Genomic DNA, 230,686 nt, shown 5'->3' with positions numbered 1-230,686 from the left:
ACGGCGCCGCAGCCGCAAACGGTCGCATCGCTCTTCGGTTCGCATTTCGACGACAGTGCCGATCAGCAGCAAAGCACGAACAATCCGAGCGGCTCGGTGGCCGATACGTTCGCGGGCATCGCCATTACCGGCAACGCGGCCGATCCGAGCCAGGGGAACTGGCAATATTCCACGGACAACGGCGCGACGTGGCATACGATCGCCGGCGCGGGTCTCTCCGATTCGAACGCACTCGTGCTGTCGTCCTCGGCCGAGCTGCGTTTCGTGCCGACGCCCGACTTCAACGGCATACCGGGTCAGCTCACGACGCGGCTCATCGAAACCTCCGCTACGGCCGTTGCGGGAACGGTGACCGGCACGCAACTCGCTACGGGCGACCTGGCCATCACGGGTGTCGACGTGTCGGGGGCGCACCATGGGGGCTCGACACCGGTGAGCGCGGAGACGGTCACGCTCGGTATCGACGTCACGCCCGTCAACGATGCACCCATCGCGAGCGGCTCCGCCACGATCGGCACCGTCAATCAAAGCGACCGGAATCCGGCCGGTGACAGCGTCTCGACGCTTTTCGGCAGCCATTTCGACGACAGCGCCGATCAGCAGCAAAGCGCGACGAATCCGACGGGCTCGACCGCGAATACGTTCGCGGGCATTGCGATCGTCGGCGATGCGGCGAGCGCGTCGCAAGGCACGTGGCAATATTCGAGCGACGGCGGCAAGACGTGGATCAACGTACCCGCGAACGGCTTGGGCGACGGCAACGCCCTCGTGATCGCCGCCTCCGACAGCCTGCGATTCCTGCCGTCCGGCACCTTCAACGGCACGCCGGGTGCGCTGACGGTGCGGCTCATCGACAGCTCAGGCTCGACGCCCGTCACCGACGCGGCGGGAGTCGATCTCGGCGCGGTCGGCGGATCGACGCCGTACAGCGCGGCAACGATTCAGCTGACGGCGCAGGTGACGGCGACGAACCGCCCTGTCTTCTCGAACTCGAATCCGTTGATTCCCGACTTCAACGCGCCCAACGACTACAACAAGCTCGGCGGGCAAGTCGATCCCAACGCGCCGTTCGCTTCGTCGCGACAAGATCATTTCCCGGACGACGGGGCCATTCCACCTGCCGAAGGGCGCGGCTATCGGCCCGATCTGTACAGCCAGCCGATCATCCCGCAGGTGTGGCTAACGGGGTCGGTCGGAAGCCGCTTCATCATCGAGCAGCAGCAGTCGATCATCGCGGTGCCGTCCGACCTTTTCAACGATACCTATCCGAACGCGGAGCTTCAGTACGAAGCACGCGCGCCCGGCGGCGGCCCGCTGCCGCCGTGGCTCGAGTTCGACGCGCGCAGCCTGACGTTCACGGGCACCCCTCCGGTCGGCTCGCGCGGCACGGTGGAGGTCGAAATCGTCGCGCGCGATCAGTTCGGCAATCAGGCGACGGCCACGTTCCAGATCACGGTGGGCCGCGAGTCGCACGATCTCGAGCATAGGCTCGCGCAACTCAACGTCGCGCCGCCTGTATCGGAATCGCATAGGACGCAGGCCGGCCACGAAAGCGATCATAAAACCGATGACCACCAAACCGATGACAGATCCGGTCATCGGACCGATCAGTCGTCGCGCGGTGCGGGACGCAGCGCCTTTTCGGCGCAGCTTCGCAACGCGGGTCCGGTCGGAAAGATTCTGCAGGCGCGGCAAATGGTGCATTCCGTTGTCGGAGCGGCGGCGCACGGGGCGAAGGTCAGCAACTAGCAGACGAGCATTCAACCAAATACATCAAGAAAGCGAAGACCGACATGAAGAACGACATCGTCAGCCGCCACGACGCGGCTGGACAGGGGCGGATGCGGGCCGAGCCGCATGCGGAAAACGGGGCAAGCCGCGGCAGTTCGCGGGCGCGCGCGGCCTCTTTGGCGCGGGTCACCGGCCTGACGCTGCTGTCGGCCGCGGTGTTGTCCGCGTGCGCCATCAAGCCCGAGCCGATTTCTCAGGCCGAGCACTTCAAGCGCGCGCAAGACGACTACAAGACGCTGTACGCGACCTATGTGCCGCTCACGCGGCCGCTGACGCTGCCCGACGCGATCGCCCGCGCGCTCAAGTACAACTACAACGCGCAGCTCGCGAAGACCGAAGCGACGCTGCAGGACAAGCAGCTCGACCTCGCGATCGCGCAGATGTTGCCGCGCGTCGCGGCCAATGCGGGCTACACCTGGCGCAGCAACGACAACGCGGCCGAAAGCGTGTCCGAGCTCACGAAGCAGCGGTCGCTCGAGTACTCATTCTCGGAGCCGCCTTCGCATGCGACGGCCTCGCTCGAGCTCTCGTGGAACCTGCTCGATCTCGGCGTCAGCTACTTCCAGGCGAAGCAGCAAGGCTATCGCACCTACGCTGCCGTCGAGCGTCGCCGCAAGGTGATCGACGACCTCGTGAAGGGCACGCAGGAGGCGTATTGGAAAGCCGTCGCGGCCGACCGGCTGCTGCCGCGCCTGCGGCCGTTGCTCGCCGAAGCCGACAAGCAGCTGCAAAACGCGCGCGAAGCGAGCCGCGAGAAACTCGTGCCGCAACTGCAGGGACTCGACTATCAGCAGAACATGCTGTCGGTGGTGGGCCAACTGCGTCGCATGGAAACCGATCTGAACACGGCGCGTGTCCAACTGGCGTCGCTCATCAACGTGCCGACCGACGTACCGATCCAGTTCGCCCCGATGGAGCTCGATGTCGAGACGTCGGCCACGCAGATCGATCCACGCAAGCTCGAGGCACTCGGGCTCGCCATGCGGCCCGAGCTGCGTGAAGAGGCGTATCAGGAAAAGATCGACCAGCAAGACGTCTACAAGGAAATCGTCAAGATGATGCCGGGCGTCGGCGTGCTCGGCAGCCTCAACTACGACAGCAACCAATATCTCTTCAATCCGCGCTGGGCACAGCTCGGCGTGAATGCGACGTTCAACCTCGTCAACCTGATCGAGGGGCCCAAGGCGATTTCGGCGGCAAAGGCATCGGTTGAAGTATCGCGTGAGCGCCGGCTCGCGTTGAGCGTCGCCGTCCTGACGCAAGTCAATCTGAGCTATCAGGAGTATCTCGCCGCCATGCAGGATCTCGACATCGCCAAGCAGATCAACGATGTCGAGCAGCAAATCCGCGTCGCCTCGGCGAACGAGTCGCGCGCGCAGGAAGAGTCCGATGCCGACCGCATCCGACGCGATCTGGCCTCGATGGTGGCCGAGTTCACCTACGATCGCGAAATCGCGCAAGTGCATACGGCTCTGACCAATCTCTATACGTCCGTCGGCGTCGACCTCGTGCCTCCGAACGCCGATACAGACGATCTCGCGACGCTCAGCGAGCGCGTGAAGTCGGCTATCTCGGGCTGGGAAGCCGGGCGGCTGCCCGACGTCGCCATGCTGCGGCCCGTTGCGCCGGCCGCCGCGGCTGGCGCAACGGGCACGCCCGCGGCGTCCGCGGCCGCAGCGTCGGCGACAACGGCGACAACGGCGACAACGGCGACAACGGCGACAACGGCGACAACGGCGACAACGGCGACGCAGACGCCTGCCGCGCCTCCAACGGCGCAAGCCGAAAACACGCTGGCGGCGAAATAAGCGCAACACGGGTAGGAGTACTAATGAAATCGCAATACAAGCGCGCCTCGAGGGTGGGGAAGCTCATGGCGCTGGTCGCCGTTATGACCGGAGCAGGCGCGACGGCCGTTTTCGCGGCGCAGGCGTCCGAACCGGCGCCCGCGACGCACGTCGTCCCTGTAGCGGCTCAGCCGCACGCACCGGCCACGACGACGCCATCATCGACGCCCGATATCCGCGTGCAACTCGTCGCTGACACGATCGCGACGATCGGGGCGCCGATGTCGGGTCGTCTCAGTCAGTTTCCGTTGCATGACGGCGACCGGTTCAAGCAAGGGCAGGTGCTCGCCCGCTTCCTTTGCTCGGAAAAGGAGGCCGCGCTCGCTCATGCGCGCGCCGTGCTCGAAAGCCGCAAGTCGGTCAACGAAAGCAAGCAGCGGCTGCGTGCGCTCGGCACGTCGAGCGAAGTTGAATACAAGGTGGCTCAGGCCGACCAGGAACAGGCGGCGGCCGATGTGCAGGCCGCGCAGACGCTCGTGGACAGCTGCGTCGTCGCCGCGCCTTTCGCGGGCCGCATATCGGCCGTCTACACGCACAACTACCAGTACTTGCAAACGGGCGCGCCGATGCTCGAAGTGCTCAGCGACAAGAGCCTCGATCTCGAGATGATCGTCCCGTCCCAGTGGCTCGCCTGGCTCAAGCCGGGCAGCACGTTCAACGTCGCGATCGACGAGACGGGCAAGACCTATCCGGCCACGCTCACGCGTCTCTCGGGCAAGGTCGACGCCGTGAGCCGCTCGATCAAGGTCTACGGGCACATCGACAATCCGCCCGATACGCTCTTGCCCGGCATGAGCGGTCACGCCGTCTTCACGCCGCCGCCCGGCGTGGCGCTGACCTCACGCCAATGAAGTCGCACCCATGAACTCGCCCGTCAACGCGCTCAACTACCAGCTGCTGCGGCTCGGCGCCGTGCTCGAGCTCGAGCGGCGAGCCCGTGCGGCGGCGCGCGAAGAACTCGGATTTCTCATCGTCAATGAGACCGCGAGCGTCGTCCATTATCAGCAGGCCGCGCTGTGGCAGGACGCGCCGGCCGGCGACGATCCGCTCTTGCTGTCCGGCGTCGCTTCCGCCGAGCGCGGCGGCCCTTATTACATCTGGCTCGCGCGTGTCTTCGCGGCTCTTGCGCGCGAGGATGCGCCGCAGGCAGGGCCGCGGCAGCCGCGCGTGATCGAGCCCGCCGAGCTGCCCGAAGCGCTCGCGCGCGAATGGCCCGAGTGGTTTCCGGCGAATGCGCTGCTGTGCCCGCTCGACTGGCGCGACAGCGAGCCGGCCGGCTACCTGTTACTCGGCCGTGCCGATGCGTGGGCCGACAGCGATCGGCAACTGCTCGGCGCACTCGCCGGCACCTATGCGCAAAGCCTGCTGTTGCATCGGCGCGTGCGCAAGCCCAGTGTGCTGCGGCAACTCGCGGCGAGAAAGAGGCCGCTCGCGATTGCGGCGGCGGTGCTGCTCGCGATCGCCGTTTTTCCCGTGCGCGAATCCGTGCTCGCGCCCGCCGAGGTGGTGCCGGTCGATCCGGCGCCCGTGCGCGCGCCGTTCGACGGCGTCGTCGGTGCGCTGCGCGTTGAGCCGAACGAGGCTGTGCACGCGGGCCAGCCACTCGTCTCGTTCGATCGAACTCAGTTGCAGACGCGTTACGAGGTCACCAAAAAAGCGCTCGACATGGCGCGCGAAGAGTATGCCGATACGTCGCAGCAGGCGATGAGCGACGACAAGGCGAAAGCGCGGCTCGCCATGCTTTCGAGCAAGGTCGAGCAGGAGCAGGCCGAGCTCGTCTACGATGAGGACATGCTGCGGCGCGCGGAAATCACGGCGCCTGTCGACGGTGTCGCCGTGTTCGACGACAGCAGCGAGTGGATCGGCAAGCCCGTCGTACTCGGCGAGCGCATCATGGTGGTCGCGTCGCCCGCGCGCACGCAGTTGCAGATCGAGGTGCCCGCTGCCTCGGTCGTCTCGTTCGAGCCCGGCGCCGAAGTCGTTTTCTTCAGCAACCTGTCGCCCGATAAGCCGGCCTACGGGAAGCTCACGTTCGCGAGCTACTCGAGCACGGTCGCAGCCGATGGCGTGATGTCGTACGCGTTTCGCGCCTCGCTCGATCCGGGGCACGCTTTGCGTCTCGGCTTGAAGGGCACGGCGAAGATCTACGGGCCGCGCCGCGCGCTCGCGCTTTGGCTGCTGAGAAGACCTCTGACGGTGTTGCGCGAATGGCTGTCGATCTGATCGAAACGCCGGTGAGCGGCGTCGCTGTCGAGCAGGCGAGCGCTGCATCCGACGCCGTTCATGGTCATACCGGCGACGCGCCGCCCGTCGCGCTGCCGCCATTGCGCGAAGACATCAAGCTGTTGCCGGGGCCCGCGGCAAGCGACGGCAGTCCGACCTGGACGCTGCACGATCCCGCACGGCACCGCTACGTGCGGATCGGCTGGCTCGAGTTCGAAGTGCTCGCGCGTTGGGCGCTCGGCAACACCGAAGCCGTTGCCCGTTCGATTTCGGCTGAGACGACGATCCGCGCGACTTCGCAAGACGTGCTCGACGTCCTGAGCTTCGCGCATCGCGCGGATCTGACGGCGCCGCTCGATGCGAGAGCGACAGAGCGTTTCGCCGCGCTGCGGGCGGCCGAGCGATTGTCGTTCGCGCGCTGGCTCTTGAAGAACTATCTGTCGATCAAGGTGCGCCTCATCAATCCCGATCGTATGCTGTCGGCCGTCGTGCCGCGCATCGGCTGGGTGTTCACGCGCGGGTTCGCGATCGCGCTCGCGTTACTCGCCGCGCTCGGCTTCTATCTGATCAGCCAGCAATGGGCGGCATACACGCATAGCCTGCTGCATCTGTTCTCGCTGCAAGGGGCCGCGCTAGTCGGTCTCGCGCTCGCCTCGGCCAAAGTCGTGCATGAAATCGGCCACGGTGTCATGGCCAAGCGCATGGGCTGTCGCGTGCCCGCGATGGGCGTCGCGCTGCTCGTGCTATGGCCGGTCCTGTGGACCGATACGACCGATGCCTGGCGCCTGACCGATCGCCGCAAGCGCCTCGCCATCGATGCGGCCGGCATGCTCGCCGAAACCACGCTCGCCGTCTTCGCGTCGCTCGCCTGGTCCGTCTTGCCCGACGGCCCGCTGCGCACCGGGGCCTTCTTGCTCTCGAGCTCGACGTGGCTGTTGACGATCGCGATCAACGTGAATCCGCTCATGCGCTTTGACGGCTACTTTTTGCTGTCGGACTGGCTCGACGTGCCCAACCTGCAGGACCGAGGCTTCGCGATGGGGCGCTGGTGGCTGCGCGAGACGCTGTTCGGCCTCGGCGATCCGCCGCCCGAAGCGTTTCCGCGTGCGAAGCAGCGCATTTTGATCGTCTATGCGCTCTCATGCATGGTCTATCGGTTCTCGCTCTTTCTCGGCATTGCGCTCGTCGTCTATCACATGGCGTTCAAGGCGCTCGGGATCTTCCTAATGTGCGTCGAGATCGGCTGGTTTCTCGTGCGGCCCATCGTCGGTGAGATACGCGTATGGCGTGCGCGGCTAGGCAGCCGGCGGCCGGACCGGCGCGCGATGATCACGTTCGCGTGCTGCGCGGTGGCACTGATGCTTTTCGTCGTGCCGTGGCGACGCGAGCTCGCCGCCCCCGCGCTCATGCGCGCGGCCAAGCAGACGACGCTTTATGTCGCCGAGCCGGGCCGACTCGTGAAGCAATCGACGAACGGCGCCGCGGTCGCGCTCGGACAGCCGATCTTCGCGCTCGAATCGCCGACCGTCGAATATCGCAAGGCCGCCGCGCTTGCCGCGCTTGGCGGAGTCGAGAACCGCATGAAAGGCCAGGCTTTCGATCCCGAGCAGGCGGACATGATCGCCGTCGGCGAACAGGAGCTGCAAGGCGCGATCGCATCGGTGGACCAGGTCTCGGCGCAAGAGGCGCTCCTGACCGTTCGCGCGCCGTTTGCCGGCGTTCTCACCGATGTGCCGCCGCTGCGCGAAGGCGAATGGCTGCCTCGCCGCGAGGCGCTCGGGACGTTGATCGATCCATCGTCGGCCGTGGTCGTTGCGTTCGTGGGCGAGGCCGATCTGCCGCGCGTCCATCCAGGCGCACATGCGCGGTTCTTTCCCGAGAACGGCGACTGGCCTGTCGATCTCATCGTCTCGAGCATCGAGACGACTTCGGTTCGGACGCTCGACGTGACCGAGCTCGCATCGGTCTATGGCGGCGGCCTTGCCGTGCGCAAGAGCGCGGACAACAAGCTCGTTCCCGAAACGGCCGTCTATCGTGCGGTACTCGTTCCCCGTAATCCTCACGTGGAGGCATGGCGGCGGTTGCGCGGGCAGGTCGACATCGAAGGCGATCGGGCGAGCCTCATCGGCCAGATTTATCGCAGGGCGGTGGCGCTCTTCATCAGCGAGAGTCAGGTTTAACGCGAGGGCCTCACAGTTCGCGCGCGAGCCGGCCCAGCGTGCGAATGGCCGACTCGACGCGCCCTTTGATCGGCATTCCGCAGCTGAGCCGCAAGCAGTCGTTGAATTTATCCATGTTCGAGAAAATCGATCCTGGACAGATGCGGATGCCTTCAGCGAGCGCCTTGTCGAACAGAATGTCGGTGTTTTTTCCGTCGGGCAGCCGCACCCATAGCAATAAGCCGGCGTCGGGGCACGTCACCTCGGTGCCCGCGGGAAAATGGCCGAGGATCGCTTCGACGAGCTGCGTGCGCTGCTGCTTCAGCAAGGCATTCATCCGCTTCATGTGCCGGCTGAACGCGCTGCCGGCCATGAAGTCGGCGACGACGAGCTGCAGCATCTCCTCGCGATGGCGCGATACCGCGTACATGAGCATTTCGATTTTCTTGTGCCATTTCCCGCCGATAAGCCAGCCGACGCGCAATCCGGGCGAAAGCGATTTATTCAGCGAGTTGCAATAGATGACGTTGCCCTTTTTGTCCCAAGCCTTGAGCGGCCGCGAATAAGCGGGGTTCGGCAGGAAAAAGCCGTACGTGTCGTCTTCGATGAGGGCGATATTATGTTTTTCGCAAAGCTCGATCATCCGCGTCTTGGCCGTTTCCGGCATCGAGCAGCCGAGCGGATTTTGCACCGACGGCATGCAAACGACTGCTTGAATCCTGCCCATGTGATTGATTGCGAACTCGAGGGCGTCGAGCGAGATGCCCGTATCGGGGCGCGTCGGGATCTCGATGGCCTTCAGGCCGAGCGACTCGATGATCTGCAGGATTCCGAAATAGGTGGGCGACTCGATGGCCACCACGTCGCCCGGGCTCGTGACGGCCATCAAGGCTAGCGACAGCGCTTCGCTGCAGCCGTGCGTCACGAGGATCGTTTCCGGATCCGCGTGCATCCCCCGGCTCACCGAGCAGCGCGCGATGGCCTCGCGCAGCTTGGTGACGCCTTCTCGTTGCGGGTGCGTGCCATAGACGCGCGGCCTCGCGCGCAACAACCGCAGCATGTTGTCCCTGAGCGCCGCGCCCGGGTAGAGCTCGGGTGCGCAGACTGCGCCGGCGAGATCGACTTTCATCGGCCGCCGCGTACCGCGCGCGAGCGTGACCGAGATGCGCTCGTGTACGCCGACGTAGTCGGCCGGGTCGATCCGCTCATTCGCATTGTCGAAGTCCGACACCGCCGCCGCGCCCGCGCGCTTCACGAGCGGCATCGCATCGATCACGAAATAGCCGGCTCGCGACTTGGCCTCGACGTATCCCTGTCGCTCGAGAAGTCGGCATGCCTCCACCGCCGTCGAAATCGACACTCGGTGGAGCACTGCAATATCCCTCAACGAGGGAAGCCTCTCGCCTTTGCCTAGAGAGCCACTCGCGATGGCCTTCGCATAATGCTCAGCGAGCGCTCGATATTTTTTCGCCATTCTTTCTGTGCTCGACCCAGTACACGTTCGGAAAATTATACCGGAACAGAAGCTTGATTTGTCGACCTGTACAGGCCCATTTACCGATTGCTTGTTACTGTTTAGCGCAAACGAAATATAGGACGATGCTTCATCTTTTGAAGAGCGATGCATCCAATCAACATGACGGATAACTTTCGAACGCCTCGACAGCACCGAGACACAAGGCTCCACGCGAGAGCGGGCCAGACCTGTGGCGAGCGCGGGGCGAGAGGCGTTTTATTGCTATTGGGTTGACCATCGTTTCGTGCGACGAATCGACATAATCGGCAATATTGACCAGAACCGATCTGGCTAAAACACGTGATATTGATCCGATGATTGGCGAAATCGAGCGATCGCTCGTGTCGCGAAAGGAAGAATTAGGCGAAGCGATTTAAATCATTCGCCCATTAATTGCGGTCGCGCAAGCGTCAAAACCGCCAATCTACTTTATCTGGAGCCATTGTGGAAGCAGAAAAGTTCAGGGCGTACAACCCCAAATCCATCGCCAGCTCCGCGTACTGGGCGCTTCTCCCCGAGGAGACGAAGGATGCGCTGGCGACGGTATCGAGAGTCTTGCCGTTCCGAACGAACGAGTACGTGTTGCGTGAACTGATTGATTGGTCGCGCGTGCCCGACGACCCCATCTTTCGTCTGACGTTCCCGCACCGGGACATGCTGCCGCCCGAGGACTACCGGAGGCTCGGCGAATTGCGCTCGGATCAACGCGCGGCGGACGCCGAACGGTATATCGCGATGCTGCGTCAGCGAATGAATCCGCATCCCGCGGGCCAGATGACGCACAACGTGCCCTTGCTCGATGGCCGTCCGCTGGAGGGGCTTCAACACAAGTACAAGGAGACGGTGCTGTTCTTTCCCTCGGCGGGCCAGACTTGCCATGCCTATTGCACGTTCTGCTTCCGCTGGCCGCAATTCGTCGGCGTGGAAGACCTGAAGTTCAACGCGCGAGAGAGCGATGATTTGCGGCGTTATCTCGAGTGCCACCCGCATGTCACCGACGTGCTCGTCACGGGCGGCGATCCGCTGGTGATGAATGCCGAGTCGCTGGCGGGCTACCTGGAGCCGCTGCTCGCGATCGAGCATCTGCAGAACATCCGGATCGGCACCAAGTCGGTGGCGTACTGGCCGCAACGCTTCGTCACCGACAAGGATGCCGATGCTTTGATGCGGCTCTTCGAGCGCATCGTCAGCCGCGGCAAGAGCCTCGCGATCATGGCGCATTACAACCATCCCGCGGAGCTGCGACCCGACATCGCGCAGCAGGCGGTCAAGCGCATCATCGGCACCGGGGCGACCGTGCGCATGCAGTCGCCGATCGTCCGCCACATCAACGACAACGCAGAGGCCTGGTCCGAGCTCTGGACGACGGGCGTGCGTCTCGGCGCGATTCCCTACTACATGTTCGTCGAGCGCGACACGGGGCCGCACCGTTACTTCGAGCTGCCGCTCGTCGAGGCCCATGCGATTTTCAAGGCCGCCTATCAACGCGTGTCGGGCCTGTCGCGAACCGTGCGCGGACCTTCGATGAGCACGCATTACGGAAAGATTCTCGTCGATGGCGTCGCGACGATCGGCACCGAAAAAGTGTTCGTACTGCAGTTCCTGCAGGGGCGCGATCCCGAATGGGTGCGCCAGCCGTTTTTCGCAAAGTTCGATCCGGCTGCGGTCTGGTTCGACGAGCTGGAGCCTGCGTTCGGCGAATCGGCATTTTTCTTCCAACGCGCCGATCGATCGCCCTCCAGGCAGCCGATCTATCTGCGCCCCTTGACTTACGCAAGCTGATCATGACGACCTATATCCAATCCGATGAGCTCCACGAGCTCTGTGAAAAAGCGGCGTTGGCGCGCGGCGTTGGCGCGCAGCACGCGAGTTGGTTCGCACGCGCGCTGACGCGCACCTCGTTGATGGGCATCGACACGCACGGCCTGCGCCTGCTGCCGCTCTATTTGCGTGAGCTCGACGAAGGGCGCAGCAATCCGTGCCCGGTCATGCGGACAATGCGGCAATCCGGCGGCACCGCGCTCGTCGATGCTGACGGCGCGCTCGGCGTCGTGGCGGGCACGTATGCGGCCGAGCTGGCGAGCGACCTGGCGAGCGAGCATGGCGTCGGTGTCGTCGCCGTCGCGAACTCGAATCACTTCGGCGCCGCTTCCGTGTATGGCGAGCTGATCGGCAAGCGAGGGCTGATCGGCATGGTCACGACGAGCGCGGCCGCGCGCATGGCCCCGTTCAGCGGAAAGCGCGCAATGTTCGGCACGAACCCGATCTGCTTCGTCGCGCCCGCGTGCGCGGACGACCTCTATCTCTTCGACATGGCGACGAGCCAGATTTCGTACTCGCAAGTGAAGCACTACCGGCGCAACGGCCTCGCGCTGCCGCCCGGTTGGGCGCTCGATGCGGATGGTCGGCCGGCCGGCGACCCGTCGCGCGTCGCAGCGCTCTCGCCGCTCGGCGGCTACAAGGGGCAGGGACTCGCGATGATGGTGCAGATCCTGAGTTGTCTGCTGGCCTCGATGCCGCTCGATCACGAGCTTTCGCATCTCGACGCCGAGCCTTACGACCGCGGCCGGCAGATCGGTCACTGCCTGATTGCGATCGATCCCGCCCGGTTCGGCTCGCTCGATCGCTTCAGACAGAACGTGTCGGATCTGATGGAGACGATTCGCCGGACCCCTTCCGTCGACGGCGAGCAAGTGCTCGTAGCCGGAGATCCACAAAAAGCGTCCGCCGCAAGCCGCACCAGCATGGGGATTCCCTTGAATGCCGACGAGGCGCGAAGCCTCGCTGATGAGGCAAGGCGCCTTGGTCTTTCACGAATCCTTTCGGACAACGAAGCATTGCAAAAGGAGGTGGCATGACGACCGCTCCGAACGTTCCCTTCGACCAGCGCGAGGGCACGATATGGCTCGACGGCCGTTTCGTCGAATGGAAGAGCGCCCGGATCCATGTGCTGACGCACGGTCTGCACTATGCGAGCTGCGTATACGAGGGCGAGCGAGTCTACTCGGGCAGCGTGTTCCGGTTGCGCGCACATACGGACCGGCTCTATCGCTCCGCGCAGATGCTCGATTTCGCGATTCCCTACGCCAAGGAAGAACTCGAAGCGGCTACGGCAGAGCTCATCGAACGCAACGAGATCGTCAACGGCTATGTGAGGCCCATCGCCTGGCGTGGCTCGGAGCAGATCTCGACGTCCGCGCGCGCAACCCGCATTCATGTCGCGCTCGCTTGCTGGAGCTGGCCCAGCTATTTCGATCCGGCCGCCAAAGAGAAAGGGATTGCGCTGCAGACGGCGAAATGGCGCCGGCCGCCGCCGGTCTCGAGCCCCTATGAGGCCAAGGCGTCGAGCCACTACATGATCGCGACGCTTTGCAAGCATCAGGCCGAGGCGAACGGATTTCACGATGCGCTGATGCTCGACTGGCGCGGACAGATCGCCGAGGCAACGAGCGCCAACATCTTCTTCGTCCGTGATGGCGTCCTGCATACGCCGACGCCCGACTGCTTCCTCGACGGCATTACGCGGAGGACCGTGATCGACCTCGCGCGCGAGCGGGGCATCGAAGTCGTCGAGCGCCCGATGTTTCCCGATGAACTCGATTCTTTCAGCGAATGCTTCCTCACAGGCACGGCCGCGGAGGTTTGCCCGGTGGGGCGCATCGATGCTCACGCGTACCAGCCCTCGACCATCACATTCGATTTGATGGGCGCGTATTCGGAACGAGTCAATCAAGTTGAAGGAGCTCTCGCCCATGAATGAATCGATCGCAATCGACGACATCGAAACCGCAACGACGTTCGATGCGGCACACGAAGCGCTGAGCCGGCAAGGCTGGACCGTCCTCGCGCCCGCGTTGCTCGAGGGCGGTGTGCGCGCGGCGCTCGGACGGTTCGGGGCCATCGTGCCGCAATACAACGGCGAGGACACCTGGGAAGTCACGATGAGGCCCGGCTTCGAGAAGCTGCCGTATTCGCAGAGCCGCAACGCGATCGGCCCGCATACCGAAGTGCCTGTCGGCAACCCGCCGCCGCACTATCTTGCGCTGCATTGCCACCGTCAGGCGCGCTGCGGAGAAGGCCATACGCGACTGGCCGATGGCATGACGTTCGTGCGCTCTCTCGATGCCGAGCTGCAGCGGTACGTCCACGAAAGGCCCGTGCAATTCGCGGCGACATTGGCGCCCGGCACGGCGCGCAGACAGACGCTCACGGTGCCGATCATCGATGCCAGCGCGAGCGGCGATCGTCCGATCTTCCGCTTCAGCTACAACCAGTTTCTCTACGGCGACGTCAATCCTTCGGAAGCGGCATTGAGTGGTGTTTCAAGCGGCGCAACGAGCGTCGCCTCGACGCGACGCGCAAGCGCCAGCCGCGATCCGCTCGTGCGCCTCGCGATGCTCGCCGCATCCTACTTCGAATCTGAAGCGGTGCCCGTCCTGATCCCCGATGGTCACTTGATGATTTGGGACAACCATCGGCTGATTCACGCGCGCAGCACCTATTCGGATCCCGCGCGGCATTTGACGCGCTATTGGCTGCAATAGCGTTGAAGAGGAATTCACCCATGAAGAATGCGAACACGGCACTGATCGCCCAGTTGAACCAAGGCTGGCCGCGCAGGGCGACAGTCTGCGATATAGAGCGGTTTCGCGCGAGCGGCCAATTCGATGCCGAGAAGCCGGATTATCCGGTCGCGCTCGTGCCGTTCTACACGCACGAAGCGATCGAGCGGCTCGACGCTCCCCTGAAACAGGCCATCCTGACGTGGGGGTGGATCGGCTACAACCGCCGCACGGTCGCCGCCGAGGATCACGTCGTGAATCCCGCGCTCAACTATCTCGCGAGCGAGATCCTGGCGGGAGACGCTTGGGTTTTCACCGAATCGATTCGGCAAACGCTCGTCGATGAGCACTATCACACGCTCATGCACCTGAACGCGATTCAGCGCACGCGGCGTGAGCGCAAGATCGAGCTCGACATGGACTTGCCGATGTCGGTCACCTACCGCGAGCTCGAGAGGCTGAAGCGGCAGCTCGTCGAGCCGTGGGAAAAGCAGCTCGCGGGCGTCGTATTCGCAACGGTGGCCGAAATCAGCGTCAATGCGTTTCTCGACATCCTGGCCGACGACGAAACGATTCAGCCGCTCAACCGAAGCGTCGCGCAAATGCACAACCGCGATGAGTACGCGCACAGCAAGACGCTCGGCGAAATCAGCAAGGTGATTTTTCACCGGCTGACGGCGAAACAAAAGACGTTTTTCGTTGCGACCTTGCCCGTCGCACTGCGTGCCTTTGTCGCGCAGGACTTCTCCATGTGGGAAGCGATCCTACGGCAACTCGGCGTGCCGAATGCGACCGAGATCGTTCTCGATGCGCGGCAACCCGGTGCGCAAAGCGCGCTGACGCGCGACTACAGCGGACTCTATCGGCTCGCGGACGAGCTCGGGATTCTCGGCGAGCTCGAGTTCGATTTTTCCGACAGCACAGCCAACAAAAAGCCGGCCGCGTTGCACGCACAGGCGCACTGACAAGTGCGGACAACCGTTTCAAGGACTCTGGAAAAAATGAAGGAATCCAAAACATCCCAATACGAGGTATACGCCCTACGGATCGGCAGCAACGCGCATCGCACGGCCCGCGAGAACTTCTTTTTCGATGCATGCTGCGGTCCGCCGGACGCATCGATGCCGCTCGATTACTTCTTCTGGGTGATTCGCAACGACGAGCGAACGATCGTCGTCGATACGGCATTCCCGCTATCGACCGGGATCCGGCGCGAGCGCCAGATGAAACGCTCGGTGGGTGAAGCGCTGGCCGCATTGGACATCGATCCGTCGACCGTCCGGGATATCGTGGTGACGCACTTGCATTGGGATCATGCGGGCAACCTCGCGCTGTTCCCGAATGCGCGCGTGCACGTGCAGGGCGCCGAGCTGCGGTTCTGTACCGGCGCCGAAATGCGGCACAGGCAGCTCGCCAAGATTTATGAACGCGACGACGTGATGCAGGCGGTCGGCATACTCCATGATGGACGGCTTGTCGTGCACGAGGGCACGGTCACGCTCGCGCCCGGCATCGAGCTTTGCCTCGTCGGCGGCCATACGCCGGGAAGCCAGGTCGTGCGTGTGGCGACGCGCCGCGGCAATCTGGTGCTCGCCTCGGACGCGGCGCACCTATGGGCCAACGTGCGCGGACGTCGCCCGTTTCCGATCCTGCATGACCTCGCCAAGGTGCTCGACGCATTCGAAACGATCGATGCGCTCGCCGAGAGTCCGGAGCATGTCATCCCTGGCCATGATCCGCTCGTGGCGACGACGTTTCCGGCGTTGCGCGGCGATCCCGATACGTTCTGCTTGCATGAGGATCCGCTGACCGATGCGACCCAGTCCGCTCTTGTCGAGGAGTCGACGATATGACGCATTCCGTCACCGAGGGGCGACTCTTCGATTACGGCCAGTACCGCGACCATTTCGCCGATGTGCCGGAGCAGGCGGTCGTGTGGCCGTGGCCGCAGACGGCCAAGTCGCTGGCGGCGGCGCGGCACGGCGAGCGCGGCACGTTCACGCTCACGCGCGATGGCACGGCGGCCGGGTGCGAGATCGTGCCCGGCATGGCCATCAACGTCCAGGTTGTGCCGCCGCATGAGTCGACGCGGCCGCACGCGCATGCCTGGTGGCATCTGTTCATCGTTCAATCAGGTAGCGGCGTCGCTCATGTCGGCGAGCACGAGGAGCCCGTGCGACTCGCGCCACGCGACGTCCTTATCGTTCCGGCTTGGTGCATGCACGCATTTCATTGCGATGCGGACGAGGCGCTCGTGCTTTTCAGCATGAGCAACTTGCCTCAGCAGAAGAGTCTTGGCAATCTGAAGGCCTCGGAACCTGAGGGCGTGCTCGACGACAGCGTCGGTCACGGGGTAACGAAAACGATAATAGAGGGCCAACTAGATGAATCACAATAGCCAACACGCGGCAGGGCGATCCTTTGCCTCCAGCGGCGCCTATCGGTGGATCGTTCTTGCCGTCGCCGCGTTCGCGCAAACCACCGCCTCGATTACGGCGCAGGGCATCTATACGCTGATTCCGCCGTTGCAGAAGGCGTTTCATTTGACCGAAGCGACGGCGGCACTCGCGGTCAGCGCGCTGAACGGCGGGCAAGTCGTGACGATGCTGATGCTCGGCTGGCTCATCGACCGTTTCGGTGAGCGTTACGTCGTTGCTTTCACGATGGTGCTGATGGGCCTCGCGGCATTCGCGGGGTCCGCGCTCTCGACGAGCTTTGCCGTCCTGTTGATGTTCTTTGCGTTGATCGGCACTTCGTACGCGTCGGTGCAGCCGGGCGGAACGCGGGCAATCCTGCGCTGGTTTCCGCCGCACGAGCGCGGCATGGCGACGGGGATCCGGCAGGCGGGCTTGCCGCTCGGCACTGCACTCGCCGCGATGGCACTGCCGCTCTTCGCGACGGTGCATGGATGGTCCATGGCGCTCACGATTCAAGGGGCGATCAGTATCGTTGGCGGAATCTTGTTTGCCGTGCTGCATCGCGATGAACGCGAGATGCAGGGCGCACCTGCCGCGGCGCCGCCGAAGTTCGCGACGGCGGTCAAGCTCGTGGCAGCCCACTCGGCGGTGTGGCCTGTCATGGCGGCCGGCGCGGTGATGGCCACGTTTCAGTACACGTTCGCGACGCATGCGATTCCCTTCGTCACGGCACGTTTTCACTATTCGACGATTGCGGCGGGACTGCTGTTCTCCGTTTCGCAGTGGCTCGGCATCGTCGGTCGCATCGGACTCGCGTGGGTCAGCGACAAGTTCTGGCCGACGAAACGGATCCGCTCGCTCGGTTTCAGCATGGCCGTCTGCATCGCAGCGACGGTGGCGCTGCTCGCGATGCCCGCGGGGACGACGAACGCCACGCTGACGGCGGTCTTTTGCGTCCTCGGGTTGTTCGGCGTCGGCTGGTATCCGCTTTATCTGCTGCAGCTCGCCGAAATGGCGCCGAAGTCCGTCATGGCTTCGACGATCAGCTTCTCGATGACGATCAACATGGTCGCGATCAGCATCATGCCGCCGATTTTCGGCGTGATCGTCGACCGCTTCGATTATGTCGCCGCCTGGACCGTGCTCGCGCTCATCGTGGCCGCCGGTATCGCGGTGCTTTGGAAAGGCGCCGCCGTTGCCGAGCGCGCGTACCCGTGACCTTCGTGACTGCAACCCAACTTTACATAGGATCCTGAATGAACGCCTCGCCAATTTATTTGTACGTCGGTGCCGATTACGTCAGTGCGTTCGCGATGTCGGCGTTCGTCGTGTTGAAAGAAAAGGGACTCGACTTCGAGATTCGGACAGTCGACCTCAAGGCGAAGCAGCAGCACAGCTCCGCCTATCGCGAGATCTCGCTGACACGCCGCGTGCCGACGCTGCTGCACGGCGATTTTTCCTTGTCCGAATCATCGGCGGTTGCCGAGTATCTCGAGGAAGTCTATCCCGCCCCTCGTCATGCCGCCGTCCTGCCGGCCGATCGCGAGACGCGTGCGCGGGCGCGTGAGCTCCAAGCGTGGATTCGCAGCGATTTCATGCCGCTGAAGAGTGAAAGACAGGCGGACCGGATCTACTTCCCCGAGCCCGTGAAACCGTTGTCCGAGCCGGCGCAGCTCGCCTGCGACAAGCTGCTCGATGCGGCCGATCGGTTGATCCGCGACGACCGCCATGGCGTGTTCGGCGATTGGTGCATCGCCGACACCGATTTTGCGCTGATGCTGAACCGGCTCGTTGCCTGCGGCGATCCGGTGCCGCCGAAGGTGTTGCGATATGTCGAGCGTCAGTGGGCGCGGCCAAGCGTGCAGCAGTGGGTCGCTCGACCGCGAGGATGATCGGCGGGACGTTCGGCGCGACGGGTGTTGGCCCGTCAGCGATGCCGCGCTTGCGGCTTACGCGTGCCCGCCGCGGCTTTGCCGCTGGTCGGCATGTGCGACGCCGGCATCGGAGAACCGCGCGAACCAGTTGTAGAGTCGTTTGACGACGTGTGTCGCGGCGGCGACCTCGATCAAAACGGCTGTGCCGCTCGAGGAAGCGCCCGTCATGGACACGTATTGAGATCGCTCGACGAGATAAGTGTCGCCTTCGTGCAGAAGATGCGATCGGAGTGGAGCTGACTCGCCGAGCCAATCTAGCGTTGGCTCGGCGTACGTCAACCGCACTGCGCCCTCGGTTATTATCAGTCGCGTGTTGCGAGGCAGCGAAACAGCGAGCGTTTGGTTGTTGTGCAGCGTGAGAGTCGATAAAACCGACTCCGCGCTTGCCGTGGATTCACGCTTATCCATTTGCTCGCCCTCCGTGTCGCGCAAGCATCGTTTTGAGAAAGCGTATCCGGGACGCGAGAACCATAACAGGAACAAGCGAGGCCGATTTTTTCCAATACAGCACGAAGGCCGGCCAGCCGCTCTCGCGAGCGGGCCTGGCGCCCTGCGCAAAGCCGGCGGCCGCGCCGAAATGGAATTTCAAAGATCGGGGTAGTGTTGCCGACTCGACGCTGGGGAGCCGCATGCGCTCCGGGTTGGCCGGCCGGGCAATGACACTTGCGCCGCGGCGAGCCGGGCGCTCGCGCTCAAGGCAACGAAATCGTCAGATTGGCCGATTCGGCTTCCGGCTTGACGAGCTGGGAATAGGGCGCCAACGTGCCCAGCGTGTGATCGCGCAAAAAAGTATGGAGTCCGAAATAACCGGTCAGACCGATAAACGCAAACACCGCGCCGATGGTCCACAGCGGCACTTCATGCTTGAGGCGATGGGCCACTTGATCGGGCAGGGGCCAATGTGGCGCGAAAGCGGCCCGCTTGCCTTTCATGCGCGCGATCTCGTCGCCGAGCCTTGCCGTCAGATAAGCCAATTTCTCCGGCCCCTCGAGCAGGTACTTGCCTTTGAACCCGAGCAGCAAGCACATATGGAACACCTCGAGCGACTGCAACCGCGCCACGCCTTGTGCGCGACACGCTTCGAGATGATCGAAGAACTTCTCGCCGGCCAGTTGCTCGCCGAATAGCGTCAGCTGCAGCGGCCGACGCTCCCAGACATCACGGATCTTGAACGTCGACGAGAGCACCGCTTCGTCGATCGTCGCGCAAAACGCGAACTTGGCCGCGTAGACATCGTCAGCCGGCACATTGAGCTTCTTCGCGCCACGCTCGAAGTCCGCAAGGAAGGCTTGCACGCGCGAGCTGAACTCGGTGGCATCGGCGGGCTCATGTCCCTGCTTGATCAGGAACAGCATGAAGAAGCCGTCGTAGAGCAGGTCGTGCAGCGAACGGGCCTGGGCGCTCGCATCGACGCTCGGGCTCCATGCCGATACGGGAGGCGGTGCGCTGCTGCCGAGAAGAGAGGGGACTTCGGTCATGATGTGTCAGGAAGTAACGGCGATCAAGTCGACTTTGAGATCGTTGATGCCCGACGGCGTGTAGATCATTGCCGATTGCGCTTGCAGCATCCGCTCATAAAGCGGGCCGCGGGCTTCGAGCGCGAAGTAGCAGGCGCCGGGTCGCACGGGCACGGCGGGCGGGACCTGAGGTGTATACACGAGCCTCACGCCGGGCATTGCGGACAACACGAGTTTGTCGACATCGTCAGGTGCGCCGATCTTGAAACGCGTCGGCACGACCTCGACCAGCTCCACGGGTGGCAGATCGGCCGATACGGCGATGTAGAACGTGGTCTTCTCGTCGATTCGGCCCGAGTCGAGGCGGCCCGCCCGAAACGACGGCCGCACCTCCTCGAGCGCGATCGCAAAATGACGTGTCGAGATGACGGTTTCGAGCAGGTCCCGCACGATCTCGTCGAGCCGCGCGAATGCGGGGCCGGGCTCGTCGTGCCGATAGACCGGCAAATCGGTCAGCGTGTACTGCTTCGAGAACGTCATCAACTGCCCCGCAAGCCTCAACAGCTCGTGAAAGAGACGCTCCGGGTGCAGCGCCGGTTGTTGATGCAAATGAATGAGCGAGGCGACCGCCGCGTTCACGGTATGCAGCAGCCAGAACGACGCAATATCGCCCGAGCGGAATTCGATGATGTTTTTCGTCGGTTCACGATGAAAACCGTAGAGCGCGTTGACCTTCGCCTGCAGCGCATCGATCAGTTGGCGCAGCCCTTGATGTAATACGGGGGAAGCCTCGATCGAGAGACAGGGAGGCACGAAGTTGGCGTCGAACTCGAAGCCCGAAGTCGCCGTGCGCCGCACGTGCACGATCGGCACCGCGATGAGCTGCTGGCGCGGCTCGTCGTGACCGACGAGCCTGACACGCGTTTTGAGGAACGTCAGGGCGGCCGTCATCGCGCCCGTGAACTGGTCGGCCACTTCCGCCTGCTTGCTCGCATAGCGCATCGGCCGGTCGCTCGTCGGGTCGTCCGTATAATTGCTGCCGCTCTCGCGCATCGGGTTCAGCGCCACGTAGAACACGGAATCGGCGATACCTTCGGGCAGCGTTTGCAGCGAAATGGCCTCGGGCAACTCATCGGCTTGCGGGGCCGAAAACAGCGTGCCGTCGGGAAAGACGATCGAGAGCTCCGACAAGCGCAACGTGCCGCCGTTGAGCGAATCGAGATCGAACGCAACGGAGCGCACCCCCCAGTTGAACGGCTGCAGCGCGCGTATCGATTCAACGAGACGCGCCTCGTGATAAGCGTCTTGTTGCTGGAAATGCTGAGGCCGGAGAAAGAGGCCCTCTCCCCAAAGCAGCTTTGCCGAATAACTCATCCCGAAACCCACGTTGTGTTGTTCAAAGCGCCACTGATGCGGTCATAAAAAATTCATTCGACGGACATTGACCGTTCATTGCCGTCTCGTTCAACCGCAGGATACCGACGACAGCAAATTCAACGGCGGCATCGGCAAGCCCGGATCGGGCGGAATGACGGTGCCGCTCGTCACTGTCATTGCGCAGTTATGAAGGCCGATCATTATGCCGGATTTCTCCGATTTCGCCGGATCGAAAGCGAATTTCCAACGCCGCAGCGCGGGATCGCGGAAGAGGGCAACGACGCCGAAAGCCTGCGCTTCACGCGACACTTTCTCGGTCATCCGGTAATGCTGGCCCGGAATCAGCGTCACTTCGCGCACGCTTAGCAGATCCGCGCCCAGCGCGCTTTTCTCCTTGGTCGGGTCCGTAAAGACGTCGAACGATGCTTGCTGGAACGTGGTCGGGTCTTTCAGCACGTAAAGACGCACCACGAGCCCGAGCGGGTGATTGTCGGTTGCCGCATTGAGATTGGACGCTGCAGCGAGCGTGAGCGGGACGTCGCGCGGCGGCTTTTGCGAATCGGGCACCGGGGGCTTGCCGATGCCGGCGGCCTGAAGCGCAGTCGAGGCCACGCTGCCGAGCGCGGTGACGCCGGCCGCGCAACCCGCGAGCGTCCCGCCCGCGACGAGCAATGAAATGGTGCATATCAAATAACGCTTTATTGGCATTTCACCGCGCGCTCCGTCTTATCCGCGACAAACTTTTTTAGAATTCTGCCGCCCGTATCCGCCTCGTGAAGTTGAGAACGGACAGGTTTGTATAGCTTCATATCTCGGAAAATTTTTCTTGTGCCTTGTTAAGAGGCGATTTACTCGGAAATAGTTTCCTATCCGTTCTGCATAACGCTTATTCGCAATAATTCCATTCCGCTATCGTCATGCGATTGGAGTTGAATTATGGAAAATTGGCCGGTACTATACGCCCGCGCTCGCCGCAAAGCAAAGCCGTGGTTTGTCTCGGCGAATTAATAAACGATCGGGCAGTGTGTCGGCAATGAACAAACAGCAAATCTTTCGCAAACTTTCGACGGCCGTGCTGGTATGTGCCGTCATCGCGGGCTGCGCCTCGCAAAAGCAGGCCAATCAGACTACGCCGGCCGCATTCGACAAGGCGCTGGCCGATGCCGATGCCGTCGCCAAGGGCGGCGACAAGGACAAGGCGCTTGCGCTTTATCAGCAGTTGACCAAGGCCGACCCGACGCGTGAAGAGCCGTGGTCGCGTATCGCGCAAATCGAGTTCGACAATGCGCATTACGGGCAGGCCATCGTCGCGGCGCAAGAAGCGCTACAGCGCGATTCGACGGACCGCGGCGCGAAAAGCGTGCTGGCCGTGAGCGGTCTTCGCGTCGCGACGCAGTCGCTCGGCGAATTGCGTCAGGACGCCGAGCTCGCCGGCGATGCCAAGACGGACGCGCAGGCACTCGCGCATCAGCTGCGCGACACGCTGGGCCAGGCAACGCTGTTCCCAGAGGAAGTCGCGCAGAACAAGCCTCCGGTCAAGAAGCGCCGCATCGTGCGGCGCCACCCGGCCACGGTTGCGAAGAAGGACGCCGATCCGGGCGCGGCCGACCAGCCGGCCGCCGATGCGCCCGCGCCGAAGGCCGCCGCCGGCGCGAGCGGCGCCGATCCGTTCAGCGCGCTTCGTTAAAGCGTCGTTCGTTTCACTCATACGCTTCGGGGAGCTGCCGATGGCCAAGAAGGAAAGCATTCAGAAACGCTTGCAGAAGGTGCGCCCGCCGCGCGTGCAACTGACTTACGAAGTCGAGCGCGGCGACGCGATCGAGATCAAGGAGTTGCCGTTCGTCGTCGGCGTCGTGGCGGACCTCGCCGGTCAATCGGAAGTCGAGCAGCCGAAGCTGCGCGACCGCAAATTCGTCAGCATCGATCGCGACAATTTCGACGACGTCATAAAGGCCGTCGAGCCGCGCGCCGCGTTCGAGGTCAAGAACCGGCTCACCGACGCGGGCGGCACGTTCGCCGTCGATTTGCGTTTCCGCTCGATGGCGAGCTTCGATCCGGATCAGGTGGTGGCGCAGATCGAGCCGCTGCGACGCTTGCTCGAGGCACGCTCGAAGCTTGCCGACCTGCGCAACAAGCTGGCCGGGAACGACAAGCTCGAGAGCATTCTGAGCGACGTGCTTGCGAATACAGCGCAGGTCCGCGCGCTCGCGGCACCGGCGGGTGAACAGGGCGATGCGGTCGATCAGGGCGATGCGGTCGATCAGGACATACCGGGCGATTGAGTGAGCGAGGTCACGATGAATCAGCAAGCGGCTACGGCCAATCCGGCGCAACCGGAAGCGGGTGCAACGACGTCACTGCTCGACGAAATCATCGAGAAGAGCAGGGTGGCCAAATCCGATTCGGAGCACGCGCGGGCGAAGGACCTCATCAGCGAGCTCGCGAACCAGGTGCTCGACGGAACGGTCGTCGTCTCCGACAACCTGGCGGCCACGCTCGACGCGCGCATTGCCGAGATCGACCGGCTGCTTTCGGCGCAACTGAGCGAGGTCATGCACGCATCGCAGTTCCAGCGCATGGAGAGCACGTGGCGCGGCCTGCAATACCTCTGCAAGGAAAGCAACACGGGTTCGGGCATCAAGATCAAGGCGCTCAACGCGACGAAGCGCGAGATCGTGCGTGAATTCAAGACCGCGGCGGAGTTCGATCAAAGCGCGCTCTTCAAGAAGGTGTACGAAGAGGAATTCGGGACGTTCGGCGGCGCGCCGTTCGGGGCGCTGATCGGCGACTTCGAGATCACGCGTCAACCCGAGGACATCTACTTCATCGAGCAGATGTCGCATGTGGCCGCCGCGGCGCATGCGCCGTTCATCACGTCCGCTTCGCCCGAGCTGCTGGACCTCGAAACGTTCGCCGATCTCGGCAAGCCGCGCGATCTCGGCAAAGTATTCGATACGGTCGAATATGCCAAGTGGAAGTCGTTCCGCGATTCCGAGGATTCGCGCTACGTCGGCCTCACGCTGCCGCGCTATCTTGGCCGGCTGCCGTTCAATCCGAAGGATGGCCTGACGGCCGACGGCTTCAACTTCGTCGAGGATGTCGACGGTACCGATCACAACAAGTACCTCTGGTGCAACGCGGCGTGGGCATTCGCGGCACGGTTGACGGCCGCGTTCGACGACTTCGGCTGGTGCGCGGCGATTCGAGGCGTGGAAGGCGGTGGGCTCGTGGAGGATTTGCCGACGCACACCTTCAAGACCGACGATGGCGAGATCGCCCTCAAATGCCCGACTGAAATCGCGATCACCGATCGCCGCGAGAAGGAGTTGAGCGACCTCGGGTTCATTCCGCTCGTGCATTGCAAAAACACCGATTACGCGGCGTTCTTCGCGGCACAATCGGTGCAGCGTCCGAGAAAGTACAACACCGACAGCGCGAATGCGAACGCGGTGCTATCGACGCAGCTGCAATATATTTTCTCGGTATCTCGCATCGCGCACTACCTGAAGGCGATGATGCGCGACAAGATCGGCAGCTTCGCGTCGGCGCAGAACGTCGAGACCTTCCTCAATCGCTGGATCGCCCAATACGTGCTGCTCGACGACAACGCAACGCAGGAGCAAAAGGCGCAGTTCCCACTGCGCGAAGCGTCGGTTCAGGTCACGGAGATTCCCGGCAAGCCGGGTTCGTATCGCTCGGTCGCATTTCTGCGCCCTCATTTCCAACTGGACGAGCTCTCGATTTCGCTGCGGCTCGTCGCTGATCTGCCGAAGCCGGCGGGTGCCTAAGCATCGTGAAACGAAGGGCGGCGATGCATGATGTCAATCGCCCGGCCCACCGCTCAACCTCTTATTCGGAGTCGCGAGAGATGAAAGACATTTACATGAAGTTCGGCAATCCTGCCATCAACGGCGAATCGCAGGATAAGGACCACTCGAACTGGATCGAGATCAGCTCGTGGAATCACTCCATCACCCAGCCGCGCTCGGCAACGGCCTCGACGGCCGGCGGCCATACCGCGGAGCGCTGCGAGCACGCGGATATGACGTTCACGAAGGACATCGACGTCGTAAGCCCGCTCCTTTATCAGCACGCCTCGGGCGGCACCACGTTCGATGAAGTCACGATCGACTTCATGCGTTCGGACGGTGACGGTAACCGCGTGAAGTACCTCGAAATCAAGCTCAAATACGTCATCGTCTCCAGCGTTGCGCCGAGCGTGGTCGGCGAGGGGCTGCCCGTCGAGCAGTTTTCGCTCAAGTACGCCGCGGTGCAATGGAAGTACACGCAGCAGAAGATCGGCGGCAACCAGGGCGGCAATGCGCAGGGTGCCTGGAGCCTGACGAAGAACGACAAGACCTACGCGGTCTGACGTGCGGCGCGGCGCGTCGCGCCCGTCATGGTGAAGCGTTGGCGTGGGCGTGGCCGTCCGCGAGCAACCGCAAGGGCGCCGGCGCCGGAAAGTGCCTGCGCCCTTGCTAGCTCAGAATGAATGCATCGCACCGATGAAGCGATTCGAACCAAGCTTGCTCGACAAGCTTTTCGACGACGACCCGCGAATGCCGGCGCCCGCCGCGATGCGGCAGCTTTCGCTCGACGAACTAAAAAGCCGAGTCGCGCGTGACGTCGAAGCGCTGCTCAACACCCGCCTCGCACCTCGCGAGCCATTTCCGCAAGGGAGCGAGTGCGTGCGTTCGGTGTTGACATACGGGTTGAGCGACTTCGCGGGCCTGAGCCTCGTGCGACACGAGGACCGAGTACGCATCTGTGATTCGATCCGTCAGGCAATCGAGCAGCATGAGCCGCGTTTGCGCGGCGCGACCGTTTCCCTGGAAACGAACCCGCAATCGACGAACGCCCTTTATTTCGTCATTCGCGCGAAGCTCGTCGTGCACCCAGCCGAAGAACCGGTCAGCTTCGATGCGATGCTCCAGGCTTCGACGCTGCAGTATTCGGTCTCGCGCTCGCGCCGTGCCGGCGACGCGGCGCGGAGCCGCATGTACGAGTAACCATCGGCAGGCACCACGGCAAAAACCGAAAAGATCTGGCGCTCGGGGAAAACGATGGAAGCGTTGCTGCCTTACTACGACCGTGAGCTTGCGTTTTTGCGGCGATATGCGCCGGGTTTTGCCGATCGCTATCCGAAGATCGCGCCGCGTCTCGCGTTTGCGGACACGCAATCGGACGATCCGCATGTCGAGCGGATGATCGATGCGCTGGCGCTGCTCGGCGCGCGCATCAACCGCAAGCTCGACGATGACTACCCCGAGTTGGCCGAAGCGTTGCTCGAGGTGCTTTACCCGCATTACCTTCGGCCGTTCCCGTCGTGTTCGATCGCGCAGTTCGTCCCGAGCAGCGCCGAGCGAATCGACGAACCGGTCACAATCCCGCGCGGCACACAGCTTCGCAGCCGCGACGTAAACGGCGTTCATTGCTGCTTTCGCACCGCGTACGACGTGATACTCGCGCCGATAAGACTCGCCCGAGCTCAATTCAGGGCGCTTGCCGAGCTACCTGCGCACGCGCCCGTGCTGCCCGGCGATGCGTCGGGCGTCGTATCGTTTCTGTTCGAAAGCACCTCATCGGCGAGCGATCTCACTGCGATCGGGCTCGATTCGGTACGCGCTTACCTGCATGGCGAGCAGTCGTTTGTCGCGACGTTGGCCGACAGTCTCTTCATGAAAGCGATAGCCGCCTACGTAGAAGCCGACGAGCCGGGCGAGTGGCGGCGTCTTCCGGCGCTTCCGCTCGAGCAGGCTGGATTCAGCGATACGCAATCGCTCATCGACTACCCGGCCAAATCGCATCCTGCCTACCGCCTGCTGACCGAATACTTCGCGTTTCCCGAGAAGTTCGGCTTCATCGATTTCGACATTGCCGCCATGCTGCGCGAGAGCCGGCGCTGCCGACGCCTGACGCTGCATGTCGTGATCGGGCGCGTACGCGGCGAAACCCAGGTGCCGCGGCTCATCGAATCGCTTGCGGCTCATCACCTGCGGCTCTTTTGCTCGCCCGTCGTGAATCTTTTCAGGCAACCCGGCGAGCCCATCCACGTCAGTCACGAAGTCGTCTCTTATCCGGTCGTGGCGAATGCGCGAAACGCGCGCGAATACGAGGTCTATTCGATCGACGCCGTTCACTTGGTGAGAGAGGGCGCCAACGAGCAGACCATCATGGAGTTCCGCCCGTTCTACGCGCTGCGCCACGACGAGGCGGGCAAGGCCGGCCGATATTGGTTCGCGCGCCGCAACGCCACCGTGGCCGACATGAGCCCGGGCTATGAGACGGAGATCTCGATCATCGAGAGTGCATTCGATCCATCGAGCGCACAAACTGACACGCTCAGCCTCGAATTGACCTGCACCAATCGCGACTTGCCGGCGCGGCTTGCCATCGGGCTCGAAGGCGGCGATCTGTTCCTCGATGACGCCGCCATGGAGGACGATGCGGCGCTCACCGTCGGCGCCAATCCGATATCCATGCTCTGCCGGCCCACGCCGACGGTGCGCGTCGAGCGCGGAGCGTCGATGCAGCTTCGACTTGTCTCGCATCTCGCGCTCGGGCACGCTCCGCTCGTCGATGACGATCTCGCGTCGCTGAAGGAGCTGCTCTCGCTCTACGATTTGCGGCATACGGCCGTGTCGACGCGCCAGATCGAAGGTCTCGTCGGCGTCGAGCGGCGGCCGGCCGTCCAATGGCTGCCGGGTAAGCCGTTCGCGACGTTCGTGCGTGGTGACGAGATCCGTCTCACGATCGACGAGGCGCATTTCGTCGGGACGAGCGTTGCCGCCTTCGTCAGAGTCCTCGACGCCTTTTTCGGGCTCTACGTCAACCTGAATCGATTCGTACAACTGATTGCCGTGTCCAAGCGCACCGGCGAGGAGATCATGCGATGCAAGCCACGCAGCGCAGAGTCCACGCTGGCGTAGTCCGGCGGCTCCTCGACGAGCCGTATCGATTTCAGTTCTTCCAAGCGGTGCGCATGCTCGAGATGTGGTTCGAGCAAGATGTCGTGCGGCACGCGGGCGAGCGGATCATGTTCCGCAATACCTTGTCGCTGACGTTCGCACCGAGCGAGCTCGAGCGCGCCACGCCATACGACGTCGACGGCGCTCCGTTGGATAGCGAGGAAGCGCGCGATGCGGCGATCGAGGCACGCTCGCTTGCGCGTGTCGATCTGGTACCGGCGTTTTTTGGCATGCTGGGCGGGCAGGGTGCGTTGCCGCTGCACTACACGGAAGATCTGATCGCACGTGAGCAATTGCGGCGCGATCGTGCCGCCCGCGCGTATCTCGATGTCTTTACCCACCGAGCAACGGCGCTGTTCTACGAGGCGTGGAAGAAGTACCGGCTGCCGTTTCACTACGAGCTCGACCAGGACGAACGCTATCTGCCGTTGCTGCTCGCGATCGCGGGCCTGGGGCACCGACCGACGCGCGGTGCCTTGCAGCAAGGGACGGGCACGCTGATCGACGAGGCGCTGGGCGGATATGCGCTGCCGGTCCGGCATCGGCCGATGTCGGCTGCCTATCTCGAGCGCGTGCTTGCGGACTATTTTCGCGTGCACGTGCGCGTCGACCAGTTCATCGGAAAGTGGTACGACGTGCCGCGCTCGAATCTGTCGCGGCTCGGCTATGAGAACGTGACGCTCGGCGCGACGGCGCTCGCCGGCGAGCGCGTCTGGCAGCGCGATATGCGGCTGCGACTCGTCCTGGGCCCGCTATCGAAGCGTGATTACGAGAGGCTTCTGCCGGCCGCGCCGCACGCGGTCGCGCTCGAGCGAATGCTGTCGCTCGTGGGCGGCGCCGTGTTCGAATACGAGGTCTCGCTGGTGCTCGCGCGCAGCGAGGTGGGCCCGGCTCGTCTCGGCGGTGGTGCGCGGCTGGGCTGGGATGCCTTCGTCTGCACGCGGGAATCCGAGCGCGACCGCGACGACGCGCGCTATGAAGTCCACGTCATCGACGATCGCGGGGAAGGAAGGCCGCAACTCTCACGAGGTCCACGATTTTGAATACGAGGAAATCTGAATGGCGATCGACCTCACCCCGCTTTTAGAGCCGTTCCCGGGCGCATCGCCCTGTGGCCAGGACTTGCTGTTTTCGAACGATTTCGACGCGATCCAGCAGGCGCGCCGCTTCGACGATCCTTCGCTCGATCAGGGCGAATGGGTAACCGAGATCAAAGAGGCGGATTGGGATTTCGTCATCGATCGCTGCAGCGCTTTGCTCGGCACGCAGACGAAGGACCTGCGGCTCGCCGTGTGGCTGACCGAAGCGCTCGCAATGAAGCAGGGCTTGCCGGGACTGATGCAAGGCTACACGCTGCTCGCGGGCCTATGCGAACGCTACTGGGACAAGGTTCATCCGCTGCCCGACGGCGACGACGCCGAGTATCGGCTCGGCAATGTGACATGGCTCGTCCGACGCACGGCGGAATTGCTGCGCGATACGCGCCTCACGCAAACCTCGACCGGAAGCTTTTTCACGGCGGTCGACTGGGACGTTGCAACGCATGTGGTGCAGGCATCCAAGCGAGACCCGGAGCGCGCCGATGAGATTGCGCGCGGCAAGCCGTCCGTCGAGCAGATCGATGCCGCCAAACGTATTACGCCCGTAACGTTCTACCGAACCTTGCTGGACGAACTGAAATCGTTCGAAGCGGCGATGCTCACGCTGGAATCACGGTTGGACGAATACGCCGGCGAATCCGCTCCGAGTTTTCGGCAAACAAAGGAGTCCTACGCATTCGTCTACGGGCTCGCGGAGCGATTTGCGCGCGATGTCGGCGTGAGTCCGGAGCCTACGCCGGCTGACGTTGCGGCCGATTCGCATCAGCCGCGCGAAGTTGAACGCGCCGAGCCCACCTTCAAGAAGCCGCTTCCACGAACCGCGACCATGCCATCGAATTCCGAGCTCGTCCCTGCGGGCGCCATCCGAAGTCGCGCCGACGCCATCGCGCAATTGCGTGCCGTCGCCCAGTTTCTGCGCGCCGCGGAGCCTCATAGCCCGGCCGCCTATCTCGCCGACAAGGCGGCCGAGTGGGCCGATATGCCATTGCACCAGTGGCTTGCATCGGTGGTGAAAGACGACGGTCAACTGGCGTACTTGCGCGAGTTGCTGGGGGTGAAGCCCGAGCCGAGGTGAAGCCGGGACGAGCGCGCGCCGCCTTCGAGCCGCGACGCGCGTGCGCCATCACACGGCGCCAAGCATCGACATTCTCACTCGTCTATTTGCCGACGCGAAACTCGATGCGCCGATTGCGCGCGCGCCCTTCGTCGGTATCGTTCGATGCGATCGGCTGATCGGGCCCGGCGCCCATCGTCGTCATCGACTGTGGCGCGATGCCCTTCGTGACCAAATACCCTTTGACGGCGTCGGCACGCGCCTGACTGAGCGCGATATTCGACGCGCGGCTCCCCGAATTGTCGGTATGGCCGATGATCTCGAACGAGTTGTTCGGCATCTTCGCAATCACGGCGGCGAGCTGATCGAGGATGGCCCGGCCTTGCGGCGTCAGCGTCGCGCTGCCCGTTTCAAAAGCGATCGTGCGGTTCGCCAGCGTGCTGTCGAGCACGCCTTGCTCCGATGCGCTCACGTGCAAGCCGTTCCGGATCGTGTAGGTGGGGTTGAGCGCATTGGCCATATCGCTCGCGATTTGCTGGCGTTGCGCTTCGTTGCCCACTTCGCCCTTGACGTCGATTTGCGTGCCGTCGATCTTCAGTTGCCCCTTGCTGATCTGCTTCAACTGCGGCCCGATCAACTTCTGGACGTTGGTCGACCAATTGGGCGGCGTGGCGACACTGCCGACTTCGATCTGATCGACGATGTTAGCCGCGCCGTACGTATCGCGAAGGCGGGTCAGGACGGCGGTGCGCGTGGCCTCGTCCGGCACCTTGCCGCTGACGACCACTTGTCCCGGGGTCGCGTTGACCGCGGGGGGCACGCGCGTAGCGGCGGTGCCGCCCGTCGCAGGCGGCGCGGACAGTGTCGTCGTTTTGATATGGATGCCGCTGTTGTCGATCGGCGTCACGCTTGCCGGCGCGGCATTGTCGGCATGGACGGCCGCGCTTGCCACGAATCCGAGACATGCCAGCGCGATCGACGCCAACTGCGAAACTGTCCGAGGGCGCCACCGTGCAAAAAGGGAATCAAAGTCAGCCATCGCGTTAAGCCCCGACGAACGCTTCACGGAACGTATCGATGGCGATACGCAACGAGAGTTGAGGTTGTTCGAGATAGCTGACGAGCTTGCTGATGCCGGGCTCGTTCTGCGCGTGTTCGTCGATCCATTCGGGATCGTCGATGTCGATGTTCTGGGCCGCATAGGCCTGTGGATCGATGACGCTATGGAGCGTCTTCGCCGACGCACCGTTGAATCCGATCACCAGTCGATCGCGCTCGGCGATCGTGCCGATGAAGATCGCGATCTCGAAATCGGCCAGCGCGAGAAACGGGGCGATGAGTTCGAGCCAGAACGCGGCGACGAGGCTTCGATAGAACGAATCGACGGGCAGCGGCAGCGTGAGGCCGCGTTCGAGATGCGGCGCTTTGCTCAACATGACGGGCTTCAGCAGCGAGCCGAGCGCGAGCATCGCGCCGCGCAGCCGGACCGGGTGGCCGCTCGCCAGCAGCATTTGCTCGAGGCCGGCCAGCGTCTGGTGCTCGACGAAATCGGCGAACGTGCCGTCGTGCGAGCTCGCAACGCCGACATCGATCGGCACCTGGGTATCGCCGAGCGCCTGCAACGCGGCATTCGGCTCCGCGCCCTCGAAAAGCTCGCGCATCTGCTTCGCGGCGCGCGCCCAGAGCCGCGCGAAAGCAAGCGGGCTGCGCGCAAGAAACGCAAGGGGGCGCTCGACTTCGAGTGCCGTCGCCGCAAGCAGCGGGAACCGCCGCGAGGAGACATCGTGACTCGTCATCATGTGACCGGCTATCGCGAGCTTGCTTTGCGAGCCGAGGAAAGCGAAGTGCATCGGCTTGGCGTTCTCGTAGACGATTTTCCAGCGCGGGTCTTCCGCGAGCAGCTCCATCGCTTGAGCGATCCAGTGATCGAGCGTTTGCAGTAGCTGCGGATTGTTCGCGCTCTTGACGAAGTCGCCGCGCGAGGGAATCTTGCCGAAGTAGGCCAATTGCGCCTGGACCGATTGCGTCATTGCGCGGCTCCCGGGTTCGTGGCGGCGGCGTTGGCCGCGGCCGGTGTAGTCGAGGCGGTGGTGGAGACGCTCGCGGACTGTGCGCGGCCGGCGGCGTCCGCCGCAACCATCGCAGCGGTCGCGGCGCCGCTCGACGAACCGATCGCGGCCGCGGCGGCAGCGCGGGTCGCGGCGACGTCGACGACCGACGTCGGCAGGCGCGCGCCGCGCAGGCTTTGCTGCTGCGGGGCGTCCGACGATCCGCTCGACGGCTGCGAGGTGCTGACGATGCGCATGCTGAACGCCACCGTCACATCGCCCTGCGTCCATGACAGATCGAAAGTCCCGTCGGCGTTGCGCTTGCGCTGCGCGGAGTTGATGAGCTTCTCGAGGCCGTAACGGCCCGGCTCGTTGACGAATTGGATCGTGCGGCCGTCGAACGTCACCGCCGTCAGCGTCGCGCCGGCCGTACCCTGTGGATTTGGCCAGACGAAGTTCGCCCACTGCGCCGGCGTGTTGCGATAGCGAAGTTGCTGGCCGTCGATCGTGATCGTATATTCGGTCGTTTTCGAGCCCGGCTGTGGCAGGATCTGGAACACGGTCTGCGGCTCGCCCGCCGACTGCGCGCCACCGGCGGCGGCGCCGGAGAGCGGCGCGACCCAGCGCGCGAATCCGCTCGAGAAGTCGGGCGTCAACGCAATGCCGATGCCGCCCCACGTGCGAGGGCTCAGGGTATCGCCGCGCCGCACGGCGAGCGGGCCGAGTGTCGTGCCGACGAACTTCGACACCGCGCCATCGGGCCCGAACACCTGCGCGATTTCACCCGCGCCCGCTTCAACCTTCGCACTGGCGGAGAACGGATACTTGTTCGCGAGCGATGCTTCAAACGGCTGGTACACCTGAGCGTCCCAGACCTTGTTGACCTCCTCGCTGGCCGGACCGACGACGACGGCGAAGGCCTGCATCAGCGGCCGCACGAGCAGCGGTCTCAAGGTCTTGCGCTGGTCGTCGGTGAGCCCGTTGAGCATCTGCTCGTCGACGATCTTCAGGGAATCGGCGAGCTCGGACCCGCTGCCCTCGAGCGTCTGCTGCATCAGCTGGCGTGCGCCTGGCCCGGGATCGCCTTGATTCTTGATCACGTTGAAACGCGTGCGCACTTTCGAAAGGGAATCCATATAGTTCGCGAGCAGCGACGTGTTGTCCTGCTTTGCGACGATGCGCGCAAGTCCGGTGAACGCCGCGCCGACCGGCCCCATCGCGGGTTGGGCAGGGACGATGGCGTCCGGATCGATCCCGGCCGTTTTCGCCGCGTCTTCGTGCAACGAGAAGAAGCGCTTGAACCATCCGCTCGTGCCGTTTTGCGCGCGTTGCACCGTCGTGGAGGCAAGCGCCGGGTTGTCCCAGCCGGTCTGGTCGTACGCGGTTTCGAGAATTTTCCTTATCGGCGAGCTCTGCGGGTCGCCGAGCCGGTTCATCGATGCGACGGCCTGACTGAAGTTGCCGAAGTCCTGAATGGCAATGCCCTGCATGAAGCGCTGCCAGTGCTGTGCGTACTCGGCCTTGTACATGCCGACGAGCGCCTTCTGGATCTGCTCAGGGCTGCCGTCGAGCGTCAGGTCGTCCTGGGAGGCCGTGTTGAGCACCCAATCCTTCGCCTGGAGCTCTTTCGTGGCCGCGTCGCGGATTGCTGGCCGGACATACTGGAACCATGCATCGCGCGTGAACGTACCGGGAATCGCATAGCTGCCCGCGACGAGGCTCGTGTCGCCGTCGCCGACGATACGCGCGACCGTCATCGGCGCGAAACGCGTCGAGGCACGTGCCTTGATCTCCTCGTAGACGCGCTGCCGCGCCGGCATGCCGCGCACGACGTGACGCAGATCTTCGCGGGTTTCGTCGACGAGCGAGAGATTCGCGTCGATCATGGGCCAATCGTCGTCGGCGACGCGCGACAGATAGAACGTGATCATTCGTTCGGCACTCCTGATCATCTCGTCGCGCGGCATGTTGCCGCGATTCGTCTCGAGCCAGCCGCGCCAGAAGCGGGCCAGTTGGTCCGTGAGATGGGCCGCTTCGACGTGGCGCTTGTCCGAGAGCATCAGATAAGTCTTGAGCGCGTTGTAGGCGTCTTCGACGTTCGTGGGCGATGCGTCGCTGTAGAGGCCACCCTGCGCGTTTGGCCCATTCGGCGCATTGGGCGACAGAACATTGGCGCGAGCGGAGACGGGCACCGCCCCCGATTCGGGCGGACGCGTGAGCGGCGCAAGTTGGTCGGCGTGCGCATTGACGTCCTTCAGGAAGGCCGCGAGATTCTGCGAGACCGGCGTGAGCATCAGCTGCTTGATGCCGCGGTAGTACTCGGTCAGCAGACGCTGCTCGATGATGTCGCCCTGGTAGAGCCCGAACGAAACCGAAAGCGGCCTGTCGCGACGATATTGCTCGAGCTGTTCGATACGGTCCTCGAGAATATCCATCGCCTGAAGACGCGATTGCAGATCGTCGCGCTTTTGCTGGATCCGCACGATGTTGTCGAGATCGGCCTGCACATTGGCCACGAGCTGCTGATTGCCGATCGTCGACCAGGTCCAGCCGCCCAGCGCGAGCGCGAGGATGGCGGCGAACGCGAAGAAGGTGCCGTACCGCAGCCGGAGCTTCGCGGGGCTCGCGAACTGGCGCACCGTCTGCTTGTCGGCGAAGATGACTTTCGAAAAAAGATCGCGCAGAAAGAAGCCGTTTTTCGAGGTGGGCGCCTGTGCCGCCGGCACGTCGTCGGCCGAAAGGCCGAACCGCTGTCCGATCCGCTGCGCCGCGGCGCTGTTCGTCACGCCCTCTTGCAGTGCGCTCGTGAAGTAGAAGCCGCGCAAGATCGGCTTGTACTGAAAGGGATTGTTTTCGAAGAGCGTGGCGAGAAACACGCGCAGCGCCGGCTTGATCGAGAGAAATTCGAGCGGAAAGCTGAGCTGACCCGGGGCGAGCTTATTGCCGCGATTCAGCGCCATTTGTGCGACGCTGATCTCCTTGAGGCCTTCGTAAAGCTCCTCGAACCGCTCATCGAACAGCGCGACGATATCGCGTTTCTCGTCCGGCCCGTATGGCAGCGTTGCTCCCCAGACGCGATCGTATTCATGACGCTCGCCGCCACCGAAGAATTCCGAGAATCCCGTAATCAAATCCGCCTTCGTGAACATGACGTAGACGGGAGCGAAGACTTCCAGCTTTTCCGTCAACTCCTGCACGCGCTGGCGCAGACTCCGCGCGAGGTTGATCGTCGTATCGGGGCGGCCGGCCGTCAGCTCCGCGATGCTCGCCGTGACGATGATGCCGTTGATCGGCGCGCGGGGCCGGTAGCGTTTGAGCAAGCCGAGGAAGCCGAGCCATTCGGTGCGGTCTTCCTCATAGACCGAATATCGGCCCGCCGTATCGAGCAGGATCCCCTCGGTGGTGAAGAACCAATCGCAGTTACGCGTACCGCCGATGCCGTGAACGACGGCATCGCGCTTTTCGGCGAACGGAAATTGCAGCCCCGAGTTGAGCACGGCGCTGCTTTTGCCCGCGGCGGGATTGCCAATGATGATGTACCAGGGCAGTTCGTAGAGCGCGGAGCCACCCGATAGCTGACCGATCTTCGACGTCTTGATCGTGCGAACGGCATCGACGAGGCGTGTGCGCAACGCATCGAGCTCCGCTTGACGGGCCGGCTGCGCAGGAGCCGATGTCGCCTTATCGGCTGCCGCTTGCTGCTCGAGCATATCGCCGAGCTGGCGATTGGCGCGGCGCGTCGCGGCGGCCCGCCAGAGCCAGACGATCACGACGATCGCGAGCACGGCGCCGCACGCGATCGCGGGCCAGACGAGCGGAGCGTCGTACCAGAGCGCTATCCCGAAGACGATCGCCGCGACGAGGAGCAGCCCGACGACGGTCATCGTCCGCTTATGAAAGATTGCATTGAGAAAGCGTTGCATAAGGCGTTCTTCTATTCGAATGCAAATGGCATGACGCGATGTGCGACATATCCCGAAACACGTATCACTTGCCCGCCATCGCGGCGGCTCGCGCGCGTGCCAGGGCGAATCCCGGCTTGTGGTATTCAACGTGTCCGAGATCCATCAGTTTCCATCGTCCGCCCCATGTCAAGCCGACTTGCTCGGCTGTTTGCCCGTAGAGCTCGTAACCCCGCATCGCCCACGGGTCCTTTTCCGATATCACGAGCTTGCCGTCGCGCAAGAAAGCGTTGTCGGCGGCAAGCCCATACTGGTGATAGCTCTGATAGGCGGCCGCATTCGTTACACCCCCGAGTTTGGCGAGCCGGTCCTGCCGCTCCGGACTGCGATAACCCTCGAGCAAAGCCATTTCATAGCCGTATTGCTCGCGCATGATCTTGTAGACGAGCAATAAGCGCGTTCTAAAGTCGCTATCGAGCAGATTCCAATCTCGGCTGGCGTCCACCAACGCTGGACGGACCTGTTCGACTTCCTGCGTCGCAAATACCTCCGGCGGCAAAGGCGGCGGTGGAACGAGCTGTTCACCTTGTAGCAGCGCGGCGATTTTCTCGTCCGGCACCCGTGTGACGTCGTCATACTCGGATAGCTGACCGCCGCGCAAAGCAATTGCCAGAAAAGGAGGCGCGGCAAGGATACCTGCGGTAATCAAAATCAGCAAGCGATGGTGAATCAGTATTTTTTTCGCGCCACTAAACACGGATTGGGAAATTATTACTGATTTCGAAAAGCGAGTGCGTACTTCGGTTGCGCGTTTGGTTGCGTGAAGCCCGATGCGTCGGTGCAGTTCGAGCGCTGCGTTCATCAGTGCCGAGCGTGCCGGCGGCAATAGCAGCACGGCTGCCACCATCACGGCGAGCGCGAAATAAGCGGTAAGCGCAATGACAATCAAGGCCGGCCCGTAGCGGTGAAATAAATTGTCTTTTGTAATGCTTGCTCTTAGAATCTGCCCAGCCTGCTGCAAGGGAGGCCGGATCACATTATCAGCTCGAATTAATCCCGGATTCAATGAGGCAGTGAATGAGTGCGCCGGATAGCCGCGATTCCAAAGCGCGGCCCAGCTTGCTTTCCGATACAGCGAACGATCTCGCCAATGACGGTTCACGCATTCTCGCGAACCTCGAAGGCCGCGTCGCCGCGCAGCCTTTGAAGTCACGCGGCTCGAAGAAGCCATGGCTATTCGCCGCGGTCTTCGCATTGGCCGGTGCCGGTGCATTCGGCGCATGGCAATGGCGGCATACTATGCCGGGCAACGGTGAAAAATTGGCGACGGCCCCTGCCGGCGGTAATGCCGGTACGCAGGTGTCCGCCGCAACACCGGCGAATGCCAGTACGCCTCTTTTGGCAGCCGCGGCCGCAGCCGCAGCGCCTGCGAGCCGCGTCGACATATCGCCGCTAGCCGCTCCGTCTTCGTCGCAAGCGGCCATCATCGTTTCGGACAACGCGCCGGGCGCACAACCGGCGCCGTCCAGCGCATCCGCCGCATCCGTCGCCGCGGCGTCCACTGCGGATAGCTCGGACGGCGGACGATTGTCGCGCGCACTCGCCGCCGGTGCTGAGACGCCCAAGAGCCACGCGAGCCGAACCGCGCAGGAGCAGGCGAAGCATCCATCACAAGGCCGCTCGACGGCGAAGGCCGTTGCGTCACACAACAGTCATGAGCGGCAAACAAAGCGCCACGCGGAGCGTGTGGCAACTGAACGTTCGCGCAATGGCACGAACGCCGCCGCGAAGACGAATCCGGACGAGGACGTCGATTTGCTGGCCGCGCTGGTGGCGCGCACGAAGCCTTACGATGCCAGGCAAGGGCAGGCCGCAGCGAAGGCGCAAGTCGGCTCCTCAGCGGCGCGAAAGGAGGCGGCGGGCTCAGGCACTCTGCGTCAGGTGAGCCTTGCGCAACAGGTGGCCGAATGCTCCAAACGCGGCCTCATCGAGGAGCAATTCTGCCGTTGGCATGTCTGCGCCGATCACTGGGGCAAGGATCCGGCGTGTCCGTCGAGTACCCCGTCCGTCTCACACTGAATGGAAGAACTGCTTCCTTACTACGAACGCGAGCTTGCGATGCTGCGTCGCTCGCTGAAGGAGTTCGCGGCGCGCTATCCGAAAGTCGCCGCTCGCTTGGCGATTTCGGGGGAGCATTCGGAGGATGCGCACGTCGAGCGGATGCTGCAGTCGTTCGCGCTGATCGCCGCGCGCATCTCATCGAGGATCGACGACGACTACCCCGAGCTCACCGAGGACTTGCTCGAGATCGTGCAGCCGCGGTACCTGCGGGCCTTTCCGTCATGCTCGATTGCATGGATCGATCCGAACAAAGGCAAAGTCTTCGCGGGCCTCGCGGAGCCCAGGACATTGCCGAAGGGCACGGAATTCAGGACGAAGGGCACGTCATACCGCTTTCAGTCGGTCTATGACGTCGTGCTGGCACCGATTGTGATAGAGGAGGTTCGATACGCACGTACGGCTTACGCGCCGACGGGCGTCTCACTGCCCGAACACACGACAGGCGTGCTTACGTTCACGCTCGCGTTTCCGTCGGGACCCAAGGCGATTGCATCGACGATGAACAAGATGCGCGTCCATGTGACGGGCCAGCGCGAGATCGTGGCATCGGCGATGGACGGTCTTTTGCTGCATGCGGCGGCGGCATTCGTCGAATCGGACGGGCTCGGGCGCTGGCAACGGCTCCCGCAAATTCCGATCGGCGCGGTCGGCTTCGAAGCTAGCGAGTCGATGATAGGCGCGAGCGCCGGCTCAACGCAGGTGTTTTCCCTTCTTCTCGAGTACTTCGCATTTCCCGAGAAGTTCGATTTCTTCGATATCGAAGTGTCGACGCTTGCCCGTGCCGCCGGCTCGAGCGGACGTGTGAAAGTGCACCTGGCCATCAAGGACGTGCACGAGGATTCGTGGCCGGCCGTGCGCATGGCGAAGCTGAACGCCGAGAACTTCAGGCTCTTTTGCACACCGCTCGTCAACCTCTTCAAGTGCGACGCGCCGCCTATCGAAATCGCCGAGAAGGTGGACACCTACACGGTCGTGCCGAGCGTCAAATCTGACACGTACGCCGAAATTTATTCGATCGACGAGGTGCGTGCCGTTCGCCCGGGCGGCGTCGCGATCGTTCAGCCGTTGCGCTCGCTCATGCACGGTGAATCGATGAGCTTTTCCGGCCCATACTGGGCAGTCCGACGAAAGGACCATATCGAGCGGGCCAGGCCCGAGCAGCGGACGCAGCTTTCGCTCGTCGGTCTCGACGGCAAGCCCATGAAGTCCGACATCAAGACACTATCGCTGCAATTGACCTGTACGAATGGGAAACTGCCATCAGCGCTTCCGATTGGGGCGGACGGCGGGGATCTCGAGACCTCGGGCATCGAGAAAGATGCCGTGATCGTTTTGCTGCGGCGCCCAACGGAGCCGGCCCTGCCGCCGCGCGGCGAAGGCGCCCTGTGGCGGGTGATTTCGCATCTGACAGCGCATCCCATTCAGCTTCGCAACGAGGCGCTAGACGAATTCAAAACGCTGTTTCGTCAGATTGCGAACGTTTCGGGGCTGCAGCCCAGACAGATCGACGGCCTCCGACACTTGAGCAGCCGCAGCAGCATGCTATGGATCGTGAAGCCGCCGTGCCCTGCGTTCGTGCGCGGCATCGAGGTCGAGCTCGTCGTCGACGAGCAGGCATTTGCCCAGAGCAGCCTGGCGACGTTCATCGCCGTCATGAAGCGCTTCTTTGCGCCGTATGCGCCTGTCGACAGCTTCGTCCAGCTCGTCGTCATATCGAAGAGCAACGGAAGGGAGATACGACGATGCGAGCCGCGCGAGGGCGTTGCGACGGTGCTCTGAAAATTGCCTCATCCAATGCACAACAATTGTCAGACGCCGCCCTAATGACATCAAAAAGGGTGATTAATCAGCGGGAATTTTGATACATTACCGACCGACTCCATCGAGGAATATTCAATGGAGCAGTCGTTGCATTCACCGTTTTCCCAGCGTGGGATAGCGAACGGGGTTCATCATGAGTTTCGTGTCGAACGAAGGCGGCAACGGCGGCCTGACGGGCCTGGGATCCGGCTCGCCGGCCGCGCCGCTCAATGCAATCGGCTCGTTTGCGGGCATGGCGAGCCAGGTCGCCACGCTGACCGGCGCGCCTGGCGCCGCGGCGATCGGCGGTGCGTCTCGCACTTTACAACTTGCGCAGACGGGTCTGTCTTTATTAGGTAAAACGCCTGCTTCGATTGCCGATTCGATCAATAGCCTTTCGGGTGCGCGGCCTCGCCTGACGCAAACGAATCGGTTCATTACTTTTGAATCGCCATTAGGTGAAGACGTATTGCTGATCAGCGCGGCAGTCATCGACGAATATGTCAATCGGCTGCCCGAGGTGCACCTCGATTTGCTCTCGCATCAGAGCGATATCGAGCCGGAGAAGCTCGTCGGCCAGCGCGTGAAGCTGACGCTCAAGCCCTCGCGCATGAACGCGAGCCTCACGACGATCGTATCGCGCTCGAGCGAGAACGACCGCCATTTCGACGGCTACGTGGCCTCGTTCGCGCGCGTGGGCAACTCAGGGACCGTCACGCGCTACGAGATGACGGTGGTGCCGTGGTTCTGGTTCCTCACGCGCTCGACCGATTGCCGCATCTTCCAGAACAAGACGGCGAAGCAGATTCTGATCGAGATCTTCCAGGAGCTCGGCTTTCACGATTACGAGTTCGACCTTCGCACGGCGCAGGCGCCGCTCGAGTACATCGTGATGTACCAGGAGTCCTACTACAACTTTTGCGCGCGACTGATGGAGCAGGAAGGCATGCTCTGGACGTTCCGCTACGAGAAGGACAAGCATGTGCTCGTGATCGGCGATACGAACTCAGCGTTGCCGAAGGTCGAGACGCTGAAGGCGGTGCCGTACTACGCGGACAGCGCGGCGAGCGAGCGCGAGGGCATCGACCGATGGGACGAGGCGTTCGAGTTTCGCGTCGGCAAGATCAGCTTTCGTGATTTCAACTACAACCAGCCGTCTTCGTCGCTGATGTACGTGCAGGCGCCGACGAGCCGCCTGAAGAACCCGAAGATCGAAACGACCGAGCGCTACCAGTATCACTCGCTTTACGACCACCACGACGACGGACAGCGCTACGCGCGCTACGCGATGGAAGCCGAGGAGGCACAGGCGCGCCGCTTCAACGGCACGGGCTTCGTCTGCGCGATGACGACGATGGGTCGCTTCACGCTCGTCAATCACCCGAACACCGCTTACGACAATAAGGAGTACGTAGCGTTGCACGTGCGTCATCAGGCCGTGAACGACTACACGCGGCACGCGGCGGAGATGCCATACCGCAACGAATTCACGTGCCAGCCGTTCGAGGTGCCGTACCGCCCGCAGCGCGTAACGCCGAAGCCGTATATGCAGGGGACACAGGCGGCGATTGTCGTCGGACCGAAGGGTGAAGAGATCTACACCGACGGCAGCCGTGTGAAGCTGCACTTCTTCTGGGATCGCCGCGGGCAGTACGACGGGTCGGATTCAATGTGGGTGCGCGTATCGCAACCGTGGGCCGGTGAAGGGTGGGGCGGCTCGGCGATTCCGCGCATCGGGCAGGAGGTCATCGTCGCGTATAACGACGGCGATCCCGATAACCCTGTGATCGTCGGGCGCGTTTTCAACGGGGCGGCAGAGAACCCGTACAAAGAGACCAGCGGCCAGACGATGGGAATCCGCAGCAAGACGCATCGGGGCTCGGGTTTCAACGAACTGCGGTTCTCCGATGTCAATGGTTCGGAAGAGGTCTTCCTGCACGCGCAGAAGGACATGACCACAGTCATCCTCGACAACGAAACGCACACCGTTGATCAAGGCAATCGCACGGTGCTCGTCAACACTGGCGACGAGGTCAAGCAGATCGGGAAGGGCAGTCTCAACGAATCGATTGCGCTCGCGAGGACGACGACGGCGACGACGGTCGAAGTCAACACGGCCGCGAAAGACGGCGGTGGCGGGACACAGGTCTACCAAGCCGAGCGCGGCATCATGCACGCGGTCGGCGCCAGCATGATCACCTTGGCGCCGGAGGGTATCCGGCTCGAGCACAATGGCTCGGTCATTTTGATCGACGACTCAGGCGTCATGATCAACGGCAAGCGAATCGATTTGAACAAGTAAGAACGGCCCAGCGCCCCCTGAGACAAGACATGGACTACGCGATAAACGAAGGGACGTTCACGCTTCCTGACACCGCCATCGATCGGACGGTCAACGCCATTCTCGTCAACCTGGGACCAGGCGGATTGAGCTTGGTCGTTTCGCGCGAGCCGTTGCAGGTCGAGGAAAGCGAAGAAGCATTCATTGATCGCCAATTGAAAGCGGCGGCGCGCCAGGTGCCCAGCTTCAAGGAAGTGGCACGACGCGCGGTGACGGTGGGTGTCGAGAAACTGCCCGGTACGCAGATCGATCTCGTGCTCGAGCAAAGCGGTGCGACGTTGCATCAATTGCAGACGGTCTTTCGCGTCGGCGGGGACCGCATGGTCGTCATGACGCTGACATGCGCCAAGCCGCTGGATGCAGAGCAAATTGCCTTCGCGCAACAGATGCTCGACAGCTTTGCGCCGCGCTCGCGGGCCATTGGCTGACGCCGCGCCCGCTCGAGTCCCCTGTTCGACTTACGCCTGACGACTTCTCGGCCATGACCGCAGCCGCGCGAATAGACGATCCGATCGAACATACGTCGCTAATGGGTGACCTGCTCAAGATGGGCGGCTCACTCGTGGCCGGCATTGCCGTGGGCGCGGCGTTGACGGCGGTGGCCGCGGCTGGCGTGGCGTTGGCGGTCGGCACGGGCGGATTGGCCGCGCCTGCCGAGCTTGCCATCATGGTTGCCGTATCGGCGGCGATGGAGGGAACGGGGCTCAACGAACTCATCGACAAGGGCGTGTCGAGTGCCGTCGATGCGCTCGTGCCGCCCGTCATCAAAGGCAATATCAGCAGCGGGTCGTCCGATGTCTTCGTCAACGGGGAGAAGGCGGCGCGTGCTGCTTCGCCTGGCGATCTCGATACGGTGAAATGCAGCGATCACGGCGGCCCGCAGATGATCGCGCAGGGCTCGGACAGTGTATTCATCAATGGGCAGCCCGCCGCGCGTGTGAAGGACAAGACCACATGCGGCGGTTCGATCGCGAAAGGTTCGGACAACGTATTCATCGGCGGTGGAACGGTCACGGTGCGCGAGATCCACGACGAGCGGCCTTGGTGGGTCGGGGTGCTGGGCTTCGCAATCGGCGTCGCGTTGGCGTTGTGCGGACGAGGCAGGATGAACCTGAAGGGGCTCATGGGGAATCTGCCTTGCTTGGCGATGAGCTTCGGCGCCAGCTTTGTCGGCGGGATGATCGGCCATGGCATCCGCACGCTCGTGGGCCATCCGGTCAACGCCATTACCGGGGGGAAGATTCTCGACGGTGAGCACGACACGGACTTCGTGCTGCCCGGGCCGCTGCCGATTACCTGGCGACGCTTTTACAGCAGCCATGACGTGCGAGCCGACAGTTGGTTCGGGCAAGGCTGGAGCGTGCCGTTCAGCGTCGAGCTCGTCGTTGAGCGTAACGCGGCCGGCGAGGTCGAGAGCCTGACCTATTACGACGAACAAGGGCGCGATATCGTCTTCCCGCCCGTTCCCGCCGGTGAGAGCCACTTCAGTGTTCCCGAGGGTACGTATCTGATCTGTACGGCGGGCGGGCACTATATCGTCGAAACGGTCGATGGGCTTTACCGGGACTTCGGACCTGCGACAGGTCAGACGCCGGTGGAGCGGCTCAAGCTTCAACGCCTCGAGGACCGCAACGGCAACTGGATTGCTTTGCAGTACGAAGCAACCGGCGGCGCGCATCGCCCGTCGAAGATGACCGACAGCTGCGGTCGCGTGTTGCGCTTCGACTACGATCCCGGATTCGCGCAATGCATCACAGCGGTGCGCCTCGCGCGCGGCGTCGAGGGCGAACCTGAAGAAGTCTTGGTTCGATACGAATATTCCGCGCAGGGGCAACTGGCAACGGTCACCGACCGCACGGGAACCGTCCGACGCCGGTTCACCTATGAGAATCGGCTAATGACGAGTCAGGTCCTGCCGGGTGGCCTTCAAAGTTTCTATGCATGGCAGGGCGAAGGCGCGACCGCGCGTGTGGTGCGCCATTGGACCGACGACGGCGAATCGTACACGTTCGAGACCGACACCGAGCAGCGGACGACGATCGTGCGGGATCAATTGGGGCGCGTGACCCGGTGGGAGTGGAATGCCAATTGCCAGCCCACGTCCTATACCGATGCCGAAGGCAACGTCTGGCGGCTCGAATGGAACGAACTGCGGCAACTCATGCGCGCAATCGATCCGACTGGCGCTACCACGTCGTTCGAATACGACGAGCTGGGCCGCGAGATCGCTCGCACCAACGCACTCGGCCAAACCGAAAGAACGGAATGGAATGGGCACTTCGATGTTCCGATCGCCGAGACGAATGCGGCGAACCATCGGCGCGTGTACCGCTACGATGACAAGGGCAATCTGAAGGTAGCCGTCGACGAGGCCGGCTTCAAGACCGAGTACCACTACGACGAGCGCGGCCTGCTGCATACGATCCGCGATGCGCGCGGGGGATACAAGCTGCTCGAATGGAATAGCCGCGGGCAGTTGACTGCCTACACCGACTGCTCGGGCAAGCAAACGCGATTTACCTACGATGAACGCGGCTCGTTAGCCCGCGTGACGGACGCGATGGGGCAGCATACCGCCTATCGCGCGGACCCCTTGGGACGTGTGACGGAAATTGTCAATGCGGACGGCAGCCGGCAGGAATTTCATTACGACACTGCCGGCCGGCTGACCGAGATCGTCGATGCGAAGGGCAACCGCACCCGTTACGAGCTGAATCCGCGCGGATTGGTCATAAGCAGGACCGATGCGGCCGGGCGCGCGGTGCGGTTCGGCTACGACGCGGCTTACCGCCTTGCGACGCTGACGAATGAGAACCGCGAGACGTATCGCTTCAAGTACAGCGGGACCGATCGGCTTGTGGAGGAAATCGGGCTCGACGGCATACGGAAAACCTATGAATACGATGCTCGGGGATCAGGAACCCGAACGACGGATGTCGCGGGCACGGAGCACGCGCTGATCACTGCCTACGCACGGGATGCGCTGGGTCGGGTGATCGCGAAAGAAGCGGGTGAGCTGCTGTGCACATACGGATATAGCAAGGCCGGGCAATTATCGAAGGCCGAGCAGTTCGCCCGATATGGCGAGCGCGCTTCGCTTCAAAATCGCGTCGAGCTCAATTACGGACCGCGAGGCGAAGTGCTGAGCGAGCGCACGGCGACGGGGCGCATCGAACACCGGTACGACGAGCTCGGCAACCGGATCGCGACTCAACTGCCCGACGGACGCACGATCAACTGGCTCTACTACGGCTCCGGGCACCTGCACCAGGTCAACCTCGACGGCATGGTGATCACCGATATCGAGCGCGACGATCTGCATCGAGAGGTGCTGCGCACGCAGGGCAGGGTGACGAGTCGGTTCGGCTATGACGTGCTGGGGCGGCGCACGCTGCAGGAAGCGTTTGCGGGCCGACCGGCGGCGCCGGATGCGCAAAGCTTCGCACTGCGAAAGGAGTGGCAATACGACCCGGCGGGCGAGGTGGTGCGCAAGCTGCATTCGGTTCATGGGCGGACGGACTATCGCTATGACGCGACGGGGCGTATCGAGCAGGCGAGCGGCGTGGGCATTGCGCCGGAAGTGTATCGCTGGGACGCAGCGGCGAACCTGGTGTCGGAGGAACGCCGGGGCGGTTATGTCGAATACAACCGGCTCAAGATGTATGAGGACAAGCGCTTCGAATACGACATCTATGGACGGCTGATGAAGAAGTTGAGCGGGCATGTTCAGCAACAGCGCTTCGTCTACGATGCCTTCCACCGCTTGACTCAGGTGATGACGCAAAAGGGCAACTGGCAGTGGATGATCGCGTTCGAATACGATGCGCTGGGGCGGCGGATCCGCAAGTCGAACGGCCACGTGACGACGGAATTCGTGTGGGACGGGATGCGGCTGCTGCAGGAGCGCTGCGGCGACGAGGAGGCGACGTATCTGTACGAACCGAATAGCTACGTGCCGCTGGCGCGCATCGACAGTAAGCCGGCGCAAGCGGCCAATGATGGGCAAATCGCGCCGCCGAACGTCTACTACTTCCATAACGACGTGTCGGGACTGCCGGAGGAGTTGACCGACGGCGACGGACGCGTGGCGTGGCGGGGGCGATACAAGGTATGGGGCAATACGATCCAGGAGGAGTGGGTACACCCTGAACCGGTCGTGAGGACCGGGCGGCAGATGACGCCGATTCCGCAGAATCTGCGGTTTCAGGGGCAGTATCTGGATCGCGAGACGGGGCTACACTACAACACGTTTCGGTTCTATGATCCGGACGTGGGACGGTTTATTAATCAGGATCCGATCGGGCTGCTCGGCGGCACGAATCTCTATCAGTACGCGCCGAGCCCCCTAACATGGATTGACCCTTGGGGTTGGTGTTCCACCGCTCTCGGCAAGAATATGGGGGCGAGGTCTGGTGATGAAATGGCAAATCATCACCTCATCCCCGAGGAGCTGATGAAGCGCCCCGACTTCGCGCCAATGTTCAAGAAATTGCGAAGCATGGGCTTTGAAGGGGATGGCGCATCAAACGGAAAATTCTTACCAGGTAATAGCGACATGGCTCAAAAAACTGGACTACCAGGACACTGGAGTAACCACAACCAGTACACGGGAGCGATCGAGCCGAAGTTGCAGCAACTGAATCAGCTCTGGCAACAGGGACAAGTATCCGATACGGATCTCATTCTCGGTGTACGCAAGGTTCAGAATTGGGCGTCGCAAGGGCTCGATAACGGCCTATTCCCCGTGGACCCAGTAACTGGACGATTGCTATGACTACCTTATTTTGCTTGCAGTACGATGGAACGAAGCCCGGTTGTCCTCCGTACCTTAGCGGCGAGTTTAATCACTCAGAGTTCGAATGGGAGCCCCTGGATCCACATGCGGCGGATGCGACGATTGTCAAGGACTACCGGTTTCGATCAAAGATAAAGGACTTTGATTGTGATTACTATGGACCTCTGCGCCTTGTTTCGGAGCAGTTCGTGAGCTTGTGCGAGGCACTGAAAGTGGAGCATCGAGCTGTACCGATAGGTCTCTCGTTGCCCGGAGGCCGCAAGCCCACAAAGAACTACTTCATTCTTTTGCTCCGCAGTCATATCAGCGCCCTCGACAGAGATCAGTCGGAATACAGCGATGCGGCGGATCCCCGCACTGGTGAAGCATTGAAGAATCGGCTCTATCCGGGGGCACATATGTATGACCGCATCGATCGATTCGTTCCTGCGGACATTGCCTATCCAGCACTCTTTGTATGCATCGAAACGGGCGCACTTTTTTGTACAGAGAGTCTTAAACGAGAATCAGAAGTACGCGTGCTGAAAGGTCTCAAATTTCAGCCGATCGACGATAAGTACAAGTACGATCCATTTGCGGGGCTCTAGTCGATGGTGAGCATCCCCCGTATAAACGTTGATGTGCGGCTGAAAACGCGTCAAGAAAAACTATGCGTTGATGGGAGATGTAAAGTCGGAGAGGCTTCCTTCCTGGTAATCAGAGTATGACCGACAAGACCGGCCTGCAAGGGCACTGGTCTGCCGGAGCACTTGACCGACGGCGACGGACGCGTGGCGTGGCCTTTGAAGGAATTTAGAACGCGGCGGAAAGTTTGGGGACGATCTGCAGTTCGAGATGAACATGGAAGAAATTCTTAACCCTGTAGAGATCGCTATCGATAACGAAGATAGTGACGACGGATTTTTTTCCGTTGGCTTCATATTGAACTTCGATGTAGATCAGGTGCCGCATAACATCGGCCTCTGTCGAGACGCTTACGAGAATCCTGATTCGATCTATGTCGAGCCAGATGATCAGATATATGGCTTCCGTACGAGGAACGCATCATTCACGGTTAATGAGTTGATCGTGACGATTTCGTTGCATGATGAAAATAAATTTCACTGGGATGGTTCGAAGTCGGTAAGGATCAAACTTGATCCAAAGAAAAAGGACGATGCTGTCGCGTGCCTTCGTAGGATATTTGATCTGCAACCTTGAACAGCAAGGGCCGCAGGCGCGGCTCTTCACCTGCGTTGTGACGGTCAGTCGACAGCTTGCCTGATGAGCTGATCATGGGTCCTGCCATCTTGACTACCCCGTAAAAGGTATTGGCGGAAGAAATACTTTGGTGGAAGAGGGTGCAGGATAGCGCACGGGATCTAACATGAAACTTTATCGAACGATTCAAGAGCTGCTTGGCGAACTGGATAAGCTCAACTGGGATGCTGCTCTGTTTGTTGATCAGAGCTCTTGGGCGACCAAGCCTCGGGAGACGGAGATTCTCTATCTGGAGGGGGATGATGAGCTCGAAGACGTTGTCGCTGGTACGCATTTGCCGAAGATTGCAAATGATCGAGGTATGCGGCAGTTGCTCGATGTTGAGACGTTTCGAGACGTCGTCAACTTTGAGAGAAAGCGAAAATCCGCGGCTTCAGAGGCGGACATCATTCATGCTTTAGATTGTTACCGAGAGAAAGACGATTTTTATGATCCACATCACTGAGCGCTCTAGCTCAGATTGACTGACGGGGTTCTCCGGATACGCCAAGGGCCGCTGAGCGGCCCTTCGTGCTGTGGTTGTTAGTCGAAAGCTTGCCTGATGACGATGTGCCGCTTGATGTAGTCGACGGAGAACGTGCGCGAGGAGCGGCTAATCGACGAGTCGGACCTGAGCCCGATTTCTGCTGTGCGAGACTGGCCGAGCGCGGAGCTGGGCTACATTGTAGGCAGTTAGTGACCCGCTATCGTGCGTTCGTTGAGCAAAGGAACGACCAGACATGAGCAAAATTGACAGGCGTATTCGCAATGTGACCAAACGAGGGGCGGATCCGTTCGCCGAGTCAGGCCTTGCCCCCGAGGAATCACGGCGTTATCAACCCGAGTCGCAGGCGCTCATCAACGAAACGTTGGCACCCAAAGAGCCGCTCACGGGCGAGCATTCACCTCTTGGATCGGAGCACCAAAACCCGATTGGATCGCGCATCAAGGACTGATTGGGAGTGGCTGAAAAAGCTCAAGGATGAGCAGATCGACACAAGCGACATTCCAGAGCTGACCGACGAGTTCTTCGCCCGCGCTTGTATACTTGCCCGTCAGTACCGATAGCGCCATTCCTCACCATCCCCGAGGGCATCGCCGTGACCCATTCCATCACCACGCTCGAGCAACTCGAATCGATCTACGGCCAGGCGCATGAGCGCTCGTTGTGGAAAGAAATCGACCATCTGAACGAGGACTACCAGGCATTCGTTCGAGCGTCGCCGTTCGTCGTGCTGGCTTCGGTGGGCGAAGGCGGAACGGACTGTTCGCCGAAGGGCGATCCGGCTGGATTCGTGTCGATCCTCGACGAGCGAACGTTGGCTATCCCCGATCGGCCCGGCAACAATCGAATTGATAATCTCAAGAACATCGTCGCCGATCCTCGCGTCTCTCTGCTCTTCCTGATCCCGGGCGTCGGCGAAACGCTGCGCGTCAATGGGCGCGCGCGGATATCGGTCGATCCGCAATTGCTCGCCCGCTTCGAAATTCGCGGCAAGCAGCCGCGTACGGTCATCGTCGTCAGCGTCGAGAAGGTGTACTTTCACTGCTCGAAAGCGATCGTGCGCTCGAGTCTCTGGGATCCAGGGAAGCATGTCGAGCGCTCGTCCTTGCCGAGTCCCGGTGCAATGCACCGCCGGTTGAGCGGCGGCACCTTCGATGCCGCGACATACGATTGTGACCTACCTGAACGGACGCAAGCCTCGCTCTACTGACCGCGGGCGCGAGGCCGGGCGCGCCGGAGTGTCATCTCCCGCGTACACCACATTCAGGAAATCCTTACGGCGAATCAACATTCAGGCTGGCCCACCGCAGCCGTTTACCTGTTGTAATTCATGCCTTCTATCGCGCAAATGCGCGCCGATCGTCGGCGGAGCAAAACAGCAGGCCGTTGTCGAAGCGTGACGTGACGTCGCAGCCAAGGCGAACCGAAGCGAGCTGTCGACGATGGGGGTAATAAAAGGGATGTTGCGGCGTCATCAGGCGGAGTCCCCCGAGGGCTTCGCCGTGCGAAGATCGACAGCGTCGGCGCTGCGGCGATGGCTGGATGCTTTCGGCCGCCGCGTTCTGTCGCCGGCGGGCGTTTTTGCCGCAGGCGTGTGTCTCTCCCTCGGTGTATGCGGCGTCGGTTCGTGGGGGCTCTATCAGGAGCGCGAGGACGCTTACGCGCGTGCCGTGGAGAACGCACGAAATCTCCTTCTGCTCGTCGAGCACGATATTACTCGCAACATCGAGCTCTACGGCCTGTCGCTCGATGCGGTCGCCGAGGGAGTCGGTGACCCGAAGGTCATGGCATTGCCGCCGGAACTTCGGAACGGGATTCTGTTCGATCGGGCCGCCGCCGCGCGAGACCTCGATGGCATCCAGGTGCTGGACGAGCGCGGCAAGCTGTTGATCGATTCGAATGGCCGGTGTCTGCCAGGAATGGACTTCTCGCGTGACGAAAGCTTCATCATGCAGCGTAAGGCTGTCGGCAGCGCGCTCCTTATCAGCAAACCCTACCTTCCGCGATGCGGCAACGGGCGCCCCGTCATCAGTCTGAGCCGACCCATCTTGCGTCCGGACGGATCGTTCGCCGGCGTCGTGACTGGCGCGCTGGCGATCGACTATTTCCGCGAATTGCTCGAGGGCTTGCATGTCGGCGAGCACGGTACCGCCGCCGTGATCGAAACAAACGGCACGCTCGTCGCCAGGCTTCCATTCGACGCCAAAGTGATCGGCCGAGATCTGAGCCGCGTCGACTCGTTCAAAAAGGTGATGGCGTCTGACGAAGGCACGTTCGTCGGCACCGCGTCGATCGATGGAACGCGCAAGATCTATGTGTTCAAGCGTCTCGCCGGTCTCTCGATCATCGTGGACGTCGCGCCGGCCGAACAGGACGTCTATGAGCAATGGCAAGCGCGCGTGGCGTTCGTCGGAGCGTTGATGATCGCATTCTGCGCGATCGTCGTCACCGTCAGTCTGCTGCTCAGCCGCGAGCTGAAACAACGTGCCGACGATCAATCCCGGCTCTATCAGCTCGCCCATACCGATGCGCTGACGGGGCTCGCCAACCGGAGAAAGTTCGATCGCATCGCGCAAAGGGAATGGCGCCGGGCCGTCCGCTCGGCGAGTCCCATCTCGCTGCTGCTCATCGATATCGACCGCTTCAAGGCATTGAACGACCATTACGGTCATCGCTTTGGCGATGAAGTTCTCCGCTCCGTGGCGCTGACGATCGAGCGCTGCGCTCGTCGCCCTTCCGATCGCGTCGCGCGTTACGGCGGCGAGGAGTTCGCCGCCACGTTGCCCGACACCGATGCCGCCGGCGCGCTGGCCGTGGCCGAGCGCATGCGCGAGGCGGTGGCAGGGCTCGTCATTCGCAGCCCCAGCGGCCCGCTTAGCGTGACCGTCAGCGTCGGTATCGCGTCGTGGACGATCGATGCGGCCGGACGGTGGCCTGAAACCGTCGATACGCTCATCGAGCAGGCGGACCAGGCGCTCTACACCGCCAAGGCCGCCGGACGCAATCGCGTGCATGTCGGAAATCGTGAGAACAACTCGTCGCCAATCTATTCGTAGGGCCGCCGCCGTGCTCACGCTATAGTGGCGCAATCGTCAAGTCAGTACGGGGCTCCCGGTGACGGAATCATACGAACTATTGCGGCTGAAGAGCTTCGCTCTCGACCGTGTGCGCGAGGCCGTCTATCTCATGGATCGGCACGCCCGCTTTATTTATGTCAACGAGGCAGCATGCCGAACGCTGGGATACAGCATCGACGAGCTGATGGGGATGACAGTCTCGGATATCGATCCGGCCTGGAATGCGGAGCGGTACGAGACTGCCTGGGTGACGCTGCGCGAGCGCGGGACGTCGCTCGTCGAAACGGCTCATCGTCGCAAGGACGGGCGCCTCGTTCCCGTGGAAGTCAGCACGAGCTATTTGGAATCCGGCGGGAATGAGTATGCCGTAGCACTTGCGCGCGACATCACGGCCGAGAAAGAGAAGCAGGCGCTGCTGGCGCTGCGGCTCGAGCTGGAGGCGCAATTCAGCAGGCTCGCGGAGGCGACGCCCGACATCGTCTGTCGATATGATCGCCAATGTCGTCTCATCTATGCGAACTCCGGCCTTGAAGCGACGCTGCAACGGCCGCTCTCGCAAATGCTCGGCAAGACGCCCGCCGAGCATGCGATGGACGTGCGATTCTTCGAATTCGAGGCGATGCTCGATGCAGTGATGCGCGATGGGCGGGAGCGGGATACCGAGCTGGAGTTGCCTGACATCGGTGAGGGTGTGCGGCATCACCATATCCGCCTCATTGCCGAGCGTCGCAATGACGGAGAAATCGTCGGCGCGTTCGCGATCGGGCGCGACATCACCGAGAGAAAGAAGGAGCAAGACCAACTGCATGCGAGCGAGCAGGCGTTTCGGGCCGTCGTCGAGCACTCGCCCGACTACATCACGCGTTACGACCGCGCATACCGTCGCGTCTACATGAATCCCGCGATATTGGCGGTCATGGGAAGGCCCGCGAGTGATGTGCTCGGCACCACGTCCGAACAGTGCTCGTCGATCGTCGACGTCGCGGCGTATACCGCCTTTTTGCGGCGGGCGATGGAGACAGGTACCGAGGTGGCGCGGGAAGTGGGGATCCGCGATGTGGATGGTCGAATGCGCTGGGTGCATACGCGAATCGTTCCCGAGTTCGCGCCCAAGGGCGACGTGGTAAGCCTGCTTGCGATCAGCCGCGACATCGATGAGCTCAAGCGTAGCGAGCAGCTCTTCCGTACGCTGACCGAAAACTTCCCTGATTTCATCGTGCGGTTCGATAGCGAGTGCAGGCACATTTATGTGAACCCCGCGGTATCGAGTGCGTTCGGCATAGCACAGGAAGACTTTATCGGTAAGAGGCTGGACGAACTCGATCTCGCGGGCGAGCCGGGACAGAACGCGCAGCTCGAAGCCTGCGTTCGTCGCGCTTTCGCGGAGGGGGTGCCAAACGAGTACGAGGCGCGGTGGCGCACCGGCGATGACTGGCACGTGTTCGAGGTCCGACACGTGCCTGAGAAGGATGAGGAGGGCAAGGTCGTCAGCGTGCTCGGTATTGCGCGCGATATCACTCGGCTCAGGATGGCGGAGCTGGCGCTCTCGGACAGCGAGCGCGCGTATCGCACGCTGGCGGAGAACGCGCCGGACCCCATCATTCGCTACGATCGCGACTTGCGGCGCATCTATGTCAATCCCGAGTTTCTGCACGTGACGGCTCAGCAACTGCATGAGGTGCTCGGCAAGCAGGTCAGCGAGGTCTCCGATTTGCCGGAATCCGTCACCGAGAGCCTTGCGCGCCTGTTGAAAGGCGTCATTGAACATGGCGTCGCCGCCAAGGACGAATTCGCCTGGGAGCGGCAAGGTGAGCCAACGTGCTGGTTCGTGCACGCCGTGCCCGAATACGATGCGCAGGGCGACGTGCACAGCGTGCTGACGATCTGGCGTGACATCACGGAGCGGATGGAAGCGGAGCAGCGGCTGCACGAGTCGTATGATCTGTTGAGGGAGCTCGCGAGCAGACGCGAGACAGCCCGCGAAGAAGAGCGCAAGCGCATTGCGCGCGAGCTGCATGACGAGCTCGGACAACAATTGACGGCGCTTCGCATGGGCGCATCCGCGTTACGCATGCGGTTCGGGCGCGAGAATCCGGCCGTCGCCGAGGCAATCCAGAACCTGCTGCCCTTGGCCGATACGACGATGCAGGTGGTGAGAGACGTCGTGGCATCGCTGCGGCCGGCCGTCCTCGATGCCGGGATCGTCGCCGCGCTGGAATGGGTGACGGCGGAGTTCTCGCGCACGAGCGATGCCGTCTGCCATCTGTGCGTGCCCGACGAGCAGGTGTCGCTTGCCGAGGAGGGCTCGATCGCGGTGTTTCGCATCGTCCAGGAGGCGCTGACGAACATCGCGCGTCATGCGCATGCGCGACACGTCTTCGTGACGCTCGAGCAGGCGGATGATTACTGCGTGCTCGACATACGCGACGACGGCAAGGGATTCGATCCGGTTGCCATTCGCAGACGGTCGTTTGGGCTTGCCGGGATGAAGGAGCGCGCGATGATGCTGGGTGGTGAGATCAGCCTGACGAGCTCGCCGGGGCATGGCACCTGCATCACGGTGCGCGTGCCGATGGGGCATGCGCAGGCGGAGTAAACGGTGTCACGGCACTACAATCATTTCTATCACGCACCGTAGCTTGTGCTGGTGAAGAACGACAACACAACTGCAAGCGGCCGGATTCCGATACTTCCACCGGTCCATTCGTCCGAATAGCTTCGGCGTACGGCTAGCCCGTATATCCAGGTCGTGTAGAGTACCGGCTTCGCGCTTTTCCAAACATGCTGAGAGAGCAGCAACCGGCGCGAGCTGATCGGAGATAAAAATGAGCGATAACCGGTACACATACGGCATCCACCAGAACCTGACACCCGCTGATTTGTTTGTCTATGTCGCGCTCGATGAGACTCGAAAACAACTCGGCATTGATGACTTGGCTGCCGCGTCCGCTGTGTTGCTTGGTCAGGCCGACGTGCCTGTGCCGGGCAAAGTCGCAGGTGCGACCCAAGGCACATCGATCGCTTCGCTAACTGCCCGGAAGCTCTTGCCCTTGAAGCTGCGGGTGCGCTTGCCAATGATTACCAAGGTCGGACTTAGCGGAGTTCGGATAGGCTTTACGCGAAACCTAGGAGCGTTCGTTGGCCGAACTATTCCGGTCGTCGGAGAGCTGTTCTTGGCACGAGACGCTTTCATGATTATGCGCAATACAGTCTTGACCTATAACCGCCTCGCGAAAGCAGACGACCGGGTGCCACTATGAAAGATGCGACATGGGACCGTCTGGAGGCGTTCGCGCGGGAAGAGCTTGGCCGTCCACTGTTCGGTGGCCGATTGAATTTACAGCCCGCGTCGCGCCTTGAAGATGACCTCGGCCTCACCGGACTCGACGCGGTCGAATTCATCGATAGGTGGGCCGCGACATTCAACGTGCAGGCGCAAGGATTCCCGTACCGGCGCTACTTCAGCCCGGAAGGTCAGCAGCTACTGTCATCGTTCCTGGGGCTGTTTTCCAAACGATTTCGCCGGCCGGCGCTCGTGCCGTTGACTTTGGGGATGTTGGCCGACGCTATGCGCCGTGGGAAATGGGATACCGACGAGATCGAAGCGACCGCGAATAGCAGCCATTGAGGTTGAACACCGGCTCGCCGTTGCGTCAACGTGGTTGGCACTTCGTTGACGGTCGAAAAACAAAAAGGGCTACAGACGCAAAGCGCTGTAGCCCTTTTCAATTTTGGTAGGCCGTACTGGATTCGAACCAGTGACCAACGGATTAAAAGTCCGCTGCTCTACCAGCTGAGCTAACGACCCGAAAGACGCAAGATTATAGACGCATCACTTGATCTGCGCAAGCTTGCTTTGCGCCGACTGTGCCACGTCCGATCCTGAGTACTGCGAAACGATCTCCTGCAGCGTCTTGCGGGCCGCCGCCTTCTGGCCCTGCTCGAGCTGATTGTTGGCGATCGCGAGCAATGCCTCGGGTGCGCGCGGATGCTGCGGGTAGTTCTTCACGACGCTCTGCCAGATCGCCGTCGAACCCTTGTAGTCTCGCAGCGCGTACAGTGCGTTGCCGAGCCAGTACTGCGCCGTCGGCTGATACGGGCTTTGCGGGTACTTGTTGATGAACTCGCGAAACGAGGCGGCGGCGCCTTTGAAGTCGCCGCTGCGAAACTGCTGCGACGCCTGATTGAACGCTTCCGTTTCGCCTGGCTGCACCGTGCCCTGCACGCCGTCGATCGTCGCCTGCTGCGGCTCGAGTTTCTTGAGCCGGCCGTCGAGATCGGCATAGTAGTCCTTCTGCTGCTTTTGCAGGGTGGTCACCTGGTTCGTCAGATCCTCGTTCTGACCGCGCAGCGTCGCGACCTGCTGATTGAGCTGGTCGAGCCGGTTGGATTGATCGAGGATGGTCTGCTTGGCAGCCGAAAGCTGACTCGCGAGGTTGTCCGTCTTCGCTCGCAAGTCGAGGATCGCCTGGCGCGCCTGATCGTCGTCGAACAGGCCCGCGTGCGCCGGCCCGGCAACGAGTGCCGAAGCGGCCACGCATGCAGCTGCGGCACCGCGCAGCCAGGAAAAACGGGGGTTCATATTGTCGCCTGTTACTGTTTACTGATAGACGAGGTCGGCGCGGCGGTCTTGTGCCCAACCAGCTTCATCCGTACCGCTGGCCTTTTCCTTGCCGAGGCTGACGGCTTCCATTTGGCTGGCATTGACGCCGTCGGTCTTCAGCACATTGAGCACCGCTTGCGCACGCTTCTGGCCCAGCGCGAGGTTGTACTCGCTCGTGCCGCGCGGGTCCGTATTGCCCTGAATCAGGATGTGACGGTCCGGATGCGAGCGCAGGTAGTTCGCATGCGCTTGCAGCGTCGCCATGTCTTGTTCCTTCACGTCGTACTTGTCGAAGTCGAAGTACACGCTGCGCTTGGCGAGCGGGCTGTTCGGGTTGTTCAACTCATCGACGGTGACCGGCGCGACAGCGTTCGGGTTCGGCTGCGTGCCGACGTTGCCCTTGCTTGCGTTCTCGTTGAGCTTCACGCCTTGGTGGCAAGCCGCCAAAACGCCCACGAGCAGAGCCGCGAACACCATACGAAGTTTGGACGTCATTTCTTACTCTCCTTGTGTGTCATTGCATAAATCACTGCATGAATGGACCCCAGGACGGCTCACGCACGCTGCCGCCCGGAACGGACAGGATTTGCCGCGTCCGACCGTCGGTCGAAACAGCGGCCAACACGCCACGGCCGTTCACCTGAGTGGCGTAAAGGATGTACTGACCATTCGCCGCGAAGCTCGGCGATTCGTCGTGTCCCGTGTCGGTGAGCGCCGTTGCCACGCCGCTCGCCAAATCCATGACGTACAGCTTGAACTCTCCGCCCACTCGCGAGATGTAGGCGAGCTGCTTGCCGTCCGGGCTGATACGCGGACTCGTGTTGTAGCTCCCCGTGAAAGTCACGCGCTGCGCTGAGCCGGCACTTTCCCCTTGCGCCGGCATTTTATAGATTTGCGGCTGACCGCCGCGATCGCTCGTGAAGTAAATCCATTGGCCATCGGGCGAATAGCAGGGCTCGGTATCGATCGTCGGGCCTTGTGTGAGGCGCCGCAAGCCGCTGCCGTCGGCGTTGACGGCCCAGATCTGAGTGTTGCCCGTACGCGACAGTGCGACGGCCAGCGTACGCCCGTCGGGCGACCACGCGGGGGCGCTGTTGTTGCCTTTCTGATCCGAGATGATCACGCGGTGACCCGTCGGCAGGTCATGAACGTACACGATCGGCTTGCGCTTCTCGAACGAGACGTAGGCGACCTTCGTGCCGTCCGGGGACCAGGCCGGCGAGATGATCGGCTCGGGGCTCGACAATGCCACGTGCACGTCCTGGCCGTCGGAATCGGAGACTTGCAGCAGATAGCGGTTACCGCTTTTCATCACGTACGAAAGGCGCGTCGCGAACACGCCGCGCGTGCCGAGCAGCTTCTCGTAGATGTAGTCGGCCACCTTGTGCGCCGTCATGCGCAGCCCGCTGGCCGGCGTCGTGAGCTCGAGGCCGCCGAGGTTTTGCTGCTTGACGGTGTCGTAGAGCCGGAACCGGATCTGATATTGCCCGTTGGCGAGCGGCGTCACGCTGCCGTCGACGAACGCGTCGGCACCCTTCGCCTTCCAGGCGCCGAGATCGACGGAATCGGTTTCGGCGACGGGCGTGCTGCCGGCGTCGACATTCGTGAACTTGCCGCTGCGCTTGAGATCGTCACGGACGATCTGGCTGATCTGCTGCGGCGAGCTCGCTTCGTGGGCGAAGTTCGCGGTTGCAATCGGAAATTGCGTGGAGCCCACGCCTGTCACGAGAACGTTCAGCTGCGCATGGGCGGCGCTGCCCGCCGCGATCAGGCAAGATGCCAACAATGTCCTCAAGCCTCGCTTCGTCATCAAACTCATGCCGGATTTCCCAAAAGACCAAGAATTGTCACAACTGAAAAGAGACTAGCAAACGCACGTTTCGTTCCTCCGTTGGAGGAAGGCGCTTCGATGCGTCGCCGTCCGGCTATCCATGTCCCCGAGTCCGCACGCCCACTCAGCCGGCCGGCCGCATCGTGATCGTGAAGCTAGCCGGCGTCCGCCCGTTATCGTCGAGCGGCATCGGGTCGGACTTTTGGACGGCGCGCAGCGCTGCCTCGTCCCATTGCGGATTGCCGCTGCCGCGCTGAACGCTCGCGGACAGCAGCGTACCCGTCGGCGAGCAACGCACCGCAATCACCGTCTCGAGGCCTTGCGTATCGCCGGCCCAGACGATGTTCGGCCGCACGCGGCGGCGGACTTTGTCCGCATACCCCGGCGACGTGGCCGTCCCGCCCGAGCCCGTGCCGTTGCCGCTCTTCGCGAGGCCGTTGCCGGTCTCGCTCTCGCCGGCCAGCCCCTGCAGCTGCGCAAGCCGGGTCCGCCGTTCCTGATCGAGCTGCTTTTGCTTCGCCAACTGCTCGGCTTTCGCCTTGGCGGCCTTCTCGGCCTCCGCCTTCTTCTGCTCGGCGAGCTGCTGTTGCTTGAGTTGCTCCTGCTTCTGCTGCTCGAGCTTTTGCTCTTCGAGCTTCTTCTGCTGCTCGGCGAGCTGCTGCTGTTTCAGTTTTTCGGCCTGTTGCTGCTGCTTGAGCTTGTCGGCGGCGGCTTTCTGAGCGGCGAGCTCGGCTTGCTGCTGCGCCAGCTGACGTTGGCGCTTGGCCTCCGCTTCCTGTGCGGCGAGCTGCTGCTGGCGCTGCTGCTCGGCGAGCTGAGCGGCGCGCGCCGCCTCCTGCTCCTTACGCTTCTTCTCTTGCAATGCGATGTCGGCCTGCTCCTGATCGACGGGCGGCACCGGTGCGACGCGCGCGGGCGGCGGAGGAGCGGGGCGCGGTGCGGGCTGCTGCGGCGTTTCGGTCCAGAGCTCCGCCTCGGCCCCGGCCGGCGTGCTGTTTTGCCAGTGAATGCCGTGGTAGAGAAAGAGCCCGAGCAGCACGTGCATCAGCAGCGCGAGCGCGAACGCGCGCCACGTCCCGCGTTCGCGGGGCGGCTGCAACGGATAGTTGGACTTCCTGCGGTTCATTGCGATTTGACGAGCAGCCCCACACGTTTGACGCCGCGCGCCTTCAAATCGGACATCACATTCATCACCGTCTCGTACTGCACGGTTTTATCGGCCGCTATCACCACCGGCTGATCGGGATGCGAGGCCTCCCGGTCGGTCACGAAGCTGTCGAGGTCCAGGCGGGTCATTTCCTCCTGCTGAGTCGCGCCGTCATCATCCTTGTAGCGTACGCTCATCCTGCCGTCCGCGCGGATATTGACGATGACGGGCGGCGTCTGCTGTTGCGGCGCTGCGCCGCCGACGGTCGGCAGGTTCACGATCGACGGTGCGACGAGCGGTGCCGTGACCATGAAGATCACGAGCAGCACCAGCATGACGTCGATATACGGCACGACGTTGATGTCGGCCATCGCGCGGCGTGAACGCCCGCCGCGCATGCTGGATCGATTGATGGAGCCGGCCATCGCGTACCCCTTAATGCGCCTGGCGCTGCAAGATGTTCGAGAACTCTTCGATGAACGTTTCGAAGCGGATCGCGAGGCGATCGATGTCGTGCGCGTAACGGTTATAGGCCACGACAGCCGGAATCGCGGCAAAAAGGCCGATCGCCGTTGCCGTCAGCGCTTCAGCGATCCCGGGCGCCACGTTCGCGAGCGTCGCCTGCTGGACATTGGCGAGACCCCGAAACGCATTCATGATCCCCCAGACGGTGCCGAAAAGACCGATGTAGGGGCTCACCGAGCCCACCGAAGCGAGAAACGCAAGGTTGGCCTCGAGCACGTCCATCTCGCGCTGAAACGCCGCGCGCATCGCCCGGCGCGCGCCATCGAGAATCGCGCCCGCATCGGCGATCCGCTTTTCCTTGGCTTTCAGAAACTCGCGCATGCCCGATTCGAAGATCCGCTCGAGCGCGCCGATCGTGTGCCGATTGTTCGCCGCGCTTTGATAGAGCGCGTGCAAATCCCCGCCCGACCAGAAGTCGCGCTCGAACCGCTCCGTCTGTCCTCGTGCGCGCCGGATCGCGAACCACTTGCGGAAGATGAAAGTCCACGACATCAGCGACAGCAGCAGCAGGAGCCCCATGACCGCCTGTGCAAGCACGCTGGCATTCAGAACGAGTGAAACGATCGATAAATCTTGTGCGTTGTTCATAAATGTTTTGCTGGTGCGTCCTCGCGGACGCGTTTCGCTGCAAGGGCTATGAGAGTCGTAGTCGGGGAGTTGAAAGGATCGGCGCGCGGGCGCCGAACCGTCTTTTGTCCTGACGTGGGCAATACAAGTTCATTCATCGACGTAGGCTCAACGGAATTTATGCATTTGCCGTTGACAAGTCCGTATCGGTAGCGGCCGGGCCGCGGCGCAGCGCGTCCAGCACGGCGGGGGGAAAAGCGGCCGGCTTGAACGCCGCGCGCGCGACGCAGGCCACGCGGATCGACCCCGTTGCCAGCAGGTCGACGCCGCGCCACGCTTCCTGCATGAAATCCACGCTCGCGCGGCCGATTCGCTCGATCCGGCTTACGATCGTCAGCAGGTCGTCGTGCCGCGCCGGCGCCATGTATTCGACAGCCGTGCGCCGAACCACGAAGATGAGGCCCGCCTCTTCGTCGAGACGGCGTATATCGATGCCACAAGCCCGCAGCCATTCGGTGCGGGCGCGTTCGAAGTATTTCAAGTAATTCGCGTAGAAGACGATGCCGCCCGCATCGGTATCTTCGTAGTAAACGCGAACCGGCCAGCTGAAGCCGAGTTCTGCCTTCGGGCGGCTGGTAGGCATGTTCATGCGTGCATTTTACCGGAACCTGGGCGGCATTCCGAAAAAACGACTTGCGGAAAATGCACGACCCGGCTTCAGCCCCGATGGATCGAGAGTGCCGCAAAGGACTGGGCGACCGGCATCAGCTCGATCGTATTGACGTTGACGTGCGCCGGACGCGTGGCGATCCAGTAGATCGAGTCGGCGATGTCCTCGGGCGTCAGCGGCTGCATGTCTCGGTAGACGCCGGCAGCCTTTTCGTCATCACCCTTGAAGCGCACGTTCGAGAACTCGGTGCCGCCGCACAAGCCGGGCTCGACGTCGGTGACGCGCAGCGCCGTGCCGGCGAGGTCGGCTCGCAAGTTGAGGCTGAACTGGCGCACGAACGCCTTGGTCGCGCCGTAGACGTTGCCGCCCGCGTACGGGTAGGTGCCGGCCACCGAGCCCAGGTTGAAGATGTGGCCTCGCTTTCGCTCGACCATGCCCGGCAGCAGCGTGCGCGTGACGGTGACGAGGCCCGCGCAGTTCGTCTCGATCATCTGGTACCAGTCGTCGAGATTCGCGCGTTGCGCCGGCTCGAGCCCCAGTGCGAGACCCGCGTTGTTGACGAGCACGTCGATGCCGGCGAACTCGGGCGGCAGGCGGCCCGGTATCGCTTCGACCGCGGCGCGATCGCGCACGTCGAGCTCGAACGGCAAAAGGTTCGGACCGAGTTCGCCCGCGAGCGCTTCGAGGCGCTCGAGACGACGGGCCGTGGCGATCACGCGGTGGCCGCCGTTGACGAACGTGCGGGCGATCGCCGCGCCGAACCCGGCTGATGCCCCCGTAACGAATACGATCATTGCTGCTCCTGTGGGTGGAATGCCCGGCATGCAGGCGCGGCGTTGCATTGCGCAATGACACGCCGACTCGCGGTTGGAAAGCTGCCGATGATAACCGTGCCTGGGTTTTCGCGAGGCGAGCGGCTCGAAACGCCGTCGGCCGGCTGTGCGAATCCCGCGCCGCCCGGGCCGCGCGCGGCTGAATTGCCTATTGACTGCGGTTCCAATAAACTAACGTGCTCAACCCTTGCGTGACTGGCGATAACACCCTTCGGGGTCAAGGTGGAGCGACCCACCGTGAAGCGCAAGGTGCCGTTTTGCCGTTCGCCTGGGCAGCCGAGTGTCGCGCGCGATCGTTCGCGCCGCCGGCGGTTGCCTCGCCCGGGTAATGGACCTTCCGCCATGCCAGGACTGGCACCGCCGTCGCGGCAGCGCAATGGGCGCAGCCGTGCATGCGCCCGGAGCAGGCCTCGAAAGCCTGGCCCCGGCCGACAGCGAACGACGGCGCCGCAATTTCCGCGCGCGATCCGGCCAACCTGTAAACCCTTAACGGAATCCGTATGTTTGACAGAGCCCAAAGCACCATCGCCGCCATCGATCCCGAAGTCTGGCAAGCGATCGAACAGGAAAACCGGCGTCAGGAAGACCACATCGAACTGATCGCCTCGGAAAACTACACGAGCCCGGCCGTCATGGCCGCGCAGGGTTCGCAGCTGACGAACAAGTACGCCGAAGGCTATCCCGGCAAGCGCTATTACGGCGGCTGCGAATATGTGGACGTGGTGGAACAGCTCGCCATCGACCGCGTGAAGGCGATCTTCGGGGCCGAGGCGGCGAACGTGCAGCCGAACTCCGGATCGCAGGCCAATCAGGGCGTGTTCTTTGCGATGCTCAAGCCCGGCGACACGATCATGGGCATGAGCCTCGCGCACGGCGGGCACCTGACGCACGGCTCGCCCGTCAACATGTCGGGCAAGTGGTTCAACGTCGTCAGCTACGGTCTCAACGAGGCTGAGGACATCGACTACGAAGCCGCCGCGAAGCTTGCCGACGAGCAAAAGCCGAAGCTCATCATCGCGGGCGCCTCGGCGTTTTCGCTGCGCATCGACTTCGAGCGTCTCGCCGCGATCGCGAAATCCGTCGGCGCCTATTTGATGGTCGACATGGCGCACTACGCCGGGCTCATCGCGGCGGGCGTCTATCCGAATCCCGTCCCGCACGCGGACTTCGTCACCACGACGACGCACAAGAGCCTGCGTGGCCCGCGCGGCGGCGTGATCCTGATGAAGGGCGAGTACGAAAAGGCGATCAACTCGGCGATTTTCCCGGGCATTCAGGGCGGTCCCCTCATGCACGTGATCGCGGCAAAGGCTGTTGCCTTCAAAGAGGCGATGTCGCCCGAATTCAAGGCCTACCAGCAGCAGGTGGTCGAAAATGCGCGCGTGCTCGCGGAAACGCTCGTGAAGCGCGGCTTGCGGATTGTTTCGGGGCGCACCGAAAGCCATGTGATGCTCGTCGATCTGCGCGCGAAGCGAATCACAGGCAAGGCGGCAGAGGCGGCTCTCGGCGCGGCTCACATCACGGTCAACAAGAACGCGATTCCGAACGATCCGGAAAAGCCGTTCGTGACGAGCGGCATTCGCCTCGGCTCGCCGGCGATGACGACGCGCGGATTCGGCACGAACGAGGCCGCCGAGGTGGGCAACCTGATCGCCGATGTGCTTGAAAGCCCGGAAGACGCAGCGACGATCGAGCGCGTGCGCGCTCAAGTCGCCGAGTTGACCAAGCGTTTTCCCGTCTATCGCTGAGCCGCGATGCGCTGCCCTTTCTGCCGGCACGAAGACACGCACGTCGTCGATTCGCGCGTGGCCGAGGACGGCGCGGCCATTCGCCGCCGGCGGCGTTGCCCGGCATGCGACAAGCGCTTTACGACGTACGAGCGGGTCGAGCTCATGTTGCCGGCGGTCGTGAAAAAGGATGGCAGCCGCACTGAGTTCGACCGCCGCAAGATCGCCGCAAGCATGCAGCTGGCGCTCAGAAAGCGCCCGGTGGCTGCCGAGGCGATCGATGCGGCGGTGGCCCGCGTCGAATATCAATTGCTCGGAAGCGGAGAGCGCGAAGTGCGCAGCGAGCGGCTTGGCGAGCTCGTGATGGAGGAATTGCGCCAGCTCGACACGATCGCTTATGTCCGCTTCGCTTCTGTCTACCGGCGCTTCGAAGACGTGTCCGAATTCGAGGACGTGATCGAGGAGTTTCGCCGCGCCGCTCCTGCCAAGCCTCCGCGCAAGCGCTGAGTTTCCGCATCGTCTCAATGCCTTCCCTCCGTACCGATAGCAGTCGATCGTCGATCTGACGCGGCATTGTCGCGACCGTCTCGCGTGCCCGCCATTCGGCCGAACGGCCAATGGCGGACGCTTCTCGCGCCCGTTAGAGTGCTCGCATCGAATCACGGGGGGATCGTTATGCGGTCGACATCGAGGCACCGAATTGCGCAAGGCCGATACGCCAGGCGATGCGCCGGCTTCACGCTATTTGAATTGGCCGTCGCGGGCGGGATCGTTGCGGTTCTGACGACGATGGCGGCGCCGTCGTTCGTTGCGTGGCGCGTGCGAGACCGTGTCGATGCGGGAGTGCAAGCGCTGCTGTCGAGCCTCGCTTACGCGAGAAGCGAATCCGTACGTCGCGGCCTGCCCGTCGCCGTCTGTCTCGTCGACTCCGGAAGCCGATGCATCGCCGCGCCGGGCATTCATGAAGCAGTGGCGGTCGATTGGTCGGCAGGGTGGGCGGTCGTCGCCAATGGTCCTGCCGGTCCGATTCCGGCGCGCAGACAGTTGCCGGCCGATGCCATCGTCATCCGAGGCGGCGCGGCGGACATACGATTCACGCCGCCGGCTGGCCAGGTCATCGGTGGCTTTCGCAGTTTCGAGATCGCGCCTGCGAGCGTCGCCCCGGTTGCGGGCGGCCGCGATCCGCGCCGCTGCGTTGTCATTGCGGCCGGAGGGCGGGCCCGGGTGGCCGACGGTGCTTGCAAGGAGAGCGCATGAGCAATCGCGCGTTGCCAGCCCGCCGATTCAGCGAGTTTGTTCCGGTCCTCCCCGGCGATTTCCCCAAGGTGCATCGGCACGGGCACGCTTCCCGGCGCGCCCAGGAAGAAGGCGGATCGTTGCTCGAAGTGCTCGTTGCGCTCGCGCTTGCCGCGATCACCATCGCGGGCGCGGTGGCGAGCCAATTGCGCGTCGGTCAAGCGGAGCGGGCGGCGGCCCGGCGCGAAGAGGCGACGATGATTGCTGCGTCGATCGCTGCTGCGATGCGCGATCCGCCGTCCGGCTCGCATGCATTGCCGCATTGGCAGGCGGTGGCCGCGTCCGCTTTGCCGCAAGCGCAGGTTTCGATCGTCGATCACGCGCCCGGCATAGCGCTCGCGGTCGTGGAATGGGCGGAACCGCTCGATTCGCCTTCGAGCCGGGCGCCATCGGCTCGAATCGATTGCGCGAACGGAAGCGGACGTGGGCGACCGAGCGCGGCTTGTTCTGCCATTCCGTTCGTCAGGTAGACCTGACATGCGCAGATTGCGAACGTGCAGCGCTTCGCCTACGCGCCGTTGCGGCCATGCGCTTCTCGAACTGTTGATCGCGACGGCGCTCGGGACACTCCTCGTCGGCGTCGCGGCGTTGCTTTATCGGACGCAACGCGAAGCCTCGATGCTGGCGGAGGACATGGCCTCGATGCGCGACGCGGGAATGACCGCCCTGGTCCTGCTGGGCCAACAGATCGAAATGGCCGGCTTCGCGCCCCTCGCTTCGAGCGACGGTGGCACCGACGATCACGGTCATTCTCGCGGTCCGCTGCTCGGCGTTTTTGGCTGCGATTCCGGCGTTCCATCGGCCGACGCAGGTCCGATCGGTTGCGACCGGCTTCGGGGCGTATCGGACTCGATCGTCGTCAGGTATATCGATGATGGTGTCTCGACCTGGAAAACCGCGACATCGCGGGCAACCGACTGTCTGGGGCACGGTATCGGTGCGGCCCGCGCGCAGGCTTTCGTCGTCAATACGTTCTACGCGAGCCGGGACGATCGCGGGGAGCCGCAGCTTTACTGTCGCGGCAACGGAGGCGGGCGACCGTCGGCTGTCGTCACGCTTCGCGCTCACACCGGCAAACAGCCGGTCGTGGCCGGCATCGAACGCTTGAGCATGCGCTACTGGTTGCGCGGCGCGAGTGCGTCGGTGAGGGCCTGGTCGATCGCCGCGCATCAATGGCCCGACGTCGTTGCCGTCGACCTATGCGTGGTAGTCCGAGGCGCGCGAACGGTGGCGCGGCGTGACTACATCGACTGCGAAGGCCTTTCGGTGCCGACTCGCGACCGGCGCGCACGGGCGGTGTTCTCACGACGCGTCGCCGTCCGCAACAACGAACGTTGACGGAGGACCGCCATGATCGAGAGGACATCCAAGGCTGGATGCTTGCGGAAAGATCGCCGCTCGCCACCGCGTCCCCGCGCAAGGCGGCGCGAATATCGTGGTGCGGCGCTGCCCGCCGTGCTGTTGCTGGCTTCCGCGATGCTCGCGTTGTCGGTTGCGTCGTTCAACGCCTCGATAGCCGCCGTGCGGCGCGCCGCCAACTTCGAGGATCACCTGCGCGCGGCCAATGCCGCGGACGCCGCGCTCTCGCTATGCTTGCGAGCGCTCGACGCCGGCTTGGCGCCGGTGTTGCCGCACGTCGCGGGCGAACCCGTGAGGTGGCGGCAAAGCGGCGTATTCGAGAGCTCCGCCGCATTCGCGCCGGTGTCGCAATGGCCAGGTTCCGCGCGGCCGCCGCAATGCGTGATCGAAAGCGGGCAGGTGCCGCGACGGCCGCAGGCGCGGGCGCACTGGGTGACGGCCAGAGGATTCGGCGCCGACCCGATCGCCGAGGCGTGGTTGCAGCTCATCGTCGTGCGCGAGCGCGGTACCGAGGAGCGGCGCTGGCGGCGAATCGTCGAGAGGCCCTGATCGTGTGCGCACGTGCAGAGCTTGCTGCGGGCCCAGCCGTCGCGAGGCGGCGCACGTCAGCGTTTTCGTTGCTGGAACTCGTCGTCGCGCTCGCAATCGTGGCGCTGATGGCGGCCTATGCCGTGCCCACTTACGTCCGCCATACCGCTCGCGGGCACCGGATAGCCGTCGTGACGTCGATCTACCAGGCCGCGCAGTTTCTCGAAGCGAATGGCGGGCGCCGCGCCGGCAAAAGAGAGGAATCGCTGCCGGCTGGTCTTGATCGATCACCCTCGCAGGGGCGCGCCGTCTATCGCTTGCACGTGCTGCCCGGTGGCGGCCTCTTGAGCGGCGGCTATGTCATCGAGGCGGAGCCCGTCCCATCCGGACCCATGGGCGACGACGCGTGCGGTGTTTTCGTGCTCGACTCGACGGGCAGGCGGTCGAACCGCACGACGGCGATGCAGGCGCCGCGCGATGCCGATTGTTGGTCGGCGAGGTAGCCCGGCTGCCAACGTTGGAGCCCGTTGCTGAACGAAGCCAAGACCGTGGGCCCGAGACGACGAGCTAGATCGATGAGCCGCTGTCGGTCAACTACTGGCTTGTTCGCCTTCGGCTTCAGCTTTGTCGGCCCTTTGCCGGATGGTCCGGCTGAGCATCCGATACCCGGTCCATGCCGCCGCGCCGAGCGCTCCCCACTTGAGCAACGGCTTCGTGCCCGCGGAGAGTTTCGACCGAAGCGGCTTGGCTACGAGCATCGAGACGAGCGTTCCAACGAGCGGATGGCTCACCAGGTCACTGAGCGTGGCACTGAAACCTTTGCCCGGCGCTTTCGTTTTGGTGCTCGTGAAACGCGGCAACAGCAGCTTGAGCCAGCCGAAGCGCTCGAACTTCGCGTGCAACTCGGCGCGAGCGCGGACGAATTCGCTGCGTTCCACCTCAGAGCGCAAGAGCAGCAACTCCTTGCGCACGGTCCGCAATTGCGGCGTGCTCGAATCCCGAACCGGCGAGTGCCGGCGGTGTTCCGCATTGGGCGAGGTGATTTGGCTCATGGCGTGCGCGTGGTGGTTTCGGCAGGGGCAGCGGGTTCGCCCGCGTCAGGGCTCGCGAAACATATCGCGGTCCTTCTCGAATTCGTTCAGCGTGGTCTGGAACACGATCGTCGCGCCATGCAGTCCACTGCGCACCTTGAGCGCGCAGATGAGCGCGCCGATCCCGTACACGACCGTGATGGCGCCCAGCACCTGCAAGCGATAGGTATCCCAGAACGCGACCGCGATCAGCGCGGTCAGACTGATCAACGCCATCATGGCGAAAATGGCTGCGGCCAGTCCGAGAAAGAGGACGGCGATGAGCTTGTCGCGCTCCTCGGCGAGCTCGATCCCGATCAGCTCCAGTCTCGTGTGCATCAGCGAGACGATGGAACTCAGCATGCGGCGCAATGGCCCATGCTCATGAGAAGCATGCGTCGATGGATTGTCGTTTGGCATGGGGGTAGGGGATCAGCGCTTGACGGTCAGCGAGTGCCGATGGCCGCCCGGCCGGCCCGGCGGCCGTCCGCGGGACGATCGGGCGCGCGCGACGCGGGAGCGAAGCCGGGCGAGCCCCGCCTCGCAGCTTTCGCAAGCACGATTTACTTGCGATTGATCAAAAGCCCGACGAACACGCCGATACCCGCGGCGATGCCGACCGCTGCCCAGGGGTGTTCGTGGACGTAGTCGTCTGTCGCGCGGACCGCCTTTTTCCCTTTCTCGACCACGACGACCTGCACGTCGGCCGCTTTCTCCCTGGCCTGTTTGAGCCGGCTCAGCGCCGTTTCGCGCAACTCGGACGCCCGTTCGCCGGTGGCGCTCGCGGCCTGCTTCAAGAGATCCTCGGCATCGGCGAGGACGTTTCTGATATCGGACATTAATCTCTCCTTGTTGACTTCTGACATTAGAGCCCCCTAGTTTTCGTCCACGCGAGCATGCTACCAAAGATAGGACAGCCGGCGAGCATCCGCCATAGCCGACATTGATGGCGGATGCAGAAACCGTTCCTGAGCTTGCCGGCGCGGCGCATGTCGGCCATGCCCCGTCAGGCGCCGCAAACTTCGGAGGGCGGCGAACGCTCGCTTGCCTCGGGCGAAATTACAATGTCCGTACAAACCCCACGGGTGGCGGGGCTCAGAAGAACGCTTGAATGCCTGTTTGCGCCCGCCCGAGAATCAGCGCGTGAATGTCGTGGGTACCTTCGTAGGTATTGACGACTTCGAGGTTGACGAGATGCCTGGCGACGCCGAATTCATCGGAAATGCCGTTGCCGCCGAGCATGTCGCGGGCGAGACGCGCGATATCGAGCGCCTTGCCGCAGGAGTTGCGCTTCATGATCGACGTGATGTCGGTCGCGGCGGTGCCTTCGTCCTTCATGCGCCCGAGCCGCAGCACGCCTTGCAGGCCGAGCGTGATTTCGGTCTGCATGTCGGCCAGCTTTTTCTGGATCAACTGGTTCGCGGCGAGCGGGCGGCCGAATTGCTTGCGGTCGAGCACGTATTGACGCGCCGTATGCCAGCACGATTCCGCCGCGCCGAGCGCACCCCAGGCGATTCCGTAGCGCGCCGAATTCAGGCAGGTGAACGGGCCCCTCAGTCCGCTCACGTTCGGCAGCATGTTCTCTTGCGGAACGAAGACGTCGTCGAGGACGATCTCGCCCGTGATCGACGCCCGCAGACCGATCTTGCCGTGGATAGCCGGCGCGCTGAGGCCTTTGCATCCCTTTTCGAGAATGAAGCCGCGAATCGTGTCTTCGCCGTTCTCTTCCGCCTTCGCCCACACGACGAAGACGTCGGCGATGGGCGAGTTCGTGATCCACATCTTCGCGCCCGAAAGCGCATAGCCCCCTTCGACCTTGCGCGCGCGTGTCACCATGCTGCCCGGATCGGAGCCGTGATTCGGTTCCGTGAGGCCGAAGCAGCCGATCCATTCACCTGTCGCGAGCTTGGGCAGGTACTTGCGCTTTTGGGCCTCGGAGCCGAACTCGAAGATCGGCACCATGACGAGCGACGACTGCACCGACATCATCGATCGATAGCCGGAATCGACTCGCTCGACTTCGCGCGCGATCAGGCCATAGCTGACATAGTTCAGGCCCGCTCCGCCATATTCCGCCGGGATCGTCGGACCCAGCAGCCCGAGCTCGCCCATCTCCCGGAAAATCGCCGGGTCGGTGCGCTCGTGGCGGAACGCTTCGGTCACGCGCGGCTGCAGTTTGTCGTTGGCATAAGCATGCGCGGCATCGCGCACCATGCGTTCCTCTTCGGTCAGCTGCTCGTTGAGGAGCAGCGGATCGTCCCAATGAAACCGGGCGACGTCGGCCATCGTTTCCTCCTGATTCGCGTGCGCGCCTGGCGATGCGACGCTGGATCGCGCTCGTATGGATGGGCAATGTCCGAGTGTAGCAGTCGCGGCTCGCCCGGTCGGCGCGCGCTTGAACGAATGCACCGCTGCGGCACGCCCGGTGCCGGCTAGTCGACGCGGTCGCGGGGCATGGCCGGGCCGTGCGGCTCGAACAGCGGTCCTTGCACGAAACGCGCGCCGAACTGCTGCAGCGAGTCGAACTGCGCCTCGGTCGCCACACGGTCGAAGATCAGCGGAATGTGAAGGCGGTTCGCATAGGCGATGAGCGGCTTGGCCATCGAATCCCTCAACACGGCGGCGCCGTCGATCTTCAGGAAATCGAGCCGCGCCATGTCCGACACCGTCATGATGTGACCCGCGTTCGGCAAGTTGCCCGCCACCTTGAAGCCATGGCGCTGATAGCTCTTCGCCAGATAGCCGGCGAACGTCCGGTGCGCGACGGCTGCGCTCGGCAACTCGATCACGATGCGCGATGGATTGAGGCCGAGCGAAATCAGCACCGACGAAAAATGCTGGCCATGGTCATACTTCACGCTCTTCAGCAGACGCTCGTGCACGCGCAGGAACAACAGGCCGTGTTGCTGCGCGCCGAAGAAGTTGATCGCGTGCAACGTACGCGCGAGACGGTCCAGCGCAACGAGTTCCTGGCTGTCCGCGATCGATTCGAACCGATCGAACGGCATGCCGCCCGGGGAGAGCGTGAGCGCCTGGAACCCGAGCTCATCGCCGAAGCGGTCGGCGCTTTCGGGCGCGGACCATAGCGTCTGAATGCCGCTCATGCTGACATCGAAGATCGGCTGATAGCCGCTTTCAATCCGCATGCCGTGGAAGTGCGCGTGCGCGAGGGCCGATGGAGCGCCCGCATCGAGTGCCAGGTGCTCGTGCAGGAAAGGGTGGGCGGTGGCGTGCTCGAGCAGCGAAGGAATCGTCGGCGGGATCATGGAGGGGTCGGATGGCTGCATAGAGTGATGGTAGCAGCCTGGGCGTTGTCGGCTTCGACCCGATACTTATATCGATATTGGCTGCCGCGCCCTATCAGGGTTTACGTTGGGGTGCTTTGCCGACCGCCGGGAGCGTCCCGGCCCGGCCTCCCGGCTTCATTGAGTCTTCTTCGTTATCGCTTCATTGAGGCTTCCCGCCATCGGTCGCCACGCCGTGACGTCCCGCGCCGGTGGCGAAGCGCGCGGCGCCCGCAAGCCCTTCCTCGAGGAGCGCCCGGTAACCGCCCGCGCCTTCGCGGCGCAGCGCTTCGGCGAGGTCGTCGAGCGCGCTGTTTTCCCATGCCGAGCGACGATCGGCCAGTAGCGCTTGCTGCGGAAACGCGGCAAGCTGCGCCGCCAGTGCTTGCGCCGCCTGGCGCGAGGCGCCGCGCGGCACCACACGGTTGGCGAGGCCGATGGCGAGCGCTTCGTTGGCATCGACGGCGCGCCCCGTCAAGATCAGATCGAGGGCGCGCGACAAGCCGATAAGCCGCGGCAGGCGAATCGTGCCGCCGTCGATGAGCGGCACGCCGAAGCGGCGGCAAAACACGCCAAGGACGGCGTCATCCTCGACGACGCGCAAATCGCAGAGCGCCGCGAGCTCGAGCCCGCCCGCCACGGCAAAACCCGCGATCGCGGCAATCGCGGGCTTCGTGAACATCATCCGAGTCGGGCCCATCGGCCCGGGGCCGCCGCCGTCGGCTCGCACGGCATTGCGGCGCGCTTCGTCATGCATCGCGCCCAAGTCGGCACCCGCGCAAAAAGTACCGCCCGCGCCGAAAAGAACGGCCACGCGCCAGGCCGGCTCGCTCTCGAAGCGTTCGAAGGCGGCGGCGAGCGCCGTGGCCGTCGGCCCGTCGACGGCATTGCGGCAATGTCGTCGATCGAGCACGATAGTTGCAATAGGGCCGTCAGGCTCGATGCGGACGTGCTCGCCGAATGGTTCGACATGCTGGGATTGCTCGGCATTCACGGGAGTCTCCTTGATTTGTCCCGGCGCACTCGCTTGTCGTCGAGGACAAGCATGTCACGATCGTGTCATGATGGCTCGGCACGCTGTCGCGCTTCGCTTGCGCCTCGAGCCCGGTGGGTCGCCGGTCGCGCGGCGCTTGGTGCGCGGCTCTTACGATAAAAAACTCGCCATGACCACGTCTACGTTTCCCTCTGCGGTCGCTCAGGCGTCCGCGGCCGGCGCCGAGCCGGTATGGATCGTTCCCCTGCGCGAACATCGCGACTACGATTACGTCCGTCTGAAACGCGTGTTCGGCGACGAAGACGACACGCGCCATTGCGTCGTTCTCGTCGATGCGGCCAAGCTGCTGCAATGCGCCGATCGCGACGATACCGACTACGTGCTGCCGCCCGTCGGCGATTGGCACGCCGGGAAGAAGCGGGGCATCCGCGAATTCCTCGATCCGCAAAGCGAGCGGATACCGACGATGCCATACGTTACGATCGTTTCGCGTCGCGCCCCCGGTCTGCTCGGCTGGCTTCGAATCGAGCACGAGGGCGTCGTGACGTTCCGCAATGGTCAGCACCGTGCGCGCTATCTTGCCTATGCGGGCGCCGAGGCCTTCCCGGTCGAAGTCCACGAGCGCGAGGCGGCGCTGCTGAAGGCGATGTGCGGAGCGTCGCCCGAACAGGCCGGGCACGGCAATGCGTCCTGAGCCGCCGTCCCGCCTCAGCCGAATCCGACGAGCAATGTACCGGCCGCGACGAGCGCGCCGGACCAGAGCCAGTCGAAATTGATCCAGCCGCGCCGGAGGATGCCGAGTCCGACGTACTCATAGGCAGCGTACGCGATGGCCGCGCTCGTCGCCGACGCGACGGCCGTGTGGATCAGCGTCACCGCGAGCAGCGGTCCCATTGCGCCGAGCGGACCGACCGTTCCGGTCAGCGCGGCCGATCCGCTCCCGATGCAAAGCGGCATCAGCGCCGGAACCAGCATGAGGCCGGCGCCGTGCAGCGTGGCGGTCGCCGCGGACCAAAGGGCAAGGCCAGCGAAGCCCGCCGTCATGCCGACCGGCACGCGATGCCGATGGCCGTAGACGTAGTGATAGACGCCCCAGGCGATCAGCAGCGCGCCGAGCGCCATCGAGAGATGGGCCACCTTCGATAGGGTTTCGAAGGCGAGCGCGGACGAAGTCACGACGAAGACCGATGCCGCGTGCCCGAGCGCGAGCGGCGGCAGGGCGGCGAAGAGCGCCGCGCGGCTGCCGCGCTGGAGGCCCAGCGCGGTCGCGAAAAGCCAACCCATCGCCGGATTGACGCCATGAAAAATGCCGCTGCCGACGACCGCGGCCCAGCTCGTCGCGACGGGTGCGATCTCGGGCGGCAGGCTCATGGCATGACTCGGTGCGCGCGATGCCGGATTCGCCGGTGCTTCACGGATAGCAATACGAATCGGACGACGCGTCGCCGCCTTCAAGGCGGATCTGATGCGGACGATGCGTGCGGGGCCAGGCCAGATAGAAATCGTTGTCGAACTCGAGTCCGCCGCTGGGCGCCGCATCGAGTTTCACCATCCATCCTTCGATGCCGTCGGGATAAAACTGCTCGTCGATCGCGCCGTAGAGCGAATTCGTGAAGTAGACGCGATGGCCGTCGCGGCTGACTTCCACCATCTGCGGACCGCCGTTGAGCGGCCGGCCGTCGGCGCGCGGATGCGTCGCGCGCGCGGCGATGCCGCCGATGCGCACGCTGCCGACGAGCTCGGGCCGCTGCGGGTCCGAGACGTCGTAGCGGCGCATGTCGCCCGTGCCCCAGCATGCGACGTAAAGATGGCGATCGTCGAGCGAGAGGGCGATATCGGTGACGAGCGGCGGTACCGCGCCGAAGCCCTTCAACATCGGCGGCAAGAGAGCCGGGTCGGCGGGCTCGGCCGGAATCTCGATGATCTTGCGAGCGGCCCACTTGTCGCCCTCGCGATACCAGGTCCAGATCGATGCCGACAGATCCTTGAGGCTGATGACGGAGTTGACGAATCCGTAGGCCTTGGTCGGGTCGTGTGCGGGCCGCAGCTCGAAGACGAGCTGATTCTCCGCGCCGAAATCGAGCACTTGCCGATGTTTTCGCGTGTTCAAGTCCCAGAAATGGAGCCGGTGCCCGTACTTGCCGCCGAGCAGCACTTCGGGCACGAGACCGTTTTCGAACGTCGCGGGCAGCCCCCATTCGCTCGAGACGAGCGTATCGAAGCCGAGGTGCCACCAGGCGTCGTACGCGAGCTCCTGCGGTCCGCGCTCGATTTCCCAGCGGCCGCGAATGTCAAAGCTTTCGTGATCCATCAGGAACACGCCGCCGGGCGCTTCCCCCTCGGCGTTCGCGAGCGCCGTGACATAGATGCCCTGCGGCCCGCAGTGGACGGTGTGTGGGCGGGTGTAGCCGCTCTTTCTGGCAAGCTCCGCCGGCTCGATGACGCGGACGATGGCCGGGTTGCGCGGGTCCGGCTTCGTATCGAGGATATGGATGCGCGATGAGCGCAGGCCCGGCACGACGAGATAACGACGCTCGGTATGCGGATGCGGGGCGTTCGGGCAAAGGCACGAGCTGCAGGCGTTCCAGCCGAAATGGTGAAGCTCGTCGCCGACATTCGGCATCGGCACACGGCTGACGATGCTGCCGTAATACTGGGAGCCGGGATCGACGTCGACCACGGCCAGCTCGTCGGGCTGCTTGCGCGTCGGGTCGAAGCTGGCGACGTAGGCGATCTTTTCCTTGGGGGCATCCGCGGCGAGGCGAGCGGACGGATAAAACGTGGGATCGGGTGTCCAGGACGACATGAGTCTCCTCCTTGAGGAGCCGTCTGAGTCGTTAATCGTAGGTCCCTCGGAGGCGGTAACGCAAGGAAGAGAACGGAATTAGGTCATAACGTCTAGCGGTTATGCATACCTATGCGTGGCCGATGCATGAGCGGCGAATGAGTCGTGCATCGGGTACGGTCGCCGCGTTCGATGCATCGCGCGGCGACCGTCGGCACTTGGACGATTCTCAGCGAAGATCGGTGATCGTCGTGTTGTAGGTCGTGCCGGCAATGACGGTATTCGACAGCGTCATCGCATTGACGTTGAATGCATAGATCGGTCCTGGCGAAGTCGACGTCGGCGTGCCCGATGCGACAGGCGTACCGAAATCGCAATCGCTGATCGTGACGCCCGAGATGGGCTGGACCGTGGGTGTCGGCGGCGCGCCGTTGTAGTCGAATGCGACCGGACCCTGCGCGACGATCGCCTGAAAACAGGATGCCGTCACGCCGTTCAACGTCACATTGCTCGCCTTGAGGTCCGTGATCGTGACGTTCTGCACGAGGGGCGGGCGCGTGCGCACGGCATCGTTCGCGGGCTGATAGTCGCAATCGAACGTGACGATGCCTCCTTGGGAGGCCGACGGGTTGCCCGCCGCCGCCGTCAGCACGCCGAGCGGCACCGTCGAGTTGACCGGGCTGCCGGCGAGCATCGCACTGCCATAGCCGCCGCCCTTCAGGTTGACACCGTTCGGCAGCGTGACGCCCTTCACGTGGAAATCCTTCACATAGCCGCCGCGATTCATGTTCGTTTTCACGCGGATTGCGATGTTGAGCGGATTCGTCTGCCAGTTCTGGTTCAGCATCTGGAGATTCGTCGCATAGATCTGCTCCACGCCACCTCCCATTTCGCTGCCGAGCGTGATGCCGCCGTGGCCGCTGTTCATCGTGCAGTTGCGGATCAGGTGGCGCCGCGCCGGGCCGTACTCCGTGTCGCGATCCTTGCCCGACTTGATGGCGATGCAATCGTCGCCCGTATTGAACGTGCAGTCCTCGACGAGCACGTTCGTGCATGCGTCGGGATCGAAGCCGTCGTTGTTCGGGCCGATGCTGTTCGTCGTGACGCCACGGAACACGACGTTCTTGCTCGCCGTCGGATGGTGTTGCCAGAACGGCGTGTTCTGCGTCTGATAGTCGGCCATCAGCACGTTCTGGCAATTGATGAACTCGACCATGCAGGGGCGCAGATAGTGGCCGAGGCCGAAGATGCGCCGCTCGACGGGCACGCCTGCCTCGGAAAGCGCCGGCAGGTAGTTCTGGTCTTGCTGCCACGGCGTCGTCGGCGAAGTCAGCAATGCGTAGAGGGCGTCGGAGATGCTGGGCGCGACGATGCGCAAATCGACGTTGTTCGGGTTTGCAAAGGCCTGGCTCGGCACCGACGCGCTGGCCCCATATGCGCCCGACGATCCCTTGTAGGTCCACCAGCAAACGCTGTTGTTGCCGCTGCCCGCGAACGGCGTCATGGCCTGGCCGTTCAGAATCGACGTCGGTCCTTCGCCCGTCAGCGCGATGTTGATCGCGTCACGCGCGTAGACGGGCGAGCCAAAGTTGAGGCAGTCGTTTGCCTGCCATCGGCTGTAGTAGAGATTGCCGTTGGCGCCGCACGAGACGGGGCCGTCCTTCGCATAGTCCGCCGGATTGGGGCTGAAATAGATCGTGCAGTTGGCGCTCAGATGGAACCGGACGTTGCTTTGCAGGACGATCGGTCCCGCGCAGTACCAGGTCCCGGCCGGCACGACAACGCGGCCGCCGCCTTCGCGGTGGCAGGCATCGATCGCGGCGAGAAACGCGGGCCGCGAATCGAACGAATTCGGTGCGTTCGTCAGCTCGGAGCCCGGGCTGACGGGCGATTTCGCCGTATTGGTGTAAGGCGACGTTGCCGCGACTGTCGTGCACGGGCGCGCGCCATACGCGGTGACGTCGTAGTCGCGCCGATGGAAGAGTGAGTGCGCGACGTGAGCGACGGAAGCGGCGATCTGGGCCGCGGCGCCGTGTTCGCCCCAAATCAGGTCCATCGCGCGCGCCGCCGCGGGGCTCTGGGCGGCGAATGCCCGCGTCGCGCCGATCGGACCGGTAAGCATGGCGCCGCCCACGAGCGTGCTCGTCATGCCGATGAATTGGCGGCGCGTCACGGCGCCGGGCTTGAAGGAAGGGGCAGCCGAACGACGGCTGCCGGTTTTTTGGGCCATTTGATGCTCCTCCGATGGTCGGCGCAGGAAGGGGACGTCCTCGTTGCGCCGTGGGTTCTTATGCGTCGTCGTACCACTGCGCAAAGAGTCTAGCGTGTGGCCCGTCAGCGGAGATTAGGCGTTTACCCGTGTTTAATGGGATCCGAACGTTTCTGGTAAGACGTCGTATGACAGAAGTTTACGGCGGGATCGACGTCAAAGGGCTGCGGCTGCCGAGTCCCCGCGCAAGGCGCGCAGGTAGAGGCTCGTCGAGAGCACCGCCGCCGCGGCCGCGGCCAGCGCCGCGACGAAGAAAACTGATGCGTAGCCGAACTCGCCGGCAATGTAGCCTGCCAGCGGGCCCATCACCCCGAGCGAAAGATCGAAGAACACGGAATAGGCCGCGAGCGCCGCGCCGCGGCTCGCCGCGGGCACGAGGTCCACGGCTTCGACGCCGAGCGAGGGGAACACGAGCGCGAAGCCGAAGCCGGTGAGTCCGGCGCCCACGAGCGCCGCATGAGGCGCCGGCGCGAGCCAAAGCAGCACGAGGCCCACGCACTCGACCACAAGCGACGCGACCGCCACGCGAAAGCCGCCATAGGTTTTGATCGAATTGGCGAAGAGCAGCCGCGAGCCGATGAAGAGTGTCCCGAACAGCGTCAGCGCGAGCGCCGCGTGTGGCCAGCCGCGCGCCGCAAAGTAGAGGGCGATGAAGGTGGCGATGACGCCGAAGCCTGCCGCGCCGAGCGCGAGCCCGATGCCGTGCGGCAAGACGCGCACGAAGACGCTCGCATAGCTCATGCGCTCTCCATGCACGAGCGGCACCGGTGCGACCTTGCGCGCAAGCGCGTAGCCGATGCCCGCGAGCGCGATGGTCACGGTGCCGAGCGTCCATGGCCCGAACGCATGCGCGAGCGTTGCGCCAGCCGGCGCGCCGATCGCGACTCCGGCATAGGTGGCAATGCCATTCCATGAGATTACGCGCGCGTTGTGCTCGTGACCGACGCGCCCGATGCCCCAAAGAATCGCGCCCGTGCCGACGAAGCTTTCACCGAAGCCGAGCACGAGGCGCGAGAGCGCAAGAATCGCGAGACTCACGTGCGGCCATCGCGCCAATGCGATCGAGGCGAGCAGCAGCACGCCGCTCGCGCCGCAGGCCGCAAGGCCCGTGAGAACGGTCCGCTTCGCACCGCGTGTATCGGCGCTGCGGCCCGCTTGCGCGCGAGAGAGGAGGGTCGCGGCGTACTGCAGGCTGATCGCCGCCCCCGCGAGGACCGAACCGAACCCAAGCTCGCCGTTGACGAAGCCGGGCAGCACCGGCATCGGAATGCCGATGATCAGGTAGCAGACGAATGTCGAGAAGACGACGGCAACGATGCGGCCGGTCGTGCCGGCGCCGGAAGGGACAGAATCAGGGGCGGAGGGGGCGGACATCGCGTATCGGAAACAGAGCGGCGCCGGGGCAGCGCGGCAAAGGGGCCATTTTCTCATGGAACCGGTTTTTGCTGCGCTGCGGCGAGCGCGAATCCGGTTTTTCATCGTTCGGGCATGGCGAGCGCGGCGCGATGGACGGCGAATGCGGAGGCCGATTCGGCGATTGGGGGTGCCCGACGTGCGGGCAAGCCTTGTACAGATGCGCTATGGTGACGGCTCACTCGTCTTGCCAGGAACCTTCGCAATGAGCCGCCTTTTCGAGTCGCTGGCGATCGGCCAGCTCGAGCTGTCGAATCGCATCGTCATCGCGCCGATGTGCCAATACTCCGCTGAGGCCGGCTCGGCGAGCGACTGGCACATGATTCATCTCGGGCATCTCGCGCTCTCCGGTGCGGGACTACTTATCATCGAGGCGACCGCCGTATCGCCCGAAGGCAGAATCACGCCGTCCGACCTCGGTCTTTATTCGGACGACAACGAAGCCGCGCTCGCCCGCGTGCTGAAGGCGGTGCGCGCGCATTCGCCGATCAAGGTCGCCATCCAGCTCGCGCACGCGGGCCGCAAGGCGTCGAGCCGGGCTCCGTGGGAGGGCGGCGCGCAGATTCCGTCGCAAGCGCCCGACGGCTGGAAGACCGTGGCGCCTTCGCCCGTGCCCCATGCGAAGGAAGAAGAGCCGCCGATCGCGCTCGATCGCGCGGGACTCGACAAGGTGCGCGACGATTTCGTCGCCGCGGCGGCGCGAGCGGCCCGCCTCGGAATCGACGGCATCGAGATCCATGCCGCGCATGGCTATCTGCTTCACCAATTCCTGTCGCCGATCGCCAATCACCGCACCGACGAGTACGGCGGCAGCCTCGAGAACCGCATGCGTTTCCCGATCGAACTGTTCGAAGCCGTGCGCGCCGCCTTCCCTGCCGATAAGCCGGTCTGGGCGCGCATCTCCGCGACGGACTGGGTGCCGGGCGGCTGGGACATCGATGGGACGGTCGCGTTGTCGAACGCGTTGAAGGCGCGCGGGTGCGCGGCGATCCATGTGACGACGGGAGGCGTATCGCCGGAGCAGGCCATCAAGCTCGGCCCTGGCTATCAGGTCCCGTATGCGCAGCGTGTCAAGGCTGAAGTGGGGCTGCCGACGATTGCCGTCGGCCTCATCACGGAGCCCGAGCAGGCCGAGGCGATCATCGCGAACCATGAGGCGGATGCCGTGTCGCTCGCTCGCGCGATGCTCTTCGATCCGCGCTGGCCATGGCATGCCGCGGCCAAGCTCGGCGCGCGGGTGCATGCGCCGAAGCAATACTGGCGCTCGCAGCCGCGCGAGTTCAAGGATCTGTTCGTCGGAGCCAGCACCGGTCAGCGCTAGAATCGCAGACCGACACGACCCTCCGACGACGACCCGATGAAGCGACCGAAACGAGAACTTCCACGCCGTACTCCGCGCCTCGTTGCCCGTTTTGTCGCGATCTCCTGGCGCGACCTCGCAGTCTCGTTCGGGCCGATCCTCGCCATTTCGGCGGCCGCCATCTGGATTGCGATTCGTCTTATCCAGCCCGCGCCGCCGAGCACACTGACGATCACCTCGGGGCCGCCGGGCAGCTCGTTCTGGAATGCCGCGCAGCGCTATAAGCAGATCCTCGCGCGCAACGGCATCACGCTCGTCGTGCTGCCTTCCGAAGGCTCGTTGCAGAATCTGCGGCGGCTCGCCGATCCCTCGAGTCATGTCGATGTCGGCTTCGTCCAAAGCGGGCTGCTCTCCGCCGTATCGGCGAGCGGGGCCTCGCCGGGCCAGGCCGCGTCGAGCGCGGCGGCTTCCGGGACGACGGCGACGGCGGCGGCGCCGGGCGGCGGCTCGATGGCTTCGGACGACGCGGCAACCCCGTCTTCGGCCGCAGGCGCATCGTCGTCCGTGGCCGCCGCGGCGTCGTCATCGGGTAAAGCTTCATCGGCGCCGGCGCTCGCCGCGTCGGCCCAGCCCGCGGTAGCGGCCACGCCGGTCGCCGCGTCCGGTCCGCCCGCGCCGCCCGAGGGACTCGTTTCACTCGGCAGCGTCGCTTACGTGCCGCTCGTCGTCTTCTATAACGGCCCGCGACGCATCTTCCTCTCGGAGTTTGCCGGCAAGCGGCTGGCGATCGGCCCCGAGGGCAGTGGCGCTCGCGCGCTCGCGCTCGTGCTTCTGAAGGCGAACGGCATCACGCCCGGCGGGGCGACGACGCTGTTGCCGATGACGGGCGAGGAAGCGGCGCGCGCACTGACGGCCGGCACCATCGACGCGGCCTTCTTCGCGGGCGATTCGGTGCAGCTTCCCGTGATGGCACGGCTCACGCGCACGCCGCACGTCCGCTTCTTTTCGTTCGTGCAGGCCGAAGCCTACGCGCGCCGCTTCCCCTATCTGAACAACATCGCCTTGCCGATGGGCGCATTCGACCTCGGCAAGAACCTGCCGCCCGCGACCGTGCACACGCTCTCGCCGACGGTGGACTTGATTGCGCGAGACTCGCTGCATCCGGCGCTCTCGGATCTGCTAGTCGAGGCGGCACGTGAGGTGAATGGCGGTGCCACGCTGTTGCAGCGGGCCGGCGAATTCCCCGCGCCGCTCGTGCACGACTTTCCGCTCTCCGACGATGCGGCGCGTTACTACAAATCGGGCAAGAGCTTCCTTTACCGCGTACTGCCGTTCTGGCTCGCGAGCCTCGCCGATCGTCTCATCGTGCTGGTGGTGCCGATCGTCGTCGTTCTGATTCCCGGCCTGAGGCTCGTGCCTTCGCTCTACGCGTGGCGAGTCAAGTCGCGGCTCTATCGCTGGTACGGCGCGCTGATCGCGCTGGAGCGCGCGGCGTTCAACGAGACGACGGAAAGCGAGCGGGCGGAGCTCGTCGAAAGGCTCGATCGGATCGAGGAGTCCGTCAACAGGCTCAAGATCCCGCTTGCCTATGCCGATCAGTTCTACGTTCTGCGCGAGCATATCGGCTTCGTGCGCGCGCGCCTTGCGAAAAGAAGCATGAGCGCCGCCTAGGGCCGGGCCAGCAGATGGAAGCGCAAACATCGAAGGCACACCGCCCGCGACGGCTACGGGCTACGGCTACGGTTCTGTAACGAACGTAAGCGAGGGCGACGCCTAGGTCCGCGCCGCGGCGCCGACGCGTAAGATGGTCGCGACGGCGAGCCGCGGCACCGGCGCGGCGCCGTCGCGACGGGCATCAGGAGAGCCAAATGAGCCAAACCATCGATGCGGCCGCGCCGCTATGGTTCTACGATTTCGTCTCGCCGTTTTCGTACCTGCTGCTCGAGCAACACCACAAGTGGCCCCAGTTGCCGTTCGGGCTCGTGCCCGTGTCGCTTTACGCGCTTTACCGGCACTGGGGGCAACGCCCGGCGAACGAAGTTGCGCCGAAGCGCGTGTTCGTCTACCGGCATGCGCTCTTTCGCGCCGAGCAGCTCGGCATCCCGTTCAAGATGCCGCCCGTGCATCCCTTCGATTCGACGAAGCCGCTCCTGTTGGCCGCCGCGCTCGAGGCCGATGTCCCGACCGTCTGCGCGATCTTCCGCTTCATCTGGCGCGATGGGCGCGATCCGTCGACGCCCGACGGTTTCGCCGATCTGTGCAGGCAGCTGGGGGTGCCGCAGGGCGAGCCGCTCATCGAGCAGGAAGAGACGAAGGCCCGCCTGCGACGCAATTTCGAGGACGCGGTCGCGCTCGGCGTCTTCGGCGTGCCGATGTTTCGCCTCAACGGGCAGATCTTTTGGGGTGAGGACGCCTTGCCGATGATGCTCTATTGCGCGCGATCGCCGAGCTGGCTCGAATCGCCCGAAGTCCGGCGCGTCAGCGCGCTGCCGAGCGGGCTCGAGTCGCAGTCTTGATGGCCGGATGCACGGTGAGCGAAGAGCTGAGTCGGTGAGCGTGCGAGGGGAGGCGGGCGTTTGCGGTCGGTTCAGCGCTGATTCGCGCGCCGTCGCTCGGCAATGCGGTATTCGGTCGGCGAGATGGACAGGCGCTTGCGGAAGATCTTCGCGAGACCGTCGCCGCTGCTGACGCCGCAGCGGCGCGCGATCTTGTCGACGGGCAGATCGGTCGCGACGAGCAGCAGGCAGCTCGCATCGAGCCGCGCCCTCAGCAGATATTCGGAGGGCGTGAGCCCCATTTGCGACTTGAAGCGGCGCAAGAAGCTGCGCTCGCTCATCGCGGCGACCTGCGCCGCCTTCGCGACCGAAATCGGTCGCCCGTAGTTCTCCCGCATCCAGCGCGCGGCTGCGTTGATCTTCTCGCGCGCGCCGCCTTCGTCGAGTTCGCCGAGCACGGCGCCAAGTCGCCGCCAGGCGCCCGGCATCGAGCGCTCGGAGATTTCGCGCGCGGCATTGGCGCCGCGGTCGCGCTTGACGATCGACAGCGCCGCCGCGATCGGGCCGAGCGGATCGTCGAGCGCGACGGCCTGCTCGACGAGCGGTGCGGTACGCGCGGCCACGCCGAGCGCGATCGGCACGTTCGGTTGAGCGCCCGCCTCGGTGCCTTGCGTCGCGTTGGCGGCCGCGAGGATGCCGAACCCTTCGCCGATCGGCTTGACCACGCGCGTATGCTGAAGCGCTTCGCGCAGATGGTGCATGAACGATTCGTCTTCCTTCGCGCGCGCGGCACCGGGCCCGCCGGCGATGAACAGAACATCGAATCCGCCGGACGCGTACGTTTCCAGCCGCTCGGACCACACACGCATCGCGCCGCTGCTCGCGACGCTGCCGCCCGCGTCCGATACGACGATGAGTTCGTAGGGCTCGTGCGGCTCCGTGGATTCGAAATGTTCGGGCGATTCCGGCAACGGCGGCGGCTCGGGAGGCGACGAATGAGCCGTGGCCATCGGCGCGTCCGACTCCTTCAGCGCCGTCTCGTGCTCGAGCTCGATCTCGTCGGCGAGCCGGAAGACCTCCGCCACCGAACTCACTTCGACGAGAGAGAACGCGTCAAAGATCAGGATAGCGATCCGTTTGGCCATGTGAGCAAAGTCGCGCGAAGGGAGCGTTCGGTGAACGGGCGTCGCTTCGTGGCATTCGCCTCGCAGCGTGGTTCGTGATGCATCGGCGCCTCGGCGCGCGAGGCGACGCCATTCGCTCAAGCAGGGTAGCGAAGGCAGGAGCCGGCCGTCGCATCATAGGCTTCGCGCCGGCAACCGCTGCGACCATCGTCGGAAAAGCGCGAGATGTTGGCAGATCATTTCGATACTTCGCGCACGCTTCGTTCGTTCGCGCCGGCCCGCGTGCCCATCGATTTGAGTAACGGCTCTGACGGTCGTTTCGTCAGGTCAAATGAGCATTGCGGGCCTCTCGTCGCCGAGGTTGAATCGCGTGTCAGCGAGCGGTTCTTCGATGCTCTAGTGTCGTGCGGGACAGGGCACCAGGTGTTCAACGGCCGAGGTAGCCCGCGGGCGCCGTGACGTGCGACTTCATCGCGGATGCGTTCGTCGAGACGACGTAGATCGGCGACTCCGAGAGCCTGAGCGCGACGCGGCCGTCGTGGTAGGGCATCGTCGCTGCGTTGCCCATCGTATCGAGCACGGTCACGTTGCCCGACGCGCCATCGTCGTCGACCTTCAGCGAGTAAGGCACGCTATACGTTTCGCTGAACCCGGATGACGTATTCCAGTCGGCGTTGTTGTGCGTCCACAGCGCCGTCACGACTTTGCCGCCGTTCAAGCGCTGAAACGCGTACCCATAGACGCCCGTCGGCACGTCGTCGAGATAGCCGAGCGTGGTCGTGCCGTCTACGAGGCGCGTCATCGCGGCAACGGCCATCGCGGCCGGCTTCGGGCTGATATGGCTCGCGCCGTAGCCGCCCTTGGTTTCGGCGAGATTGAAGAAGAGCCCATAGCCGGGCGGCGGATCGGGCGGATCGGACGAATAGAAGATGAACGTCGTATCCGCGCCCTCGCCGAGCATGATGAGATGCGTGCGCGCCACGACGGCGCCGTGCGCGAAGAGCACGTCTTGCTTCGGATAGTCGGGGCCGTACGACGTCCCCACGTCGTAGCTGACGCCTGTTTCCGTGGCGAAGAGCTTTGCGCCGGGCTTCAGATACTGGGCCATCGTGCGCCGCAGCTCGCGCATCGCGGCGGGCAGCGCATCGGCCGCTTTGGCGGGATCGGAGTCGGTCGTGAGACGCTCCGGCGGATGAGAGGGCGAGCAGCCGATATCGTAGTAGCCGTGGATGGCGACGCCGTCGAGATAGCGCGCGAGCCCGAGCGGGGCGAGCCGTTTCAGCCAGCGCGTGTTCTCGCGCACGGAGGCATTCGTCGGACCCATGACGACGGCATGCGGATCGGTCGCGTGTATCGCTTCGTAGGTGGCACGATAGAGCGCGACGAAGTGAGCGTCCGAATCGCGCCAGGGCAGCCCGCTGTCCGGGTCGGGCTCCCACGTCACCTGGTAGTAGTTGTTCGCCTGGCGCGGAAAGTACTCGTTACGGATCAGCGACGAATCCGTGCCGACGCGCCGCATGTAGCTGCCGTATGCCGTTTCCGAAGCGGGAAGGTAGCTGTGCGTGGCTTTGCCCGTCGCGCTCGCCCAGCCCGGTATGCCGTCGAGCTGGATGAGGCGCATGATGTCGCCCTTCCTGAAGTATGGGGCGAGCGTGTCGACGCCGGGCTTGAAGGTATCGGCTCGCTCCGGCTCCTTCATGTACCAGTTGCGGTTGTCGTTGGCCCATGAGAGGCCGAGATCGGTGTAGAGCGGCCGATAGCCGTCGCCGTCGCAGCAGGCCTGACCCGGCGCGAGATAGTTGGTGCCCTGGCCGCCGAAGCGATGCTGATCTTCGCGAGCATAGACGACGGGCGGGAGCACTGACGAGACGTCGGGCAGAACGCCGAACGTCGCGATGCCGGCGGGACGCGTGCCGCGCACGGGCAACGCATCGCCCGTGCGCGCGAGCTTCGCCGAAAGCGCGAAGTAGCCGGCCAGTGTCGAGCGGCACTGCAACGTCGTCGTCCGCGCTCCACTGGCCACCTTCGTTCGTCCGCTTGCGCGCACGGCGTCGCGATCGTCGCGCAGTTGCCAGACGATCGTATCGTCCGCGCTCGTGCGCGTCGTGAATGCGATCGTAAAGGGACTGTCGAGCTTGAACATGCGCGTGCCATCGCTGCCTGGCGTGTCGGCTTCGATCGGGGCGCCCTTTGCGGAGAGAGCAGGTGCGGCCGAGGGCGATGCGGCCTGCGGCTCGCATGCGATCGAGCCCGTTGCGATTCGCATCGGTGCCGACGATGCGGCCTTCGTTGCAGGTGTGGAGGGGGAACCGGTCGTGCCGCTCGCGTCGTCGCCCGCCTGAGTCCGATTGCAGGCGGCGACCATGAGCCATACGAGGCAGGCCAATAGCCGCCGCATGCTCCGTGCGGGTATCGAGGAAACGGAACACCGGCTCGAGAAAACGAGAGTCCGGGCAGGGATGCCGCGGAAATGCTTGAACGCAGCGATCATATGCGGGAACGCCTTAGAGAAGCCGACTTTCGACTACATCACATCGTTCTTGCGACGACTGTGGGTTCCCGAACATTGACCGACGGGCGGCTCGCGGTGAGCCGCCGTCGTGCCCTGCCGCGCGGCGGCGAGCTCGGTGGCCCGAGCCTCGCCGCTTTCTCGCTTACTGCGTCACGTAGCCGGCCGGCGCGGTGACGTGCGACTTCATCGCGGATGCGTTCGTCGAAACGACGTAGATCGGCGATTCGGAGAGCGTGAGCGCGATATGGCCGTTGGTGTACGGCATCGTCGCCGCGTTGCCCATGGCGTCGAGCACGGTGACGTTGCCGGACGTGCCGTCGTCATCGACCTTGAGCGAGTAAGGCACGCTGTACGTCTCGCTGAACCCGGACGACGTGTTCCAGGCGGCGTTGTTGTGCGTCCAGAGCGCCGTCACGATCTTGCCGCCGTTCAAGCGCTGAAACGCGTAGCCATAGACGCCCGTCGGCACGTCGTTGAGATAGCCCATCGTCGTCGTGCCGTCGATGAGGCGCGTCATCGCGGCAACCTCCATCGCGGCCGGCTTCGGGCTGATGTTGCTCGAACCGAAGCTGCCCTGCGCGTTCGACAGATCGAAGAAGATGCCGTACCCGGGGGTGTCGGCGGACGAATCGGACGAATAGAACACGTAGCTCATGTCGGCGCCTTCCCCGAGCAGGATCAGCTGCGAGCGCGCCACGACGGCGCCGTGCGCGAACAGCACGTTCTGCGACGGATAGTTCGGACCATACGACGCGCCCGTGTCGTAGCTGATGCCCGTTTCGGTGGAGAACAGCTTCGCACCGGGCTTCAGGTACTTGGCCATTGCGGCGCGCAGCTCACGCATCGAGGCGGGCAGCGCGTTGGCGGCCGTGGCCGGATCAGGATCCGTGGCGAGGCGCTCGGGCGGATGCGAGGGCGAGGTGCCCGCATCGTAGTAGCCGTGAACCGACAGACCGTCGAGGTACTGCGCGATGCCGAGCGGCGCGAGCCGCGCGAGCCACTGCGTGTTCGTGCGCAAGAGCGCATCCGTGACGCCCATCACGACGGCGTGCGGATCGGTCGAATGCAGCCCCGTGTAGGCGGCGCGATACATCGCGACCAAGTTCGCGTCGGAATCGTGCCATTGCGTCGATCCTCCGCCGTCCGGCTCCCACGTGATCTGATAGTAGTTCGCCGACTGATTCGGGAAGAATGCCGCGCGGATCGCGGCCGAATCGGCCCCGACGCGGCTCGTGTAGTCCTGGAACGCCGCTTCGTTGACGGGCGCATAGCCCTCGGTCTGCGCGCCCGTCGGGCTCGCCCAGCCCGGAATGCCGTCGAGCTGGATCAGACGCATGATGTCGCCCTTGCGGAAGAAAGGCGCCAACGTGTTGGTGCTCGGCACGAACGTGTTCGGCCCGTTCGGCTCCTCCGCGTACCAGTTACGGTTGTCGTTGACCCACGAGAGGCCGAGATCGGTATAGAGCGGCCGATAGCCGTCCCCGCTGCAGCACGTTTGTCCCGCCACGAGGTAGTTGGCGCCCTGGCCGCCGAAGCGATGCTGATCCTCACGGGCGAACGAGACTGCGGGCAGCGTCGCCGATACGTCGGGCAACACGCCGAATGTCGCGATGCCCGTCGGACGCGTGCCCTGCGAGGGCAATTGGCCGCCCTCTTTGGCGAGCGTCGCCGATACGGAGAAGTAACCGGCAAGCGTCGAGGAGCAACTGAGCGTGACGGTTTGCGCGCCGCTCTTCACGGGGATGCTCCCGCTTGCGCGCACGACGTTCCAGTCGTCCGTCACCTTCCACGTGAGTGTGTCGTCGCTCGCCGCGCGCGTCGTCAACGCAATCGTGAACGGCTTGCCGAGCGCAAACATGCGCGAGCCGTCGCTGCCCGGCGTGTCGGCTTCGATGAGATTGCCGCCCGAGCCGGCGGCGCTCGCGGCCGAGGGTGAGCCGCAGCTCAGCGCTTGGCCGCCCGCGGCGACGATCGCGGTGGGCGAGTTGACGGCACTCGCTTGGCCCGAGGGACTGGCGGCCGCGGCAGCGGCCGTCGGGCCGCTGCCGCGGCCACCGCCGCCGCATGCGGCGAGCGTGAACGTGAAGGCAGCGAGCGCTGCGAGGCGGGCGGGGATGGGTCGGTTGGTTAGGGGACGGTTGGAAATCCTGGAAGTGCTCTGAGTGTTGAGATAAAAGTCGTTCATTCTGTCGTTGTTGGCTACAAGAAGCACCCTGCGTCGGCCTATGCAAGCGCAAAGGCAAGCGTAGGGCGTCGCACATCGCCGCCACGACGATGCACGGTGCCGCCTGTCGGCGGCTGTCAACGGGAATTGGCGCACGGGCCCGGTTCGGCAAAAAGGGAAGTATCCCCGGCCGGTGAGTTCGGCCGTGCCTGAAACGGATCGCCGATGGGCGACTGAATCGCGCGCCGCGAAGTCTGCGAGCAGGAAAGGCTTGAGAAGCAGCCTCGAGACGAAATGATGTGCAGGTCTTGGGGACCGACGAAATTCCGATTGGGGGGACGACTCGCAGCCGAGAGACTAACGGCTTTCGGCAATTTTCGGCACTGAAACATCTAGCGCATTTACGCAGACCAGGTGGCGGAAATTTGCGGACGAGTTGGCGGAAGCTTGCTGGGCAAGGCGTTCGGCGTGACGGAAACGGGCGGGCGCGGCCCTGTCGTCGATGGCGGATTGCTCCTGTGCGGCGGCAATTGTTGCTGACGCGCCCCGATAGCGCTGCGTGCCCGCACGAGTGAGCCCGTAAGCGCAGAGGGCCTGGCACCGGGCCGAGAGCGCCGGGTCGCATGTTGCAGTGCAAGGTCGACCGGCTCTGATCCAGGGGCAATGGCGCCGCGCGCCGGCTATTAATCATATGATTGAGTGCACCGATGACACGAACGATTAAGACAAATAATCGCGCGTACACAGAAATGTCAAAAGAATCGAAAATGAATCAGATTTGAAACATGCCGTCCCCCGCAGTGATGTGGTTTGATAATAGGAAATAGGGAATTAAGGAATAAGTGCCGACGAGCGGCGCAATTCCTCGCATCCGCGGTGTGTGCGAATGTGGCCTGCGCAACACACTACTTTTCCGCCAACGTCTATCTTCGGTTGCGTGCGGTCGTTCGGGGGGAACCCTAATGTCCCGACCGAAACGACCCAGGAGTGCGGCAGGTGCAGGCGCCCACGCGTCGTCCGGTTCAGGCCCGGGTCTTGCCGTATTCGGTCATATCGGCTCGCACGAAGCCGAATCTCTTTCGCAAGCCGTCAAGTAACGGGTGGCTAGGCGTTTATTGCCAGGGGACGACCACGGCGCCGGCATCGACTCTGCCGCTGCGCGCTGGCGCTTTTTTACTAAAAGGTATGTGAAAGGTTCGGTAATTAATTGGATGGTCCGATTGGTCCAGGGGAATCGCGCAAGGTTGAGAAAAATGGTCGTTGGATTCAGACGACATTCGCCGGAAGAATTCCGCCAACATGTCGCTGAATTGCGTCACGGCATCCGCAACGCGCTATTCGTCTGTTTATGATGCACTGCAAATTGACCAGGGGGATGGCCGATATGCAGGCAATGACTTTTGAGGGAAATGCCATGCCTTACGCGAGTAACGCGAGTATCGAACCTGCCATGATGGGTTGGTTGCATGTTTCGGAGAAGAGCAACCGGTGCGCAACGCGCCGCATCGCAATCGTCCTGTTCGACGGGTTTTCGCTGCTCGGCGCAGGACTTGTCGCTGAAGTCTTCCATGTGGCCAACGAGCTCGTCGCGACGCGCTCGAGCGACGATTGGGTCTACGACGTTTCCTTCCTTTCAGCCGGCGGCGGGAACGTGACCTGCTCCTCTTCGGTGAGGGTCTGGACCGACGGGCTCGACGCCCGCCATTTCAACGGTTTCGACGCGCTCTTCGTCGCGGGTGGCAAGGGCGCTCAAGCGGCGGCAAGCGACGAGCGATTGATCGGCTGGCTGCGTCGGGTCCATGTGAAGACAGCGAACGTCCGCTCGATCGACGAGGGTCGCGCGCTGCTGGAGGCGGCTGGCATCGCCAATCGCGACAGCGAACATCAGTTCAATAGCTATTTGCGGCAGAACGGGCGTGAGACGCCGCCCGTCGATACGAGCGATCGGCTCGCGCCGATGAAGGGTGCGCTGACGATGGTCAAGCGCGACCTCGGCCTCGACATTGCGCGCAGCGTCGCTGAGCGGCTGATGCCGGGGTCCAGCGCGCGGTTCGTGCCGCTGCTCGGCGATGCGGGTGCCGCGAGTGCCGGCGACAAGATTCGTGCGGCGGCGCGCTGGCTGCAAGACAACTGTGAGCGGCCGATTTCGATCGCGGACGCGGCTCAAGTGGCCGCGATGAGCGAGCGCAACTTCCTGCGCCGCTTCAAGCTCGAGCTCGGGATGACGCCTTCGGACTACCTGCTGCAGGCGCGTCTGGCGATTACCTGCAGCCTGCTCATCGATTCGGAACTGCCGGTGGACAAGATCGCGCGGCGCAGCGGGATGGGCAATGGCGATCGTCTCGCGAAGATTTTCCGCAAGCGGATGATGATTTCGCCGACCGAGTTCCGCATGCAAAGTCGCCGCGAAGCGGGCGGCTGAGAGGAGTGATGGCATGAGGTCTCAGGAACAACGATACGTCAACGGAGCCGCGGCGGCCTCGGCGAGGTCGGACACGGTCGCCGCCCGGGCGCGTGTGGCGACGACGCCGTGCAAGCGGCTCGTCCCCGTCGTGCTGGCCGGCGGCTCCGGAACGCGCTTGTGGCCGATGTCGCGCGAGCACTATCCGAAGCAGCTCATCGACGTGGTGGGCTCCGATACTCTGCTGCAGGCGACGGTGCGCCGTCTCGACGGATTTTCCGACTGCTGGGAGATGGCCGACTCGCCGATCGTCGTCTGCGGCGGCGAGCATTGCTTCATCATCGACGAACAGTTGCGTCAAAGCGGCGTCGTCCCGCGGCTCATCGTCGAGCCGGCGCGCCGCGATACCGCGCCCGCGCTGACGCTTGCGGCGGCGCGCGCATGCGCCGACGAGGGCGACGATGCGATTCTCGTCGTCATGCCCGCCGATCATTCGATCAGCGACATCCCCGCGCTGCAAGCCGCGATCGAGCTTGCCGCGCAATACGCGGAACGCGGCGCGATCGCGACGCTCGGCGTGCCGCCGACGCGGCCCGATACCGGCTTCGGCTACATCCGCGTCGGCGAGGCGCTCGACGACGGCGCGCACGAAATCGACCGCTTCGTGGAGAAGCCGGCCGCCGAGCTCGCCGCGCAGTATCTGGCCGCGGGCACCTACTGGTGGAACAGCGGCATCTTCATCATGCGCGCCTCGGTGTGGCTCGACGCATTACGCGCATTCAGGCCCGAGATGCACGAGGCCTGTCTTGCAGCCGTCGCCGGCGGCACGACGCGCGGCGAGCGTTTCGATCCCGCGCCCGAGGCATTCGAGCGCGCGCCGGCGGACTCGATCGACTACGCGGTCATGGAGCGGCTCGGCTCCGACGACTCGACGTTCCGTGGCGTGGTGATACCGCTCGATGCCGGCTGGTCCGACCTCGGCTCGTGGGATGCGGTCTGGGACGCGCTCGACAAGGATCAGGACGGCAACGTCGCACGTGGGCGCGTCGTCTTCGAAGGCGCCACTTCGACGTATGCGCATTCGGCGGGCAGGCTCGTCGCGTGCGTGGGGACGTCCAATGTCGTCGTCGTCGAAACACCCGATGCGGTGCTCGTCGCCGATCGCTCCCATGTGCAACGCGTGAAGGGGCTCGTTGCGCGCATCAAGGCCGAGCATGCGCCCGAGGCGGACGCTCATCGCAAGGTGCACCGCCCTTGGGGCTTTTACGATTCGATCGACCACGGAGATCGATTCCAGGTGAAGCGCATCGTCGTCTCACCGGGGGCTCGCCTGTCGCTGCAGATGCACCACCATCGTGCCGAGCACTGGGTCGTCGTGCGTGGGACGGCGCTCGTGACACGCGGCGACGAGCAGTTCCTGTTGAGCGAAAACGAGTCGACGTACATCCCGCTCGGCGTCCGTCATCGGCTCGAGAACCCGGGGAAGGTGCCGCTCGAAATCATCGAGGTGCAGTCGGGCGCCTATCTCGGTGAAGACGACATTGTCCGTTTCGACGATCAATACGGGCGATGCGCGGCGCAAGCCGTCCAGGAAGGCAACAACGGCAAGCAAGACGGCAACGGCTCGAAGGCGCATTGATGCGTCCCGGGTCCCCGGAGTACCGATATGCGTGACCTACAAGGCTTATGTGCGCGGCTCATCGATGTCGTGCTCATCATCGCGACGGCAGTGCTGGCTTCGGAAATGCGCTTTTCGGGCTGGGCCCATCGCGGCTTTACCGATGCGTTCGCGCTCTTCACCGCCGCGTTCGCGCTCGTGCTGTTCCCCGTGTTCGGGGTCTACGAGTCGTGGCGCGGCCGCTCGAAGCGCGTGCTGGCGGGGCAAGTGGCGCTCGCGTGGCTCGTCGTGCAGGCATGCGCGCTGATGGTGATGTTCTCGCTGCGCCAGATCGATTTCGTCTCCCGGCTCTGGTTTGCGTATTGGACGGCGCTCGCGGGCGGCCTGCTGATCGCCTACCGGCTCGCTTCGCATGCGGTGCTGGCACGCCTGCGTCACGCGGGCATGAACCTGCATCAGGTGGCGCTCGTCGGTTCAGGCCACCATTGCAACGCGATCCTGCGCCGCATCCAAGCGGCGCCGGCGACGGGTTTTCGCGCTTCCGCCATCTACGTGCCGAAGACGGCGAGCGGCGAAGCGCGAGTGCTCGACGCGGCTTCGGCCGACGCATCCGCCGCGCCTTCGCCGCTCGGCTTGCCGCTCGCGCTGCGCGCGACCCATGCCTACGCGCGGCTCGACGCCTCGGCGCGCGCCGCAAGAACCGCGGCCGCGTCTGCGGCCGAGTCGAGCGGGTCCGATGCGCGCATGCAGCGCTTCGACGATATCGAATCGTTCGCGCAGTGTGTCCGCACGAGCGATGTGCACGAGTTATGGCTCGCGCTGCCGCTCTCGGAGGAGCGCACGATTCTGTCGATCATTGGGGAGTTTCGCAACGACCTCGTGAACATTCGCTTCATGCCCGACGTGCGCTCGCTCGCCCTCTTCGATACGAGCGGCATCATCGATTTGCTGGGCGTGCCCGCGATCAATCTCATCGCGTCGCCGCTTTCGCCGAGCGCGATGATGAAAAAGGATCTCTTCGACCGTGTCTTCGCGGCCTGCGCTTTGATCGGACTTGCGCCGCTGATGATCGCGATCGCGATCGCCGTCAAGCTTTCGTCGCCGGGCCCGGTCTTCTTCAAGCAAAAGCGCAAAGGGGCCGATGGACGCGTCTTCACGATTTACAAGTTCCGCTCGATGCGGCTGCACGTGGAGGAGCCGGGGGTCGTCAAGCAGGCCGTGCGGCAAGACCCGCGCGTGACGAAGATCGGTGCGTTCCTGCGCCGCACGAGCCTCGACGAGCTGCCGCAGTTCATCAACGTGCTGAAGGGCGACATGTCGGTCGTGGGGCCGCGCCCGCACGCGCTCGAGCACGATGATCTCTATCAAAAGGTCGTCGCCGGCTACATCCACCGCTATCGCATCAAGCCAGGCATCACGGGCTGGGCTCAGATCAACGGGTATCGAGGCGAAACAGACCGTATCGAGAAGATGGAGCGGCGCGTCGCGCACGATCTGTATTACCTCGGTAACTGGTCCTTCGGGCTCGATATGCGGATCATCGCCGCCACCGTCGTCAAGGGACTGATCCATAGCAACGCTTACTGACTTGACTGATGGTAGGCCAAATGGCGCCGCTTTCCCGGTAGGCGCGCGCTGAAGTCAATAACCGGCACGGAGGACAAAAATCATGTGCTATTGGGAGTTGCGCAACCGCGCATTCATGACATTCGTTTTCGTCGCGCTGGCGGGCCTCGTCTCGGCCTGCTCGATCGTGCCCGGCCAGCGCATGGAGCAGCCGCCGACAGTCACGGAGACGGGCGGTCAATACAGCAAGGAACCGGAGCAGAAGGTACAGATTCCCATCACGGACATCAATCTCGCACTGATTCGCCAGATGAACGGGCAAGCAGGCGCTCAGCCGCTTTCGCCGCAGCTGACGAGCCTGTTCGGCAAGCCGAGCGCCTATACGGTCGGCCCTGGCGACGTGCTGCAGATCACTGTCTGGGATCACCCCGAACTCGCGGCGGCGCTCGGCCAGGGAGCGCAGAACACGCGTGAGTCCGACGCCGCGCCGGGCTTTCTCGTCGACGAGGCGGGCAACATTCAGTTCCCGTATGCGGGGACCGTTCACGTTGGCGGAGACAACGTCGAGCAAGTCCAGCGCAAGATCGTTTCGCGGATCAGCAAAGTCTACAAAAGCCCCGAGGTGACGGTGCGCGTCGCTTCATTCCGTTCCTCGCAAGTCTATATCGACGGCGAGGTCGGCAAGCCCGGCTCGCAGCAGATCAACGACATCCCGATGACGCTGACACAGGCGATCGGGCGCGCGGGCGGGTTCACGGCCAACGCGGATCAAAGTCAGGTATCGCTCGTGCGTGACGGAGTGACGTATCCAATCAACTTCAACGCGATCGTGAAAGCGGGGCGCAACCCCAATGACATTGTGCTGAGGCCCGGCGACATGGTGCGCGTCGGTTCGCGTGACGAGAACGGCGTCTACATGATGGGCGAGCTCAACAAGCCCGCGACGGTCATGCCGTTGCGCAACGGCAAGCTGACGCTGGCCCAGGCGATCTCCGAGGCGGGTAGCTTCAACGAAAACACCGCCAAGGCCAAGTCGCTGTTCGTCATTCGCGACGGTGACGGCGTCCAGCCGCAGATCTACCACCTGGACGCGACGTCGCCTGTCTCGATGGTGCTCGCGAATCAGTTTCAGCTGCAACCGAGAGACGTCGTCTACGTCGATAACGGTGGCCTCGTCAAGTTCAACCGTGTGCTGAACCTGCTGCTGCCGGCGGTCAATGCGGCGCTCACAGGAGCCCTCGTGTCGAAGTACTGACATCGATTGCAAACATTCGTCCCGTCACGCGCGGCGAGGCATGACGGGACATCTCGCAAGAGAGAGCAACTGACATGGCTATGAATTTCGACAACCGCTACACCGACGTTTCGGCCGCCGACGAATTGCGTCTGACCGATTATCTTCAGGCGATATTCAGCAATTGGCGGCTCATCGCAATGGTCACGGCCGTCGTGACGCTGCTTGGCTTGGCCTACGCATTCCTTGCCAAGCCGGTCTACAAGGCCGACGCGGTGATCCAGGTCGAAGACGTGCAGAACGGCGACAACGGCGGTGGTGGCAACAACCAACAGCAGCAGATCGAGCCGCTTTCGCGAATGTTCACGAGAAAGGCGACCACGGCGGCGGAAATCGAGCTGCTGAAATCGCGCCTCGTCACGGAAGCGACGGTGCGCGATCTGCACCTCGATATTTCGGCGGAGCCGCGCGAGGTGCCCGTGATCGGGCCCCTGCTCGCGGCGCTGACGACGGGCAAGTGGGGCTTCAAGGTCCAGCCGTTCATGGATCTCGGCGGTTTCGCGTGGGGCAACGAGAAGATCTCGGTGGCCCGCTTCGATACGCCTAAAACGCTCTATGGCAAGTCGTTCACGCTGACGGCCGGACCGAACGGTACCTTTACCCTCAACGACCCGGAAGGCATCGCGATCGCGAACGGCCATGTCGGCGAGGATGTGAGCGGTGTCTCGGCGGCAGGCCCGGTAACCGTTCACGTCGATCAACTCACGGGCCGTCCCGGCACGCAGTTCCAACTCACGCGCTCGTCGACGCTCGATACCGTCGAGCGGCTGCAAAAGGCGCTGCGCGTCACGGAAACGGCGCTGCAGTCCGGCATCATCAGCGTCACGCTGCAAGGGCAGAATCCGGTGTTGACGGCCAACGTCGTCAACGGCATCGCGCGGCAGTTCATCAAGCAGGACGCCGATCGCCGCATGGCCGAAGCCGAACGCACCCTCTCGTTCCTCGACGAGCAACTGCCGCAGTTGCGCCACGAGCTTGATACAGCCGAACAGCGCTACAACAACTTCCGTAATCAGCACGGTACCGTCGATCTGAGCGAAGAGAGTCGCCTGCTGCTGCAACAGATGGTCGACAACAAGACGAAGCTTGCCGACCTGCAACGTCAGCGCGCCGATCTTTCGCAGCGCTTCACGGCGAATCACCCGGCGGTCCAGGCGCTCGACGCTCAAATTGCGCAGTTGCAGGGTTCGCAGGGGCAAATGTCGAAAAGCGTGGAAGCGCTGCCCGACACCGAGCAGACCGCCTTGCGCTTGTTGCGCGACGTGCGCGTCGACACGGAGCTCTACACGAATCTGCTGAACAGCGCGCAGCAACTGCGCGTCGTGAAGGCGGGACAGATCGGCAACGTGCGCGTCGTCGACTTCGCCGAGACACCCGACGAGCCCGTCTGGCCGAAACGCTTCATCGTGATCCTCATCGGTTTCGGCGGCGGTCTCTTCGTCGGAATCGTCTGCGCGTTCGTGAAGAAGGCGCTGTACGGTGGCGTGGAGCGCGCCGACGAGATCGAGAGCGCGATCGGGGTGCCGGTGTTCGCGGTCGTGCCGCGCAGCGGGCTGCAGCTTCGCCTGCAGCAGAACGTCATGATGCGCCGGCAGGGCTTGCATGTGCTCGCGGCGCAATCGCCGCAGGACATCGCCGTCGAAGGCGTGCGGAGCCTGCGCACGACGCTGCAGCTCTCGCTCGATCAGGCGCCGAACAACATCGTCATGCTGACGGGTTCGCGTCCCGATGCGGGCAAATCGTTCCTGTCGGTCAATCTGGCTGCGCTCGTCGCCTCGGCGGGCAAGCGCGTGCTCGTCGTCGACGGCGACATGCGGCGCGGCGAGGTGCATTCGCACTTCGGCGTGCGGCATCAGCCGGGGCTTTCCGATGTGCTGCGAGGCGCCGATCCGTCGAGCGTGATCCAGCGCGAAGTGCTGCCCGGGCTGGACGTGCTGACGAAGGGCACGCTGCCCACGCATCCGTCCGAGCTTCTGATGAGCGAGCGTTTCCGCGACCTGCTCGAAGCGATTTCGCGGCGCTACGACCTCGTCATCATCGATACCCCGCCGGTGCTCGCGGTGACCGATTCGACCGTCATCGGCAAGTACGCGGGCACGACGCTGCTCGTCGTGCGTTATGGACGCCATCCGATCGCCGAGATCAGCGAGACGGCGAAGCGCCTCGAGACGGGCGGCGTCAATCTGAAAGGTGTCCTGCTGACCGACGTGCCGCCCGCCGTGCCGATGCTCGGCGGTTCGTACAACGGCGGTTATTACGGCTATGAAAGCATCTCCGAGTGATGGGCTTTCGGTGCCCAATCTTTTGGCCGCGCCGGCCGCCCGGTGGGCGGCGCGGCGTCAACAGTAAGGGGGTTGAAGATGAAGAAAAAGGTCGCGTTGATTACCGGCATCACAGGACAAGACGGCTCGTACCTCGCCGAGCTTCTGCTCGAGAAAGGCTACGTCGTTCACGGCTTGAAGCGCCGCACGTCGCTCTTCAATACGGACCGTATCGATCACTTGTATCGCGATCCTCATGACGAGGACGGTGCACGGTTCTTTCTCCATCATGGCGACCTGACGGATTCCGCGAGCCTCTTGCGCGTGATCCAACATGCCGAGCCTGACGAAATCTACAACCTCGCCGCGCAGAGCCACGTCGCCGTGTCGTTCGACGAGCCCGAATATACGGCGAACGCCGACGGTCTTGGCGCGCTGCGCATTCTGGAAGCAATCCGCATTCTCGGCATGGAAAAGAAGACGCGGTTCTATCAGGCCTCGACGTCGGAACTGTATGGGCTGGTACGAGAGGTGCCGCAACGCGAGACGACGCCGTTCTACCCGCGCAGCCCTTATGCCGTGGCTAAGCTCTTCGCCTACTGGACGACGGTCAATTATCGGGAAGCATACGGCATCTATGCCTGCAACGGCATTCTCTTCAATCACGAGTCACCTGTGCGCGGCGAAACGTTCGTCACGCGCAAGATCACGCGTGCGCTCGCTCGCATCGCAGTTGGCCTGCAAAAGGAGCTCTATCTAGGCAATCTCTCGGCGATGCGAGACTGGGGACATGCCCGCGACTACGTCGAGATGCAGTGGATGATGCTGCAACAGGACGAGCCGGAAGACTTCGTCATTGCCACGGGCGAGCAATACAGCGTACGCGAGTTCGTTCAGCGTGCGGCGGCCGAACTCGGCGTCAGCATCCGCTTCGAAGGGCGCGGTCCGGACGAGGTCGGCATCGTCGAGCATGTCGAGACCCACGAGATGCGCATGGCCCCGGGCGATGTCATCGTGCGTGTAGATCCGCGCTACTTCCGGCCCACGGAAGTGGACACGCTGCTCGGCGATGCGTCGAAGGCGCACGAAAAGCTTGGCTGGAAACCCCGTACTTCGTTCGATGCGCTCGTCAAGGAAATGGTTCGTGCCGATTACCAGCTTGCGCGTCGCGATGCGCTCGTGACGTTAGCGGGCTTCAAGGCGCTCGAACATCACGAATGAGGATAAGCGATGGACAAGGATGCCCGCATCTACATTGCCGGCCACCGCGGCATGGTCGGCTCGGCGCTCGTACGCGAGCTCGACGCGAACGGTTACCGTAACCTCGTCGTGCGCACGCATGCCGAGCTCGACCTGACCGATCAACATGCTGTCAGTCGCTTCCTCGACGACGTTCGTCCCGACGTCGTGCTGCTTGCCGCCGCGCGCGTCGGCGGCATCCTCGCCAACGCTTCCCAGCCGGCGCGGTTCATCTACGAAAACCTCGCGATCGAATCGAATGTCATCCACGCGGCCTATCGCGCGAACGTCGATCGGCTCGTCTTTTTCGGCTCGTCGTGCATTTATCCGAAGCTTTGTCCGCAGCCGATTCGCGAGGAGTATCTACTGAGCTCGGCGCTGGAGCCGACCAACGACGCCTACGCGATCGCGAAGATCGCCGGCCTCAAGATGTGCAACGCCTACAACAGTCAATATGGCACGCACTATGTCTCTCTGATGCCGACGAACCTGTACGGTCCGAACGACAACTACGATCCGCAGGGAAGTCATGTCTTCCCCGCGCTGATCCGCAAGGCGCACGAGGCCAAGATCGCCGGCGCGCCCATGCTGACGGTCTGGGGAACGGGCAAGCCTCGGCGTGAATTCCTCCACGTCGACGATCTGGCGAATGCCACTCGCTTCTTGCTCGAGCGCGACGTCGGCGAGGGTGTCTATAACGTCGGTGTCGGCGAGGACCTCTCCATCCGTGAGCTCGCGCAGTGCATCACGCGCATCGTCGGCTACGAAGGCGAGCTCGTCTTCGATTCGTCGAAGCCCGACGGCACGCCGCAAAAGTTGCTCGATGTATCGCGGCTCGCCGAGATGGGATGGCGCGCCCGCATCGGCCTCGAGGAGGGGATTGCCCGGACCTACGAGGATTTCCTTTCACGTTATGGCGTGCTTGAAGCTGCCTCGCACGGATGATCAAAAATGATGGCAACAGTGACAATCTTTCATAACGTGGTTTGGTCGCGCCACAAGGGGGCAGTTTTCACGGCGCTGCACAACTTGTCGACGGCGGGCTCGATCCGCTACTCGATGGTGCAGATCGCCGATACCGAAACGGACCGGATCGGCTTTTCGGATGTCGATTACTCTTTTCATCGCTATCCGATGCAAAAGCTCTTCGATGGCTGTTACGAAGACGTCCCATTGTGGAAGATGATGGGCCGCCTCACCTGGGAGGTGATGAAGGCCAAGGCGGACCTCATCGTGCTGCCGGGCTACCATCGGCCCGAATACTGGGCGATGCTCTTTGCGTGCGTCCTCACGCGCAAGCGTCGCGCCGTATTCTGCGATTCCACCGCGCGCGATCGGCCGCGGCGTCTGCTGACCTCGGTGCCTAAGCGCATCTTCTTTGCGTTGTGCGACGGTTACTTCGGCTTCGGTGAGCGCAGCCGCGAATATCTGGTGTCGCTCGGCGCGAAGCGAGACAGAATCTTCGTGCCGTGCCAGGCTGCCGCGCTGCCGCGCTCGTTCTTGACCGAGCGCGCGTTCGAGGAGCGTTTGGCGCGCCGCGAGGGCAACGCACCCGTGTTCCTTTATGTCGGCCGCCTCTCCGCCGAAAAGGGCATCGATACGCTGCTCGAGGCATTCGCGCAGGTCCGTGAGACGGTGCCGAATGCGACGCTGCGCATCGTCGGCACCGGGCCGATGCACGACACGCTGCAGGCGTCGGTCGATGCGCTCGGCGTGCGCGAAGCCGTGCATTTCACGGGCAGTCTGCAAGACGAGCCGCTCTCGAACGAGTATTTCGGCGCGGCCTGCCTGGTTTTGCCGAGTTACAGCGAGCCGTGGGGGCTCGTCGTCAACGAGGCACTGAGCCATGGCTGCCCTGCCGTCGTCAGCGAGCGTTGCGGGTGTGTGCCCGAGCTCGTTGTCGAGGGCGAGACCGGGTTCGCTTTCGATGCGGGGAACGTTCCCGCCTTGCGGGACACCTTGCTCGCGGCGCTGCGCCAGTTCGCCGACAGCGCGCAGACGGCACGGGCGTGCATGCGCACGATCGCGCGCTTCGATCCGCGTGCGGCGGCTTCCCATATCGCGCGTGGCTGCGCGACGATGCTCGTCGGCACGAGCGACGGCGAGGCCGCTTCCAGCGCACAGCGGTTAGAACAATGAGGCTGCTAGTCTATGGCATCAATTACGCGCCCGAGCTGACCGGCACCGGCAAATACACGGCGGAGATGGCGGAGGCGCTGGCGGCGCGCGGCCACGACGTGCGCGTCGTCACCGCGCCGCCGTATTACCCGGAATGGCGCGTGGCCGACGGGTGGTCCGCATGGGCGTACCGGCGCGAGGCGCGGCGTGGCGTGAAGATCTGGCGCGCGCCGCTCTGGGTGCCGGCGCGGCCGAGCGGGGCCAAGCGTCTCGTGCATCTCACCTCGTTCGCGCTCACTTCGGCGATTCCGATGGCGTTGCAGTTGCGCTGGTGGCCCGATGTCGTCATGGTCGTCGCGCCGACGCTGTTGTGCGCGCCCGCGGCGCTCGCCGTCGCGCGCATCACCGGCGCGCGGACTTGGCTGCACATTCAGGACTTCGAGGTCGACGCCGCCTTCGGTCTCGGGCTGCTCGACAATGCGCGCGCGGCGCACTTCGCGCGTGCCGTGGAGCGTTCGCTGCTCAGGCGTTTCAATGTCGTCTCTTCGATCTCCACGAAGATGGTCGAGCGCTTGCGCACGCTCGGCATCGATGCGAACAACGTGGTCTGCGCGCCGAACTGGGTCGATACCGAGACGATTCGTCCGCTCGATCGCCCGAGTGCCTATCGGCGCGAGCTGTCGATTCCCGATGACGCGAAAGTTGTTCTATACGCGGGCAACATGGGTAAGAAGCAGGGCGTCGAGTATCTTGCCGAGGCGGCGCAACGGCTTGCCAGTCGTGCCGACATCCGGTTCGTGTTCTGTGGGGAAGGCGCGACGAAGGCTGAACTCGCGCAGCGCTGCGCCGATTTGCCGAACTGCCGGGTCATCGGCCTGCAGCCCGCCGAGCGCTTGAACGAGCTCTTGAACCTTGCCGATATTCACGCGCTGCCGCAGCGTGCGGATGCGGCCGATCTCGTGATGCCGTCGAAGCTGACGGGGATGATGGCGAGCGGACGCGCCATCGTCGCGATGGCGCAGGCGGATACCGAGCTTTACGACGTCGTCAGTGGGCGAGGCTTGGTGGTGGCGCCCGACGATGCCGCGACGTTCGCGTCCGCGATCGCGGCGCTGGCTGACGACGCGCCGCGGCGCACGGTGCTTGGGGCCGCGGCGCGGCAGTATGCGCTCGAGGCGCTTTCGCCGGCATCGGTGTTCGGCAACATCGAGGCGAAGCTCATCGAGTGCGCGCATGCGGCGAGGGGGCCTGCCGACGCCCACGAAGGCTTCGTGATTCGACATATTCGGCGTTTGCGGCCGGGGCGCGGCGAATAGGAGCCGTTAGCAGTACTAGCCGGAAGCTTTCAGGTATTTGCGTGGCGATGCGCCAATACGGTGCTTGCGGTTCGATGGTTTGCATCAAGCCGGTGCGCGAGTGGCGTGCACTCGCATTCGCTCGGCGGCTGAGCGGCCTGTGCCATGGGGGTTTTTCGGCATAGGCACGCGACTTGCGTTTGCCCGCCCAACCGCTCGTCAGGGCGGCGACAGGCTCTACCAGGGGCCGCGGCCGGGCTCATCGGCCCGTGGCTGGTCCAGATAAATCCAATGGATAGCGGCCATGACGCAAGCTTTCTTCAGCGAGATGTTCGAGCGCAGTGCCGCCGGCACCGCGGGCCTTTCGCCGGCGACCTTTCTCGAGGTGGGCGATCCGCGCACGCATTACCGCGAGTTCATCGCCTGGATGCGCGCGCAAAGCGAGCAGCAGATCAGCAACAAGCGCGCGGAGGCGGACCTGAACTTCCGCCGTGTCGGCATTACGTTCGCGGTCTATGGCGCCAAGGACGAAACCGGCATCGGCACGGAGCGCACGATCCCGTTCGACGTCATCCCGCGCATCTTCCCCGCGCAAGAATGGGCCGCGCTAGAGCGAGGCCTGCGTCAGCGAGTGAACGCGCTGAACCGTTTCATCCATGACATCTATCACGACAAGACGATCGTACGGGCCGGCATCATCCCGGCCGAGCAGATCGTCGGCAACGGGCAGTATCGGCCGCAGATGGAAGGCGTGGACGTGACGCGCGGCGTCTACGCGCATGTCGCCGGCATCGACATCGTGCGCGCGGGCGTCGGCGAGTTCTACGTATTGGAGGACAACCTGCGCGTGCCGTCGGGCGTCTCCTATATGCTCGAGAACCGCAAGATGATGATGCGGCTCTTCCCCGATCTCTTCGCGCGCAATCGCGTCGCCCCCGTCGCGCACTATCCCGACCTGCTGCTCGATACGCTGCGCGCCGCGGCGCCCGAGGGCGTCGACGATCCGACGATCGTCGTGCTCACGCCCGGCATGTACAACTCGGCCTATTTCGAGCACGCCTTTCTTGCGCAGCAGATGGGCGTCGAGCTCGTCGAAGGCAAGGACCTCTTCGTCGAGGACGGCTACGTCTATATGCGCACCACGCAGGGCCCGCAGCGCATCGATGTCGTTTATCGACGCGTAGACGACGATTTTCTCGACCCCGAAGTGTTCCGGGCCGATTCGGTGCTCGGCGCGGCGGGACTGCTCGCCGCCTATCGCGCCGGCAACGTGACGCTCGCGAACGCGGTCGGCACCGGTGTCGCCGACGACAAGTCGATCTACCCGTACGTCCCCGACATGGTCCGCTTCTATCTCGGCGAGGAGCCGATCCTCAACAACGTGCCGACATGGATGTGCCGCAAGCCGCAGGATCTGAGCTACGTGCTCGATCATCTGTCCGAGCTCGTGGTCAAGGAAACGCATGGCGCGGGCGGCTACGGGATGCTGATCGGGCCGGCATCGACGAGGGCCGAGATTGAAGCGTTCCGCTCAGTGCTGATCGCGCACCCGGACAAGTACATCGCGCAGCCGACGCTCGCGCTTTCGACCTGCCCGACCTACGTCGAAGCGGGCATCGCGCCGCGCCATATCGATCTGCGCCCGTTCGTGCTGTCGGGCAGCGAGGTGCGCATGGTGCCGGGGGGCTTGACGCGCGTCGCGCTGCGCGAAGGCTCGCTCGTCGTCAATTCGTCGCAAGGAGGCGGTACAAAGGATACCTGGGTGCTCGAGCAATAAAACCTGCGTGGCCGCCGGATTCGCCCCGCATCGGGTTCGGGGCGCCCGCGGAAGCTCATCGATCAACGCCGTTCTGGAGAAATCATGCTCAGCCGCACCGCCGACCATCTCTTCTGGATGGCTCGCTATACCGAGCGCGCCGAGAACACGGCTCGCATGCTCGATGCCAACTATCAGATGTCGCTGCTGCCGCAGTCGGAGGAGTACGCGGCGCTCGGCTGGCGCGCCATGCTGTCGATCTCGGAGCTTGCCGGCATCTATTGCGCCGCGCATCCTACACTCGCAAGCCTTGAAGTCATCGAGTTCATGACGAGCGACCGCGACAACCTGTCGTCGATCATCAACTGCCTGCGCGCCGCCCGCGAAAACGCGCGCGCCGTGCGCGGCTCGATCACGACGGAGCTCTGGGAGACGCTCAACACGACCTGGCTCGATGCGCAGCGGATGCTCGCCGACGGCGTGCTCGCGCGCGATCCGTGCGAGTTCCTCGAATGGGTGAAGTTCCGCTCGCATCTCTCGCGCGGCGTGCAGCTCGGCACGATGGTGAAGGACGAAGCGTTCTACTTCATGCGCCTCGGCACGTTCCTCGAGCGCGCCGACAATACGGCGCGCATTCTCGACGTCAAGTTCGAAATGATCGAGCAGCACGGCGGCGGCAACGCGCAGCCGCTCGCGCAGTCGCTCGATTATTACCATTGGGCGGCGCTGCTGCGCTCAGTCTCGGGCTTCGAGGTCTACCGTAAGGTCTACCGCGACGTCATCACGCCCGAGCGCATCGCGGACCTCCTGATCCTCTTTGCCGACTGGCCGCGCTCGCTCGCCGCCAGCCTCGAGGAAGTGCGGCAGATTCTCGCGCGCGTACGAAATGTGCGCAGCGCGCAGGCCGAAGCGATGGCGATCAAGCTGCACGAGCACGTGTGCGCCTCTCGCATCGGCGACATTTTGCGCGGCGGTCTTCATGGGTGGCTGACGAACTTTCTCGCGCGCGTGAACGAGCTCGCGAGCTGCGTGAGCGGCGACCTGCTCGTGCCGCTCGCGCCCGAGCCCGATGCCGCACCCGCATCGATGCATCAAGCGTGACCGCCCCGTTAGTGTCCTGAGCGCATTTCCCTTTCCTCACCGCACCGAGGTTCCTTCGTGTCGATCCGCGTCGCGTTAAACCATGTCACGCAGTACCGCTATGACCGGCTCGTGGCCCTCGGGCCGCAAATCGTCCGCCTGCGTCCGGCGCCGCACTGCCGCACGCCGATCCTCTCCTACTCGATGCGCGTCGAGCCGGCCGATCACTTCGTCAACTGGCAGCAAGACGCCTTCGCGAACTATCAGGCGCGGCTGGTCTTTCCCGAACCGACGCGCGAATTCAGCGTGACCGTCGACCTCGTCGCCGAGATGTCGGTCTACAACCCGTTCGACTTTTTTCTGGAGCCCTACGCGGAGCGGTTTCCGTTTGCCTATCCGCCGGAGCTCGAGGGCGAGCTCGCGCCGTATCTCGCGCGCACGGCGGAGGCGACGCCGCGCTTCGCCGCGTTCATCGATAGCATCGAACGCACCCCGCGCAAGACGATCGATTTTCTCGTCGAGCTCAACCAACGCCTCGCGCACGAGATCGGTTATCTGATCCGCATGGAGCCCGGCGTGCAGACGCCCGAGGAAACGCTCGAGAAGGCCTCGGGCTCGTGCCGCGACACGGGCTGGCTTCTCGTTCAGACGCTGCGGCAGCTCGGCTTTGCGGCCCGCTTCGTGTCGGGCTATCTGCTGCAGCTTGCGCCCGATGAGAAAGCGATCGACGGTCCGAGCGGCGCCGAAGCGGACTTCACGGACCTGCACGCCTGGTGCGAGGTCTACTTGCCGGGCGCCGGCTGGATCGGGCTCGATCCGACATCGGGGCTGCTGGCCGGCGAGGGGCACATTCCCGTCGCCTGCACGCCGCAGCCCGGCAGCGCCGCGCCGATCTCGGGCGCGCTCGACGAGTGCGAGGTCGACTTCACGCATTCGATGTCGATCGAGCGCATGCTCGAAACGCCGCGCGTCACCAAGCCTTATAGCGACGCCCAGTGGGCCGCTGTGGAGCTCATGGGCTGGCAGGTCGATGCCGATCTCTCGTCGATGGATGTCCGGCTCACGATGGGCGGCGAGCCGACCTTCGTGTGCGTGCGCGATCGCGACGCGCCCGAATGGAACACCGACGCCCTCGGTCCGACGAAGCGCGGCTACGCGGTCGCGCTCATGGACAAGCTGCGCGCGCGCTACGGCGCGAACGGCTTCTTGCATGTGGGGCAGGGCAAGTGGTATCCCGGCGAGCAGTTGCCGCGCTGGGCGCTCTCGCTTTTCTGGCGCGCCGACGGCGAGCCGTGCTGGCACGATCCGGCGCGCTTCGCGGACGAACGCGAGCCGATGCAATACACGTCCGAGCATGCTGAGCGCTTCATTCGCCACCTCGCGGGGAAGCTCGCGCTCGACGAGAAACACATCCAGGCCGGTTACGAGGACGTCTGGTACTACCTCTGGCGCGAACGGCGTCTGCCTATCAACGTCGATCCGTTCGATTCGCGGCTCGACGACGAGCTCGAAAGAGTGCGGTTGCGCCGCGTCTTCGATGCGGGATTGCCGGCCGTCACGGGCTATGCGCTGCCGCTGGCGCGCGAGCGTGACACGCCCGGCACGACGCCGCCCTTCGGCGGCCCGCGATGGGTGACCGGCCCCTGGTTTTTTCGCGACGAGCGGATGTATCTGATGCCCGGCGATTCGCCGATGGGCTACCGCCTGCCGCTCGACTCGCTGCCGTGGGTTTCCGAAGCCGACTATCCGTGGCTGCACGAACACGATCCGTTCGCACCGGCGGCTCCGTTGCGCCGCGCCGCGCAGTTGCGCACGCAATATGCGGGGCAGGCAGGGATCGACGATGCGGGTGGCGAAAGCGGGGTAGACGGTAAAGCAGGCGTCGCGGAAAGCGATGCGCAATCGCGTCGCGCGATGAACACCGGCGCGGCGGGCAACGAGAGCCGCGCCGTCGAGGGCCGCATGCCGCTGCGCGGCGAATCGGCTTCATGGATCCGGCGCACGGCGCTCGTTGTCGAAGCGCGCGCGACGGCGCGCGCGGCCGGCCCGCAGGTGGAGGCGGCCGAGGACGGTCGCGGCAGCCGCGCGCTCTACGTTTTCATGCCGCCGCTCGCCGTGCTAGACGATTACCTCGATCTGCTCGCCGCCGTGGAGGCGACGGCCGCCGACTTGCGGATGCAAATCGTCGTCGAAGGCTATCCGCCGCCGCGCGACGCACGACTCCAGATGCTGCAGGTCACGCCCGATCCCGGCGTCATCGAAGTCAACATTCATCCGGCTTCGAGCTGGGGCCAACTCGTCGATCACACGGAGTTTCTGTACGAAGCCGCGCGCGAGTCCTATCTCGGGCCCGAGAAATTCATGCTCGATGGCCGCCACACCGGCACGGGCGGCGGTAACCACATGGTGCTCGGCGCGGCGACGCCGGCCGACAGCCCGTTTCTGCGCCGCCCCGATCTGCTTGCGAGCCTCATTGCCTATTGGCACAACCACCCGTCGCTGTCATACCTGTTTTCAGGGCTTTTCATCGGCCCGACGAGCCAGGCGCCGCGCGTCGACGAGGCGCGTAACGACCAGGTATACGAGCTCGAGATCGCCTTTCGAGAAATCCAGCGCCAGGTCGACCTGCTGGCATCGAACGGGGGCTTTCCGCGCGAGGAGGCCGGACGGGTGCCGCCATGGCTCATCGACCGGACGCTGCGCAACATTCTGATCGACGTGACGGGCAACACGCACCGCGCGGAGTTCTGCATCGACAAGCTCTACTCGCCCGACGGCCCGGCCGGCCGGCTCGGTCTGCTCGAGTTGCGCGGCTTCGAGATGCCGCCGCACGCGCGCATGAGTCTCGTGCAGCAATTGCTGTTGCGCGCGCTCGTCGCGCGGTTCTGGCGCGCGCCCTACACGACGCGGCTCACGCGCTGGGGCACGGAGCTGCACGATCGATTCATGCTCGGCACATTCGTGCGGATGGACTTCGACGATGTGCTCGCCGATATGAACGCGGCAGGCTACGCATTCGATCCCGCCTGGTTCGAGCCGCACTTCGAGTTCCGCTTTCCGCTCGTCGGCGAGCTTCAAGCGGACGGCATCGCGCTGACGTTGCGACATGGGCTCGAGCCGTGGCACGTGATGGGCGAGGAAGGGGCCATCGGCGGTACCGTCCGGTACGTCGATTCGTCGCTGGAGCGCATCGAGGTGCGCGCGCTCGGCTTGAACGACAATCGCCACGTTGTGACGGTCAACGGCGTGCCGCTGCCCATGCAGCCGACCGGCCGAGCGAGCGAGTATGTCGCCGGCGTGCGGTTTCGCGCATGGGAGCAGGCATCTTCGTTGCATCCTACGATCGGTGCGCATGCGCCGCTGACGTTCGACATCGTCGACACCTGGTCTTGCCGCGCCGTGGCCGGATGCCAATATCATGTCGCCCATCCGGGCGGTCGCAATTACCAGACGTTTCCCGTCAACGCTTACGAAGCGCAGAGCCGGCGGCGCGCACGCTTTTTCACGATCGGCCACACGCCCGGGCCGGTGGTCGTGAGGGCGCGCGAGCGCAGCCTCGAGTTGCCGTTCACGCTCGATCTGCGACGCGCGAGTGCCGATGACGGAGTGGCGTCTCCCTAGACTCTACGAACGACTTTGCCTTTTCAATCGACTTTGCCGTTCGATGCCGCAGCCGAGACGAGCGATTCAGCCGAAGTGCTCGCCTCGTTGCGCGACGCGCCCGCGCGCGGGGGCCACTGGGATGAGCTGCGCGACGCGACAGGTTCGATTCGCGAGCCCTGGCGGCGCTTCTTCGGCCTGCTCGGCGAGGAAGGTGCCGCGGGCCTCGAGCAGGCGGCCGCGTCGATCGACGGGCAAATCCGCGATAACGACATTACTTACAACGTCTATGTCGACAACGGCGAGCCGCGTCCCTGGGCGCTCGATATGCTCCCGCTCATCGTCGACGAGGCCGAGTGGGCGACGATCGAGCGCGGCGTGGCGCAGCGCGCGCGGCTTCTCGAAGCGCTCGTGGCGGACGCCTACGGCGGCCAGACGCTGCTCGCGCGCGGCCTGATCCCGCCCGCGCTCGTCTTCGGTCATCCCGGCTATCTGCGGCCACTCAGAGGCTATGTGCCGCCCGGCGGGCGCTATCTGCAGATCGTCGCCGTCGATCTCGCGCGCGCGCCGAACGGCGAATGGACGGTCACGGGACATCGGACGCAGGCGCCATCGGGCCTCGGCTATGCGCTCGAGAACCGGCTCATCGTCGCAGGGCTTTTCGCCGAGCCGTTCCGCTCCTTGCGCGTGAGGCGGCTGGCACCGTCCTACTCGCAGCTGATCGCGACGCTCGCGAAATCGGCCCGGGCCACGATGACGCTCGACGAGCGCCGCGAGCGCGGCGATTCGCCTCATATCGCGCTGCTGAGCCCCGGCCCCTTCAGCGAGACGTATTTCGAGCATGTCTTTCTCGCGCGATACCTCGGGCTTACGCTCGTCGAAGGCACGGATCTCACCGTGCGCGGCGACAAGCTCTATCTGAAGACGCTCGCCGGGCTCGAGCGCGTGCACGGGATGCTGCGCCGGCTCGACGACAGCTTTTGCGATCCGGTCGAGCTGCGCGCCGATTCGACGATCGGCGTGCCGGGCCTGCTGCAGGTCATGCGTGCCGGCAATGTGGTCGTGTCGAACTCGCCGGGCGCGGGTTTTCTCGAATCGGCGGCGCTGCATGGCTTTCTGCCCGGCATCGCCGACGCGCTCTTCGGCGAAACCCTCGTGCTGCCCGGTATCGCGACATGGTGGTGCGGCGAAGAAACCGTGCGCGAGCAAGCCTTCGCGCAACTCTCCGAGGCGTGGCTCGCACCGGCATGGACGGGCATGCCGCATCCCTCGTCGTCCGACATGCCGCCCGGGCTCGCCGCGGGGCCGCAGTGCCTCGCCGAATGGCGCGAGCGCATTGAAGAGCGGCCCGACGCGTTCGCGATCCAGGCGCCATTGCCTTATTCGTGCGCGCCGCGCTATCAGGACGGCACGCTCACGCGTCGTCCCTGCACGCTGCGCGCCTATGCGATCGCCGGCGAGGACGGCGGCTGGCACGTGTTCCCCGGCGGCTTCACGCGGCTTGCCGACGAGCGGCAGTTGAGCGTCTCGATGCAGTCGGGTGGGAGCAGCGTCGACACATGGGTGCTTTCCAGCCAGCCCGGTTCGTCGTTTTCGCTGTTGCCTTCGCCGATGAGCCCGCGCGATCTCGCGCGCGGCCACCGCCATCGCACCGTCTCGAGCCGCGCCGCGGAGAACCTCTTCTGGGCCGGCCGCTATAGCGAGCGCGCCGAGAACAGCGTGCGCCTCGCGCGGATCATTCTGGGCTCACTCGAAAGCCACGACTCCGACGAGATGTTGCCGACGCTCGCCGAGCTCGCGCGCCGCTTCGAGCTCATCGCGAGCGCCGACGGCGATGCTTGCAAGACGCGCCATGCATTCGAGCGCGCGCTCGTCGCGAGCTTGCACGAGCATTCGGGCATCGCGAGCGTTGGAAACGTGCTCGCGAGCCAGGCGCGCGCGAGCGGTGAAATTCGTGCGCGTCTGTCGAACGATCACTGGCGGGCGATCCTCGCCGCGCGTAACGATTTCCGCGATGCGCTCGTCGCACTATCGCTCGTGCCCGCCGCCGTGCACGGCGCGCCATCGCCGCAGGCCCGAGGCGATTCGCCGCGGCATGATCGCTACGACCGTTACGATCGCGTCGCACTAATGAACGCGCTCGAGGTGCTTGCGATGCAGCTCTCGGCGATCAGCGGCGCGCAGGGCGATCGCATGGTACGCGACGAGGCATGGCGGCTGCTATTTGCGGGGCGTCACATCGAGCGCGTCATCGCGATGACGGCGTTTCTGCACGTCGTGACTGACGCGGGCACGCTTGCGACGCCCGCCGGCTTCGATTTGTTGCTGCAACTCTTCGACAGCACGCTCACCTATCGCTCGCTTTATCCGGGGCGGCTCGAGGTGCCCGCGCTCGTCGATCTCATCGTCGTCGATCCGACCAATCCGCGCGGCCTATACGGTGTCTACGAGCGATTGCGCAAAAAGCTCGACGAGATCGCCGCGGCCGCGGGTGCTGCCAATCGGCGGCCCTTCGGAGAGTCGATGCCGCCTGTCGAATCCCTGCCGTCGCTCGAAGCGCTCTGCACGATCGATGAGGCGGGGCACTACGCTGCGCTGCTCGCGCTATGCGATCAATTGGCCGCGCATGTTGCCGCGGCTTCCAACGAGGTCAGCGCGCGCTACTTCATCCATGCCGAAGGCGCGCTTGCTTCACAGGTGTCGTCATGAGCGATCGAGTCACACTTTCTGTTTCGCACGCGACGACCTATCGCTATTCGACGCCCGTCGAAACGGCCCGTCATCTTGCGACGATCAGGCCGCTCGATTGCCCCTGGCAGCGCGTCGTGACGCACGAGGAGACGATCGAGCCGGCTCCCGCCTATAGCACCTCACGCGTCGATGCATTCGGCAATGAACTGCTCTACTTCACATTCGATACGCCGCATGAGAGTCTGCGGTTGACGAGCGAGACGACCGTCGTGCTCACGCCGCGCTGGTGTGATCTCGATCCCGATGCAACGCCTGCCTGGGAAGACGTCGTCGACGCGTTGCGGTTTCGCGCGGGTGGCGCTTATCTACCCGAGACCGAATTTCGCTTCGCTTCGCCCAACATTGCGCTCGAGCCTGAATTGCGCGCCTACTCGCTTCCGAGTTTCGCGCACGGCACGCCGCTCGCCGCGGCGGCAATCGACCTGATGCACAGGATTCATGCCGATTTCGAGTACAAGCCACAGGCCACCACATTCGATACGCCCGCGATGCGTGCATTCGATCTGCGGCATGGCGTCTGTCAAGACTTCGCGCAAGTGATGATCGGTTGCTTGCGTTCGCTCGGATTGAGCGCGCGTTATGTGAGTGGATACCTGCGCACGTTGCCGCCGTCAGACGAGCCGCGACTCGTGGGTGCGGATGCGTCGCATGCGTGGGTGTCGGTATTTTGCCCGGGCACGGGCTGGATCGACCTCGATCCGACCAACGACGTGCTCGCCGATCTCAATCATGTGACGCTCGCGCGAGGCCGCGACTATAGCGACGTGTCGTTGCTGCGCGGAATCATCCTGGGCGGAGGCGAGCACAGCGTCGAGGTCGCCGTGAGCGTCGCCGCGGGTTGAAAACGAACGAGCGCCACAGCGTGCCGCCTTACCAGGGCGTGTGATAGACCTGCTGTGCCGCGCCCTTCGCGCCGCCGCCGAACGGATCGCTATAGAGCGACTTCGCGGCCTGTTGCGCCGTATCGGGCGGTGCGGCGCCGGGCGCGCCGTTGCCACGCGCGACAGCCGCATTGCCCCCGCCGGCGCCGCCACCGGCGCCCGCTCCACCCGCGTCGGCCGCCGCGCCTGCCGCGCGTCCAAGCTGTCGCCGTCCGCCCGGCGGGAGCGGGTCGTAACCCTTCGCACCCTGATCGGTCGCGCCGTTCGGCACGCGCTCGGCTTTCATCAGATCTGATTCGCCGGTTTCGCCGGCGTCGTATTGCGAGCGATAGGGGTCGCGATAGGCGCCGGGGCCTCCGAGCAGTGCATCTTCCTTGCTAATCCCACGTAAAGGCTCGTTTTCGGCGCGCGCCGCCGCGCGATCGTTCCCGGCGGCGGCATTCGCGCCCGCGCCTTGCTGCTGAGCGGCGGCGGGCGCCGCCGCGGCAAGTGCGAGCGCAATGCAGGCGGCGCGCGCGACGCGCGTCAGGGCAACGGCTCCGCGAGGCTCGTGCCCGCGGGCACGCCTCGTCGGGAATGACCCGATCGGGAATGACCGGATGGGCACTGACTCAATGTCGAATGACGATCGTGCACATAGTCGTAATGACACAGATGGACTCCTTGAGCGGCTCAATGTCGTTCGTTCATCGTCGCGCGCGTCCCACGCCCGGCGCCGCCAAAACACCGGCCGAAGCCGCCATTGGTGCGGACGCCTACAAAGCTCGATAGACGGCCCAGCCAATAATGAGTTTCGTCAGGGATAAGAAAAAACATCGCAAACATACGAGGATATTCGAGGGCAATTGGCGATGGAAAGCCATATCGAGCAGGAAAGAGTCGTTGGCGCGCAAGCGCGAGAAGATCATTTCGAGCGGAGTCAGTGGTCCGGACGAAAGACGGGCCGCGTCGTCGATCTGTCGCGGGCCGGCAAGGGCAATTACGTCGCGCGGCGCGGCATATTGATCGAGGCGATGTGGTTCCTCGTCGAGGCCTGCATCATCAACAACAAGCTCATGCCCAGCTCGGCGCTGCGTGTGGCGCTGTTGCGCCTGTTCGGCGCGCGGATCGGCATGGGTTGCCGCTTCGTGCATCCGCTGCGTGTCAAAGCACCTTGGAATCTGGAAGTGGGGGATCACTGCTGGTTCGGAGTCGACGTATGGATATATAACCAAGCGCCCATCCGCATCGGGTCGCATGTATGCATCTCGCAAGGCACGTTCCTTACTGCCGGCTCGCACGACATGAGCACGACGATGGATCTGCGCGTAGCGCCGATCGTCATTGAAGACGGGGTGTGGATTACCTCCAAATGCGTCGTACAAATGGGCGTCACCATCGGCCGCTCGGCCGTCGTCACGCCGCTCTCCGTCGTGCATCGATCGCTCGCGCCGGAAGGCGTTTATGGCGGCAATCCCTGCCGATTCCTGCGCAAGCGCTTCAACTCCTGATGTTTCGCAGCATGCGAAGCGGAAAGCTCTTTGCTCAGATCGTATGCGCAGCTCGCTGCGCGCGGTGTGCGTTGGCAGCAAGCTGCGCCATGTTGGCCGATGCCCACGGCTCACGCGAACGAAGATCACAAGAAACAAGGGGAATACCATGTTTATCGACACACGTACCGTCGATGAGGGGCACCAGGTAGAGACGACGGTTTGTATCATCGGCGCTGGCGTAGCGGGGATCACGCTCGCGCTCGAATTGAACCGCATGGGCATCGACACCTGCCTGCTCGAAAGCGGCGGGTATAAACCCGATGACGAAACCCGAGACCTTTATCGCGGAGAGAATGTCGGGCTGCCATACACGTTCGCCGACGGCAGCCGCAGCCGCTATCTGGGCGGTAGCAGCAACTGCTGGGGCGGCTGGTGCCGTCCGCTCGACCCATGGGACTTCGAGAAGCGTGACTGGGTGCCTCACAGCGGCTGGCCCTTCGGGCTCGACGAGCTCGCGCCATACTATGCGCGCACGCATGCGCTGCTCAAGCTCGGCCCGAATACTTTCGACCCGGCGTTTTGGGAAGGGGCGATCAACCGCCCCGACGTGCGCCGCATCCCCTTCGTGACCGGCAACGTGCGCGACACAGTCGCGCAGTTCAGCCCGCCCGCGCGTTTCGGCAAGCTCTATCGCAAGGATCTCGAGCGATCGCCATTCGTGCGTGTGTTTCTCCACGCGAATGCGGTCAACATCGAGACGAATCTCGATGGCGCACGTGTTGCGCGCATCGATGCGGCGACCCTCACCGGTCGCCGCCTGACTTTCGTCGCCAAGCACTATGTGTTGGCCGCGGGCGGCATCGAAAACGCACGGCTTCTACTCGCCTCGAATCGCACGCAGCCGGCCGGGCTCGGCAACGGACACGATATCGTCGGCCGCTTCTTCATGGATCACCCGCGCATCATGTCGGCGAGCGTGCGCTTCTCCGACGAGTGGGCGCGCAACAAGCTCTACGACATCAAGTTCCACTATCAGAACGCCGCTGTTTCCGCGCACGGCACACCGATTTCCTCGCAGTTCGCGCTCACGCCCGAAGTACTGACGCGCGAGCGGCTGCTCAACGCGCGCGTCTGGTTCTTCTCGCTCTTTTACGGCGAGGGCAGCGCTGGTGCCGAGGCGCTGATCCGCTGCAAGCAGGCGCTGCTGAAGAAGGAGCAACCGGGCTGGAGGCTGGCCGACGATCTCGAGACGATGGCCGCGCATCCGATCGATACGGCCGGCTTTCTGCTCACGCGACTATTGCAGCCGCGCTCGCTCATCACCGACGTCAGACTGCAAGCGATCGTCGAGGCGGCACCCAACCCCGACAGCCGCGTGACGCTCGGCACCGACCGCGATGCGCTCGGGATGCCGCGCGTGAGAGTCGCCTGGCTGCTCGACGAACTCGTGCAGCGCACGTTCGACCGCACGTTCGAGCTCGTTGCCGAAGAGCTGCGTGCCGGGGGCGTGGCCGAGGTCAAGCTGGACGAGCCGCTGCAGGGGCGCGAATGGCCGTCGGGGCTCGAGGGCACCTGGCATCACATGGGCACGACGCGCATGCACGATTCGCCGCGCGAAGGGGTAGTCGACAGGCACTGCGCCGTGCACGGCGTGGCCAACCTCCATATCGCGGGAAGCTCGGTGTTTCCAAGCGTCGGCGCGAACTTTCCGACGATCACGATCACCGCGCTCGCGCTTCGTTTGGCCGAGCGCCTCGCGAGCCTGCTCGGCAAGCCCGATGCCGTCGCGGCGAACGATGCGCGGATCGGCATGGGAGCGGGGATGTCTTCGTCTGTCGATTCGCTGCCGTTTGCCGCGGCGACGCTTTCGCATGTCGCGAAGGAGTGAGGCGTCTCCACGGTCTTTGACGATTGAGCAAAGGCGTGGAGACAAGACGCTTGTAGTGCCGTGAGGGTATCGATCTCTCGGCACGTGTCCGATCGCGAAAGCTAAGGGTAGCGGGCAGTGACGCCCTACGCCTTGGCCAGCATGCGTACCGCTCTCATTGCACGTGAATCGGCTTCACGCGTGATCGCATCGTCGAAGATGCCCATCTCTTCAGTTGACGCCAAGGCGTCCATTTTTCGGATCAGCTCGTCGCAGGTTCGCGCGACGCGGTCGCTTAGGTAGCGATCGATGGCAGGATTCCGATGAGACCACTCGTTCGGCTCGAGGATGATGACGGGAATCGCGGCGAATGCCGCTTCAATCATTACCGATGTCGGCAAGCCGATTGCTATATCGACGTCTTTGAGAATTTGTTTGGTCGGCAGGCTATCCGCTATGCAGACCTCCATTGCCGGGTGGATTGGGTGCGAATGTACGCTTGCAATCCATTCCTTCCATGGCTCGATGCGCTCGCGCGGATGAGGCTTGATCAACAGCTTGATTCGGGGGCGAGCGGCTAGCTGACGAACCAAATCATTGGCCGCGGCAATGCCGTGAGTCGATTCACTATCTACCAACGGCGTCGAGAAAAATTCAATCGTGGAGCAAGATTGGATCGCTCGTGCACGCCTTTCGCGGCGAAGATCGGCCGTGATCGCCTGCAAGTGCGGATGACCGAGAACATCGATTCTCGACGGGGATACCTTGCATGTTCGAACGACGGTCCGCCTGATGTGAAGGTCCAGTACGCCAAAACGCTCGGGCAACGCTCGGCTTCGATTCTCGCCAAGAAAGCGATGTCGAATCTTTACCCAGCCGTCTATGATCGCGAGCGTCGGAATGCGGGCGCGCTTTGCCTCGCTCCAAACGATGTGCTCGAATCGCGAGCCGATGCTTGTTCCCGTGACGATCACGTCCGGTCGATGCTTGTCGATAAGCGCGTGAATTTTTATGCGAAATGTCTTTGGATTTGCTTTGAATGGTTTGAGCCCGCTTGTCTTCCATAGGTCAAAAGACGGCCCCATCGCAACCAGAAAGAATCGATTCACACTTGTTCCGGCTTTGCCTATGAGTGGCAATAGTGCATTGCCGCCGCCAAGATCGTTAGCAAAAAAGAGAATTCGCATGGGTTTTCTATTCGATTGCAAAAACGTTCGCTTGGTTACCGGAACTTTATACTTTTTGTCGTGCGAGGAGGCCGGCGACGGACCAACATGCCTCTCGCCGACCGCAAGCGACCTCGAAGCGAACCGCCCCAGAGCGTGCGGCAGTCCTATTTTTTCGCGCGATGCCCGACCGAGACTTCTGACGAACTAATGTAGCGACTCGCGCTGGCAATGCAGCTCAAACGGCGCCTTCAGGCGTCAATCAGTCAGCGAGCCGGGCCTGTCGAGGCTTGCCGCAACCACTACCTATCCCTATTCGATGATCGACGACGACCAGCTGTTGCACTACTACGAACGCGAGCTCGCGCTACTCCGCCGCAGCTTAGAGAGCTTCGCCGAACAGTACCCGAGAGCCGCGGCCCGCCTGTCGATCAGCGGCGGACAGTCGGAGGATCCCCACGTCGAGCGGATGATGCAGTCGTTCGCGTTCCTGGCGGCGCGTATCAGCGCAAGGATCGACGACGACTACCCCGAGCTCACGGAGCTGCTGTTGAGCATCATCTATCCGCAGTACCTGCGGCCGTTTCCCTCGTGCTCGATTGCGCAGTTCGACATTGCCGGCATGTTCGAGAACCGGGCGCGGCCGGTCACCGTCCCGCGCGGGACCGAACTATTGACCAGGGCGGGCAAGTGCTATTTCAGCACCGTGTATGACGTCGTACTCGCACCGCTTAGTATTCCGCATGCGCGGTACTTGCCGATGCCGAGCGCACCGTCCGGCGTAACGCTGCCTCCGGATACGAGCGGCATGCTCTCAATCGCATTCAGCGCGGCCGAGCGCGCCGGGCAACCCAATATGACGTTGCCGTCCACCGTCCGCATGCATCTTGCGGGCTCGCGCGAAGTTGTGACGGCCCTCATGGACACCATGTTGTTGCGCACGGCTGCGGCCTATGTGGAGGATAGTGCCGGGCGCTGGAGACGTCTCGATACCGTGCCTGTCGCGGCTGCGGGGTTTGCTGCGGAGGAGGGGCTGGTTCATGCTGATGGCGCAAGTACTTCGTTTCAATTGCTGACCGAGTATTTCGCGTTCCCGGAGCGCTTCGACTTCATTGATATCGACTTCGCGGCGCTGCTTCGCGCCGCCGGCGACGGACGCAACGTCACGCTGCATCTTGCCGTAGGGGACGTTCACCCGGACTCTTGGAATGCGCATCGCCTGATGCAGGTGTCCCCGAGCCATTTCAAGCTGTTCTGCACGCCCGTCGTGAATTTGTTCGCCGAGGCGAACGTGCCCCTTACGCGGGAGCGGCAGACAGGCGTATGGCCGATCAATGTCGAGCGCAAGGGTAGTGCGCCAACTGAGGCTTGGTCCGTCGACGCAGTGCGCGTTGCCGATGGAAAGGGGATCCGTCCGTTGACGTCGTTGATCGGCGGCTCGGCTGGGCTGAACGACCCACGGTGGATATTCATTCCGCCTAATGCCGATCGGTGGTTTCGCGGTGCGAGCCCGGCCGCGCTCAACCTCGTCGGAGCCGATGGCAAGTCGATGGCAACGGACGTCGGCCAATTGACCGTCGATGTGACCTGTTCGAACGGCGATCTGCCGCATTCGCTGCCGGTGGGCGCGCCAGAGGGCGACCTGGCGATGGAGCGCGATGCCGTCGCGGAAAAGATCACGCTGCTGCATACGCCCACGCCCGTGGGCAGCCTGCCTCGGACCGATGGCTCGCTTTGGCGCCTCATTTCAATGCAAGTACCGCAGCCGGTGAGACTCAACCCGAAAGGACTCGACGAACTGAAGGAGATGTTCCGTCAATTCGCGGGCCTTTCGCGAATGCCTGCCAACCAGATCGATGGCGTCACGCATCTTGCCCGGCGATCCGTGATGCAGTGGTTGGTGATGCAGCCACAGCCGGGGTTCGTTCGCGGGATCGAAATCACGCTGACGATCAGCGACCAAGCGTTCGCAGCGCATAGCATTGCCGTTTTCGCCGGTGTAATGGAGCGGTTCTTCACGCCCTATGCGCCGGAATACAGCTTTGTACAGTTGGTCATGATTTCCGGGAAACACGGGATCGAACTTTGGCGCGGCAAGCCGCTGATGGGAGCTACACCGATTCTTTGAATATTTAACGCTACGGAGCGAAACGTTTACCTTTGCGGTTTTAAGAATTTTCCGAATTGGGCGGACTGACACATCTGATAGGTTTTGCTTATGCAATTTCTTCAGTAGAATCCCGCGATCGCACCTGTCAGCACTACGATGGATACACGTCTTTCCGCGCAAGACCTGCGGACTCTTGCCTCCGGGCTTCAGCACAACCGGTTGCTCAAGCTGAAATTTCCGAAAGGCGACGCGCCCTACGACGTTTTGCTCGTCAATCGCTTGGAGGGAAATGAGTTCTTATCCCGCGATTTCGAATTTTCCGTCGAGATACTGTCCGATAACGCGCAGCTCGACGTTAACGATTTCACGGGAAGATTGATTTCTGTCCAATTGCTACGCAATGACGGCAGCGTGCGGTATTTCAGCGGGTACATATTCGCGTTCCGGCATCTCAAAACCGATGGCGGCATTGCGTTCTACGAGGCGCAAGTCGGGCCATGGCTGCGCTACCTGAAATACCGCAAGAACAACCGCGTGTTGCGCGACATGAGTTTGCGCGGTCAAGCGGCCACCTTGTTCCAGGATTACGGCGCGCTGCCCATGTGGGATTGGCGAGTGCGCGAGGCGGATCCGCCCATGACGATGGCGTGCCAGTTCGATGAGGACGATCACAACTACTTGCATCGGCGGTGGGAGCACGCGGGCCTGACGTACTGGTACGAGCATGCGGCCGACTCTCATCAACTCATCGTGGCGGACCCGACGCGAGTCGTGCCCGCGATCGATGGCGAGACGCCCGCCATCGAGTTTCAGGACGAGGCGGGATCGCTCGAGGCGGACGGCATTGCGTCGTGGTCGCCGATTCAGCAGGTGACGTCCACGCATACGGCGCTGACGCGGGCCGACTTCAAGAACCCGGGGATCAACCCGGGCATGGTTTCGGGCGTAGCCGATGCGCAGATCGACGGCTGGAACGGCCGGGGGCCGAAGCTAGAGTGGTACGAGTACGCGGGGGCGTACGGCTATCGCGATTCGCGCGATGGCGCGCGGCAGGCTGCGCGCCGGATCGACGCAATTGCCGCTGGTGCCCGGCAGTTCGCCGGCGCGGGCAACAGCCGCTTCGTCATGCCGGGCCGCTGGTTTCGGCTGACCGATCACTATGGCTCGTCCTTGAACGGCGCGCGGCAAGACAGCGAGTTTCTGATCGTCTCGGCTCGCCAAGTTGCGACGAACAACTACTTGCAGGGGACGAGCGCCGCGGCGACGTATCGCAACGAATTCATCTGCGTCAGCCGGGGCACCCCGTGGCGGCCACCGCGCGGCTATAGCAGCGTCGACACGCGGATTCTCGCGCCGCAGACGGCAACTGTCGTGGGGCCACCGGGTGAGAGCCTCTATACGGATGAACACGGGCGCTGCCTGGTGCGCTTTCAGTGGGATCGGGAAGGGACGAACACCACGTGGGTGCGCGTGTCGAGTGCGTGGGCCGGCGGTAGCCAAGGGATGGTTGCGCTGCCTCGCATTGGCTCGGAAGTCATCGTGCAATGGCTCGACGGCAATCCCGACCGTCCCGTAATCACGGGACGCGTGATGAACGCGAAGAACCTCGCTGCTTGGCAACTGCCGCAGCAGCGCGCGCTCACCGGTATCCGCAGCCGCGAGCTGAACGGCGATGCGGGCAATGCCGCATCGGGCCGCAGCAATCATTTGCTGTTCGACGACACGGCGAATGCAATTCAGACGCAGCTACGCAGCGATCATGCGGCCAGTCAGCTCTCGCTGGGCTGCATCACACGCATCGAGAACTGGTGGGGGCGCCAGGATGCGCGAGGTGAGGGTTTTGAATTGCGTACCGATATGGCCGGCGCGATTCGCGCGGCGCAGGGGCTGCTGATCTCGACAGACAACCGTCCGGGCGCGAAGGGGCGAATACTCGACACCCAAGAGCTCGTTGGTCAACTCGAAGCGGCGCTCGCAATAGCAAAGCAGCTCGCGGACCTCTCGTCGAGTCATCAGGCCGAAGGCACCGACACGGGCCCACAGGAGAAACTGCTCGACAAGTTGAAGCAGTGGGACACCGAAAAGCCGGGCGGCGCCGCGCTCATCGGTGTATCCGCGCCCGACGGCATCGCGCTGGCGAGTCCGCTCAACATCGTTGCCTCGGCCGGCAGGCATGTGGACGTTACGGCAGTACAGGACGTCAACGTGAGCACGGGGCGCAAAGTCATGATGCGGGCGGCGCAGGGGCTCTCGGCGTTCGCGAAAGCAGGCATGAAACTGATCGCCGGCACCGGCGACGTCGCGGTGCAGGCACAGCAAGGCAAGACCGAAGTAGGCGCATCCGAGCGTCTGCACCTGTATTCGCTCAAAGACGTGCTTATCGAAGCACCGAACATCGTACTGAAGGCCAACGGCGTCACATACTCGCTCGGCGACGGCAAGGTGCTCGCCTCGTCCAGCGGCGAACACAAGATCGAAACATCCAAATTCACTTTCACGGGCGGCGGAGGCGGCAGTCCGGACTTGCCGCATATGCCGGCCTCGACGATGAAAACGAATGAACAGTTCGCGCTCGCCAATCGAGCCGGTCAGGCGTTGCGTAACACCGAACACAAGGTGTTCGACGAGACCGGCGCGGTGCGCGACGCAGGCAAGCTTGGCGCGGACGGCGCGAACCAGACGCTTATCGAGGATACGCAGATCCGCCCGCTCACGATCCGCCCGACTCCCTGACTTTGTTCTGATCCGATTGATCTATGTCCAGCCCAGTTGCCGAAGCCGCTCCGGTTCAAAAGCAAGCGGTGCGTCGCGTGCCGTTGCAATTCGATGAAAACGGTGATCCGATTTTCAATAGCGTGACCAGCCCCGAGTGTTTCAAGGTGCATGCGCTTGGCGTCATGCCGCCCAAGCATGTGATTCCGGTGATATTCGTGCCGGGCATTATGGGTACCAATCTACGTGCAAACAGGGAAGCTGAGCACCCTGGAGCCCCCGCCTGGGTGCCGCCCAATGGCGCGGTAGCCGGACTTGGGGAATTTGGGCGCCGGGTGCGTCAGAGTCCCAGAGCACGCCAAACTCAGATGAGCCCGGATTTGGTCGAGGTTGACGATCGGGGCAAAGTTTCGCTTCCACGTGGCCTCTTTACGCTGACTGAAGAAGAGGCGAAAGTTCGTGGCTGGGGCGAAGTGCATTTCGACAGCTACGGAAGGATCCTAACGGCGCTGGAACTAGCGCTCAACGACCAGTATGTCGACGCAGGTATGGGCGGCTCGGAAATGCCAGTTTGGACCGTCGCCAAGACGCTGAAAGACAAGGACGGCAAGGACGTACTGAGGGAATGGAAGCCCATTAAAGGTGCTGTTCCTCCGTTAAACGACGCTGAATTTCGAAGGCTCGCCGATTACTACTTCCCGGTATGGGCCTGCGGTTACAACTGGCTGGGCAGCAACGAGGACTCGTCAGATCTTCTAATTGACCGGATCAACAAAGCAATTGACTGGTATAAGCGCGGGAAGTACTGGATTCCGGTAGAGAAAGCGATCGTTGTGACTCATTCGATGGGTGGGCTGGTTGCCCGGCGTGCGGCGCAAAAGGCAGGTGATCGGATCCTCGGCGTTGTCCATGGTGTGCAGCCCGTGGGTGGAGCGCCGGTCGTGTATCGGCGTTTCAGGGCGGGTACCGAGACGGGGGGCGTGTTCGACATCATGGGTTCGATCGTCGCGGCAATCATTGGCTGGGACGCTGCTGATATAACGTGCGTGATGGCGAATTCTCCCGGGCCGCTGGAACTGTTGCCCACTAAACACTATCCCGCGGGTTGGCTCAAGTTCGAGCAGGAAGAAAACGGCCAGACGATGCCGCTAATGCCACCACTGCCTGTCGCGGACCCGTACTCTGAAATCTATAACAAGCGGGTACAGGACGTCTGGTGGGGAATGATCGATGAAACGCTGATCGACCCAGCGGCGCTTGTGAAGAAAAAGAACAAGACTGCCATGGAAAGCTATGGTGAAGCAATTACTGCAGCATGCGATTTTCACGACAAGCTGCAACTCTATTGCCACCCAAACACCTACGCATACTACGGCAGTGACGGTAGGCAGGTTGCGTTTAGCAATGTTCGATGGGTAACGCGAAACGCTGTCCCACCGGGGGCGGAGCGTGCTTTGCCCGCGCTTACGGCGGATTCGTTCACGAAGCTGGGCGAAGCGACGTTAAAAGTGCTATCGCACAAAGTATCCTTTTCCCTCGCCAACCGTGACGCTCCGACGTCGGACAGCGACCCATCTTCAGGAGACGGCACGGTCCCTGGGCCATCAGGCGCGCTTGTGGCGGACGGGCCGGGCACACAGAACGTGTTCCGAATGAAAGGATTTGATCATCAGCACAGCTACGACAGTGACATCGTGCAGGAGAATGTGCTGTACTGCATTGCGAGGATTGTCCAAGATGCCCCGCGTGTGGAGGAACTGCCGGCGTGCAAGGAATACCAATGAGAACCATGCGCTTCGCCATGGCGCTTTGCGCCAGTCTGCTTACCCCGATCTGTTATGCGAAAGAGCCTGCAATGAGCGATACCAAAACCTACTGTATCGGACGTTTCCTAGTAGACGTACCCGCAGACGCAGAAATCAACGGGCAGGCATACGAGTACATGTTTGGACGAATCGACTCTACAGCATCGACTGAGAGTGAAGAACACTTCGCGCAGGAGATGATCCAGCGCGGAGCGGAACTTCGCGCGGGGCAGCACAAAAAGCAATATGCGTTAACGGGCGTAAAAAGTCCTTCTACGAGTATTCGAATCTTCGAGCTTTCTCGGACGCTACTGACCGGGCCATCAGTAGGTGTCGAGGCGTATAAATGGGATAACGGGTACGTGTTTTCGATGAAGGAAACAGGCTTCGATCTATCCCGATACTCAAGCGTGCTGTCTACTCTTGAAACCGAGCTGCTCCCGAATCTTCGGGCGCGCACCACCGATGAGGTCCCGTCGCAGCCAGGCTTCTGCCTCAAGAACGGATTCATCGCAAATGACGGTAAGACTGCTCAGTACGAGGAAGCCGGAATGAGCTTCAGGTTCTCTCGCTGGCCTGGCGTGGTGGTCACAGTGAATGTGAGCACAACAACGAAGGCGGGCGAGAAGACTTTGCTACAGCGAATTGATAGCACCCCGGTGCCGGCTGTGCTACAGGGCGTAATCGTCCAAATGAAGACGCTCCGAAAAGGGAAGCGTGAGGTGAATGGGCGCGAGGGCGAGGAAGTGTTGTGGACGTTTCCGACGGAGGAGGGATTCCGCACGCATCAGTTCCAGTGGGAAGCGCAAGGCACATTGGATCAGCCGCTGAGGCCGGATCTTACCGTCGAGTTCGAAAGCGGAGCGCGGGGCGCCAATGGCGCGCCACAACGCCCGCGCCTGTCCGATGAGGAGGCGATTCGCGTCTTCGACGCTATCGTAAATTCTGTCCGGTTACGCCCCGCAGATGGCGGCAAGGTCAGCGAGAGTGGGCCGTCGACAATGTCGCCACTTGGCACGCTGGCGCAAACAGGCACCCGCTGCCCGCAGACCGGTTGGTGGACCTGTCCGGAGGCTGCCGCTAACCAGATCGAAGGGGGCCGTCGCCAACGCTTCGAAGCGGGTAACGCGATGCCGGTCGTACACGTGCTTGCCAAACAGTCCTTCATTGAGCGGATGACAGGCCGGCAGCAGAAGCATAGCGTCAACACGGTTTGGAAGCTCGTCGCTTATGACGGGAGTGCGGTGAGCGGTGAATCTATTCCTCCGGAGCACTGACACACAGCAGCGACAAGTTCGCGGATATCTTTGACAGCACGGGCGCCGTGTCGGACATCGCATCGCGAAAAATCGCACAACTCCGACAACTGTCGCCGAGCTTCCACAGTGCAAGGAGTGAAATGCCCGTTGCCAAGACATTGATGGTGCTGTGCGCCAGCTTCGTTACCCTGACTTGCCACGCGACAGAGCCTTATATGAGCGACACGAAAACCTATTGCATCGGCCGATATCTGGTTGACGTTCCGGCTGACGCAGAGATCAACGGGCAGTCGTACGACTACAAGTACGGGCGGATAGAATCGTCTGCAGTAGTGAATGCAGTCGGCTTTCAACGACAGATGGCACATCGAGAAGAAGAACTACGGGCGGGTAAACAGAAGGATGGCTATAAGCTGAAAGGCGTGTTACGTCCTGCACCCACCACGTGGATCTTCGAGCTTCAGCAACAGCTTCTGATGGGGCCTTCGGTGGGCTTCGAGGCTCACAAATGGATTGACGGTCAGGCGTTTAAGCTTTCCCAAGAGGACACGCTTGACGAGAAGTATGAGCAGATAATTTCTATCGTAAAAACAGACGTGTTTCCAAGCCTTCGCGCACGTCACGCACAGGAGATTCCCACCGAACCCGGCTACTGTCTGAAAGCCGGTTTTATCGCCAACGATGGCAGGACATCGCAGTTCGAGGATGCGGCGATCAGTTTCAAGTTTGCTCAATGGCCTGGAGTCCTCGTGTCCATCGAAACGATGACGGTCACCAAACTTGGCCAGCCTTCCCTGCTCCAGCGTATCGATAGCGGTGGGATGCCGGACGTTTTCAAGAATCTGGTGAGTCAGATTCGGATATTGCGGCGCGGACCGCGCACGATCAACGGGCGCGCGGGCGAAGAGATTTTGTCGACCCTTCCTACGGACGCTGGCTATCGCCTGCATCAGTTCCGATGGGAGGCCGATGGTACGGAAGTTAGCAACGGGCTCAAGCCGACCATTACAGTCGAGCTGGAAAGCGGAATTACGCAAGACAACGGCGTTCCGACGCGTCCATTGCTTACGGATGACCAAGCTATTGCGCTCTTTGACGCTGTAGCCAATTCGGTTCGGTTGAGGCCGGTGAGTACCGCGAATGTTTCGGAGAATCAAGGCTCGCCCAACGCGCCACTTGGCACGCTGGCGCAAACCGGCACCCCTTGCCCACAGACCGGTTGGTGGACCTGCCCCGAGGCTGCCGCTAACGAGATTGAAGGGGGCCGTCGCCAACGCTTCGAGGCGGGTACCGCGATGCCGGCCGTACAAGTGCTTCCCAAGCAGTCCTTCATCGAGCGGATCACGGGCCGCCAGCAGAAGCACAGCGTCGACACGGTTTGGAAGCTCGTGGCCTATGACGCAAGCGCAAACAGCGATCACGGGAACAGTCGCTGAGTCCAACGGAGAACAATCGTGAAGAATGTCATCCGAGTTGGCGATTCGACGAGTCACGGCGGTGTCGTCGAAACGGGTGCGAGCAATTTTTCCGTTGACGGTCGGCCGATTGCACGCGTGGGCGATCGATGTTCGTGTCCGATCAACGGGCATCAGGACTGCACGATCGCAGAAGGCGATCCGAAGTTCGTGATCGAAGGCCGAGCGGTTGCCTTCGACGGCCACAAGACGACCTGTGGCGCGACGCTGCGATTGAGCGCGACGAATTTCGGCGGTAGTTGAGCAGTTTACCCCTCAGTTTGACGCCGAACGGAAAGCATTCGACTCAGCCACAGGAGATTAGAGCGTGGACGAGCGCTTAATGAAGAACTGTGTCGGCAAGCCAGTGCCTGAGTGGGACATTGCGCATCGCCTGCCCATTGATCGACCGGTAGGACCCGACATCCAGGAGACAGGAGCGACCTTCCGGATGAATTCCGTCTACATGGATGTGATTGAGCCTTCTTTTCTAGAGAAGCAATGGTTTATTGCGGCGGCAGCGATGGCGTTTGCGGCCATAGGCATAGGGCCATACATGTACGACCCGGGCGACGTCATAACGAACTGCATGGCGTTCATTATTGCTGCTGGGTTTGCGGGGTTAACATGGAAACTCGGTCGCGGCCTTTTTTTGGGTTTGTGCCGTCGCCCGATCCGCTTTCATCGCGGCGAGCGCAAGCTGTACCTAATCCGCAAGCGTCGCTTCTTTGCCAAGCCCGGCGAAGGCGATGTCGTGTGGGAGGTGCCCTGGACGAAAGACTCCATCTTCTGCCTGCACCGGGAAATTACGACGTTCGGCAACGTGTTTCACATCCGGCACTACACGCTCGACGAGCGTGACAACGTCGCGCGCGTATTCTCGATCGGTCGCGAATGGATGAGCGAGGCCGAGGTGAAGCTGCTGCTCGCGCAGTGGAATTACTGGTGCCACTACATGAATAGCGGCCCGGCGGACTTGCCCAAACCGATGTTGTTCCATACGGAAAAAGAGACCCCGCGCGAATCATTTCTCTTCTCGTTATACGGCGTCGGCCTACGGGCGCCGGTCCTGTACCGCATCATCATGATGCCGTTCATCCTCGTCTTCACGGTGATGCGCATCATCGCCAACGCAACCTGCCGCGATCCGATCTGGCCGGACGCAATCGAAGGTATTAGTACCGTCGCGCCCGGCGATCCTTACGCGGAACCGCGCGAGGGCACACCGGTGGGTTGGGAGCAAACAGTTCTCGCTCAGCGTCGCGGCGAATATCCGGATGATCCGAAGGGCAAGGTCGATAACTGGCAAGGGGAGCCAAACGGCGCTGCCAATGCCGACTTATGGCTGCAAGCTCGACCGCCGCGAAGTTTCGCTGAAGCGTGAGCGACGCGGTAACTGATTGCCTTCCCGTTCAGGAGAAGGTGTTGTAGAGCATCGCGAAAATCGCACAACTGGCGATCCCTGTCGCCGAGCTTCCTCAGTGCAAGGTATGAAATGCACGTTATCAAGACATTGACGGTGCTTTGCGCCAGTTTCATTACCCTGACTTGCCACGCGAAAGAGCCTCACATGAGCGACATAAAGACCTACTGCATCGGGCGGTATTTGGTTGACGTTCCTGCCGATGCTCAGATCAACGGTGAAGACTACCGGTACATGTTCGGCCGCATCGAATCGGAAGCCACCCCATTCGATACAGAGTCGTTTAACAAAACGGTGGACCGGCGTGCGGATGAGCTACGCGCGAGCAATGAGGACAAGGGGAGGACGCTGAAGGGAGCCATCTCCGCGACGCCGACAGCAAGGGCATTGATTACGTCGGAAAACGTGTTCGGTTCAAAAAACTATGGCTTCGAGGCGTACTGGCTCGCCCAACACACACTCTTTACGCTGAAAGCCATGGACATGGACGAGGTCGTGTTCGAAACAAAGGTATTGCCGAATCTCCAAAACCAGCTCTTGCCACATCTACAAGCGCGCTCGCAGGAAGAAACGCCGACCCAGCCCGGCTTCTGCCTGAAAGACGGTTTCATTGCAAACGATGGCACGACCTCCCAATTCGAGAACGCCGCAATCAGTTTCAAGTTTGCACAATGGCCTGGCGTGCTCGTTTCCGTCGAGACGATGACTGTCACCAAACTCGGGCAACCTTCCTTGCTCCAGCGGGTCGATGGCGTCGGCCTGCCAGGCGCTTTCATGAACCAAGTGAGTCAAATTCGGATATTGCGGCGCGGACAACGCACAATCAACGGCCGCGCGGGCGAAGAAATCCTGTCGACCCTTCCTACGGACGGCGGCTATCGCTTGCATCAATTTCAATGGGAGGCAGACGGTACCGAAGTCAGCAACGCGCTCAAGCCCACCATTACGGTCGAGCTGGAAAGCGGAATGACGCAAGAGAACGGCGTTCCGACTCGCCCGCTGCTTACGGATGAGCAAGCGATTGCGCTCTTCGACGCCGTAGCCAACTCCGTTAGGTTGAGGCCTGTGACTACCGCGAAGGCCCCCGAAATTCAGGACTCGCCCGTCAATCACTAAATCATCGACGGATGCCCAACGGAATAGGGGTTATGCACCGCATCGCGTTCGAGCACGGCGAGCAGCTGCTGCGTGTGCGCATCGACAGTGAACCGCGTCCGAAACGTCCCCTCGGCTCTTGCACGCATCTTCGCGCGCTCGGCTTCATCGAGCGCGAACCATCGCCGCAAATTGCGCGTAGCACCCTCCACGGTATCAGGCGCAACCAACCCAGCCCCATCGGCGGCCACCTCACGCCAGATATTGACCTTATCCGAGATCAACACAGGCAGACCGCAAGCCAGCGCCTCCACGACGGCAATCCCGAAGTTCTCCTGATGCGACGGCAGCGCAAACGCATCGCTTGCCCGGAAGGCTCCCCACTTGAGATCGCCTTCAAGCATCCCCGTCCACGTGACCCGTGCATCGACACCTTCGCGCGCCGCTACAGCGCGCAACTCAGCCATGACCTGATCCTCGCCCGGACCGGCAAAAACCAGATGCGCCTCAGGCACATCGCGCGCGATCGCCGCAAACGCCTGAACCAGCAGATCGCAGCCCTTCTTCGGATGAATGCGCCCGAGGAACAGCAGAATGCGCTTGCCCACCAGCTCCGGGTACGCCGCGCGAAACGCCTCAAGATGCCGCGCCATATCCGCAGGCGGCTTCCCTGTGCCATACGAGACCACCTGCTCGCGTGCGCGATAGAGCCAGAACGACCGCCGCGCGAGAACGCGCTCCTCCTCGGTCGTGAATAGAACGGCCTGCGCATCGCGCAGCACGCGGTATTCGGCCCACGGCCAATAGAGCCATTTCTTCAGATGCTTGAGCGGATACGTGCGCTTGAACCACGGATCGAGCATGCCGTGCGGAAACACGTAATAACGCACACCGAGCCCGCGCAACGCCTGCCACGCGGAAAAGCTGTGATATTGCCAAAGGCCGTTGACGATGACGGCATCGAAGCGCGGTCCGTGCTCGCGCAACCATGGCACCACATGCGGCGTGCGCCCATACTTTCCTTGCCCAGGCCCCAGCGCCGCAACGGGCAGCGGAAAATCCGCGCGAAACGCGGCGAGGAATGGCGCATCGGGCGCGTCGAGCGAAGCCGTCTCGACGCGGTGTCCAAGCGCCGCGAGCGCTAGCGCGCTTTGCCGTACGCCCTCGGCGGGGCCGCCCGCTCGAGGGTCCAGCGTGGCTGTCAGGTGCAGAATTCTCATTTCAGTACGCGTGGGTAGCCCCGAGCGTGCCGAGCGCCCCGTCGTCGGGGGCAGTAAACGCAGGGAGCGTAGGGGTAGTTTTCAATCAATCGGCTCAACTCGGCTCAACTCGGCTCGATACGCTCGTCGTCACCGGCGACCGCGTCCGCGGGCGGGCGTGCTGCGCCAGGCGCCGGCGCCGGACGCATGCGCGGCGGCGCCACGAGGCGCGGCTCGAGCCGCGGCGCATAGTCGCCGGGCACGGAGGGACCGACTCCACCCGGGCCGTCGTCGCTGTCGCCGCCGATGGGCTGCGGCGGTACCGGCGCAGGGCGCATTCGCGCGCCGAGTCGCCGAAGCTGAACGTGCATGGCGACCATCAGCCCAAGCGACAAGCCGAAGATAAGACCGGAAAAGCGCGGACCGAGCGGATTGCCGCCGATCGATGTGGCCGGCAACGCGGCCGTGAGCAGAATCGCGCGGCCGAGCACGGGCAGATAGGGCGCATTGGGGACGGCCGCGCGCCATCGCCGGTACGTGATCAATGCGCGCATCAGGGCATAAAGAATGGCGAACGGCATCGCGATGCCGAACAACAGCCCGCCCGCGAAGAATTGATACACCCAGAAGTTGTGCCCCGCGGCCCAGTCATGCTGCGCGTAGAAGTCCGTCTTGCTCATCTGGCCTTTGAGGTCCGGCAGGTAGGCGGGCGAATAGCGATATTCGTGACCATAGCCCTCGCCGATCAGCTTCGACAGCGTGGTCGACGTCACCTCGTCGTACTGGTACTTCATCTCGGCGAGACGGGTGATCGTCGTCGGGTCCTTGCCCGTCGTCGTGTCCTTCTCGGCATAGAAAAGGCGCTCGGTCCAGTGCTGGGCGACGTTCGGGAAGAACGACATCGCGCCGATTGCCATGGCCCCGAGCAGGATCGATGCAAAGGTGGCGCGCAACATCGCGCGCACGACATATTGGATCGAGGGCGCGCTCATCCAGATGGCGAGCACGAAGAGCAGCGCCGTGCCGACGAGCAGGCTGCGCGTCACGCTCAAGAGTTCGATGATGACGGTCGCCATGAAGATGCCGAGCGTCAACACAGTGAACCGCTTGGCGATGACGAACTCGTGCAGCAGCACGGCTTGCAACCCGAGGAACGTGGCGGACACGATCCGATAACGCACATCGGCGAGCGGGCCGCCCGTCGCCATGCCATAGACGAACGTGAAGGCGAGGCTGATGACGTTGGCCCAGAAGATCGCCTTTTCGAACTGCTCGATGCGCGCTTCCTGCCACGGCCGGCAGGCGACGATGAAGCCGAGCTGGAAAAGCACGAACGGCAGCAACACGCGCAGGTATTGGCCGAAGTCGTTCCCTTTCACCAGTTGCGTGATGATGCTCGCCGGCACGGCAAGCACGAGCGCGAACGAGACGAACGCCCGCAGGCGCGAGTGCTCGGCGAAACGGGGCGCGATGAGCATGAGCATCGCGCCCGCAAAGAGTGTCGGCACGGCGAGCAGGATCTGCGCGAGGTGGCTCGACGTGTCGCTGACCGCTTTGTAGTCCATCGCGAGCGGGCAGATGAAGAGCCAAATCCACAGACTGGCGTACAAGTTGTTGCGCGTTGCACGATTGCCGGCAAGCGTCGGGTGATAAGGCACGGCTGCCATCGGATCGGTTCCCTTTCGTTGCATGGGCGAGACGGTCCGTGGTGGGTTTCCTCGGAGCTGCAAGGACCGGTTTTTCCAGCCGACTATAGCGCCGCACACCACCCCGAAATGCCTGATGGCGGCTCGGCACTATCGTTCGGCGGACTCGGACAGACAGAATGCTGCGCCGCGGCACGCTCGCCCTCTGACGGTCACGCAAATACCGAGCAAGGTTGTTGCGTTGTCCGCGTTCGCAGCGAAATTGGCGGACGCATGCGGGCGGCTCATCGGAAGATCGCAGCAACGACGAGGCGTGCTTCACGCGTGCCGCCCACGGGCGGTGAGCGGCATCGCAAGGAGCACTGGAGACTCCGTCTCTACTCGCTTGCTCACAGACCCTGGGCATTTGCTCGTAACAAGAAGGGGCCAGATACCATGAATAATCTGTTCGGGGGAGCCAAGGCGATCGTGCGAAATCGGACGATCGAACTGGACTTCCTACGTGGCATCGCAATCATCGCGGTAATGGGGTATCACTTCCATTACGTGGATACCGGCATTCGGCTAGTCCCGATCATCGAATATCCGTTTACGCATTTCGGTCGTGAGGGCGTCAACCTGTTCTTCACGTTGAGCGGCTTTCTCGTCGGCGGGCTGCTGCTGCGGCAATATGCCGATACGGGCAAGGTCGACGCGTGGACCTTCATCGTGCGCCGGATCTTCAAGATCTGGCCCGCCTACTACGTTCTGATCGCGTTTCACGTCATCGCGCACCACCATCCGACGAGCACGTTTCTCTGGCAGAACTCCCTGCATTTGCAGAACTATCTCGGCACGTCGATCAAGCAGACCTGGAGCCTTTCGGTCGAAGAGCATTTCTATCTGTTGCTGCCGGCCCTGCTGTTCTTGTTCGCACGCTGGCGTCTGCGCGCCAACGCGATCCTGGGGGTGCTCGGCTTCATCTGCGTCCTGGTGCTCGTCGCGCGCTCGATCGAGGTGGCCGGCGGCGGGATCGACCAGGCATTCTTCTATACGCAGTACCGCATCGACAGCCTGCTCGCCGGCGTGATGCTCGCGGCCGTCTATTGGATGAAGCCCGATCTCTATCGGAAGCTCGCGAGCCGCAAGGGCTGGCTGCTCGCGATCGTCACTTTCCTGATGGGATGGCTGGCCTTCGCGACGAAGCACATTCCGCTCGACGAGAGTATCGGCTATACGATTCAGGCGTTCGGCTATGTGGCGCTCATCGTCCTGATGCTCGAGCATTCGGGCACGCTCGCGCGCAACTGGCTTTTCCGCGCGGTGGCGTGGGTCGGCGTCTACTCGTACGGCATCTATCTGTGGCACTCCATCGCCTTCACGCCAGCCGACATCCTGATCGCGAAGGCGACTGCGCTGGGTTTGCCGAAGCTCGTCATCTGGGCCGCCGCGCTGACCCTGCAGACGACGATTGCGATCGGGACGGGTTGGGCGACGACACGTCTCATCGAATTCCCGTTCCTGAAGATCCGCAACGCACTGTTCCCTGCTCCTCGCGCACTCGTGGGCAACGATGGCGTCACGACGGCGCCTGTGCCGATCGTGCCGAAACCCGCCGAGGACGAAGCGACTGCTTCGGGGGCTGCCGGCGAGAACGCGCGTCCTCCTATCGTCGGTGGCCAGACGTTGTGACAGCGTCCTAGACGAATAAGAGGTCGAGAAGGAAGAGATAGCCCCTGCGCTCCGCCAGGGGCAAGCGAGCGGCGCGGCCCTAACCTGACTTGTGGCCGCCGCCGTCTCGACCTTTTTATTCCATTGCTTCCCGCAGCGTTTGCTTGAACTGCTCGAGCGTATTGCGTTCGAGCAATTGCTCGTGCGACGGGCCACCGAGTGCGGTACTTGCGGCAGTAGCGGCAGTAGCGGCAGTAGCGGCGCTCGACGGATCGTCGGAGCGCTTGTCGTCGAATACGTTCTCGACGGCGCTGACGATCGCCTGGGGTGAGAGATCGTCGATCACGGGGCCCATCTCGCCGCTGCGGCAAAACCAGCCGATGAGCCCGTCTGCCGTTGCAATGACGGGTTTTTTGAATCGATACGCCTGCACGAGCACGCCGCTCATTCCGTAGTGACCTTTGTACCCGAGCCAGACCGCATCGCACGCGGAAAAGAGATCGAGCTCCATCTCGTTCGTCACGAAGAGATCGAGCAGTACCGGTGCCGGCTTGAGGCGCTGCGCATGAAACGCGAGGAATTCGCGCGTCGCGGCGTCCTGCTCGCCCGCAACGACGAGCGTGGGGGCTTGCGCGGCGCGCTGTTCGTCGCGACTCATCTGCTCGAGCGCCGTGACGAGCTCGCGGATGCCCTTGCGCTCGGTGATCGATCCGTAGACGAGCAGATGTGGGCCGCTCGACAATCTGAGCCGCTCGCGGGCGCGCGCGGGATCGTCCGCGCGTGCGTCGGGAAACGGATCGGCGAGGTACCGGATCGCCGCGCCGCGCGAGCCGAGCGCGCGCGCACTCCATTCCGGCAGCGTCGGGTCGATCGACAGCAGCGCGCGAATGCCCGGCGCGCGCATGGCCCGGCGAAAGAGAAGCGACTTGACGGTATTGGCCACCTTTTGGTCGGGCGCCTTCACGCCGACTTTCCTATGGTGGAACGTGGCGCGCATCGTAATGCCGATCCACGGTGTTTCGCCGAACGGAGAGCCGAGGAACGGCAGCGCATAAAGAAAGTAGTCGACGTACGGCACGACGACGAGCGCCACCGGTTGAAAGTCGCTCAGAAGCCCGTATGCATACCGGAAATAACGGTGATAGCGAACATACTGAATGCGCTCGAGCCGCGACAGCGCGTTGCGCCACGGCTCGGGAGGATCGACGAAGGCGATCTCGAGATCGTTGCGGCCAGCCGCCACGATCTTGCGCGCGAGCCGATGATCCTCGTTGCGCGATTCCGTCACGATGAGGCAGCGATAGCCGGCTTCCGTATAGGCTTCGGCGGCCCATTGCGCATAGCGCCACCGGTGTCCGGTGAAGTTGGGCTCGATGATGAGCACGCTTTCCCGCATGAGTTTGGCCTGCGCCGGTGGCTGCAACGTCTTGGGGACTGCCTCGGGAATGGCATGTGCTGCTGGGGGGGAGATTGCATTGGTCATCGCGTATTCGATTGTCGCGCGCTGGCGCGTCTCGTAGTACCGATGGCGAAACACTAGCACCGGCGCAAAGCTGAGGGACGCCAATTTACTGGTGCGTTGGCGGAAAAAGACAGGGGATGCACGAAGGCTGGCGTGGAATGCCTATTTGATGGCGCTTATTGCTGCCGTCTACACGCTACTTTGTCCTCCACCAATCTTTCAATTAAGTAGGATTTGCCATCGTGAGGCCACGTGAGTGATTTGTGGGGCAGGGAAGTGAGAGCAGGCAGGGTCGCGGCTTTGTCGGTGCGCGCGAGCCTCGGTGCGAGCGCCGCAACGTGGGTGCTGCTCCAACAGGTGGCGGTGCGCGGGCTCGTCGCAATCAAGTTTCTTGCGATCGGGCGCATCCTCGGGCCGGCCGCGATCGGCAGCGTCAGCGTGGCGCTGCTGGCCGTGGCGATTGCCGAGTCGCTCTCCGACACAGGTTTGGCGCAGGCGGTGATCCAGGGCCGCGAAGCCCCCACGCGTGACGAGCTTTCGGCCGTCTGGACGACGCTCGTCGCGCGCGGCATCTTCGTGGGGCTGTTGCTCGTCGCGCTCGCGCCGCTGATGGAGAGTCAGTTTCATATGACGGGCGAGCTGTTGCTGCTGCAACTCGCCGCTTTGCTGCCGCTCATTCGCGGCATCGCGTCGCCGACTTACTTCGTCATTCAGCGGGAACGCCGCTTTCAGCACATCGCGTTCGTCGAGATTGCGGCGGCGATGGCCGACTGCTCGGTCGGCCTTCTGCTCGCGCTCGGGGGCGCCGGCGCCTACTCGGTGCTGATCGGCATGGCGCTCGGCGAGGCGTTGAAGAGCACGCTCACGTGGGCAACGATGACGCCGCGGCCGCCGCTGCGCGTGCGCTGGCACGGCATCGGCCATTACGTCGCGTTCTCGCGCTGGATCTGGGCGAGCAGCGTCGTCAATCTCGTGCTCAACCAGTTCGACAAGATCGTCGTCGGCAAGATGCTCGGGCCGGCGCAACTCGGCGCCTATCAAATGTCTTCGCGACTTGCGCAGATGCTGCTCGCCGATGCGGCAATCGCGATGTCGCAGTACCTCTTCCCGACTTTCTCGGCGCATCACCGCAGCGATGCCAAAAAGGCGGCGCGTATTTTCAAGCTCTATCTCGCGGCCGCCGTCGTCGGTCTTGCCGTCGTCGTGCTCCTGCTTCGCTGGCTCGCCGCGCCGCTCTTCTCGCTCGTGCTCGGCGCGCAGTGGATGTCGGCCGTGCCGCTCTTTCGCATATTCGTCATCAACATGTCGCTCGGTGCGCTCATCGCCGTGCTCGTCGCCTATCTGCGCGCCGTCGGCGATGCGAAGGCGGCGACGCACGCGTCTGTGATGCAGGTGATCGTGTTGTTCTCCGTCGTGCCGCCCGCGACGCATTATTGGGGCGTAACTGGTATCGCCTGGGGCATGACGGCAGGACTCGGAACCGCTGTTGCGTGGATGCTTTATCGAACGGTAAAGGCTCGCTGATGTTGCGCATTTTGCATCTTGTCCTGGCGCCGCGGCTGTCGGGCGCCGAGGTGCTCGCCAAGGAACTCGCGGTGCACCAGCGGCGCGAAGGCAACGTCGTGTGCGTGACTTCGCTCCTTCCCGAGCACGGCGACTTCGCGTCGCTGCGGGGGGAACTCGCCCATAACGACGTGGCCTGTCGCTTTCCGCGCAAGCGCCATTCGATCGCGGGCAAGCTCTGGCATCTCTTTCAGGTCGTCCGCTCGATGCGGCCCGACGTCATCTTCGCGCACGCGACGATTCCGGCCTTTTATGTACGTGCGTTGCCGATCGCCGCGCCGATCGTCTATGTCATGCACTCGGCGACGAACGATTTCGAGCGCCAGCTCTTTCGGCGCGTCGAGCGCATTCTCTCGGCGCGCGCGCGGGCCGTCGTCGGCGTCTCGAGGACGAACGTCGAGGACTACCTCGCCAATGTCGGGCCGCACCCGCTGATGATCGTGATTCCGAACGGCGTCGACACGGCTCGCTTTCTGAACCACGTACCGCCCGACGACGTGGTGCGTCAGCCGCAGATCGTGCAGATCGGGCGCTACACGGAAGTCAAGAACCAGATACAGACCGTGCACGCCTTCGCAGAGGTCTTGCGTGAGGCGCCCGACGCTCACCTGGTGCTATGCGGCGTCATAGAAGACCCCGACTACTACGCCGCCGTGGTCGAACTCGTCCACAAGCTCGGGCTCGGCGAGTCGGTCGTCGTCGAAGGTCCGCGCACCGACGTCGAGAAAATGCTCGCCGAAGCGAGCGTCTTCGCGATGCCGTCCTATTCGGAAGGTCACAGCATCGCGTTTCTCGAAGCCCTCGCGTCGGGCATTCCCATCGTCGCGAGCGCCATTGGGCCGTTCACGTTCGCTCAGGATTTTCCGGGCGTGCAGCTTCTCGATACGGACGATACGGCCGCTTATGCGCGCGCGCTGCTTAGAGCGCTTCGGCAACAGCGCGCGGCGCGCGAGCTCAAAGGCCTCACGCTGCAGGACTCGGCTGAGCAATATCTGGCCGTGGCGCGGCGCGTGGCGCGGCATCGGGATGCGGAACTTCGGGTCTGAATCGGACGCTTTTGCGGCTCGCAGCTCGCAGCTCGTCCGATGGTTTCGCGTGACTCGATTCGATCGCGGCATCGAAGCATCAGATCATGGCGAGTCGCAATCCGACGAGCACGAGCACCGCGGCGAGCAGATTGCGCAGCAGCGCTTCGGGCGAGCGCGAGGACAGGTGACTGCCGACGGCGATGCCGGGCAGAGAGCCGATCAGTAGCGAGAGCAACATTGCACCATCGACCGATCCCAGCAGCCAATGACCGATGCCCGCGACGAGCGTGAGCGGCACCGCGTGCGCAATGTCTGAGCCGACGATGCGTGACGTCGGCAGCCTCGGGTAAAGCAGCAGCAGTACGGTCACGCCGATCGCGCCGGCACCGACCGATGTCAGGGAGACGAGCACGCCGAGCACGGCGCCCGTCACGATCGTCCAGAAGGCCGTGCGAGCGGGCGATTCCTGACGCTGTCCGGCGTTCAGGCGGCTGGCGAGGGCGGTCAGTTGCGGACGCAGCACGAGCGCGAGTGACGTGATCAGCAAGGCCACCCCGAGCACGACTTGGAGAAAGGCGGTCGACGCAGGCGAATGCGTGGTGTAGCGATGAAGCAGCCATAACGTCACGGCCGCCGCCGGCACGCTGCCCGCCGCGAGGCGGCCCGTCACGCGCCAGTCCACCGACCCCTTGAAGCCGTGCACGAGCGTACCGGTGGCTTTGGTCACCGCGGCGTAGAGCAGATCGGTGCCGACGGCGGTGGCCGGATGCACGCCGAAGAGCAGCACGAGCAGCGGCGTCATCAGCGAGCCTCCGCCGACGCCCGTCAGCCCGACGAGGAAGCCCACCGCAAGGCCGGACAGCGAATAGAGCGGATCGATATGGGGCAAAACCATGTTTTCGATAAGGAGAGCCGCGCGTTGCGGCGCAGGTGGTGATTGAAACGATCGGCCGCCGCGGGCATCGCGACGCAAATTCGGGCGTCAAAGACCGCCATTGTCGCAAAACCTGCGAGCGGGCGCTTGTTTTGCTGCTGGGAAAAAAGGTTTTGTCCAGCCGCCCCTGTGGCGAGCGGACCGACTGAAAGGTACTACAAGTTGGCGGATGGGCCAGAGAGGCGCGCGATAATTTCGTGCAGGCGCAAAGGCGACTGTTCGGCGCATATGAATGATGATTGCCGAAGCCTCGCGGGGGGGCGAAGCGGTGGGGAATAGGGGACGAGAAAGACACTATGCGCATACTTCAGCTGATCCTTGCGCCTCGCCTTTCGGGCGCTGAGATGCTGGTCAAAGGCATCGCGATCGATCATCAACAAAGCGGACACACAGTCTGTATCGCTTCGCTGTTGCCTGCGCACGGCGACTTCGCGCTCGCCGCCCGCGAGCTCGCAGCCCATCGCGTCACATGCGTTTTTCCGTCGCGGCGCTACGAGAAGCTTGGCCGCCTGCTTTTTCTCTATCGCGCCATCCGGCGTTTCAAGCCCGACGTCATCTTCGCGCATGCGACGATACCCGCGCTCTACGTGCGGGCTTTGCCCGTTCGAGTGCCGATCGTCTGGGTCATGCACTCGGGCGTCAACGACTTCCTCGAAAACAATCTGCTCCAGCGTGCGGAACGTCTTTTGTCGCTGCGTGCGAAGGCCGTCATCGGCGTGTCGCAGAAAAACGTCGATGAATATCTGAAGGCGATCGGCCGCCATCCGGCGCTCGTCGTCGTGCCGAACGGCGTCGATGCCGCGCGCTTTCGCAAGGCGCTCAACGACGAACGTATCGCGGCCGGCGACGAGCAGGAGGGCACGAGCGCGCCGGCCCCTTCGAAGCGGGTCGTGCAGGTGGGGCGTTATATTGCGGAGAAGGGGCAGCTCCAGACGGTGCGCGCGTTCAAGCGCATGCTCGACTTCGAGCCCGACGCGTGCCTCCTGCTGTGCGGCGTGATCGAGGATCGCGCCTATCACGATGCTGTCTCCGCGCTCGCCGATGAACTCGGCATCGCTTCGCGCGTCGAGATCAGAGGGCCGCAGGGAAACGTGGACGAGATCCTTGGCACCTCGAGCGTGTTCGCCATGCCATCTCGTTTCGAGGCGCACAGCATTGGCTTTCTCGAAGCGCTGGCATCGGGGATACCGATCGTCGCGAACGCGATTCCCTCGTTCAACTTCGCGCGCGGCTGGCCCGGCGTGCAGCTCATCGATACATCGGATACCGAGCGTTACGGGCGCGCGCTTGCCGCGGCGCTCGGCGAGCCGCGAACGGAGCGGCCGCTCGAAGGAATGACGCTCGAGGACACCGCCGAGCGTTATCTCGCGATCGCACGCCAAGTGATCGGATAAAAACCGGTCCGGTCGGGCTCGCTGAGCAGGGCGGCCCAACTGCGCGTCTATTGCAGCCGATCGAGGCGCAGCGTTTCCGTATAGCGGCCCGGCAACTGCGAGTAGCGCTCGAGCGAGCCAATCCGTTTGCCTTGCGAGTCGAGCGGATAGGCGGCTAACGCGGGCGCGCCACCCGTGAAGTGGAATTCATCGAGCGGTGCATTCGTGCGCTCGAAGAGCGCGACGACCGGCGTCCGGCCACCTGTCGCGTCGCGGGGCGTCACGAGGGCGGGCAGCATATCGGCCCACGAGACCTGGGCGATCGTTCCCGCATGAGTGGGAGCCGCGAATCGCCGACCCGGCACAATCGTCCAGACGTCGATGTTCGCGTGGTCCACGGTGTCCGGTTGGCGCGCGCTGAATACAACGAGGCCATCAAGTCCGCCATCGCTCTGGTTTGCCTCATCGAGCGGGCCCACCGCGATCTTCGCGCGCTCGAACGGCAAACCGGCGAAACGCTGCCTATTCGATGGCGCGGCGAATGCCCGGCCCGAACTTGCAATCGACGAAACGGCTAGTGCGCCGTCGCCGTCGTCAACCGCGATGAGCCCGGTGCGCGACGATCCATGGACGCGTGCCGCGAAGAATTGTGTCGCGGGTGCGAGCGGCGCTGCCGCGCGCCATAACGATGGGGCATTGCCCGTGCCGCCTCGGCTCGTCAGCACCCATAAGTCGTCGCCACGGCCGTCCGGCCTGATTTGGGCCGCCATCACGTCGGCACGTCCGTCTCCGTCGAAGTCGCCCGCCACGTATTGCTGCGCGCGTTCGGGCGCGAGTGTGGGCGTGGTCTTGTACCAGAGGCGCGGTGCGCCGAACGCGCCACCTTCGTTCGGCAATAGCCAGAACGCGGTGCCGCCGTCCTCCGCCGGCGCGATGGCCATCAGATCGGCTCGGCCCTTTCCTTCGAAGTCGGCGAGCAGAAACCGCGTGGAGTCGAAGCAAAGCGCATCGCCGCGACAGGTCGGCACGATGGCCTTGCTGTCGAATGGCACAACGTTGCCGTACCAGCGGGTCGCGTGCGCCTCCGGTGCAAGCGGCGCGACCATGACGTCGAAGCCGGGGCCGTCGCCGCGGCGCTCGACATAGACGGCGCTCGGCTCACCGTCGCCCGTCACGTCGCCATACATCGCGGCCGACAAGCGCAAGTCCGTCCAGCGCGAGTGCGGCGTCATGGTCCAGCGATAGTCGGCCGTTCGCGCGCTGCAGGCGGCCAGGGCGGGCGCGCCGTCCTTCTCGCCGAGACAGTGGTTGAGCGGCGTGCGCACGATGCCGAAGTCCCAAGGCGTGAAACGCTGGGCGATATCGCTCGCGTCGCACGGTTCCTCGACGAGCGTGGCGCGGCGTTCGGCCACGCAGCGCGACGAGGCGACGCTCACGAGCGCCGCATCGTGCGCACTGCCGGGATAACTCGCCAACGGTCGCCAGCGCCATTGCTGCGCGAGGCTGCCGTCGCAGGCCGCCAGCCGCGGCGATGCCGGGCCGCCCGTCGCGTTCGGACCCGGCTCGGCGAGGCACTCGCTCGTTCGATCGTTGACGAGGCTGACGGGGGGCATGCCGTCGCCGGCCTTGCCGTCTAAGAAATAGCGGCGTGCGACCCAGTCGCCGTTCCATTCGTATTCGCCGAACACCTGCTCCGTGCTGCCGCCATCGCTGTCGATCGCGAAGTAGCTCGCCACTTCGTCGCGCTTTCTCTGCGTCTTCTCGGCCGGCACGTTCGCCGGCAGCGCGCTCGTCACATAGGTGAGGTGATAGACGATCGGGGCTTTGGTGCCGATCTCTCGCGCGGCTTCACGCGTGATTCGCGCTGCGTAGATGTGGTCCGGGTGTTCGAGGAACGGCAGGGTATCGGGATTGAGCGTATAGATCTCGCTGGCGCTCGAGAGGATGTCGCCTAGCGTGGCGATGATGTGGGCGCGATCGTAATGCGCGGCGATGCGGCTGCCGCTCGCGTGGTTGTCGGCTGTGTTGCTCGTACCACGGGCATTCCCTTCGGTCATCCCACCGGGATTCCCTCCGGTCATCTCACGGGGATTCCCTTCGGTCATCCCACCGGGATTCCCTTCGGTCATCCCACGGGGATTCCTTTCAGTCATCCCACGGGGATTCCTTTCAGTCATCCCACGGGGATTCCCTTCGGTCATTGGGTAAGTGGCGATCGTTTCGCCTTCGTCCCACAGCAACCCGAGCGGCACGCGCCCGCCGCGCACCTGACCGCCGGGCAAGCGCACCTCGAGCAGCACGACATGCGGTGCCGCGTTCAAGACCATCCTGTGCACGGGCTCGCCCGCGATCCAAACGGTCGATTCCGTCCATTGGTCGGGCACGCCGGCCATTCGCGCATAGGCCTGGCGGACGCCGCGCTCGCGCGTCAGCACGTAGCCGAAACTCGCATTGTTCGCGCCGCCGATGAGATGAACGGTGACGATGCACCAGCCCGCGCGCAGTCGATCGGTGATGCCGGGATTGACGAAGAGGAGGTCGTCGTCGAGGTGGGCGACGACGGTGACGAGCGTGCCGGCGCCGCAATCCGCCGGCAGCCGGAACGGCGTGGCGGCCTGCGCGGCCGGCGGCGACTGGAAGTACCGCAACGCGATGAGATCGGAAAACCCTAGTGTGCCGATGAGCAGCGCGAGCACGGCGAACCAGAGCGAAGCTGGCAGCGGCTTCTTCGATGGCATGAAAATTCCCCCCGGAAGGCGGCGCGCTCCCGCCGCCGCCAAGGCAAGGAGCTTACCGTGTCGTGCCGGCGCCGCGTGTGTCCGCCTGTGCGCTAGCCCTCATATGCTGACTACGTATGCGCATGCGATTGCTCCGCCGCGCGCGGCTGCGTGAGCGCGCTGACGATGAGCAGCACGATGATGTTCAGCGACAACGCGACGAGCCCGATGTTGAGATCCTTGAGCTTGTCGGGCAGGAACGGGAACCACGAGCCGATGCTCGCATGCGTCAGTGTCGTGATGGCGACGATGGCGACCCCCGCGACGATGCCGGCGAATGCGCCTTGTTTCGTGACCCAGCGCCGCGCCGCGAGGCTTGCGATGACGGCCGGGAACAGTTGCGTCACGAAGCTGTAGCCCATGAGCAGCAGCGCGACGATCGTTTCGCCGCCATGCAGCGTGAAGCCGACGGCCACGAGCGCGATGATCGGCACGAGAATGCGCGCGACCTGACCGACGCGCGCATCAGGCGCGGCGCGGTCGATCGCGCCGCGATAGATGTCGTTGGCAATCAGCGTGGCGGCGGCATTGAGGATCATCGAGCCCGGCACGAGAGCGGTCAGCACGCCCGCGGCGCCGATCACGCCGACGAACCAGGGATCGAACGTCTGCAGCGAGATCTTGAAGAGCGACAGGTCGATATCGCTGCCTTTGAGTCCCGGGACTTTCAGCACCGCCGAAAAGCCGACGATGAAGACGAACAGCAGGATCAATTGGTAGATCGGCAGAATGGCGGCGTTGCGCCGGAAGACGCGCTCGTCGCGCGCCGTGAAGCACGAGGCGAACGTATGCGGCCACATGAAGAAGCCGAGCGCCGTCAGCAGCACCGTGGACTGGAACCACGACACGCTCGAGCCTTTCTCGGGGAACGAGAGGAAGCCGGGCTTGGCCGCGTCGATTGCATGGAACATCGATCCGATGCCGCCGTAGTAGTGGATCGGCAGATAGATGCCGAGGAAGAGAACGACGCCGAGGATCATCAGATCCTTGATGACCGAATTCCAGGCCGAGCCGCGCACGCCCGATATCGTGACGTAGGCGGTCACGACGATCGCCCCGATCCAGATCGCGGCGGCCGGGGGAATCGCGCCGTAGGAGGTCGTTTCGACGATGATCCCGAGCCCCTTGAACTGCAGGACGAGATAAGGGACGAGCGCGACCACGTCGACGACCGCGACGAGCACGCCGAGCGCGTGGCTCGAATACTTGCTCGACAGAAAGTGCGGCTGCGACACGAGCCGGTTCGCCTTGGCGTAGCGCCAGATCGGCGGCAGCAGCCAGTACGAGATGATGTAGGCGAGCGTGGCGTAAGGGAGGATATAGAAAACGGCTGCGCCCTTGCCGTAGGCGAAGCCACTGCCGCCGAGGAAGGTGAACGTCGTGTAGATTTCGCCCGCCATCAGCAGAAAGACGAAGGCGGTGCCGAAGCTGCGGCCGCCGACGGACCACTGCTCGAGGTTCATATCGTGCCCGTGACGGGCGCGCACCCCGAGCACGAGGGCGAGCACGGTAAAGGCGGCGATGATGAGAAGCGCGCTGCTCATGAGTGGACCTCCTCGGCAGCTTTGCCCGATACGCGGTTGGCCGGGTCGAGCCAGTAGACGACGGCCATGATGATGGCCGTCAGCACGACCCAGGCGACGATCCAGGCCAGCACGAGCGGCATGCCGAGCACGAGCGGTTCGACGCGATTGACGAAGGGGACGCCGACGAGCACGCCGATGAACGGCAGCGCGGCGAGCAACCGAAGCAACATGGTGGTTTCACTCCTGGAAGGCCAGTTGGACGACGAAGAGCGCACTTGCGTCACGACTCTATGCCCGATACCTTCGCCGCGTAAAGGATTTCAAAAAGCGGGCCAGGGTGTGCGCAGGCGGTGGATTCGCCGAGAGCCAAGGCGCAGCGGCCGATTGTCTTTCACCAGCCCAGCGGCAAAGTTAGGGAATCTCCTTACCATTGACGCAGCGACGGATTTTTCCGCGTCGTGCGTTTAAACGAGAAGACACCTCCGTCCGGCATCGCCGGCGGCCACCGCGCCGGTGCTGTCACCGGCCGAAAAAACGCTGAAAGATCGAAGGGAAGGAGCGGAAACAGTGACAGGCAAGACCGAGTCCCTGCATGGCGTGGTGGCCGGCGGCACGGCGCCCGGCGCCTGGCCGTGGAGCGGTGCCCGTTGAGCGAGCAGGACCCGGACGCCGAGCTCGTCGCGCGCGTGGGCCGCTCCGATCCCGCGGCCGCGCGGGAGCTCGTCGCGCGCAAGCTGCCGCGAGTCATCGCGCTCGCTCAGCGCATGCTCGGCGATCGCATGGAAGCCGAGGACGTGGCGCAGGAGACATTCGTGCGAGCCTGGAAGCAAGCGCCGCATTGGCGCGAGGGCGAAGCGCGCTTCGATACGTGGCTGCATCGCGTCGCGCTCAACCTCTGTTACGACCGATTGCGCGCGCGTCGCGAACTGCCGTCCACGGACGATGCCGAATGCGCGACCGGACTCGCCGGTGGGATCGAAGAGGCCAACGAGCCGGGGCTCGAGGCGAAGCTCGAGGCGCGCGAGGAGGGGGCGCGCGTGCGTGCGGCGCTGGCGGCGTTGCCCGTGCGGCAGCGCGAGGCACTCGTTCTCGGCTATTACCAGGAGCTTTCGAACATCGAGGCGGCGGGGCTCATGGGCATCACCGTCGAGGCGCTCGAAAGCCTGTTGTCGCGGGCGCGCCGCAACATGCGGGCGCTGCTTTTCGAGGGCGCCCACGGCAACCCGAAGGAAAAGGCAAATCGACGATGACGATGACACCCGAACGTTTTGGCGAGATCGTGCAGGCTTACGGCGGCGATGCGCGTCGATGGCCCGCGCAAGAACGTGCATCGGCCGAAAGCTGGGCCGCTCAGCATCGCCATGCCGCGCGCGCTTTGCTCGACGAGGCCGAGCGGCTCGACGCGTACCTGGCGCGCGACCTGATCGCGGACCCAAGTTGCGCGCTGGAGCGCCGCATTCTCGCGGATGCCGGCGCGCGGCGGCCGGACCGGAAAGTCGGCCGCCGCTTGGGCCGTTGGCTCGGGCATTGGTGGCCCGGGGCCGCGCTCGCGGGCGTAGGGCTGGCCGGCGGCGTGGTGGGCGCGCTCGCGGTGTCGCTGCTGATGCTGACGGGCAACCCGCCGCCCGCCGGCCCGCAAGAGCCCAGCTATCTGACGACGGCGTTCGGTCCCACCGCTGCGGACGGGAGTGCGGAATGACGGCCCGCGGTTGGAAGCTGGCCATCATCGGCTCGCTTGCGCTGAATGTCTTCCTGCTGGGCGGGATTGCCGGCGCAGCTTATCAATGGTTCACGACGCGCCATGCCTCCGCGGCAGCCGTGGCCGCGCGAGCCGACCCGCATGCACTGCGTTTCGCGGCGGCCGATCTGTCGCCCGAGCGGCGCAGACAGTTCGCCGACGCGTTGCGCGAGGCGCGCCGCGCAGGCCGGCCATTCGCAGAGGCGGCGCGCGCAGGTCGACGAGAGGTACTGCACGCGATCGGCGCGCAGCCGTTCGACCGCGCCGCGCTCGATGCGGCGCTCGCGAGGACGCGCGATGCCGATCTTGCCGTGCGTACGCGCGTCGAGACAGGCATCGCGGACTTCGTCGCGACGCTGACGCTCGACGAGCGTGCGACGTTCGCGCAGAGCCTCAGGTCGCGGGGGCAATGGCGCGAGCCCGAGCGAGCCGCTTCGGGCACGGCTGCATCGCCAGGTGCAGCGGCCTCGGCGAACCGCTAGACCGCCCGAGCCGCGGCGCGAACCCGCGGTTCGAAGCCGCGTTTCGGTCAGACCGACGTGCTCTGATTGCGATGGGCAAACCGTACGCGTTCCGCGTTCCCCATGAGCGCGAGAAATTGGTCGACGTCCATATGGACGAGGGCTTCGTGGTCGCCGGCTTCGAAGTAGACGTCGGGTTGCCGCGTGAGCGCTTCGTCGAGATACGTCTGCATGCCATAGGCCGTGCCGACCGGCGGTAACGCGCCCAGATCGCAATCCTTGAACAACTCGCGCATATCGGTTTCCTTGGCGAGGGTCAAATGGCGCCCCGTCTTGGCCCAAAGCTCCGACAGCCGCACCGAATGCGTCGACGGCAGCACCGCCGCAACGTAGCCGTGCTCGTCTTCGAGAACGACGGTCTTCGCGAGGCGGTCGCCGGGCACGTGCGCGGCCACGGCTGTCTCGACGCTCGAATGGCTGTACGGGTGACGGACGATGTCGTAGCGGGCGCCCGTGGTGCGCAGGCACTCCTCGAGGGTGGTAGACATGGACATGGCGCACCTCCTTCGATAGGACGAGTGAACCCTTCCGCAACACGGAAGCGGCCCGATGAGGGAGCGCGCCGGATTCGCGGAAGGTTCTCATAGCATAGGCGGCTTTGGGGACGGGCGCGGCAAGGCCCCCGATTCCGGAACGGACTTTCCGGGTTTTTTCAAAAAAGTGCGACGGAAAAATCGGACGATCCCCGTTTAATGCAGGTATCCATCGCACGGACGAGGGGAGAATGGCCGACAAACTTCATTTGACCGCCGCCGGCATTGCGCTCAACCGGTTCGGCCTCGGCGCGCGCCCCGACGACGCGGCCCCCGCCGATCCGAGAGCGTGGCTGCTCGAGCAGCTCGATGCCTATGAGCCGTGGCCGGCAGCATGGGCGGGCGAGCCCGGCGCGAACGTCGCGTTCGAGCGGTATGCCGAGGCGCGCCGCGAGGCCGCGGCGAAAGCGGCGAGCGAAGCGGCCGCGAGCCGCGGGGCGAGCCAGGGAGGCGATGCGATGGCGAATCGCGCCTTGAATCCGGCGCCGAATCGCCATCCCGAGCGAGCGCGCGGCCAGCCGGCCAATGCGGCTATCGCCAGCCAGGCCGCCGGTCAGACTCCCAAGCAAGCGGCGAGGCAGGCCGTGCGTAGGGAAGTGCGCGACGCCTATCTGTCGGCGGTGGACGCGCGTGTCAACAGCGCGCTGGCGACCAACACGCCCTTCGTCGAGCGCCTCGTGCACTTCTGGGCCAATCACTTCGCGATCTCGACCGAGAAGCCCGAAGTAGCGGCACTGGCCGGCGCATTCGAGGCGGAGGCGATCCGTCCCTATGTGCTCGGCACCTTCGAGGAACTGGTGGTCGCCGTCGAGCGCCATCCCGCGATGCAGATTTTCCTCGATCAGGTTCGCTCGGTCGGTCCCGACAGCGTCGCGGCGTTGCGTGCGAGCGTGCGCGATCCGGCACACCCGCGCGGGTTGAACGAGAACCTCGCGCGCGAAATCATGGAGCTGCATACGCTCGGCGTGCGCACGGGCTACACGCAGGACGACGTCACCGAGTTCGCGCGTGCACTGACGGGTTGGAGCGTCGTCGGTCCGCAAGGGGGCCGCGCGGGCGGCATGACCAAGACGATGGCGGGAATGGGGAAGTCTCCGGCGTCTCGGTCCGCAGCGCCTCAGCCGGTAGCGCCTCAGCCGGCAGCGCCTCAGCCGGCAGCGCCTCAGCCGGTAGCAGGCAATTTCATCTTCCGCCCCGAGCTGCACGAACCCGGCCAGCGCACGATCATGGGGCGCCGCTATGCCGAAGAAGGTGAGGCGCAGGCGGTTGCCGTGCTCCACGATCTTGCCGCCTCACGAGCCACGGCGCGCCATATCGCCTTCAAGCTCGCGCGCCATTTCGTCTCGGACAATCCGAGCCCGTCGACGATCGAGCGGCTCGCGAGCGCATTCGAGACAAGCGGCGGCGATCTTCCGACCGTCTACCGCGCCTTAATCGCATCGCCCGAAGCCTGGGCGCCGCTTCCGGTGAAGTTCAAGACGCCATGGGACTGGACGATCTCCGCGCTGCGTGGCATCGGCGTGCCGCGGCTCGACGATCGGCAACACGCGGCGCCCATGCTGACCCAGCTCGGCCAGCCCGTTTGGCGTCCCGGCTCGCCGGCCGGCTATGACGACGTGGCGGCGAGCTGGGCGGCACCCGATGCGCTGATGCGGCGCGTCGAGCTCGCGCAGCGTCTCGCGGCGCGCGTGGGCGACGGCGTCGATGCGCGCGAGCTCGGTCCGCGGCTCATGGGCGGGCCGCTCGAGCCGGCCACCGCGCTTGAAATCTCGCGCGCGGAAAGCGCCCCGACGGCGCTTGCGCTGCTGCTCGTCTCGCCCGATTTTCAACGGAGGTAGACCATGGTTTCGCGTCGCAGATTTTTGACGGTCTCGGCGGCGGGGGCGGGCGCGATGCTCGTGGCTCCGTATATCGCGTTCGCGCGCGCCGCGACGACGCGTCGCTTCGTTTTCATCATTCAGCGCGGCGCCGCCGATGGCCTCCATATCGTCGCGCCCTACGCCGAGCCCGCCTATGCCGCCTTGCGGCGCGAACTCACGGTCGACGTCTCGGCGGCCAGGAAGCTCGACGGCACATTCGCGCTGCATCCGTCGCTGCAACGGACGGCGGAGCTCTATGCGGCCGGCCAGGCGCTCTTCGTCCACGCCGTTGCCACACCTTATCGCGACCGCTCACATTTCGACGGCCAGAACGTGCTCGAGACGGGCGGCACCGCGCCGTATCAGTTTCGCGACGGCTGGCTGAACCGACTCGTCGGCATGCTGCCGACGAGTCGCGCGCAGGCGATCGCCATTGCGCCGACGGTGCCGACGGCGCTGCGCGGCAAGTCCGAAGTGACTTCGTATGCCCCTTCGGGCTTGCCCGGCCCGTCCGACGATCTCTTGCTGCGCGTCGGCCAGCTCTACGAGCGCGACGCTCAGCTGGGGCCGCTCTGGAACGCCGCGATGGCGACGCGCGAGATGGGCGGGCCGACCGGGGCGAAGCAGGATCCGGCTGGCATCGGCAAGCTGGCCGCCGGCTTTCTCGCGCGTGACGACGGTCCGCGCATCGCGATGATCGAGACGGGCGGATGGGATACGCACAGCGCGCAGAACGGGCGGCTGGCGGCGCAACTGAAGGCGCTCGACACGATGCTCGCCTCGCTGCGGGATGGCCTCGGCCCTGTCTGGGCCGACACGACCGTTCTCGTCGCGACGGAGTTCGGCCGAACGGCCGCGGCTAATGGGACGGGTGGAACCGATCACGGCACCGGCTCCGTGGCGATGCTGCTCGGCGGCGCCGTGGCCGGCGGGCGCGTCGTGGCGGACTGGCCTGGCTTGCGCAACGCGGACCTCTACGAGGGACGCGATTTGAAGCCGACGGCTTCGCTCGATGCCGTGATTGCCGGCGCGGCGGCAGAAACGTTCGGGCTCGACGGGCATCGCACAGCGGCGGCACTGTTCTTGCGGAAAAGCGAAAGTAAGCCGTTCGAGGGGCTCGTCAAGGCTTGAGCAGGGGCAGGGGCAGCTGACCTAGGTCTCTCATCGCGCGTCTGGAACGAAGCTTGCACGACGGCTGGAATCGCAGGCTCGTCGAAAGCGAGGTGACATGACGATCGGCTGCCCCGAATGCGGTGCGCTCGAGGACATTCCGCCGCTCACGCGGCGCATGATGGCGCGCTGCCGTGTCTGCCACTTTCCGCTCGAGCGCAGGAGCGGTCGCAGTATCGGCGCGGCGCTGGCGTGTTCGTTGACAACGTTCGTGCTGCTGTTCCCCGCGAACCTGGCGCCGCTCATGAGTGTTCACTTGCTGAACGGCGAGCGCACGTCGGTGCTGGGTTCGGGCATTGTTCAGATGTGGGGAAGCGGCTACCCGATACTCGCGGCGCTGCTCGGCACGTTCGGCATCGTGCTGCCGTTCTTTCGCTTCGGCGGCCTCACGCTCGCGCTCGGCGCGGTGTTGCTCGGCTGGCGCTTCAAGGGGCTCGGCCCGCTCTACCGCTGGACGCTTTCGCTCGACTTATGGGCCATGCCCGATGTCTTCCTCGTCGGCTGCTTCATCGGCTACTCACGCGTGACGCAGAACCTGACGGGCACGGTCGGCCCCGGCGGATACTGCTTCGTGGTTGCCGCGCTGATGTCGATGCTGACTCGGGCGACGCTCGACAGCCGCACGGTCTGGCGCGCCCTCGAGCCTGAGCACTGGCCTCATAAGGGTGAGCCGGCGCTCTCGTGCACCGCCTGCGACCTCATCTCACCGATGGAGCTCGAAGGGTATCCGTGCCCGCGCTGCGGACTGACGCTGCGCACGCGCAAGAAAGATGCGGTCATCCGCGCCGCCGCGCTCTCGCTTGCCGCGCTTCCTCTCACCGTGCCCGCGAACCTTTACCCGATGACGATCTCGACAGAGATGGGACAGGACATCTCGGCACGCATCATCGACGGCGTCGGCGACTTGTTCAAGGTCGGCCTGTGGCCGCTCGGCGTTCTCATCTTCTGCACGAGCATCGTGATCCCGGTCGCGAAGATCGTCGGCATGGCATGGTTCATCACTTCGGTCCTGCGCCGCTCGCGCCGGCATTTGCGTGTCAAAGCGCATCTTTATCGATGGATCGACGAGCTCGGACGCTGGTCGAACGTCGACGTCTTCACGATCGCCGCGTTCGTGCCGCTGATCAGTTTCGGCAACATGGCATCCGCGCGGCCGGCGCCGGGCGCGACGGCCTTCGCGCTCGTCGTCTTCTTCACGATGTTGGCTTCGCGCGCCTTCGATCCGCGCCTCATGTGGGACGTGCATACGAGGAAAAGGCGAGCGAACGAGCCGCGCCGCTCGCCGCCCGCGAGCTTGCCCACGCCCCCCGGAACGCTGCCATGACCGAAACGCGCGAAGCCCGATTGCGGCGCACGCAGGCCGAGGTGCGTCGCAGCGCCTGGCCCGGCTGGATCTGGGCCGTCCCGATCGCGGCGTTCGGCGTCGCGGGGTGGCTCGGCATCCGCGCGCTGACGCATAGCGGGGAAACTGTCACCGTCACTTTCGACAACGCCTACGGCATGAAGGCCGGCGATACGATGGTGACCCTGCGCGGCGTGAAGGTCGGCGACGTCTCCGACGTCGAGCTCGCGCCCGACGGACAGCATGTCGACGTCAAGCTCGAAATCGATCGCAAGCAGGATCGCTACCTGCGCAGCGGGACGCGATTCTTCTTGAAAGGCGCGGAGCTCGATATCAGCGACCCGTCTTCGCTCAAAGATTTGCTGTCGGGGCCCGAAATCGCCATGGAGCCCGGACCGGGCAAGCCGGCCCGGCACTTCACGGGCAGCACGAAGCGTCCCGTGCTGACGGCTTCCTCGGGACCGGCCATCGCCTATGACGTGCGGTTCGACGGCGCCGTCGGCAAGCTCGAGGACGGTGCGCCGGTCGAGCTGCGCGGCTTCGAGGTCGGCGCCGTCACGAGCGTCCACCTCGCTTATGACCCAGCTACCGGCACGCTGAGCACGCCCGTGCGGATCGCGATCGAACCCTCGCGGCTCGGCATCGGTGCAGTGGCGCGGCCCGCGAACGGGGACTGGCGCCCCGTCGTCGACGACATGATGAAGCGGCTCGTCGGCGAGGGGCTGCGCGCGAGCCTCGCGCAGGATCCGCCGCTCGTCGGTCCACGCAAGGTGAAGCTCGAATTCGTGTCCGGCGCGCCGCCGGCGTCTCTGATGGTCGGTGCGGATGCGCCCGTGATCCCGAGCATCGCCCAGCCCGATATCGATTCGATCACATCGAAGGCGGACCAGGTGATGAACAAGGCCAATCATGTGATGACGAAGATCGACGCGCTCCCGATCACGGAAACAGGCAACGACGTTCGCCGCGTGGCGGCTCGCGTCGGCGCGCTCGCTTCGTCGCCGCAAGTGGCCGACAGCATTGCGCATATCGACCGTGCCGTGACCGAGATCGATCGCACGATGCGGGAGGTGTCGCCGCAGGTCGGCCCGCTCGTCGCGCAACTGCGCGAAACGGCGAGCGCCGCCGACAATGCCGTGTCCGCCGCGAACCGCACGATCGGCGGCGATGCGACGAGCCAGAACGATCTGCCGGCCGCGTTGCGCGAGATGACCGATATGGCGCGCTCGGTCCGCGCGCTGGCCGACTACCTCGACCGCCATCCGGAGGCGCTCGTGCGCGGCAGACAAGGGGGCGGACAATGAAGCGAAGAACTAAGCGAACCCGGGCATGGCGGAAGGCGACGCTGAGATTACCGGCAGTGACGATGCTGTGCGCGACGATGCTCGCGGCCGGCTGCGGCCATAGCCCACCGACTCACTATTTCGCGCTCGATGCCGTCCCCGCGTCGGCGCCGATCGCGTCCGGACCACTGCCGCCCGTCCAGCTCACCGCCGTACACATTCCGGCGATGGTCGATCGCCCCGAAGTCGTGACGCGCGTGGCCCCGAACCGTCTTACCGTCGGCGACAGCGACCGTTGGGGCGCGCCGCTGGGCCAGATGATGCGCGGCGTGCTGGCGCAGGATCTCTATAGCCGCCTGCCGGCCGGAGCGTTCGTGTTTCCGGACGCGCCGGCTCCGGCCGATACTCGCAAGCTCGTGGTGACCGTCCTCGATCTCGATGCCGACGCGAATGGCGCGCTGACGTTGCAGGCGGCGTGGACCTTGATGGCGGGGCGCGGGGCCCAGCCCGTGCTGACGCGCGAGACGACCCTCGCGACACACGGTTCGGGCAGCGGGGCCGCGGCGCAGGCGGCCGCGCTGAGCCGTGCGATGGGCGAACTCGCGGATCGGATCTCGGAGTCGATCGGCGGCCATTGATGGGACAGCACACTGGCAGGCATGCCAAGTGCTTGCCCTGTTTTTCCAAAGATAAAGCATGGAGACCCTATGGAGCCCGCCGGCCGCGCGCTGATTCGGCCAGACCATGCCACCGGACACTTCGTCCGCTTTTATCACTCGGACGGGCAACTGATCGACGAGGTTGTCGAATTTGCAAGCGATGCGCTGCGTCGCCGAGGCGGCGTGATCGTGATCGCCACGCGCCCGCATCTTTCCCTTGTCGTCCCTCGCATCGCTGCATTTCGCGCCACGGACGAAGACACATCGCCCGCGATCGAGGGGCGCTTCGAGGCCGTCGATGCGGAGGCGGCACTCGCCGAATTCATGGTGGACGGCTGGCCGGACGAGGGGCGCTTCTTTGCGACGATCGGTGGTCTGCTGGCAAAAGTGGTGAGCATGACGGCCGCGAACGCGCCCGTCCACGCATACGGCGAGATGGTCGCCGTGCTTTGCGCGTCGGGGCAATACGAAGCCGCCGTGCGCCTCGAGCAACTCTGGAACGAGCTCGCCAGGCGCTATTCGTTCACGCTTTTTTGCGCGTACCCGGATGACTTGTTCCGGGACGCGGAGCGAAGCGGCATCTTCGATCGTATTTGCCGGGCTCACACGCATGTGCTGCCGAGCGAGGTGCTCGAGCAAGCCACGGAATCCGATGCCTTTCGGCTCATCGCGCAGTGGCAGCAGAAAGCTGCCGCGCTCGAGGCGGAGATTGAGCGCCGCCGCCGAGCCGAGGCGGTGAAGGACGAGTTCCTCGCGATGCTGGGCCACGAACTGCGCAACCCGCTTTCGCCGATCGTGACGGCGCTGCAGCTCATACGGATGCATCCGGACCCTCGTATTTCGCATGAGCTCGCGATCATTCAGCGCCAGGTCGACTATCTGGTGGGCCTCGTCGACGATCTGCTGGACGTGTCGCGCGTGATACGCGGCAAGATCAAACTCAAGAAGCGGACGGTGCGCGTTGCCGACGTGCTGGCGAATGCGGTGGAGGTCGCGAGTCTGCTGCTCGAGCAGCGCGGACACGAGTTGGTCGTCGACGTCGAGGCCGATTTGAAGTGGATCGTCGACGCGGCGCGGATCGCGCAAGTCGTCTCCAACCTGCTGACGAATGCCGCGCGCTACACAGCCGAGCGAGGAAAGATCACGCTGTCGGCGTCGCGCGAAAGCGACGATATGATCGCCGTTAGCGTGCGCGACAACGGCTCAGGCATCCCTAAGGAGATGCTGCCGCACGTCTTCGAGCTGTTTTTCCAGGGCAAGCGCAGTGTCGATCGCGCCGAGGGTGGCCTCGGTCTCGGCCTCGCGCTCGTCAAAAGCCTGGTGGAATTGCATGGCGGAACCGTGAGCGCGAGGAGCGACGGCCCCGGTTCGGGCAGCGAGTTCACGATTCGCCTGCCGGGCCAGCCGTCGCGGCGCGATGCGTCGCGCGAGGCGGGCGAGCCTCGTGCGCACGAGGCGGTGGTCGTGAAAAGACGCGCGCCGCGGCCGCGACGCGTGCTGCTCGTCGACGACAACGTCGATGGCGTCGAAGCGCTCGCGCTGCTGATTTCGGAGTGCGGCCACGAAGTGCGGGCCGTCTACGACCCGGCGTCCGCGCTGCAGGTCATCCATCAGTTCGTGCCCGATATCGCCATCGTGGACATCGGGCTCCCCGTCATGGATGGCTATCAATTGATCGGCCGATTGCGCGCCGCGCTCGGTCCTGACCGGTGCCGTTTCGCCGCGCTCACGGGTTACGGTCAGGAAGCGGACCGCAACCGCAGCCGCGAAGTGGGATTCGACGATCATTTCGTGAAGCCGGTCGATCCGACGAGCCTGTTGCGGTTCATCGACGAATCGCCCGTGCCGGAGGCCTAGTTCGGTCGGGGCTCTTTCGCATCAGCCTCCCGCGGCGAGCCTCGCGTGCATCGCGTCTTCGAACCGGCGCAGCACGTCGGGGGCGGCATCGGTGACGGCCCACCAGACCATGCCATGCTCGCGCCAGCGGACGAGCGCATACCCGTCGCTTACGAGCGCCGGCGCGCCGGCTTCCGCCTCGGCGGCCGCCCCCGATTCCGCATCGGGGAACACATAGGCGTCGACGACATGCTTGCGATAGCGATAGACGAGGACGGCGACGCGGCGATGCCCGATGTAGTCGAGGCGCCCACCGACCAGCGCGAATCCGCTCGATGCGAGGTCTTCGACGGGCGGGGCATAGTCGATCCGGCCGTTGAACCACGGCTTCACCGTGTGCTGATCGGTCGAGACGACATCGATGTCGCGTCCCGACAACTGCGCGCGAACGTGGCTCGAAACGAGTTCGTCGACGAAGGCGCCCGAGGCCGTCTGCCGCGGATGGAGCGCGATCGTGACGGCGACGACGGCCGCCGCCGCGAAGAGCGCGAAGCCCATGGCGCCTACGGTGCCCAGCGTGCCGAAGCGGGGCGCGGTGCCGGCTCCCGCACGCGCGCCCGCCGCGCCGCCGCCCGCGAAGCGTGGCAGGCGCCATCCATCGAGCCATGACCTGTTGCGTGCGGGGCGGCGCGGTTCCGGAGCCGGCCCGGGTTCGGTTCTTGCTTCGGGCTCAGCTTCGGGCGCCGCCTGCGGCAGCGCTGCCACGATGCGCGAACGCAGTGGCTCCGGCGCTCGGTGATAGGCGGCCTGGCGTACGATGCGGCTGACGCCGAGTACGGCTTCGCTCTCGCGGCGGCACTCCGGGCATTGTTCGAGATGCGCTTCGACGTGTCGGGCTTCGGACGAGGAAAGCTCGCGATCGACGTACGCGTCGATGAGCGGCCGCACTTCTTTGCACTCCATCAGGCGTCTCCCTCGCAAATTGGGCCGGGCTCGGGCGGTTGCCGACTCATCGGCGCTGCCGCTTGCGAGCCGCCGGCGCTGCCCGCCGCGAGCCGCGCTTTCAATAATGTCGCGAGCTTGCGCCGCGCGCGCGTCAGGCGCGACATGACCGTTCCGATCGGAAGATCCGCGATGGCCGCGATGTCGCGATAGCTCATGTCCTCCAGCTCCCGCAAGATGAGGACTTCGCGGAACTCGACCGGCAGTTGGGCGAGCGCCTCGTGCACGAGGCGCGTATTCTCCTCGCGAATCAGCAATGCCTGCGGATCGCTCGGCGCGGTGCTCCAGCCGTCGATTGCCGTATCGTCGGCCTGCTCGATCTCGTCGTCGAACGCGGCCACCTCGTGGGAGGAGCTGCGCCGTTGCCACTCGGTGTACCAGGTGCGGCGCACGATTGCGAGCAGCCACGGCCGCGCGCTCTCGCCGTGGAACGAATCGAAGAAGCGGAACGCGCGCATGACCGCCTCCTGGACGATGTCTTCCGCGTCGCTCGCGTTGCCGGCCAGCCAGCGCGCAAGGTTGTAGGCCGCATCGAGATGCGGCAGCGCCATCTGCTGAAAGCGTCGGCTGCGCTCGGCGTCGTCGCGCGAGCGTCCACCCTTGCTGTCGATCTCGGCCACCGTGGCCCCTCCGGGTTTTACGGCTCTATACCGGCCGCGCGCCCAGTTTATTCCCGTGTCACCGCTCGCGGTAGTCGATCGCATGAGCGCTCAACGGACGACGATCCGTCCGACCATCATCGGATGAATCCCGCAGTAGTACTGATAGGTGCCGGGCTTCGCGAGCACGGTCGCGAACGAATCGTTCGTGTCGAGCGCCTGCGAGGGCTTGAACGCCCCGCCGACGCTGACGACGAGATGCGGTTCCTCGTCGCGATTGACCCAGACGATGCGCGCGCCGGCCGGCACGGTGATCTCCTTCGGCTCGAACGCGAAGTTGCGGATTTCGACGTTGTAGGTGGTCGCCTTACCGCCCGAGGGCGATGGCGCAGCGGTGTCGCCGGCGCGCGCGGCGGGCGCGAGAAAGACGAACGGGACCAGTGCCCCGGCCGCCAGGCAGACGCTTACGACGCGACGCCGCGCAAGTTGGAGGTTCGTGCGAGTCATGCCAAGGTCTCCTCGGTCAATGCGAGCGTCCCGCCGGTTTGTATGCGGCGCACCGAGCGCACGCCGATATAGTCGGCCAGCTTGCCGGCCGGCAGGTCCTTGAGCGGGCCCGGCCCCGGGCCGACGCCGGGCGCCGGCTGGGGGTAGGCCGTCGAGCGCGCCGTATAAAACGTGACATGGCCTTCCACCTTTTGCTGGATCTGGTGAATGTGCCCGTTCAAGACCGTGACCGAGCCAAAGCGGTTCAGCAGCGCAAGGGCTTCGCCCGAGTCGTCGGTGCCCCATCCCCACGACGGGTAAAGCGCCCAAAGCGGCATGTGCGCGAAGACGACGATCGGCGTCTCGGCCGAGCGGCCCGCAAGATCGTTCTTGAGCCACGCGAGCTGATCGGGGCCGAGCCAGCCGAGGCCGCCTGCCTTGAGGTTCAGCACGTTGATGAGCGCGATGAAGTGCACGCCGCGATGATCGAAGCTGTACCATCCCCCTGGACTGGCCTCCTCGTGGCCGAAGCGGCGAAAGAACTCGGCACCGTTGTCGCCGATGACGTCATGCTCGCCGGGCACATAGAACTGCTGTTGCGTGCGCGAGGCGCGCATGAGCTGCGCGACCGTATCGAACTCGTCGGGCTTCGACAGATGCGTGAGGTCCCCGGTGTGCACGATGAAATCGGGGCGTACGGGTTGCGCGTCGATGCGCCCGAGCGCGGCTTTCAGTGTCGAGGTGACGTCCGGATTCGGCGCCTTCGTGAAGCCGATATGGGAATCGCTGATCTGCATGAAGCTGAACGTCGCGTTGCGGCTTGCATCGGCCGTGTCCGCGTCGCCGAGCGTGCGCGCCTGCAGCACGCCGCCTTGCATGAGCCATAGCGTCCCCGCGCCCGCCCATGCCATGCATTTGAGGAAGTCGCGCCGGCCGCTTTCGATACGGCCTTTATCGTTGTCATCCATGTCCTTCTCTCCCGGTAATCGAATGTCGAGATACGTGGCGGGCCTGGCAGGCCCGATCGCATGACGTTTCGGACGTCGATGCAAATCGAGGCGTCCTTGCCACGTATTACCGGGGATGGGGCGGGAATATTCCCGCTTTGAGATCGAACGGCGTAAGGGGGACTAGAGGGAGGTCATCGTTATGGATACTGTCGGCGCCGCGCGCCGCATCTCGAAGAGGCGCGCGGCTCCCTGCGATCGCTTATCGCTGATGGCTTTTCGCATTTCGCTTCAGCGAGTGGCGATGTACATCGTCACTTCGAAGCCGAAGCGCAAATCGGTGTAGGCGGGTGGGGTCCACTGCATGATTGTCTCCTCGAAGAAATTCGATACGGATGCGCCGGGCGAACTGCGCGGCGTGACAGTCGAAGCAAGCGCCATGCCGAATATCCATCGGAAGCGATGGCGAGCCGCGCGACCTCGCAATCGTTCGGAGTCCTGATCGATTGCGAGGTGTCGGCGGGCGAGGGAATTGGATGGAACCGCTGACAAGGCCGGCGATGGCGACGATTCGTTGCCACCCATGTGTTGCGTCTCGGCACAGGACTGTCGCATTCTGAGACAGCGGTGGACACAGTGTACTGTCGATGCGCGACAGTGCTTAGTCGTCGCCGTTCGCGTTTTTCGCACCGGATGCCACCGGCATTTTGCGATAGATCGTGGCGCGCGAGACGCCGAGCGCGCGGGCGGCCGCGGACACATTGCCGCCGTGGCGCGCGATGGCCGCTGCGATCGCGGACAGCGTGAGATCGTGAAGTCGCGTGCCTCCGGCGCCCTCGAGCGGCTCGCGAGCCGGCGCGGCAGCGTCGGGCGCAGCGCCTGCGCTCATGTCAGTGTTCGCGTTCATGTTCTGCGAGCCACAGCCACTGGCCGCGCGCATCGCGAGATCCTCGAAGAAATCGTCGGGAAGGTGTTCGCGCCGTATCTCGCCGTCGTCGTCGACCATCGCGGCGGCCGTGCGCAGCAGATTGCCGAGCTGTCGGAAGTTCCCCGGCCATGCACATTGCTCGAAGAGCGCCATGACCTCCGGCGCGATGGCGGGTCGCCGGCCGTCCGTCGCGCAAGCCGTCTCGTCGTCGAGCATTTTTTCGATGACGACGGCGAGGTCCGTCCGCTCGCGCAGTGGCGGCAGTTTGACGACGAGCCCGTTGAGCCGATAGTAGAGGTCTTCCCGAAAGCGGTTCTGCGCGATCATCTCTCGCAAGCTGCGATGCGTCGCACAGACGACGGCGATGTCCACGGGGATCGACTTCGTCGATCCCAGCGGGTTGACGACACGCTCCTGCAGCACCCGCAACAGCCGCACCTGCAGCGGGTACGGCATGTCGCCGATCTCATCGAGAAAGAGCGTTCCCCCGTTCGCCTGCAGCACCTTGCCGAGCGCGCCTTTGCGCCGCGCGCCGGTGAAGGCGCCTTCCTCGTACCCGAAAAGCTCCGATTCGATCAGCGTCTCGGGAATCGACGCGCAGTTGACGGCCACGAATGGTCCGTCGCGGCGCGGCGAATCGTTATGGATGGCCTGCGCCAACAGCTCCTTGCCGGTGCCCGTCTCGCCAGTGATCAGAACGGGGATGTCCTTGCCGATGACCTTGCGCACCTTGGCGATGACGGACGCGACTTGAGGATCGCCTGTATCGAGGTGGCCGAGCCGCACCGCGTTCGTCGCGGCACCCGCTTGTGCAGGACGCGACTCGGCACCGCGCTGCGTCCGATCGGCCTCGCGCGGCCAACCGCTGTTCGTCATCGTGGCCCGCCGGTAATCGACATGCGCGCATACGACGGCGCCGTTGTGCAGGTTCAGCGCGACGATCGAATCGCGACTCGTGCGCGACTTGTCGATGAGCTCGCCGCTCGTCAGGCCGAAGAGCGACGCCAGCGTATGTGCGCGTAGCGCCGTGAGCGACAGCCCGAGCTGGAACTGTGCGCTGCGATTGGCGGACAGGAAGCGCCCGTCGAACGTGAAAGCCGCGATCCCTTCCATCAGCGTACCGAGAAATTCGGGGCGGCTATGAAACGAGATCTGCAGGGCATCGCGGAACTTGCTTGCGAAGAGATGATTCTCGATCATTTGCACCGACATCTTCGCGAGCGCCATCGTGTGCTGGTGATAGCTGCGGTAGTCTCCCGTCACATCGAGCACGCCCGTGAGATCGCCGTACGGATCGAGGATCGGCACGCTCGAGCAGGTGAGAAACCGATTGGCCGCGAGGTAATGCTGGTCGCCATGCACGACGGTCGCGCTGCGCTCGGCGAGCGCGGTGCCGATCGCATTCGTGCCTTGACGGTCCTCGGCCCAATTCGCGCCGGGCCGCAGCGCGACCTTCTCGGCGCGCCGCAGAAAATCGTCGTCGCCAATCGAATGGAGGATGAGGCCCTGAGCATCCGTCAGCACGATCATGCTTTGCGTATTGACGATCTGCTCGCGCAGCGTCTCCATGACAGGCAGCGCATGCGCCGTCAGCACGCGATTCTGCTCGCGCTTGACCGTGAGATCGGGGGCCGGCAGCACGTCATAGTCGGGCTGTGTCGACGATTTGAGGCCGAAGCTTTCCGAGCGCTCGTGCGCTTTCTGAATGCACGGGGTCAGCCAGCCCTCGGTGGCCGAGAGCGGATTCGCGGCCGGGCCCGGGTCGTTGCGCATTGTCTCCTCCTTTCGGGCGGCGGCACGTGGCCGACGCGCTTCGTGACGCCGTTGAAAGCAAGTCGCGCGCCAGAATGAGCTTCCCGACCGAGGTGATGTCCGCGTCGGCACTGCCGAGCGAGTGGATAGCGGCGGCATCGCCGGCATCGGTTTACGATGGGGCCGATCCCCGGACGGCGATATCCGGATTATCCGCAGTTTGCGGTTTCACCCGAGCCGCACGTTGATGACGGTCAAAGCCCAAGCCCCTTTATGCGCACTCCTCATTCCAACGACGAATCCTCGAAGGCCGCCCTCGTCAAGCGTCATTTGATCCGCGACCGGCACCGCATCGCGTTTACCGTTGCGGGCGCGGCCGATGGCGTCCCGGTCGCGGTCCTTCATGGCGGGCCCGGTAGCGGAAGCCAGCCGAGCGTGCGGCGGCTTTTCGACCTCGCTCGCTTCAGAGTCGTTCAGATCGACCAGCGCGGAGCGGGCGCGTCACGGCCACACGGGAGTGTGCGCCACAATCGCACGGACAGGCTGATCGGCGACATGGAGGCGATCCGCCGCGAATTGGGCATCGAGCGATGGGGCGTGCTCGGCGGCTCGTGGGGTGCGTCGCTCGCGCTCGCCTATGCCGGAATGCATTGGCGCCATGTGACGGGCGTCGTCGTGCGCGGTCTCTTCCTCGCCTCGCGCGCCGAGGTCCGCAAGCTTTTCGTCATGTCGCGCAAGCGCGCGCCGCGTGAGTGGGCGCGCTTGTCCAAGGCCGCTTCGACGAATCGTCCAGCGTCGTTGCTGCGCCGCTGCGAAGAAGCACTGCGAACGCGTGGCGACCCATCGCGACAGCGAGCCGTTGCGCTGGCATGGCAAGCCTATGAAGAAGCCGTCCTCGCATCGGCGAATTCGCGCCGCGCGCTCCGTCGGACACCACGCACGCGAGTGGGCGACCGTCGCTCGGTGGGCAAGTATCGAATTCAAGCCCACTACCTGATGCATGATTGCTGGCTCGGCGAACATCGCCTGCTGTCGCTCGCTCGTCGGGCCGCGCAGGCAGGCGTACCCATAGCGGCGATACACGGCTCGCGCGATCCCGTTTGCCCGATCGACAATCTGCGCCGCCTGGCGGGCGCGATTCCGCAACTCCAAACGACGCGTGTGCGCGCGGGCCATCTCGGCAGCGAGCCCGCGCTTGCTCGCGGTGTCGCGCAGGCGATCGAAACGATGTTCGGCTCATCGTCGGGCTCGCGATCGCCGCATCGCGCAGCGTAAGCCCGCGCTTCCCCTCCTGCCTCATCGCGCGCCTGCTCGCGGCGCGCCTTCCCCTCAGCTCCTCAGTCGCTGAGCCCTGCCTCGTTCGAGTCCCCGCGCGACTCGTCATTCGATCGGGGCTATCACGCCGCATCGCTGTCTCGCCGCTGAACAGGTCCGTTCCAACTGTCCCATGTTGAGACAGCGATGCGTCGCAACGACGCGGTCGATCGACGCATGAAAAAGTGAGCCCATGTGCCGCGAGGCCAACGCGCATCAAGCGTTGCGGGCCAATGGCATATGAGTTGCGTAGAGCGCCGCACCGCGATCCAACCAACGCACAGCAACCGCGGAGCGACAGTGCATTGCCGATGACGTCGTTATGGACGACGCAGCTACGGCAACACGAATCGATAAATCCATCAGGAGACAGACATGAGTAGAGGTCCGGCCTCAGCCATTACGGCGATGGCACTTGCGAGCGCACTCGCCGGCGTTCTGAGTCTCGGCGCGCAGCGCGCAGCAGCAGCCGACGAATATCCGCCGGTGACGTACGAGCGTCTCGCACACGCTCAGGACGATCCGGGCTGGCTCACTTATTACCGCGCCTACGACGGCCACTCGCATTCGCCGGCCAAGCAGATCGATACCTCCAACGTCGCCGGGCTCAAGCAAGTCTGGAGCTACAAGTTCCCGGCGGAACTTCAGCAGGGCTTCGAGGCCACGCCGATCGTGAACGGCCGCTACCTGTTCGTGACGGGGCCGAAGGACAACGTCTACGCGTTCGATGCGATCACCGGCAAGTCGCTGTGGCACTACGATCCAAAGCTCGGTCCCGAGGCCTTCAAGAACGCATGCTGCGACGTCGTCAATCGTGGCGTCGCGCTTTACGGCAAGAACGTCTATGTCGCGATGCTGAGCGGCGACATCGTCGCGCTCGACGCGCAGACCGGAGAAGTGAAATGGAAGAAGCAGATGTTCGACCCTGGCACGGGCTACGCGTTTTCGCTTGCGCCGCTCGCCCTCGACGGCGCCATCGTCGTGGGCAACTCGGGCGGGGAATACGGTGCGCGCGGCTTCATCGTTGCCGTCAGCGCCGATGACGGCTCCGTTCTCTGGAAGCGCAACACGATCCCCGCGCCGCAGGAAAAGGGCGGCGATACCTGGCCGAAGGGCATGTACGAGCACGGCGGAGGCGCGGCCTGGATGACGGGCACGTTCGATCCTGAAACGAAGACGCTCTACTGGGGCGTCGGCAATCCGGGGCCATGGCTGGCCTCGATGCGCCCCGGCGACAACCTCTATTCGGATTCGATGCTCGCGATGGATGCGAAGACGGGGGACATCAAATGGCACTTCCAGTACACGCGCAACGACACGTGGGATTACGACGGCGTCAATCCGGGCATGTTCGCCAAGATCCAATATGAGGGCAAGGACTACGACGCGTTGCTGCACTTCGATCGCAATGGGTTCTTCGATGCGATCGATCGCCAGACGGGCAAGCTCATCTATGCCAAGGCGTTCGTGAAAGTCACGTCCGTCACGGGCTACAAGGCCGACGGCACGCCGATCCAGGATTCGGCGATGTACCCGAAAGTCGGCACGACGATCGACACCTGCCCGAGCTTCCTCGGCGGCACGAACTGGTGGTCGAAGTCCTACGATCCCGCCACGCATCTCGCGTTCGTTCCCGCGCTGCATGGGTGCATGCAGCTATCGGGCAAGGACATCGACTACATGGAAGGGCTGCCTTACCTCGGCGAGGGTTTCACGATCCATCCCGAACCGGGGAGCAAAGGCTATGGCGAGCTCGTGGCGTTCGATGCCAACACCGGCAAGAAGGTGTGGAGTCACTGGAGCAAGATGCCCTGGAACGGCGGCATCGTGACGACGGCGGGCGGACTGCTCTTCTCCGGCGCGCTCGATGGCCACCTCTACGCCTTCGACGAGAAGACCGGCAAGGTGCTCTGGAAGAGCCCCCAACTCGCGAGCGGCATCGTCGCTCAGCCGTCCGTGTTCGAAGCCGGCGGCAAGGAATACGTCGCGGTTCTCGCCGGCTACGGCGGCGCTAACCCGATTTGGGGCGGCCCGATGGCGAAAGTCGCCGACAAGGTTCCGCGCGGCGGCACGCTCTACGTGTTCGCGCTCGGCAAACGCTGATTATTTTTTCAAGCTGGAGCGCAACACCATGAAGATTCGATTGAACTCGTTCGCCCTTGCAGGGGTACTGCTCGCAGGCACCATGGGGGCGGCGTCCGGCGCACCGGCCGATGCGACGACGACGGCATCCGCGAACGTGCCGTCGTTCGATAACGCTCAGGTCGCCCATGGCAAGAGCCTCTATTCGAGCGCCTGCGCGAAGTGCCACGGCGCGAGCCTGCAGGGTATGGCGGGGCCGGCCCTGAGCGGCCCGGCGTTCGCGCCCACGGGCCACTCGCATCTCACGATCGGCGGCATCTACAAGTACATGTCGTCGAACATGCCGGCCGATCGCCCGGGCCAGATGAAGGATCAGGAGTACGCCGACATCATGGCCTTCCTGCTCTATTCGAACGGATATCGCCCGAAAGCGACGAAGCTCACCGCCGATATGGCGCGCACGTCGTCGACGCCGCTCGTCGCCGGCCCGGGGCAATGAAGCGGCTGGCCGTTGCCGTCAAGCGAATGAACGCTGCAAGCGCGTAAGCGCCAACAATCTGTGACTCAAAGGAGACACGCGATGGACATGTTCGACCTGAAGAAGCTTGGCCTCGATATCGAGTACCCGTACGCGAAGCAATACGAGAACTACATCGATGGCAAGTGGGTGCCGCCCGTTGGCGGCGAATACTTCGAAAACCTCTCGCCGATCAACGGCAAGCCGTTTTGCCGCGTGCCGCGCTCCGGTGCGGCCGATATCGATCTCGCGCTCGATGCCGCGCATAAGGCCCGCCGCAAATGGGGCAAGACATCGGCGACCGAGCGGTCCAATCTTCTGCTCGCCGCAGCCGAACGCATGGAGAAGAACCTGAAGCTGCTCGCCGTGGCGGAGACGATCGACAACGGCAAGCCGCTGCGCGAGACGATGGCCGCTGACCTGCCGCTCGCCGTCGACCACTTCCGTTACTTCGCGGGTTGCGTTCGGGCGCAGGAGGGCGGGATCTCCGAGCTCGACGACAACACGGTCGCCTACCATTTCCATGAGCCGATCGGCGTGGTCGGCCAGATCATTCCGTGGAACTTCCCGCTGCTGATGGCGGCCTGGAAGCTTGCGCCGGCGCTCGCGGCCGGCTGCTGCATCGTCATGAAGCCCGCCGAGCAGACGCCGGCCTCGGTACTCGTGCTGATGCAGCTCATCGGCGATCTGTTCCCGCCGGGCGTGATCAACATCGTCAACGGCTTCGGCAAAGAGGCCGGCGAAGCGCTCGCGACGAGCAAGCGTGTCGCGAAGATCGCGTTTACCGGGTCGACCCCGGTCGGCAAGCATATCCTGCGTGCCGCGGCCGAGAATCTGATTCCGTCGACGGTCGAGCTCGGCGGCAAGAGCCCGAACATCTTTTTCGCCGACGTGCTCGATCACGACGATGCGTTCCTCGACAAGGCGCTCGAAGGGCTCGCGATGTTCGCGCTGAACCAGGGCGAGGTCTGCACCTGTCCGTCGCGCGTGATGATTCAGGAGTCGATCTACGAGCGTTTCATCGAGAAGGCCATCGCGCGCGTGCAGGCGATCAAAGCCGGCCATCCGCTCGATCCCGGCACGATGATCGGCGCACAGGCGTCGCAGCAGCAGCTCGACAAGATCCTCTCATACATCGATATCGGCCGGGGCGAGGGCGCGACGTGCCTGACGGGCGGCGAGCGCAGGAGCCCGGCCGAGGGTCTCGCAAGCGGCTATTACGTCATGCCGACGATGCTGCTTGGAAACAACAAAATGCGCGTGTTTCAGGAGGAGATCTTCGGCCCCGTCGCATCGGTGATGACATTCAAGGACGAAGCCGAAGCGATCGAGCTCGCGAACGACACCTATTACGGACTCGGGGCCGGCGTATGGACGCGTGACGGCACGCGCGCGTATCGCATGGGCCGGGAAATCGAAGCCGGTCGCGTGTGGACCAACTGCTACCACCTTTATCCAGCGCATGCGGCGTTCGGCGGGTACAAGCAGTCGGGCATCGGACGCGAGACGCACAAGATGGCGCTCTCGAACTACCAGCAGACGAAGTGTCTGCTTGTCAGCTACGACGCGAAGCCGCTCGGCTTCTTCTGATCGGAAGCGGGGGATCGCGGCCAGCGGGAGGGGCGGCGGTCGTCATGCGGATGGCAGCCGATGGGGGCTGCCGATCGCCGAACGGCGCCGACCAAAAAGAAAACGCCGGGTGTCTCGGAACCCGGCGTGAATTGCACGTACAGAGCGGAGCGGTTGACGCTCCGCGGACCCACAGGTCCCCGAGGGGACTTCCTCGGGGAGCGCCGAAACGGTGCTCCCTGAGGCGCGCAAGTGCAACGCGACGCCCGAAGGCGATCGCGCGCGTTGGTGTTGCTTAGAACTTGTGGATGATGCCGGCGCCGACGGCGATTTGATTCTTCGTCGTCGATGCGCCGATGCCGTCGCCGATGTTCGCCGTTGCATTCACGACAGAGATGGTGGTCGCACCGGTCGTCGTGCTGCTCGTCGCGCTAAGCGTTTGACCCGACGCGTGCTGATACGCTTCGAGCACGTAGATGCCGGTGCGCTTCGACAGCGAGTAGAACTGCGACAGGTTGAACTGGTTGTACGTCGCGCTACCCGCGCCGTCAGCCGCGGCCTTACGCGTGTAGCTGTAACCAGCGGCCAGGTCGAGCGTCGGCATGGCCTTCCAGTGCACCACGGCGCCAGCCGTGTTGAAGACGGCTTCGTTCGTAAAGCCCGAACCGGCACCCGGGAGGTACTGGACGTTCGTGTACGAGAACGAAATGTCGAAGTTCGGGGTGAACTGCCAGCCGCCCGTCACACCGATACGTTGTTGCGCGCGTGCGAACTTGTAGCCGTTGTTGATGCCCGACACGGCCGGTTCGTTGCTCGTGTCCGCGATGCCGGTGCCGCTGCCGTTGGCGGTGGCCGAATTCCAGGCGGCGCTGCTCGTGCGCGTGTTGTTGATATGCTGGTAACCGACGCCGAGGCCGAACGGACCCGCCTTGTATTGCGCGGCCAAGCTCCATACGGAATCGGTCGCTTCGCTGCCGGCGACGCCGCCGAGCGCGTACATACCGCTCACCGTCAAGCCGTAGAGCGTCGGCGAGGTATAGACGACGGCGTTGTTCGTGCGGTAGCTCGTGTCGAGCGAGTCGATATCACCCGGGTGTGCGCCGAACGCGCCCGTCAGCCACGTCGTCGGGCTCCACGGCGAGAGCAGCGTGTAGTAAGGCGTGTACTGACGGCCGAGCGTCAACGTACCGTAGGTGTCGTTCGTCAGACCGACATAAGCCTGGCGGTTGAACGCGAGGTTCGTCACAGCCTGGGCGCCCGTCGCGCTGTTGAAGCCTTCTTCCAATTGGAAGATCGCCTTGGTACCGCCGCCGAGGTCTTCCGCACCCTTCAGGCCGAAACGGCTGCCCGCCCAGACGCCGTTGAGCATCTTGAACGCGTGGGCGCCGCCGGTCTTCGCGCCGGTCGACGACGAATTGTTGATGTAGCCGAGGCCTGCATCGACGATACCGTACAGCGTCACGCTGCTCTGCGCATGAGCGGCGCCAGCGGCGAGCCCGGTAACGGCCATCGCGACCATCGTGGTAAGTACACGCTTCTTCATCAGATCTCCAAGCTTTCGAGACTTTACGTTTTGATTTGCGACCTACAGCGACTTTTGTGACGCTTATAAGTCATCGTACAACAGCGAACCGACAGCATTTTCGGCGGGTCGGATCGTTTGGAGGCATTAGGGAAAATCTCTATGTAATCATTTGTTGGCTGATAGTAGTCGGACAACATATGATGGGCGCCCGGCCGCTGATCGCACGCCACCGGGGGGCGTGCCACTGCGTTCAGCGGCCGATGCAAGCCGGCGTCAGGCGGATGTCAGCGCGTGAGCGGCTCTGGACCTAGAACAGAAAGACAGGAGAAGAAATGCGCAATTGGACCGTGCGAGGCAGCCTGCTGGTGGCCCTGGTGTTGTTTGCGGCAATGATGGTGATCGGCGGCTTCGTCAGTGTGGGCGCGCTCGAACGCGCCAACGCCAGCGCCACGCACGAGCGTGACATGGCGCGGCAGGTCATCCTCGTCAATGACGGCTACAAAGACACGACGCGGACCCGCTCGGCGCTGACGAGGGCTTATGCGGCGCTCAAGGAGAACGGCGACAAGAGCACGCGCGATGAGGCGCTCAAGAGCGCGCAGGTCACCATCGATCGTGCCGCCGAGGAGACCGAGGCCTTTCGCCGGGCGGCGGGCTTCGAGGGGCTCGATGATGCGCTGAAACAACAGTTGCTCGATGCATCGGATCGGCTCGCCGTCCATCTGAAAGCCGCCTTCCAAGCGTTGCAAAACGACGACACCGCCGCCTACGTCGTGATCAACGACCGCGACATCCGCAACGATGGGATCGCTTATTCCCAAGCCGTCGAAAAGTTTCAGAAGCTTTCCCATGCGCTCGCCGACGATTTGGCCGCTCAATCCGAGCGCGAGTATCGCTGGGTTTTCACCATGGTGGTGGTGGGGGTTGCGCTCGCGCTGGCGGTGATCGTTGCGACGCACTTTGCGCTGCGGCGTATCGTCATCGCGCCGCTGCGGCAGGCGGCGGCCGTGCTCGATCGGATCGCCGCGAATGACCTGACCGTCGAGGTGCCGCAAGCCGGCGCGAACGAGATCGGGCAGCTTTTCTCCGCGATGCGGCGCATGCGGCAAGGCCTCTGGCAGGCGGTCTCGGGCGTGCGGGAGAATTGCGACGCGATCCATACCGCCGCCCGCGAAATCGCCGCGGGCAACCTCGATCTGTCGAGCCGGACGGAGCAGCAATCGGCATCGCTCGAGGAAACGGCGGCGAGCATGGAAGAGCTCACGTCGACCGTCAAGCGCAATGCCGACAACGCGCGCGAGGCGAGCGGCCTCGCATCGAGCGCGGCCGAAGTGGCGGCGCGCGGCGGCGACGTCGTCGAGCGAGCCGTGAAGACGATGAACGCCGTATCGGCCAGCTCGCAAAAGATCGCGGACATCACCGGCATCATCGACAGCATCGCATTCCAGACCAACATTCTCGCGCTGAACGCGGCCGTCGAATCGGCGCGCGCGGGCGAGCTCGGGCGCGGTTTCGCCGTCGTCGCGGGCGAAGTGCGATCGCTCGCGCAGCGCAGCGCCGCGGCCGCCCAAGAGATCAAGACCTTGATCGGCGCATCGGTCGACGACGTGAAGCACGGCAACGCGCTCGTCGCCGAAGCCGGGCGCACGATGAGCGAAATCGTCGCGGCGGTCGGCGAGGTCGCGACGATCATGGCCGAGATCACGTCGGCAACCGCCGAGCAAAGCATCGGCATCGAGCAGGTCGGCCAGGCCGTGAGCCAGATGGATCAGGTCACCCAGCAGAACGCCGCGCTCGTCGAACAATCGGCGGCCGCGGCGAGCGCGCTCGAGCAGCAGGCGAGCGCGACGGCTCAGGCAGTTGCCGCGTTCCGCCTGAGTGCAGCCTGAAGAAAGAAAGGGCGACGAGCCTCGCCCGATTACTCCGAGCCGTCGGTCCGCCTGCTCGCGTGGCGAAGTCTCTCGCGGCTGTTGGACAGGTGCATCCGCATTGCCGCGCGGGCGCTCTCGGCATCGTGCCGGGCGATCGCATCGAGGATCGCCTCGTGCTCACGGTTCACGATCGATAGATAGACTTCGGGATCTTCGTGCGCGATGCTCGCCGAGTCGACGCGCTCTCGCGGGATCAACGCCGTTCCGAGCTGCGTGAGGATATCGACGAAATAACGGTTGCCCGTGGCGCGTGCGATCGAGATATGAAACTGCAAGTCGGGCTGGACGCTTTCCGGGCCGCCTTTGCGCGAGGCCGTCAGCGCATCGAGCGCCGCGCGAATGCGCGCGATATCGTCGGGCTGCGCGCGCTGGGCGGCGAGCCCCGCGCATTCGGTTTCGAGGCTGATGCGCAGCTCCAGGATCGCCAGTACGTCGCGCAGCGTCGTGCCCGGCGCGACGTCCAGGCCGAGCCCTTTGCCCGTCGTTTCGAGTACGAAGCTGCCGATGCCATGCCGCGTTTCGATCATCTTGGCCGCTTGCAGCCTCGAGATCGCTTCGCGGATGACGGTACGGCTCACATTCATCGTTTCCATCAGCTGCGATTCGGTCGGCAGCTTGTCGCCTGGCTTGAGCGCGCTCGATTCGATCTGCTCGGTCAGTCGATTGACGACGAACTCGGCCAGATTGCGGGCGCGGCGGGGTGCGGCGGCGGCGGAAGACGGCGCTGACATCGGTGGACCTCTTCGACAGCTTATAGGGGAAACGTCGTCCATTATAACGAGGGGGGCGAATGTCGTCTGACAACCGCCCCCCGCGCCTACGCTTTTTTTTCTATTCGAAATTCACCGACTCAACCCAGTTAGGGTTCTTCCCAGTCGCCACGCGGGTAACAGCCGTCAGGGCTCCCGTCTTGGCGTCGATGCGGTAGACCGTGAGGTGGTCTGACAACTGGCCGACGGCGAACAGATAGCGCCCCGATGGATCGATGCCGAACCCGCGCGGCTGCTTCTCGGTCGGCCAGGTGCCGAAGCGCGTGAGCTTGCCGGTCGAGGCATCGACGCGATATCCGCCGAGCGTGCTCGACGTGCGCTCCGAGATGTAGACGAATTTGCCGTCCGGCGTCTGGTGAACATCGGCGCCCCACGGCTTGCCCTGCTTGTCGAAGTCGGACGGCAGAATCGAGAGCGTCTGAATGGGCTTCGCCTTGTCCATCGACGGATTGAAGGTGAGCACGTGCAGCTTGCCGTCGAGTTCGTCGATCAAATAGACGAAGCGGCCGTTGTTCGAGAAAACGAAGTGGCGCGGGCCCGATTTCGCCGGCAGTGAGTAGGCGGGCGCCGCGTCTTCGACGAGCATGCCGCGCTCGGTGTCGAGCTTGAGCCGAAGCCAGGCGTCGGCGCCGAGCACGGACGCGAACGCATACTGGTTGTCGGGCGCCGTGCGAATCGAGTGGGCCATCGGTCCTGTCGGCACCGTCTGCTGGGCGGCTTGCGCGATGCCGTTGGCGTCGATGCGGCTCAACGAAAGCATATTCCCACCGTAAGAGGCCGCGAGCAGGTAGCGGCCCGTCGCGTCCGTCGAAATGTAGGCCATGCTTTCCGGCAGCGATGCATCGCCGAGCGGCAGCAGGTGGCCGTCGAGCGGATTGATGGCGAGCGTGGCGGCGCGATACGGCTTGGAGCGCAGGCCGACATAGAGGCGATGATGGTTCGGCGAGAGCGCGAGCGGCATGGCGGTGCCGCCGACGTTCAGCGTCTGGATCGGCGAAAGCGCGCCGCTGGCATCGTCGAGGCTGTACGCCGAAATGTCCTGACTATCGGCGTTCGAGACATAGACGTAGGTGCGCGAGGCGTGCGCGGCCGAGAACAACGTCGATGCGGCGAGGCCGACTAGCGCCGTGCGGACGATGCGGGTTGCCGCGGAGCGGCGGGTCGGGCGCCGGCGGAGCGGATGGCGGTTCACGAGGTCTCCTTTGTTAGTGGGGTGGCCGCTTGACTATCAAGTCGTCCTACCTCAGTTGTTTCTGGAAGCTGGCGCTCGTGATAATACATCGTATGACTCGTCGCAAGTTATCCGTTTCGCTCTCTACGCCGCATGCGGTGCTGTCAGCGAATTTACAGGGAAAAGGCTGTCTTTTCTAAATACAATAGATAGCCTGTAAGCACTGCGCGGATAGTGCGTCTCTACAGCGTTTACCTTGTACTGACGAAATACAAAAGATAGACTGTTATATCAATTAACAGGTAACAGCCTGTGCTCGGCTGCCGAGGTAATCGCCATGGACTTTCCCATCACCACGCTGGCTCAGCTACGTCCGATTCTTCTAGGGTTCCGCAAGTCAGCGGGATTGACGCAGGCTAAGATGGCCAGCCGCCTTGGCGTGACGCAGCAAACCTACGCGCAACTCGAAGCCAATCCAGCGTCGGCCAGCTTCGAGCGCTTGTTCCGCGTCTTGCGCGTGCTGAACGTCGACCTGGTGCTCAGCCCTAGAGCGGCTCGCTCTGGCGAGCCGACCGCCCATCAACCGCGCACCCCTGAGCCGGGTGGGCTCGAAAACGATCGGGAGAATTGGTAGCAATGGCACGCCGCACGCGCGCAAATCGTCTTGACTTATGGATTAACGGCCTGCCGGTCGGCCACTGGGAAAGCACGTACGGCGGTGAACGGTTCCGATATCGGCCCGACTGGATCGAGAATCCGCAAGGGCGCCCCCTTTCCTTGTCCTTGCCGTTCACGCCCGGCAACCAGCCGTATCACGGGGCGATCGTTCAGAGCTATTTCGACAATCTTCTTCCGGACAGCGAGCAGATCCGTCGCCGTATCGCCACGCGATACAAGGCCGACGGCACGTCGGCATTTCAATTGTTGGCCAAACTGGGCCCGACTGTGTGGGAGCAATCCAGATGCTGCCTTCCGAGGAGGAGCCTGAAGAGGTGCGGACGATCCAAGGGCGTGCGCTGACCGAGAGCGACATCGCGCATCTGTTGCGCGATACCACTGCGGCTCCGATTCCGGGCGCGCACGAGTTCGTCGACGATCTCCGCCTCTCGATCGCCGGCGCGCAGGAGAAAACGGCACTGCTTTGGCATCAAGGTCGTTGGCTCCTTCCTGTCGGTAGCACCCCGACGACGCACATTTTGAAACTGCCGCTCGGGCTCGTCGGCAACATGCAGGCCGACATGCGGACGTCGGTCGAGAACGAATGGCTTTGCTCCAAGATCGTTGCCGCGTATGGCTTGCCCATTGCCCGGTGCGAGATTCAACGATTCGAAGACCAGAAAGTGCTCGTCGTCGAACGGTTCGATCGCAGGCTCTCGACCGATAAAACGTGGTTTCTTCGGCTGCCGCAAGAAGACATGTGTCAGGCGACGGGTACGTCCGCGAATCGCAAGTACGAATCGGAAGGCGGCCCCGGCATCGACAAGATCATGGCCGTGCTTTCCGGCTCTGATCGTGCCGCCGTGGACACGCGAAATTTCTATCAGGCCCAACTGGTCTTCTGGCTGCTTGCTGCCATCGACGGGCACGCGAAGAACTTCAGCATTGCCTTGCTTGCCGGCGATCGCTACTACCGGGCGACCCCGCTCTATGACGTGCTGTCGGCCCATCCGATCATCGGCAAAGGGAAGAACCAATTGCCCCCGCAAAGGGCCAGACTTGCAATGGCCGTTCGCAGCAAGAACAGCCACTATGCGATCGAACAGATTCAGCGCCGCCACTGGCTCGCCCAGGGCGAGCGCGTCGGTTTCGCCGCCAAGGAAGTCGAGGACATGATGGCTATGCTGCACGCCCGAACAGAGTCCGTCATCGACGAGGTCGCCGCTCTCTTGCCGCGCGAGTTTCCGATGGACGTCGCCGACACGATTTTCGCCGGCATGCGCCGTCAGTGCCAGATGTTTGTCGCCGCGTGAGTCCCACGGGCTCAAACGTGCATCGTGGGGCGACGGAGCATCGGTCCGGTGTCGTTCAACTCGATTGGGACCATGGGGCCGCCGGTACGACGAAGTGGAATACCGCCCCCCGGTGCTCGCCGGCCGTCGCCCACAAACGTCCGTCGTGGGCCTCGATGATCGAACGGCAGATCGATAGCCCCATCCCGAGCCCGCCCGGCTTCGTCGAGTAGAACGGCGCGAAGATGCGGTCCATCAGCGAGGGGGGCAGGCCAGGCCCCGAGTCCTGCACCGAGACCCGCACCCCACTCGGCTCCGCGTGAGCGGTCGTGATCCGCAACTCTCGCGGCTCCGGCGGCTCGTCCGGCCCTTGCACTTCGCCGGCCATCGCCTGGAGCGCATTGACGATCAGGTTCAGCAGCACCTGCTGGAGTTGTACGCGATCGGCTTGGACGAGCGGCAAGTCCTCGGCGAGCGACATCCGCAAGGTGGCACCGGAGCTCGAAATCTCGCCGCGCGTCAACGCCAGCACCTCCCGGACCGCTTCGTTGATGTCCACCGCAACCTTGCTCATCGGCGCTTTCTTGACAAGATCGCGGATCCGACCGATGACGTCGGCTGCCCGGCTGCCTTGCTTACCGATTCTGTAGAGCGCCTGCCGGACTTCCTCCAGCTCGGGCGGCTCGTGAGCCAGCCAATTGAGCGCCGCCCGCGCATCCGTGACGATCGCCGCGATCGGCTGGTTCACCTCATGGGCAATTGCCGCGCTCAGCTCGCCGAGCGCCGTCACGCGCGTGACATGCGCGAGCTCAGCTCGAGCGTTATGCAGTTCCTGGGCCGCCTTTCGCAAGTCGGTGACGTCCATTACGGCGCCGATGAATTCGAGACCCCCCTCGTCGTCTCGCACCGCATGCGCCACGGCTCGAACGTCCTTCACGCGGCCGTCCGGCATGAGCAGCCGATGGTCGACTTCCCAATCCTTGTCCTCGCGCGCGACGCCTTTGAGGAACTGCCGCAGAAAGTTTCGATCGTCGGGATGCGTGCGCTCGAGGGCGAGTTCGACGCTGGGCTTCAGCGTGGGATCGCATTCGAAGATCCTGAACGTTTCCGCGGACCAGACGAGCTCCCCTTTCGCCGCTCGCCAGCCGAAGCTTCCGGTGCGGCTCAGCCGTTGCGCTTCGGCCAGATACATCTCGCTTTGCCGCAGCGCGTCTTCCGTCCGTCTTCGCTCGGTGATGTCTTCACAAGCGACCAGCACGAGAAAGCCGTTCGCCCGCTTCACGGCCTTGGCGTTTTCACGCACCCAGAGCACGGTGCCATTCTTTCGAATCTTGCGGACTTCCCAATTGTGCGGCTGCCCCGGATTCTCGAGGCAGACAGCCATGTTCCGCAGCACGAAGGGGCGATCTTCGTCGAGGAAGACGCCGAGGACGGGCTTGCCGACGAGTTCGCTCACTTCATAGCCGAGCTGCGCGGCGCCGAACGCATTGACGGAAATGACGACGCCCTTGTCGTCGACCATGAAATACATGACCGGGTTGTGCTCGAACACCTCCCGCCAATGGGCCTCGCTCTCGCGCAACGCATCTTCGGCGCGCTTGCGATCGTCCACTTTTTGTCCCTCCCCGATGGGGCCCGAGGCAAGGCGAGCGCCAGCGCGACGCGCCGCGGCAGGCCTCGCTCTTTTCAAAGCCCTATACGGGCAATCCTAACGCCATACGTCAGTATGATGTGCGCCGGGCCGCTCGGGGATTACGCTTAGGCTTCAAAGACTTCCGACGCGCGAGGCGACCCCCGCCGTCCGTCAACCGAACTCGTTTATGCACTCCGTCCGAACTATCTCGATTGTCGACGACGACGAGGCCTCGCGGTACGCGATCGCGAGCCTCGTGCGCTCGCTCGGCTGGTCGGCGACGGTCTTCGAATCCGCCGAGCAGTACCTGCGATCGGTGTCCCAACAAGCTGACGCCGCCGAGTCGACATGTCTTATTTCGGACATCAAGATGCCGGGGATGTCGGGGATCGAGATGCACGACCGTTTAACGGCTAGCGGGCAGGCGCCGCCGACGATCTTCGTGACCGCATTCGCAACCGATTCGCTGCGCGAGCAGATCGCGGCGCGCGGCGCATTGGCGCTGCTCGAAAAACCCGTCGACGCCGAAGCGCTGGCGCACTATCTGACCCTTGCCACGGGTGCCGCCACGGGCGATCGCTGAGTGTTGGCGCCGATGCCGCCGCGCGAAGCGGCCTGAGCGGCCTACAGCGGCAGCTTGCGCCACCGTTTCGCGCGCAAGCTACGACGTCCGCGTCCGATGGGGCTCGACGCCGAGTGCTTCCGCCTTCCGGACCAAATCGGGCACTGAGCGCGCCGCCATCTTTTTCATGACCTGTCCGCGGTGAATCTTGACGGTGATCTCACTGAGGTTCATCTGCGCGGCGATTTGCTTGTTCATCAGACCGGCGATGACGAACTCCATGACTTCGCGTTCCCGCGGAGTCAACGATTCGTAGGCAGTGCGCAGCGATGCGACGGACCGCTCGGCCGCTATCCGTTCGCCGTCGCGCGCGAGCGCTTCCGTGACGGCGTCGAGCATGTCCTGATCGCGAAACGGCTTCGGAAAGAAATTGAGGGCGCCAGCGCGCATCGCCTTGACGGACATTTCGATGTCGCCGTAGCCCGTCATGAACAGCACGGGAATGTGCAGTCCGGCGCGGGCCATATCCTGCTGAAACGCAAGCCCGCTCTCGCCGCGAAGCCTGACGTCGAGGATGAGACAGCTCGGCACGTTCGCTTTCGGAAAAGAGAGGAACTCGCGCACCGATCCGAACGCTTCGACCGAAAGGCCCACCGAGCGCAGCAGATTGCTCAACGCCAGCCGCATCGATTCCTCGTCGTCCACGATATAGACGACGGGTGTTTCGGTACCGGTCTTCATCGAAGAAGGGGACTGAGCGGAAACCATGCACGCTCCTCGTAAACCCCCGCAAGGCGTGCAGCGCTTCGCCGCGAGGGGGAAACCCATTATAGGCCTGCTGCGGCGCCGCAAGAATTGGGCGAAGCCCCAGGCGCCGCGCGAAGAGAACCGGGCCTACGCGCTGTGGGGTGACGGACTGGCAATCATACTTGTGTATGACCCGTTCAAACCAGTGTGGGTAAGCGGCGTCTTCTTGCATGTTTGTCGTGGCGCGCGTGCGAGCGTACTTTTCAGTCTATGGCGCGACGGCGCTTTGAAGCCCACTGCGGACGAACGATGTTTCGATTCGGACGTGCGCGATAGGTATGGTTCCCTCAACGCATTCCCGGTGATCCACTATGTCACTCAGGCCAGATCGATCTCGTGCGCGGCATCGGCTGATCGGACGGCCGTCCTTGCGCGCATCGCTCCCATGGCGGCGGCCTTCGCGGCAGCACGCCATGCGTTTGGCCTCATGGCCCGGTCACTGCATGTTGCGCACGGGACGCGACGCAGCTCGCGTGTTCAAACTCTCTAGCGAGCAGGGCGGTTGAGGTAAGCACGCTCGTTCCCCGGTCTTCAGCACCTCGATACCCCATCCCCTCGCGGCTGTGCGAGCTTGCCCTCGCGCGGCCGCGCGCGCGTCGGCGATCCATACGTTGCGTTCCGTTCGTTGCCAGCACGCAGGCTCTCCCCTGCGGATCTCTTCGCTCAAACCGGGTGCCGACGATGGCGCTCAACTAGCTTGATTAGCGAGTTGCGCAAAAAAGAAAGGCCGCGCTCAACTGGAGAAAGCGCAGCCAAAAGGGGAATAGCAGGTGAGTGAAGCGGGGAATACGCGTTCAGGCGCTGTCGGTTGTTCTCCCTCGCGTTTGTTCGCTTCGATCGATCACAGCAGCGTGATCGCCCTCAAATCGACGGTACGACGATAGACGTTCTTACCGAGCCACGGCACGTATGTGTATTCGTCGTAGGCGTTGCTGCCGATGAAAATCCAATTGCTCAGCCGGAACATCTCGTCTCTCTCCAATGTGTTGTCGCCTAGGTCGCAATTGCCTTCGACGTGGATACAAGATTAGTGGCTGAGCGGCGCCGGCACTATCGTACATGTGGACGCACAGAAGGCTCATAAGCATGACGGAGTCATACGACTGTATGGTGGGCGGTGCGATCGCAGCTCGCTCGTTCCGTGATGCTCAATGCTCGAGCACCCGCTCCACGCGCTTGTCCGGCACGAGCCAGATGGCCGCGGTGAGCGCATAGAGCGAGACGGACGCGGCAGGCAGATAGAAGGCGGATGCAATGCCGAGCAGATACAGGACGACGGAAATCGCCCCTTTCACGTCGCGTCCGACCGCACGCGCGAGGGGCGACTCGGGACCGTGAATCCGCAGCAGTGCGCGAGTCAGCATGAAGTAGGCGATGGCCGACATCACGAGGATGGCCCCGTATAGCGCCGTCGGCCACGGCGCGAGATGGCTGTTGCCGATCCAATGGGTGACCGCGGGCAGCAGCGACAGCCAGAACAACAAATGGAGGTTGGCCCACATGACGAGGCCGTCGACACGCTGGACGAGATGGAACATGTGGTGATGATTGTTCCAATAGATGCCGACATAGATGAAGCTGAGCACGTAGGCGAAGAACACCGGGGCGACAGGCTTCAACGCATCGAGATCGAATCCATGGGGCACATGAATCTCGAGCACCATGATCGTGATGATGATCGCGATGACCCCGTCGCTGAATGCTTCAATGCGTCCCTTTCCCATCGTTCGGCTCCTGATCAAACGCTCAATCGCCGCTGGCTGCATCGACGATTGCGATCAGCAATCCGATCAGCAACGCGGCGGCGGATGCAAGGAACCAGCGCACCGTCTTCCGGTACTCGGGAACCTCATCGTCCTCGACGCGCAGCGAGCGGAACAACGCGAAGATCTGCAAGCAGACGGCGATGACCAATGGCAGCGCCGCCAATATTGAACGCAGTGTCCAGCGGCCGCTGCTTTCAAAGCCCCAGAATCGCCAGAACGCCAGCGAAAAGCCCAGCAAAACCGTGATGGCGGTGATGATGCCCTGGCGGTATCCGGGTGGCACGATCCTGGGCGCAGGCCGTGTCTTCGGCGTGACGGGCGTTGGTTCAGCGTCGTTGTGCGCGTCGGTCATCGGGCGGTCCCTCCTGCTTCCTTGCTCGGCAGCATGTCGGATAAGAAGCGATTGTATGTTCTCCGCCGTGTCGGGCGATGCAGAATCGAACGGTCTGCTCGTCACGCCGAAGGATGCGTTCGTCGAAGGCCAGCGGGTAGCGGTAGTAAAACCGTAATACTGCAAGCCTATAAAGGTTCTCCAACTCTCGTCGTGCAAGGAGTTGAGCGCCGCGCGGCTTGCGCGGCTTCCACGTACTTGGAGAAGGAGGAACTCACGATGCCCATCGAGCCTTTGTTTCTAGTCGGCGCCGACAACAACGCCAAGCCCGAAGATCAAAAGAATTTGAAAGAGACCGCGGACAAATTCTGCGAGTTCGTCAAGGCAACGAAGAGCAGCCTGCATATCGCGGCGTATCACTTCAAGTTCTTCGGCGATGTCGCGGAGCAGATTCGAGAAGCGCTGACAGAGGTCGCCGCACACGCCGAGGTTAAGATCGCGTACTTCGACGAGCCTAAGCGTACCAACTCCGCTCATCGCCGACTCTATGGGGGCGACCAGAGCGGTCCCTCCGTCTTCGAGGGCTACGAACGTACGCACGTGCAATTGAAAGCCATTCAGTCCATCGACATCCACGATCTACCGGAAGGCGTCGAGCCGGCGCCCATCGAAGGCGATGGCGCGCTCATGCACAGCAAGTACATGATTCGCGACGACAAGGACGTCTGGATGGGCACGGCCAACTTCACCGAAGACGGTTGGGGCTTGCAAGACAACAATGTCTTGATCTTCACCGGCGCGAGTGAACTGGCGCACTACTACACGACCGATTTCGACGAGCTTTGGCAATACGGCCGCATTGCCGGCACGGGCAAGAACGATCACGGGCAGTTGACGATATCGGGCGATAGCCTCGAGGTCGATTTCTCGCCGGGCGACGGCCCTTCGATCGACGAGCGCATTGCCGAGTTGATCGGTACGGCGAAACAAAGCGTTTCGGTTGCCTCGATGGACATTTCGTCGGCCCTCGTCCTGCAGGCGCTCGTCGATGCGATCGGCAAGGGCATTGCAGTCAGCGGCGTCTATGACGGGCCGCAGATGGCAGGCGTCGAGAAAGCGTGGGCGCACGGCAATGGCTCGTCGCAAAAGGCCCAATTGTGGCAGCAGGTGAAAGCAAAACTCGTCGCGAAGAACTCACGCAAGTTCAATCCGAGCGCCGCCAACGCCTTTTACAACTTCATGCACAACAAGACCTTGGTCGTCGACAAGAAAGTGATTCACACCGGTAGCTTCAACTTCTCGAGCAACGCGCGCCGTAATGCGGAAAACGTCGTCAATCTGACCGATGCGAACCTAGGTGCCGACTTCGATAAATACATCGCGGGGCTCGTCGAGCGATATCGTCCTCATTGATGGGCATCGGGCCCGCCGTCGCCACAGGCCTTGGCGTTCCTCCGAGGGGCGGGCCCGCGCCCCCGGTAGGTCGACCGCTCGCTACTTCGCATTGGCCGCACTGGCAGGCGGTGGGCGGGCGATAGGATCGTTCGTCGGCTGTTTCGGCCGGTGGACCGGCATATTGTCGGGATTATGCGCATTCGCACCGCTTGCCGGCGGCTGCGGCGGCTTGACCATCGATGCACTATCGTCCCCGGGCGCCTGTTCGGCCACGGCGGTCAAGACGGCCGCCGCGCACATGCCGGCAAGCACCGCGGCGGGTCCAATGTGTCTGAGGCTGATCGATTTCATCGCGTTGTGCTCCCTGGCGGCAACTCCGCCATTGCGTTCGCATGCGAGAGATGATTCGATCAAGAGCAAGCAACCCGCGCGCCGGGCTTTAGGGCGCCGGCGCGCGCGTTGCTTACATCACTGGCCGCCGCCGTACATATCGAGCAGCATCAGCGTGACGCCGTTCGTCCATCCGAAGCCATCCTGCAGCGGATATTCGCCACCGCCACCACCGCCAACGCCTGCGCCTTCCACCACGTATTTCTCGACGAGTTTTTGCTGCGTCGAGTAGACATTTTCGACGTCGGCGAGAAAGCGTGTGCCAATGAGCCGCGCAAGGTCGCTGCGCCCGTATTTCGTCAGCCCCTTGATCGCGATCCAGTGCAGCGGTGCCCAGCCGTTCGGGGCATCCCATTGCTGTCCCGTGTTGTAGAGCGACGTCACGAGACCACCTGGCCGCAACAGCACGTTCTGCACGGTTTGCGCGGTTCTAGCCGCACGCTCCGGGTAAGCGACGCCCGCCATCAGCGGGTACAACATGGCTGGCGTCTGGTTGTCGCGCGGTGTGCCGAGCCGCCAGTCGTAGTCCCCGTAATACCCCTTGCTGTTCCAGAGATACCGGTTGATGCCGATCGCGCGCTTCGCCGCGTGCTCGATGAACCGCGCCACACACCCGAAGTCGCGCGCGACCGTGCAGCCGTCCGCGATCGTCGTTTCGAGGTGGAACATCAGGCTGTTCAGATCGACCGGGATGATCGACGTCGTGCGCACCGTGTACAGATGTTGGTTGTCGCCGAACCATCGCGAGCTGAAATCCCAGCCGCTCTCGGCCGTCGCGCGCAGATCGCGGTAGACCTCGTTGGCCGGCCGGTCCGTTGCCTGCTGCGCCGTCTGCACGTCTTCGAGATATGACTCGTCGCGCGGCGTGTCGAGCTCGTCCCAGTATCGGTTCAGGACCGTTCCGTCCTTCAGCACGACGACGTTGCGCGTCGCGCTGCCGCGCGGCGTGCTGCTCTCGCCCTGCATCCAGTACGCGTATTCCTTACGCAGCGCCGGAAGATACTTCTGGTAGACGCTGTTGCCTTCCTTCTGGGCGGCGAGCTCGACCATGTACGAGAAGAACGGAGGCTGCGAGCGGCTCAGGTAGTAGGTGCGATTGCCGTTCGGAATGTGGCCGAACGTGTTGATCAGGTAGGCGAAGTTGTCGAGCATGTCGTCGACGAGATCCTCGTGCCCTGACTCCTGCAGGCCGAGCATCGTGAAGTAGGTGTCCCAATAGTAGCCTTCGCGGAACCGCCCTCCCGGCACGACGTAGGGCTTCGGCAACGGGATGAGCGAGCTGTAATCGGGCGCGGTCGTCGTCGTGCGCGTGAGGCCGGTCCATAGCCAATCGATGTGCTCGCGCAGCGTCTGGCCCGCGGGCGGCGTGATGCTCTGATCGGGCGGCGGCGTGAAGTATTGGTTCACGAACGCCTGCAGCGAGAAGCCGGGCTGGTTCTTTTGCGACTCGTAGAGCTCGACGATCGTCGCGGGGTCGGTGTTCGGCGTCGAGTCGACGAACGTCTTCTGATCGGGAAATATCTGCGCGGTCTGAACGGCGACGAAGAGATCGCCATAGAGAACGTCCGGCGGCGGCGGCAATGTGCCGCCGACCTGCGTGTCGGCGAAGCAGGTCGCGGAGGCGAACGCAAGCGCCGCGACGCAGGCGACGCCGGCCGTCGCTAACGTGCGGCGCGACGAGGGATATCGGTAACGTGCCGACGAAAACGGCGAAAACGACGACAAGCGAACGGCGGGGAAGGGCGCTGCGCAATTGACCGGCTGGGGTTCGTGGAATTCGATTGCCGACACAGCATCGGGACGAGATTGTGACGGGATGCTCATGTTTCCTCCGTTGGAAGACTGAACACTTCACAGGTCTCGTTCGCGCCGGGTCATAGGGCTGCGGTCTCGCTGGGAGCCGGCATTTAGTGGGGCACTATCCGCGTGCGGAAAACTTTCGTCTCCTTACGAGACGAGAGTATGCATTGTTGCGATGGGAAGAGGAACGGATGCCGTGTGATGACGGCGGCGGTGCAGCTTGCTCGAAGGTTGCTTAGGAGAGATGTCCGCGGTCGAAATGCGAAGTAAATCGTGTACCGGCTGCCTACCCGCGGCGCTGGCCGCGCGCTGCGCGCCGGCGCTGTACAACTGGAGGGCCACGATGGAGAAGTTATTCCCGCCTGAGGGATCCGCCGAACGCTACGAGCACAATGGTTACTTGATTGTCGCCGAGGCAACGCAAGTCGGGCGCGGGCAGTGGCTCCCGCAGATCAGCGTGACGCGCGACGGCGAGCCGGTGCCGCTCGAGGCGCCGGAGACAGTGGAACCTTATTGGGCTACCCGCGAAGAAGCGATTCGAGATGGGCTCGAACGTGCGCGGCATCTGCTGGACCTTCGCGATCGCGTGCCGCTCGACGCGCGCAATCCGGCCAGGGGACATTGAGGGCGGCGCCGACGAATACGGCCAAGAGGCTGCGATGGGTCGAGCGGTTGAGCCGTTCGTCGTTGAGGATCGGGAAGCTGTGCGGCGATTACGTGCGGCTACGGCATCGGGCGATCCCGGCGCCGCGCCGTGCCGAGATCGCTCGTTAGATTTGAGCACTACGACGAAGGATTAATGCATCTGCCTCTTGAAGTCGGAAAGCTCGTCGTGTATCGAGGTCACCGCTTGCCTGACGCTGCCGTCCAGGCTACCAGCCTGCTGGCACGCTTGTTCGGCGCGATCGCCTAGCAGCTCCATATCGTCGACGCATTGGCGAATGCGATCCTCATCCTGAGAGCTCATCGCTCCCTGGGCTGACTGGCATTCCCTGTCCAGTTCGTCCATACAATCCATCAGGTCCTGTGGAACCGACTGGTTTGAATGAAGGGTCCGCGACGCCTCGCTGATCGTTTGCTGCAAATGGCTGAAGCGCTTTTGGATTTCATTGGTCTGCAACATGATGAACGCCTCCTTGAACCTATTCAGTCGACGCCATCCGCTGACATCAGACGCGAACCGGCACCGGCCTTGCACAGGCGTCGAAACGGCCGTCAACGGATGGTCTCTTTCAGTCTAGGTGACGTCGGCCGGCAGGGCTGAGCGTATTTGTTTCCGTTGGTATCCGTGGTTGTTGGAACGTCTGCGGGATGGTTGCTGCCATCGATGTCGAAGTTCGCTTGGCGGCGAATCGATACGAAACTTTACAAATTGCCTTGCCACGCGGCGCGCGAAAGATTGTCGTAGGGTTATGAGCGTGAGAGTCTTTACCCGTCAATTCCCTCTGCGTGCATTGGCCGTTGCTTCAGTCGTAGGACTGTTGAGCGCCTGTGCGGCTTATTCCGGTGACTACGCAGGCTATGAACAACCTGGCTATGGGTACGGCTATGGCTATGGCCCGCCTCCGCCGTATTACGAGCCGTACACGACGTATTTTGGTTTCGGCGGCTTTGGTGGTTCCGGCGATTGGGATCGTGGCGAGGAACGGCATCGCTGGCATGACCACGACCATTGGCGCGACAGGGATGGGGACGGACACCGCCCCGGCGGACAGGGAGGCCGCGGCCCGGTGACTGCCGGCCCGCCAGCCGCCCCGCCGCCAGCCGCAGCGCCCCCGCACATGCCTCCGCGCCCCGCGCCAATCGCGCCGGCGCCAAGCCCTCGGGGCGCACCGCCGGAAGCGCCGAGGGAACGCGGCAGCAATCATTGACCGGACGGTACGCCCTATAGACTGTTACTAGCCGTGCCCAAGTTGCCAGCGACGGAGCAGTCGGTTCAGGGCCCAAACCAGCACAGCAGCGACGATGAAGGATGCAACGATGATGACGAGTAGCCCGATCGTCTCTACATCATCGGCGTTCTTTACGGTATCGATGCCCAGCTTGCGCATGACGAACGCAATGGACGCCGGTAGCGGGGGAAATTCGTAGGGCAGGCCGCTGACGTACCGCGAAAGGACGCCGCCGATCACAATGGTTACCAGCACGTTGGCGCTGTAGCGGACGAGCTTCATTTGGACGTGCGGGCCAGATGCATTGTCGGGGCTTGGAAGGAGCGACCCGCAATGGTGGCACCTGGGCCGCTCCGCCGGCAATAATCCGACCTGTCTGCCTGTCAGCCTTGACAGGCGTCGAACGTGCGACGTTTCTTCGTCTCTTACCCGAAGGACGACCCGCACAAGGCGGCCGACTACCGCGACCCGCCGCCGTGACCGCCTCCGCCCCCGGCTCCGCCGTTGCCGCCTCCGCCCGAACCGCCGCCGCCGTGACCGCCTGCGCCGCCGGAACTGCCTCCGCCGTGACCGCCAGCGCCCGCACCGCCGGCACCGCCAGCGCCGGCACCACCAGCGGCACCGCCAGCGGCACCACCGGCGGCACCAGCGGCACCGCCAGCGGCACCACCGGCACCACCGGCACCACCGGCACCACCGGCACCACCAGCGGCACCACCAGCGGCACCACCAGCGGCACCACCAGCGCCCGCACCGCCGGCGCCCGCACCGCCGGCGCCCGCACCGCCGGCGCCCGCACCGCCAGCGCCCGCACCGCCGGCGCCCGCACCGCCAGCGCCGGCACCGCCAGCGCCGGCACCACCAGCGGCACCACCAGCGCCCGCACCGCCAGCACCGGCACCGCCAGCACCCGCACCGCCAGCACCCGCACCGCCAGCACCCGCACCGCCAGCGCCGCCAGCACCCGCACCGCCGCTTGAGCCGTGGCCGCCTGCACCCGCGCCCGACGAACCGCCGCCTGCTCCAGAACTGCCTGCTCCGGAACTACCTGCGCTCGAACCGCCAGCGCTCGAACCGCCAGCGCTCGAACCGCCAGCGCTCGAACCGCCAGCGCTCGAACCGCCAGCGCTCGAACCGCCCGCGCTAGAACCGCCAGCGCCGGAATTGCCAGCGCCGGAACTGCCAGCGCCGGAACTGCCAGCGCCGGAACTGCCAGCGCCGGAACTGCCAGCGCCAGAACTGCCAGCGCCGGAACCGCCTGCGCCGGAACTCCCAGCGCCGTGACCGCCTGTGCCCGCGCTCGGACCAGCGGCGCTCGGACCGGCGGCGCTCGGACCGGCGGCGCTCGGACCGGCCGCGCTCGGACCAGCTGCGCTCGGACCAGCTGCGCTCGGACCAGCTGCGCTCGGACCAGCTGCGCTCGGACCAGCCGCGCTCGGACCAGCGGCACTCGGACCAGCTGCACTCGGACCAGCTGCACTCGGACCAGCCGCACTCGGACCAGCCGCACTCGGACCACCCGAAGTTGGACTGGCTGCGCCCGAACCTCCCTCGCCTAAAGCAGCTCCGCTATAACCGCCTGAAGGCCGTCCTTCACTCAGCTGCGGAGAAGGAGGACTTTGAGATGGTGCGCTCGGGTGATTGAGCGAAGCGGACGCGCGCGGGGCGAGGTTAGACCTGCCGATTGCATTTCCCTGCGTAGGAGGCGACGGTGATCTCGCCAGATCGTCGGGCGAAGACGCTTGCTGCCTTGGCAGCGCGGGCCGCGTGATCTCGGGCGCATGCCGCACGATCGTTTTCGCGTGCGGCGCCGGATGGCGGCGATTCTGTGTGGCGGCAGAGGGTGCTCGCTCAGGCACTCGCGCAACCGACTGCGGCGCAGCAGAAAAATCCGGGGCAGGCTCAACGCGATGATTGGGCGGAGCGGAAGACACAGGCGGCGGGGCGACCCCGGCGCTTTCAACAGCGGGTCCGCGAGCGGGAGGCGCTGGTGGTTGCGCGATCTGACCGGACCACGTATGTGGCGCTGACGACCTGAGTCCGATGATCCCGAGCGCCTGGTCACTACCGAACCGATCGCCATACGCGATGACACCCATCACCCCGACAACCAATGCGCTTGCTGCCGCAACCTGAAGCCCAAGACGTTTGCGCCGCACAGGCGGCCCAGCCTTGACGTCTGCATCCGAGCTATCTGGACTGTAATCGTAGTGCGCAAACTCGTTGTGCCTGAACGGTACAAAACGCTTTGTATCGTTTCGTCTGATCCTTTCATTCGCTACATTCATCTGCCGTCTCCTTGCGGAGTGCTCATTGGAATGAGCCGCGGGACCGCCCTGCGAGCTCGAGCCCCTGGTCCGCCCACGGCAATGGAGAGCGGTTATGAGCCTATGCTAAGCCTCAGCTGGGAAAACGCTCGCCATCTTCGTGGCCGATGTGGACGGGTGGCCTGAGTCGCCGTCCGGCGTGCTTTTGCGGGAGGGTCCACACTTGGCGACGACACGATGCAGGTGACGCATTCACCATGCCTGCCGGGCCCGTGCAAGCGAATGCTCGAGCTGACAAATTGAGAGTGGTTGGAAGCCCCGACGCCGGAAAAAGTTCTAATCGAACCCTTCTTGAATTCCCCGGATCCCGTCCATATAATTAGCACTCGCTGCACGTGAGTGCTAACAAGTTCCGCCCGGTTCGCTGGGCGGGTCTACCTCAGCGTCCTTCAGTCTCAATCAGAGAGGAGTATGTATGAACCTTCGTCCTTTGCACGATCGCGTCATCGTGAAGCGTTTGGATCAGGAAACCAAGACCGCCTCGGGCATCGTGATTCCTGACGCCGCGGCCGAGAAGCCGGATCAAGGCGAAGTGCTCGCGATCGGGCCGGGCAAGCGCAACGACAAAGGCGACCAAATCGCGCTCGACGTCAAGGTTGGCGATCGTGTGCTCTTCGGCAAGTACGCCGGCCAGACCGTGAAGGTCGAGGGCCAGGAACTGCTCGTGATGCGCGAAGAAGACATCATGGCGGTCGTCCAGAAGTAATTCAGGTTCGTATTCCACAAAGATTTCAAGGAGTTAGAAGATGGCAGCTAAAGACGTCGTATTCGGCGACAGCGCTCGTGCCAAGATGGTCGAAGGCGTGAACATTCTGGCCAACGCAGTGAAGGTCACGCTGGGCCCGAAGGGCCGCAATGTCGTCCTCGAGCGCAGCTTCGGCGGCCCGACCGTCACGAAGGATGGCGTGTCGGTCGCGAAGGAAATCGAACTCGAAGACAAGCTCCAGAACATGGGCGCTCAGATGGTGAAGGAAGTCGCGTCCAAGACGAGCGATAACGCCGGTGACGGCACGACGACGGCGACGGTGCTCGCGCAGTCGATCGTCCGCGAAGGCATGAAGTACGTCGCGTCGGGCATGAACCCGATGGACCTGAAGCGCGGTATCGACAAGGCCGTGACGGCCGCTGTCGAAGAGCTCCGCAAGATCAGCAAGCCCTGCACGACGAGCAAGGAAATCGCGCAAGTTGGCGCGATCTCGGCGAACAGCGACGAATCGATTGGTTCGCGCATTGCTGAAGCGATGGACAAGGTCGGCAAGGAAGGCGTGATCACGGTCGAAGACGGCAAGTCGCTCGCCGACGAGCTCGAAGTCGTCGAAGGCATGCAGTTCGATCGCGGCTACCTCTCGCCGTACTTCATCAACAACCCGGACAAGCAAGTCGCTGTTCTGGAGAACCCGTTCGTGCTGCTGCACGACAAGAAGGTCTCGAACATCCGCGATCTGCTGCCGGTGCTCGAGCAAGTCGCGAAGGCCGGCCGTCCGCTTCTCATCATCGCTGAGGATGTCGAAGGTGAAGCGCTCGCCACGCTCGTCGTCAACAACATCCGCGGCATCCTGAAGACCGTTGCGGTCAAGGCGCCTGGCTTCGGCGATCGTCGCAAGGCGATGCTCGAGGACATCGCGATCCTGACGGGCGGCCAAGTGATCGCCGAGGAAACGGGCCTGACGCTCGAAAAGGCGACGCTGCAAGAGCTCGGTCAAGCGAAGCGCATCGAGGTGGCGAAGGAAAACACCACGATCATCGACGGTGCGGGCGACGCGAAGAACATCGAAGCGCGCGTGAAGCAAATTCGCACGCAAATCGAAGAAGCGACGTCGGACTACGACCGCGAAAAGCTCCAAGAGCGTGTCGCGAAGCTGGCTGGCGGTGTGGCCGTCATCAAGGTCGGTGCCGCAACCGAAGTCGAAATGAAGGAAAAGAAGGCACGTGTCGAAGACGCGCTGCACGCTACGCGTGCCGCCGTTGAAGAAGGCATCGTTCCTGGCGGCGGCGTTGCGCTGATCCGCGCTCGCACGGCGATCGACGGCCTGAAGGGCGCGAACGCAGACCAAGACGCCGGCATCAAGATCGTGCTTCGGGCGATGGAAGAGCCGCTGCGTCAGATCGTGACGAACGGCGGCCTGGAGCCGGGTGTCGTCGTGGCGGCCGTTGCCGACGGCAAGGGCAACTACGGCTTCAATGCCGCGACGGAAGAGTACGGCGACCTCGTCGAGGCCGGCGTGGTCGACCCGACGAAGGTCACGCGCACGGCGCTGCAAAACGCGGCTTCGGTGGCGGGTCTGCTGCTCACGACCGACGCCGCTGTCGCCGAGCTGCCGAAGAAGGAAGCCGCTGGTCCCGCTGGTATGCCCGGCGGCATGGGCGGCATGGGCATGGACATGTAATCGGCGTAGCCGACTACACATGCCGGGGTGCGCCGCAAGGCGCATCCCTCAGAACGACCCCGCAGCGATGCGGGGTTTTTCTTGCCCCATAGGTTGTCGTTTGACAACCTATGGGTTCGCCTTTATCCTCTTGCGAATTCACCCGCCGCGGTTGGCGGAGATCAATTGGCATCATGTTCGGCGAATGCCAGGCAGGAATTAGAGATGGAATACACCTTTACCCTGAAGTACCAGTTGCAGGACGGGCACGGCGACCTCGACGATTTGATGGAGCGTCTCGGAGCGGCTGGATGCGAAGATGCGCTCGTTGGTATGGGGCAATCGGGGCGTGTTGCGCTCGAGTTCGCGCGTGAGGCCGCGTCGGCCGAGGCCGCTTTCGTCAGCGCGCTCGCCGATGTCAGGCGCGCGCTTCCGGGCGCCCGCCTCATCGAGGCCGTGCCCGACTTCGTCGGCTTGACCGACGCTGCCGAGGTGATTGGTGTGACGCGGCAGAACATGCGCAAGCTCATGATTTCCCACGCCAGGAATTTCCCGGCGCCGGTGCACTGCGGCACGACGGCAATATGGCATCTCGCGGACATCCTGAGCTGGCTGCAAACCCGTGGCACTTACGAGCTGAAGGCGGGGCTTGTCGAGGTCGCGGCGACCGCCATGCAGATCAATCTCGCAAAGGCGGTCCGTCAGGCTATTCCCGGCGTGCAACGGCAGGTGGGTGAACTCGTCGCGTGAAGGCCTGCTCAGGCGGGTGGCGGCTTCGGGTGAGAGGCGTCGCCTGGAGCCGGCGGGCGAGGTTCGTCGCCCTCGTCGTCGCGTGCCCAAAAGAACCGATCGGGCAGGTAGGCGCCCATGCCTGGACGAAATGCGTGCAGCGCGGTCTGAAAGAGGTATTCCTGCGCCTCGCGCGCCGCTTCAGCCGGTTCCTGGCCGTTCGCAAGCAGGGCGGCAATCGCGGTGCCGAGCGTGTCGGTCATCCCCATCACCCGATAGGACGGGCGGTCCCACAAGTCCTGCCGCAACTGACCGTCTTCGCTGAAGAGCGTATTGACGAGCCGATGCGTGCCGGCTTGCATCGACAAAATGTACTCCGTGCCCTGTGAGAGCAAATGCGCGATGGCCGCGTCGAGGCTCGGCGATTCGGCATCGCCGTCAGGTTGAGCGAGCGCGGCGAGCGTCGTCTGATCCGCGACGAGCAGGGTAGTTTGGGGTGCAAGCAACTCGGCGATCGATTCCCGCAGCTCGTCGGCCGCGAGCACATGCTCATCGTCGAGCGTGAAATCGGGCGCCAGGATCAGCGGCACATCGTCATAGTCAGCGACGACTTCCGCGATCGCGCTCACCACCTCGGCCTTCGTCGCGGCGCCGACCTTGAAGGCAGCGATCGGCATGTCTTCGAGCAGCATGCGGGCTTGCGTGGCAACGACATCGGGGTCGAGACCCGTCACTTCGTCGCAATTGGCCGAATCACGCACGGTGTAGCCCGTCAGCACGGATACGCCATGGCAGCCCATGCTGGCGAGCGTCAGTAAATCGGCCTGAAGGCCGAAACCGCCGGTTGGGTCGGACAGACCGAAAGTGAGAACGATGGGCGGGGCGGTGCTGGGCATGGAAGGAACGTGGGTGAAGTCGCAAGCTTTGAAAACGGGCGGCGCGTTGATGCCGCAATCGGCTCAATTATGCGGCCGAATCCGCCTCGGTGGCTTGCTGCGTTGCGCAAAGAGGCTATCCAGCGCGGCGGCAAAGACGGTACCATCATGGCTCTTTCGATCAACGGACCTGTCGACGCGGCAAAAGAATGGAATTCAAAAGCTACATGTGCCTCATTTGCGGCTGGATTTACGATGAGGAAGCGGGATTGCCAGATGAGGGGATCGCTCCCGGTACGAAATGGGAAGACGTGCCGGTGAACTGGACTTGTCCGGAATGCGGGGCACGCAAGGAAGACTTCGAAATGGTCCAGATCTGACCGCACGAGCATAGCGACGGCAAGCGGCAAGCATGCCGTTTCCGTGCCGCGATGCGATTCCCATGACACCTTCCGCCTCGCCCGCCCTCGAAGCCTTGCCGAATCCTCGCGGAGCAGCCGTTCGCGCGGCCGAAACCGCGCTGGCGGAAGCGCGAACGGCGTTCGAATCCCACGCGGCGGTCGGTGCACCGCTTCTTCGGGCCGCGAGCGCGCTGAAGCAGGCAGGATGGCTGCCGGCACAGCGCTTTGCGGACACGCTGGTTCTCGCGTCACCCTTCGCGGACGGTGAGGTCGCGCAGCGGTTCGGTTTGGCGCTCGGCGATTTCCGCGCTGCACTGACACGCCGCAATCTGCGCGAGCTCGCCTGCTCGCCGACGCTTTTCGGCCACTACCGCGCACTCAATGCGGATATCGTCAGCCACCAGGCGAATGCGTCCGAAGTCGCCTATGAGGACCTCGCGCTAGCGGGCCGGCCCATCGCTCCCGCAATGATGCGTTCGCTGCCAGCGCAGCCGCTTGCCCGCTTGCGGGCGGTCTACGAGGACGCTTTGCTCGCCTTGCTGCGCGCGCGCGAATCGACGGCTTCCGCGCTCGACGAGCTCGATCGATGCCTCGCGGAACTTGCCGGCAATGATCCCTACGACGTGTGGCGCCTTGCGGCACGTTGCGCACGCGCGTTGCGCCTCGCAGGCCGGGCGACGTCCGGCAACGATGATGCGAAGCGTTTTTATGCGCGCTGCAATCTGCTGCTCGCCGACGAAGCGCGCGGTCTCACGGTGGCGCCGCGCTCGTTCGTGCGCGCGGCGCTTGCGTTGCTTTGGCGCGACTACGCGCTCTATGGGGCGGCGGCCGAAGATGCCGACGACGTCACGCTACTGAGCGACTACGGGCTCACGGTCGATTGGCATGTCGCCGGCTCGTTGGCGTCCGAAGTGGCCTGGGAGGCCGGCGCGGCCGAGGCGGAGCAAAGAGCGGTCAAGGACGATGCGGCCGTGCGCGAGATCGGTGCATTGTCGATCAACGCAAGCGCGTACGAGGATTTCTTGCAGACTGCCGACGGCGCAATGGCCAAGCTCGCGACACGCGCGGGTAAGCCCGATGGCAGCGTCGTGCCCGGCTCGGCGATGGAGGCCAGGGAATCGGCCGAAGCGGCGTACCGGCTGGGCGCCGCCGCCTGCGCGTTGGGGCTCGGCCACATTGCGGCGCTGGCCGAGGCATTGGGGCTCGCTTGGCGGCTGACGGCGCACGCGCGTGAAAGCGCCGCACCCGCGAGGGCGCCCGAGCCCGCCGCAATCGACGGCGCCACCGAGGCGTTGCGCGCGATGCTGCTGCGCGTGGCGGCCGGTGTGGCACCTCCGGACGCCAACGCGGCTTTCAAGACGATCGCCCAGGCGATCGAGCGAACCCAGCCGATTCCGGCCGGGCGCGCCTCCTGACCGTCGCCGTCTCACTATCTTCGCCTGGCCAGTCTGATATCGCCGCGCTTCGGCGGGGGCGGACAACGACCGTGATAGAGTGTCTTCAGTGTCTCCGATGAACGGCATGCCGTCCGTCCGCCGCGCGGCGTATTTCGCATATTTGGTGCATTGGCGCGCTTCGTGCGTTTCCGCGCCGGCCCCGCTAAGTCAGGGGGGCTATTCCGCACTGTCTTTGCTAAAATTCGTACCATGCCTAAGAGTAACGATCGCATCAACCTGACGAACCAGTTCCTGATCGCCATGCCGAACATGGCGGACCCGACGTTTTCAGGAACGGTGGTCTACCTTTGCGATCACAGCGATCGCGGAGCGCTCGGCCTCGTCATCAACCGGCCGACCGATATCGACCTCGAGTCGCTCTTCAGCCGCATCGATCTCAAGCTCGAAATCGAGCCGCTGCTGCATGTTCCCGTCTATTTCGGCGGCCCCGTGCAAACCGAACGCGGCTTCGTGCTGCACGAGCCCGTCGAGGGCAGTTCGTACACGTCGTCGATGGCGGTCACGGGCGGCCTCGAGATGACGACGTCGAAAGACGTGCTCGAAGCCGTGGCGAGCGGCAAAGGTCCGCAACGTTTCCTGCTCACGCTCGGCCATGCTGGTTGGGGCGCGGGTCAGCTCGAAGAAGAAATCTCGAAGAACGGCTGGCTCACGGTCGAAGCCGATCCGCGCATCGTCTTCGAGGTGCCCGCCGAAGAGCGCTTCCAAGCGGCGCTTGCGCTGCTCGGCGTGTCGCCATCGATGCTGTCGGGCGACGCGGGACACGCATGAGCAAGCCCGTCGGGCGTGAGGCGACGCTGCTTGCGTTCGATTATGGCGAAAAGCGCATCGGCGTCGCGATCGGCAATGCGCTGACCGGACAGGCTCGCGCGCTCGCCGTCGTTCCGAATCCCAATCGTGAAGCCCGCTTCGCGGCCGTCGGCAAGCTGATCGGCGAATGGAAGCCTGACGCGCTCGTCGTGGGCCTGCCGAGCCATCCCGACGGCACGCCGCATGAGATGACGCGGCTCGCGAAACGTTTCGGCAATCAGTTGAACGGCCGTTTTAATCTTCCGGTGGACTGGGTCGACGAACGATATTCTTCGGTCGAAGCCGAAGCGGGCCTGCGCGCGAGCGGTGGGCGTGCCGACATGCTCGATGCTGAAGCGGCGCGCATCATTCTTCAACAATATCTGGACGGCCTCTCCCATGAATGGCATTGACGCCGAAGCGTTCTATCGCGCGTTGCTCGCGCAGGTTCGCGACACCTACGGCAACGCATTCGGGCAGCCCGACGGTCCCGCGCTCGCGGGCATTCATAGCGGCGGCGCATGGCTCGCTGAGCGGCTCGCGCATGACCTGGGAATCGAGGGCTTCGGCGTCGTGAACGTCGCGCTCCATCGTGACGATTACGCGAAGAAAGGCCTGCACAGCCAGGCGAGCCCGACTTCCTTGCCGTTCGACGTCGACGGCCGCAGGATCGTGCTCGTCGACGATGTGCTCTACACGGGCCGCACCGTGCGAGCGGCGATCAACGAGCTTTACGACTACGGCCGTCCCGCCGCGGTCGAGCTCGCGGTGCTGGCAGAGCGCGGTGGCCGCGAATTGCCGATTGCGGCGCGGTTCGTCGGCGGCCGCGTCGATCTCGCGGGCGATACGACGCTCGTGCTCGTACGCGAAGCCGACACACGCTTTTCGTTCCGCACGGAGCCGCGCAGCGACTGAGGCTTTGTCGCCTCCACTCCTCGATTCGTAGGGGTGTTGGGCGATCGCATCGTCCGATAGCGGCTAGCGAAACGACCGGCAAACAGTCAACTCAAGTTCGAAACAGGCAACAGACAGAAAGATGAACATCGTCAACGCGGGCCAAGCCGACAACGGCGACCGAGCCGGTACGAGCCCATCGCCAGACCGTTTTCGCTACGGTTTCCTCAAGGGTAACCCGCAGCTCACGAAGAACGGCGAATTGAAGCACCTTTTGACGATCGAGGGCCTGCCGCGTGCGATCGTCAATCACATTCTCGATACGGCGGAGCAGTTCGTCAGCGTCACCGATCGCGAGGTGAAGAAGGTGCCGCTGCTGCGTGGCAAATCGGTCTTCAATCTCTTCTTCGAGAATTCGACGCGCACTCGCACGACGTTCGAGATCGCCGCGAAGCGCTTGTCGGCGGACGTGTTGAATCTCAACATCAACGCCTCGTCGACGAGCAAGGGCGAGTCGCTGCTCGACACGATCAACAATCTTTCCGCGATGCATGCGGACATGTTCGTCGTGCGGCATGCGTCGAGCGGCGCGCCTTATCTGATCGCCGAGCATTGCGCGCCGCACGTGCATGTCATCAACGCGGGCGATGGCCGCCATGCGCACCCGACGCAGGGCCTGCTCGACATGTACACGATTCGCCACTACAAGCGCGACTTCACGAACCTGCGTGTGGCGATCGTCGGCGATATTTTGCATTCGCGCGTGGCGCGTTCCGACATCCACGGATTGACCACGCTCGGCGTGCCCGAGGTGCGGGCCGTGGGGCCGCGCACGCTGTTGCCGGGCGGCCTCGAGCAGATGGGCGTGCGCGTGTTCCACAATCTCGACGAAGGGCTGGCGGACGTCGACGTCATCATCATGCTTCGACTGCAGAACGAACGCATGAGCGGCGCGTTGCTGCCTTCGGCGCAGGAGTACTTCAAGAGCTGGGGCTTGACGCCCGAGCGCCTTGCGCGCGCGAAGCCCGATGCGATCGTGATGCATCCGGGGCCGATGAATCGCGGCGTCGAAATCGATTCGCAGGTGGCCGACGGCCCGCAATCGGTGATCCTCAATCAGGTGACGTTCGGCATCGCCGTGCGCATGGCCGTGATGAGCATCGTGGCCGGCAACAACGATTGAAGCCAAAATCGGCAGACCGAGAGAGATAGAAGAAGGCAGAGCAGCGCATGAAGACTCATATCCAAGGCGGCACCGTGATCGATCCGGCGGCCGGCACCGAGCGGCGAGCGGATGTGTTCATCGCGGACGGCAAGATCGTGGGGAACGGTCTCGCGCCGGCCGATTTCGAAGCGACGAAGACGATCGATGCGAACGGACTTTACGTGGCGCCCGGTCTCGTCGACCTCTCGGCGCGGCTTCGCGAGCCTGGCTACGAACACAAGGCGACGCTCGAATCCGAAACGGCCGCGGCCCTCGCGGGCGGCGTGACGAGCCTCGTTTGCCCGCCTGATACCGATCCGATCCTCGACGAGCCCGGCCTCGTGGAGATGCTCAAGTTTCGCGCGCGCAAACTCGATCGCGCGCACGTGTACCCGCTCGGCGCGCTCACCGTCGGGCTCAAGGGGCAGGTCATCACCGAGATGGTCGCGCTGACCGAGGCCGGCTGCGTGGGGTTTTCTCAAGCGGAGCTGCCGATCGTCGATACGCAGGTGCTCCTGCGCGCGCTTCAGTATGCGAGCACGTACGGCTATACCGCTTGGCTGCGCCCGCTCGATGCGTATTTAGCGAAGGGCGGCGTGGCCGCGAGCGGCGCGGTGGCGTCGCGCCTCGGCTTGCCTGGGATGCCCGTTGCGGCGGAAACCATCGCCCTGCATACGATTTTCGAGTTGATGCGCGTCACGGGTGCTCGCGTTCACCTGCCGCATCTCTCGTCGGCCGCCGGAATTGCTCTCGTGCGCGAAGCCAAGGCAGAGGGCTTGCCCGTGACATGTGATGTGTCGGCAAACCACATTCATCTGATCGATGTCGACATCGGCTACTTCGACGCGCAGTTCCGCCTCGATCCCCCGTTGCGTTCGCAACGCGACCGCGAAGCGATCCGCGCGGGGCTGGCAGACGGCACGATCGACGCGATTTGCTCCGATCACACGCCCGTCGACGACGACGAGAAGCTGCTGCCGTTCGCCGAAGCAACACCGGGCGCGACGGGGCTCGAGTTACTGCTATCGTTGACCGTGAAATGGGCCGAGGAAACGCGCGTGCCGCTTGCCAAGGCGTTGAACCGCGTTACTGCGGCGCCGGCCGACGTTCTGAAGCTGCCGGCGGGGCGCATCGACGTCGGCGCGACGGCCGACATTTGCGTTTTCGATGCGGGCGCGCACTGGCGAGTCGAGCCTCGCTCGCTGAAGAGCCAGGGGCATAACACACCGTTCCTCGGCTACGAACTGCCCGCGCGCGTGCGTGCGACGATCGTTGCGGGACGTGTCGCATTCGAGCGGAATTGATCTCGTCGCATCGATGGCGACGGGACGAGACGAATAAGAGAACGAAGGGTGGACGCGATGAAGGTAGGGCTCGCCAAGATTCGGCTCGTGGTGCATCTGCTGCATGGCATGTGGGTCGTCGCCACGCGCTTTTCCCGCGCGTCGGAGGCGTACAAGAACGCGCGGATCCGTGCCTGGTCGCTCAAGCTGCTGCGCTTGTCGGGCATGCGCCTCGTCGTGCATGGCGACGAGCGCAGGCTCGATCAGGGCGTGCTCGTCGTCGGCAATCACATTTCGTGGATCGACATCTACGTGATCAATGCGTGGCGGCCGACGCCGTTCGTATCGAAGGCCGAGGTGCGCGAGTGGCCGATCGTCGGCTGGCTCGCGTACCGGCTCGGCACCGTGTTTGTTCAACGCGAGAAGCGCAAGGACGCGCTGAGGACGATGCACGAGATGGCCGCGCGCCTGCAGGCTGGCGAAGTGATGTGCGTGTTCCCCGAGGGCACGACGTCGGACGGCGTGTCGCTGCTGCCGTTTCACGCGAATCTGTTTCAAGCGGCCGTTTCGGCCGGATGTCCGGTGCAGCCGATCTGCTTGCTCTACGAGGATGCGCAAGGACGGCAGACCACGGCACCCGCCTATATCGGCGACATGTCGCTTGGCGAATCGCTCGATGCGACGTTGCGCGGCGGGCCGATCACGGCGCATGTTTTCGTGGGCGAACCGATCGTGCCCACGAGCGACCGCCGCGCATTCGCCGCTCAGGCGAGAGAGGCTGTGGCATCCGCGCTTACGTGGATGCAGGCGAAGTGGCCGCCGCCCGTGGGCGCCGAGGTGCGGTATGAGCAGATGCCCGATGAGGGGCGGCCTGCAGAAGCCGGCGGGGCCGGCGGCGCATGACGAAGTAGCGCCGTTCGGAGACGAACGATTGCCTTCCTTCTGGACCCGGCGCTCCCCAGGGCGACAACGTTTGCTAGCGCTCGAAGCGACGCTCTTCGATATGTGTGCCGATGAACCCGACCAGCTTCGCAACGGAACCGGCGATCGTCGAGCGTGAGGTATCGACGACCAAGTCGGGCGAAATGGGTGGCTCGTACGGCGATGACAAGCCCGTGAATTGGCTGAGCTTTCCGCTGCGCGCTTTCGCGTAGAGCCCCTTCGGGTCCCGCGATTCGCAAACCTCGAGGCTGCTGTCGACGTGAATTTCGAAGAACTGATTGCCGATGATCTTTCTCGCCAGCGCTCGATGTTCCGCCGCGGGCGAAATCAGCGCGGCAATGACGATGAAGCCCGCTCGCTTGAACATTGCCGCGACTTCCGCGGCGCGCCGGATGTTTTCGCGGCGATCGCTGTCGCTGAAGCCCAATCCTGTGTTGAGACCCGTCCTTAGGATGTCGCCGTCAAGCACCGTCACGAGGTAGCGGTCCGCTTCAAGTTGCTCCTTGAGCGCGTTGGCCAGCGTCGACTTTCCCGCGCCGGAAAGTCCCGTCATCCAGAGCACGCCGCCGTAGCCTTCGGCGGCAAGCTTCGTGCGGCGGGACGGCAACTGCCACGCTCGCGATGCGTCACGTCTGCCTTGTATCGAGCCGTTTTCCGGGCCCAAGCCGTCGAGGGTTCGCAAGATTGCTCCGCAGTTCGTATTCAAATAGCCATTCTAGAAAAGATGACGATTCTCAAGAACCCGTGAATGGTTACCGAATTTTTCACGGATACGTGTGCGGATTCACACAATGACCGTCGATGCGCGTCGACGTTACGTATTTGATTGCGTCTGCTCGCGTTCATCCGCCACTCGGCCGCATCCGCCGCAGTCCACCTGCATCAGCGTCCGCTCGGCTGGGTTCGCCGCGAGCCGCACCGCCGACAGGCGATTGCCCCAGACGCACCCCGAATCGAGGCCGATGACGTTGTCGCGCATCATGAGGCCGAGCGCGGCCCAATGGCCGAAGACGACGGTGATATCGGCCGTGCGGCGGCCCGGCGCGTCGAACCAAGGCATATGCCCCGGCGGCGCGGAGGCAGGGCCGCCGTTTGCCGCGAAATCCATCTTGCCGTCGGCGGAGCAGAAGCGAATGCGGGTGAGCGCGTTGAACGCCACACGCATGCGCTCCTTTCGTCGCAGATCGGGGCTCCAGGTGCGCGGCTCATTGCCGTAGAGGTCGGCGAGCGTCTCGGCCCAAGCGGGGCCACGCAAGGCGCGCTCCAACTCCTCGGCCAGTTCGAGCGTCAATGCGGCGTCCCATTGCGGCAGCACGCCCGCATGAACGAGAAGGATCCCGCGCTCGATGTGAGCGAGAGGGCGGTGACGCAACCAGTCGAGCAGATCGGGGGCATCGGGCGCGGCGAGGATATCGCTCAACGTGTCGCCCGATTTGGTGCGCCTCACGCCGGCCGAGACGGCCAGCAGGTGGAGATCGTGGTTGCCGAGCACGACGGTAGCGCGTGCGCCCAGGCCTGCGACTTCGCGAAGCGTGGCGAGCGAGTCAGGGCCGCGGTTGATCAAGTCGCCGGCGAACCAGAGCGGTGTGTCCGCGCCTGCGGGCAGTTTGCCGAGCAGACGCATGAAGGGCTCATGGCAGCCTTGAAGGTCGCCGAAGGCGAAAGGGGCGAGCGAATCGGTGTGCGAGAGGGCGGTCATGGGCGAATGGGAGCGGCCCCGTTCGATGTTTTGGACGTGCGGCCGTATAATGTTGCGTTTATCTTATGGACGGCACCACTGCTTTCGGCGAGGCCGTTGCCGAAAGCAGTGGTTGCGGCAATTTTCGGTGACAGATTGTACGTAATCTCTTGCCGCAGCGTCGCTGACCAAGCATTTGAAGGGAACCGGATGATCCTCGTAACGGGCGGTGCAGGCTTTATTGGAGCGAATTTCGTGCTCGACTGGCTGCGTCTTTCCGACGAGCCGGTGTTGAACCTAGACAAGCTGACCTACGCGGGGAACCTGCGTACGTTGGCGTCTATCGAGCAAAGTCGGCATCACGTGTTCGTGCGCGGCGACATTTGCGACGCCGCGCTCGTCGACTCTCTGCTTCTCGAGCACAAGCCGCGAGCCGTAGTGCATTTCGCGGCGGAAAGCCATGTCGATCGTTCCATTCACGGTCCCGCCGATTTCGTCCAGACAAATGTGGTAGGGACCTTCGCATTACTCGAGAGTGCACGTCGATACTGGAGCGGGCTCGATGACGCGTCGCGTGCCGCGTTCCGTTTCCTCCATATCTCGACGGACGAGGTATTCGGTTCTTTGTCACCGATCGATCCTCAGTTCTCCGAGACAACGCCTTATGCGCCGAACAGCCCCTATTCGGCGACCAAAGCGGGCTCCGATCACCTAGTGCGCGCTTATCATCACACGTACGGTCTTCCAACGCTGACGACGAACTGCTCGAACAACTACGGTCCTTATCAGTTCCCCGAGAAGCTGATTCCACTCATCATCGCCAACGCGATTGCCGGCAAGTCGCTGCCTGTGTATGGCGACGGCCACAACGTGCGCGATTGGCTCTATGTCGGTGATCATTGCGCCGCCTTGCGGGTGGTCCTGTCCGACGGCGTGCCCGGTGACAAGTACAACGTCGGCGGATGGAACGAAAAGACCAACATCGAGGTCGTTCAGACCGTCTGCGACCTACTGGACAAGGCCCGACCCAAGGCCGGCGGCGGCTCCTACCGTCAGCAGATCGCGTTCGTCAAAGACCGGCCCGGACACGATCGGCGCTATGCGATCGATGCGCGAAAGATCGAGCGCGAACTTGGGTGGAAGCCTGCGGAGACGTTCGAGACCGGTCTCGGAAAAACAGTTCAGTGGTATCTCGACAATGAGGCCTGGGTTACAGAGGTGGCTTCGGGCGAATACCGGAAATGGGTCGAAACGAACTATGCTGCGCGCGCGTAATACGCATCATCGGATCGGCGTAGCTCGTCCGGAGGGGAAAATATGACACGGAAAGGCATTATCCTCGCGGGTGGCTCGGGCACGCGGCTCTATCCGGTCACGCATGCCGTGTCGAAGCAGCTCCTGCCTGTCTACGACAAGCCGATGATCTACTATCCCCTGTCCACGCTGATGGTCTCGGGGATTCGCGATGTCCTCATCATCTCCACGCCTCAGGACACGCCGCGATTCACGGCGATGCTCGGCGATGGCAGCCAGTGGGGCATGAACCTCCAATATGCGGTGCAACCGTCACCTGATGGCCTTGCGCAGGCGTTCATCATCGGCAAGCAGTTCATCGGCGGACGCTCGTCTGCACTCATACTCGGCGACAACATTTTTTATGGCCATGACCTCGTGAGCCAGCTCGAGCGCGCCGACGCTCGCGAGACGGGGGCGACCGTATTCGCATACCACGTCAACGATCCCGAGCGTTATGGCGTCGTGGAGTTCGATGCGGATTTTCGAGCGGTCTCGATCGAAGAAAAGCCGGCGCGGCCGCGTTCGAGCTATGCCGTGACCGGCCTTTACTTCTACGACGAGCGCGTATGCGATATCGCGGCCGACATCAAACCTTCCGCGCGCGGTGAGCTCGAGATCACGGATGTGAATTCCCGCTACCTTGCTGACGGCGCGCTCAACGTCGAGATCATGGGGCGCGGCTATGCCTGGCTCGATACCGGCACGCACGATTCATTGATCGAGGCGTCGACGTTCATTGCGACGCTGCAAAAGCGCCAGGGCTTGATGGTGGCGTGTCCTGAAGAGATCGCCTATCGCCGCAACTGGATCGATGCCGAGCAATTGCGACGACTGGCGCGGCCTCTGAACAAGAGCCATTATGGCGTCTACCTGACGAGCCTACTCTCGGGCCAAATCGCATGAGCATTGGAGTTAGACCGACATCGCTTGACGGGGTCAAGCTCATCGAGCCGAAAGTTTTCGGCGACGCACGCGGGTTCTTCTACGAAAGCTTCAATGCACGAAACTTCGCCGAGGCCGTGGAGCAAGGTATCGGATTCGTGCAGGACAACCATTCTCGTTCGGCCAAGGGCGTTCTTCGAGGGCTCCATTACCAGATCGAGCATGCGCAGGGCAAGCTCGTGCGCGTCGTCGAAGGGACCGTATTCGACGTTGCGGTCGATCTACGCCGAAGTTCGCCGACTTTCGGCAAGTGGGCCGGTTTCGTTCTTTCGGGCGAGAATCACCGGCAACTGTGGATCCCGCCAGGGTTCGCGCACGGATTCGTGGTGCTGTCGGACACGGCGCAGTTTCTCTATAAGACCACCGACTACTGGTATCCCGAATTCGAGCGCTGCCTTGTTTGGAACGATCCGCAAGTCGCGATCGAATGGCCGATCGACTTCGAGCCCGCGCTCGCACCGAAGGATGCCGCCGGAAAACTGCTGGCGGACGCCGATTTGTTCGCGTGAGCGGACATGAACTGCAATATAAGATGATCGTTGATTTGACTTCCTCCAACCGACCGACGCTGAAGCGTGCTTTGATCACCGGCGTCCGAGGGTTTACTGGCGCATACGTGCGCGATGAATTGCGGCGGGCCGGCTACGAGGTGCACGGCACGGTGGCACGCACCGGCGTGAACGGGCTGGAGGAGAACGAGCATCTGCTCGACATTACCTCTGTGCACGATTGCAGACGCGTCATCGGGCTCGTCAAGCCGACGCATATCGTGCATCTCGCCGCGATCAGCTTCGTTGCGCACGACGATGCGCTCGATATGTATCGCGTCAACGTTCTCGGTACTTTGAACCTGCTTCAAGCCTGCATCGATGTGGGCTGCCATCCGCAAAAAATCCTAATCGCCAGCAGCGCGAACGTCTATGGAAACGCAGCGGGCGTGGTCGACGAGAGCATGCCCCCGGCTCCGGTGAATCACTATGCCGCGAGCAAGCTGGCGATGGAGCATCTCGCGAAGACGTGGGCGGACCGTTTGGCGATCGTCATCACGCGGCCGTTCAACTACACGGGGCGTGGGCAGGAGAGCCGATTCCTCGTACCGAAGATCGTCTCGCATTTCACGCAAGGGCGGCCCTTTATCGAACTCGGCAATCTCGACGTGGCGCGTGATTTTTCCGATGTACGCATGGTGGCGAGCGCGTATCGCGCACTGCTCGAGTCGCCGGCGGCGGGCGAGATCGTCAATGTATGCAGCGAGCAGCCGCATACGCTGCACGAGGTCGTGGACCTGGTCCGCGAGGCATCGGGGCACGATCTGGAAATCCGCGTCAATCGCGCCTTTGTGCGCGACAACGAGGTTAAGGTGCTCGTCGGATCGGCGACGAAGCTGCGTCAGATGGCGCCCACCGTGCAGCCTATCGATTTCGCTGACACGATTCGATGGATGGTGCAGCGGCCGGACAAGCGTTGATAGTGAGTCGAGACGGCGGCAATTTTTACGCTGCCAAGCGGTGATTGGGAAAACAGATGTTATCGGTTGTATCAGTTTGTTAGGCCTTTTGGGGCCGTTGTTGCTTGCCTTTATAATTTGGCGCCTAACGCTCTGCTGGCCGACAGGCGGTGGCGGCGACATAGGCCCCGCATACCTACCGATGCACGACTCTATGTCTGAATTGAGAGAGCGCCCCATCCTTGTAACCGGCGCGTCCGGTCAGGTAGGGTTTGAGCTGGTGCGTTGCCTGCAAGGGCTCGGTCGCGTCGTTGCGCCGGATCACAATACGCTCGATCTGGCGGACGAAAGTCGACTTGCCGTTGTCGTACGCGAGATCAAACCATCGCTCATCATTAACCCCGCTGCTTATACAGCGGTGGATCAGGCGGAAACCGAGCGCGATGCTGCGATGTGCATCAACGCGGTGGCTCCGGGCCTGCTGGCCTCCGAAGCGCAGCGGCTCGGCATTCCGCTGATTCACTATTCCACGGATTACGTCTTCGACGGAGCGAAGCCAGCGCCTTACCAGGAAGACGACCGCGTTGGTCCGCTGAACGTGTACGGCGAGAGCAAGCTGGCAGGCGAGCGCGCTGTCGAAGATTGTGGTGGCTTGCATCTGGTGCTGAGGACCAGTTGGGTTTATGGGGTGCGCGGACGAAACTTCGTCCGCACCATGCTGCGGCTCGCCCAGGAGCGGGAAGAGTTGCGGATCGTCGCCGACCAGATCGGAGCGCCGACATGGTCACGGACCATCGCGGAGGCGACCGCGCAGATCGTCGCGCAATCGATGGCGTTGCCCGAGGATGCGCGCGCCGATTGGTGGGCCAGGCGGTCGGGAATCTATCATTTGACCGCCGACGGACAGACATCGTGGGCCGGCTTCGCCAAGGCGATTTTCGATGTTGCGCTTCGTGACAAGAGGCCGAAAGTCGTGCCGATCACCTCGGCCGAGTATCCGACGCCGGCGCGGCGACCGGCCAATTCGCGTCTTTCAAACGCGAAGCTGACGGCAACGTTCGGTATCCGGCCGCCGCAGTGGCGAGACGCCCTTGCGCTTTGCCTGGCGGGAGCATAGCTGTCGCTATTTTTACAACGTCGAGCCGCGGGCAGCTTGGGCCGAGGTGTTCAGGGCATGGCCGGTACGCTAGAATGCGGCATCTCGGCGGAGGACAGTTTCGTTACAGCAGATTACTGCTGCATGCCTTCGGCCGGTCGCAGGCTGATCATATGGTTGGGGAAGAAGGCCGCGCTGGGCGACCGGTGTTTTCGTTCCACATAGAAAGACGAAGAGGAGTTTGTGAGCTTGATACCCATCATCCTGTGCGGGGGCGTCGGATCGCGCCTGTGGCCGGTCTCGCGAGAGTTGCACCCCAAACCTTTCATTCGCCTTTCGGATGGGCGCAGCTTGCTGCAAAAAGCTTTTCTTCGTGCGGCTTCTCTGCCGGACGTTAAGGAAATCCTTACCGTAACCAATCGGGAATTGTTCTTTAAAGCCGAAGACGAATTCAGGGAAATTAATACCGATCGGATAGGCACGTCGTTTATTTGCGAACCATTTGGCCGCAACACAGCGGCAGCGATTGCAGCGGCCGTCAGTCGTGTAGCCGAGACATCCGGTGCGGATACCTTGATGCTCGTGCTCGCGGCCGACCATCTCGTTGCCGACGAACTCGCGTTTGCAAAGGCAGTGGATGAAGCAGCCAAATTGGCCGACGGCGGGAAAATCGTGACGTTCGGTATTCGCCCCGAGACACCCGAGACCGGTTACGGATATATCGAAGCCGATGGCAATACGGTCCTTCGTTTCATCGAAAAACCTCCGCTGGAAAAGGCACGCGAGTATGTCGCGTCGGAAGGGTTTTATTGGAACTCGGGCATGTTTTGCTTTACGGTTGCGGCGATGTTGCGAGAGATGAAGCAGCATTGTCCTGACATCCTCGACGCCGTATCAAGCTGCATGCGCGAGTCGCGCATCTCGAACGGGGAGGGGTGGACGCAAGTCCAGCTGGACCCGAAAACTTTCGGCGCGGTTCGTGAAGATTCCATCGATTACGCGGTAATGGAAAAGTCCGGGAACGTGTCCGTCGTTCCGTGCAGCATCGGCTGGAGCGACATCGGTTCGTGGACGGCCGTGAGCGAGCTCTCGAAGCCGGACAGTCACGGCAACCGCATCGAAGGCGAAGCGTTGCTGCATGACGTCGACAACTGCTATCTGATGAGTCGCGACCGGATCATCGGTGCCGTAGGTGTCGAGAACCTGATTGTCATCGATACGCCGGACGCGCTGCTTGTGGCGAAGCGGGAGCGTGCGCAGGAAGTGCGGCATATCTACGCGCAATTGAAGGCGAGCGGTCACGAAGCGCATAAGGTGCACCGGACGGTGCACCGGCCATGGGGCACTTACACCGTCCTGGAAGAAGCGCCAGGCTTCAAGATCAAGCGTATCGAAGTTAAGCCGGGGGCGAGCCTGAGCCTGCAGATGCACCATCACCGCAGCGAGCATTGGATCGTAGTGAGCGGGATGGCCAAGGTGGTCAACGGCGACCGCGAATTTTTCGTCGCTCGCAACGAGTCCACTTACATTCCCGCGGGGCACAAGCATCGCCTCGAGAATCCTGGCGTCGTCGACCTCGTCATGATCGAGGTGCAAAGCGGCGAGTACCTTGGTGAGGACGACATCGTCAGGTTCGAGGACGTTTACGGGCGAGCCTGATATGGATGTTGCAGTAATCGAACGTGAAGGTGGCCACCTTAGTGGCCATAGCGGCAGGAATGACCTGCTCGTCGGCTTGAAGGCGACGCGGGTGTGGGGAACGCTCGGATGGCACGACATCCGTCAGCGTTACCGGCGCTCGATCATCGGGCCTTTCTGGTTCACGTTGAGCACGGCCATCATGGTCGTCGTGCTCGGCGCGCTGTATTCAACACTGCTGCACCAGGAAGTGCGGAGCTATCTGCCGTATCTCGCGGTCGGCCTAGTAATCTGGCAGTACATGTCGTCGATCGCGAACGAAAGTTGCAATGCGTTTATCGGCTCAGCCTATTTGATCAAGCAGATACGCATTCCGTTGACCGTGCACGTATGTCGAATCGTATGGCGCAACTTTGCGATCATGCTCCATAGCTTGCCGGTGGTCGTGCTGCTTCTCATCGCATTTGGCAGGTGGCCGACGTGGGAGTTTCTGCTGGTTCCGCTAGGCCTGTTCCTGCTGGTGCTTCACGGCGTGTGGATCGGAACCGCCTTCGGCATTCTGTGTGCACGCTTTCGCGACATCCCGCCGATCATTCAGAACCTCACGCAGGTTGTGTTCTTCTTTACGCCGGTTATGTGGTCGCCCGAGGTCCTCAAGGATCGCGGGTGGGTGGCTGAATACAATCCGCTTTATCACATGATCGAGATCGTCCGCGCTCCGCTGACGGGCCGTCCGATTCGTTGGGAATCGTGGGTCTGGTCGATCGCGCTGTTGATTGTCGGTTTTGCTTTCGCGCAGTACCTGATGCGACGAACACGTCATCGCGTCCCGTATTGGCTCTGACACATGATGAGTTCGTCTATCGTTGCCGAGGGAATCTCGGTCGAATTTCCCATTTACGAAAACTCGCACCGCTCTCTGAAGAAGGCGGTGCTGAACCTGACGACCGGCGGCCGAATCGGTCAGGACGCAGGCCGTCACGCGATCGTGCGGGCCCTCGACGAGTTGAGCTTCCGCTTTTCCGAGGGCGAGCGCATCGGTCTCGTCGGTCACAACGGCTCGGGAAAGACGACGCTGTTGCGTACGCTTTCGGGCGTGTACGAGCCCGTTCGTGGCAGTCTTAAAGTGAGCGGCAGCGTCGCGTCGCTGCTCGACGTTTCGATGGGACTGGATTCCGATGCTACCGGTTTTGAGAACATCTACTTGCGTGGCATTCTCGATGGCCTTTCGCCGGCCCGGATTCGAAGCAAGATCGACGAGATCGCGGACTTCAGTGATCTCGGCGAATATCTGAACTTGCCGGTGCGCACCTACTCGAGCGGGATGATGCTGCGCCTCGCGTTTTCGATTTCGACGAGCGTCGAGGCGGACATTCTGATCATGGACGAGTGGCTCAGTGTAGGCGACGCCGAGTTCAGCGCCAAAGCCGCGCAGCGTCTCGAAGCGTTGGTAGGCAGCGCGTCGATCGTTATTGTCGCGACGCACGACCCTTCACTGGTCGAGCGTGTGTGCACGCGAAAGATCGGCCTCGAGCACGGCAAGATCGTCTCTGACGAGTTGGTGGTGCTGAAACAGGCCCCCAGTGTCGAAGTTCCGTCCGATTCCGCGTCACTGCCGTGACCGACTCATTGCGAATCACAGTCACGACGATCGGGCTTTCGTCCGAACACCGGCTCGGCGTGAGCGTCTACAAGGCTGGAAAACATGCGCGCTGATCATCCACTGATCCGCTACGGCGGTACATTGTTCTGGCACCAACCGTTCAGGCTGATGAAGGGCCTAGCGGGCGCCTACGTCGCCTATCCGATCGCTGAAAGCCGCGAGAAGCGCAATGTCCGCCCGAAAGTCGCCGAACTGCGCCATCACTATCGGCTACCGATGCCCGAGCGGCGACGGATCGCGCTCCAAAGATTGTCCAATATCCTGCAGTTCGCCGGCGAGCACGTGCCCTATTACCGCGATCTCTATCGCGAGCGGCGCTTCGATCCGATCAAGGTCGGCTCCGATCCCCGGTATTTGCAAGACCTGCCTTATCTCACGAAGGACGTCATTCGCGAGCAGGGCGCACGTCTGTTTTCGCGCCCGCTTGAAGAAATCCGGCATCACGCCTGCAAGACGGGTGGTTCGACGGGGCTCTCGTGCACGATCTACTACGATCAGGAAGCGGCCGACTATTCCTCGGCGGTGACGTTTTACGCGCGCCGGCGAGCCGGAAAGCACGGCTATCGCTCCGAGCTGCACTTTGCCTGCCGTTTCCCTGACCAGGCCGTACCGAATTGGCCGTCGCGCGAAGATTTCAAGTGCTTCGCCATGAATCGCAGCAACATTTTCTTCGACCGGATCGACGACGAAGGTCTCGAGGAGATGTGGCGAACCTTGAAGCGGCGGAAGCCATATCTTGCGCATGGCCATCCGTCGACGATGTACGCGCTCGCATGCTACGTGGAGCGCAAATACGGGCTTGGCAAGGCTTTCTCTATCTTCGAGTCAAGCGGCGAACTCTTGGAAGATCATGCGCGTGAGGTGATCGAGCGCGCGTTGCGATGCCGAGTCATCAATCGCTATGGTTTGGCGGAGCTCGGCGTGATGGCCTACGAACTGGACGGCCAGGAGGGCGGGTTCCAGATCCTGGAATCGGAGGGATGGCCGGAGCACCGGATGCTCGACGATGATTGCGACGGCGGCTCCGAGCTCGTTTTCACCGGCTTCCGGAACCACCTTATGCCGTTGATCCGTTATGCGACGGGAGACCGCGCGCGCGTCGAAGAACGAGATGATGGCTTCTTTCTCGTCGACGTCGTCGGCCGTATCCATGACGTCGTGCCGATCAATGGCATCGCCCATGCGACGCACCACATCCAGGACATGCTCGATCACCGCGTCGGCGGCATCCAAGAATTTCAGATCGACCTGCGGACTTCGCCGCCGACTCTGCGTATCGTGCTCGAGCCCTGGGCTAACGAAGCCGACACTACGGCCAAGGTCAAACACTTCTGGAACGATGCTTTTTCGATTGCCTACGTTGGACACGACCAGATGGTCAGGGTCGGCCATCGTGCGAAGTTTCGCCATGTGGTGACCGCATGATCGACGTTCTGTTTTCGCACCAAAGCGCCGAAGCCGGAAAGATCGTCCTCGCGGCGCTGCGCCGTTCGGTTAGCGCGATTCAGGCGCGTCATATCGCTCGTTGCGACGTGCGTGCCGGTTCGGTAGCTGTACTAGCGGCAGTTGATATTCCGAATGAAGACGGGCAGTTGCTCGTTGAGTGGCTGCGTGCGAAGAGTGACAGCAACGCAGCGAAGGGCAAGCTGATCGTCTTCGGGCGACTGCCAGACGCCCTTGCGAAGTTGCTCGAGTGCCGGCCTTGCGCATTGCCCGATAACTTTGGCAATGCCGCGCGCAGCGCCGTTGCGCTCAGCGGCCACACTGCTGCAAGCCGTGCCGACGTCCGTTACGACGCGTTGAGCGCCCGCTTGGGTGAGGGTACTTGGGTTCGCCCGTTCGAACGGTTCGACTTCACGGACGAATGGAACAATCTCGGCTTCGGTGCGGTGCGCGCCGACGGGTCGATTTGGTCAGTTCGAGATCCGATCGATGTGCCCAATCACGCGAGGCTAGCGTCCGTTTATGTCGACGGAGAGCGCCGTTTCTCGTATGCGGCATTGTGGGATCTCGAATCGGCCAGTGTGCTGTGGTTCAACCGTCCGGTAGGTCCGTGCGATTCGTTCGAGTGGCGAACGGTCGAAAACTTCTTGTCGGGGCATCGAGGCGGCGAGCTTCCGTGCCAGCCGATTCTGAGCGAGATCCCATGGGGCTTCGACGCGGCCGTCACGTCGCGGCTCGATTGCGATGAAGACGTCGAGTCGGCTCGCCCGCTGTGGGAGACCTATCGGTCGCTCGGCGTCCCGTTTTCGCTTGCCGTGCACACGTCGAATCTCCGCGAATCGGTACACCACGCCCTTCTTCAAGAGCTTGCAGCCGCGCCGCACGCGGCGATCTTATCGCACACCGCCACGCATGCCCCTAACTGGGGCGGTAGCTATGAGGCGGCGTTCGAAGAGGGGCGTGAATCGGCTCGAGCGATCGAAGCGGTGACAGCCAAGCCAGTTCGTTATGCCGTCTCACCTTTCCATCAGAGCCCTCGTTACGCGCTTGAAGCGTTGGCAGATGCGGGCTATGCCGGTTGCATCGGGGGCATCATCCGCAATGACCCCGAATTCCTGTTGGCGCGCGCGGGCGCACTGGCCGAGATGCAGGACGGCTTCATCGGTCACAGCCAGCAGTGCATGCTTCATGGCGATTGCATGTTGGCCGATGGCGACCCGCTGTCCGTGTTCAAACAAGCGTTCGACTTCGCGTACGAGACGAACACGTTCTTCGGTTACCTCGATCATCCGTTCTCGCCGCGATATCAGTATGGTTGGCGGACCGAAGAGCAGCGCATCCGCGCGCACGAGGAGTTGATCGCGTATATACGTAGGCGGGCGAGCCGCCCTCTCTTCCTCGACGAAGTTTCGGCCATGGATTTCCTGCGGGCCAAATCGCTGAGCTGTGTGGTTGAAGCAGACGGTTCGTACCTGCTGCAGCCGTCTCGCCAAGCGGCGACCGACCTGTCGCTCGCCGTCGAATACCGCGGCGAGCGCATCAAGATGACTTCGGACGGGCGGCTGAAATGAAAGTCATGGTCGTCATGGGGACGCGTCCCGAAGTCATCAAGCTCGCGCCCGTCGTGGACGCGCTGCGTCGCAGCGTCGACACCGTGGTCTGCACGAGCGGGCAGCACAAGGAAATGCTCGCGCAGGCCCTCGATTTCTTCGAGATAGAGCCCAACATCAGCGTCGATACGATGAGCCCTGGACAGTCGCTCAACGTGCTATCTGCGCGGCTTTTGACCGAAATGGATCGCGTGCTCGAGCAAGTGCGTCCCGACTGGGTCCTCGTTCAGGGCGACACGACGACGGCTTTCTGTGCCGGGTTGGCAGCGTTCCATCACGGGATTGCCGTCGCGCACGTGGAAGCGGGCTTGCGTACGCGCAATCTGAAAAGCCCGTTCCCCGAGGAAGCCAATCGCAATCTTTTGAGCCGTATTGTTACGCGGCATTTCGCTCCGACCGCGCTTGCGCGGGACAACTTGTTGCGCGAAGGGATCGACGAGAGCCATATCGTCGTGACGGGCAATACAGTCGTAGATGCGATCATGCTTGTTCGCAACGCCTGGGAACACCCGCCGGCGAGTCTACGATTGCCCGAGTGGGACGGACCGAGCCATGCGCACGTGCTTGTGACGTGCCATCGTCGCGAAAACTTCGGCGCAATCAAAGGCATCTGCCAAGTGCTGCGCGACCTTTGCGGCCAATACCAGAAGTATCAATGGGTGTTCCCGGTCCATTTGAACCCGGCCGTTCGCGAACCGGTCATGCGCGAACTCGCGGGCATTGACAATCTGGCGTTGATCGACCCGGTCGATTACCCGTCGAGCCTCTATTTGCTTAGCAGGAGCGTACTCGCGATCAGTGATTCAGGCGGCATTCAGGAGGAGGCGCCGACCTTCGGTGTGCCGGTGGTGGTGATGCGCAACCACACCGAGCGACGCGAAGGCGTCGATGCGGGATTCGCGACGCTTGCGGGCCAAGCGCCCGAGCGCATCGAAGCCGCAGCCAAGGCCTGGCTGGACGACGAGGGGCGCCGACGGGCGTTACGCGACCGCTCGAACCCGTACGGGGATGGCGGGGCCTCTCAGCGCATCGTATCGAGCCTCCTTGGGCAGCCCGTCGAGGTGTTCAATGGCTGACTCTTCTGACACCGCTCGGACGGCTGGCGATTGCCTGCTGTTCTCGACAGCAGACTGGGATGAGCCGTATTGGACCAACAAACAGCATACGGCGAGGGTCCTCGCGCGTCGCGGCTGGCGCGTGCTTTACGTTGAAAGCGTGGGCTTCCGCTCGCCAAAGCTCGCCAGCGGCAAGGACTGGGCTCGGATCTGGCGCAGATTGCGGCAGGGCTTGCGTTCCAACCTCATAGGGGCAAAGCAGCGTGAGCCCAATGTCTGGGTGCTTTCTCCACTGATGATCCCCGCGAAGCATCATTGGCCGATGGTGCGCCAACTCAATCAGGCGCTGCTGAAATTGAGCATCGCCCGTTTCGTGCGCAAATATCGTTGCGCCGAGCCGGTAGTCTGGACTTACCACCCGTACATGCAGACATCCGTCGAGGGACTCGCTCGCGGCCCACTCGTCTACCATTGCGTGGACGACATTACGGCGATTCCCGGCGTCGACGTGGAGGCGTTCGAGCGTGCCGAGCGGCAACTGCTTGGCTCGAGCGACGTCGTTTTTACGACGGCGCCCGCACTATATGAACGGTGCTCGCGCTTGAATCCGAACACGCATTTTTTCGCGAACGTAGCCGACGCCGATCATTTCGGACGGGCGCTCGAGGTGGGTCCGCTCCCGCCGGATCTCACGCAGATTCCGGGGCCGCGGCTCGTCTACCATGGCGTCCTTTCCGACTTCAAGGTCGATTTTTCGCTGATTCTTGCCGCCGCACGCTTGCGGCCCGGCTGGCAATGGATCTTCATTGGAAGCGAGCGGGAGGGGCAGCGCAGCCAAGGTGTTGCGGAGTTGAAACAACTGCCCAATGTGCATTTCCTCGGTTACAGAACTTACGAGCAACTGCCGGAATACCTGCGCGGGATGAACGTCGGGTTGTTGCCAACGCGGTTGAACGACTACACGCGCTCGATGTTTCCGATGAAGTACTTCGAGTACCTGGCCGCGGGGCTGCCGGTGGTCTCGACGCCGCTCGATTTCACCCGAAGCCAAACGGCGGGCCTCGAAGTCGCGGCGACGCCGGAAGCCTTTGTGCTGGCGGTCGAGCGGCAATTGCAACGCGGCCGATTGACGCTTGAAGAGGCGGCCGCGCTGGTGGGGGATAACACCTGGGACGCCCGGACCGTTAAAATGCTGGGTTACGTGTGGCGGAAAATGGGGAACGTGAGCCCACTACAGCCTGCTTCAGCACATTAATCCGGGAGTATCGAATGAGCGATTCGCGAGTACTGATCACCACCTATCCAGCGGCGTTTTTGCACCGCGGGGGCGGAGAGCTGGAGCTGGTCGACCTGATGAACAACCTGCGGCAACTCGGCGTGCGCGCAGATCTGTACGGGCCGACTGCCCAGCCGCTCAATAAGTACGACGTGGTTCTGCACTATTCGGTCGTTCCTACCGGCATCGAGTTTGTTCGCGAAGTCAAGGCTGCCGGCAAGAAGCTCGTGTTGCTGCCGAGCATCTGGTGGTCGAAGGCACCTGCACAGTCCGAGAAGGATTCCGTCGCGGAATTCTTCGAACTGGCGGACGTAGTCGTCTTTAAATCGAACAGCGAATACGAAAACGTAGTCGAGCATGTGCGCCTCGATTCGAGCAAGGTGGCCTTCTATCGTTGGGGCGTCGATTCGTGCTTCGAGGAGCTCGTAGACGGCGAGCTTTTCAAACAGACGTACAGGCTGGACGATTATCTGCTGGCTGTCGGCATCATTGAAGAACGGAAGAACCAACTGTCCGCCATCCACGCGTTGCGAGAGTCGAAGATTCCGCTAGTGTTTGTTGGTGATTACCGTGATCGAGCCTATTACGAAGCATGCGTGAAGGCCGCTCCATCTCACTTCAAGTTTTTGCCGTACCTGCAGCCGAAGTCCGAAGTCCTGCGGTCGGCGCTGCGCGGTGCGAAAGCGTTCATAGAAGTCTCGCTCGAACCGGCGGGTTTCTCCGCGTTCGAGGCGGGCCTTTCCCGAGTGCCGATGGTGTTGTCGGCCGGTGCATGGACGCAAGAGCACTTTGGAGGAGAACTCGTGCACCAGGTCGATCCGATGTCGACCGCCTCGATTCAGCGCGGCGTAGAGGCCGCGTTGAGGACACCGGTTTCGCCGGAGTTGCAGCGGCATGTTCACAACAAGTATCTGATGCCGCAATGTCTAGAGCCGCTCGTGCGCGTGCTTAAAGTGAGGGCATAAACCATGGCTGAAATGAAATCCAACATTCAGGCAGCACGGGCGGCCGTGCACGAGAACAAAATGAGCGAGCAGACGACACGCAACTTTAGCTTTCATGCAGACAAGCGGTTGCAAAGCGAAGTGATCGTAAGGAAGGATTCATTGCGCCATCTCGACGCAATGGGCGTGTTCGATCACATTCGCAAGGAGTCCAAACACCTGCTCGTGACCGACAAGAACGTCGAAAAGCTCTATTTGCGTCGTGTGCTCGAGAGCATCGAACGCTCGGGGCGCTCCGTGCGCACGCTCGTGGTGCCGGCGAGCGAGAGTTCGAAGAGCTTCAAGGTATATTCGCAGCTCGTGGAGAAGGCGCTCGACTACGGATTCGATAAGTACTCGGTCATCTTCAGCCTGGGCGGCGGTGTCGTGAACAACCTCGCGGGCTTTCTCGCTTCGACGTTGTATCGCGGCATCGGGCTCGTTCACTTCCCCACGAGCCTGCTGTCGCAGGTCGATGCGGCGATCGATTTCAAGCAAGCGATCAACTTCGATCATGGCAAGAATCTGATCGGAAGCTACTACCCTGCATCTAAGATCGTTGTCGATCCGCTCGTGCTGCGCACGCTCGACGTGCGATTGATCCGCGATGGTCTCTCGGAAGCGATCAAGCACGCGATTTGTCAGGACACGAAGTTCCTGTCGTTCATCACATCGAACAGCGAGCATCTTGTCGATCCCGACTTTCTTACCGAAGTCGTGACGCGATCGATCGAGCTGAAACTCGAGGTCATGAGTGGCGATCTCGACTCCGACTACGACGAGACGCTGAAGCAATATGGGCACGCGATCGGTCATGCTGTCGAGCACCTGTCCGAAGGCGAGGTCTATCACGGTGAAGGAATCGCGATCGGCATGTGCGTCTCGTCAGAGGTCGCACTGCTGCTGGGATTGTCCGACGAAGAAACTGTCGAGCTCCACTACGACGTCTTTCGACGTATCGGCTTGCCGACAACCGTACCGGAAGCTTATTCGCTATCGGACATCTGGGAAAAGATTCGCTACGACAAGCACTTCCTGAGCGGCAAGGCTTACATGGGTCTCGTGCGCACCGCAGGCGTGATGGCGCCGACAAACAACGGCAATTTCGGTCATTACATCGATCAGGAAGTGATCTTCGAGGCGATCGAGAGAAACCGACGCCAAGGTGCTCGCGATTCACTGCGGGTCGTCTGAGCGAGGATTTTGACGATTCATTCGGAGCGCGCGACGCGGTTCGTGCGTGGACGTGTTGTTCCATCCGTCGGTGCGGGTTGCAGCACCGTGAAAGGAGCGTAGATCCTATCGTTCAGCTACGCTCAGCGCGGGAGACGCGCGTTTCTTGTGAGATCGACGTATTCATGTGTCACCGCTTATTTTTTGATGTGACAGAGCTTGTCGGGTTCGATAAGGGAACCGGCATTCAACGTGTCACGCGCGGGTTGCTGCTGGCGCTGCAATCGCAGCCGCCCGCGGACTGGGCGGTCGTTCCCGTGCGCGGCGACAAGACGACGGGGCGCTACGTGACCGCCCTGGCGGCGTCCGATGCGCGCGGTGACGGCAGTCGCGATCTCATGGTCAGTGAACGACATATTGAGCCTCGGGCAGGGGACATTTTTCTCAGCGTCGATCTTGCCTACAACATCACCCCTGAATTGCGTCAGGAGGTCGTTCGATTTCGAGAGTCCGGCGCTGCCGTCTACTTCGTGATCTACGATCTGATCCCGTTGATGTATCCGGAATGGTTTCATGGGACGAATGCATGGTTCGAGGGCAACGACTACCTTGCACTCTTCAACTACTGGTTCGAATGCGTAAGCGAGGAGGCGGACGGCCTTGTGTGCATTTCGGACTCCGTACGACAAGACCTGCGTGCTTGGCTCGCCAAGCATAAGCCCAAGCGTGAGGTATTGCCGAAACTCGAGTATTTCCATCTGGGTTCCGACATTGCCGAGAGCGTTCCGTCGATGGGTTTGCCCGATGATGCCGAAGAAGTGCTCGCCCGGCTCAAGTCGTCGTCGACATTCCTGATGGTCGGCACGCTCGAGCCGCGCAAGGGACACGAGCTTGCACTCGATGCGTTCGAACGACTTTGGGCCGAAGGCGCTGACGTCGATCTCGTGTTTGTCGGCCGGGTCGGGTGGAAGATTGAGCGCTTGGTCGCGAGACTGCAAGCGCATTCGATGCGCGGCAAACGCTTGTTCTGGCTCGAAGGGATTACCGATGAGTATTTGAGGGGCGTCTACGAGTCGTCATCCGCCTTACTCGGGCTGTCCCTGGCTGAGGGGTTCGGATTGCCGCTCGTCGAAGCTGCGCATCACAACGTGCCATTGATCGTGCGGGACATCCCTGTGTTCCGCGAAGTGTGCGGAAATTCGGCAACTTATTTCAACGGGGCGTCTGCGGACGATCTGCACGACCTGCTCGTCTCGTGGTTGGCTGCACGCGAGTCGGGCAAATGCGTCTATCCCGATGGCATGGAAGTGCTGTCGTGGGCCGAGTCGGCGAAGCAACTGATGGCAGCGGTGGGCAGGATGCTCGGCAACGAACACTTCTGGAGCGAGAAATGCGCAAGCGAGTCCTTGTAACAGGCGCAGGACGCGGTATTGGGTTTTCGATCGCGGAGACACTTGCCGGCAAAGGCTATCTGACGGAACTGCTCGTCAGCAGCGAAACGTCTGCAAAGACATTGCTCGAAGCAGAATGGGTCAGGCAAACGGACGCTCGGGTGCATGTGCTCGACCTTGCCGACCGCGATGCCGTCGCCGGGTTCAACCAGACCTGGAAAAGCGATCTGTGGGCTATCGTCAACAACGCCGGCATCTGCAGGACTTTCGGCATCCTCGATGCTGGGGACGACCCACTCGATGAAGTGTTGAGCACCAATCTGGTCGGGCCGTACCTGCTCACCAAAGGATTGTTGTCGCGCCTCTCTCGCCCTGGGCGCATCGTGAACATTGCGTCACAGTTGGGTCAGGAGGGCCGCACGGGTTATTCCGCTTACTGCGCTTCCAAATTCGGATTGATCGGCATGACTAAGTGCTGGGCGAAAGAGCTCGGTGCGGAAGGCATCACGGTCAACGCGGTGTGCCCGGGCTGGGTCGGTACGGAAATGTCGTTCAAGGACGTGGACCGGATGGCTGCTGAGCAGGGCATCAGCTCTGAGCAATTCTACGCAGGTGTCTGTGAACCGCTAGAGCTCAAGCGTTTCAATACACCCGTCGAGGTGGCTAACCTCGTCCTCTTTTTGCTTTCGGACGAAGCTTCGGGGATTACAGGCAGGGACTGGTTGATGCAGACAGTCTGGAACCAGCAGTAGCCGACGCCTTCCACTTCAGCAAGCGGCGGCATTGCTTATAGGTCTATCTGATCGGGTGCGCGCTGGGGCGAGCCTCGGCTCGCAATCCTAAGCCGGTACGTATTCGTAGGCCCAATTGGTCCACATAGAACGAAAGATATGAAGATATTGTTCAACACCTACCCGATGGCATTTCATACGCCTGGCGGAGGAGAGATTCAGCTCCAGCAATACCGCAAGCACCTCGGCCGGCGGGGGGTAGACGTCACGCTATTGGACCTGTGGAACCCGCGTTTCAAGGATCATGAAGTAGTTCATTACTTCTCGTGCATGAGCGGCTCGCTTCACTTCTGCGCGTTCGTGAAGAACATCGGGATGCCGCTCGTCGTGTCACCGAACCTTTGGATTACCGAGGAATCGAAATCCAATTATCCGTTCGATGAAATTCGTCTCATTTTCGTGCTGGCTGACCGAGTAGTCTGCAACTCAAACGCCGAGTGCGATCTGCTCGCTAGGATTTTTAATATCCCGCGTGAGAAGTTCTTTACCGTCTATAACGGCATCGATCAATACTTTTTGAAGCCGGTAGACGGGCAGCTTTTCCGGGAGAGTTTCGGCATTGCCGGGAAGTTCGTCCTGAACGTCGCGAACGTCGAGCCGCGTAAGAACCAGCTCGAACTCGTTCGTGCATTGAAGGCCCATCCCCAACTGCAGTTGGTGTTAATCGGGCACGTACGCGATCGGGCGTACGCGGACGAGTGCTTCGCGGAAGGCGGAGACCAGCTCCGGTACATCGGGCCGCTCGGTCACGAGTCGGACCTGTTGCGGTCGGCGTACTCCGCGTGTTCTGTCTTCGCGTTGCCGAGCATGCTGGAGACCCCAGGCTTAGCCGCACTCGAAGCATTCGCAGCTGGCGTGCCCGTCGTCGTCACTCGAGAGGGGTGCACCAGGGAGTATTTTGGTGCCGGTGCGACGTATGTCGATCCTCACGACACAGCGGGTATTGCGGACGCCGTCGAAAAGAGTGTTGACGCACCCCGGAGTTTCCTTTCGACCCTGGTCGCCAGTGCGAATTTCACGTGGGCGCGAGTGGTCGATCGGTTGGTCGAGCTTTATAAGGACCCGGCCAATCTACCGGATACGGAGAGGTTGCTCGGCGGCTTTCTGGATATCGAGGCCGACGGGCAACACAGATTTGCATGGACGAGACAGACGGCCACGTTTGACTGCAGGCCGGGTGCAATAAGCGGGATCTGGCGGACGGAGGTCGGCGGGACGGTCGAAGTCCGGATCGACGGAGAGCTAGCTCATCAATACGTCCACGTCCCGGCAGATTGGACATCCTTTCAGATCGTTGTTCCCGAGAAAGAGGACTGCGCGTTTAGGGCAGTCACTATCGAACTGACTGGCGGAGCGGGATCGGCCGAGCGTGGCGTGGCTTTGAGAGACGTCGAGTTCATGGAGGCGACAACTCCTGGCTTCAAGGAACTCGAGGCTTTTGACGAGCTTTTGCAGGGAAGCACGGGCTTTTTCCCGATCGAGCGGGATCCGCATAGATATTTTGCGTGGAGCGCACGCCGCGCGACGTTCCGTTCACGCCCCGGCCATCTGAATTTTGTCTGGAGGTCTGCGCAGGGCGATGCGACGATCGACGTACTGGTCGCGGGCAAACGCAAGTTGGCTGGCGTGCCGGTAGGTCATGAATGGAGCCGCTTAAGTCTCGCCGTCGAGCCAACTGACGGGGAAGTGACGTCCGAGGTGACCTTGGTGGTCAATCAATCGCAGGACGTGGTCGTCGCTGGTCGCGTCCTTGGCGTCGCAGTTGGCGAACTCCAGTTTCAACCATGGGTCGGCCCGGGCCCGACTTTGGACACGGGAACGTTATGCGCATAGTGATCGATCTGCAGGCCGCGCAAAGCGAGAGCAGGTTCAGAGGGATCGGCAGGTATTCGCTGTCACTCGCCCTAGCGATGGTCGCGGACGCCGAGCGCCGCGGGCACGAAGTGTATGTCGTGCTGAACGGCAAATTTCCGGAAACGATAGAACCGCTTAGAACCTCCTTCGCGGGCTTATTGTCCCAAGACCGGATTCTGGTCTTCTCCAGCTTGCCGGAAACGGAGGGAGTCACCCCTGGCAGTGAATGGCGTAGACGGGCGTCTGAGTTCGTCCGCGAAGAGTTCCTCGCCGCGCTGAGGCCGGACGTCTTGCATGTCTCGAGCCTATTCGAAGGGTGGGGTGACGAATCCGTCGTCGCAATAGATTGCGGCTCGGCAAGGCTTCCGACGGCCGTTACGCTATACGACTTGATACCGTATGTAATGAGCGAAGCCTACCTTGTGGATTCTGGTTATCGTTCTTTCTACCTGCGCAAGTTGGAGCAGCTGAAACGGGCCGACTATCTGCTGGCGATATCCGCGCACTCGCGCTTGGAGGCGATCGATCTGCTGCATATTTCGGCGGACCGGGTTATCAACATCTCGGCAGCGATTGGCGATCAGTTCAAGCCGGCGCCGATTTCTGAAGAGGCCGCACGTGAATTGCTCCTCGCCGAGCACGGTATCGCCAATCCGTTCGTACTCTATGTGCCAGGTGGCTTCGATCCGCGGAAGAACCTCGATCGACTGATCGAGGCGTTCGCTAGCTTGCCAATGTCGGTTCGGGACGGACTGCAACTCGTCATTGGCAGTAAGGTTCCGGAAGGAATGGGAGAGGCCCTTCAAGCAAAGGCTCGCAGTGTCGGACTCGGTCCAAACCAACTGGTGCTGACCGATTACGTGCCCGACGAACAACTCACGGCCATTTATGGCCTTTGCCAATTTTGTGTCTTTCCGTCGTTGCACGAGGGATTCGGGCTGCCCGCGCTGGAGGCGATGGCCTGCGGTGCGCCAGTAATTGCATCCAATTCCACGAGCCTGCCCGAGGTCATCGGATTCGATGAGGGATTGTTCGACCCGCTTTCCGTCGCGGATATTGCGCGCGTGATGCTTCGGTGTTTGACCGATGACGGTTTCCTTTTGGAGCTCAAGCGCCACTGCGCGCTACAAGTTAAAAAGTTCTCTTGGGAACGCTCCGCGCTGCTGGCGCTCGATGGCTTCGAAGGGGCATTTGAGGGAGCCGCGGCCGCGCTCTCGCGTATAGACGATCAGACCGTGGCAAACGGCTATGAACGGATTGCGGCCGAATTGAAACGAGATTCGGCGGAGCTGGGGAGGGAAGCTTCGGATGCCGAGCATACGATGCTCAGGGAGTGTTTGCGAATGAACCAGCGCGTTATCGACCGCGCATGCGGCGAGCGACAGCTACTTGTCGACATTTCAGAGTTAGTCAACCGTGATGCCAAGTCGGGCATTCAGAGGGTTGTGCGGAGCATCTTATTGAGGCTCCTTAAGCATCCGCCAGCGGGGTATCGCGTGGAGGCCGTCTACACGAAGGATGGTCACGGATTGCTGTATGCGAAGTCCTTTGTCGCCAAGTTCCTGGGCTTGCCGACCGAGGGTGTTCAGGATGTTCCGATAACTTTCGGGAAGGACGATATTTTCGTCGGGCTGGACCTTACTGCGCACCTCTTTCCAGCGTTCAATGAAACGCTGCGTCAATTGGAGGAAACCGGAGTCCACATTCACTACGTCGTCTATGACCTGACGCCGCTAATGAACACACGGTGGCATACGACCGGAATGACTCAGGCGTTTACCCATTGGATCGACGGCCTCGCTAGCTACGCGGACAGTCTTATTTGCATTTCCGAAGCGGTGGCGCACGACGTGGAGCGTTGGTTCGAGGAGAAAAGGCCGGGTCTTGGCCGGACGCCGCGTATCTCCCATTTCCACTTAGGCGCGGACATCGGCAACAGCCAGCCGACGGTTGGGCTACCGGAGAACGCGTCGCAGGTGCTCGCCGCGATCAAGTCCGTACCGAGTTTTTTGATGGTGGGGACAATCGAGCCGAGAAAGGGCTATACACAGGCGATCGATGCGTTCGAGTCTCTCTGGTCGAAGGGCGAAAACGTCAATCTCGTCATTGTCGGGAAGGCGGGATGGCATATGGAAGAGGTTGTTGACCGTCTGCGCGGCCACCCGCAGGCTGGGACACGGCTGTTTTGGCTTGAGGGAGTCAGTGACGAATATCTCGATCGATTGTACGAGACAACTTCGGCATTGATCGCGGCTTCAGAGTATGAAGGGTTCGGGCTGCCACTCGTAGAGGCAGCTCAACGCGAGCTGCCTATCATTGCGCGGAACATCCCGGTGTTTAAGGAAGTTGCCGGTAATCACGCCTTCTGGTTCGACGGACACGATGGCGTTTCGTTAGCGCGAGCCCTCTTGGACTGGCTTGAACTCTATCGCATGAACGAGGTGCCTCGTTCGGCAGGCATGCCTTGGCTGACGTGGGAGCAGAGTACCGACCAACTTCTGCGCCGCGTGGACGTCTCATTGGCCGACATGAGCTAGCTGCCAGGCCGGGGGAATCGTACGCATCGTCGCAGTCTTTTTCGCTGCTCGCGCGCGATTCACCGTCGAGGGCTCCCATTTCTTAGTTTCATTCAATTCTCAGGGCACAGTCTATGAAAAAGGCGATCATCACCGGTATCTCGGGGCAGGACGGCGCTTACCTCGCTCAACTCTTGCTGGACAAGGGCTACACCGTCTATGGTACGTACCGTCGGACGAGTTCGGTCAACTTCTGGCGCATCGATGAACTCGGGATTCAAGACCATCCAAACTTGCACCTCGTCGAATATGACTTGACGGATCTGTCTACGAGCATCCGACTACTGCAGGATACGGGTGCAACAGAGGTTTATAACCTCGCAGCGCAGAGTTTCGTGGGTGTGTCGTTCGACCAACCGGTTACGACCGGGCATATTACGGCGATGGGACCGTTGAATCTGCTTGAAGCGATTCGCATCGTGAATCCGAAAGTGCGCTTTTATCAAGCATCCACCTCGGAAATGTTCGGGAAAGTGCAGGCCATCCCTCAGGTCGAAAGCACGCCTTTCTATCCGCGCAGCCCGTACGGCGTGGCGAAGCTCTACGCTCATTGGATGACCGTGAACTATCGGGAGTCCTACGGGATCTTCGGCACGAGCGGGATTCTGTTCAATCATGAGTCGCCGCTTCGAGGCCGCGAATTTGTTACTCGGAAAATCACCGATTCCGTGGCTAAGATCAAGCTGCGAAAGCAGGACGTGCTCGAGTTGGGTAACCTTGATGCGAAGCGCGACTGGGGATTTGCGAAAGAATACGTCGAGGGTATGTGGAGTATGCTGCAGGCCGACACGCCGGATACCTATGTCCTGGCCACCAATCGCACCGAGACTGTCCGCGATTTCGTAACGATGGCGTTCAAAGCCATCGACGTTGAGCTTGCATGGAAGGGCGAGGCCGAACAGGAAGTTGGCGTTAACGCAGCAACGGGTAAGACGGTCGTCCGAGTGAATCCCAAGTATTATCGCCCCGCCGAGGTGGACCTGCTTATCGGCAACCCCGAGAAGGCTTCGCGAGAGCTTGGCTGGAAACCCGAGACAACGCTTGAGGAACTCTGCGACATGATGGTCAAAGCCGACCTACGCCGCAATGACAAAGGTGCGTCGTTCTGACAGGCGGAACAGCCCCTGAGCCGGAGAGCTACGTCAAACGCGGCTTTGGCATTTGCCAAGGCCAACTTATCGATCGGGGGAGCCAGGAAACGCCGCCACCTCTAGCTCGGTCAGGGGTATGTCAATCGAGGGCTCTTCTCGAGCGCAATGTTCTGCTCGAGGCGGGCTTAGAAATATCTCATCAAAAAAAATGCCGCGAGTTGCGCGCGCGACTGATCGAACGTGAAAGTACTCCATATCTATCGCACGTATTTTCCCGATCCGCCGGGGGGGCTACAGGAAGCGATTCGGCAAATCAGCCTAGCTACGCGCGACTTCGGCGTTGAGTCGAGGATTTTTACACTGTCACCGAACCCGGAGCCGCGCACGATCGCGTTTGACGAGGGGAAAGTGGTTCGTTCGAAATCGTGGGCGGCACCGGCTTCCTGCGATCTCGGCGGCATTGATTCGTTGCGGCAGTTCCGCGCGCTCGCGCAATGGGCCGATGTATTGCATTTTCACTTTCCATGGCCGTTTGCGGATCTGCTGAGGCTCTTTGGCGAGCATCGTAAGCCGGCTGTCATGACCTATCACTCTGACGTTGTTCGGCAGAAGTATGTCGGGTATGTCTACGGGCCGTTGATGCGGTGGATGCTGAGGTCGATGGACGCTGTTGTTGCCACATCTCCAGCCTACGCGCGGACAAGCTCGATTCTATGCTCCGTGGTGCCGGCGGATCGGCTGCGAGTCATTCCGCTCGGCATCGCGGACTTTGCGAGCGGTGACGTGGCGACCAGACCTGAAGCGGACCTACTCAGCAGACTGTCTTTGGGAGACAAGCCGTATTTCTTGTCCCTCGGCGTCTTGCGCTACTACAAGGGCTTACACACGCTGATCGACACAGCGCCGAAGATCGGTGCGAACGTGGTCATCGCCGGGTCCGGTCCGGAAATGGCACGGCTGAGAAAGCAGGCGGCCGAGGCTGGGGCGTCCAATGTCGTCTTTGCCGGGCAGGTATCGAACGACGAGAAAAACGCGCTGCTGCGAGGGTGCCGCGGCTTGGTTCTGCCTTCGCACCTCCGGTCAGAGGCGTTTGGTATGGTGCTCGTCGAGGCTGCCATGTTTGGAAAGCCATTGGTTTGCTGCGAGGTAGGCTCCGGAACTTCATATGTCAATGAAAGTGGTGTCACTGGATTCGTCGTCCCGCCGGAATCGCCGCGGGATTTGGCACACGCGATGAATAGTTTGCTGTCGGACGAGTCACTGGCGAATAGCATGGGTGCTGCGGCTCGCGTTCGATATGAAAATATGTTTTCAGCCCCCGCTTTGGGTAAAGCGTACCGGACCTTGTATGCCGAGACACTCGCGCGCTAGTGCGTTGCGGTAATTGCTGCCAAACATATCATCTCGTGATGTTCTGTAACATCGCTACCTCGACAGTCGTCGCCAAATAACGTAACCTCGGTTAGGGTGCGGCTGTTCAGCGTGTAAACAAAGCACATAAACGACTGCGAAGCAAGAGGCCGTGAGTATATTTTTCATGCATATTCCGAAAACAGCGGGGACGTCGATCACGTCCTTACTTGAGGATAATTTTTCGTTGGCAGATGCGCTGATAACAAAAAAAGTAAGGAATCAGTACTACGCCAACTACATAGATTATGGTCTGTTGAAGTCCGCTGCGGTCGTGGCTGGACATTTCCCGCTTTCGATCGCTTCATTGATGAATGAGCCGGTGCGCAAGCTCGTGTTTTTGCGGAACCCGGTTGACCTGTCGATCAGCTTGTTCAACCACATGAAGCGAATTGGGGAAATATCGCCGCGCGAGAATCTCGCTGACTTTATCGAATCGTCGCGTGGCAGCAGCATCACGAACGTCCAGGCAAAGTGGCTCGCAAATGCATTTGCACCGAACGTACCCACACATCGCGCATCGATGCCATTCGAATTCGGGTGGAATGGTACGAAGCCGGAATTTGCTATTGATGATTCTGTGCTTGCTGATGCTAAGAGAAATTTGAAGGAATTCGAATTTGTCGGGATCTTTGAGGAGATGGAGGAGTCTATCTCGTTGATGTGCCAAAGATTTGAATTGAGCCGGGGATATCACCCCGTCGTACTGAACGTTGGTGATTATTCCCGGGCTCAAGATGAGTCGGTGATGCGATTGGTTCAGAATCATAACAAATATGATGTCGAACTATACAGGTTCGCAAGGCAACGGTTTAGGGAAATGGCTGGTTCAACGCGCACCCAAGTTCTTGCGGCAAAATCGGATAAACGTGGAGAATTGTCGCCTAATTTATTCTTAGATATGGATGATCCGGTTCGCCACCAGGGGTTGCATAGTCGAGAGGTTTGGCCTCATTGGCATGGCGTTAGATGGACCTCTGAAGTGGCGACAATATGCACGGAATGCCAGATCACTGGGCGCCTCGATTACACTTGGGAGTTGCTAGTCCTATCGACGCTTTCGCCAGGTGACATGCGGAGTTTGCGAGTTCTGATCGACGATTTTGAGCTGCCGTACACCCTAGTTCATGGTGGTAGTGTCTGGTATTATCGTGGGGTTTTTGCTATGCCCGAAGAAATCGTGAATCCTGGTGTTAAAATTATCGCGCCATTCGCAACCTCGCCATCCACAATGGGCGTCTCTGGCGATAGTAGAGTATTAGGAGTGGCCGTTAAGGCCTTCAAGTTCGCGCCGGTCGAAAGTTGCGCTGTCGGGTTCCCGCCAGACAACGCTATTGCGTCAGCTTCGCGAGCTCCTGTGCCGCTTCCCTTGCGCTGCGCATAAGAAGGACAAGATCGTCAGCCGTCGGCGCAGTGGAGGGCTTCGAGGGAGATATGGCGCTTAGAACTGCGGTGATTAGCTCGTCTGCGGACTTGGACTTTACCTGGGGGCGCCCGCATGACGTAAAAGTTCGCTCGATCGCATCCATTGCGAGCGCGGCGGATTTTTCCCACGAAAATCGACGAGCCCGCGATAGACCGTGCTGCCGAAGTCTCGTGCTGAACAGCTCATCCGTCAAAGTACGCAACAACTTGTCCGCGATGCTTTGAGCCGAATTCGGATCGAACAGAGCGTCTTCGAGGCCGATGACCTCGGGTAGGCTGCTTGTATTGGACGCGATGGTCGGCGCGCCGCAAGCCAGCGACTCCAGCGCGGGTAGGCCGAATCCTTCATAAAGAGAAGGGAATACGTGGACTCGACACAGGCTATACAACGTGACCAAGTCGTTGTCGGAGACGTACCCGGTCATTACGACCTCTTCGCGGGCTAGCCTCTTGGTGGCGATCAGGGCTTCCAGAGCTGCGCGCTCGGCAGGCTTGATATTGCTCCCGATAACAAGTTGATGCGATCTCCGGATCTCGCTCGGCATCCGCGAATACGCATCGAAGAGCGTCGCAAAGTTCTTTCGCAGATCGAACCCGCCTGGCATGTATAGTACGAATGGCTTCAATATGCCGTAGCGTTCCATTACTTTGGCGGAGTGATGCGGCTCGTGCATTCGAAACGCAAAATCATCGTCAATTGATGCAGAAATGTTGACGACCATCGCTGGGTTGCATGGAAGCAGCCTGACCGCTTCCTCAGCCGAATGTCGTGAAATGGCGAGCAGCAAATCCGCGCGCCGTAGAGAGTCCAACTTACGGTGATAGTAGCGTTCGTACTCAGGCGTCGTTATGTAGAGGTGTGGCAACGTCCATGGGATTAGGTCGTACAGGGTGATAGCGGTTGGCAGTTGGGTGCTGCCGCGCCCGACCGATACCACTGCATCATCAACGGAGCCCTCAAAGAGGCTCGAAACATGGACCACGTCCGGGCGAAGCTGCGCAAGGAACTCTTCTCGGAGACACTCGGCGGCACGAGTCCTCCATGCGTTGGACGCGATTGTCTCGGTGACGGGCGCCATGCCAGGAAAAACGCCGATTCGCGATCGCGGGACAACGCCATCGAACTCTCGCGCAATTGAATCGACCTGATCTGGGAAGTTGCCATTCAGCAGGAGCCAAACCTCATGACCGCGGCTCGCTGCCAACGGCGCCATGTGCTTGGCCAGCGATCTGCAATAGCGGCCGACCCCTCGAAAGCGGCTGTCGTTTTGCGCAGCCTGCAGGTCTACGATGATCCGCATTTCACTCCCCGTTGCTGTATAGCCGAGCGCGAATTATATCCAGCGACGAGACCCGATCAACGGCGATCGGCCGGCGCAGATTCGCGCGATGCCCAGCTCGAGACGCCCCGGCCTCCAACAGCTGGGCTCGCTGACATTGGTTAGCTCCTCGCATGTCACTGCTACCGAATCGCTTCGATGGAGAGGGACTGAAAACCTAGTCCGAGGCGGCGAGCGTCGGAGCCCATATGCAATTCCTGCGGTGATATGGGTTGTGGCGGCACGATCTGTATTGTTCTCGATGCCGCCGAGTTATCGAAGTACAGCGAGTATCGGCCCCGCGTCGATGCCGGGATGAACGTCTTTTCCTGCGCGCCGGCCAGCACCCTTACGGGCTTTCCTTCATTGGGGCCGAAGGCCTGGAGCCGCAAGTGAAGGACGAAATGTCGTGGGAGGGGCTGCCTAAACTTAAGTTCGACGTACGGAAAAACGTTCGCGTCGGACCAGCGGCCCCAACTTTCACAGCCCGACAGTCCGCGCGCATTTGCAATAAAGTCCGGAAAGGGGTTACGGGAAAAGTCGATGCGCTCGGGCAGGGTTGAATCGTCCCTCACGCCTTGGTCGTCGACGACGAATTGCGCCCGCTCCATGATCTGGTCTGGGCGAAGACCAGCAGGTAATGGCGTTGCCGTGCTCAAAGGACGGAGATCAAAGAGAACCTGATTGCCGTTGTTACTGATCAGCACCGGAGGTTCGCCCAGGTCGCGAGTCAGCCGCGCTTCGATAGCAGCACCATTGTCGGCATAACCTTGCCGATCTATGTAGATCGCTCTGAACCCGATCCGTCGGATCACGTCTATCTGCAATTCAATCGGTTCTTCCGCCAGCGCGTGGAAAAAACGGTCGCCGCGACGTCCTTTCATGGGCCCGTAGCTCCAGTTCAAAGTAGAAGAATGAAGGTAGCCATTTGCCTGATCATAGGGCTGCATATGCGCCACAGTGTAAGCGCCAAAGGTGTAAGGCTTCGTTTCGATTACGCCCGGTTCGGGGAATGCTAGATACGGAAGCTGATAAAACCCCGCTCCCCGGCGGCAAGAGTTCCTCGATCTTCGAAACGAAGTCCTCGTCGTTCCTAAACTCTGAACTGTTGGCGTCATTGCACCCATCGCAGGCTGGGACTGTCTGATCCCATATTGCGATAGCCACCAGCGCGGCGCTGATAACAGCAGCACCGACAACGCCGTTCCGCCGCCTGCGAAGCCACGAATCGATCAAAACCAGCGCAGCGCAGATCGATGTGAACGCAATGAACACGCTGACGCGATTCCAGGAACGGATTAGCGGACTGATGAGAAGGCTAAAAAGGCAAGAAAAGCCACCAATTGTACAAAACAACAAAAGACCGAGGGTGATGATCGCAAGTGCGTAGAACTGCTGCTGACGCCGGGTACTGAACCCTGGAGCTAGAAAAGCTGCGAGCAATGAGAGAAAACCAGCAGACCCGAGGACGCCGAGCGAAGCAGTGGAGTTTTCGTTGACGAGAGGGAAGGCCGATGAATAGGAAGAAGTCAAGGCTGCGAATGGTTCAAAGCGGTGCGTGCGCCTGGGCAACAGGAGTTGCACTATCTTGAGCCCTTCAATTTCTGACTCAGCCGGGGAACGCTGGATAGCTTCTTGATTGACACCTGCAGCGACCCGATAACCGATGCTTGGCGCAACGTTGAGACCAACACCGAGCGTGACTACGGCGGCGGCAACGATAGGCGTCCATGCCGCGCGCACTGACCGCGTTTGCAAACACCGCGCAGCACCTGCAGTAACTATTGCTATAACCCCGAAGCACGCGTAGTAGACACCGAAGCATGTCAGGGCGGTGAGGCTGGCGATAGCGATGAGTGTGCGGCCGACGCGTTGTCCTATATGGAAAAAATCTAGCTCACCGCTGAAGATCCGAAGTGAGAACCAAATGAAACATGGGGCTGGAAAGTACCACGTATAAAATAAATGATAGAGCCGCAGAAAGTGAAACGGAAGAATGGCAAACGCGAATGCACCCGCCGTGCTGAGAGGCCGGGATATTTGAAGACATCTAAAGATCGCGTATGCAGCGACGGCATCAATAGGAAATCCGATCAAATAGTAAAAATTGAATGCAGCCCCTGCGTTACCCGTCGCAAGAGCGAATAGCTTGAGCGCAGCAAGACTTCCAGAGTCCGGGATTGGGTAGTCGTAAATTGTCGACCCAAATGGATAGCCCATTGCAGTGCTGTGAAATACCCACGGATTTTCCATGAGGCGTTTAATCAGCGTGAGGGTCAGCAAGCCATCCCCTGAGTATGCTAGCGGAACGCGAAAATTAAAGTGCCCGCCCCCAATGGTCCACCAGCCGGAAAACAGTGACAATATGATGAGTGAGATCGGTGCAATTGTTGCTAACGAAAGTCTTTTAGTTCTCGATGTAACGATCGAGTTTTCTTTTGGCGAAATATCCATCGTGTGACCAAGTGCGAGGTGACAAGTCGGTCGCGGCCGGGCCGCAACCCCGTTAGCCTAAGGCAAATAATTCAATGATGTCCCTACGAAAGGCTACCGTTTGCCAAGGGCGCCGAGCGGCGAAAGGCTCCTAGCGGTAGCCGAATTCATGGATCGATTATCACTTCAATCTCCTGGCTCCCGGATGATGCGAATCGGCGATGAACCGACGTCTTCGAACCAGAAGCAGTGCTCGTTCACCAAATCGATCACGATTTCGAGCCAACGCGACGGTAGCCCGGAAAAATCCATTTCGATTCGCAATAGTGCGGTGCCACCTGGAGAGATTTTTCGGGTAAATTGCCCTCGGAATTCGCGCAGCAGATTGCCCCCTTCACTGAACGCTCGAGCGCCTAGTCGAAGGCTGTCGAAATCCCATTCGCGCGATCCGCCGTTGACGGCTGCCAATAATACGGTAGCGGATTGGTTTTCAGAATCTTCTTGCCAGTCTTGAAGCGTCAGCCGTGCACTTAGCGAGGCGACCCTGTCTTCGTCACCCGTCGCGACCCGGTCTATTCCGATGCTCCGATAGAGCCACGCAGGCAATTTCTGCCCTTCTATCGGCGACTTGCGTGCCCGCACGAAGATATACTGTCCTAGGTCCTCACTCCTCTCCGAGGTGATCTTCGCGATGATATCTGGGTCGATCTTTTGCGAGTATGTGTGCGGATGAACATCTGACGTAAATATCTCCTCAATCTCGAAGCCGATATATATAAGTAACCGCCTCAATTCATCGCGCGTATATTCTCGGTTGTGTCGACCATAAGGCCCATAGCCGCTGTATGGATCGTAGATATTCTCTCCGCTTAGAAGTCGCACGACGTTTTCAAACCGTGCTACGTTGGGTGTTGTGAGGATAAGATGCCCTCCAGGTTTTAATAGTCTCCTGATTTTCCTCAGCGCGCCCGATGGATCATTTGTTAGATGCTCTAGTATTTCACAATATAAAACAACGTCGTAACCTTCGTCTTGAAGCGGGAAGTGACCGTTTTCCGAGTTAAAGTTGAAATAGTGAAAATCTCGCCCGCTTTTGCGGCCGCTGCTGAGATCCCGATAGGTCACGCTTTGGCATAACAGCCGCTTCGGTTGCCCCTCAAACCAGTTTGAGTATGTCCACTCAAAATTCGAGAACTCTTTCGAGAGCATGCTCATGAAGTATGGATTAGCTCCAAATTCGATCGCCCGCCTACCTTGTCCGCCAAGGCTGCGAAAAAGATCCAGTGTGTAGATAAACCTCAAGAAATCGGATGCAAGGTACCCCGCGATTTCTTTGCCGCTGCCTTCAACGCAAACAGTCGCAAGCCAATCATATAGCGTTTCTGCCTCAGCATCACAGGGCAATCGTAGTTCGTGAGCGTATGGGAATTGCAGGTTCATCATTACGCACTCCGTGGTTATCCAAGCATTGTCAGACTCAATTCCTCGCGCGGTTAGGTGTGCTTTGTGCGCTGCGTGCCGAGAGAGGTTCGCCAGGCGTGTGCCCATCCCGCGCATCCTTGCCCGGTTGTCTGGCGTCAACTACAACCGCCGCCGACGACAACTAAAATTGCCGCCCTATGCTGCTACCGGGGCTGACGCCGTCGGCTTCGCGCCGGCAGCT

191 protein-coding genes, 1 tRNA gene, 2 pseudogenes and 1 riboswitch (1 of these 195 cut by a window edge) are annotated in these 230,686 nt (G+C 63.0%); of the genes and pseudogenes, 128 read left to right on the top strand and 66 right to left on the bottom strand.

The features are described from left to right. The 5 genes in view from B0G57_RS10340 to B0G57_RS10320 are tightly spaced (at most 44 nt apart) and all read left to right on the top strand, a layout consistent with a single transcriptional unit that may run on beyond the window. Positions 1-1,749, top strand: the final stretch of a protein-coding gene (locus B0G57_RS10340; protein ID WP_035469124.1) for a DUF4347 domain-containing protein. Its footprint begins 7,521 nt before the window's first position; only the last 1,749 of its 9,270 coding nucleotides appear in the window; its start codon lies off the left edge, out of view; the stop codon is at positions 1,747-1,749. 44 nt (positions 1,750-1,793) lie between these two features. Beyond that, positions 1,794-3,599, top strand: a complete 1,806-nt coding sequence (locus tag B0G57_RS10335) for a TolC family protein (RefSeq protein ID WP_102607171.1) — start codon at positions 1,794-1,796, stop codon at positions 3,597-3,599. Between the two features lie 23 nt (positions 3,600-3,622). Further along, positions 3,623-4,489 (top strand): efflux RND transporter periplasmic adaptor subunit, encoded by an 867-nt coding sequence (locus tag B0G57_RS10330; RefSeq protein ID WP_020566419.1) that lies wholly within the window; start codon positions 3,623-3,625, stop codon positions 4,487-4,489. 10 nt (positions 4,490-4,499) lie between these two features. Next, positions 4,500-5,861: an efflux RND transporter periplasmic adaptor subunit gene (locus B0G57_RS10325; RefSeq protein WP_018442542.1), complete on the top strand. Its 1,362-nt coding sequence runs from the start codon at positions 4,500-4,502 to the stop codon at positions 5,859-5,861. After that, entirely contained in the window at positions 5,846-8,041 is a 2,196-nt protein-coding gene (locus B0G57_RS10320) for an HlyD family efflux transporter periplasmic adaptor subunit (RefSeq protein WP_104489575.1), read from the top strand. Before B0G57_RS10325 ends, B0G57_RS10320 begins: the two co-directional genes overlap by 16 nt. Positions 8,042-8,051: 10 nt before the next feature. On the opposite strand, the gene B0G57_RS10315 is transcribed toward B0G57_RS10320, so the two are convergent. Then, complete coding sequence (locus B0G57_RS10315; RefSeq protein WP_020566418.1) at positions 8,052-9,494, bottom strand: aminotransferase-like domain-containing protein; 1,443 nt, start codon at positions 9,492-9,494, stop codon at positions 8,052-8,054. A gap of 486 nt (positions 9,495-9,980) precedes the next feature. Between B0G57_RS10315 and B0G57_RS10310 the strand changes: the two genes are divergently transcribed. Genes B0G57_RS10310 through yfcF form a run of 9 tightly spaced genes read left to right on the top strand, consistent with a single transcriptional unit; the run spans position 9,981 to position 18,407 of the window. Continuing rightward, entirely contained in the window at positions 9,981-11,318 is a 1,338-nt protein-coding gene (locus tag B0G57_RS10310) for a KamA family radical SAM protein (RefSeq protein ID WP_018442538.1), read from the top strand. 2 nt (positions 11,319-11,320) lie between these two features. Then, positions 11,321-12,394, top strand: a complete 1,074-nt coding sequence (locus B0G57_RS10305; protein WP_018442537.1) for an Ldh family oxidoreductase — start codon at positions 11,321-11,323, stop codon at positions 12,392-12,394. Beyond that, on the top strand, positions 12,391-13,296 hold the full coding sequence (locus B0G57_RS10300) for a branched-chain amino acid aminotransferase (RefSeq protein WP_018442536.1): 906 nt from the start codon (positions 12,391-12,393) through the stop codon (positions 13,294-13,296). The genes B0G57_RS10305 and B0G57_RS10300 overlap by 4 nt, the downstream gene beginning before the upstream one ends. Next, the gene (locus tag B0G57_RS10295; protein WP_018442535.1) at positions 13,289-14,080 is read left to right on the top strand and encodes a TauD/TfdA family dioxygenase; all 792 of its coding nucleotides are present in this window, start codon (positions 13,289-13,291) and stop codon (positions 14,078-14,080) included. Before B0G57_RS10300 ends, B0G57_RS10295 begins: the two co-directional genes overlap by 8 nt. 20 nt (positions 14,081-14,100) lie before the next feature. Next, positions 14,101-15,063 (top strand): diiron oxygenase, encoded by a 963-nt coding sequence (locus B0G57_RS10290; RefSeq protein WP_018442534.1) that lies wholly within the window; start codon positions 14,101-14,103, stop codon positions 15,061-15,063. A gap of 36 nt (positions 15,064-15,099) precedes the next feature. Continuing rightward, positions 15,100-15,951 (top strand): N-acyl homoserine lactonase family protein, encoded by an 852-nt coding sequence (locus B0G57_RS10285; protein ID WP_018442533.1) that lies wholly within the window; start codon positions 15,100-15,102, stop codon positions 15,949-15,951. Further along, a complete protein-coding gene (locus B0G57_RS10280; RefSeq protein WP_018442532.1) occupies positions 15,948-16,496 on the top strand; it encodes a cupin domain-containing protein in 549 nt (182 codons plus the stop codon). Before B0G57_RS10285 ends, B0G57_RS10280 begins: the two co-directional genes overlap by 4 nt. After that, complete coding sequence (locus tag B0G57_RS10275; RefSeq protein ID WP_018442531.1) at positions 16,483-17,733, top strand: MFS transporter; 1,251 nt, start codon at positions 16,483-16,485, stop codon at positions 17,731-17,733. Before B0G57_RS10280 ends, B0G57_RS10275 begins: the two co-directional genes overlap by 14 nt. 38 nt (positions 17,734-17,771) lie before the next feature. Next, positions 17,772-18,407, top strand: coding sequence for a glutathione transferase (gene yfcF, locus B0G57_RS10270; RefSeq protein WP_018442530.1), 636 nt, complete (start codon positions 17,772-17,774; stop codon positions 18,405-18,407). 57 nt (positions 18,408-18,464) lie between these two features. Here the strand turns inward: yfcF and B0G57_RS10265 are convergent, their stop codons facing one another. The 4 genes from B0G57_RS10265 to tssJ all read right to left on the bottom strand — a co-directional run bounded on the left by B0G57_RS10265 (position 18,465) and on the right by tssJ (position 21,991). After that, positions 18,465-18,857, bottom strand: coding sequence for a hypothetical protein (locus B0G57_RS10265; RefSeq protein WP_018442529.1), 393 nt, complete (start codon positions 18,855-18,857; stop codon positions 18,465-18,467). Positions 18,858-19,141: 284 nt separating this feature from the next. Beyond that, a complete protein-coding gene (gene icmH, locus B0G57_RS10260; RefSeq protein ID WP_018442528.1) occupies positions 19,142-19,927 on the bottom strand; it encodes a type IVB secretion system protein IcmH/DotU in 786 nt (261 codons plus the stop codon). A gap of 6 nt (positions 19,928-19,933) precedes the next feature. Continuing rightward, positions 19,934-21,280 (bottom strand): type VI secretion system baseplate subunit TssK, encoded by a 1,347-nt coding sequence (gene tssK, locus B0G57_RS10255; protein WP_018442527.1) that lies wholly within the window; start codon positions 21,278-21,280, stop codon positions 19,934-19,936. A 90-nt stretch (positions 21,281-21,370) separates the two neighbouring features. After that, a complete protein-coding gene (gene tssJ, locus B0G57_RS10250) occupies positions 21,371-21,991 on the bottom strand; it encodes a type VI secretion system lipoprotein TssJ (protein ID WP_035469123.1) in 621 nt (206 codons plus the stop codon). Between the two features lie 325 nt (positions 21,992-22,316). Between tssJ and B0G57_RS10245 the strand changes: the two genes are divergently transcribed. From B0G57_RS10245 to tssA, 8 genes are all read left to right on the top strand, one after another. Further along, entirely contained in the window at positions 22,317-22,970 is a 654-nt protein-coding gene (locus B0G57_RS10245; RefSeq protein WP_018442525.1) for a tetratricopeptide repeat protein, read from the top strand. Between the two features lie 40 nt (positions 22,971-23,010). Further along, positions 23,011-23,565 (top strand): type VI secretion system contractile sheath small subunit, encoded by a 555-nt coding sequence (gene tssB / locus B0G57_RS10240; RefSeq protein ID WP_018442524.1) that lies wholly within the window; start codon positions 23,011-23,013, stop codon positions 23,563-23,565. Between the two features lie 15 nt (positions 23,566-23,580). Then, positions 23,581-25,071 carry a type VI secretion system contractile sheath large subunit gene (gene tssC / locus B0G57_RS10235; protein ID WP_026230011.1) on the top strand — a complete coding sequence of 497 codons (1,491 nt, stop codon included), beginning with the start codon at positions 23,581-23,583 and terminating at the stop codon, positions 25,069-25,071. An 80-nt stretch (positions 25,072-25,151) separates the two neighbouring features. Beyond that, positions 25,152-25,655 carry an Hcp family type VI secretion system effector gene (locus B0G57_RS10230; RefSeq protein WP_018442522.1) on the top strand — a complete coding sequence of 168 codons (504 nt, stop codon included), beginning with the start codon at positions 25,152-25,154 and terminating at the stop codon, positions 25,653-25,655. Positions 25,656-25,788: 133 nt separating this feature from the next. Then, positions 25,789-26,292, top strand: a complete 504-nt coding sequence (tssE, locus tag B0G57_RS10225; protein ID WP_018442521.1) for a type VI secretion system baseplate subunit TssE — start codon at positions 25,789-25,791, stop codon at positions 26,290-26,292. Positions 26,293-26,346: 54 nt separating this feature from the next. Continuing rightward, positions 26,347-28,212 (top strand): type VI secretion system baseplate subunit TssF, encoded by a 1,866-nt coding sequence (gene tssF / locus B0G57_RS10220; RefSeq protein ID WP_018442520.1) that lies wholly within the window; start codon positions 26,347-26,349, stop codon positions 28,210-28,212. After that, complete coding sequence (tssG, locus tag B0G57_RS10215; RefSeq protein ID WP_018442519.1) at positions 28,176-29,294, top strand: type VI secretion system baseplate subunit TssG; 1,119 nt, start codon at positions 28,176-28,178, stop codon at positions 29,292-29,294. Before tssF (B0G57_RS10220) ends, tssG begins: the two co-directional genes overlap by 37 nt. A 16-nt stretch (positions 29,295-29,310) precedes the next feature. Continuing rightward, positions 29,311-30,426 (top strand): type VI secretion system protein TssA, encoded by a 1,116-nt coding sequence (tssA, locus tag B0G57_RS10210; protein WP_018442518.1) that lies wholly within the window; start codon positions 29,311-29,313, stop codon positions 30,424-30,426. Between the two features lie 82 nt (positions 30,427-30,508). On the opposite strand, the gene B0G57_RS10205 is transcribed toward tssA, so the two are convergent. From B0G57_RS10205 to B0G57_RS10190, 4 genes are all read right to left on the bottom strand, one after another. After that, complete coding sequence (locus B0G57_RS10205) at positions 30,509-31,444, bottom strand: OmpA family protein (RefSeq protein WP_035469120.1); 936 nt, start codon at positions 31,442-31,444, stop codon at positions 30,509-30,511. 4 nt (positions 31,445-31,448) lie between these two features. Then, positions 31,449-32,435: a type VI secretion system-associated protein TagF gene (gene tagF / locus B0G57_RS10200; protein WP_018442516.1), complete on the bottom strand. Its 987-nt coding sequence runs from the start codon at positions 32,433-32,435 to the stop codon at positions 31,449-31,451. Then, positions 32,432-36,376, bottom strand: coding sequence for a type VI secretion system membrane subunit TssM (gene tssM / locus B0G57_RS10195; RefSeq protein ID WP_018442515.1), 3,945 nt, complete (start codon positions 36,374-36,376; stop codon positions 32,432-32,434). The genes tagF and tssM overlap by 4 nt, the downstream gene beginning before the upstream one ends. 64 nt (positions 36,377-36,440) lie before the next feature. Beyond that, a complete protein-coding gene (locus B0G57_RS10190; RefSeq protein WP_018442514.1) occupies positions 36,441-37,304 on the bottom strand; it encodes a M15 family metallopeptidase in 864 nt (287 codons plus the stop codon). Between the two features lie 128 nt (positions 37,305-37,432). Here B0G57_RS10190 and B0G57_RS10185 point away from each other — a divergent pair, with 128 nt between their 5' ends. The 14 genes from B0G57_RS10185 to B0G57_RS10115 all read left to right on the top strand — a co-directional run bounded on the left by B0G57_RS10185 (position 37,433) and on the right by B0G57_RS10115 (position 55,861). Continuing rightward, on the top strand, positions 37,433-38,434 hold the full coding sequence (locus B0G57_RS10185; RefSeq protein ID WP_018442513.1) for a hypothetical protein: 1,002 nt from the start codon (positions 37,433-37,435) through the stop codon (positions 38,432-38,434). Continuing rightward, positions 38,435-40,255, top strand: a complete 1,821-nt coding sequence (tssF, locus tag B0G57_RS10180; RefSeq protein ID WP_018442512.1) for a type VI secretion system baseplate subunit TssF — start codon at positions 38,435-38,437, stop codon at positions 40,253-40,255. Positions 40,256-40,430: 175 nt separating this feature from the next. Next, on the top strand, positions 40,431-42,578 hold the full coding sequence (locus tag B0G57_RS10175; RefSeq protein WP_018442511.1) for a type VI secretion system Vgr family protein: 2,148 nt from the start codon (positions 40,431-40,433) through the stop codon (positions 42,576-42,578). A gap of 29 nt (positions 42,579-42,607) precedes the next feature. Beyond that, positions 42,608-43,045 (top strand): DcrB-related protein, encoded by a 438-nt coding sequence (locus B0G57_RS10170; RefSeq protein WP_018442510.1) that lies wholly within the window; start codon positions 42,608-42,610, stop codon positions 43,043-43,045. A 53-nt stretch (positions 43,046-43,098) separates the two neighbouring features. After that, positions 43,099-47,391, top strand: a complete 4,293-nt coding sequence (locus B0G57_RS10165; protein ID WP_018442509.1) for an RHS repeat-associated core domain-containing protein — start codon at positions 43,099-43,101, stop codon at positions 47,389-47,391. Next, complete coding sequence (locus tag B0G57_RS30875; protein ID WP_146013376.1) at positions 47,388-47,999, top strand: hypothetical protein; 612 nt, start codon at positions 47,388-47,390, stop codon at positions 47,997-47,999. The genes B0G57_RS10165 and B0G57_RS30875 overlap by 4 nt, the downstream gene beginning before the upstream one ends. A 253-nt stretch (positions 48,000-48,252) precedes the next feature. Further along, positions 48,253-48,612, top strand: a complete 360-nt coding sequence (locus B0G57_RS10150; protein ID WP_102607176.1) for a hypothetical protein — start codon at positions 48,253-48,255, stop codon at positions 48,610-48,612. A gap of 166 nt (positions 48,613-48,778) precedes the next feature. Continuing rightward, positions 48,779-49,117, top strand: coding sequence for a DUF7716 domain-containing protein (locus B0G57_RS10145; RefSeq protein WP_018442505.1), 339 nt, complete (start codon positions 48,779-48,781; stop codon positions 49,115-49,117). A 274-nt stretch (positions 49,118-49,391) separates the two neighbouring features. Further along, a complete protein-coding gene (locus tag B0G57_RS10140; RefSeq protein WP_018442504.1) occupies positions 49,392-49,607 on the top strand; it encodes a hypothetical protein in 216 nt (71 codons plus the stop codon). Between the two features lie 144 nt (positions 49,608-49,751). Beyond that, positions 49,752-50,366, top strand: coding sequence for a pyridoxamine 5'-phosphate oxidase family protein (locus B0G57_RS10135; RefSeq protein ID WP_018442503.1), 615 nt, complete (start codon positions 49,752-49,754; stop codon positions 50,364-50,366). A gap of 250 nt (positions 50,367-50,616) precedes the next feature. Continuing rightward, positions 50,617-52,212: a sensor domain-containing diguanylate cyclase gene (locus tag B0G57_RS10130; protein WP_020566412.1), complete on the top strand. Its 1,596-nt coding sequence runs from the start codon at positions 50,617-50,619 to the stop codon at positions 52,210-52,212. A gap of 58 nt (positions 52,213-52,270) precedes the next feature. Then, on the top strand, positions 52,271-54,829 hold the full coding sequence (locus B0G57_RS10125) for a PAS domain-containing sensor histidine kinase (protein ID WP_018442500.1): 2,559 nt from the start codon (positions 52,271-52,273) through the stop codon (positions 54,827-54,829). 229 nt (positions 54,830-55,058) lie between these two features. Beyond that, positions 55,059-55,493, top strand: a complete 435-nt coding sequence (locus B0G57_RS10120; RefSeq protein ID WP_018442499.1) for an STM2901 family protein — start codon at positions 55,059-55,061, stop codon at positions 55,491-55,493. After that, complete coding sequence (locus tag B0G57_RS10115; protein WP_018442498.1) at positions 55,490-55,861, top strand: DUF1493 family protein; 372 nt, start codon at positions 55,490-55,492, stop codon at positions 55,859-55,861. Before B0G57_RS10120 ends, B0G57_RS10115 begins: the two co-directional genes overlap by 4 nt. A 104-nt stretch (positions 55,862-55,965) precedes the next feature. Here the strand turns inward: B0G57_RS10115 and B0G57_RS10110 are convergent. The 9 genes from B0G57_RS10110 to B0G57_RS10070 form a co-directional block, all read right to left on the bottom strand. Further along, positions 55,966-56,041, bottom strand: a tRNA-Lys gene (locus B0G57_RS10110). 24 nt (positions 56,042-56,065) lie between these two features. Beyond that, complete coding sequence (ybgF, locus tag B0G57_RS10105; protein WP_018442497.1) at positions 56,066-56,815, bottom strand: tol-pal system protein YbgF; 750 nt, start codon at positions 56,813-56,815, stop codon at positions 56,066-56,068. 18 nt (positions 56,816-56,833) lie between these two features. Next, complete coding sequence (locus tag B0G57_RS10100; protein ID WP_026230010.1) at positions 56,834-57,331, bottom strand: OmpA family protein; 498 nt, start codon at positions 57,329-57,331, stop codon at positions 56,834-56,836. Between the two features lie 31 nt (positions 57,332-57,362). Next, positions 57,363-58,655, bottom strand: a complete 1,293-nt coding sequence (tolB, locus tag B0G57_RS10095; protein WP_020566410.1) for a Tol-Pal system beta propeller repeat protein TolB — start codon at positions 58,653-58,655, stop codon at positions 57,363-57,365. Between the two features lie 136 nt (positions 58,656-58,791). Further along, positions 58,792-59,793, bottom strand: coding sequence for a cell envelope integrity protein TolA (gene tolA, locus B0G57_RS10090; RefSeq protein WP_018442494.1), 1,002 nt, complete (start codon positions 59,791-59,793; stop codon positions 58,792-58,794). Then, positions 59,790-60,239, bottom strand: coding sequence for a protein TolR (tolR, locus tag B0G57_RS10085; RefSeq protein WP_026230009.1), 450 nt, complete (start codon positions 60,237-60,239; stop codon positions 59,790-59,792). The genes tolA and tolR overlap by 4 nt, the downstream gene beginning before the upstream one ends. A 10-nt stretch (positions 60,240-60,249) precedes the next feature. Then, the gene (tolQ, locus tag B0G57_RS10080; protein ID WP_018442492.1) at positions 60,250-60,927 is read right to left on the bottom strand and encodes a protein TolQ; all 678 of its coding nucleotides are present in this window, start codon (positions 60,925-60,927) and stop codon (positions 60,250-60,252) included. A gap of 157 nt (positions 60,928-61,084) precedes the next feature. After that, positions 61,085-61,555, bottom strand: a complete 471-nt coding sequence (gene ybgC / locus B0G57_RS10075; protein ID WP_018442491.1) for a tol-pal system-associated acyl-CoA thioesterase — start codon at positions 61,553-61,555, stop codon at positions 61,085-61,087. A 68-nt stretch (positions 61,556-61,623) separates the two neighbouring features. Continuing rightward, entirely contained in the window at positions 61,624-62,370 is a 747-nt protein-coding gene (locus B0G57_RS10070; RefSeq protein ID WP_018442490.1) for an SDR family NAD(P)-dependent oxidoreductase, read from the bottom strand. Positions 62,371-62,590: 220 nt separating this feature from the next. Next, positions 62,591-62,690: riboswitch (ZMP/ZTP riboswitch) on the top strand. 219 nt (positions 62,691-62,909) lie between these two features. Between B0G57_RS10070 and glyA the strand changes: the two genes are divergently transcribed. From glyA to B0G57_RS10035, 7 genes are all read left to right on the top strand, one after another. Further along, positions 62,910-64,157: a serine hydroxymethyltransferase gene (gene glyA / locus B0G57_RS10060; RefSeq protein WP_018442488.1), complete on the top strand. Its 1,248-nt coding sequence runs from the start codon at positions 62,910-62,912 to the stop codon at positions 64,155-64,157. Positions 64,158-64,163: 6 nt separating this feature from the next. Further along, positions 64,164-64,643 carry a transcriptional regulator NrdR gene (gene nrdR, locus B0G57_RS10055; RefSeq protein ID WP_018442487.1) on the top strand — a complete coding sequence of 160 codons (480 nt, stop codon included), beginning with the start codon at positions 64,164-64,166 and terminating at the stop codon, positions 64,641-64,643. Between the two features lie 243 nt (positions 64,644-64,886). After that, the gene (locus tag B0G57_RS10050) at positions 64,887-65,393 is read left to right on the top strand and encodes a GspH/FimT family pseudopilin (protein WP_223258687.1); all 507 of its coding nucleotides are present in this window, start codon (positions 64,887-64,889) and stop codon (positions 65,391-65,393) included. Further along, on the top strand, positions 65,390-65,902 hold the full coding sequence (locus B0G57_RS10045) for a hypothetical protein (RefSeq protein WP_018442485.1): 513 nt from the start codon (positions 65,390-65,392) through the stop codon (positions 65,900-65,902). Before B0G57_RS10050 ends, B0G57_RS10045 begins: the two co-directional genes overlap by 4 nt. Before the next feature lie 7 nt (positions 65,903-65,909). Continuing rightward, the gene (locus tag B0G57_RS10040; RefSeq protein ID WP_018442484.1) at positions 65,910-66,770 is read left to right on the top strand and encodes a PilW family protein; all 861 of its coding nucleotides are present in this window, start codon (positions 65,910-65,912) and stop codon (positions 66,768-66,770) included. A gap of 12 nt (positions 66,771-66,782) precedes the next feature. Next, the gene (locus tag B0G57_RS31675) at positions 66,783-67,340 is read left to right on the top strand and encodes a pilus assembly protein (RefSeq protein WP_020566407.1); all 558 of its coding nucleotides are present in this window, start codon (positions 66,783-66,785) and stop codon (positions 67,338-67,340) included. 2 nt (positions 67,341-67,342) lie between these two features. Beyond that, positions 67,343-67,822 (top strand): type IV pilin protein, encoded by a 480-nt coding sequence (locus B0G57_RS10035; RefSeq protein WP_018442482.1) that lies wholly within the window; start codon positions 67,343-67,345, stop codon positions 67,820-67,822. An 87-nt stretch (positions 67,823-67,909) separates the two neighbouring features. Here B0G57_RS10035 and B0G57_RS10030 read toward each other — a convergent pair whose 3' ends face one another. From B0G57_RS10030 to B0G57_RS10005, 6 genes are all read right to left on the bottom strand, one after another. Beyond that, positions 67,910-68,371, bottom strand: a complete 462-nt coding sequence (locus tag B0G57_RS10030; RefSeq protein WP_020566406.1) for a DUF3318 domain-containing protein — start codon at positions 68,369-68,371, stop codon at positions 67,910-67,912. A 45-nt stretch (positions 68,372-68,416) separates the two neighbouring features. Then, positions 68,417-68,809, bottom strand: coding sequence for a phage holin family protein (locus tag B0G57_RS10025; protein ID WP_026230005.1), 393 nt, complete (start codon positions 68,807-68,809; stop codon positions 68,417-68,419). 143 nt (positions 68,810-68,952) lie between these two features. Continuing rightward, entirely contained in the window at positions 68,953-69,255 is a 303-nt protein-coding gene (locus B0G57_RS10020; protein ID WP_026230004.1) for a DUF883 family protein, read from the bottom strand. Between the two features lie 229 nt (positions 69,256-69,484). Further along, a complete protein-coding gene (locus B0G57_RS10015; RefSeq protein WP_018442478.1) occupies positions 69,485-70,675 on the bottom strand; it encodes an acyl-CoA dehydrogenase in 1,191 nt (396 codons plus the stop codon). Between the two features lie 146 nt (positions 70,676-70,821). Next, complete coding sequence (locus B0G57_RS10010; RefSeq protein WP_018442477.1) at positions 70,822-71,655, bottom strand: EAL domain-containing protein; 834 nt, start codon at positions 71,653-71,655, stop codon at positions 70,822-70,824. Positions 71,656-71,836: 181 nt separating this feature from the next. Further along, positions 71,837-72,667 (bottom strand): crotonase/enoyl-CoA hydratase family protein, encoded by an 831-nt coding sequence (locus B0G57_RS10005; protein ID WP_018442476.1) that lies wholly within the window; start codon positions 72,665-72,667, stop codon positions 71,837-71,839. A 169-nt stretch (positions 72,668-72,836) separates the two neighbouring features. Here B0G57_RS10005 and B0G57_RS10000 point away from each other — a divergent pair, with 169 nt between their 5' ends. Beyond that, a complete protein-coding gene (locus tag B0G57_RS10000) occupies positions 72,837-73,361 on the top strand; it encodes a plasmid fertility inhibition factor family protein (RefSeq protein ID WP_026230003.1) in 525 nt (174 codons plus the stop codon). Positions 73,362-73,375: 14 nt separating this feature from the next. Here B0G57_RS10000 and B0G57_RS09995 read toward each other — a convergent pair whose 3' ends face one another. The 4 genes from B0G57_RS09995 to B0G57_RS09980 all read right to left on the bottom strand — a co-directional run bounded on the left by B0G57_RS09995 (position 73,376) and on the right by B0G57_RS09980 (position 79,095). After that, a complete protein-coding gene (locus B0G57_RS09995) occupies positions 73,376-74,038 on the bottom strand; it encodes a hypothetical protein (protein ID WP_018442474.1) in 663 nt (220 codons plus the stop codon). A gap of 40 nt (positions 74,039-74,078) precedes the next feature. Next, on the bottom strand, positions 74,079-75,473 hold the full coding sequence (locus B0G57_RS09990; protein ID WP_018442473.1) for a selenium-binding family protein: 1,395 nt from the start codon (positions 75,471-75,473) through the stop codon (positions 74,079-74,081). 208 nt (positions 75,474-75,681) lie between these two features. Beyond that, the gene (locus B0G57_RS09985) at positions 75,682-77,682 is read right to left on the bottom strand and encodes a glycoside hydrolase family 28 protein (protein ID WP_018442472.1); all 2,001 of its coding nucleotides are present in this window, start codon (positions 77,680-77,682) and stop codon (positions 75,682-75,684) included. Positions 77,683-77,877: 195 nt separating this feature from the next. Then, positions 77,878-79,095 carry an MFS transporter gene (locus B0G57_RS09980; RefSeq protein WP_018442471.1) on the bottom strand — a complete coding sequence of 406 codons (1,218 nt, stop codon included), beginning with the start codon at positions 79,093-79,095 and terminating at the stop codon, positions 77,878-77,880. 244 nt (positions 79,096-79,339) lie between these two features. On the opposite strand from B0G57_RS09980, the gene B0G57_RS09975 reads away from it, so the two are divergent. From B0G57_RS09975 to B0G57_RS09960, 3 genes are all read left to right on the top strand, one after another. Beyond that, the gene (locus B0G57_RS09975) at positions 79,340-80,455 is read left to right on the top strand and encodes an NADH:flavin oxidoreductase/NADH oxidase (RefSeq protein WP_018442470.1); all 1,116 of its coding nucleotides are present in this window, start codon (positions 79,340-79,342) and stop codon (positions 80,453-80,455) included. A gap of 36 nt (positions 80,456-80,491) precedes the next feature. After that, complete coding sequence (locus tag B0G57_RS09965) at positions 80,492-82,105, top strand: TAXI family TRAP transporter solute-binding subunit (protein WP_018442469.1); 1,614 nt, start codon at positions 80,492-80,494, stop codon at positions 82,103-82,105. 197 nt (positions 82,106-82,302) lie between these two features. Then, on the top strand, positions 82,303-82,950 hold the full coding sequence (locus B0G57_RS09960) for a DsbA family protein (protein WP_018442468.1): 648 nt from the start codon (positions 82,303-82,305) through the stop codon (positions 82,948-82,950). Between the two features lie 71 nt (positions 82,951-83,021). Here B0G57_RS09960 and B0G57_RS09955 read toward each other — a convergent pair whose 3' ends face one another. Then, a complete protein-coding gene (locus tag B0G57_RS09955) occupies positions 83,022-84,074 on the bottom strand; it encodes a helix-turn-helix domain-containing protein (RefSeq protein WP_102607174.1) in 1,053 nt (350 codons plus the stop codon). Positions 84,075-84,480: 406 nt separating this feature from the next. After that, complete coding sequence (locus B0G57_RS09950) at positions 84,481-86,196, bottom strand: hypothetical protein (protein ID WP_018442466.1); 1,716 nt, start codon at positions 86,194-86,196, stop codon at positions 84,481-84,483. Here B0G57_RS09950 and B0G57_RS31325 point away from each other — a divergent pair. Then, positions 86,195-86,395, top strand: coding sequence for a hypothetical protein (locus tag B0G57_RS31325; protein WP_018442465.1), 201 nt, complete (start codon positions 86,195-86,197; stop codon positions 86,393-86,395). The genes B0G57_RS09950 and B0G57_RS31325 overlap by 2 nt on opposite strands. A 312-nt stretch (positions 86,396-86,707) precedes the next feature. Here B0G57_RS31325 and B0G57_RS09945 read toward each other — a convergent pair whose 3' ends face one another. Further along, positions 86,708-88,750, bottom strand: coding sequence for a hypothetical protein (locus B0G57_RS09945; protein ID WP_018442464.1), 2,043 nt, complete (start codon positions 88,748-88,750; stop codon positions 86,708-86,710). Between the two features lie 1,429 nt (positions 88,751-90,179). Here B0G57_RS09945 and B0G57_RS09940 point away from each other — a divergent pair. The 14 genes from B0G57_RS09940 to B0G57_RS09870 all read left to right on the top strand — a co-directional run bounded on the left by B0G57_RS09940 (position 90,180) and on the right by B0G57_RS09870 (position 112,550). After that, a complete protein-coding gene (locus B0G57_RS09940) occupies positions 90,180-91,151 on the top strand; it encodes a GlxA family transcriptional regulator (RefSeq protein ID WP_035469175.1) in 972 nt (323 codons plus the stop codon). Between the two features lie 13 nt (positions 91,152-91,164). Further along, positions 91,165-92,769 (top strand): mannose-1-phosphate guanylyltransferase/mannose-6-phosphate isomerase, encoded by a 1,605-nt coding sequence (locus B0G57_RS09935; protein WP_018442461.1) that lies wholly within the window; start codon positions 91,165-91,167, stop codon positions 92,767-92,769. A gap of 27 nt (positions 92,770-92,796) precedes the next feature. After that, positions 92,797-94,335 carry an undecaprenyl-phosphate glucose phosphotransferase gene (locus tag B0G57_RS31670; protein WP_018442460.1) on the top strand — a complete coding sequence of 513 codons (1,539 nt, stop codon included), beginning with the start codon at positions 92,797-92,799 and terminating at the stop codon, positions 94,333-94,335. A 115-nt stretch (positions 94,336-94,450) separates the two neighbouring features. Continuing rightward, positions 94,451-95,569 carry a polysaccharide biosynthesis/export family protein gene (locus tag B0G57_RS09920; protein WP_026229999.1) on the top strand — a complete coding sequence of 373 codons (1,119 nt, stop codon included), beginning with the start codon at positions 94,451-94,453 and terminating at the stop codon, positions 95,567-95,569. A 74-nt stretch (positions 95,570-95,643) separates the two neighbouring features. Further along, entirely contained in the window at positions 95,644-97,890 is a 2,247-nt protein-coding gene (locus B0G57_RS09915) for a polysaccharide biosynthesis tyrosine autokinase (RefSeq protein WP_026229998.1), read from the top strand. A gap of 78 nt (positions 97,891-97,968) precedes the next feature. Next, positions 97,969-99,090, top strand: a complete 1,122-nt coding sequence (gene gmd / locus B0G57_RS09910) for a GDP-mannose 4,6-dehydratase (protein ID WP_018442457.1) — start codon at positions 97,969-97,971, stop codon at positions 99,088-99,090. A 9-nt stretch (positions 99,091-99,099) separates the two neighbouring features. Next, positions 99,100-100,053 (top strand): GDP-L-fucose synthase family protein, encoded by a 954-nt coding sequence (locus B0G57_RS09905; RefSeq protein WP_018442456.1) that lies wholly within the window; start codon positions 99,100-99,102, stop codon positions 100,051-100,053. 6 nt (positions 100,054-100,059) lie between these two features. Then, positions 100,060-101,247, top strand: a complete 1,188-nt coding sequence (locus B0G57_RS09900) for a glycosyltransferase family 4 protein (protein ID WP_018442455.1) — start codon at positions 100,060-100,062, stop codon at positions 101,245-101,247. Beyond that, entirely contained in the window at positions 101,244-102,542 is a 1,299-nt protein-coding gene (locus B0G57_RS09895) for a glycosyltransferase WbuB (RefSeq protein ID WP_018442454.1), read from the top strand. Before B0G57_RS09900 ends, B0G57_RS09895 begins: the two co-directional genes overlap by 4 nt. Before the next feature lie 283 nt (positions 102,543-102,825). Then, entirely contained in the window at positions 102,826-104,298 is a 1,473-nt protein-coding gene (locus tag B0G57_RS09890; RefSeq protein WP_018442453.1) for a circularly permuted type 2 ATP-grasp protein, read from the top strand. A gap of 84 nt (positions 104,299-104,382) precedes the next feature. Then, entirely contained in the window at positions 104,383-105,378 is a 996-nt protein-coding gene (locus B0G57_RS09885; RefSeq protein WP_018442452.1) for an alpha-E domain-containing protein, read from the top strand. 57 nt (positions 105,379-105,435) lie between these two features. Further along, positions 105,436-108,978 (top strand): transglutaminase family protein, encoded by a 3,543-nt coding sequence (locus B0G57_RS09880; protein ID WP_018442451.1) that lies wholly within the window; start codon positions 105,436-105,438, stop codon positions 108,976-108,978. Between the two features lie 15 nt (positions 108,979-108,993). Continuing rightward, a complete protein-coding gene (locus B0G57_RS09875) occupies positions 108,994-111,666 on the top strand; it encodes a circularly permuted type 2 ATP-grasp protein (protein WP_020566404.1) in 2,673 nt (890 codons plus the stop codon). Further along, the gene (locus B0G57_RS09870) at positions 111,663-112,550 is read left to right on the top strand and encodes a transglutaminase family protein (RefSeq protein WP_018442449.1); all 888 of its coding nucleotides are present in this window, start codon (positions 111,663-111,665) and stop codon (positions 112,548-112,550) included. The genes B0G57_RS09875 and B0G57_RS09870 overlap by 4 nt, the downstream gene beginning before the upstream one ends. Positions 112,551-112,578: 28 nt before the next feature. On the opposite strand, the gene B0G57_RS09865 is transcribed toward B0G57_RS09870, so the two are convergent. Continuing rightward, positions 112,579-113,196 (bottom strand): hypothetical protein, encoded by a 618-nt coding sequence (locus B0G57_RS09865; protein WP_018442448.1) that lies wholly within the window; start codon positions 113,194-113,196, stop codon positions 112,579-112,581. Positions 113,197-113,440: 244 nt separating this feature from the next. Between B0G57_RS09865 and B0G57_RS09860 the strand changes: the two genes are divergently transcribed. Next, the gene (locus tag B0G57_RS09860) at positions 113,441-114,079 is read left to right on the top strand and encodes a DapH/DapD/GlmU-related protein (RefSeq protein ID WP_018442447.1); all 639 of its coding nucleotides are present in this window, start codon (positions 113,441-113,443) and stop codon (positions 114,077-114,079) included. Between the two features lie 148 nt (positions 114,080-114,227). Then, positions 114,228-115,949, top strand: coding sequence for an FAD-dependent oxidoreductase (locus B0G57_RS09855; RefSeq protein WP_020566403.1), 1,722 nt, complete (start codon positions 114,228-114,230; stop codon positions 115,947-115,949). Between the two features lie 125 nt (positions 115,950-116,074). Here the strand turns inward: B0G57_RS09855 and B0G57_RS09850 are convergent, their stop codons facing one another. Beyond that, positions 116,075-117,115, bottom strand: a complete 1,041-nt coding sequence (locus tag B0G57_RS09850; RefSeq protein ID WP_018442445.1) for a glycosyltransferase family protein — start codon at positions 117,113-117,115, stop codon at positions 116,075-116,077. A 298-nt stretch (positions 117,116-117,413) separates the two neighbouring features. Between B0G57_RS09850 and tssF (B0G57_RS09845) the strand changes: the two genes are divergently transcribed. From tssF (B0G57_RS09845) to B0G57_RS09810, 8 genes are all read left to right on the top strand, one after another. Beyond that, on the top strand, positions 117,414-119,222 hold the full coding sequence (gene tssF, locus B0G57_RS09845) for a type VI secretion system baseplate subunit TssF (RefSeq protein ID WP_018442444.1): 1,809 nt from the start codon (positions 117,414-117,416) through the stop codon (positions 119,220-119,222). 138 nt (positions 119,223-119,360) lie between these two features. After that, the gene (locus B0G57_RS09840) at positions 119,361-121,937 is read left to right on the top strand and encodes a type VI secretion system Vgr family protein (protein WP_018442443.1); all 2,577 of its coding nucleotides are present in this window, start codon (positions 119,361-119,363) and stop codon (positions 121,935-121,937) included. Positions 121,938-121,960: 23 nt separating this feature from the next. Next, on the top strand, positions 121,961-123,700 hold the full coding sequence (locus tag B0G57_RS09835; RefSeq protein ID WP_018442442.1) for an esterase/lipase family protein: 1,740 nt from the start codon (positions 121,961-121,963) through the stop codon (positions 123,698-123,700). Next, positions 123,697-124,998, top strand: a complete 1,302-nt coding sequence (locus tag B0G57_RS09830; protein WP_102607169.1) for a T6SS immunity protein Tli4 family protein — start codon at positions 123,697-123,699, stop codon at positions 124,996-124,998. The genes B0G57_RS09835 and B0G57_RS09830 overlap by 4 nt, the downstream gene beginning before the upstream one ends. 122 nt (positions 124,999-125,120) lie before the next feature. Then, positions 125,121-126,416 carry a T6SS immunity protein Tli4 family protein gene (locus B0G57_RS09825; RefSeq protein ID WP_018442440.1) on the top strand — a complete coding sequence of 432 codons (1,296 nt, stop codon included), beginning with the start codon at positions 125,121-125,123 and terminating at the stop codon, positions 126,414-126,416. Positions 126,417-126,434: 18 nt separating this feature from the next. After that, on the top strand, positions 126,435-126,698 hold the full coding sequence (locus tag B0G57_RS09820) for a PAAR domain-containing protein (protein WP_018442439.1): 264 nt from the start codon (positions 126,435-126,437) through the stop codon (positions 126,696-126,698). A gap of 64 nt (positions 126,699-126,762) precedes the next feature. After that, positions 126,763-127,818, top strand: coding sequence for a DUF6708 domain-containing protein (locus B0G57_RS09815; RefSeq protein ID WP_026229997.1), 1,056 nt, complete (start codon positions 126,763-126,765; stop codon positions 127,816-127,818). A 186-nt stretch (positions 127,819-128,004) separates the two neighbouring features. Beyond that, positions 128,005-128,973 carry a T6SS immunity protein Tli4 family protein gene (locus tag B0G57_RS09810; RefSeq protein WP_018442437.1) on the top strand — a complete coding sequence of 323 codons (969 nt, stop codon included), beginning with the start codon at positions 128,005-128,007 and terminating at the stop codon, positions 128,971-128,973. Here B0G57_RS09810 and B0G57_RS09805 read toward each other — a convergent pair. Both B0G57_RS09805 and B0G57_RS09800 read right to left on the bottom strand, forming a co-directional pair. Continuing rightward, positions 128,970-130,172: a glycosyltransferase gene (locus B0G57_RS09805; RefSeq protein ID WP_018442436.1), complete on the bottom strand. Its 1,203-nt coding sequence runs from the start codon at positions 130,170-130,172 to the stop codon at positions 128,970-128,972. The two genes, B0G57_RS09810 and B0G57_RS09805, sit on opposite strands and share 4 nt — an antisense overlap. A gap of 104 nt (positions 130,173-130,276) precedes the next feature. Further along, the gene (locus tag B0G57_RS09800; RefSeq protein WP_408646704.1) at positions 130,277-131,842 is read right to left on the bottom strand and encodes a hypothetical protein; all 1,566 of its coding nucleotides are present in this window, start codon (positions 131,840-131,842) and stop codon (positions 130,277-130,279) included. 390 nt (positions 131,843-132,232) lie between these two features. Between B0G57_RS09800 and B0G57_RS09795 the strand changes: the two genes are divergently transcribed. Then, on the top strand, positions 132,233-133,468 hold the full coding sequence (locus B0G57_RS09795) for an acyltransferase family protein (RefSeq protein ID WP_018442434.1): 1,236 nt from the start codon (positions 132,233-132,235) through the stop codon (positions 133,466-133,468). A gap of 115 nt (positions 133,469-133,583) precedes the next feature. On the opposite strand, the gene B0G57_RS09790 is transcribed toward B0G57_RS09795, so the two are convergent. Continuing rightward, complete coding sequence (locus B0G57_RS09790; RefSeq protein WP_026229996.1) at positions 133,584-134,843, bottom strand: glycosyltransferase; 1,260 nt, start codon at positions 134,841-134,843, stop codon at positions 133,584-133,586. A 342-nt stretch (positions 134,844-135,185) separates the two neighbouring features. Here B0G57_RS09790 and B0G57_RS09785 point away from each other — a divergent pair, with 342 nt between their 5' ends. Next, positions 135,186-136,433, top strand: coding sequence for an oligosaccharide flippase family protein (locus tag B0G57_RS09785; RefSeq protein ID WP_026229995.1), 1,248 nt, complete (start codon positions 135,186-135,188; stop codon positions 136,431-136,433). Further along, positions 136,433-137,518, top strand: coding sequence for a glycosyltransferase family 4 protein (locus B0G57_RS09780; RefSeq protein ID WP_018442431.1), 1,086 nt, complete (start codon positions 136,433-136,435; stop codon positions 137,516-137,518). The genes B0G57_RS09785 and B0G57_RS09780 overlap by 1 nt, the downstream gene beginning before the upstream one ends. Positions 137,519-137,597: 79 nt before the next feature. Here the strand turns inward: B0G57_RS09780 and B0G57_RS09775 are convergent, their stop codons facing one another. Further along, positions 137,598-138,395: a sulfite exporter TauE/SafE family protein gene (locus B0G57_RS09775; RefSeq protein ID WP_018442430.1), complete on the bottom strand. Its 798-nt coding sequence runs from the start codon at positions 138,393-138,395 to the stop codon at positions 137,598-137,600. Positions 138,396-138,730: 335 nt separating this feature from the next. Here B0G57_RS09775 and B0G57_RS09770 point away from each other — a divergent pair, with 335 nt between their 5' ends. Then, complete coding sequence (locus tag B0G57_RS09770; protein ID WP_018442429.1) at positions 138,731-139,828, top strand: glycosyltransferase family 4 protein; 1,098 nt, start codon at positions 138,731-138,733, stop codon at positions 139,826-139,828. Between the two features lie 47 nt (positions 139,829-139,875). Here B0G57_RS09770 and B0G57_RS30870 read toward each other — a convergent pair whose 3' ends face one another. The 3 genes from B0G57_RS30870 to B0G57_RS09755 all read right to left on the bottom strand — a co-directional run bounded on the left by B0G57_RS30870 (position 139,876) and on the right by B0G57_RS09755 (position 144,340). Then, positions 139,876-142,545, bottom strand: a complete 2,670-nt coding sequence (locus B0G57_RS30870) for a PIG-L family deacetylase (protein ID WP_018442428.1) — start codon at positions 142,543-142,545, stop codon at positions 139,876-139,878. Between the two features lie 110 nt (positions 142,546-142,655). Continuing rightward, positions 142,656-144,128: a sodium:solute symporter family protein gene (locus tag B0G57_RS09760; RefSeq protein WP_018442427.1), complete on the bottom strand. Its 1,473-nt coding sequence runs from the start codon at positions 144,126-144,128 to the stop codon at positions 142,656-142,658. Further along, a complete protein-coding gene (locus B0G57_RS09755) occupies positions 144,125-144,340 on the bottom strand; it encodes a DUF3311 domain-containing protein (protein ID WP_018442426.1) in 216 nt (71 codons plus the stop codon). The genes B0G57_RS09760 and B0G57_RS09755 overlap by 4 nt, the downstream gene beginning before the upstream one ends. 417 nt (positions 144,341-144,757) lie before the next feature. Here B0G57_RS09755 and B0G57_RS09750 point away from each other — a divergent pair, with 417 nt between their 5' ends. From B0G57_RS09750 to B0G57_RS09740, 3 genes are read left to right on the top strand one after another with little or no spacing between them, the layout of a single operon-like run. Next, entirely contained in the window at positions 144,758-145,360 is a 603-nt protein-coding gene (locus B0G57_RS09750) for an RNA polymerase sigma factor (RefSeq protein ID WP_018442425.1), read from the top strand. After that, positions 145,357-145,809: a hypothetical protein gene (locus B0G57_RS09745; RefSeq protein WP_018442424.1), complete on the top strand. Its 453-nt coding sequence runs from the start codon at positions 145,357-145,359 to the stop codon at positions 145,807-145,809. The genes B0G57_RS09750 and B0G57_RS09745 overlap by 4 nt, the downstream gene beginning before the upstream one ends. Then, the gene (locus tag B0G57_RS09740) at positions 145,806-146,330 is read left to right on the top strand and encodes a periplasmic heavy metal sensor (protein WP_018442423.1); all 525 of its coding nucleotides are present in this window, start codon (positions 145,806-145,808) and stop codon (positions 146,328-146,330) included. Before B0G57_RS09745 ends, B0G57_RS09740 begins: the two co-directional genes overlap by 4 nt. A gap of 47 nt (positions 146,331-146,377) precedes the next feature. On the opposite strand, the gene B0G57_RS09735 is transcribed toward B0G57_RS09740, so the two are convergent. Further along, positions 146,378-146,863 carry an aminoacyl-tRNA deacylase gene (locus tag B0G57_RS09735; RefSeq protein WP_026229992.1) on the bottom strand — a complete coding sequence of 162 codons (486 nt, stop codon included), beginning with the start codon at positions 146,861-146,863 and terminating at the stop codon, positions 146,378-146,380. Between the two features lie 230 nt (positions 146,864-147,093). Here B0G57_RS09735 and B0G57_RS09730 point away from each other — a divergent pair, with 230 nt between their 5' ends. The 6 genes from B0G57_RS09730 to B0G57_RS09705 all read left to right on the top strand — a co-directional run bounded on the left by B0G57_RS09730 (position 147,094) and on the right by B0G57_RS09705 (position 155,072). Next, a complete protein-coding gene (locus B0G57_RS09730) occupies positions 147,094-148,740 on the top strand; it encodes a DUF1800 domain-containing protein (RefSeq protein ID WP_018442421.1) in 1,647 nt (548 codons plus the stop codon). Positions 148,741-148,743: 3 nt separating this feature from the next. Continuing rightward, positions 148,744-149,892, top strand: coding sequence for a DUF1501 domain-containing protein (locus B0G57_RS09725; RefSeq protein ID WP_018442420.1), 1,149 nt, complete (start codon positions 148,744-148,746; stop codon positions 149,890-149,892). Between the two features lie 97 nt (positions 149,893-149,989). Then, positions 149,990-151,255 carry a paraquat-inducible protein A gene (locus B0G57_RS09720; RefSeq protein WP_018442419.1) on the top strand — a complete coding sequence of 422 codons (1,266 nt, stop codon included), beginning with the start codon at positions 149,990-149,992 and terminating at the stop codon, positions 151,253-151,255. Further along, on the top strand, positions 151,252-152,577 hold the full coding sequence (locus B0G57_RS09715; protein WP_020566398.1) for an MlaD family protein: 1,326 nt from the start codon (positions 151,252-151,254) through the stop codon (positions 152,575-152,577). Before B0G57_RS09720 ends, B0G57_RS09715 begins: the two co-directional genes overlap by 4 nt. Further along, positions 152,574-153,194 carry a PqiC family protein gene (locus B0G57_RS09710; RefSeq protein WP_035469114.1) on the top strand — a complete coding sequence of 207 codons (621 nt, stop codon included), beginning with the start codon at positions 152,574-152,576 and terminating at the stop codon, positions 153,192-153,194. Before B0G57_RS09715 ends, B0G57_RS09710 begins: the two co-directional genes overlap by 4 nt. 69 nt (positions 153,195-153,263) lie before the next feature. Beyond that, the gene (locus tag B0G57_RS09705) at positions 153,264-155,072 is read left to right on the top strand and encodes an ATP-binding protein (protein WP_018442416.1); all 1,809 of its coding nucleotides are present in this window, start codon (positions 153,264-153,266) and stop codon (positions 155,070-155,072) included. 21 nt (positions 155,073-155,093) lie between these two features. Here B0G57_RS09705 and B0G57_RS09700 read toward each other — a convergent pair whose 3' ends face one another. From B0G57_RS09700 to B0G57_RS09675, 6 genes are all read right to left on the bottom strand, one after another. After that, positions 155,094-156,014 carry an anti-sigma factor family protein gene (locus tag B0G57_RS09700; RefSeq protein ID WP_018442415.1) on the bottom strand — a complete coding sequence of 307 codons (921 nt, stop codon included), beginning with the start codon at positions 156,012-156,014 and terminating at the stop codon, positions 155,094-155,096. Further along, on the bottom strand, positions 156,014-156,757 hold the full coding sequence (locus B0G57_RS09695; protein WP_085952739.1) for an RNA polymerase sigma factor: 744 nt from the start codon (positions 156,755-156,757) through the stop codon (positions 156,014-156,016). Before B0G57_RS09695 ends, B0G57_RS09700 begins: the two co-directional genes overlap by 1 nt. A 6-nt stretch (positions 156,758-156,763) precedes the next feature. Next, the gene (locus B0G57_RS09690; RefSeq protein ID WP_018442413.1) at positions 156,764-157,159 is read right to left on the bottom strand and encodes a cupredoxin domain-containing protein; all 396 of its coding nucleotides are present in this window, start codon (positions 157,157-157,159) and stop codon (positions 156,764-156,766) included. After that, positions 157,156-158,106 (bottom strand): metallophosphoesterase family protein, encoded by a 951-nt coding sequence (locus B0G57_RS09685; protein ID WP_018442412.1) that lies wholly within the window; start codon positions 158,104-158,106, stop codon positions 157,156-157,158. Before B0G57_RS09685 ends, B0G57_RS09690 begins: the two co-directional genes overlap by 4 nt. A 270-nt stretch (positions 158,107-158,376) precedes the next feature. Then, positions 158,377-158,451: a pyrroloquinoline quinone precursor peptide PqqA gene (gene pqqA, locus B0G57_RS09680; RefSeq protein WP_102607172.1), complete on the bottom strand. Its 75-nt coding sequence runs from the start codon at positions 158,449-158,451 to the stop codon at positions 158,377-158,379. A gap of 295 nt (positions 158,452-158,746) precedes the next feature. Continuing rightward, positions 158,747-160,786, bottom strand: a complete 2,040-nt coding sequence (locus tag B0G57_RS09675) for a sigma-54-dependent Fis family transcriptional regulator (protein ID WP_018442409.1) — start codon at positions 160,784-160,786, stop codon at positions 158,747-158,749. 252 nt (positions 160,787-161,038) lie between these two features. On the opposite strand from B0G57_RS09675, the gene B0G57_RS09670 reads away from it, so the two are divergent. From B0G57_RS09670 to B0G57_RS09655, 4 genes and pseudogenes are all read left to right on the top strand, one after another. Further along, positions 161,039-162,040: an alpha/beta fold hydrolase gene (locus tag B0G57_RS09670; protein WP_018442408.1), complete on the top strand. Its 1,002-nt coding sequence runs from the start codon at positions 161,039-161,041 to the stop codon at positions 162,038-162,040. Positions 162,041-162,454: 414 nt separating this feature from the next. Further along, entirely contained in the window at positions 162,455-164,182 is a 1,728-nt protein-coding gene (locus B0G57_RS09665; RefSeq protein WP_026229989.1) for a PQQ-dependent dehydrogenase, methanol/ethanol family, read from the top strand. Between the two features lie 58 nt (positions 164,183-164,240). After that, positions 164,241-164,660 (top strand): annotated as a pseudogene (locus tag B0G57_RS09660) (c-type cytochrome); the annotation flags it as partial. Between the two features lie 81 nt (positions 164,661-164,741). Next, on the top strand, positions 164,742-166,268 hold the full coding sequence (locus B0G57_RS09655) for an aldehyde dehydrogenase family protein (RefSeq protein ID WP_018442405.1): 1,527 nt from the start codon (positions 164,742-164,744) through the stop codon (positions 166,266-166,268). 274 nt (positions 166,269-166,542) lie between these two features. Here B0G57_RS09655 and B0G57_RS09650 read toward each other — a convergent pair whose 3' ends face one another. After that, on the bottom strand, positions 166,543-167,790 hold the full coding sequence (locus B0G57_RS09650; RefSeq protein WP_018442404.1) for a porin: 1,248 nt from the start codon (positions 167,788-167,790) through the stop codon (positions 166,543-166,545). A 314-nt stretch (positions 167,791-168,104) separates the two neighbouring features. Here B0G57_RS09650 and B0G57_RS09645 point away from each other — a divergent pair, with 314 nt between their 5' ends. Next, positions 168,105-169,661, top strand: a complete 1,557-nt coding sequence (locus B0G57_RS09645; protein WP_018442403.1) for a methyl-accepting chemotaxis protein — start codon at positions 168,105-168,107, stop codon at positions 169,659-169,661. A gap of 29 nt (positions 169,662-169,690) precedes the next feature. Here B0G57_RS09645 and B0G57_RS09640 read toward each other — a convergent pair whose 3' ends face one another. Both B0G57_RS09640 and B0G57_RS09635 read right to left on the bottom strand, forming a co-directional pair. Beyond that, positions 169,691-170,434 carry a FadR/GntR family transcriptional regulator gene (locus B0G57_RS09640; protein ID WP_018442402.1) on the bottom strand — a complete coding sequence of 248 codons (744 nt, stop codon included), beginning with the start codon at positions 170,432-170,434 and terminating at the stop codon, positions 169,691-169,693. Between the two features lie 100 nt (positions 170,435-170,534). Further along, entirely contained in the window at positions 170,535-171,665 is a 1,131-nt protein-coding gene (locus tag B0G57_RS09635; protein ID WP_018442401.1) for a lactonase family protein, read from the bottom strand. A 316-nt stretch (positions 171,666-171,981) separates the two neighbouring features. Here B0G57_RS09635 and B0G57_RS09630 point away from each other — a divergent pair, with 316 nt between their 5' ends. Both B0G57_RS09630 and B0G57_RS09625 read left to right on the top strand, forming a co-directional pair. Further along, complete coding sequence (locus tag B0G57_RS09630) at positions 171,982-172,278, top strand: helix-turn-helix transcriptional regulator (RefSeq protein ID WP_018442400.1); 297 nt, start codon at positions 171,982-171,984, stop codon at positions 172,276-172,278. Between the two features lie 2 nt (positions 172,279-172,280). Continuing rightward, positions 172,281-173,614, top strand: a pseudogene (locus B0G57_RS09625) (type II toxin-antitoxin system HipA family toxin). A 55-nt stretch (positions 173,615-173,669) separates the two neighbouring features. Here the strand turns inward: B0G57_RS09625 and B0G57_RS09620 are convergent. Then, positions 173,670-175,205 (bottom strand): PAS domain-containing sensor histidine kinase, encoded by a 1,536-nt coding sequence (locus B0G57_RS09620; protein WP_018442398.1) that lies wholly within the window; start codon positions 175,203-175,205, stop codon positions 173,670-173,672. Positions 175,206-175,413: 208 nt separating this feature from the next. Here B0G57_RS09620 and B0G57_RS09615 point away from each other — a divergent pair, with 208 nt between their 5' ends. Next, positions 175,414-175,809 carry a response regulator transcription factor gene (locus B0G57_RS09615; protein ID WP_018442397.1) on the top strand — a complete coding sequence of 132 codons (396 nt, stop codon included), beginning with the start codon at positions 175,414-175,416 and terminating at the stop codon, positions 175,807-175,809. Positions 175,810-175,887: 78 nt separating this feature from the next. On the opposite strand, the gene B0G57_RS09610 is transcribed toward B0G57_RS09615, so the two are convergent. The 4 genes from B0G57_RS09610 to B0G57_RS09595 form a co-directional block, all read right to left on the bottom strand. Beyond that, the gene (locus B0G57_RS09610) at positions 175,888-176,556 is read right to left on the bottom strand and encodes a response regulator transcription factor (protein WP_020566397.1); all 669 of its coding nucleotides are present in this window, start codon (positions 176,554-176,556) and stop codon (positions 175,888-175,890) included. An 880-nt stretch (positions 176,557-177,436) separates the two neighbouring features. Next, complete coding sequence (locus tag B0G57_RS32115; protein ID WP_018442394.1) at positions 177,437-177,562, bottom strand: hypothetical protein; 126 nt, start codon at positions 177,560-177,562, stop codon at positions 177,437-177,439. A gap of 181 nt (positions 177,563-177,743) precedes the next feature. Then, positions 177,744-178,319 carry a TMEM175 family protein gene (locus B0G57_RS09600; protein ID WP_018442393.1) on the bottom strand — a complete coding sequence of 192 codons (576 nt, stop codon included), beginning with the start codon at positions 178,317-178,319 and terminating at the stop codon, positions 177,744-177,746. A 22-nt stretch (positions 178,320-178,341) separates the two neighbouring features. Next, positions 178,342-178,713, bottom strand: a complete 372-nt coding sequence (locus tag B0G57_RS09595) for a hypothetical protein (protein ID WP_018442392.1) — start codon at positions 178,711-178,713, stop codon at positions 178,342-178,344. Positions 178,714-178,971: 258 nt separating this feature from the next. Between B0G57_RS09595 and B0G57_RS09590 the strand changes: the two genes are divergently transcribed. Then, positions 178,972-180,105, top strand: a complete 1,134-nt coding sequence (locus B0G57_RS09590; RefSeq protein ID WP_020566396.1) for a phospholipase D-like domain-containing protein — start codon at positions 178,972-178,974, stop codon at positions 180,103-180,105. Positions 180,106-180,186: 81 nt separating this feature from the next. Here B0G57_RS09590 and B0G57_RS09585 read toward each other — a convergent pair whose 3' ends face one another. Further along, a complete protein-coding gene (locus tag B0G57_RS09585) occupies positions 180,187-180,438 on the bottom strand; it encodes a hypothetical protein (protein ID WP_018442389.1) in 252 nt (83 codons plus the stop codon). Positions 180,439-180,555: 117 nt separating this feature from the next. Beyond that, complete coding sequence (gene treA, locus B0G57_RS09580) at positions 180,556-182,301, bottom strand: alpha,alpha-trehalase TreA (RefSeq protein ID WP_083925729.1); 1,746 nt, start codon at positions 182,299-182,301, stop codon at positions 180,556-180,558. Positions 182,302-182,620: 319 nt separating this feature from the next. On the opposite strand from treA, the gene B0G57_RS09575 reads away from it, so the two are divergent. After that, positions 182,621-182,902: a DUF6566 family protein gene (locus B0G57_RS09575; RefSeq protein ID WP_146013375.1), complete on the top strand. Its 282-nt coding sequence runs from the start codon at positions 182,621-182,623 to the stop codon at positions 182,900-182,902. A 171-nt stretch (positions 182,903-183,073) separates the two neighbouring features. Here B0G57_RS09575 and B0G57_RS09570 read toward each other — a convergent pair whose 3' ends face one another. Both B0G57_RS09570 and B0G57_RS09560 read right to left on the bottom strand, forming a co-directional pair. Beyond that, complete coding sequence (locus B0G57_RS09570; protein WP_026229987.1) at positions 183,074-183,400, bottom strand: hypothetical protein; 327 nt, start codon at positions 183,398-183,400, stop codon at positions 183,074-183,076. 775 nt (positions 183,401-184,175) lie between these two features. Then, positions 184,176-184,451, bottom strand: coding sequence for a hypothetical protein (locus B0G57_RS09560; protein WP_018442384.1), 276 nt, complete (start codon positions 184,449-184,451; stop codon positions 184,176-184,178). 284 nt (positions 184,452-184,735) lie between these two features. Between B0G57_RS09560 and B0G57_RS09550 the strand changes: the two genes are divergently transcribed. The 4 genes from B0G57_RS09550 to B0G57_RS09530 all read left to right on the top strand — a co-directional run bounded on the left by B0G57_RS09550 (position 184,736) and on the right by B0G57_RS09530 (position 189,612). Next, complete coding sequence (locus B0G57_RS09550; RefSeq protein WP_102606796.1) at positions 184,736-185,149, top strand: hypothetical protein; 414 nt, start codon at positions 184,736-184,738, stop codon at positions 185,147-185,149. Between the two features lie 1,762 nt (positions 185,150-186,911). Then, complete coding sequence (gene groES, locus B0G57_RS09540) at positions 186,912-187,202, top strand: co-chaperone GroES (protein WP_018442381.1); 291 nt, start codon at positions 186,912-186,914, stop codon at positions 187,200-187,202. Positions 187,203-187,242: 40 nt separating this feature from the next. Further along, positions 187,243-188,883 (top strand): chaperonin GroEL, encoded by a 1,641-nt coding sequence (gene groL, locus B0G57_RS09535; protein ID WP_018442380.1) that lies wholly within the window; start codon positions 187,243-187,245, stop codon positions 188,881-188,883. 204 nt (positions 188,884-189,087) lie between these two features. Continuing rightward, positions 189,088-189,612 carry a helix-turn-helix transcriptional regulator gene (locus B0G57_RS09530; protein ID WP_018442379.1) on the top strand — a complete coding sequence of 175 codons (525 nt, stop codon included), beginning with the start codon at positions 189,088-189,090 and terminating at the stop codon, positions 189,610-189,612. Positions 189,613-189,620: 8 nt separating this feature from the next. Here B0G57_RS09530 and B0G57_RS09525 read toward each other — a convergent pair whose 3' ends face one another. After that, the gene (locus B0G57_RS09525; RefSeq protein ID WP_018442378.1) at positions 189,621-190,487 is read right to left on the bottom strand and encodes a hydroxymethylpyrimidine/phosphomethylpyrimidine kinase; all 867 of its coding nucleotides are present in this window, start codon (positions 190,485-190,487) and stop codon (positions 189,621-189,623) included. A gap of 188 nt (positions 190,488-190,675) precedes the next feature. Between B0G57_RS09525 and B0G57_RS09520 the strand changes: the two genes are divergently transcribed. The 8 genes from B0G57_RS09520 (at position 190,676) to B0G57_RS09485 (ending at position 197,394) form a co-directional block, all read left to right on the top strand. Beyond that, positions 190,676-190,846 (top strand): rubredoxin, encoded by a 171-nt coding sequence (locus B0G57_RS09520; RefSeq protein ID WP_018442377.1) that lies wholly within the window; start codon positions 190,676-190,678, stop codon positions 190,844-190,846. 62 nt (positions 190,847-190,908) lie between these two features. Continuing rightward, positions 190,909-192,282 (top strand): hypothetical protein, encoded by a 1,374-nt coding sequence (locus tag B0G57_RS09515; RefSeq protein ID WP_035469148.1) that lies wholly within the window; start codon positions 190,909-190,911, stop codon positions 192,280-192,282. Between the two features lie 231 nt (positions 192,283-192,513). Next, positions 192,514-193,092 carry a YqgE/AlgH family protein gene (locus B0G57_RS09510; RefSeq protein WP_018442375.1) on the top strand — a complete coding sequence of 193 codons (579 nt, stop codon included), beginning with the start codon at positions 192,514-192,516 and terminating at the stop codon, positions 193,090-193,092. Next, a complete protein-coding gene (ruvX, locus tag B0G57_RS09505; protein ID WP_018442374.1) occupies positions 193,089-193,523 on the top strand; it encodes a Holliday junction resolvase RuvX in 435 nt (144 codons plus the stop codon). Before B0G57_RS09510 ends, ruvX begins: the two co-directional genes overlap by 4 nt. Continuing rightward, positions 193,510-194,025, top strand: a complete 516-nt coding sequence (gene pyrR / locus B0G57_RS09500; protein WP_018442373.1) for a bifunctional pyr operon transcriptional regulator/uracil phosphoribosyltransferase PyrR — start codon at positions 193,510-193,512, stop codon at positions 194,023-194,025. The genes ruvX and pyrR overlap by 14 nt, the downstream gene beginning before the upstream one ends. Positions 194,026-194,146: 121 nt before the next feature. After that, positions 194,147-195,187, top strand: coding sequence for an aspartate carbamoyltransferase catalytic subunit (locus B0G57_RS09495; protein WP_018442372.1), 1,041 nt, complete (start codon positions 194,147-194,149; stop codon positions 195,185-195,187). 47 nt (positions 195,188-195,234) lie between these two features. Beyond that, positions 195,235-196,512 (top strand): dihydroorotase, encoded by a 1,278-nt coding sequence (locus tag B0G57_RS09490; RefSeq protein ID WP_018442371.1) that lies wholly within the window; start codon positions 195,235-195,237, stop codon positions 196,510-196,512. Positions 196,513-196,569: 57 nt separating this feature from the next. Beyond that, positions 196,570-197,394: a lysophospholipid acyltransferase family protein gene (locus tag B0G57_RS09485; protein ID WP_035469146.1), complete on the top strand. Its 825-nt coding sequence runs from the start codon at positions 196,570-196,572 to the stop codon at positions 197,392-197,394. A 73-nt stretch (positions 197,395-197,467) separates the two neighbouring features. Here B0G57_RS09485 and cysC read toward each other — a convergent pair whose 3' ends face one another. Together cysC and B0G57_RS09475 are read right to left on the bottom strand one after the other, a co-directional pair. Next, on the bottom strand, positions 197,468-198,115 hold the full coding sequence (gene cysC / locus B0G57_RS09480; protein WP_223258607.1) for an adenylyl-sulfate kinase: 648 nt from the start codon (positions 198,113-198,115) through the stop codon (positions 197,468-197,470). A gap of 132 nt (positions 198,116-198,247) precedes the next feature. Further along, positions 198,248-199,132 carry a symmetrical bis(5'-nucleosyl)-tetraphosphatase gene (locus B0G57_RS09475; protein ID WP_018442368.1) on the bottom strand — a complete coding sequence of 295 codons (885 nt, stop codon included), beginning with the start codon at positions 199,130-199,132 and terminating at the stop codon, positions 198,248-198,250. Positions 199,133-199,321: 189 nt separating this feature from the next. Here B0G57_RS09475 and rfbB point away from each other — a divergent pair, with 189 nt between their 5' ends. The 21 genes from rfbB (at position 199,322) to B0G57_RS09370 (ending at position 225,230) form a co-directional block, all read left to right on the top strand. Beyond that, positions 199,322-200,386 carry a dTDP-glucose 4,6-dehydratase gene (gene rfbB / locus B0G57_RS09470; RefSeq protein WP_018442367.1) on the top strand — a complete coding sequence of 355 codons (1,065 nt, stop codon included), beginning with the start codon at positions 199,322-199,324 and terminating at the stop codon, positions 200,384-200,386. A 42-nt stretch (positions 200,387-200,428) separates the two neighbouring features. Beyond that, positions 200,429-201,310, top strand: coding sequence for a glucose-1-phosphate thymidylyltransferase RfbA (rfbA, locus tag B0G57_RS09465; protein ID WP_018442366.1), 882 nt, complete (start codon positions 200,429-200,431; stop codon positions 201,308-201,310). Continuing rightward, positions 201,307-201,858 carry a dTDP-4-dehydrorhamnose 3,5-epimerase gene (gene rfbC / locus B0G57_RS09460; RefSeq protein WP_018442365.1) on the top strand — a complete coding sequence of 184 codons (552 nt, stop codon included), beginning with the start codon at positions 201,307-201,309 and terminating at the stop codon, positions 201,856-201,858. Before rfbA ends, rfbC begins: the two co-directional genes overlap by 4 nt. A gap of 23 nt (positions 201,859-201,881) precedes the next feature. Next, positions 201,882-202,817 (top strand): NAD-dependent epimerase/dehydratase family protein, encoded by a 936-nt coding sequence (locus B0G57_RS09455; RefSeq protein ID WP_018442364.1) that lies wholly within the window; start codon positions 201,882-201,884, stop codon positions 202,815-202,817. 193 nt (positions 202,818-203,010) lie between these two features. Then, positions 203,011-203,913: a dTDP-4-dehydrorhamnose reductase gene (gene rfbD, locus B0G57_RS09450; protein ID WP_026229984.1), complete on the top strand. Its 903-nt coding sequence runs from the start codon at positions 203,011-203,013 to the stop codon at positions 203,911-203,913. 222 nt (positions 203,914-204,135) lie between these two features. Next, positions 204,136-205,551 carry a mannose-1-phosphate guanylyltransferase/mannose-6-phosphate isomerase gene (locus tag B0G57_RS09445; RefSeq protein WP_026229983.1) on the top strand — a complete coding sequence of 472 codons (1,416 nt, stop codon included), beginning with the start codon at positions 204,136-204,138 and terminating at the stop codon, positions 205,549-205,551. Between the two features lies 1 nt (position 205,552). Further along, complete coding sequence (locus tag B0G57_RS09440) at positions 205,553-206,374, top strand: ABC transporter permease (protein ID WP_018442361.1); 822 nt, start codon at positions 205,553-205,555, stop codon at positions 206,372-206,374. Positions 206,375-206,377: 3 nt separating this feature from the next. Further along, a complete protein-coding gene (locus B0G57_RS09435; RefSeq protein WP_018442360.1) occupies positions 206,378-207,151 on the top strand; it encodes an ABC transporter ATP-binding protein in 774 nt (257 codons plus the stop codon). Positions 207,152-207,235: 84 nt separating this feature from the next. Further along, complete coding sequence (locus B0G57_RS09430) at positions 207,236-208,618, top strand: phenylacetate--CoA ligase family protein (RefSeq protein WP_018442358.1); 1,383 nt, start codon at positions 207,236-207,238, stop codon at positions 208,616-208,618. Then, a complete protein-coding gene (locus tag B0G57_RS09425; protein WP_018442357.1) occupies positions 208,615-210,207 on the top strand; it encodes a polysaccharide deacetylase family protein in 1,593 nt (530 codons plus the stop codon). The genes B0G57_RS09430 and B0G57_RS09425 overlap by 4 nt, the downstream gene beginning before the upstream one ends. Beyond that, entirely contained in the window at positions 210,204-211,322 is a 1,119-nt protein-coding gene (gene wecB, locus B0G57_RS09420; RefSeq protein WP_018442356.1) for a non-hydrolyzing UDP-N-acetylglucosamine 2-epimerase, read from the top strand. The genes B0G57_RS09425 and wecB overlap by 4 nt, the downstream gene beginning before the upstream one ends. Continuing rightward, complete coding sequence (locus B0G57_RS09415) at positions 211,315-212,556, top strand: glycosyltransferase (protein ID WP_018442355.1); 1,242 nt, start codon at positions 211,315-211,317, stop codon at positions 212,554-212,556. Before wecB ends, B0G57_RS09415 begins: the two co-directional genes overlap by 8 nt. Before the next feature lie 14 nt (positions 212,557-212,570). Next, on the top strand, positions 212,571-213,542 hold the full coding sequence (locus B0G57_RS09410; RefSeq protein WP_018442354.1) for a glycosyltransferase family protein: 972 nt from the start codon (positions 212,571-212,573) through the stop codon (positions 213,540-213,542). A 3-nt stretch (positions 213,543-213,545) separates the two neighbouring features. Then, positions 213,546-214,754, top strand: coding sequence for a 2-deoxy-scyllo-inosose synthase (locus B0G57_RS09405; RefSeq protein WP_018442353.1), 1,209 nt, complete (start codon positions 213,546-213,548; stop codon positions 214,752-214,754). Positions 214,755-214,942: 188 nt separating this feature from the next. Then, entirely contained in the window at positions 214,943-216,145 is a 1,203-nt protein-coding gene (locus tag B0G57_RS09400; protein WP_018442352.1) for a glycosyltransferase family 4 protein, read from the top strand. Further along, entirely contained in the window at positions 216,124-216,876 is a 753-nt protein-coding gene (locus tag B0G57_RS09395; RefSeq protein ID WP_018442351.1) for an SDR family NAD(P)-dependent oxidoreductase, read from the top strand. Before B0G57_RS09400 ends, B0G57_RS09395 begins: the two co-directional genes overlap by 22 nt. A gap of 138 nt (positions 216,877-217,014) precedes the next feature. Further along, positions 217,015-218,748 carry a glycosyltransferase family 4 protein gene (locus B0G57_RS09390; protein WP_018442350.1) on the top strand — a complete coding sequence of 578 codons (1,734 nt, stop codon included), beginning with the start codon at positions 217,015-217,017 and terminating at the stop codon, positions 218,746-218,748. Continuing rightward, positions 218,739-221,306: a glycosyltransferase family 4 protein gene (locus B0G57_RS09385; RefSeq protein WP_020566387.1), complete on the top strand. Its 2,568-nt coding sequence runs from the start codon at positions 218,739-218,741 to the stop codon at positions 221,304-221,306. Before B0G57_RS09390 ends, B0G57_RS09385 begins: the two co-directional genes overlap by 10 nt. A 113-nt stretch (positions 221,307-221,419) precedes the next feature. Further along, positions 221,420-222,454, top strand: a complete 1,035-nt coding sequence (gmd, locus tag B0G57_RS09380; RefSeq protein WP_018442348.1) for a GDP-mannose 4,6-dehydratase — start codon at positions 221,420-221,422, stop codon at positions 222,452-222,454. A 222-nt stretch (positions 222,455-222,676) separates the two neighbouring features. Continuing rightward, entirely contained in the window at positions 222,677-223,807 is a 1,131-nt protein-coding gene (locus B0G57_RS09375; RefSeq protein WP_018442347.1) for a glycosyltransferase, read from the top strand. A 166-nt stretch (positions 223,808-223,973) separates the two neighbouring features. Next, positions 223,974-225,230 carry a sulfotransferase family 2 domain-containing protein gene (locus B0G57_RS09370; protein ID WP_083925725.1) on the top strand — a complete coding sequence of 419 codons (1,257 nt, stop codon included), beginning with the start codon at positions 223,974-223,976 and terminating at the stop codon, positions 225,228-225,230. Here the strand turns inward: B0G57_RS09370 and B0G57_RS09365 are convergent. The 4 genes from B0G57_RS09365 to B0G57_RS09350 all read right to left on the bottom strand — a co-directional run bounded on the left by B0G57_RS09365 (position 225,178) and on the right by B0G57_RS09350 (position 230,466). Further along, on the bottom strand, positions 225,178-226,572 hold the full coding sequence (locus B0G57_RS09365) for a glycosyltransferase family 4 protein (RefSeq protein WP_018442345.1): 1,395 nt from the start codon (positions 226,570-226,572) through the stop codon (positions 225,178-225,180). The genes B0G57_RS09370 and B0G57_RS09365 overlap by 53 nt on opposite strands. Before the next feature lie 161 nt (positions 226,573-226,733). Next, a complete protein-coding gene (locus tag B0G57_RS09360; protein WP_051090088.1) occupies positions 226,734-227,474 on the bottom strand; it encodes a DUF7024 domain-containing protein in 741 nt (246 codons plus the stop codon). A gap of 52 nt (positions 227,475-227,526) precedes the next feature. Further along, a complete protein-coding gene (locus B0G57_RS09355) occupies positions 227,527-229,044 on the bottom strand; it encodes a sugar translocase (protein WP_146013340.1) in 1,518 nt (505 codons plus the stop codon). Positions 229,045-229,209: 165 nt separating this feature from the next. Beyond that, positions 229,210-230,466 (bottom strand): class I SAM-dependent methyltransferase, encoded by a 1,257-nt coding sequence (locus B0G57_RS09350; protein WP_018442343.1) that lies wholly within the window; start codon positions 230,464-230,466, stop codon positions 229,210-229,212. Positions 230,467-230,686 lie beyond the last annotated feature (220 nt).

Source organism: Trinickia symbiotica (genome assembly GCF_002934455.1).
Lineage (GTDB): Bacteria > Pseudomonadota > Gammaproteobacteria > Burkholderiales > Burkholderiaceae > Trinickia > Trinickia symbiotica.
This window is presented reverse-complemented; position numbering and strand designations above follow the sequence as displayed.

Bases quoted from the DNA above. Each gene is read 5' to 3' on its own strand.
- B0G57_RS09790 (WP_026229996.1), bottom strand. From the start codon at position 134,843: ATGCGGGAAAGCGTGCTCATCATCGAGCCCAACTTCACCGGACACCGG.
- B0G57_RS09960 (WP_018442468.1), top strand. From the start codon at position 82,303: ATGAGCCAAACCATCGATGCGGCCGCGCCGCTATGGTTCTACGATTTC.
- B0G57_RS09735 (WP_026229992.1), bottom strand. From the start codon at position 146,863: ATGTCCATGTCTACCACCCTCGAGGAGTGCCTGCGCACCACGGGCGCC.
- B0G57_RS10175 (WP_018442511.1), top strand. From the start codon at position 40,431: ATGAGTTTCGTGTCGAACGAAGGCGGCAACGGCGGCCTGACGGGCCTG.
- B0G57_RS09355 (WP_146013340.1), bottom strand. From the start codon at position 229,044: ATGGATATTTCGCCAAAAGAAAACTCGATCGTTACATCGAGAACTAAA.
- B0G57_RS10015 (WP_018442478.1), bottom strand. From the start codon at position 70,675: ATGGCCGACGTCGCCCGGTTTCATTGGGACGATCCGCTGCTCCTCAAC.
- B0G57_RS09425 (WP_018442357.1), top strand. From the start codon at position 208,615: ATGATCGACGTTCTGTTTTCGCACCAAAGCGCCGAAGCCGGAAAGATC.
- B0G57_RS10070 (WP_018442490.1), bottom strand. From the start codon at position 62,370: ATGATCGTATTCGTTACGGGGGCATCAGCCGGGTTCGGCGCGGCGATC.
- treA (WP_083925729.1), bottom strand. From the start codon at position 182,301: ATGAGCATCCCGTCACAATCTCGTCCCGATGCTGTGTCGGCAATCGAA.
- B0G57_RS09855 (WP_020566403.1), top strand. From the start codon at position 114,228: ATGTTTATCGACACACGTACCGTCGATGAGGGGCACCAGGTAGAGACG.
- B0G57_RS09985 (WP_018442472.1), bottom strand. From the start codon at position 77,682: ATGGCCCAAAAAACCGGCAGCCGTCGTTCGGCTGCCCCTTCCTTCAAG.
- B0G57_RS09780 (WP_018442431.1), top strand. From the start codon at position 136,433: ATGTTGCGCATTTTGCATCTTGTCCTGGCGCCGCGGCTGTCGGGCGCC.
- B0G57_RS09885 (WP_018442452.1), top strand. From the start codon at position 104,383: ATGCTCAGCCGCACCGCCGACCATCTCTTCTGGATGGCTCGCTATACC.
- tssM (WP_018442515.1), bottom strand. From the start codon at position 36,376: ATGCAACGCTTTCTCAATGCAATCTTTCATAAGCGGACGATGACCGTC.
- B0G57_RS10230 (WP_018442522.1), top strand. From the start codon at position 25,152: ATGAAAGACATTTACATGAAGTTCGGCAATCCTGCCATCAACGGCGAA.
- B0G57_RS10150 (WP_102607176.1), top strand. From the start codon at position 48,253: ATGGAAGAAATTCTTAACCCTGTAGAGATCGCTATCGATAACGAAGAT.
- B0G57_RS10025 (WP_026230005.1), bottom strand. From the start codon at position 68,809: ATGCCAAACGACAATCCATCGACGCATGCTTCTCATGAGCATGGGCCA.
- B0G57_RS09915 (WP_026229998.1), top strand. From the start codon at position 95,644: ATGGCTATGAATTTCGACAACCGCTACACCGACGTTTCGGCCGCCGAC.
- B0G57_RS09800 (WP_408646704.1), bottom strand. From the start codon at position 131,842: ATGCAACGAAAGGGAACCGATCCGATGGCAGCCGTGCCTTATCACCCG.
- B0G57_RS10325 (WP_018442542.1), top strand. From the start codon at position 4,500: ATGAACTCGCCCGTCAACGCGCTCAACTACCAGCTGCTGCGGCTCGGC.
- B0G57_RS09730 (WP_018442421.1), top strand. From the start codon at position 147,094: ATGGCCGACAAACTTCATTTGACCGCCGCCGGCATTGCGCTCAACCGG.
- B0G57_RS09600 (WP_018442393.1), bottom strand. From the start codon at position 178,319: ATGGGAAAGGGACGCATTGAAGCATTCAGCGACGGGGTCATCGCGATC.
- B0G57_RS09525 (WP_018442378.1), bottom strand. From the start codon at position 190,487: ATGCCCAGCACCGCCCCGCCCATCGTTCTCACTTTCGGTCTGTCCGAC.
- wecB (WP_018442356.1), top strand. From the start codon at position 210,204: ATGAAAGTCATGGTCGTCATGGGGACGCGTCCCGAAGTCATCAAGCTC.
- B0G57_RS09385 (WP_020566387.1), top strand. From the start codon at position 218,739: ATGCGCATAGTGATCGATCTGCAGGCCGCGCAAAGCGAGAGCAGGTTC.
- B0G57_RS09650 (WP_018442404.1), bottom strand. From the start codon at position 167,790: ATGAAGAAGCGTGTACTTACCACGATGGTCGCGATGGCCGTTACCGGG.
- nrdR (WP_018442487.1), top strand. From the start codon at position 64,164: ATGCGCTGCCCTTTCTGCCGGCACGAAGACACGCACGTCGTCGATTCG.
- tssA (WP_018442518.1), top strand. From the start codon at position 29,311: ATGGCGATCGACCTCACCCCGCTTTTAGAGCCGTTCCCGGGCGCATCG.
- B0G57_RS09710 (WP_035469114.1), top strand. From the start codon at position 152,574: ATGAAGCGAAGAACTAAGCGAACCCGGGCATGGCGGAAGGCGACGCTG.
- tssK (WP_018442527.1), bottom strand. From the start codon at position 21,280: ATGAGTTATTCGGCAAAGCTGCTTTGGGGAGAGGGCCTCTTTCTCCGG.
- B0G57_RS09560 (WP_018442384.1), bottom strand. From the start codon at position 184,451: ATGAAGCTCGTCCGCTACAGCGCCAACGTGCTGGTAACCATTGTGATC.
- B0G57_RS09975 (WP_018442470.1), top strand. From the start codon at position 79,340: ATGAGCCGCCTTTTCGAGTCGCTGGCGATCGGCCAGCTCGAGCTGTCG.
- B0G57_RS10045 (WP_018442485.1), top strand. From the start codon at position 65,390: ATGAGCAATCGCGCGTTGCCAGCCCGCCGATTCAGCGAGTTTGTTCCG.
- B0G57_RS10130 (WP_020566412.1), top strand. From the start codon at position 50,617: ATGTTGCGGCGTCATCAGGCGGAGTCCCCCGAGGGCTTCGCCGTGCGA.
- B0G57_RS09520 (WP_018442377.1), top strand. From the start codon at position 190,676: ATGGAATTCAAAAGCTACATGTGCCTCATTTGCGGCTGGATTTACGAT.
- B0G57_RS09455 (WP_018442364.1), top strand. From the start codon at position 201,882: ATGATCGTTGATTTGACTTCCTCCAACCGACCGACGCTGAAGCGTGCT.
- tagF (WP_018442516.1), bottom strand. From the start codon at position 32,435: ATGACGCAATCGGTCCAGGCGCAATTGGCCTACTTCGGCAAGATTCCC.
- B0G57_RS31670 (WP_018442460.1), top strand. From the start codon at position 92,797: ATGCGTGACCTACAAGGCTTATGTGCGCGGCTCATCGATGTCGTGCTC.
- B0G57_RS10205 (WP_035469120.1), bottom strand. From the start codon at position 31,444: ATGGCTGACTTTGATTCCCTTTTTGCACGGTGGCGCCCTCGGACAGTT.
- tssJ (WP_035469123.1), bottom strand. From the start codon at position 21,991: ATGCCAATAAAGCGTTATTTGATATGCACCATTTCATTGCTCGTCGCG.
- tssG (WP_018442519.1), top strand. From the start codon at position 28,176: ATGCAAGCCACGCAGCGCAGAGTCCACGCTGGCGTAGTCCGGCGGCTC.
- B0G57_RS09920 (WP_026229999.1), top strand. From the start codon at position 94,451: ATGACATTCGTTTTCGTCGCGCTGGCGGGCCTCGTCTCGGCCTGCTCG.
- icmH (WP_018442528.1), bottom strand. From the start codon at position 19,927: ATGACCGAAGTCCCCTCTCTTCTCGGCAGCAGCGCACCGCCTCCCGTA.
- tolA (WP_018442494.1), bottom strand. From the start codon at position 59,793: ATGAACCGCAGGAAGTCCAACTATCCGTTGCAGCCGCCCCGCGAACGC.
- B0G57_RS09675 (WP_018442409.1), bottom strand. From the start codon at position 160,786: ATGCGCAACGACCCGGGCCCGGCCGCGAATCCGCTCTCGGCCACCGAG.
- ybgC (WP_018442491.1), bottom strand. From the start codon at position 61,555: ATGAACATGCCTACCAGCCGCCCGAAGGCAGAACTCGGCTTCAGCTGG.
- B0G57_RS09940 (WP_035469175.1), top strand. From the start codon at position 90,180: ATGATGGGTTGGTTGCATGTTTCGGAGAAGAGCAACCGGTGCGCAACG.
- B0G57_RS10300 (WP_018442536.1), top strand. From the start codon at position 12,391: ATGACGACCGCTCCGAACGTTCCCTTCGACCAGCGCGAGGGCACGATA.
- B0G57_RS10115 (WP_018442498.1), top strand. From the start codon at position 55,490: ATGAAAGATGCGACATGGGACCGTCTGGAGGCGTTCGCGCGGGAAGAG.
- B0G57_RS09530 (WP_018442379.1), top strand. From the start codon at position 189,088: ATGGAATACACCTTTACCCTGAAGTACCAGTTGCAGGACGGGCACGGC.
- gmd (WP_018442457.1), top strand. From the start codon at position 97,969: ATGAAGAAAAAGGTCGCGTTGATTACCGGCATCACAGGACAAGACGGC.
- B0G57_RS09630 (WP_018442400.1), top strand. From the start codon at position 171,982: ATGGACTTTCCCATCACCACGCTGGCTCAGCTACGTCCGATTCTTCTA.
- B0G57_RS09570 (WP_026229987.1), bottom strand. From the start codon at position 183,400: ATGTTGCAGACCAATGAAATCCAAAAGCGCTTCAGCCATTTGCAGCAA.
- B0G57_RS09685 (WP_018442412.1), bottom strand. From the start codon at position 158,106: ATGGATGACAACGATAAAGGCCGTATCGAAAGCGGCCGGCGCGACTTC.
- B0G57_RS09515 (WP_035469148.1), top strand. From the start codon at position 190,909: ATGACACCTTCCGCCTCGCCCGCCCTCGAAGCCTTGCCGAATCCTCGC.
- B0G57_RS09435 (WP_018442360.1), top strand. From the start codon at position 206,378: ATGATGAGTTCGTCTATCGTTGCCGAGGGAATCTCGGTCGAATTTCCC.
- B0G57_RS09995 (WP_018442474.1), bottom strand. From the start codon at position 74,038: ATGAGCCTGCCGCCCGAGATCGCACCCGTCGCGACGAGCTGGGCCGCG.
- B0G57_RS10170 (WP_018442510.1), top strand. From the start codon at position 42,608: ATGGACTACGCGATAAACGAAGGGACGTTCACGCTTCCTGACACCGCC.
- B0G57_RS30870 (WP_018442428.1), bottom strand. From the start codon at position 142,545: ATGCCATCGAAGAAGCCGCTGCCAGCTTCGCTCTGGTTCGCCGTGCTC.
- B0G57_RS09905 (WP_018442456.1), top strand. From the start codon at position 99,100: ATGGACAAGGATGCCCGCATCTACATTGCCGGCCACCGCGGCATGGTC.
- B0G57_RS09725 (WP_018442420.1), top strand. From the start codon at position 148,744: ATGGTTTCGCGTCGCAGATTTTTGACGGTCTCGGCGGCGGGGGCGGGC.
- B0G57_RS31675 (WP_020566407.1), top strand. From the start codon at position 66,783: ATGATCGAGAGGACATCCAAGGCTGGATGCTTGCGGAAAGATCGCCGC.
- B0G57_RS09775 (WP_018442430.1), bottom strand. From the start codon at position 138,395: ATGGTTTTGCCCCATATCGATCCGCTCTATTCGCTGTCCGGCCTTGCG.
- B0G57_RS09745 (WP_018442424.1), top strand. From the start codon at position 145,357: ATGACGATGACACCCGAACGTTTTGGCGAGATCGTGCAGGCTTACGGC.
- tolB (WP_020566410.1), bottom strand. From the start codon at position 58,655: ATGAGTTTGATGACGAAGCGAGGCTTGAGGACATTGTTGGCATCTTGC.
- B0G57_RS09360 (WP_051090088.1), bottom strand. From the start codon at position 227,474: ATGAAAGGACGTCGCGGCGACCGTTTTTTCCACGCGCTGGCGGAAGAA.
- tolQ (WP_018442492.1), bottom strand. From the start codon at position 60,927: ATGAACAACGCACAAGATTTATCGATCGTTTCACTCGTTCTGAATGCC.
- B0G57_RS09440 (WP_018442361.1), top strand. From the start codon at position 205,553: ATGGATGTTGCAGTAATCGAACGTGAAGGTGGCCACCTTAGTGGCCAT.
- B0G57_RS09615 (WP_018442397.1), top strand. From the start codon at position 175,414: ATGCACTCCGTCCGAACTATCTCGATTGTCGACGACGACGAGGCCTCG.
- B0G57_RS10040 (WP_018442484.1), top strand. From the start codon at position 65,910: ATGCGCAGATTGCGAACGTGCAGCGCTTCGCCTACGCGCCGTTGCGGC.
- B0G57_RS09495 (WP_018442372.1), top strand. From the start codon at position 194,147: ATGAACATCGTCAACGCGGGCCAAGCCGACAACGGCGACCGAGCCGGT.
- B0G57_RS10305 (WP_018442537.1), top strand. From the start codon at position 11,321: ATGACGACCTATATCCAATCCGATGAGCTCCACGAGCTCTGTGAAAAA.
- B0G57_RS10245 (WP_018442525.1), top strand. From the start codon at position 22,317: ATGAACAAACAGCAAATCTTTCGCAAACTTTCGACGGCCGTGCTGGTA.
- B0G57_RS09415 (WP_018442355.1), top strand. From the start codon at position 211,315: ATGGCTGACTCTTCTGACACCGCTCGGACGGCTGGCGATTGCCTGCTG.
- B0G57_RS09955 (WP_102607174.1), bottom strand. From the start codon at position 84,074: ATGGCCAAACGGATCGCTATCCTGATCTTTGACGCGTTCTCTCTCGTC.
- B0G57_RS09805 (WP_018442436.1), bottom strand. From the start codon at position 130,172: ATGAGAATTCTGCACCTGACAGCCACGCTGGACCCTCGAGCGGGCGGC.
- B0G57_RS09830 (WP_102607169.1), top strand. From the start codon at position 123,697: ATGAGAACCATGCGCTTCGCCATGGCGCTTTGCGCCAGTCTGCTTACC.
- tssF (WP_018442520.1), top strand. From the start codon at position 26,347: ATGGAAGCGTTGCTGCCTTACTACGACCGTGAGCTTGCGTTTTTGCGG.
- B0G57_RS10030 (WP_020566406.1), bottom strand. From the start codon at position 68,371: ATGAGCCAAATCACCTCGCCCAATGCGGAACACCGCCGGCACTCGCCG.
- B0G57_RS10000 (WP_026230003.1), top strand. From the start codon at position 72,837: ATGACCACGTCTACGTTTCCCTCTGCGGTCGCTCAGGCGTCCGCGGCC.
- B0G57_RS09395 (WP_018442351.1), top strand. From the start codon at position 216,124: ATGCGCAAGCGAGTCCTTGTAACAGGCGCAGGACGCGGTATTGGGTTT.
- B0G57_RS10290 (WP_018442534.1), top strand. From the start codon at position 14,101: ATGAAGAATGCGAACACGGCACTGATCGCCCAGTTGAACCAAGGCTGG.
- ybgF (WP_018442497.1), bottom strand. From the start codon at position 56,815: ATGAACCCCCGTTTTTCCTGGCTGCGCGGTGCCGCAGCTGCATGCGTG.
- B0G57_RS09655 (WP_018442405.1), top strand. From the start codon at position 164,742: ATGGACATGTTCGACCTGAAGAAGCTTGGCCTCGATATCGAGTACCCG.
- B0G57_RS31325 (WP_018442465.1), top strand. From the start codon at position 86,195: ATGCGCGTGCCATCGCTGCCTGGCGTGTCGGCTTCGATCGGGGCGCCC.
- tssC (WP_026230011.1), top strand. From the start codon at position 23,581: ATGAATCAGCAAGCGGCTACGGCCAATCCGGCGCAACCGGAAGCGGGT.
- B0G57_RS09840 (WP_018442443.1), top strand. From the start codon at position 119,361: ATGGATACACGTCTTTCCGCGCAAGACCTGCGGACTCTTGCCTCCGGG.
- B0G57_RS09485 (WP_035469146.1), top strand. From the start codon at position 196,570: ATGAAGGTAGGGCTCGCCAAGATTCGGCTCGTGGTGCATCTGCTGCAT.
- B0G57_RS10265 (WP_018442529.1), bottom strand. From the start codon at position 18,857: ATGGATAAGCGTGAATCCACGGCAAGCGCGGAGTCGGTTTTATCGACT.
- B0G57_RS09585 (WP_018442389.1), bottom strand. From the start codon at position 180,438: ATGAAATCGATCAGCCTCAGACACATTGGACCCGCCGCGGTGCTTGCC.
- B0G57_RS30875 (WP_146013376.1), top strand. From the start codon at position 47,388: ATGACTACCTTATTTTGCTTGCAGTACGATGGAACGAAGCCCGGTTGT.
- B0G57_RS09795 (WP_018442434.1), top strand. From the start codon at position 132,233: ATGAATAATCTGTTCGGGGGAGCCAAGGCGATCGTGCGAAATCGGACG.
- B0G57_RS09405 (WP_018442353.1), top strand. From the start codon at position 213,546: ATGGCTGAAATGAAATCCAACATTCAGGCAGCACGGGCGGCCGTGCAC.
- yfcF (WP_018442530.1), top strand. From the start codon at position 17,772: ATGAACGCCTCGCCAATTTATTTGTACGTCGGTGCCGATTACGTCAGT.
- B0G57_RS09575 (WP_146013375.1), top strand. From the start codon at position 182,621: ATGGAGAAGTTATTCCCGCCTGAGGGATCCGCCGAACGCTACGAGCAC.
- B0G57_RS09595 (WP_018442392.1), bottom strand. From the start codon at position 178,713: ATGACCGACGCGCACAACGACGCTGAACCAACGCCCGTCACGCCGAAG.
- rfbB (WP_018442367.1), top strand. From the start codon at position 199,322: ATGATCCTCGTAACGGGCGGTGCAGGCTTTATTGGAGCGAATTTCGTG.
- tssB (WP_018442524.1), top strand. From the start codon at position 23,011: ATGGCCAAGAAGGAAAGCATTCAGAAACGCTTGCAGAAGGTGCGCCCG.
- B0G57_RS09720 (WP_018442419.1), top strand. From the start codon at position 149,990: ATGACGATCGGCTGCCCCGAATGCGGTGCGCTCGAGGACATTCCGCCG.
- B0G57_RS09690 (WP_018442413.1), bottom strand. From the start codon at position 157,159: ATGACTCGCACGAACCTCCAACTTGCGCGGCGTCGCGTCGTAAGCGTC.
- B0G57_RS09810 (WP_018442437.1), top strand. From the start codon at position 128,005: ATGAGCGACATAAAGACCTACTGCATCGGGCGGTATTTGGTTGACGTT.
- B0G57_RS09705 (WP_018442416.1), top strand. From the start codon at position 153,264: ATGGAGCCCGCCGGCCGCGCGCTGATTCGGCCAGACCATGCCACCGGA.
- rfbA (WP_018442366.1), top strand. From the start codon at position 200,429: ATGACACGGAAAGGCATTATCCTCGCGGGTGGCTCGGGCACGCGGCTC.
- B0G57_RS09945 (WP_018442464.1), bottom strand. From the start codon at position 88,750: ATGAACGACTTTTATCTCAACACTCAGAGCACTTCCAGGATTTCCAAC.
- tolR (WP_026230009.1), bottom strand. From the start codon at position 60,239: ATGGCCGGCTCCATCAATCGATCCAGCATGCGCGGCGGGCGTTCACGC.
- B0G57_RS10275 (WP_018442531.1), top strand. From the start codon at position 16,483: ATGAATCACAATAGCCAACACGCGGCAGGGCGATCCTTTGCCTCCAGC.
- B0G57_RS09695 (WP_085952739.1), bottom strand. From the start codon at position 156,757: ATGCGATCGACTACCGCGAGCGGTGACACGGGAATAAACTGGGCGCGC.
- B0G57_RS10330 (WP_020566419.1), top strand. From the start codon at position 3,623: ATGAAATCGCAATACAAGCGCGCCTCGAGGGTGGGGAAGCTCATGGCG.
- B0G57_RS09850 (WP_018442445.1), bottom strand. From the start codon at position 117,115: ATGCGAATTCTCTTTTTTGCTAACGATCTTGGCGGCGGCAATGCACTA.
- B0G57_RS10315 (WP_020566418.1), bottom strand. From the start codon at position 9,494: ATGGCGAAAAAATATCGAGCGCTCGCTGAGCATTATGCGAAGGCCATC.
- B0G57_RS09670 (WP_018442408.1), top strand. From the start codon at position 161,039: ATGCGCACTCCTCATTCCAACGACGAATCCTCGAAGGCCGCCCTCGTC.
- B0G57_RS10295 (WP_018442535.1), top strand. From the start codon at position 13,289: ATGAATGAATCGATCGCAATCGACGACATCGAAACCGCAACGACGTTC.
- B0G57_RS09390 (WP_018442350.1), top strand. From the start codon at position 217,015: ATGAAGATATTGTTCAACACCTACCCGATGGCATTTCATACGCCTGGC.
- B0G57_RS09410 (WP_018442354.1), top strand. From the start codon at position 212,571: ATGAGCGATTCGCGAGTACTGATCACCACCTATCCAGCGGCGTTTTTG.
- ruvX (WP_018442374.1), top strand. From the start codon at position 193,089: ATGAGCAAGCCCGTCGGGCGTGAGGCGACGCTGCTTGCGTTCGATTAT.
- B0G57_RS09900 (WP_018442455.1), top strand. From the start codon at position 100,060: ATGATGGCAACAGTGACAATCTTTCATAACGTGGTTTGGTCGCGCCAC.
- B0G57_RS09350 (WP_018442343.1), bottom strand. From the start codon at position 230,466: ATGATGAACCTGCAATTCCCATACGCTCACGAACTACGATTGCCCTGT.
- B0G57_RS09475 (WP_018442368.1), bottom strand. From the start codon at position 199,132: ATGACCGCCCTCTCGCACACCGATTCGCTCGCCCCTTTCGCCTTCGGC.
- B0G57_RS09740 (WP_018442423.1), top strand. From the start codon at position 145,806: ATGACGGCCCGCGGTTGGAAGCTGGCCATCATCGGCTCGCTTGCGCTG.
- B0G57_RS09700 (WP_018442415.1), bottom strand. From the start codon at position 156,014: ATGGAGTGCAAAGAAGTGCGGCCGCTCATCGACGCGTACGTCGATCGC.
- B0G57_RS09715 (WP_020566398.1), top strand. From the start codon at position 151,252: ATGACCGAAACGCGCGAAGCCCGATTGCGGCGCACGCAGGCCGAGGTG.
- B0G57_RS09990 (WP_018442473.1), bottom strand. From the start codon at position 75,473: ATGTCGTCCTGGACACCCGATCCCACGTTTTATCCGTCCGCTCGCCTC.
- B0G57_RS10185 (WP_018442513.1), top strand. From the start codon at position 37,433: ATGAGTGCGCCGGATAGCCGCGATTCCAAAGCGCGGCCCAGCTTGCTT.
- B0G57_RS09895 (WP_018442454.1), top strand. From the start codon at position 101,244: ATGAGGCTGCTAGTCTATGGCATCAATTACGCGCCCGAGCTGACCGGC.
- B0G57_RS32115 (WP_018442394.1), bottom strand. From the start codon at position 177,562: ATGTTCCGGCTGAGCAATTGGATTTTCATCGGCAGCAACGCCTACGAC.
- B0G57_RS09890 (WP_018442453.1), top strand. From the start codon at position 102,826: ATGACGCAAGCTTTCTTCAGCGAGATGTTCGAGCGCAGTGCCGCCGGC.
- B0G57_RS09825 (WP_018442440.1), top strand. From the start codon at position 125,121: ATGCCCGTTGCCAAGACATTGATGGTGCTGTGCGCCAGCTTCGTTACC.
- B0G57_RS09755 (WP_018442426.1), bottom strand. From the start codon at position 144,340: ATGTTGCTTCGGTTGCTCGCCGCGCTGCCGTTCATCGGCGTGCTCGTC.
- tssF (WP_018442444.1), top strand. From the start codon at position 117,414: ATGATCGACGACGACCAGCTGTTGCACTACTACGAACGCGAGCTCGCG.
- B0G57_RS10010 (WP_018442477.1), bottom strand. From the start codon at position 71,655: ATGATCCCGCCGACGATTCCTTCGCTGCTCGAGCACGCCACCGCCCAC.
- B0G57_RS10120 (WP_018442499.1), top strand. From the start codon at position 55,059: ATGAGCGATAACCGGTACACATACGGCATCCACCAGAACCTGACACCC.
- B0G57_RS09665 (WP_026229989.1), top strand. From the start codon at position 162,455: ATGAGTAGAGGTCCGGCCTCAGCCATTACGGCGATGGCACTTGCGAGC.
- tssF (WP_018442512.1), top strand. From the start codon at position 38,435: ATGGAAGAACTGCTTCCTTACTACGAACGCGAGCTTGCGATGCTGCGT.
- B0G57_RS10100 (WP_026230010.1), bottom strand. From the start codon at position 57,331: ATGACGTCCAAACTTCGTATGGTGTTCGCGGCTCTGCTCGTGGGCGTT.
- B0G57_RS09645 (WP_018442403.1), top strand. From the start codon at position 168,105: ATGCGCAATTGGACCGTGCGAGGCAGCCTGCTGGTGGCCCTGGTGTTG.
- B0G57_RS09835 (WP_018442442.1), top strand. From the start codon at position 121,961: ATGTCCAGCCCAGTTGCCGAAGCCGCTCCGGTTCAAAAGCAAGCGGTG.
- pyrR (WP_018442373.1), top strand. From the start codon at position 193,510: ATGAATGGCATTGACGCCGAAGCGTTCTATCGCGCGTTGCTCGCGCAG.
- B0G57_RS10335 (WP_102607171.1), top strand. From the start codon at position 1,794: ATGAAGAACGACATCGTCAGCCGCCACGACGCGGCTGGACAGGGGCGG.
- B0G57_RS09965 (WP_018442469.1), top strand. From the start codon at position 80,492: ATGAAGCGACCGAAACGAGAACTTCCACGCCGTACTCCGCGCCTCGTT.
- B0G57_RS09935 (WP_018442461.1), top strand. From the start codon at position 91,165: ATGAGGTCTCAGGAACAACGATACGTCAACGGAGCCGCGGCGGCCTCG.
- tssE (WP_018442521.1), top strand. From the start codon at position 25,789: ATGAAGCGATTCGAACCAAGCTTGCTCGACAAGCTTTTCGACGACGAC.
- B0G57_RS09610 (WP_020566397.1), bottom strand. From the start codon at position 176,556: ATGGTTTCCGCTCAGTCCCCTTCTTCGATGAAGACCGGTACCGAAACA.
- B0G57_RS09770 (WP_018442429.1), top strand. From the start codon at position 138,731: ATGCGCATACTTCAGCTGATCCTTGCGCCTCGCCTTTCGGGCGCTGAG.
- B0G57_RS09430 (WP_018442358.1), top strand. From the start codon at position 207,236: ATGCGCGCTGATCATCCACTGATCCGCTACGGCGGTACATTGTTCTGG.
- B0G57_RS09950 (WP_018442466.1), bottom strand. From the start codon at position 86,196: ATGTTCAAGCTCGACAGTCCCTTTACGATCGCATTCACGACGCGCACG.
- B0G57_RS09640 (WP_018442402.1), bottom strand. From the start codon at position 170,434: ATGTCAGCGCCGTCTTCCGCCGCCGCCGCACCCCGCCGCGCCCGCAAT.
- B0G57_RS10140 (WP_018442504.1), top strand. From the start codon at position 49,392: ATGAGCAAAATTGACAGGCGTATTCGCAATGTGACCAAACGAGGGGCG.
- B0G57_RS09980 (WP_018442471.1), bottom strand. From the start codon at position 79,095: ATGTCCGCCCCCTCCGCCCCTGATTCTGTCCCTTCCGGCGCCGGCACG.
- gmd (WP_018442348.1), top strand. From the start codon at position 221,420: ATGAAAAAGGCGATCATCACCGGTATCTCGGGGCAGGACGGCGCTTAC.
- rfbC (WP_018442365.1), top strand. From the start codon at position 201,307: ATGAGCATTGGAGTTAGACCGACATCGCTTGACGGGGTCAAGCTCATC.
- groES (WP_018442381.1), top strand. From the start codon at position 186,912: ATGAACCTTCGTCCTTTGCACGATCGCGTCATCGTGAAGCGTTTGGAT.
- B0G57_RS09370 (WP_083925725.1), top strand. From the start codon at position 223,974: ATGCATATTCCGAAAACAGCGGGGACGTCGATCACGTCCTTACTTGAG.
- rfbD (WP_026229984.1), top strand. From the start codon at position 203,011: ATGTCTGAATTGAGAGAGCGCCCCATCCTTGTAACCGGCGCGTCCGGT.
- B0G57_RS10165 (WP_018442509.1), top strand. From the start codon at position 43,099: ATGACCGCAGCCGCGCGAATAGACGATCCGATCGAACATACGTCGCTA.
- B0G57_RS10320 (WP_104489575.1), top strand. From the start codon at position 5,846: ATGGCTGTCGATCTGATCGAAACGCCGGTGAGCGGCGTCGCTGTCGAG.
- B0G57_RS10280 (WP_018442532.1), top strand. From the start codon at position 15,948: ATGACGCATTCCGTCACCGAGGGGCGACTCTTCGATTACGGCCAGTAC.
- B0G57_RS10145 (WP_018442505.1), top strand. From the start codon at position 48,779: ATGAAACTTTATCGAACGATTCAAGAGCTGCTTGGCGAACTGGATAAG.
- B0G57_RS09860 (WP_018442447.1), top strand. From the start codon at position 113,441: ATGGAAAGCCATATCGAGCAGGAAAGAGTCGTTGGCGCGCAAGCGCGA.
- B0G57_RS09365 (WP_018442345.1), bottom strand. From the start codon at position 226,572: ATGCGGATCATCGTAGACCTGCAGGCTGCGCAAAACGACAGCCGCTTT.
- glyA (WP_018442488.1), top strand. From the start codon at position 62,910: ATGTTTGACAGAGCCCAAAGCACCATCGCCGCCATCGATCCCGAAGTC.
- B0G57_RS09490 (WP_018442371.1), top strand. From the start codon at position 195,235: ATGAAGACTCATATCCAAGGCGGCACCGTGATCGATCCGGCGGCCGGC.
- B0G57_RS09510 (WP_018442375.1), top strand. From the start codon at position 192,514: ATGCCTAAGAGTAACGATCGCATCAACCTGACGAACCAGTTCCTGATC.
- groL (WP_018442380.1), top strand. From the start codon at position 187,243: ATGGCAGCTAAAGACGTCGTATTCGGCGACAGCGCTCGTGCCAAGATG.
- B0G57_RS10020 (WP_026230004.1), bottom strand. From the start codon at position 69,255: ATGTCAGAAGTCAACAAGGAGAGATTAATGTCCGATATCAGAAACGTC.
- B0G57_RS09590 (WP_020566396.1), top strand. From the start codon at position 178,972: ATGCCCATCGAGCCTTTGTTTCTAGTCGGCGCCGACAACAACGCCAAG.
- B0G57_RS09870 (WP_018442449.1), top strand. From the start codon at position 111,663: ATGAGCGATCGAGTCACACTTTCTGTTTCGCACGCGACGACCTATCGC.
- B0G57_RS10285 (WP_018442533.1), top strand. From the start codon at position 15,100: ATGAAGGAATCCAAAACATCCCAATACGAGGTATACGCCCTACGGATC.
- B0G57_RS09760 (WP_018442427.1), bottom strand. From the start codon at position 144,128: ATGAGCAGCGCGCTTCTCATCATCGCCGCCTTTACCGTGCTCGCCCTC.